At 67.3% G+C, this 223,236-nt stretch carries 221 protein-coding genes, 1 tRNA gene and 2 pseudogenes (2 of these 224 running past the window's edge); 109 read left to right on the top strand and 115 right to left on the bottom strand.

What is annotated here, in order from left to right; translation table 11 throughout:
• Together mutS and BM113_RS05415 are read left to right on the top strand one after the other, a co-directional pair.
• Window positions 1-324, top strand: partial view of a DNA mismatch repair protein MutS gene (gene mutS / locus BM113_RS05420; protein ID WP_089786456.1) — the final stretch only. Its footprint begins 2,331 nt before the window's first position; 324 of the gene's 2,655 nt are visible here — the last part of the coding sequence; its start codon lies off the left edge, out of view; it ends in the stop codon at window positions 322-324.
• Between the two features lie 52 nt (window positions 325-376).
• The gene (locus BM113_RS05415; RefSeq protein ID WP_089786051.1) at window positions 377-1,435 is read left to right on the top strand and encodes a PfkB family carbohydrate kinase; all 1,059 of its coding nucleotides are present in this window, start codon (window positions 377-379) and stop codon (window positions 1,433-1,435) included.
• 26 nt (window positions 1,436-1,461) lie between these two features.
• Here the strand turns inward: BM113_RS05415 and BM113_RS05410 are convergent, their stop codons facing one another.
• Window positions 1,462-1,911: an OsmC family protein gene (locus BM113_RS05410; RefSeq protein ID WP_089786049.1), complete on the bottom strand. Its 450-nt coding sequence runs from the start codon at window positions 1,909-1,911 to the stop codon at window positions 1,462-1,464.
• A gap of 288 nt (window positions 1,912-2,199) precedes the next feature.
• On the opposite strand from BM113_RS05410, the gene dapA reads away from it, so the two are divergent.
• Both dapA and mutL read left to right on the top strand, forming a co-directional pair.
• On the top strand, window positions 2,200-3,093 hold the full coding sequence (gene dapA / locus BM113_RS05405) for a 4-hydroxy-tetrahydrodipicolinate synthase (RefSeq protein WP_089786047.1): 894 nt from the start codon (window positions 2,200-2,202) through the stop codon (window positions 3,091-3,093).
• Window positions 3,090-5,405, top strand: coding sequence for a DNA mismatch repair endonuclease MutL (gene mutL, locus BM113_RS05400; protein ID WP_089786046.1), 2,316 nt, complete (start codon window positions 3,090-3,092; stop codon window positions 5,403-5,405). The genes dapA and mutL overlap by 4 nt, the downstream gene beginning before the upstream one ends.
• Window positions 5,406-5,411: 6 nt before the next feature.
• On the opposite strand, the gene BM113_RS05395 is transcribed toward mutL, so the two are convergent.
• Complete coding sequence (locus BM113_RS05395) at window positions 5,412-6,689, bottom strand: MFS transporter (protein ID WP_177209105.1); 1,278 nt, start codon at window positions 6,687-6,689, stop codon at window positions 5,412-5,414.
• Window positions 6,690-6,812: 123 nt separating this feature from the next.
• On the opposite strand from BM113_RS05395, the gene BM113_RS05390 reads away from it, so the two are divergent.
• Window positions 6,813-7,766: a winged helix-turn-helix domain-containing protein gene (locus BM113_RS05390; RefSeq protein ID WP_089786042.1), complete on the top strand. Its 954-nt coding sequence runs from the start codon at window positions 6,813-6,815 to the stop codon at window positions 7,764-7,766.
• Window positions 7,767-8,046: 280 nt separating this feature from the next.
• Here the strand turns inward: BM113_RS05390 and acs are convergent, their stop codons facing one another.
• Both acs and BM113_RS05380 read right to left on the bottom strand, forming a co-directional pair.
• Window positions 8,047-10,023 carry an acetate--CoA ligase gene (gene acs, locus BM113_RS05385; RefSeq protein ID WP_089786041.1) on the bottom strand — a complete coding sequence of 659 codons (1,977 nt, stop codon included), beginning with the start codon at window positions 10,021-10,023 and terminating at the stop codon, window positions 8,047-8,049.
• A 328-nt stretch (window positions 10,024-10,351) separates the two neighbouring features.
• Window positions 10,352-11,734 carry an MFS transporter gene (locus BM113_RS05380; RefSeq protein WP_089786455.1) on the bottom strand — a complete coding sequence of 461 codons (1,383 nt, stop codon included), beginning with the start codon at window positions 11,732-11,734 and terminating at the stop codon, window positions 10,352-10,354.
• Window positions 11,735-11,866: 132 nt separating this feature from the next.
• Here BM113_RS05380 and rtcA point away from each other — a divergent pair, with 132 nt between their 5' ends.
• From rtcA to BM113_RS05360, 4 genes are all read left to right on the top strand, one after another.
• On the top strand, window positions 11,867-12,952 hold the full coding sequence (gene rtcA, locus BM113_RS05375; RefSeq protein ID WP_089786039.1) for an RNA 3'-terminal phosphate cyclase: 1,086 nt from the start codon (window positions 11,867-11,869) through the stop codon (window positions 12,950-12,952).
• Window positions 12,953-13,059: 107 nt separating this feature from the next.
• Window positions 13,060-14,019, top strand: coding sequence for a bifunctional 2-dehydro-3-deoxygluconokinase/2-dehydro-3-deoxygalactonokinase (kdgK1, locus tag BM113_RS05370; protein WP_089786037.1), 960 nt, complete (start codon window positions 13,060-13,062; stop codon window positions 14,017-14,019).
• Window positions 14,020-14,152: 133 nt separating this feature from the next.
• The gene (locus BM113_RS05365) at window positions 14,153-15,613 is read left to right on the top strand and encodes a dihydrolipoyl dehydrogenase family protein (protein WP_089786036.1); all 1,461 of its coding nucleotides are present in this window, start codon (window positions 14,153-14,155) and stop codon (window positions 15,611-15,613) included.
• Between the two features lie 127 nt (window positions 15,614-15,740).
• Window positions 15,741-16,289: a GNAT family N-acetyltransferase gene (locus tag BM113_RS05360; protein WP_177209104.1), complete on the top strand. Its 549-nt coding sequence runs from the start codon at window positions 15,741-15,743 to the stop codon at window positions 16,287-16,289.
• 21 nt (window positions 16,290-16,310) lie between these two features.
• Here BM113_RS05360 and BM113_RS05355 read toward each other — a convergent pair whose 3' ends face one another.
• The 4 genes from BM113_RS05355 to BM113_RS05340 all read right to left on the bottom strand — a co-directional run bounded on the left by BM113_RS05355 (window position 16,311) and on the right by BM113_RS05340 (window position 19,898).
• Window positions 16,311-17,615 carry an RNB domain-containing ribonuclease gene (locus BM113_RS05355; protein ID WP_089786032.1) on the bottom strand — a complete coding sequence of 435 codons (1,305 nt, stop codon included), beginning with the start codon at window positions 17,613-17,615 and terminating at the stop codon, window positions 16,311-16,313.
• A gap of 116 nt (window positions 17,616-17,731) precedes the next feature.
• Window positions 17,732-18,028, bottom strand: coding sequence for a DUF7562 family protein (locus tag BM113_RS05350; protein ID WP_177209113.1), 297 nt, complete (start codon window positions 18,026-18,028; stop codon window positions 17,732-17,734).
• Between the two features lie 99 nt (window positions 18,029-18,127).
• The gene (locus tag BM113_RS05345; RefSeq protein WP_089786028.1) at window positions 18,128-19,327 is read right to left on the bottom strand and encodes an NAD(P)/FAD-dependent oxidoreductase; all 1,200 of its coding nucleotides are present in this window, start codon (window positions 19,325-19,327) and stop codon (window positions 18,128-18,130) included.
• 76 nt (window positions 19,328-19,403) lie between these two features.
• Window positions 19,404-19,898, bottom strand: coding sequence for a TspO/MBR family protein (locus BM113_RS05340; protein WP_089786026.1), 495 nt, complete (start codon window positions 19,896-19,898; stop codon window positions 19,404-19,406).
• 100 nt (window positions 19,899-19,998) lie between these two features.
• On the opposite strand from BM113_RS05340, the gene BM113_RS05335 reads away from it, so the two are divergent.
• Entirely contained in the window at window positions 19,999-20,478 is a 480-nt protein-coding gene (locus BM113_RS05335; protein WP_089786024.1) for an RNA-binding protein, read from the top strand.
• 27 nt (window positions 20,479-20,505) lie between these two features.
• Here the strand turns inward: BM113_RS05335 and BM113_RS05330 are convergent, their stop codons facing one another.
• Window positions 20,506-21,273, bottom strand: a complete 768-nt coding sequence (locus BM113_RS05330) for a DUF1028 domain-containing protein (protein WP_089786022.1) — start codon at window positions 21,271-21,273, stop codon at window positions 20,506-20,508.
• A 209-nt stretch (window positions 21,274-21,482) separates the two neighbouring features.
• Between BM113_RS05330 and BM113_RS05325 the strand changes: the two genes are divergently transcribed.
• From BM113_RS05325 to citZ, 3 genes are all read left to right on the top strand, one after another.
• On the top strand, window positions 21,483-21,845 hold the full coding sequence (locus BM113_RS05325) for a cell division protein SepF (RefSeq protein WP_007140157.1): 363 nt from the start codon (window positions 21,483-21,485) through the stop codon (window positions 21,843-21,845).
• Window positions 21,846-22,132: 287 nt separating this feature from the next.
• Window positions 22,133-22,804, top strand: coding sequence for a helix-turn-helix domain-containing protein (locus BM113_RS05320; protein ID WP_089786020.1), 672 nt, complete (start codon window positions 22,133-22,135; stop codon window positions 22,802-22,804).
• Between the two features lie 245 nt (window positions 22,805-23,049).
• Entirely contained in the window at window positions 23,050-24,198 is a 1,149-nt protein-coding gene (gene citZ, locus BM113_RS05315) for a citrate synthase (protein ID WP_089786019.1), read from the top strand.
• A 136-nt stretch (window positions 24,199-24,334) separates the two neighbouring features.
• Here citZ and BM113_RS23005 read toward each other — a convergent pair.
• From BM113_RS23005 to BM113_RS05300, 3 genes and pseudogenes are all read right to left on the bottom strand, one after another.
• Window positions 24,335-24,827 (bottom strand): annotated as a pseudogene (locus BM113_RS23005) (protein-tyrosine phosphatase family protein).
• Window positions 24,828-24,918: 91 nt separating this feature from the next.
• On the bottom strand, window positions 24,919-25,335 hold the full coding sequence (locus tag BM113_RS05305) for a DUF8060 family membrane protein (RefSeq protein WP_089786017.1): 417 nt from the start codon (window positions 25,333-25,335) through the stop codon (window positions 24,919-24,921).
• Between the two features lie 11 nt (window positions 25,336-25,346).
• Entirely contained in the window at window positions 25,347-26,426 is a 1,080-nt protein-coding gene (locus BM113_RS05300) for a DUF7490 domain-containing protein (RefSeq protein WP_089786015.1), read from the bottom strand.
• Between the two features lie 108 nt (window positions 26,427-26,534).
• On the opposite strand from BM113_RS05300, the gene BM113_RS05295 reads away from it, so the two are divergent.
• The 7 genes from BM113_RS05295 to BM113_RS05265 all read left to right on the top strand — a co-directional run bounded on the left by BM113_RS05295 (window position 26,535) and on the right by BM113_RS05265 (window position 31,548).
• The gene (locus tag BM113_RS05295) at window positions 26,535-26,981 is read left to right on the top strand and encodes a gamma-glutamylcyclotransferase family protein (protein WP_089786013.1); all 447 of its coding nucleotides are present in this window, start codon (window positions 26,535-26,537) and stop codon (window positions 26,979-26,981) included.
• Window positions 26,982-27,318: 337 nt separating this feature from the next.
• Window positions 27,319-28,530 (top strand): threonine ammonia-lyase, encoded by a 1,212-nt coding sequence (ilvA, locus tag BM113_RS05290; protein WP_089786011.1) that lies wholly within the window; start codon window positions 27,319-27,321, stop codon window positions 28,528-28,530.
• A gap of 70 nt (window positions 28,531-28,600) precedes the next feature.
• Window positions 28,601-28,981, top strand: a complete 381-nt coding sequence (locus tag BM113_RS05285; RefSeq protein WP_089786009.1) for a Rid family detoxifying hydrolase — start codon at window positions 28,601-28,603, stop codon at window positions 28,979-28,981.
• 22 nt (window positions 28,982-29,003) lie between these two features.
• Window positions 29,004-29,252, top strand: a complete 249-nt coding sequence (locus tag BM113_RS05280) for a DUF7981 family protein (protein WP_089786007.1) — start codon at window positions 29,004-29,006, stop codon at window positions 29,250-29,252.
• A gap of 27 nt (window positions 29,253-29,279) precedes the next feature.
• Window positions 29,280-29,360, top strand: a tRNA-Ser gene (locus BM113_RS05275).
• 120 nt (window positions 29,361-29,480) lie between these two features.
• The gene (locus tag BM113_RS05270) at window positions 29,481-30,722 is read left to right on the top strand and encodes an RNA-guided endonuclease InsQ/TnpB family protein (RefSeq protein ID WP_089786005.1); all 1,242 of its coding nucleotides are present in this window, start codon (window positions 29,481-29,483) and stop codon (window positions 30,720-30,722) included.
• Window positions 30,723-30,834: 112 nt separating this feature from the next.
• Window positions 30,835-31,548, top strand: a complete 714-nt coding sequence (locus tag BM113_RS05265) for an SOS response-associated peptidase (RefSeq protein WP_089786004.1) — start codon at window positions 30,835-30,837, stop codon at window positions 31,546-31,548.
• Here BM113_RS05265 and BM113_RS05260 read toward each other — a convergent pair.
• On the bottom strand, window positions 31,545-33,176 hold the full coding sequence (locus BM113_RS05260; RefSeq protein ID WP_089786002.1) for an ABC transporter permease: 1,632 nt from the start codon (window positions 33,174-33,176) through the stop codon (window positions 31,545-31,547). The genes BM113_RS05265 and BM113_RS05260 overlap by 4 nt on opposite strands.
• 80 nt (window positions 33,177-33,256) lie before the next feature.
• On the opposite strand from BM113_RS05260, the gene BM113_RS05255 reads away from it, so the two are divergent.
• The 3 genes from BM113_RS05255 to BM113_RS05245 all read left to right on the top strand — a co-directional run bounded on the left by BM113_RS05255 (window position 33,257) and on the right by BM113_RS05245 (window position 36,326).
• Entirely contained in the window at window positions 33,257-33,805 is a 549-nt protein-coding gene (locus BM113_RS05255; protein ID WP_089786000.1) for a gluconate 2-dehydrogenase subunit 3 family protein, read from the top strand.
• A 13-nt stretch (window positions 33,806-33,818) separates the two neighbouring features.
• Window positions 33,819-35,447 (top strand): GMC family oxidoreductase, encoded by a 1,629-nt coding sequence (locus BM113_RS05250; RefSeq protein WP_089785998.1) that lies wholly within the window; start codon window positions 33,819-33,821, stop codon window positions 35,445-35,447.
• Between the two features lie 210 nt (window positions 35,448-35,657).
• On the top strand, window positions 35,658-36,326 hold the full coding sequence (locus BM113_RS05245) for a dolichyl-phosphate hexose transferase (RefSeq protein WP_245757992.1): 669 nt from the start codon (window positions 35,658-35,660) through the stop codon (window positions 36,324-36,326).
• A gap of 224 nt (window positions 36,327-36,550) precedes the next feature.
• Here BM113_RS05245 and BM113_RS05240 read toward each other — a convergent pair whose 3' ends face one another.
• From BM113_RS05240 to BM113_RS05220, 5 genes are all read right to left on the bottom strand, one after another.
• Entirely contained in the window at window positions 36,551-38,755 is a 2,205-nt protein-coding gene (locus BM113_RS05240) for an ArnT family glycosyltransferase (RefSeq protein WP_089785994.1), read from the bottom strand.
• Window positions 38,756-38,788: 33 nt separating this feature from the next.
• On the bottom strand, window positions 38,789-39,910 hold the full coding sequence (locus tag BM113_RS05235) for an extracellular solute-binding protein (protein ID WP_089785992.1): 1,122 nt from the start codon (window positions 39,908-39,910) through the stop codon (window positions 38,789-38,791).
• 25 nt (window positions 39,911-39,935) lie between these two features.
• On the bottom strand, window positions 39,936-41,156 hold the full coding sequence (locus BM113_RS05230; RefSeq protein ID WP_089785990.1) for an alpha-1 4-glucan-protein synthase: 1,221 nt from the start codon (window positions 41,154-41,156) through the stop codon (window positions 39,936-39,938).
• A 19-nt stretch (window positions 41,157-41,175) separates the two neighbouring features.
• Window positions 41,176-42,312 carry a lysylphosphatidylglycerol synthase transmembrane domain-containing protein gene (locus BM113_RS05225; RefSeq protein WP_089785988.1) on the bottom strand — a complete coding sequence of 379 codons (1,137 nt, stop codon included), beginning with the start codon at window positions 42,310-42,312 and terminating at the stop codon, window positions 41,176-41,178.
• A gap of 102 nt (window positions 42,313-42,414) precedes the next feature.
• Window positions 42,415-43,344, bottom strand: a complete 930-nt coding sequence (locus tag BM113_RS05220) for an NAD-dependent epimerase/dehydratase family protein (RefSeq protein WP_089785986.1) — start codon at window positions 43,342-43,344, stop codon at window positions 42,415-42,417.
• A 270-nt stretch (window positions 43,345-43,614) separates the two neighbouring features.
• Here BM113_RS05220 and thsB point away from each other — a divergent pair, with 270 nt between their 5' ends.
• The 3 genes from thsB (at window position 43,615) to BM113_RS05205 (ending at window position 47,888) form a co-directional block, all read left to right on the top strand.
• A complete protein-coding gene (gene thsB / locus BM113_RS05215; protein ID WP_089785984.1) occupies window positions 43,615-45,270 on the top strand; it encodes a thermosome subunit beta in 1,656 nt (551 codons plus the stop codon).
• A gap of 471 nt (window positions 45,271-45,741) precedes the next feature.
• Entirely contained in the window at window positions 45,742-45,885 is a 144-nt protein-coding gene (locus tag BM113_RS22210) for a hypothetical protein (RefSeq protein WP_177209103.1), read from the top strand.
• Between the two features lie 83 nt (window positions 45,886-45,968).
• Complete coding sequence (locus BM113_RS05205; protein ID WP_089785980.1) at window positions 45,969-47,888, top strand: ABC transporter ATP-binding protein; 1,920 nt, start codon at window positions 45,969-45,971, stop codon at window positions 47,886-47,888.
• Between the two features lie 40 nt (window positions 47,889-47,928).
• On the opposite strand, the gene lrp is transcribed toward BM113_RS05205, so the two are convergent.
• The gene (gene lrp / locus BM113_RS05200; RefSeq protein WP_007140182.1) at window positions 47,929-48,390 is read right to left on the bottom strand and encodes an HTH-type transcriptional regulator Lrp; all 462 of its coding nucleotides are present in this window, start codon (window positions 48,388-48,390) and stop codon (window positions 47,929-47,931) included.
• Between the two features lie 126 nt (window positions 48,391-48,516).
• On the opposite strand from lrp, the gene glnA reads away from it, so the two are divergent.
• Complete coding sequence (gene glnA, locus BM113_RS05195; RefSeq protein ID WP_089785978.1) at window positions 48,517-49,872, top strand: type I glutamate--ammonia ligase; 1,356 nt, start codon at window positions 48,517-48,519, stop codon at window positions 49,870-49,872.
• Window positions 49,873-50,028: 156 nt separating this feature from the next.
• Here the strand turns inward: glnA and BM113_RS05190 are convergent, their stop codons facing one another.
• A complete protein-coding gene (locus BM113_RS05190; protein WP_089786453.1) occupies window positions 50,029-51,426 on the bottom strand; it encodes a YihY/virulence factor BrkB family protein in 1,398 nt (465 codons plus the stop codon).
• A 78-nt stretch (window positions 51,427-51,504) separates the two neighbouring features.
• Complete coding sequence (locus BM113_RS05185) at window positions 51,505-52,623, bottom strand: tRNA (guanine(26)-N(2))-dimethyltransferase (protein ID WP_089785976.1); 1,119 nt, start codon at window positions 52,621-52,623, stop codon at window positions 51,505-51,507.
• Between the two features lie 176 nt (window positions 52,624-52,799).
• Between BM113_RS05185 and BM113_RS05180 the strand changes: the two genes are divergently transcribed.
• Both BM113_RS05180 and BM113_RS05175 read left to right on the top strand, forming a co-directional pair.
• Complete coding sequence (locus tag BM113_RS05180) at window positions 52,800-53,228, top strand: S-layer protein (RefSeq protein ID WP_089785974.1); 429 nt, start codon at window positions 52,800-52,802, stop codon at window positions 53,226-53,228.
• Window positions 53,229-53,346: 118 nt separating this feature from the next.
• A complete protein-coding gene (locus BM113_RS05175) occupies window positions 53,347-53,703 on the top strand; it encodes a hypothetical protein (protein WP_029601507.1) in 357 nt (118 codons plus the stop codon).
• 12 nt (window positions 53,704-53,715) lie between these two features.
• Here BM113_RS05175 and BM113_RS05170 read toward each other — a convergent pair whose 3' ends face one another.
• Entirely contained in the window at window positions 53,716-54,915 is a 1,200-nt protein-coding gene (locus BM113_RS05170; RefSeq protein WP_089785972.1) for a Cdc6/Cdc18 family protein, read from the bottom strand.
• Between the two features lie 963 nt (window positions 54,916-55,878).
• Window positions 55,879-56,541 (bottom strand): imidazole glycerol phosphate synthase subunit HisH, encoded by a 663-nt coding sequence (hisH, locus tag BM113_RS05165; protein ID WP_089785970.1) that lies wholly within the window; start codon window positions 56,539-56,541, stop codon window positions 55,879-55,881.
• A 158-nt stretch (window positions 56,542-56,699) separates the two neighbouring features.
• On the opposite strand from hisH, the gene BM113_RS05160 reads away from it, so the two are divergent.
• Window positions 56,700-57,530 (top strand): glycerophosphodiester phosphodiesterase, encoded by an 831-nt coding sequence (locus tag BM113_RS05160; RefSeq protein WP_089785968.1) that lies wholly within the window; start codon window positions 56,700-56,702, stop codon window positions 57,528-57,530.
• A gap of 38 nt (window positions 57,531-57,568) precedes the next feature.
• Here the strand turns inward: BM113_RS05160 and BM113_RS05155 are convergent, their stop codons facing one another.
• Window positions 57,569-59,155, bottom strand: coding sequence for an FAD-dependent oxidoreductase (locus BM113_RS05155; protein ID WP_089785966.1), 1,587 nt, complete (start codon window positions 59,153-59,155; stop codon window positions 57,569-57,571).
• 154 nt (window positions 59,156-59,309) lie between these two features.
• Here BM113_RS05155 and BM113_RS05150 point away from each other — a divergent pair, with 154 nt between their 5' ends.
• Window positions 59,310-59,756: a response regulator gene (locus BM113_RS05150; protein ID WP_089785964.1), complete on the top strand. Its 447-nt coding sequence runs from the start codon at window positions 59,310-59,312 to the stop codon at window positions 59,754-59,756.
• An 18-nt stretch (window positions 59,757-59,774) separates the two neighbouring features.
• Here BM113_RS05150 and BM113_RS05145 read toward each other — a convergent pair whose 3' ends face one another.
• Both BM113_RS05145 and BM113_RS05140 read right to left on the bottom strand, forming a co-directional pair.
• Entirely contained in the window at window positions 59,775-60,662 is an 888-nt protein-coding gene (locus BM113_RS05145) for a TIGR01548 family HAD-type hydrolase (RefSeq protein ID WP_089785962.1), read from the bottom strand.
• A gap of 90 nt (window positions 60,663-60,752) precedes the next feature.
• Entirely contained in the window at window positions 60,753-61,169 is a 417-nt protein-coding gene (locus BM113_RS05140; RefSeq protein WP_177209102.1) for a UPF0146 family protein, read from the bottom strand.
• Between the two features lie 39 nt (window positions 61,170-61,208).
• Here BM113_RS05140 and BM113_RS05135 point away from each other — a divergent pair, with 39 nt between their 5' ends.
• Entirely contained in the window at window positions 61,209-61,730 is a 522-nt protein-coding gene (locus BM113_RS05135) for an archaemetzincin family Zn-dependent metalloprotease (protein WP_089785958.1), read from the top strand.
• Window positions 61,731-62,003: 273 nt separating this feature from the next.
• Here BM113_RS05135 and BM113_RS05130 read toward each other — a convergent pair whose 3' ends face one another.
• Window positions 62,004-63,818 (bottom strand): ribosome biogenesis/translation initiation ATPase RLI, encoded by a 1,815-nt coding sequence (locus tag BM113_RS05130; RefSeq protein WP_089785956.1) that lies wholly within the window; start codon window positions 63,816-63,818, stop codon window positions 62,004-62,006.
• 2 nt (window positions 63,819-63,820) lie between these two features.
• Window positions 63,821-64,150 carry an EMC6-like membrane protein gene (locus tag BM113_RS05125; RefSeq protein WP_089785954.1) on the bottom strand — a complete coding sequence of 110 codons (330 nt, stop codon included), beginning with the start codon at window positions 64,148-64,150 and terminating at the stop codon, window positions 63,821-63,823.
• Window positions 64,151-64,335: 185 nt separating this feature from the next.
• On the opposite strand from BM113_RS05125, the gene BM113_RS05120 reads away from it, so the two are divergent.
• The 3 genes from BM113_RS05120 (at window position 64,336) to BM113_RS05110 (ending at window position 66,943) form a co-directional block, all read left to right on the top strand.
• Entirely contained in the window at window positions 64,336-65,946 is a 1,611-nt protein-coding gene (locus tag BM113_RS05120; protein ID WP_089785952.1) for a long-chain-fatty-acid--CoA ligase, read from the top strand.
• A gap of 190 nt (window positions 65,947-66,136) precedes the next feature.
• On the top strand, window positions 66,137-66,430 hold the full coding sequence (locus BM113_RS05115) for a MarR family transcriptional regulator (protein ID WP_007140198.1): 294 nt from the start codon (window positions 66,137-66,139) through the stop codon (window positions 66,428-66,430).
• Between the two features lie 99 nt (window positions 66,431-66,529).
• Complete coding sequence (locus tag BM113_RS05110) at window positions 66,530-66,943, top strand: hypothetical protein (RefSeq protein WP_089785950.1); 414 nt, start codon at window positions 66,530-66,532, stop codon at window positions 66,941-66,943.
• Between the two features lie 110 nt (window positions 66,944-67,053).
• On the opposite strand, the gene BM113_RS05105 is transcribed toward BM113_RS05110, so the two are convergent.
• Window positions 67,054-68,283 (bottom strand): RNA-guided endonuclease InsQ/TnpB family protein, encoded by a 1,230-nt coding sequence (locus BM113_RS05105; RefSeq protein ID WP_089785948.1) that lies wholly within the window; start codon window positions 68,281-68,283, stop codon window positions 67,054-67,056.
• Window positions 68,284-68,455: 172 nt separating this feature from the next.
• Here BM113_RS05105 and BM113_RS05100 point away from each other — a divergent pair, with 172 nt between their 5' ends.
• The gene (locus tag BM113_RS05100; RefSeq protein ID WP_089785946.1) at window positions 68,456-69,115 is read left to right on the top strand and encodes a metal-dependent hydrolase; all 660 of its coding nucleotides are present in this window, start codon (window positions 68,456-68,458) and stop codon (window positions 69,113-69,115) included.
• On the top strand, window positions 69,115-69,789 hold the full coding sequence (locus BM113_RS05095; RefSeq protein ID WP_089785944.1) for a metal-dependent hydrolase: 675 nt from the start codon (window positions 69,115-69,117) through the stop codon (window positions 69,787-69,789). Before BM113_RS05100 ends, BM113_RS05095 begins: the two co-directional genes overlap by 1 nt.
• Window positions 69,790-69,813: 24 nt before the next feature.
• Here the strand turns inward: BM113_RS05095 and BM113_RS05090 are convergent, their stop codons facing one another.
• Window positions 69,814-70,416 (bottom strand): hypothetical protein, encoded by a 603-nt coding sequence (locus tag BM113_RS05090; protein ID WP_089785942.1) that lies wholly within the window; start codon window positions 70,414-70,416, stop codon window positions 69,814-69,816.
• Between the two features lie 171 nt (window positions 70,417-70,587).
• Here BM113_RS05090 and BM113_RS05085 point away from each other — a divergent pair, with 171 nt between their 5' ends.
• A complete protein-coding gene (locus tag BM113_RS05085) occupies window positions 70,588-71,313 on the top strand; it encodes a bacteriorhodopsin (protein ID WP_089785941.1) in 726 nt (241 codons plus the stop codon).
• A gap of 236 nt (window positions 71,314-71,549) precedes the next feature.
• On the opposite strand, the gene BM113_RS05080 is transcribed toward BM113_RS05085, so the two are convergent.
• Window positions 71,550-73,430 (bottom strand): PINc/VapC family ATPase, encoded by a 1,881-nt coding sequence (locus BM113_RS05080; RefSeq protein WP_089785939.1) that lies wholly within the window; start codon window positions 73,428-73,430, stop codon window positions 71,550-71,552.
• A 142-nt stretch (window positions 73,431-73,572) separates the two neighbouring features.
• On the opposite strand from BM113_RS05080, the gene BM113_RS05075 reads away from it, so the two are divergent.
• Window positions 73,573-75,240: a globin-coupled sensor protein gene (locus BM113_RS05075; protein ID WP_089785936.1), complete on the top strand. Its 1,668-nt coding sequence runs from the start codon at window positions 73,573-73,575 to the stop codon at window positions 75,238-75,240.
• 52 nt (window positions 75,241-75,292) lie between these two features.
• Window positions 75,293-76,393: a M20 family metallopeptidase gene (locus BM113_RS05070; protein ID WP_089786452.1), complete on the top strand. Its 1,101-nt coding sequence runs from the start codon at window positions 75,293-75,295 to the stop codon at window positions 76,391-76,393.
• A 29-nt stretch (window positions 76,394-76,422) separates the two neighbouring features.
• Here BM113_RS05070 and BM113_RS05065 read toward each other — a convergent pair whose 3' ends face one another.
• The gene (locus BM113_RS05065) at window positions 76,423-76,779 is read right to left on the bottom strand and encodes a hypothetical protein (protein ID WP_089785934.1); all 357 of its coding nucleotides are present in this window, start codon (window positions 76,777-76,779) and stop codon (window positions 76,423-76,425) included.
• A gap of 144 nt (window positions 76,780-76,923) precedes the next feature.
• On the opposite strand from BM113_RS05065, the gene BM113_RS05060 reads away from it, so the two are divergent.
• The 6 genes from BM113_RS05060 (at window position 76,924) to BM113_RS05035 (ending at window position 83,305) form a co-directional block, all read left to right on the top strand.
• Entirely contained in the window at window positions 76,924-78,453 is a 1,530-nt protein-coding gene (locus BM113_RS05060) for a carboxypeptidase M32 (protein ID WP_089785932.1), read from the top strand.
• A 93-nt stretch (window positions 78,454-78,546) separates the two neighbouring features.
• Complete coding sequence (locus BM113_RS05055) at window positions 78,547-80,082, top strand: carboxypeptidase M32 (RefSeq protein WP_089785930.1); 1,536 nt, start codon at window positions 78,547-78,549, stop codon at window positions 80,080-80,082.
• A 105-nt stretch (window positions 80,083-80,187) separates the two neighbouring features.
• The gene (locus BM113_RS05050) at window positions 80,188-80,616 is read left to right on the top strand and encodes a universal stress protein (RefSeq protein ID WP_089785928.1); all 429 of its coding nucleotides are present in this window, start codon (window positions 80,188-80,190) and stop codon (window positions 80,614-80,616) included.
• Between the two features lie 102 nt (window positions 80,617-80,718).
• Complete coding sequence (locus BM113_RS05045) at window positions 80,719-81,471, top strand: SDR family oxidoreductase (RefSeq protein WP_089785927.1); 753 nt, start codon at window positions 80,719-80,721, stop codon at window positions 81,469-81,471.
• A gap of 86 nt (window positions 81,472-81,557) precedes the next feature.
• Window positions 81,558-82,256 carry a hypothetical protein gene (locus BM113_RS05040; RefSeq protein ID WP_089785925.1) on the top strand — a complete coding sequence of 233 codons (699 nt, stop codon included), beginning with the start codon at window positions 81,558-81,560 and terminating at the stop codon, window positions 82,254-82,256.
• A 71-nt stretch (window positions 82,257-82,327) separates the two neighbouring features.
• A complete protein-coding gene (locus tag BM113_RS05035) occupies window positions 82,328-83,305 on the top strand; it encodes a cobalamin-binding protein (RefSeq protein ID WP_089786450.1) in 978 nt (325 codons plus the stop codon).
• 48 nt (window positions 83,306-83,353) lie between these two features.
• Here the strand turns inward: BM113_RS05035 and BM113_RS05030 are convergent, their stop codons facing one another.
• From BM113_RS05030 to BM113_RS04980, 10 genes are all read right to left on the bottom strand, one after another.
• On the bottom strand, window positions 83,354-83,848 hold the full coding sequence (locus BM113_RS05030) for a hypothetical protein (RefSeq protein ID WP_177209101.1): 495 nt from the start codon (window positions 83,846-83,848) through the stop codon (window positions 83,354-83,356).
• A 107-nt stretch (window positions 83,849-83,955) separates the two neighbouring features.
• A complete protein-coding gene (locus BM113_RS05025; protein ID WP_089785921.1) occupies window positions 83,956-85,455 on the bottom strand; it encodes a sulfatase family protein in 1,500 nt (499 codons plus the stop codon).
• A gap of 42 nt (window positions 85,456-85,497) precedes the next feature.
• Window positions 85,498-86,235: a helix-turn-helix domain-containing protein gene (locus BM113_RS05020; protein WP_089785919.1), complete on the bottom strand. Its 738-nt coding sequence runs from the start codon at window positions 86,233-86,235 to the stop codon at window positions 85,498-85,500.
• A gap of 447 nt (window positions 86,236-86,682) precedes the next feature.
• Window positions 86,683-87,981, bottom strand: a complete 1,299-nt coding sequence (hisS, locus tag BM113_RS05010; protein ID WP_089785915.1) for a histidine--tRNA ligase — start codon at window positions 87,979-87,981, stop codon at window positions 86,683-86,685.
• A gap of 122 nt (window positions 87,982-88,103) precedes the next feature.
• Entirely contained in the window at window positions 88,104-89,117 is a 1,014-nt protein-coding gene (locus BM113_RS05005; protein ID WP_089785913.1) for a hypothetical protein, read from the bottom strand.
• Window positions 89,114-90,115, bottom strand: coding sequence for a S49 family peptidase (locus tag BM113_RS05000; RefSeq protein ID WP_089785911.1), 1,002 nt, complete (start codon window positions 90,113-90,115; stop codon window positions 89,114-89,116). The genes BM113_RS05005 and BM113_RS05000 overlap by 4 nt, the downstream gene beginning before the upstream one ends.
• Window positions 90,116-90,354: 239 nt before the next feature.
• Window positions 90,355-91,017: an HAD family hydrolase gene (locus tag BM113_RS04995; protein WP_245757974.1), complete on the bottom strand. Its 663-nt coding sequence runs from the start codon at window positions 91,015-91,017 to the stop codon at window positions 90,355-90,357.
• Between the two features lie 126 nt (window positions 91,018-91,143).
• The gene (locus tag BM113_RS04990) at window positions 91,144-91,734 is read right to left on the bottom strand and encodes a DUF7411 family protein (RefSeq protein WP_089785907.1); all 591 of its coding nucleotides are present in this window, start codon (window positions 91,732-91,734) and stop codon (window positions 91,144-91,146) included.
• Between the two features lie 10 nt (window positions 91,735-91,744).
• Window positions 91,745-92,092, bottom strand: coding sequence for a DNA-binding protein (locus tag BM113_RS04985; RefSeq protein WP_007140223.1), 348 nt, complete (start codon window positions 92,090-92,092; stop codon window positions 91,745-91,747).
• Between the two features lie 170 nt (window positions 92,093-92,262).
• Complete coding sequence (locus tag BM113_RS04980; RefSeq protein WP_089785905.1) at window positions 92,263-92,718, bottom strand: 30S ribosomal protein S19e; 456 nt, start codon at window positions 92,716-92,718, stop codon at window positions 92,263-92,265.
• A gap of 134 nt (window positions 92,719-92,852) precedes the next feature.
• On the opposite strand from BM113_RS04980, the gene thiL reads away from it, so the two are divergent.
• Window positions 92,853-93,803: a thiamine-phosphate kinase gene (gene thiL / locus BM113_RS04975; protein ID WP_089785903.1), complete on the top strand. Its 951-nt coding sequence runs from the start codon at window positions 92,853-92,855 to the stop codon at window positions 93,801-93,803.
• A 2-nt stretch (window positions 93,804-93,805) separates the two neighbouring features.
• Here thiL and BM113_RS04970 read toward each other — a convergent pair whose 3' ends face one another.
• The 3 genes from BM113_RS04970 to BM113_RS04960 all read right to left on the bottom strand — a co-directional run bounded on the left by BM113_RS04970 (window position 93,806) and on the right by BM113_RS04960 (window position 96,526).
• Window positions 93,806-94,969 (bottom strand): site-2 protease family protein, encoded by a 1,164-nt coding sequence (locus BM113_RS04970; RefSeq protein WP_089785901.1) that lies wholly within the window; start codon window positions 94,967-94,969, stop codon window positions 93,806-93,808.
• Window positions 94,970-95,144: 175 nt separating this feature from the next.
• On the bottom strand, window positions 95,145-95,384 hold the full coding sequence (locus BM113_RS04965; protein ID WP_089786448.1) for a DUF7123 family protein: 240 nt from the start codon (window positions 95,382-95,384) through the stop codon (window positions 95,145-95,147).
• 257 nt (window positions 95,385-95,641) lie between these two features.
• Window positions 95,642-96,526, bottom strand: a complete 885-nt coding sequence (locus tag BM113_RS04960; protein ID WP_089785899.1) for a molybdopterin synthase — start codon at window positions 96,524-96,526, stop codon at window positions 95,642-95,644.
• A 103-nt stretch (window positions 96,527-96,629) separates the two neighbouring features.
• Here BM113_RS04960 and BM113_RS04955 point away from each other — a divergent pair, with 103 nt between their 5' ends.
• The 7 genes from BM113_RS04955 to BM113_RS04925 all read left to right on the top strand — a co-directional run bounded on the left by BM113_RS04955 (window position 96,630) and on the right by BM113_RS04925 (window position 105,505).
• On the top strand, window positions 96,630-97,673 hold the full coding sequence (locus BM113_RS04955) for a CapA family protein (protein ID WP_089785897.1): 1,044 nt from the start codon (window positions 96,630-96,632) through the stop codon (window positions 97,671-97,673).
• Window positions 97,674-97,750: 77 nt separating this feature from the next.
• Window positions 97,751-99,130 (top strand): APC family permease, encoded by a 1,380-nt coding sequence (locus tag BM113_RS04950; protein WP_089785895.1) that lies wholly within the window; start codon window positions 97,751-97,753, stop codon window positions 99,128-99,130.
• The gene (locus BM113_RS04945) at window positions 99,127-99,846 is read left to right on the top strand and encodes a universal stress protein (protein WP_089785893.1); all 720 of its coding nucleotides are present in this window, start codon (window positions 99,127-99,129) and stop codon (window positions 99,844-99,846) included. The genes BM113_RS04950 and BM113_RS04945 overlap by 4 nt, the downstream gene beginning before the upstream one ends.
• A 108-nt stretch (window positions 99,847-99,954) precedes the next feature.
• Window positions 99,955-100,701, top strand: coding sequence for a UMP kinase (pyrH, locus tag BM113_RS04940; protein ID WP_007140230.1), 747 nt, complete (start codon window positions 99,955-99,957; stop codon window positions 100,699-100,701).
• Window positions 100,698-102,398 (top strand): lysine--tRNA ligase, encoded by a 1,701-nt coding sequence (lysS, locus tag BM113_RS04935; protein ID WP_089785891.1) that lies wholly within the window; start codon window positions 100,698-100,700, stop codon window positions 102,396-102,398. The genes pyrH and lysS overlap by 4 nt, the downstream gene beginning before the upstream one ends.
• Window positions 102,399-102,497: 99 nt before the next feature.
• Window positions 102,498-104,336: a site-2 protease family protein gene (locus tag BM113_RS04930; protein WP_089785889.1), complete on the top strand. Its 1,839-nt coding sequence runs from the start codon at window positions 102,498-102,500 to the stop codon at window positions 104,334-104,336.
• Window positions 104,337-104,590: 254 nt separating this feature from the next.
• Window positions 104,591-105,505, top strand: coding sequence for a formyltransferase family protein (locus BM113_RS04925; protein ID WP_089785887.1), 915 nt, complete (start codon window positions 104,591-104,593; stop codon window positions 105,503-105,505).
• Between the two features lie 11 nt (window positions 105,506-105,516).
• Here the strand turns inward: BM113_RS04925 and BM113_RS04920 are convergent, their stop codons facing one another.
• Entirely contained in the window at window positions 105,517-106,038 is a 522-nt protein-coding gene (locus BM113_RS04920; RefSeq protein WP_089785885.1) for a PadR family transcriptional regulator, read from the bottom strand.
• A 132-nt stretch (window positions 106,039-106,170) separates the two neighbouring features.
• Between BM113_RS04920 and BM113_RS04915 the strand changes: the two genes are divergently transcribed.
• Together BM113_RS04915 and BM113_RS04910 are read left to right on the top strand one after the other, a co-directional pair.
• Entirely contained in the window at window positions 106,171-107,703 is a 1,533-nt protein-coding gene (locus tag BM113_RS04915) for a heme-binding protein (protein ID WP_089785883.1), read from the top strand.
• Window positions 107,704-107,796: 93 nt separating this feature from the next.
• Complete coding sequence (locus BM113_RS04910; RefSeq protein WP_089785882.1) at window positions 107,797-109,134, top strand: dicarboxylate/amino acid:cation symporter; 1,338 nt, start codon at window positions 107,797-107,799, stop codon at window positions 109,132-109,134.
• On the opposite strand, the gene BM113_RS04905 is transcribed toward BM113_RS04910, so the two are convergent.
• The 3 genes from BM113_RS04905 to BM113_RS04895 form a co-directional block, all read right to left on the bottom strand.
• Window positions 109,135-109,317, bottom strand: coding sequence for a hypothetical protein (locus BM113_RS04905; protein WP_089785880.1), 183 nt, complete (start codon window positions 109,315-109,317; stop codon window positions 109,135-109,137).
• A gap of 125 nt (window positions 109,318-109,442) precedes the next feature.
• On the bottom strand, window positions 109,443-109,832 hold the full coding sequence (locus BM113_RS04900; RefSeq protein WP_089785878.1) for a DUF5611 family protein: 390 nt from the start codon (window positions 109,830-109,832) through the stop codon (window positions 109,443-109,445).
• A gap of 256 nt (window positions 109,833-110,088) precedes the next feature.
• Window positions 110,089-111,048 (bottom strand): DUF7093 family protein, encoded by a 960-nt coding sequence (locus tag BM113_RS04895; protein ID WP_089785876.1) that lies wholly within the window; start codon window positions 111,046-111,048, stop codon window positions 110,089-110,091.
• A 130-nt stretch (window positions 111,049-111,178) separates the two neighbouring features.
• Here BM113_RS04895 and BM113_RS04890 point away from each other — a divergent pair, with 130 nt between their 5' ends.
• The 4 genes from BM113_RS04890 (at window position 111,179) to BM113_RS04875 (ending at window position 114,756) form a co-directional block, all read left to right on the top strand.
• Complete coding sequence (locus BM113_RS04890) at window positions 111,179-111,475, top strand: DUF6432 family protein (RefSeq protein WP_007140240.1); 297 nt, start codon at window positions 111,179-111,181, stop codon at window positions 111,473-111,475.
• A 39-nt stretch (window positions 111,476-111,514) separates the two neighbouring features.
• On the top strand, window positions 111,515-112,630 hold the full coding sequence (gene ygfZ, locus BM113_RS04885) for a CAF17-like 4Fe-4S cluster assembly/insertion protein YgfZ (RefSeq protein ID WP_089785874.1): 1,116 nt from the start codon (window positions 111,515-111,517) through the stop codon (window positions 112,628-112,630).
• A 60-nt stretch (window positions 112,631-112,690) separates the two neighbouring features.
• Window positions 112,691-113,098 (top strand): hypothetical protein, encoded by a 408-nt coding sequence (locus BM113_RS04880; RefSeq protein WP_089785872.1) that lies wholly within the window; start codon window positions 112,691-112,693, stop codon window positions 113,096-113,098.
• A gap of 215 nt (window positions 113,099-113,313) precedes the next feature.
• Window positions 113,314-114,756: an FAD-binding oxidoreductase gene (locus BM113_RS04875; protein ID WP_089785870.1), complete on the top strand. Its 1,443-nt coding sequence runs from the start codon at window positions 113,314-113,316 to the stop codon at window positions 114,754-114,756.
• Window positions 114,757-114,768: 12 nt separating this feature from the next.
• Here BM113_RS04875 and BM113_RS04870 read toward each other — a convergent pair whose 3' ends face one another.
• The 9 genes from BM113_RS04870 to BM113_RS04830 all read right to left on the bottom strand — a co-directional run bounded on the left by BM113_RS04870 (window position 114,769) and on the right by BM113_RS04830 (window position 124,461).
• On the bottom strand, window positions 114,769-116,220 hold the full coding sequence (locus BM113_RS04870; RefSeq protein ID WP_089785868.1) for an MATE family efflux transporter: 1,452 nt from the start codon (window positions 116,218-116,220) through the stop codon (window positions 114,769-114,771).
• A gap of 46 nt (window positions 116,221-116,266) precedes the next feature.
• On the bottom strand, window positions 116,267-117,364 hold the full coding sequence (locus BM113_RS04865) for a geranylgeranyl reductase family protein (protein WP_089785866.1): 1,098 nt from the start codon (window positions 117,362-117,364) through the stop codon (window positions 116,267-116,269).
• 70 nt (window positions 117,365-117,434) lie between these two features.
• Window positions 117,435-118,073: a GTP-dependent dephospho-CoA kinase family protein gene (locus tag BM113_RS04860; RefSeq protein WP_089785864.1), complete on the bottom strand. Its 639-nt coding sequence runs from the start codon at window positions 118,071-118,073 to the stop codon at window positions 117,435-117,437.
• A gap of 6 nt (window positions 118,074-118,079) precedes the next feature.
• Complete coding sequence (gene spt4 / locus BM113_RS04855; RefSeq protein WP_006673686.1) at window positions 118,080-118,277, bottom strand: transcription elongation factor subunit Spt4; 198 nt, start codon at window positions 118,275-118,277, stop codon at window positions 118,080-118,082.
• Window positions 118,278-118,279: 2 nt separating this feature from the next.
• Complete coding sequence (locus BM113_RS04850) at window positions 118,280-118,855, bottom strand: DNA-directed RNA polymerase (RefSeq protein WP_007140246.1); 576 nt, start codon at window positions 118,853-118,855, stop codon at window positions 118,280-118,282.
• A 1-nt stretch (window position 118,856) separates the two neighbouring features.
• Window positions 118,857-119,255 (bottom strand): PIN domain-containing protein, encoded by a 399-nt coding sequence (locus BM113_RS04845; protein ID WP_089785862.1) that lies wholly within the window; start codon window positions 119,253-119,255, stop codon window positions 118,857-118,859.
• Between the two features lie 13 nt (window positions 119,256-119,268).
• On the bottom strand, window positions 119,269-120,507 hold the full coding sequence (locus BM113_RS04840; protein WP_089785860.1) for a translation initiation factor IF-2 subunit gamma: 1,239 nt from the start codon (window positions 120,505-120,507) through the stop codon (window positions 119,269-119,271).
• 148 nt (window positions 120,508-120,655) lie between these two features.
• Window positions 120,656-123,340 carry an efflux RND transporter permease subunit gene (locus BM113_RS04835; protein WP_089785858.1) on the bottom strand — a complete coding sequence of 895 codons (2,685 nt, stop codon included), beginning with the start codon at window positions 123,338-123,340 and terminating at the stop codon, window positions 120,656-120,658.
• Window positions 123,341-123,549: 209 nt separating this feature from the next.
• Window positions 123,550-124,461 carry a DUF7351 domain-containing protein gene (locus BM113_RS04830; RefSeq protein WP_089786447.1) on the bottom strand — a complete coding sequence of 304 codons (912 nt, stop codon included), beginning with the start codon at window positions 124,459-124,461 and terminating at the stop codon, window positions 123,550-123,552.
• 106 nt (window positions 124,462-124,567) lie between these two features.
• Between BM113_RS04830 and BM113_RS04825 the strand changes: the two genes are divergently transcribed.
• The 3 genes from BM113_RS04825 to BM113_RS04815 all read left to right on the top strand — a co-directional run bounded on the left by BM113_RS04825 (window position 124,568) and on the right by BM113_RS04815 (window position 127,026).
• Window positions 124,568-125,524, top strand: a complete 957-nt coding sequence (locus BM113_RS04825) for a winged helix-turn-helix domain-containing protein (protein ID WP_089785856.1) — start codon at window positions 124,568-124,570, stop codon at window positions 125,522-125,524.
• Between the two features lie 153 nt (window positions 125,525-125,677).
• A complete protein-coding gene (locus BM113_RS04820; protein WP_089785854.1) occupies window positions 125,678-125,953 on the top strand; it encodes a hypothetical protein in 276 nt (91 codons plus the stop codon).
• Between the two features lie 56 nt (window positions 125,954-126,009).
• On the top strand, window positions 126,010-127,026 hold the full coding sequence (locus BM113_RS04815; protein ID WP_089785853.1) for a DUF5787 family protein: 1,017 nt from the start codon (window positions 126,010-126,012) through the stop codon (window positions 127,024-127,026).
• 20 nt (window positions 127,027-127,046) lie between these two features.
• Here BM113_RS04815 and BM113_RS22205 read toward each other — a convergent pair whose 3' ends face one another.
• From BM113_RS22205 to BM113_RS04800, 4 genes are all read right to left on the bottom strand, one after another.
• The gene (locus BM113_RS22205; RefSeq protein ID WP_177209100.1) at window positions 127,047-127,217 is read right to left on the bottom strand and encodes a hypothetical protein; all 171 of its coding nucleotides are present in this window, start codon (window positions 127,215-127,217) and stop codon (window positions 127,047-127,049) included.
• A 138-nt stretch (window positions 127,218-127,355) separates the two neighbouring features.
• On the bottom strand, window positions 127,356-128,180 hold the full coding sequence (locus BM113_RS04810) for an MBL fold metallo-hydrolase (protein ID WP_089785852.1): 825 nt from the start codon (window positions 128,178-128,180) through the stop codon (window positions 127,356-127,358).
• A 51-nt stretch (window positions 128,181-128,231) separates the two neighbouring features.
• A complete protein-coding gene (locus tag BM113_RS04805; RefSeq protein WP_089785851.1) occupies window positions 128,232-128,612 on the bottom strand; it encodes a hypothetical protein in 381 nt (126 codons plus the stop codon).
• Window positions 128,613-128,712: 100 nt separating this feature from the next.
• On the bottom strand, window positions 128,713-129,198 hold the full coding sequence (locus BM113_RS04800; protein WP_089785849.1) for a DUF2237 family protein: 486 nt from the start codon (window positions 129,196-129,198) through the stop codon (window positions 128,713-128,715).
• 128 nt (window positions 129,199-129,326) lie between these two features.
• Between BM113_RS04800 and BM113_RS04795 the strand changes: the two genes are divergently transcribed.
• Window positions 129,327-129,695 (top strand): rhodanese-like domain-containing protein, encoded by a 369-nt coding sequence (locus BM113_RS04795; RefSeq protein ID WP_089785847.1) that lies wholly within the window; start codon window positions 129,327-129,329, stop codon window positions 129,693-129,695.
• A gap of 138 nt (window positions 129,696-129,833) precedes the next feature.
• On the opposite strand, the gene yciH is transcribed toward BM113_RS04795, so the two are convergent.
• The 7 genes from yciH to BM113_RS04760 all read right to left on the bottom strand — a co-directional run bounded on the left by yciH (window position 129,834) and on the right by BM113_RS04760 (window position 138,258).
• Complete coding sequence (yciH, locus tag BM113_RS04790) at window positions 129,834-130,127, bottom strand: stress response translation initiation inhibitor YciH (RefSeq protein WP_004217450.1); 294 nt, start codon at window positions 130,125-130,127, stop codon at window positions 129,834-129,836.
• A gap of 82 nt (window positions 130,128-130,209) precedes the next feature.
• On the bottom strand, window positions 130,210-132,516 hold the full coding sequence (locus BM113_RS04785; protein ID WP_089785845.1) for a transglutaminase TgpA family protein: 2,307 nt from the start codon (window positions 132,514-132,516) through the stop codon (window positions 130,210-130,212).
• Complete coding sequence (locus BM113_RS04780) at window positions 132,513-133,661, bottom strand: DUF58 domain-containing protein (RefSeq protein ID WP_089785843.1); 1,149 nt, start codon at window positions 133,659-133,661, stop codon at window positions 132,513-132,515. Before BM113_RS04780 ends, BM113_RS04785 begins: the two co-directional genes overlap by 4 nt.
• 13 nt (window positions 133,662-133,674) lie before the next feature.
• The gene (locus tag BM113_RS04775) at window positions 133,675-134,715 is read right to left on the bottom strand and encodes an AAA family ATPase (RefSeq protein WP_089785840.1); all 1,041 of its coding nucleotides are present in this window, start codon (window positions 134,713-134,715) and stop codon (window positions 133,675-133,677) included.
• A gap of 296 nt (window positions 134,716-135,011) precedes the next feature.
• Window positions 135,012-135,206 carry a cold-shock protein gene (locus BM113_RS04770; protein ID WP_089785838.1) on the bottom strand — a complete coding sequence of 65 codons (195 nt, stop codon included), beginning with the start codon at window positions 135,204-135,206 and terminating at the stop codon, window positions 135,012-135,014.
• 153 nt (window positions 135,207-135,359) lie between these two features.
• Window positions 135,360-137,840, bottom strand: coding sequence for a methyl-accepting chemotaxis protein (locus BM113_RS04765; protein WP_089785835.1), 2,481 nt, complete (start codon window positions 137,838-137,840; stop codon window positions 135,360-135,362).
• A 157-nt stretch (window positions 137,841-137,997) separates the two neighbouring features.
• Window positions 137,998-138,258 (bottom strand): DUF7573 domain-containing protein, encoded by a 261-nt coding sequence (locus tag BM113_RS04760; RefSeq protein WP_089785833.1) that lies wholly within the window; start codon window positions 138,256-138,258, stop codon window positions 137,998-138,000.
• 158 nt (window positions 138,259-138,416) lie between these two features.
• On the opposite strand from BM113_RS04760, the gene BM113_RS04755 reads away from it, so the two are divergent.
• Window positions 138,417-138,614: a DUF8024 family protein gene (locus tag BM113_RS04755; RefSeq protein WP_007140265.1), complete on the top strand. Its 198-nt coding sequence runs from the start codon at window positions 138,417-138,419 to the stop codon at window positions 138,612-138,614.
• On the opposite strand, the gene BM113_RS04750 is transcribed toward BM113_RS04755, so the two are convergent.
• The 5 genes from BM113_RS04750 to BM113_RS04730 form a co-directional block, all read right to left on the bottom strand.
• Window positions 138,611-139,609 (bottom strand): 5,10-methylenetetrahydromethanopterin reductase, encoded by a 999-nt coding sequence (locus tag BM113_RS04750; RefSeq protein WP_089785830.1) that lies wholly within the window; start codon window positions 139,607-139,609, stop codon window positions 138,611-138,613. The genes BM113_RS04755 and BM113_RS04750 overlap by 4 nt on opposite strands.
• Complete coding sequence (locus tag BM113_RS04745) at window positions 139,606-140,388, bottom strand: coenzyme F420-0:L-glutamate ligase (protein WP_089785828.1); 783 nt, start codon at window positions 140,386-140,388, stop codon at window positions 139,606-139,608. Before BM113_RS04745 ends, BM113_RS04750 begins: the two co-directional genes overlap by 4 nt.
• A 73-nt stretch (window positions 140,389-140,461) precedes the next feature.
• A complete protein-coding gene (locus tag BM113_RS04740) occupies window positions 140,462-142,108 on the bottom strand; it encodes a hydantoinase B/oxoprolinase family protein (protein ID WP_089785826.1) in 1,647 nt (548 codons plus the stop codon).
• Entirely contained in the window at window positions 142,105-144,162 is a 2,058-nt protein-coding gene (locus tag BM113_RS04735) for a hydantoinase/oxoprolinase family protein (protein ID WP_089785824.1), read from the bottom strand. The genes BM113_RS04740 and BM113_RS04735 overlap by 4 nt, the downstream gene beginning before the upstream one ends.
• Before the next feature lie 175 nt (window positions 144,163-144,337).
• Entirely contained in the window at window positions 144,338-144,841 is a 504-nt protein-coding gene (locus tag BM113_RS04730; protein ID WP_089785822.1) for a metallophosphoesterase family protein, read from the bottom strand.
• 61 nt (window positions 144,842-144,902) lie between these two features.
• On the opposite strand from BM113_RS04730, the gene BM113_RS04725 reads away from it, so the two are divergent.
• From BM113_RS04725 to BM113_RS04715, 3 genes are all read left to right on the top strand, one after another.
• On the top strand, window positions 144,903-146,318 hold the full coding sequence (locus tag BM113_RS04725) for an eIF2B alpha/beta/delta subunit family protein (RefSeq protein WP_089786445.1): 1,416 nt from the start codon (window positions 144,903-144,905) through the stop codon (window positions 146,316-146,318).
• Window positions 146,319-146,467: 149 nt separating this feature from the next.
• Window positions 146,468-147,397, top strand: coding sequence for a D-2-hydroxyacid dehydrogenase (ddh, locus tag BM113_RS04720; protein WP_089785820.1), 930 nt, complete (start codon window positions 146,468-146,470; stop codon window positions 147,395-147,397).
• Between the two features lie 10 nt (window positions 147,398-147,407).
• Window positions 147,408-147,920, top strand: coding sequence for a GNAT family N-acetyltransferase (locus BM113_RS04715; protein WP_089785817.1), 513 nt, complete (start codon window positions 147,408-147,410; stop codon window positions 147,918-147,920).
• 285 nt (window positions 147,921-148,205) lie between these two features.
• Here the strand turns inward: BM113_RS04715 and engB are convergent, their stop codons facing one another.
• Both engB and BM113_RS04705 read right to left on the bottom strand, forming a co-directional pair.
• A complete protein-coding gene (gene engB / locus BM113_RS04710; RefSeq protein ID WP_089785816.1) occupies window positions 148,206-148,823 on the bottom strand; it encodes a GTP-binding protein EngB in 618 nt (205 codons plus the stop codon).
• A gap of 37 nt (window positions 148,824-148,860) precedes the next feature.
• Complete coding sequence (locus BM113_RS04705) at window positions 148,861-150,663, bottom strand: histidine kinase N-terminal 7TM domain-containing protein (protein WP_089785814.1); 1,803 nt, start codon at window positions 150,661-150,663, stop codon at window positions 148,861-148,863.
• 136 nt (window positions 150,664-150,799) lie between these two features.
• Here BM113_RS04705 and BM113_RS04700 point away from each other — a divergent pair, with 136 nt between their 5' ends.
• Window positions 150,800-152,092: a TIGR00341 family protein gene (locus BM113_RS04700; RefSeq protein WP_089785811.1), complete on the top strand. Its 1,293-nt coding sequence runs from the start codon at window positions 150,800-150,802 to the stop codon at window positions 152,090-152,092.
• Between the two features lie 14 nt (window positions 152,093-152,106).
• Here the strand turns inward: BM113_RS04700 and BM113_RS04695 are convergent, their stop codons facing one another.
• Together BM113_RS04695 and BM113_RS04690 are read right to left on the bottom strand one after the other, a co-directional pair.
• The gene (locus BM113_RS04695) at window positions 152,107-152,574 is read right to left on the bottom strand and encodes a hypothetical protein (protein WP_089785810.1); all 468 of its coding nucleotides are present in this window, start codon (window positions 152,572-152,574) and stop codon (window positions 152,107-152,109) included.
• A gap of 19 nt (window positions 152,575-152,593) precedes the next feature.
• The gene (locus tag BM113_RS04690; protein ID WP_089785808.1) at window positions 152,594-153,631 is read right to left on the bottom strand and encodes an NOG1 family protein; all 1,038 of its coding nucleotides are present in this window, start codon (window positions 153,629-153,631) and stop codon (window positions 152,594-152,596) included.
• Window positions 153,632-153,713: 82 nt separating this feature from the next.
• Here BM113_RS04690 and BM113_RS04685 point away from each other — a divergent pair, with 82 nt between their 5' ends.
• Together BM113_RS04685 and BM113_RS04680 are read left to right on the top strand one after the other, a co-directional pair.
• Window positions 153,714-154,130 carry a DUF5518 domain-containing protein gene (locus BM113_RS04685; protein WP_089785806.1) on the top strand — a complete coding sequence of 139 codons (417 nt, stop codon included), beginning with the start codon at window positions 153,714-153,716 and terminating at the stop codon, window positions 154,128-154,130.
• Between the two features lie 82 nt (window positions 154,131-154,212).
• Window positions 154,213-155,085 carry an arylamine N-acetyltransferase family protein gene (locus BM113_RS04680; RefSeq protein ID WP_089785804.1) on the top strand — a complete coding sequence of 291 codons (873 nt, stop codon included), beginning with the start codon at window positions 154,213-154,215 and terminating at the stop codon, window positions 155,083-155,085.
• Window positions 155,086-155,161: 76 nt separating this feature from the next.
• Here BM113_RS04680 and BM113_RS04675 read toward each other — a convergent pair whose 3' ends face one another.
• From BM113_RS04675 to BM113_RS04655, 5 genes are all read right to left on the bottom strand, one after another.
• On the bottom strand, window positions 155,162-155,509 hold the full coding sequence (locus BM113_RS04675) for a four-helix bundle copper-binding protein (RefSeq protein WP_089786443.1): 348 nt from the start codon (window positions 155,507-155,509) through the stop codon (window positions 155,162-155,164).
• A 141-nt stretch (window positions 155,510-155,650) separates the two neighbouring features.
• On the bottom strand, window positions 155,651-155,935 hold the full coding sequence (gene hisE / locus BM113_RS04670) for a phosphoribosyl-ATP diphosphatase (RefSeq protein ID WP_089785803.1): 285 nt from the start codon (window positions 155,933-155,935) through the stop codon (window positions 155,651-155,653).
• Window positions 155,936-156,403 (bottom strand): bifunctional nuclease family protein, encoded by a 468-nt coding sequence (locus tag BM113_RS04665; protein ID WP_089785801.1) that lies wholly within the window; start codon window positions 156,401-156,403, stop codon window positions 155,936-155,938.
• Window positions 156,404-156,540: 137 nt separating this feature from the next.
• Complete coding sequence (gene pdxT / locus BM113_RS04660) at window positions 156,541-157,251, bottom strand: pyridoxal 5'-phosphate synthase glutaminase subunit PdxT (protein ID WP_089785799.1); 711 nt, start codon at window positions 157,249-157,251, stop codon at window positions 156,541-156,543.
• A gap of 252 nt (window positions 157,252-157,503) precedes the next feature.
• Window positions 157,504-157,665 carry a preprotein translocase subunit Sec61beta gene (locus tag BM113_RS04655; RefSeq protein ID WP_007140285.1) on the bottom strand — a complete coding sequence of 54 codons (162 nt, stop codon included), beginning with the start codon at window positions 157,663-157,665 and terminating at the stop codon, window positions 157,504-157,506.
• Window positions 157,666-157,791: 126 nt separating this feature from the next.
• On the opposite strand from BM113_RS04655, the gene BM113_RS04650 reads away from it, so the two are divergent.
• Window positions 157,792-158,322, top strand: coding sequence for an Lrp/AsnC family transcriptional regulator (locus BM113_RS04650; RefSeq protein WP_089785797.1), 531 nt, complete (start codon window positions 157,792-157,794; stop codon window positions 158,320-158,322).
• Between the two features lie 26 nt (window positions 158,323-158,348).
• Here the strand turns inward: BM113_RS04650 and BM113_RS04645 are convergent, their stop codons facing one another.
• Entirely contained in the window at window positions 158,349-159,704 is a 1,356-nt protein-coding gene (locus BM113_RS04645) for an aspartate aminotransferase family protein (RefSeq protein ID WP_089785795.1), read from the bottom strand.
• A 166-nt stretch (window positions 159,705-159,870) separates the two neighbouring features.
• Entirely contained in the window at window positions 159,871-160,515 is a 645-nt protein-coding gene (locus tag BM113_RS04640; RefSeq protein ID WP_089785793.1) for a universal stress protein, read from the bottom strand.
• 194 nt (window positions 160,516-160,709) lie between these two features.
• On the opposite strand from BM113_RS04640, the gene BM113_RS04635 reads away from it, so the two are divergent.
• Window positions 160,710-160,979 (top strand): thioredoxin family protein, encoded by a 270-nt coding sequence (locus BM113_RS04635; RefSeq protein WP_006673733.1) that lies wholly within the window; start codon window positions 160,710-160,712, stop codon window positions 160,977-160,979.
• A 185-nt stretch (window positions 160,980-161,164) separates the two neighbouring features.
• Here BM113_RS04635 and npdG read toward each other — a convergent pair whose 3' ends face one another.
• Window positions 161,165-161,833 carry an NADPH-dependent F420 reductase gene (gene npdG, locus BM113_RS04630; protein ID WP_089785790.1) on the bottom strand — a complete coding sequence of 223 codons (669 nt, stop codon included), beginning with the start codon at window positions 161,831-161,833 and terminating at the stop codon, window positions 161,165-161,167.
• Window positions 161,834-162,006: 173 nt separating this feature from the next.
• On the opposite strand from npdG, the gene BM113_RS04625 reads away from it, so the two are divergent.
• The gene (locus BM113_RS04625) at window positions 162,007-162,402 is read left to right on the top strand and encodes a DUF7344 domain-containing protein (RefSeq protein WP_089785788.1); all 396 of its coding nucleotides are present in this window, start codon (window positions 162,007-162,009) and stop codon (window positions 162,400-162,402) included.
• A gap of 37 nt (window positions 162,403-162,439) precedes the next feature.
• On the opposite strand, the gene BM113_RS04620 is transcribed toward BM113_RS04625, so the two are convergent.
• The 4 genes from BM113_RS04620 to BM113_RS04605 form a co-directional block, all read right to left on the bottom strand.
• Window positions 162,440-162,685, bottom strand: a complete 246-nt coding sequence (locus tag BM113_RS04620) for a hypothetical protein (RefSeq protein ID WP_089785786.1) — start codon at window positions 162,683-162,685, stop codon at window positions 162,440-162,442.
• A 59-nt stretch (window positions 162,686-162,744) separates the two neighbouring features.
• Window positions 162,745-164,142 carry a hypothetical protein gene (locus BM113_RS04615; protein ID WP_177209099.1) on the bottom strand — a complete coding sequence of 466 codons (1,398 nt, stop codon included), beginning with the start codon at window positions 164,140-164,142 and terminating at the stop codon, window positions 162,745-162,747.
• Window positions 164,143-164,315: 173 nt separating this feature from the next.
• Entirely contained in the window at window positions 164,316-164,573 is a 258-nt protein-coding gene (locus BM113_RS04610; RefSeq protein WP_089785782.1) for a hypothetical protein, read from the bottom strand.
• Between the two features lie 90 nt (window positions 164,574-164,663).
• Complete coding sequence (locus BM113_RS04605; RefSeq protein ID WP_089785780.1) at window positions 164,664-165,260, bottom strand: uracil-DNA glycosylase; 597 nt, start codon at window positions 165,258-165,260, stop codon at window positions 164,664-164,666.
• 85 nt (window positions 165,261-165,345) lie between these two features.
• Between BM113_RS04605 and BM113_RS04600 the strand changes: the two genes are divergently transcribed.
• Window positions 165,346-165,756, top strand: a complete 411-nt coding sequence (locus BM113_RS04600; protein ID WP_089785778.1) for a disulfide bond formation protein B — start codon at window positions 165,346-165,348, stop codon at window positions 165,754-165,756.
• 21 nt (window positions 165,757-165,777) lie between these two features.
• Here the strand turns inward: BM113_RS04600 and BM113_RS04595 are convergent, their stop codons facing one another.
• Both BM113_RS04595 and BM113_RS04590 read right to left on the bottom strand, forming a co-directional pair.
• Complete coding sequence (locus BM113_RS04595; RefSeq protein ID WP_089785776.1) at window positions 165,778-166,368, bottom strand: endonuclease dU; 591 nt, start codon at window positions 166,366-166,368, stop codon at window positions 165,778-165,780.
• Between the two features lie 67 nt (window positions 166,369-166,435).
• Window positions 166,436-166,612, bottom strand: a complete 177-nt coding sequence (locus tag BM113_RS04590) for a DUF5786 family protein (protein WP_007140297.1) — start codon at window positions 166,610-166,612, stop codon at window positions 166,436-166,438.
• Between the two features lie 138 nt (window positions 166,613-166,750).
• On the opposite strand from BM113_RS04590, the gene BM113_RS04585 reads away from it, so the two are divergent.
• On the top strand, window positions 166,751-167,389 hold the full coding sequence (locus BM113_RS04585; RefSeq protein WP_089785774.1) for an MBL fold metallo-hydrolase: 639 nt from the start codon (window positions 166,751-166,753) through the stop codon (window positions 167,387-167,389).
• A 48-nt stretch (window positions 167,390-167,437) separates the two neighbouring features.
• On the opposite strand, the gene BM113_RS04580 is transcribed toward BM113_RS04585, so the two are convergent.
• The 4 genes from BM113_RS04580 to BM113_RS04565 form a co-directional block, all read right to left on the bottom strand.
• Window positions 167,438-168,181, bottom strand: a complete 744-nt coding sequence (locus tag BM113_RS04580) for a hypothetical protein (RefSeq protein ID WP_089785772.1) — start codon at window positions 168,179-168,181, stop codon at window positions 167,438-167,440.
• Window positions 168,182-168,568: 387 nt separating this feature from the next.
• On the bottom strand, window positions 168,569-168,718 hold the full coding sequence (locus BM113_RS04575; protein ID WP_007140299.1) for a 50S ribosomal protein L40e: 150 nt from the start codon (window positions 168,716-168,718) through the stop codon (window positions 168,569-168,571).
• A 57-nt stretch (window positions 168,719-168,775) separates the two neighbouring features.
• Window positions 168,776-169,327, bottom strand: coding sequence for a DUF367 family protein (locus BM113_RS04570; protein WP_089785771.1), 552 nt, complete (start codon window positions 169,325-169,327; stop codon window positions 168,776-168,778).
• 65 nt (window positions 169,328-169,392) lie between these two features.
• Window positions 169,393-171,183, bottom strand: coding sequence for a Rieske (2Fe-2S) protein (locus tag BM113_RS04565; protein WP_089785769.1), 1,791 nt, complete (start codon window positions 171,181-171,183; stop codon window positions 169,393-169,395).
• A 121-nt stretch (window positions 171,184-171,304) separates the two neighbouring features.
• Between BM113_RS04565 and BM113_RS04560 the strand changes: the two genes are divergently transcribed.
• Complete coding sequence (locus BM113_RS04560) at window positions 171,305-171,643, top strand: nuclear transport factor 2 family protein (RefSeq protein ID WP_089785767.1); 339 nt, start codon at window positions 171,305-171,307, stop codon at window positions 171,641-171,643.
• A 225-nt stretch (window positions 171,644-171,868) separates the two neighbouring features.
• Window positions 171,869-172,903, top strand: a complete 1,035-nt coding sequence (locus BM113_RS04555) for an NAD-dependent epimerase/dehydratase family protein (RefSeq protein WP_089785765.1) — start codon at window positions 171,869-171,871, stop codon at window positions 172,901-172,903.
• Between the two features lie 75 nt (window positions 172,904-172,978).
• Here the strand turns inward: BM113_RS04555 and BM113_RS04550 are convergent, their stop codons facing one another.
• A complete protein-coding gene (locus tag BM113_RS04550) occupies window positions 172,979-174,133 on the bottom strand; it encodes an MBL fold metallo-hydrolase (RefSeq protein WP_089785763.1) in 1,155 nt (384 codons plus the stop codon).
• Window positions 174,134-174,311: 178 nt separating this feature from the next.
• On the opposite strand from BM113_RS04550, the gene BM113_RS04545 reads away from it, so the two are divergent.
• The 4 genes from BM113_RS04545 to BM113_RS04530 all read left to right on the top strand — a co-directional run bounded on the left by BM113_RS04545 (window position 174,312) and on the right by BM113_RS04530 (window position 177,557).
• Window positions 174,312-174,866, top strand: a complete 555-nt coding sequence (locus tag BM113_RS04545; protein WP_089785761.1) for a DoxX family protein — start codon at window positions 174,312-174,314, stop codon at window positions 174,864-174,866.
• A gap of 266 nt (window positions 174,867-175,132) precedes the next feature.
• Window positions 175,133-175,591 (top strand): Tfx family DNA-binding protein, encoded by a 459-nt coding sequence (locus BM113_RS04540; protein WP_089786441.1) that lies wholly within the window; start codon window positions 175,133-175,135, stop codon window positions 175,589-175,591.
• A gap of 100 nt (window positions 175,592-175,691) precedes the next feature.
• Window positions 175,692-176,483, top strand: coding sequence for an SDR family oxidoreductase (locus BM113_RS04535; protein ID WP_089786440.1), 792 nt, complete (start codon window positions 175,692-175,694; stop codon window positions 176,481-176,483).
• A 105-nt stretch (window positions 176,484-176,588) separates the two neighbouring features.
• The gene (locus BM113_RS04530; protein WP_089785759.1) at window positions 176,589-177,557 is read left to right on the top strand and encodes a hypothetical protein; all 969 of its coding nucleotides are present in this window, start codon (window positions 176,589-176,591) and stop codon (window positions 177,555-177,557) included.
• A gap of 68 nt (window positions 177,558-177,625) precedes the next feature.
• Here the strand turns inward: BM113_RS04530 and ubaA are convergent, their stop codons facing one another.
• A complete protein-coding gene (gene ubaA, locus BM113_RS04525; protein ID WP_089785757.1) occupies window positions 177,626-178,462 on the bottom strand; it encodes an SAMP-activating enzyme E1 in 837 nt (278 codons plus the stop codon).
• Window positions 178,463-178,632: 170 nt separating this feature from the next.
• Here ubaA and BM113_RS04520 point away from each other — a divergent pair, with 170 nt between their 5' ends.
• From BM113_RS04520 to BM113_RS04510, 4 genes are all read left to right on the top strand, one after another.
• A complete protein-coding gene (locus BM113_RS04520) occupies window positions 178,633-178,818 on the top strand; it encodes an HVO_0416 family zinc finger protein (RefSeq protein ID WP_007140308.1) in 186 nt (61 codons plus the stop codon).
• Between the two features lie 112 nt (window positions 178,819-178,930).
• Window positions 178,931-179,089 carry a DUF7563 family protein gene (locus BM113_RS22200; RefSeq protein ID WP_177209098.1) on the top strand — a complete coding sequence of 53 codons (159 nt, stop codon included), beginning with the start codon at window positions 178,931-178,933 and terminating at the stop codon, window positions 179,087-179,089.
• Between the two features lie 83 nt (window positions 179,090-179,172).
• Window positions 179,173-181,080, top strand: a complete 1,908-nt coding sequence (locus tag BM113_RS04515; RefSeq protein WP_089785755.1) for a UvrD-helicase domain-containing protein — start codon at window positions 179,173-179,175, stop codon at window positions 181,078-181,080.
• Between the two features lie 2 nt (window positions 181,081-181,082).
• Window positions 181,083-182,285 carry a M24 family metallopeptidase gene (locus tag BM113_RS04510; RefSeq protein WP_089785751.1) on the top strand — a complete coding sequence of 401 codons (1,203 nt, stop codon included), beginning with the start codon at window positions 181,083-181,085 and terminating at the stop codon, window positions 182,283-182,285.
• Window positions 182,286-182,318: 33 nt separating this feature from the next.
• Here the strand turns inward: BM113_RS04510 and BM113_RS04505 are convergent, their stop codons facing one another.
• Together BM113_RS04505 and BM113_RS04500 are read right to left on the bottom strand one after the other, a co-directional pair.
• Window positions 182,319-182,600, bottom strand: a complete 282-nt coding sequence (locus tag BM113_RS04505) for a DUF7533 family protein (RefSeq protein ID WP_089785742.1) — start codon at window positions 182,598-182,600, stop codon at window positions 182,319-182,321.
• 164 nt (window positions 182,601-182,764) lie between these two features.
• The gene (locus BM113_RS04500) at window positions 182,765-184,165 is read right to left on the bottom strand and encodes a metallophosphoesterase (protein ID WP_089785740.1); all 1,401 of its coding nucleotides are present in this window, start codon (window positions 184,163-184,165) and stop codon (window positions 182,765-182,767) included.
• 130 nt (window positions 184,166-184,295) lie between these two features.
• Between BM113_RS04500 and BM113_RS04495 the strand changes: the two genes are divergently transcribed.
• Window positions 184,296-184,925: a riboflavin synthase gene (locus BM113_RS04495; protein ID WP_089785738.1), complete on the top strand. Its 630-nt coding sequence runs from the start codon at window positions 184,296-184,298 to the stop codon at window positions 184,923-184,925.
• 13 nt (window positions 184,926-184,938) lie between these two features.
• Here BM113_RS04495 and BM113_RS04490 read toward each other — a convergent pair whose 3' ends face one another.
• Entirely contained in the window at window positions 184,939-185,286 is a 348-nt protein-coding gene (locus BM113_RS04490) for a hypothetical protein (protein ID WP_089785736.1), read from the bottom strand.
• Between the two features lie 102 nt (window positions 185,287-185,388).
• A complete protein-coding gene (locus BM113_RS04485; protein ID WP_089785734.1) occupies window positions 185,389-186,411 on the bottom strand; it encodes a PrsW family intramembrane metalloprotease in 1,023 nt (340 codons plus the stop codon).
• A gap of 285 nt (window positions 186,412-186,696) precedes the next feature.
• Between BM113_RS04485 and BM113_RS04480 the strand changes: the two genes are divergently transcribed.
• Window positions 186,697-188,160, top strand: coding sequence for a ribonuclease FAU-1 family protein (locus BM113_RS04480; RefSeq protein WP_089786438.1), 1,464 nt, complete (start codon window positions 186,697-186,699; stop codon window positions 188,158-188,160).
• Window positions 188,161-188,167: 7 nt separating this feature from the next.
• On the opposite strand, the gene BM113_RS04475 is transcribed toward BM113_RS04480, so the two are convergent.
• Window positions 188,168-188,620 carry an NUDIX hydrolase gene (locus tag BM113_RS04475; RefSeq protein WP_089786436.1) on the bottom strand — a complete coding sequence of 151 codons (453 nt, stop codon included), beginning with the start codon at window positions 188,618-188,620 and terminating at the stop codon, window positions 188,168-188,170.
• Between the two features lie 186 nt (window positions 188,621-188,806).
• Window positions 188,807-188,947: a DUF7560 family zinc ribbon protein gene (locus BM113_RS22195; protein ID WP_177209097.1), complete on the bottom strand. Its 141-nt coding sequence runs from the start codon at window positions 188,945-188,947 to the stop codon at window positions 188,807-188,809.
• Window positions 188,948-189,112: 165 nt separating this feature from the next.
• Between BM113_RS22195 and BM113_RS04470 the strand changes: the two genes are divergently transcribed.
• The 4 genes from BM113_RS04470 (at window position 189,113) to BM113_RS04455 (ending at window position 191,332) form a co-directional block, all read left to right on the top strand.
• Window positions 189,113-189,346 carry a hypothetical protein gene (locus BM113_RS04470; RefSeq protein WP_007140320.1) on the top strand — a complete coding sequence of 78 codons (234 nt, stop codon included), beginning with the start codon at window positions 189,113-189,115 and terminating at the stop codon, window positions 189,344-189,346.
• Between the two features lie 95 nt (window positions 189,347-189,441).
• A complete protein-coding gene (locus BM113_RS04465) occupies window positions 189,442-190,341 on the top strand; it encodes an acyltransferase (RefSeq protein ID WP_089785732.1) in 900 nt (299 codons plus the stop codon).
• 147 nt (window positions 190,342-190,488) lie between these two features.
• Window positions 190,489-190,812 (top strand): DUF7577 domain-containing protein, encoded by a 324-nt coding sequence (locus BM113_RS04460; protein WP_089785730.1) that lies wholly within the window; start codon window positions 190,489-190,491, stop codon window positions 190,810-190,812.
• A 160-nt stretch (window positions 190,813-190,972) separates the two neighbouring features.
• A complete protein-coding gene (locus BM113_RS04455; RefSeq protein WP_089785728.1) occupies window positions 190,973-191,332 on the top strand; it encodes a HalOD1 output domain-containing protein in 360 nt (119 codons plus the stop codon).
• A gap of 113 nt (window positions 191,333-191,445) precedes the next feature.
• Here the strand turns inward: BM113_RS04455 and BM113_RS04450 are convergent, their stop codons facing one another.
• A complete protein-coding gene (locus BM113_RS04450; RefSeq protein ID WP_089785726.1) occupies window positions 191,446-192,192 on the bottom strand; it encodes a TraB/GumN family protein in 747 nt (248 codons plus the stop codon).
• Between the two features lie 232 nt (window positions 192,193-192,424).
• Here BM113_RS04450 and BM113_RS04445 point away from each other — a divergent pair, with 232 nt between their 5' ends.
• Window positions 192,425-192,670, top strand: coding sequence for a hypothetical protein (locus BM113_RS04445; RefSeq protein ID WP_089785724.1), 246 nt, complete (start codon window positions 192,425-192,427; stop codon window positions 192,668-192,670).
• An 84-nt stretch (window positions 192,671-192,754) separates the two neighbouring features.
• Here the strand turns inward: BM113_RS04445 and prf1 are convergent, their stop codons facing one another.
• Complete coding sequence (gene prf1, locus BM113_RS04440) at window positions 192,755-194,014, bottom strand: peptide chain release factor aRF-1 (protein WP_089785722.1); 1,260 nt, start codon at window positions 194,012-194,014, stop codon at window positions 192,755-192,757.
• Window positions 194,015-194,182: 168 nt separating this feature from the next.
• Between prf1 and minD the strand changes: the two genes are divergently transcribed.
• Together minD and BM113_RS04430 are read left to right on the top strand one after the other, a co-directional pair.
• The gene (gene minD, locus BM113_RS04435; RefSeq protein ID WP_089785720.1) at window positions 194,183-195,076 is read left to right on the top strand and encodes a cell division ATPase MinD; all 894 of its coding nucleotides are present in this window, start codon (window positions 194,183-194,185) and stop codon (window positions 195,074-195,076) included.
• A gap of 522 nt (window positions 195,077-195,598) precedes the next feature.
• Window positions 195,599-196,147, top strand: a complete 549-nt coding sequence (locus BM113_RS04430; protein ID WP_089785718.1) for a DUF8159 domain-containing protein — start codon at window positions 195,599-195,601, stop codon at window positions 196,145-196,147.
• A 217-nt stretch (window positions 196,148-196,364) separates the two neighbouring features.
• Here the strand turns inward: BM113_RS04430 and BM113_RS04425 are convergent, their stop codons facing one another.
• From BM113_RS04425 to BM113_RS04410, 4 genes are all read right to left on the bottom strand, one after another.
• A complete protein-coding gene (locus BM113_RS04425; RefSeq protein ID WP_089785716.1) occupies window positions 196,365-197,468 on the bottom strand; it encodes a pyridoxal-phosphate dependent enzyme in 1,104 nt (367 codons plus the stop codon).
• Window positions 197,469-197,470: 2 nt separating this feature from the next.
• Window positions 197,471-198,430, bottom strand: coding sequence for a succinylglutamate desuccinylase/aspartoacylase family protein (locus tag BM113_RS04420; protein WP_089785714.1), 960 nt, complete (start codon window positions 198,428-198,430; stop codon window positions 197,471-197,473).
• Window positions 198,431-198,530: 100 nt separating this feature from the next.
• Window positions 198,531-200,069 carry a stage II sporulation protein M gene (locus tag BM113_RS04415; protein WP_089785712.1) on the bottom strand — a complete coding sequence of 513 codons (1,539 nt, stop codon included), beginning with the start codon at window positions 200,067-200,069 and terminating at the stop codon, window positions 198,531-198,533.
• A gap of 272 nt (window positions 200,070-200,341) precedes the next feature.
• Window positions 200,342-200,851, bottom strand: coding sequence for a TRAM domain-containing protein (locus BM113_RS04410; protein ID WP_089785710.1), 510 nt, complete (start codon window positions 200,849-200,851; stop codon window positions 200,342-200,344).
• Between the two features lie 230 nt (window positions 200,852-201,081).
• Between BM113_RS04410 and BM113_RS04405 the strand changes: the two genes are divergently transcribed.
• Window positions 201,082-201,873: an electron transfer flavoprotein subunit beta/FixA family protein gene (locus BM113_RS04405; RefSeq protein ID WP_007140332.1), complete on the top strand. Its 792-nt coding sequence runs from the start codon at window positions 201,082-201,084 to the stop codon at window positions 201,871-201,873.
• Window positions 201,870-202,823, top strand: coding sequence for an electron transfer flavoprotein subunit alpha/FixB family protein (locus tag BM113_RS04400; RefSeq protein WP_089785708.1), 954 nt, complete (start codon window positions 201,870-201,872; stop codon window positions 202,821-202,823). Before BM113_RS04405 ends, BM113_RS04400 begins: the two co-directional genes overlap by 4 nt.
• Before the next feature lie 50 nt (window positions 202,824-202,873).
• Here the strand turns inward: BM113_RS04400 and BM113_RS04395 are convergent.
• Both BM113_RS04395 and BM113_RS04385 read right to left on the bottom strand, forming a co-directional pair.
• Window positions 202,874-204,209, bottom strand: a pseudogene (locus BM113_RS04395) (RNA-guided endonuclease InsQ/TnpB family protein).
• 196 nt (window positions 204,210-204,405) lie between these two features.
• Entirely contained in the window at window positions 204,406-205,497 is a 1,092-nt protein-coding gene (locus tag BM113_RS04385) for a molybdopterin-dependent oxidoreductase (protein WP_089785706.1), read from the bottom strand.
• Between the two features lie 838 nt (window positions 205,498-206,335).
• Between BM113_RS04385 and BM113_RS04380 the strand changes: the two genes are divergently transcribed.
• The 3 genes from BM113_RS04380 to BM113_RS04370 all read left to right on the top strand — a co-directional run bounded on the left by BM113_RS04380 (window position 206,336) and on the right by BM113_RS04370 (window position 210,986).
• Window positions 206,336-207,613 carry an ABC transporter substrate-binding protein gene (locus tag BM113_RS04380; RefSeq protein ID WP_089785704.1) on the top strand — a complete coding sequence of 426 codons (1,278 nt, stop codon included), beginning with the start codon at window positions 206,336-206,338 and terminating at the stop codon, window positions 207,611-207,613.
• Window positions 207,614-207,617: 4 nt separating this feature from the next.
• A complete protein-coding gene (locus tag BM113_RS04375) occupies window positions 207,618-209,981 on the top strand; it encodes a methyl-accepting chemotaxis protein (protein ID WP_089785702.1) in 2,364 nt (787 codons plus the stop codon).
• A 162-nt stretch (window positions 209,982-210,143) separates the two neighbouring features.
• On the top strand, window positions 210,144-210,986 hold the full coding sequence (locus BM113_RS04370; protein WP_007140336.1) for a polyprenyl synthetase family protein: 843 nt from the start codon (window positions 210,144-210,146) through the stop codon (window positions 210,984-210,986).
• A gap of 36 nt (window positions 210,987-211,022) precedes the next feature.
• On the opposite strand, the gene BM113_RS04365 is transcribed toward BM113_RS04370, so the two are convergent.
• Window positions 211,023-212,297, bottom strand: coding sequence for a DUF373 family protein (locus BM113_RS04365; RefSeq protein ID WP_089785700.1), 1,275 nt, complete (start codon window positions 212,295-212,297; stop codon window positions 211,023-211,025).
• 193 nt (window positions 212,298-212,490) lie between these two features.
• On the opposite strand from BM113_RS04365, the gene BM113_RS04360 reads away from it, so the two are divergent.
• Entirely contained in the window at window positions 212,491-213,486 is a 996-nt protein-coding gene (locus BM113_RS04360) for a radical SAM protein (RefSeq protein ID WP_007140338.1), read from the top strand.
• 284 nt (window positions 213,487-213,770) lie between these two features.
• On the top strand, window positions 213,771-214,529 hold the full coding sequence (locus BM113_RS04355; RefSeq protein ID WP_089786434.1) for a hypothetical protein: 759 nt from the start codon (window positions 213,771-213,773) through the stop codon (window positions 214,527-214,529).
• A 36-nt stretch (window positions 214,530-214,565) separates the two neighbouring features.
• Here BM113_RS04355 and BM113_RS04350 read toward each other — a convergent pair whose 3' ends face one another.
• On the bottom strand, window positions 214,566-215,876 hold the full coding sequence (locus BM113_RS04350; RefSeq protein ID WP_089785698.1) for a helix-turn-helix transcriptional regulator: 1,311 nt from the start codon (window positions 215,874-215,876) through the stop codon (window positions 214,566-214,568).
• A 217-nt stretch (window positions 215,877-216,093) separates the two neighbouring features.
• Here BM113_RS04350 and BM113_RS04345 point away from each other — a divergent pair, with 217 nt between their 5' ends.
• A complete protein-coding gene (locus tag BM113_RS04345) occupies window positions 216,094-217,362 on the top strand; it encodes a DUF7096 domain-containing protein (RefSeq protein ID WP_089785696.1) in 1,269 nt (422 codons plus the stop codon).
• 193 nt (window positions 217,363-217,555) lie between these two features.
• On the top strand, window positions 217,556-218,032 hold the full coding sequence (locus BM113_RS04340; protein ID WP_177209096.1) for a type IV pilin N-terminal domain-containing protein: 477 nt from the start codon (window positions 217,556-217,558) through the stop codon (window positions 218,030-218,032).
• 89 nt (window positions 218,033-218,121) lie between these two features.
• Here BM113_RS04340 and BM113_RS04335 read toward each other — a convergent pair whose 3' ends face one another.
• Window positions 218,122-218,745 carry a methyltransferase domain-containing protein gene (locus BM113_RS04335; protein WP_007139774.1) on the bottom strand — a complete coding sequence of 208 codons (624 nt, stop codon included), beginning with the start codon at window positions 218,743-218,745 and terminating at the stop codon, window positions 218,122-218,124.
• 233 nt (window positions 218,746-218,978) lie between these two features.
• Here BM113_RS04335 and ahaH point away from each other — a divergent pair, with 233 nt between their 5' ends.
• The 5 genes from ahaH to BM113_RS04310 form a co-directional block, all read left to right on the top strand.
• Window positions 218,979-219,311: an ATP synthase archaeal subunit H gene (gene ahaH / locus BM113_RS04330; RefSeq protein WP_089785693.1), complete on the top strand. Its 333-nt coding sequence runs from the start codon at window positions 218,979-218,981 to the stop codon at window positions 219,309-219,311.
• Complete coding sequence (locus BM113_RS04325; protein WP_245757973.1) at window positions 219,298-221,583, top strand: V-type ATP synthase subunit I; 2,286 nt, start codon at window positions 219,298-219,300, stop codon at window positions 221,581-221,583. Before ahaH ends, BM113_RS04325 begins: the two co-directional genes overlap by 14 nt.
• Window positions 221,584-221,921: 338 nt before the next feature.
• Window positions 221,922-222,185, top strand: a complete 264-nt coding sequence (locus BM113_RS04320) for a hypothetical protein (RefSeq protein ID WP_007139777.1) — start codon at window positions 221,922-221,924, stop codon at window positions 222,183-222,185.
• A gap of 21 nt (window positions 222,186-222,206) precedes the next feature.
• Entirely contained in the window at window positions 222,207-222,794 is a 588-nt protein-coding gene (locus BM113_RS04315; RefSeq protein WP_089785689.1) for a V-type ATP synthase subunit E, read from the top strand.
• Window positions 222,791-223,236 carry the 5' end (the start) of a V-type ATP synthase subunit C gene (locus BM113_RS04310; RefSeq protein WP_089785687.1) on the top strand. It continues 655 nt past the right edge of the window, so 446 of the gene's 1,101 nt are visible here — the first part of the coding sequence; it begins with the start codon at window positions 222,791-222,793; its stop codon lies off the right edge, out of view. The genes BM113_RS04315 and BM113_RS04310 overlap by 4 nt, the downstream gene beginning before the upstream one ends.

The following is a 223,236-nucleotide window of genomic DNA, read 5'->3' as shown; positions in this document are numbered from 1 at the left end:
GGCGTGCCGAACCCCGTCGTCGACCGGGCCCGTGACGTCCTCGAGCGCCTGCGCGAGGAGAAGGCCATCGAAGCCAAGGGCGGCGGCTCGAACGAACCCGTCCAGACGGTGTTCGACCTCTCGAGCGGCCAGTTCCGCGGGGAGGCGAGCGCCGACGGCGGGGAGCGAACCGACGGCGAGACGGACAACGACGCGGTCGATCCCGAGGCGAAAGACGTCCTCGAGGACCTCGAGGAGATCGACGTCAACACGACGCCGCCGATCGAACTGGTCTCGAAGGTCCAGGACCTGCAGCGACGGCTCGAGGGCGACGGCGGCGAGTAGCTCCCGCGCCGACGACCGTCGCCGTTTTCTCCGCGGAGGTATCGAACTCGGTATGGGCTACGACGCACTCGTCGAGCGGCTGGCGGGGGACGGCGACGACGCGACCGCGACCGACGGGCCGCGGATCGTCGCCTTCCCCGACGGCAGCGTCGACGAGTACTACGCCGCTTACGACGGCGAGGGAAACCGGATCGCCGAGCGCGAGACGTTCGGCGAGCGGATCGCCCGCAGCGAGTACGACTCGTTCCCGATCGAGCGCCGATCCAGGGAACCCGCCGGCCAGGCGGTCAACATGGCCCGACAGACCCACGCGCTGGGTGCGGAGACGACGCTGTACGGCCACCTCGAAGACCCCGTCTTCGCGGATCTGCCGTTCGAAACCGTCTCGATGGGCCCGCCCGCACGGATCGACGTCTTCCCGTTCGCCGACGACGACCTCCTGCTCGCCGAACGTGCCCGACGGATCGAGGACTGGACGCTCGCGGACCTCGCGGCCGCCGCGGGCGAAGACCCGGGCGACGCCCTGGCGGCGGACGCGCTCTGCTGTGGCAACTGGGTATCGGCCGGAGGACTGACCGACGCGCTGGCGACGCTCGCGGACGGGACGCTCCCGACCAACGTCGGGACCGTCGTCGTCGATCCGGGTCCGGTGAGCACCCGCTCGAACGACGCTATCGTGGCCTTTCTCGAGGCGCTGGGCGACCTCGACGCGCGGACGGACGTCGTCTACAGCGTCAATCGGGCGGAACTCGAGGCCACGGTTGCGGCGCTCGACGGCGATCTCGGCGGAGGCGACCGCGAGCACGTCCGAGCGGTCCGATCGGCGGCCGGAATCGAGGCCGTTGTCCTCCACGAAACCGAGGCGGCGGTCGCGGCCACGCGGGACGGCACGGTCGCCCTCGAGAACCTCGCGGTCGAGGAGCCGCGGCGACGAACCGGGGCCGGGGATCGATTCAGCGCGGGACTGGCGGTCGGCCGGGCCCGCGGCTGGGAGTGGGAGACGGCGCTCGCGCTCGCGAACTGCTGTGCGGCCCACTACGTCGAGACGGCGACGACGGGCGATCCGTCGGCCCTCCGTTCGTTCGCGGCGACGACGCCCCGCCGCGAGTGAGTCGAACTACTCCCGGCCAGAACGCTTCAGCCCTCGAGTTCGATCGTCGCCGGCGTCTCGTGCTGGATGTTGTCGCCGACGGGACAGCGCTCCTCGACCTCCGCGAACCACTCCTCTATGGTATCCTCGTCGGCGTCGGCCTCGACGTCGAGGGTCACGTCGATCTCCCGGTAGCCCGCCCGGCCGTCGTCGGTCTTCCCCAGGAACTTCGCGGGGTCGATCTCGCCCTCGAGGTCGATCTCGACGGACTCGAGGTCGAAGTCGTACTCGTCGGCGACGATGTGGGCGACGACGTTGAGACAGCCCGCCCACGAGCCCAGGAGGTACTCGACCGGTGTGGGGCCGTCGTCGGTCCCGCCGCTCTCGGGCGGTTCGTCGACCACGAACTCGAAGTCGCGGGTCGAGACCGTCGTCTTCGTGTGGCTGTCGCTCGTCGCCGAGACGCCGAATCGCTGGGTCCGTGCTGAGTCGCTCATCACCCCGACCTTGCGAACGCCGGGTATTCAAGCGTGGGACGGGGGAAAATGGCGGGGCTACCGATGACGTCCGACGTATCGGAAGCCGTCGCCTGGGCCGTCAGGACGGCCGTCCAGGGGCGACCGCGGGCCCGGGGGAGCCTCGGAGGTTTCGGCAAGTCTTCCGCTCCGGTGTCCTGGTGTCTCGGTCAAGGAGGGCCGGTGGTCCCCTCGAGCGAACCTCGAGGTCGTCGAGAGTCGAGTGTCCGGAGTGGATACGCTTTTGCGGCTTCCGCGAAAGCATCACGTATGAACCTCCGGCTTCGACGGGCGCTCGAGGGGATCACCTGTCCGCTCGTGACGCCGATGGACGCGGACGGGGACCTCGACGAGGACGCCCTCGCCGACCTGGTCGATCACCTGCTCGCGGGTGGGATCGACGGCCTGTTCCCCTGCGGGACGACGGGCGAGTTCGCGAGCCTCGCGCCCGCGGAACGGCGACGGGTCGTCGAGATCGTCGTCGATCGCGCGGACGGCGAGGTACCGGTCCTGGCCGGCGCGGCCGCGACGAGCGTCAGCGAGACGGTCGACTACGTCGACGAGGCGGCCGACGTCGGTGCGGACGCCGCGGTCGTCGTGCCGCCGTACTTCCACCCCTCGAACGACCCGGACGGCGTCCGGCAGTTCTTCGACCGGGTCGCCGACGAGACGTCACTGCCCTTGCTGCTGTACAACATCCCGGCCTGTACCGGCGAGCCGATTCCGCTCGAGGTCGTCGAAACCCTCGCCGAGCGCGAGTCGTGCGTCGGCCTGAAGGACTCGAGCGGCGACCTCGAGTACTTCCTGTCGGCGCGAGAGCGCACTCCCGAGGAGTTCCTCCTGTTGCAGGGGTACGACGCCCTGCTCGTTCCCGCGCTCCGAACCGGCGGCGACGGCGGCATCAACGCGCTGTCGAACGTCGCGCCCGAGGCCTACGCCGAACTGTCCGAAACCGCCGGGACGGAGCGGGGCCGAAGGCTCCAGTCGGCGGTTTCGGGGCTGTTCGAGGCCTGCGACGAGTACGGGTTCGCGCCGGTGACGAAGGCGGCGCTGGCCTACCGGGGCGTGATCCCGAACGACGCCGTACGGCCGCCGCTGGTGCCGGTGCCCGACGATGACCGCTCGCGAATCGAAACCGCCGTCGACACACTGCTCGAGGCATGACCGGAGAACCCGACGACTCGAGAGCCGAAACCGACGGAGCGCCGACGAACGCGGACGGGACCGAGATCCACCAGTTGGACGAGGACACCGTCGCCCGGATCGCCGCCGGCGAGGTCGTCGAGCGGCCCGCCAGCGCGGTGAAGGAACTGGTCGAGAACAGCCTCGACGCCGACGCCTCCCGCGTCGACGTCACCGTCGAGGAGGGCGGCACCGAACTGATCCGGGTCGCCGACGACGGCCGCGGGATGACCGAGGCCGACCTCCGGGCCGCGGTCCGCCAGCACACGACGAGCAAGATCGAGGACCTCGAGGACCTCGAGTCGGGCGTCTCCACGCTGGGCTTCCGGGGCGAGGCCCTGCATACGATCGGCTCGGTCTCGCGGCTGACGATCCGCTCGCGGCCCCGCGACGGGAGCGAGACGGGGACGGAACTCGTCTACGAGGGCGGCGACGTGACGAGCGTCGAACCCGCGGGCTGTCCCGAGGGGACCGTCGTCGAGGTCGAGGACCTCTTTTACAATACGCCCGCCCGCCGGAAGTTCCTGAAGACGACCGCGACCGAGTTCGCCCACGTCAACCGCGTCGTCACCCGTTACGCGCTGGCGAACCCGGACGTCGCCGTCTCGCTGACCCACGACGGCCGGGAGGTGTTCGCCACGACCGGCCAGGGCGACCTCCAGGCCGCCGTCCTCGCGGTCTACGGTCGCGAGGTCGCCTCCTCGATGATCCCCGTCGAGGCCGACGGCGACGACCTCCCGCCGGGGCCGGTCGACTCGATTTCGGGGCTCGTGAGCCATCCCGAAACGAACCGCTCGAGCCGGGAGTACCTCGCCACCTACGTCAACGACCGCGCCGTGACCGCCGACGCGATCCGCGAGGGGATCATGGGCGCGTACGGGACCCAACTGGGGAGCGATCGCTACCCGTTCGTCACCCTCTTCCTCGAGGTGCCCGGCGACGCGGTGGACGTGAACGTCCACCCCCGCAAGCGCGAGGTGCGGTTCGACGACGACGATGCCGTCCGCCGGCAGGTCGACGCCGCGGTGGAGTCGGCGCTGCTCGAGCACGGCCTCCTGCGGTCCCGCGCGCCCCGCGGGCGGTCCGCGCCGGGCGAGGCACGGATCGAACCCGACCGCAGCGGGCCGGTGACGGGACGGGACGCGGAGTCGACGGCGTCGGACCCGAGCGACGAGTCGGATCACGGGGAAGCGGCGCTCGACTCACGGGGAGTCGACGGGACGGACGGCGAGATGGAGGGCGAGACGGACGATACCACGGAACCGGAACGCTCGAGCGCGAACCCGACCGCGAGCGCCGCTACGTCCGGGGACGACACCAGCCCCGAGTCGGAGCCGGACGCGTCGAGTTCGACGTCCGAGACGCCGCCGGACTCGACGCGAGACCGGACCGGATCGCCCGAGCACTCGCCGACCGAGGGGGTCGAGCCGGGTCGAGGGGCGACGGAGCCCGATGCGTCCGGTGATTCGGGGCGGAACGCGACACTCGAGTCCGGGTCCGAGTCCGGGCCCAGGTCCAGGTCCGGAACCGCAGACGCCCGCTCCGCCGGGGAACGCGGGTCGGACGCGGACGGGACGGACGCCGCGGGCGAGCGCGACTCCCACGACCCCGAACGCAAGTTCGACGGCCCCACCGAACAGCGCACCCTCGAGGGCGACCCCGCCACCGGCGAGCGGACGGAGTTCGACTCCCTGCCGCCGCTGCGGGTCATGGGCCAGCTCGACGACACCTACCTCGTCTGCGAGACGCCCGACGGGCTCGCCCTGGTCGACCAGCACGCCGCCGACGAGCGGGTCAACTACGAACGGCTGCGGGACGCCTTCGCCGACGACCCGCCGGCACAGGCCCTGGCCGAACCCGTCGAACTCGAGCTCACCGCGGCCGAGGCGGAGGCGTTCTCGGGGTACGCGGACGCCCTCGAGCGGCTCGGCTTCTACGCCGACCGGGTCGGTGACCGCACGGTGGCCGTCACGACGGTCCCCGCCGTCCTCGAGGAGACGCTCGAGCCCGAACACCTGCGGGACGTCCTCACGTCGTTCGTCGAGGGCGACCGCGAGGCGGGCGCCGAGACGGTCGACGAACTGGCCGACGAGTTCCTCGGCGATCTGGCCTGTTACCCGTCGGTGACGGGGAACACGTCGCTGACCGAGGGCTCGGTCGTCGACCTGCTCGCGAAGCTGGACGACTGCGAGAACCCCTACGCGTGTCCGCACGGCCGCCCCGTGATCGTCCGGTTCGACGAACGGGAGATCGAGGAGCGGTTCGAGCGGGATTATCCCGGCCACGGCGGCTGACGCGGGTTACCCCTCCGACGGCGTTCCCGGCGCGGGGTCGACGATCGGCGAGGCGACGAGGAACCCGACGGCGGCGACCCCGAGGAAGCCGCTCCCGAGCGCGGCGACGGCGACGGTCGGTGCCGTCCCGTCCGCGACGACGCCCGCAAGCGGCATCAGCGGCGCCCGGACGGCAGCGTACACCATCGAAACCGCGCTCAGCACCGTCGCCCGGCCGGCATCGCCCGTCCGATCGTTGAGATACTGCCCCACCAGGGGCTTCGAGAGGGCCTGGCCGGCCTTCATACCGAAGAAGATCGGGACCGCAAGCGCCGAGACTGCCAGCGGCAGGAGGAAGGACGCGGCGACACAGACGGGAAGGTATCGAAGCACGCGCCGAACTCCGAGCCATCGTCGCGCGGTGTCGGCGTGGTAGCTGGCGACGGCCGCGACGAGGGCGAATCCGGCGTAGACGATCCCGAGCAGCGCCTCGGACCGGACGGCGACGCCGGCGACGGTCACGCCCTCGAGTGCGCCCCCGACCTGCGCCCGGAGGACGTCGACCGTGATCGGCTGGACGTACGTGTCGGCTGCGTGGACGATCCCGAAAAACAGGGCGACGTAAGCGACGAACGTGCGCAGGCCAGGGGCTCCGAACCGGGCGGCGAGAATCGACAACGATTCCCGGACGCCGAGTCGGTCCTCGGTCGGGCCCTCCGCGGACGATCCCTCGAACCGCTGGTTTCGGGGCATAGCGACGACCACCAGCACGCCGACCGCGTTGAGCAGCGCCGAGGCGACGAACGGGTACGTGGGATGGACGACGTACAGGAAGCCGCCGCCGATCATCGTGACGGCGGACGTCCACTGGTGGACGGCCCCACCCCGTCCGCGAACGCGCGTGAACGCGCCGTCTCGCTTCGTTCCACCGCCGAGCGCGTCGTAGAGCCACGCGTCGGCGGTCCCGCTCTGGAGCGCCATCGAAAGCGCCCAGAGCGCGTACAGCGCCGCGAACTCGAGGAAGGCGTCGGCGACGACGAATCCCGCCGTCGAGACGGCCATCGCGAGCATGGCCGTCCCGAGGACGAGCCGACGGCCGTACCGATCGGCGACGTACCCCGTCGGCACCTCGAGCGAGACGACGAGGACTGCAGAGAGTGCACTCAGCGTTCCGATCTGGGCGTAAGTGAGGTGGTTCCACAGCAGAAAGAGCGTAAACACTGGCCAGATGAACCCAACCGAGTCGGTCATCCGGTACAGGTAGTAGGCGACAGCCACCGATCCACGGCCGCGGACTCGAGACATGCGTCGTATCCATCAGGTGTGGCCCCGGCTGGAAATACGCTCCCGAACGCGAGTTTTGGTTGGATACTTCACAGGAATGTGTCACCGCCGGGATTTTAGCGATACCGGACCGACTGCGGAGTCATGGACCGCGAGCGCGAACACTCGGACCCGAACGACCTCGACCTCGACCCCGCCGACGCGTTCTCCCTCCTCGGCCACGAACTCCGCGTCGACATCCTGCAGGCGCTTCTCGAGGGGAGTCGAACGGACGGTGAGTACCCCGCGTCGTTCTCGACGCTGCGCGAGCGGGTGGGTGCCGAGGTGAGTGCGCAGTTCAACTACCACCTCGGCGAACTGACGGGCCACTTCGTCAGGCGCACCGACGAGGGGTACGAACTCCGGTACGCGGGGTGGGCGGTGGCGACCTCCATCCTCGCGGGAACGTACAACCGACGGGCCGCGTTCGGACCGACGGGGATCGACGGTCGCTGTCCGCACTGCCGGGCGGGAACGCTCGTCGCGTCGTACCGCGAGGAGTGGCTCGCCATCGAGTGCAGCGCCTGTGACGACCGGCTCGTCAGGTACCCGTTTCCGCCGGGCGGGCTCGAGTCCCGGTCGTTGCCGGCGGTCCTCGAGGCGTTCGACCGCCGCGTTCGGTCGCACATTGCGCTCGCCCGCGACGGGGTCTGTCCGGCCTGTACGGGCCCGATGGACGTCACGGTTCCCGCAACTGCCGACGGAAAAGCGGGCACGGGTTCCGGCGCAGACCGCGACGACGCGGACGCCGGGGACGATCCGATCGTGGCCTTCCGCTGTCGGCGGTGTAGCAATCGGATCCGACCCGTGCCAGGACTGGCCCTGCTCGAGCACGAACGCGTCGTCCGCTTCGCCGCCGAGCGCGGTCGATCGCTCTCGGAGCCGCCGTTCTGGGAACTCGAGTGGTGTGTCTCCGGCGACGCTGCGTCGGTGACGGGAACGGAGCCGTGGCGATGCACAGTCTCGATTCCGATCGAAAACGAGACGTTGCAGGTCACCGTCGACGACGGGTTCGCGGTCCGGTCCGCGACGGTCGAGAGCGGCGAGCCGGATCGGTAAGGGCTCGGTCCGCTCTCCTTCCCGGCGACCTCATCGAAACAGGTCAATACAAGCCTATCGTGAATTCGACGTCGTCGGAAACGGTGACGACTCCAGGAGAGCGATCGGCTTCAGGGAATGCTGGCCACCAGTATCACGAGCGCGTCGCTGGCGCCGGTTCCGAGCGGACCGTAGTCACACGAGGACGCGACGACGGCTCATACGGACTGCTGTCCCGATGTCCCGGCACAACCGCGACCTGGGCGACAGTTGCGCCGGAACTGATGGACAGTAACCCGTATCAGTCGTCCCCCACTTGTCGAGCGATCGTATCCACGGCGTCCGGATTCCTGAGCGTGGACGTATCGCCCAGTTCCTCGCCGTTCGCGATGTTCTCGAGGAGTCGTCGCATGATCTTGTCCGATCGCGTCTTTGGAAGTTCGGACGTGAAGACGACTTTTTCAGGCCGTGCGATCGGGCCGATCCCGTCCTCGACGCTTTCAACGATTCGATCACGCATTGCAACAGTCGGTTCTTCACCGTTCTTCAAGACGACGTACGCGTAGACGGCCTCGCCTTTGACGTCGTGATCAGCCCCGACGACGGCCGCCTCGGCGACGCCCGCAACGTCGACGATCGCGGATTCGATCTCCATGGTTCCCAGCCGATGGCCGGAGACGTTGATCACGTCGTCGACGCGGCCGAGGACGGTGATGTATCCGTCATCGTCGATCTTCGCGCCGTCTTCAGGGAAATAGATCCACTCGTCTTCGTCGGGATCCGAATACTCTCCCCAATACTCGGAACGGAACCGCTCGTCGTTCCCGTAGAGGGTCCGGAGCATCCCAGGCCAGGGGTTCCGGATCACGAGATACCCCGCGTTCCCGGACGCAACCGGGCTACCGTCGGCGTCGACCACGCGGGCGTCGATTCCTGGCAGGGCCGGGCCTGCGGCGCCGGGTTTCATCGTGTCGATCCCCGGTACGGTCGTGACCATCGTGCCACCCGTTTCGGTCTGCCACCAGGTGTCGACGACCGGACACTCTTCGCCGCCGATGTGTTTGTAGTACCACTTCCAGGCGTGTGGGTCGATCGGTTCGCCGACGGATCCGAGCAGCCGCAAACTCGAGAGGTCGTGGTTCGCGGGGTACTCTTTGCCCCACTTCATGAACGCTCGGATCGCCGTCGGTGCCGTGTAGAAGACGTCGACTCGGTTCTTTTCGATAAGTTTCCAGAACCGATCACGATCGGGATAGTCCGGCGTTCCCTCGTACATGAAGGTCGTCGCGCCGAGCGCCAGCGGCCCGTAGACGACATAGGAGTGGCCCGTGATCCAGCCGACGTCCGCCGTACACCAGTGGGTATCCGTCGGTTCCAGGTCCAGTACTGCGTGGGCAGTCCAGGCAACGTAGGAGAGGTAGCCGCCGGTCGCGTGCTCGACGCCTTTCGGCTGTCCCGTCGTTCCCGACGTGTACAACAGGAACAGCACGTCCTCGGCGTCTCGCGAGACCGCCGGTACCGATGTACCCTCGTGTTCGGCGACGAGAGCGCCGTAATCGTGGGTACCGTCACCGAACGACAAATGCGACTCATCACCGAGCCGATCAACGACGATCGACTCGACGTCGTGGTCGACGTTTCGAAGCCCGTTCTTGACTTTCTGCCCGTGATTTAGCGCCTCCCCGCGACGGTAGTACCCGTCGCACGTGACGAGATACTCGCTGTCCGACGATTGCATTCGGGTCGCCAGAGCATCCGCCGAAAATCCAGCGAAGACGACCGAGTGGGGTGCGCCGAGGCGGGCACACGCCAGCATCGCGATCGGTAGTTCCGGAACCATCGGCAGATACAGGGTAACGACATCGCCCGCCTCGACGCCCATCTCGCGTAACGCCGCGGCGAACGCTTCTACCTCGTTCAGCAACTCGCCGTAGGTATACGTACGGGTTTCGCCAAGTTCCCCTTCCCATTTGATTGCGGCGCGGTTCTTTGCACCATCTTCGATGTGACGGTCGAGACAGTTGTACGAGGCGTTGAGTCGACCGCCAGTGAACCACTCGTACTGTGGTGCGTTGGCAGCGTCGACGACGCTGTCGTACTCCCGATCCCACGAGAGGAACTCAGCGGCGCGTTCCCAGCACTCGGGCCAATTCTCTTCGAACTCCGTACGAATCGCGGGATTCGTGACGTTCGCTTGCTCGACGAACGACTTCGGCGGTTCGAAGGTCTCCTGTTCCTCGAGTCTCGATTCGAGTTTCACGTCTGTGGTATCGCTCACAAGCGCCCTTCGAGACCGATCTATCATAAATGTTCGCTTTAGTTGGACTGAGATCTAAAATATAGAAATTTGTTGGTGATAAATGCTGCTTATATCTTGTATTCTATTCATTTACTCCATTCGAATATCGTATAAAACACCAGCATATGATGTCTTTAGGGCTGGCTATCGGGTTTCGCCGTGTCGGTGACGGGAACGGAGCCGTGGCGATACACGGTCTCGATTTCGATCGAAAACGAGACGTTGCAGGTCACCGTCGACGACGGATTCGCGGTCCGGTCCGCGACGGTCGAGAGCGGCGAGCGGATCGATAAGGACTCGGTCCGCGCTACTTGCCGGCGACCCCTCGACTCCCGTCGTCGCCGTCCGCGTTCTCGTCGTCCAGATCGGACGAATTCCCGGCCCTCGAGGCGTCCGGATCGACGAGGCTCGTCGCCCCCCGCTTCTCGCGGTAGTAGAGCCAGACCGTACAGGCGAACGCGACCGCACCCGCAGCGGTGGCGATCCCGAACGCGAGGCGATAGCCGGCCTCGGTGTAGACCCGGACGCCGCCGACGAGTTCGCCGGTCCAGTAGGCGTCCAGGGCCCAGCCCATGATCGTCGGGAGCGTCGCCGCGCCGAAGAAACCCGCGCCGTTGACCGTCCCCGTCGAGATACCGCTCGCGCTGTCGGGGTGGCGGTCCTTGACGACCGCGTAGCCGAGCAGGAACGCGCCGAGCAACGCCCCGGAGAGGAAGAACGCAACCCCGACGACGGGCAGGGGCGGGTCGCCGATGACGGCGATGACCGCCAGCGCCGTAGTGAACGCGGCCCCGCCCGCCACCATCAGTTCGACCCGTCGCTCGAGTCGGTCCGAGAGCCAGCCGATCCCCGGCGGGCCGATCATTAGTCCGACACCACCCAGCAGCGTGAAGACCGAGGCGTAGGTGACCGACACGTCGTAGGTCTGGACGACGTACGGGACACCCCACAGGCCGAACAGGGTGAGGTTGACGCCGCTCGAGCAAAACAGCATGACGCTGACGACCCAGATCAGCGGATCCCGGAGCACCCCCTCCAGGTGGGAGCGCAACTGGGCGTTCGAGGGCGTCGGCTGCTCGGGGACGCCCTCGAGCGGTTCGAACCCGGCTCGGGCGGGCGTATCCCGCACGAGGGCGAACACGAGCACGGTGAAAGCCAGGCCGGCGATCCCGAGCCAGCCGACGGTGGTCCGCCAGCCGGCGGCCTCGACGGCGATGGCGAGCGGCGTCGTTGCGAGCACGCCACCGACGCCCGAGACCGCGAAGGTGAGACCGCTCATCGTCGCGAACTCGTCGGCCCGGTACCAGTTCGCACAGAAGCGCAGGATACAGACGAAGATCACGCTCCCGCCGAGGCCGACGAGTCCGCGGGCGACGAGCGCGGCGAGGTAGCCGTCGGCGACGGAAAACCAGATCGCGCCGACGTTCATCACCGCCGCGCCGGCGGTCGCGGTCAGGCGGGGACCGATCCGGTCGGCGAGGACGCCCGTCGGGATCTGCATGACCGCGTACACCCAGAAGAACATGGCGTGGAGCGTCCCCAGTTGCGCGCCGGTCGTCCCGAACGCCACCATCAACTGCTCGGAGAGGACCGCCGTCGAGAGGCGGTTCACGTTGACCAGCAGGAAGACGACCCCGAGCGTCGCCCAGAGGAGCCACCGGCGACGGAGCGGGTCGGATCGGAGTCGCAGGCGCATTCGGTTGGACTCCGCCGCCGACCACCGAAAACCTTCACGAAGCGGTAACCGCGACCGATTCGTCCGTTCGAGCGGCCGCGAAGAGGGGACGGTACTGCTACGACCCTCGAGGCCGTAGGCCCTCGCGTGACGCCGACGTACGAACTCGACGGGAGCGACGCCGGCGGCCAGTTCGTCCGGACGGCACTGGCCCTCTCCGTCCTCGAGAACGAGCCGATCCGCATCGAGAACGTCCGCGGGAACCGATCGACCCCCGGACTCCGGCACCAGCACCTGGCGGTCGCCGAAACGATGGTCGAACTCTGCGACGCCGACGCGACGGGCGTCGAACTGGGGTCGGAGACGATCGAGTTCGATCCGAACCTCGAGACCCAGGGTGGACACCCCCGACTCGAGGGCGGCAGGTACGCGGTCGACATCGGCACCGCCGGCAGCGTGACGCTGCTGTTCGACGCCGTCCTGCCGCTCGCCGCCGTCCTCGAGTCCCCGCTGCGGCTGACCGTGACCGGCGGGACGGACGTGAAGTGGTCGCCGCCGCTGGACTACGTCCGGCACGTCAAACTCCCTCTCCTGCGGCAGTTCGGGCTCGTCGCCGCCTGCGAACTCGAGCGGCGCGGCTTCTATCCGAAGGGCGGCGGGCAGGCGACGCTGCACCTCGCCCCGTCGACGATCGAGCCGATCGACCTCCGGTCGCGGGGGGAACCCGACGGCCTGCGGCTCTACTCGACGGAGGCCGCCGCGCTGTCCGAACAGGACGTCGCCTTCCGGCAGGCAGAGGGCGCGCGCGAGCGGCTGGACGACGGGCTCGAGGTCCGCGAACGCTGCGAGACGACCGCCGAGAGCGCCTGTCCGGGTTCAGCGATCGTCCTCCGACTCGAGTACGAGGCGGGCCCGGGCGACGGGACCGGGCTCGCCGGCTTTACCGCGCTCGGGGAGCGAGGCACGCCCGCCGAACGCGTCGGCGAGGACGCCGCGGACGCCGCGAACCGCTTTCTCGCGGGGACCGCGCCGGTCGACCGCCACATGGCCGACCAGACCCTCGTCTTCCTCGCGCTCGCTGGCGGCCGGGTCCGCGTTCCCGAGGAAACGGACCACGTCGCGACCAGTCGGGCGCTGCTCGAGGCCGTCGACGTTCCGACGACGCTCGAGCGAGCGGCCGACGGGGAGACGGCGGTCGTCTCCGTCGACTCGAGCGCGGCGCTTCTCGACTGAACGCGTCGGCGGAGACGACGGTTCGACGGTCAGCAACGGTCTTATACCCGGCCCGGTTGTGTACCGACATATGACAGCCGTATGTACCGAACGGGAGGGGGACGCCCGTGAGTGAGACCGACCTCGTCACCTTCGGCGAGACGATGCTCCGGCTCTCGCCGCCGGACCAGGAACGGCTCGAGGACGCCCGCGAGTTCGAGGTCCGGGCCGGCGGTGCCGAGAGCAACGTCGCCATCGCGGCCCAGCGGCTCGGCACGCCCGCGACCTGGATGTCGAAGGTGCCCGAGACGCCGCTTGGCCGGCGAGCGGTCGGCGAACTCCGCCAGCACGGGATCGACACAGAGGTCGTCTGGAGCCACCGCGGCCGGCAGGGGACCTACTACCTCGAGCGGGCCGGCGAGCCCCGCGGGACGAACGTCATCTACGACCGGGAGAACACCGCCGTCTCGACGGCGAAGGCCCGCGAACTCGACCTGAACACGATCAAGGACGCGAGAGTCTTCTTCACGACGGGGATCACGCCCGCGCTCTCGTCGACGCTTCGGGACACGACCGCGAGCCTCCTCAAGGCCGCCCGCGAGGGCGGGACGACGACCGCATTCGATTTCAACTACCGGCGTAAGCTCTGGTCGCCGGAGGAGGCCGAGGAGACGATGACCCACCTGTTCCCGGGCATCGACGTGCTCGTGATCGCCGCGCGGGACGCCCGGACCGTCCTCGGGTTCGAGGGCGATCCCCGGCAACTCGCGCACAAACTCGGCTCGCAGTACGAGTTCGAGACCGTCGTCGTCACCCGCGGCTCCGAGGGCGCGATCGGCTGGCACGACAGCGTCGTCCACGAACAACCGGCCTACGACACCGACACCGTCTCCCGGATCGGCACCGGCGACGCCTTCACCGGGTCGTTCATCGCCCGCCGCCTCGAGGGTGACGACGTCCCGACCGCGCTCGAGTACGCGGCGGCGACGGCGGCGCTGAAGCGGACGATTCCGGGCGACGTGGCGCGGGTGACCGAAGAAGAAGTCGAGGCGGTCGTCCGCGAGGGCGGCGAGGAGTTGTCCCGGTAACCCGGTGTTCGACGCCGGTCGCGGCTCGGGGGACTCCAGTTCCGTTCGCCGATCCTGATCCTCACGGCCGGTGATGCATCGATCGGTCACGAGCGCAAACACTGTTTTATCGCCGCGTCGGCGTATTGTGTCCATGGTCCACGTAGCCATCGTCGGCGGGTACGGCAGCGCCGGCGTCGCAGTCGCCGACGAACTCCTCGAGCAGGTCGATCCGGACAGCGACCTCGAGGTGGAACTGACGCTGATCGACGACGGCGACCCCGGCGGCGGGCTCTGCATTCTTCGCGGCTGTATGCCGAGCAAGGAGGTGCTCTCGGCCGGCCAACACCGGTTCCAGGCCCGCCACGACGACCGCCTCGAGGGGGTCCCCGAACCCGACCCCGAAGCGATCGTCGCCCGGAAGGACGACGACGTCCTGGGGTTCGCCGAACACCGGCGGGATCACGTCCACGACCTGGCAGCGCGGGAGAACGTGGAGTTCGTCGCCGACACCGCCCGGTTCGTCGACGACCGGATCCTCGAACTCGCCGGGTCGGGACGACGGCTCGAGCCCGATTACGTCGTGATCGCGACGGGATCGACCCTGAACGTGCCCGACCTGCCGGGGATCGACGAGGTGGGGCTGGACTCGAGCGCGGACGTCCTCGACGCGACCGCGTTCCCGGAGTCGGGCGTCGTCATGGGCTTTGGCTACATCGGGCTGGAACTCGCACCCTACCTGAGCGAGGTCGGCGGCGTCGACCTCACCGTGATCGAACACGACGACTACCCGCTCGACGAGATGGATGCGGCCTACGGCGAGACGATCCTCGAGCTCTACCGCGAGGAGTTCGGGATCGAGGTGCTGACGAACACCGACGAGAAGCACCTCGAGCGCACCGACGACGACGGCGTGCGGCTGTACGCCGAGCAGGCGGGCGAGGAACGGGTCGTCGAAGCCGACCAGCTATACTGTTTCACCGGCCGTCGGCCGAACCTCGACGGTCTCGGTCTCGAACACACCCGCCTCGAGGCCGGCGACGGCTGGGTCGAGCCGACGATGCAGGCGGTCGACGACGAGCGCGTGTTCGTCGTCGGCGACGCGAACGCCAGGGAGCCGATCCTCCACGTCGCGAAGGAACAGGGGGTCGCGGCCGCCCGGAACGTGATCGCTCATCGCCGCGGCGCGGACCTCGAGCCGTACACGAACGTCCCCCACCACGTGATCTTCTCGGGGCTCGGCGTCTACCCCTTCGCCCGGATCGGTCACACGCCGGCGACGGCCGCCGAGTCGGCGATGGACCCGATCGTGGTCTCCCGGGAGGCGTCGGACGACGGCGTCTTCAAGACCAAGAACCACCCCGAGGGGCTGGCGACGCTGATCGTCGACGCCGACACCGGGTCGGTGCTGGGCTACCAGGGGCTGCACCTCCACGCCGACGTGATGGCGAAGACGATGCAACTCGCCGTCGAGATGAAACTGGACGTCCGCGAGATCCCCGACCGGGCGTACCACCCCACGACGCCGGAGATCGTCGACGGCCTCGTCCGCGAGGCGGAGGCCGAACTCGAGCGGCGCGGGGGAACTGCAAACGGCGGTGCCGGGGACCGATAGCCGCGGACGGGTCGGGAGTCGGCGACTGTCGCCCGGTCGATAGGTCGACGACCCGCTCGAGCGCGAACGGGAACGGGGTTCGACGGCCGGCCCCGGATTTTTGACCGTCCCCGTGATAGGTTTCCGCGTGACTCGAGCAGTTCGGCAGGCGACGACCGACGACGCGTGGACGGTCCACGAAACGGCGCGCGCGAGCTGGCACGCCGCCTACGACGACGTGCTCGGCTCCGAGCGGGTCGACGAGATCGTCGACGAGTGGTACGCGCTCGGGGACCTCGAGTCGTCCATCGAGGACGCCGACGACCGATCCGACGCCCAGTTCCTCGTCGCCGTACCGTCCGACGAGCGACGCGAACCGGCGAACGACGGCGGGATCGGAGGCGAGGACTGCCTCGGCTTCGCCCACGTCGTCCCCTGGCCCGAGGACGAAGCCGTCGGCTACCTCGCCCGGATCTACGTCGCCCCCGACCACTGGGGGGAGGGGATCGGGACGGCGCTGCTCGAGCGCCTCGAGAGCGAAGTGCGGGAGGAGTTCGACCGGCTGCGCCTGGCCGTCCTCGCGGACAACGAGGTCGGCGTCTCGTTCTACGAGTCTACCGGGTTCCGCCGGGTCGAAACCCGGGAGACGGATCTGGCGGACGGGCTCGAGGAGCACGTGTACGAAAAGCGGCTGTGAGGTGAGGGTGCGCGGCGCCGATTACAGCGTCTTGTCGGCCTCGCTCTCGTCGACGACCTCGATCCCGCGGTTGTTGACCGCCATCGGATCGAGGCCGACCTCCTGGAGGAAGTCCTTGTACTCGCGTTCGCACTGCTCGGCGTCTTTCTGCTTGTCGCTCGCGCGGTCACAGAGCTCGATCAGGTTCTCGGGGACGTCGTTCTTGTAGACGATCCAGTGGTTGATCAGGTCCGAGAGTCGGCGAATGGGGCTCGTGAAGTGGCCGTAGATCTCGAAGTTCAGCGCGTGGTGGCCGCCGAACGGGTCGTTCATGTACTTCGCACGGGGCATCACCTTCATCACGGCCCACTGGATCTTGTCGAGCTGGCGGGCCGGCGCCTCCTCGAGGGTCGCGTTGACCGCCTTCCGGGGGTCGTCCCACGTGCTGCCGGGGATCGACACGCCGTCCAAGTCCTGGATCTCCTGGAGGGCTTCGGACCACTCGTCGGGGCTCGGCTGTGGGTGGACCCGGTACATCGCCTCGACGCCGCGGTCCCACATCAGCGTGTGCGTGACGGCCTTGTTGGCCTTCAGCATACACTCCTCGATGATCGTGTGGGCGCGGTCGCGGGCCGGGTTGAGGACGAGCGAGCCGTCCTCCTTGCGCTGTTCGTGCATCCTGTCGGCGAGTTCGTGCACGAGTTTGTTCTCCTCGTGGAGCGGGGCGTCGGGGTCGTCCAGCCGGTTCTCGGCCTGGGTGTAGGTGAGCCGCTCGTCCGACCGAATGACCGACTTGTAGATGTCGATGCTCTCGTAGCCCAGGTTCTCCTTGTCGAGGTGCATCTCGACGGTGTGGGCGAGTCGATCCTCGTTGGGGACCAGCGAACAGACCGTCTCGGCCAGTACCGGCGGGAGCATGTGGATCGTGTACCCCGGCAGGTAGACCGTGTTACTCCGCTCGACGGCCGAGTCCCACATCGCCGTGTCGGGCGTGACGTAGTGGGTCACGTCGGCGATGTGGACCCAGAGGACGTACTCGTCCTCGCGTTCTTCGATCGAGAGCGCGTCGTCGAAGTCCTGTGCGTCGATCGGGTCGGTCGTCCAGGTCGTCAGGTCCCGCAGGTCCTCGCGTTCGTCGACCTCCTCCTGGATCTCTTCCTGGACGCCGTCCGTGCGTTCCTCGGCCTCCTCGAGCACCTCCGGCGGAAACCCGTCCGGAATCTCGAACTTCTCGAACAGTTCCTCGCGTTTGTTCTCGAGGTGGCGCGCGAGGTCCTCGGAGATCTCGACGGGGCCCTGGCCTTCGGCCGTACCGGCTTCGGCCTGTGCGTCTGCGTCGTCGCTCATGGAGACGGGTACGGACGTGGGCGTGAAAGTCGTGTCGGGACGAGGACCGCCTTCGGCTCGAGCCGCCGCGTGGATCGATCGTCGCCGGCAACACACCCCGTTCCCCCGCGACGCAGTCAATCCTGCCCTTCCTCGAGTCGGCCGTACCGCTCCTCGACCGTCGAGAGGTAGCGCCCGAGGAACGTGACCTGGTCGGCTTCCCCGGCCTCGAGGTCGACGAGCAGGTCCTCGAGGCCGTCCCGCGGCTGGTGACAGAGGTCGCCGTGACAGGACTTGCAGAGGTGTTCGAACGTCTTGTCGTCGCGATCCCAGCGGTCGCCGTGCTTGTCGTACTCGCGGGCGTCGGACCGCGCGACGTCGACCCCGCAGGCGAGACAGGTGACCGTCTCGGTGCGGTTCCGAGAGGACCACAGGGCCATGGTCGTTCCGACACCGTGCTATTACTTAGCGGTTGGCACAGGTTTCGTGCGGTGGGACAGTCATGGCGTTCGACTGACCGGGCACGGACGCCGTCACTCCCGGCCCGGCGACGGTCCCCGGAGGCCGGGATGGACGTCGAGGTCCCGTACTCGGCGCATCCGGGCACGGAGCGCGGGGGAGGCGGCCGGCACCCCCGGATCGGACGGCTCGACTCCCCGGGGTGACGCGTCCTCATCCACGTCGTCGCCCTCGCTCGCGTCGGTCCGATCGGTCACCTGGTCCCGGACCTCCTCGAGGGGCTTCGGAAACCGCCGCAAGTCCTTGTGGACGGCCAGGCCGGCGTACGCGCCGTCGCCGATGGCGATGGTCGTCTGGTTCTGGCCGTGGGTAACGTCGCCGACGGCGTAGACCCCGTCGACGCTGGTCTCGCGGCGGTCGTCGACCGCGATCGCGCCGTCGTCGGTCAGTTCACAGCCCAGGTCCGCCGCGAGGTCGGCGTTGTACGCCGACCCGTACATCGCGAACCCGCCGAGGTAGTCGCGTTCGGTCCCGTCGCCGAAGGAGAGGCCGCCGAGCCACGGGGGACCGTCGGACCTGCCGCGCTCGGTCTCGTCCTCGTAGGCGGAGACGACCGTCGTCTCGACCCGATCGACGGGGTGGGCCCGGAGCTGTTCGTCGGTTTCCTCGTCCCACTCGGGCTCGCGGCCGTCCAGCAGCAGGTCGACCTCGTCGGTGAAGTTGCACATCGTCATCGCGACGTGGGCGGCGCTGTCGGCGTGTCCCAGCACGAAGACCGGCCCGTCCCCCAGCGTGTACGCGTCGCAGTGCAGACAGTAGTGGAGGCCCCGGCCCGCGAAGCGCTCGAGCTCGGAGACGTCGGGGGCCCGATCACGGAACCCGGTCGCGAACACGACCCGTTCGGCGTCGACGGTGGCGTGGGCCGCCTCGAGTCGAAACCGGGGTTCATCTCCCTCGAGCCTGGTAACGGCGTCGACGGCGTCCGGGAAGAAGTCGCCGCCGTAGTGCTCGAGCTGGGCGACGGCGTGGGCCGCGAGTTCCTCCCCGGAGACGTTCTCGGAGACGCCGAGCAGGTTGTGGACGTGCTCGACCGCGGCGTGGCGGCCGCCCTCCTTCTCGAAGACGGCCGTCTCGTGGCCGAGCCTGGTGGCGTAGATCGCGGTCGTCAGTCCGGCCGGGCCGCCGCCGACGACGACCACCTCGTAGGCGGGGACGGACCCGGCGGAGTCGTGATCGGAATCGGAATCCGAGTCGAGGTCGCGCTGGTGAGCCATGGCCCAACTGCAGGTCGGAGACGGTTGACTCCCCGGCGTGCATGTGCACTCGACGTGCTCGAGTCGCGGTCCCCGGTCAAACCCCGGCGTAGATCGCGTAGTTGAGCACCGCCGCGAACGAAACCCAGGCGAGATACGGCACCAGGAGGACCGCCGCCCGGCGGTCGACCCGGTCGAAGGCGACGATCGTGGCGACGATCGCCGCCCATAGCGCGACGATGACGACGAGTCCCAGGTCCGGCCGCTGTAGCCCGAAGAAGGCGGGCGTCCACGCGAGGTTCAGCGCGAACTGGCCGGCGAAGGCGGCGATCGCGACGCGCACGTCGCGGCGCTCGAGGCCGCGCCGGACGACCAGAAAGAGCGCGACGCCGAGCAGCGTAAACAGCAGCGTCCAGACGATCGGGAAGGCTACCTCCGGCGGGAAGAACCACGGGCGGTCGATCCACGAGGTATCGGAACTGAACAGGACCGCGGGCGACGCGCCGAGAGCGTTGACGACGACGACCAGCGCGAGCGCCAGGAGAAGGTCCCTGACGGAGGCGTCCGGACGCTGCTCGGTGACGGATTCCATACTCTAGCTTAGACGGGTAGGACGGTATGCGTTCCGGCGATCCGGTCCCACGGGGGGAAATCCAACGCTTAAATGGGCACGGGCGGTAGAACGCACCGATATGGACGTCAAATCTCGACACCACCTCCGCAGTGACGCCGTGTCGGAACTCGAGACGGCCCTCGAGGACGGACTGGGCGTCACGGCGGACGGCGACACCTACGAACTCGTCGAGTTCGAGGAAACCGACTGGGAGGTCGTGCTCATCGACGGCGAACCGCGGGTCGCGTACTTCGACGACGAGCCGTTCCTGACGGTTCGGGGGGCCAACGCCTACGATCCCGACCGGCGGCTGGTGACGGTCGACGCGGGCGCGGTCTCGTTCGTCAGCGACGGGGCCGACGTGATGCGGCCAGGGATCACCGAGGCGACCGACGACATCGACCCGGACGACCTGGTCGTCATCGCCGAGGAGTCACACGGCAAGGTACTGGCGATCGGTCGCGCCCGCGTTCCGGGCGAAGAGATGACCGGCGACGAGGGGAAGGTCGTCGACTCGCTGCACCACGTCGGCGACGAACTCTACGAGTTCTCCGGGTAAATCGCGCTCGAGCGTCGGCGTTTCCCGTTACTCCGTTCCGGCGAGCGAGTCCTCCTCGTAGGCCTCCTCGTACTTCACGAGCGTCTCCTCGTACCCCTGCATCGCGAGGTCGTAGGTCTCGCGAAGGTCCGCGATCGGGGTCTCGCTCGCGTCGACCCGCAGGTCGTTGTACGGCGGGGTCATGTCGTGGCTCTCCGTCGACTCGACGACCACCGCGGCGCTCTGGACCGCCAGTTCCTCGCGTTTGTCGCCGCCCTCGTGGTGGCCGGCGGCCAGCGCGTCGATCAGCCGTTTCGCGAGCGGCTCCGGCTCGTCCCCGTCGTCGCCGTGGGCGGCGTTGGGACCCGTGACGGGATCGGTCGTCTCGTGTACCGCAGTCGCCTCGTAGGCCTCCGCGGTCGCCTCGAGCACGGACTCCCCGGTGAGCATGTTGCCGGCGACGGTGTAGTGGTCGCCCTCGCGGTCGCCGAACCACTCGACGCACTCCTCGCCGGAGAAGGCGAAGGTGTCGTCGCTGTCGACCCCGTGGAGCTGGCGCTGGGGCGCGCCGTCGTCGGCGCTGATCAGCGCCTCGAGGGCGTCTTCGACGGCCAGGCCGTCGTCGACGTACCCGACGCCGCGGCGCCCGAGGTCGACGTTGACCAGGCTCTGGGTGGCGACCGCGGCGTTCTCGCTGACGAACGGACAGAGCGTACCGACTCCCGGCAGGCGCGTCGTGACGGCGACGCCGAACCGTTCGTGGGACTCCCCGTCGGGCGTCTCGTAGGACTCGTGGACACAGATGCTGAACGTCATGTCCGACGACAGGCGACCGGCGAGTAAAAAAGTCGGTCTCCCGGAGAACGCGTCGGGATGTCGCGGTCGCCGGAGCGCCGCGAGGGGTGGTTTCGCCGACTGCGATCGGGATCGAAGCCGCCGAACGAGTCGCTCGAGACGACGGTCACGACGCGACGACGTTCCGTCTGACGTAAGAACTATACTGGCGGCGACGGTCCCTTCTGGCAATGGGACTCATGAGCAAAATTCTCGGCGGCGATCAGTCACGCACCGCCGAGGACTACGTCGAACTGGACCTCGACGACGTGTCGTCGGAGTCGGCAGCGGCGACGATGCAGGTACATATCGCCGAGGTTAGCGGCCAGGCCGACGCGATCGATATCAAGGACGCAGTCTACGATGGGGACATCGTCATCGCCGACGTCACGCGGCTGCGGACCGAGGACAGCACCGTCGAACACATCGTCGACGAGTTGCGACAGGTCGCCCAGGAGGTCGACGGCGACATCGTCCGGAAAGGCGACGACCAGATGATCATCACGCCGACGGGCGTTCGGATCAGCCGCGAGAAGCTCGGCCAGTCGCACTGATCCGGTTCGGGGCTCGACTGATAGGGGTTACTGTCCGTCAGTTCCGGCGCAACTGCCGTCCGGGTCGCGGTTGCGCCGGTACATCGGGAGGGACAGCAATCCGTATCCCGGAACGGGTCACAGTCGGTCGCGAAACGCCGAGTCTGGCGGCTGGTGGTCCCCGGGGGACCCGGTGTCGAACCCCGTTTTTGACCCCTGGACGAATATGATCGGCTTTCGTAGCGGATGTTTTCATACCCCGGGAATTACGGGGTTCGGTTATACTCCCGGCGTATGTATCCCGTTATATGACAGGCTTTCGAGCAACTGTCGTCGTCCGCGATCCTGCCGAATGCCCGGTCGCGAGCGTCTCCGCAAGCACCGAGCAATCGATCGACTCGGTGAGCCGAACGCGGGTTCCAGCCGGCTCGGGCGAAGACGAAGTCGTCGTCGAGGAGTTCGAACTCCCGACGAACGCCTCGCCCGAGGACATCGCGGACGACGCACCGACCGACGTCGAGATGACGCCGGTACAGGCCAGCGAACACGAAGCCGTGTACCGGTTCGAACGCGACAGGTCGAACGACTGTGCGTGTGAAATCGTCGAGGAGACCGGGACCCCGATCTCCTCGGTCCGGGCCCAGGACGGGTCCCTACTGCTTTCGTTTCGCACCCTCGAGCTCGAGGAGGTCGCCGGCATCGTCGACGAGTTGCGGGATAGCTTCGACGGCGTCCTCGTCGAGGACCTGACCCAGGACCACGAGGAGTCCTCGAGTGACCCGGTCATCGTCGACAGGGAGGAGTTGACCGACCGCCAGCAGGAGATCATCGAAACGGCCTACGAGATGGGGTATTTCGACTACCCGAAGGGGGCGAACGCGACGGACGTCGCGGAGGAACTGGGCGTGGCCCGCTCGACGTTCACCGAACACCTGGCGGCCGCCCAGACGAAACTGATGGACTCGATCCTCGCGAAGTAATCGTCGCGGGGACGTCCCCCCGGCACAGCCCCGTCAGGCGTAGTTCCGGAGTGGACGAATCTATCACAATTATTCTACATCTTTGTCCGGCGCGGACGCCCTTCGAAACAGACCTACACTCGAGGAGTCAGTGACGCAACGCCTGTCCGAAAGTACGCCCCTGATATGCCTGGACGTGCGTCGGAACGGGCGAAAACGGACGGCAAACGATAATGCTTTTCCATGGGCGACTGAAAGGTCGGAGTATGGCAGACGACCTCAAAAAAGGGCTGGAGGGTGTCCTAGTCGCAGAGTCGGATCTTAGCTCGATCGACGGCGACGAGGGACGACTGATCTACCGCGGGTACGAGATCGAGGATCTCGCCCGTGGTGCAAGCTACGAGGAAGTGCTGTACCTCCTCTGGCACGGCCGCCTGCCCGGCGAGGACGAACTCGCCGAGTTCGCCGACGCGATCGCGACCGAACGCGAGGTCGACGACGACGTCCTCGCGACGATGGAGCGACTCGCGGAGGCCGACGAGCGGCCGATGGCGGCGCTTCGAACGGCCGTGTCGATGTTCTCGGCGTACGAACCCGAAGACGAGGCCGACCCCGACGACCTCGATGCGACGCTCCGGAAGGGGCGGCGTATCACCGCCAAGATCCCGACCGCGCTCGCGGCCTTCGAGCGGTACCGGCTGGGCGAAGAGCCGGTCGATCCGAACCCCGATCTGGGGCTTGCCGCCAATTTCCTCTACATGCTGACCGGCGAGGAGCCGGACGACGTCGCGGCCGAAACGTTCGATCAGGCGCTGATCCTGCACGCTGACCACGGTCTGAACGCCTCGACGTTTACCTCGATGGTGATCGGCTCGACGATGGCCGACATCTACAGCGCGGTCACCGGCGGCGTCGCGGCGCTGTCCGGGCCGCTGCACGGCGGGGCGAACCAGGACGTCATGGAAGTCCTGATGGAAATCGACGAGAGCGGCAAGGACCCGCTCGAGTGGGTCGAGGAGGCGACCGACGAGGGGCGGCGCATCCCCGGGTTCGGTCACCGCGTCTACAACGTCAAAGACCCCCGCGCGAAGATCCTCCAGGAACGCAGCAAGGAACTCGCCGACAACGGCGACGACAAGTGGTACGAGATCACGACCACGATCGAGGACTACCTCACCGAGGAGAAGGGCCTCGTCGAGAAGGGGATCGCTCCGAACGTCGACTTCTACTCGGGGTCGGTCTACTACCAGCTCGGCATCCCGATCGACATGTACACGCCCATCTTCGCGATGAGCCGCGCCGGGGGCTGGATCGCCCACGTCCTCGAGTACCAGGAGGACAACCGCCTCATCCGACCACGAGCGCGCTACACGGGCTCCGAGGAGGAGGAGTTCGTCCCGCTGGGAGAGCGGTAACGCGCCTCGAGAGCGGATCGTTTTTGTTCCGTTTCGTCGCTGGTTCTTATCCCGTTTCGTCGCTGGTTCGCTGGTGCCCGGACGTAACCGAGAGAGCCGGATTTCGATCGACACCGCGACGGTCACTATCGTCGGTTTATCCGTTCGCCGCCAGGTACACGACTGCCAACTCGTGGAGGGCGGGGTTGGGCATCGCAAACGGTCGAGCCTCCTGAACGATGCGTAGCGCTTCGCGGAAGCGCCGATCCTCTTCGGCCGCTATCGCCGTCGCAACGAGCGTACTGCTGCGAGAGATGCCAGCCTTACAGTGGATCAGCAAACGACCATCTGCATCGAACAGCGTCCGAGCGGTATCGACGGCAGCCTCGAAATCAGCCTACTCGTTCCCGGAGCCATCGATCAGGGGCCGATGATGTGTCGTACGGGGGAACGCCTCGTCGGTCGCCGAAATCACGAAGTCGAACTCCTCGGGGTGTTCCCCGGGAATCGCCGCGAATTTGTTGCCCAGGTAGAGGTCCCGATCGCCGATACGACGGACGACTGTCCGTTTCGACGTATCCGAACGGTCGGACAACTGGGTCAGAAACCCCCGTTGAACTGTTCGAGGCCCCGTCCTCTCGAGAACCCATCGTCCGTCGGAACGAACGGTTCCCGTAAAGAGGCTGTGCTCCTCTCGGCCGGTGGTCGGCGACTTCCCGGATCAGTTCAGTTCAGTTCAGTTCAATTCAGCTCCCGGAGGACCAGCGAAATGCCGGTCAGCGAGCCGAGCAACACCACGACGTTGAACGCGGCCCGCATCAGCGGCTGATAGCGCTCCGTCACCCAGAGGTCGATCGCCGCCGTGACGCTCCCGTAGAGCCGGACGGTCGCGACGACCGCGAGCACCGAGCACACCGCCAGCGCACCCCAGGCGAGGTAGCGCCGGATCGTCGCAGCCTCGAGGTCGATGCGGCCGCGGCGATCGTCGACGTCCGGGCGTTCGGGCGGGCTCGAGGGGTTCGGTTTCCGGGGCTTTTCGCTCTCGCCCTCGCCCTGGCCCTCGAGGCCGTCGAACACTTCGGTCGTCGGGTCGTTTGCGTCGGTCGCGTCGGTCGTTGCAGTCTGGTCCGTCGGAGTAGTGGATGGCGTATCGGTCATGGCAGTCCAGGTTAGCGGTCGATCGTTCGGGTCGCTGCGAGGGCAGTTATCGCGGCGAGAGCCGCGAACGCGGTCGAGACGATCCCGAACCCGGGCGTTCCGTCGGTGCCGCGATCCTCTTCCGCGTCTGCACTCGCAGCCTCGTCCGCGGCGTTGCCGTTCTCCGCATCGCCGGCGTCGGCCGCGGTCGTCTCGAAGCCGTCGTCCTCCTCGAAGTCGGCCGTCTCGAACGTCGCATCCGTCTCGTTCCCGTCGGGGCCGAGGTCGGCGACCGCGCGGTCGGTCGCGACGATCGTTCCGTCGTGCCAGAGCACCGCGTCGAGGTAGTAGGCGTACTCGTCGGCCACCTCGAGTTCGGTCGATGGCGTCGCGGTCTTGCCGGGATCGACCGCCGGGACCGACACGGTGTCCGCGTCGGCGACGACGTTCGAGTCGGCCTGGCGAGCCTTCAGTTCGAGTTCGAGGTCGTCGGCGGGGTCGTCGCCCGCGTTGGTGAGATAGCCCGTCACCTCGACGGTCGCCTCGCCGGCCTCGTCGTCCGTGTCGACGACGGAGTACTCGATGGCGGGCACGTCCGTGAGGAGGCCGTCCTCGCCGCCGAAGCGGTGAAACTCCAGACTCGAGTCGGCGTAGGCCGGCGTCAGGGCGTCGACGCCGTAGACCCGGTGGGTGGCCGATTCCGTTCGCGTGCCGTCGGCGTAGACGAAGGTCTCGAGGGCGTAGCTCCCCTCCCGGGGGACGTCGACGGTCGCGGTGGCGACGGTCTCGCCGCCATCTTCGAGGGTACCGACCTCGCGGGAGGTCTCGTCCTCGACCAGATCGGTGTCGGTATCGGTCGCCCGGTGGACGACCGTGACGTTCTCGACCGGTTGACCGCGGTGTTCGAGGTAGCTGTCGATCTCGAGCGAGACCGTTTCGCCGGAGACGTCGTCGGCGGCGATCGTTACCTCGAGCAGCGACGCGTGGCCTTCGATTTTCGATTCGGCATCGGGTTCGGCGGGGTCGGCGACAGCGCCGGAGAGGGCAAGCGTCGCGAGCGCGAGGACTGCGACGGCGAGCGCGGCACCGCTCAGGGCAAGCTCGCGATTCATGGTCGTGGTTCCCTACCGATATTATAAGTGTTTTGTGTGCTGATATGATGGATCGAGACTCCACGACGACCCTTCGAACACAAGTAGCCCGATGTTCGAGAGGCGAACGTGTACGTCTTCGTCTACGGAACGCTGACCGACCCCGACCGCGTCGAGGCCGTCCTCGAGGGCGAGCCACCGGCCCGATACGAACTCCAGGGTCGAGCAACCCTCGAGGGGCTACACCGCGTCGACGGGCGGTATCCGACGCTGGCACCGGGCGGACGCGTCGACGGGCGACTGCTGGCGGTCGACGACGTGGGGCTCGAGCGCCTGGATCGGTACGAGGGGGTCGAGGACGGGTTGTACGTCCGGGTGTCGGTTCCCTGGAAGACGGATGCGGCGAGCGCGGTGGACGGAAGCCAGGAGGACGACGCGACCCTCGCGGTCTACGTCGGCGACCCCGCCCGCCTCGGCGTCGCCGACCGGGTCGACTGGCCGGGCGACGGGCCGTTTACCGCGCGCGTTCGGCGCTATCTCGAGCGGACCAACGTCGTGTTACACAGTGACGAATGACGGTCGTCTGTCGATCGTCTGTCGGCCGTCAGACGGGCGATTCACCCCGACGCCGTCTTGCACTTTCACTTCCAGTCCGGAGGGGTGGGTTTTATGTTCTCGGCGTCCCCGTCTACACTCGCACGTCACACGCCGTGTATTCCCTGTCGTGCTGCCCGCACCCGGCAGCACTTTCCCGTCCTAACATCGCCAGCCGACGGACCGGGGTCAACCGCTCCCGTCCGTCGACGTACGGTTTGTGCGATTCGTGCCGTCAGCGGTGCCGTTCCGTAACACTACGGCGGAGCCGTCGGCCTGATCCCAACAATATTACGAGGGTGGCCGAAAACTCGGACGTATGCTCGAACTCGACGACATTCTCGAGGCGCGAGAGCGGGTACGGGAGACGTCCCGCCATACACCGCTCGAGTACTCGCACACGTACTCGTCGATGACAGGCGCTGACGTCCACCTGAAACTGGAGAACTTCCAGCGGACGGGGGCGTTCAAGATCCGCGGGGCGACCAACCGGATCGCGACCCTCTCCGAGGACCAGCGGGAGGCGGGCGTCGTCACGGCGAGCGCGGGTAACCACGCCCAGGGCGTCGCGCTCGCGGCCACGCGCCAGGGGGTCGACGCGAAGATCGTGATGCCCGAACACGCCCCGATCTCGAAGGTCAAGGCCACGCGCAACTACGGGGCCGAGGTCGTCCTCGAGGGGGACGACTACAACGAGGCCGCCGAGCGCGCCCACGAGATCGAGCGCGAGGAGGGTCGCACCTACCTCCACGCGTTCGACGACGAGGACGTGATGGCCGGCCAGGGGACGATCGGCCTCGAGATCCTGGAGGACTGTCCGGAGGTCGAGACGGTCGTCGTCCCGATCGGCGGCGGCGGCCTCATCAGCGGCATCGCGACGGCGATCAAAGGGGAGAAACCCGACGCGCGCGTGATCGGCGTCCAGGCCGAAGGGGCCTCCAGCGCCGCCCCATCGCTCGAGAAAGGCGAACGGGTCACGCTCGAGGGCGTCGACACGATCGCCGACGGGATCGCGACCCGCAGCGTCGGCGAACGGACCTTCCCGCACATCCAGGAGCGGGTCGACGAGGTGGTCACCGTCTCGGACCCCGAGATCGCGATGGCCATCGTCCACCTGCTCGAGCGGTCGAAGACGGTGGTCGAGGGGGCCGGCGCGGTGGCGCTTGCTGCCGTCCTCTTCGAGAAGTTCGACTACGACGAGGACGAGACGATCGTCCCGGCGCTGTGTGGCGGCAACATCGACCTCAACACCCTCACCAACGTCATCGTCCGCGGCCTCGTCGAGACCGGGCGCTACCTGAAGATCCGGACCATCCTCTCGGATCAACCGGGCGCGCTCGAGGACCTGCTCGAGATCTTCACCGCCCATCAGGCGAACATCTACGCGATCCACCACGACCGAACTTCGCGGGGCGTCGAGCTCAACGACACCGAGGTCGAGATCGAACTCGAGATGCGCGGCCCCGACCACGTCGAGGAGTTCCTCGCGGACCTCCGCGAGGAGGGGTACGACGTCGACGTGCTGGTCTGAGCGCGGCTTCGATTCCGACTCCGATTCCGATTCGCCTGCCTTTAAGCCCACTCGCCGAAAGGTACCGGGTATGAAACGCATCACCGACACCGACGCGGCCCCCGCGGCCGTCGGCGCGTACAGCCAGGCGACCAACGACGGCGACGTTCTCTTTACCGCCGGCCAGATCCCGATGACCCCCGACGGCGACCTGCTCGACGACGAGCCCATCGAGGCCCAGACCGAGCAGGCACTGGAGAACCTCTCGGCGATCCTCGAGGAGGAAGGCGCCGACCTCGAGGACGTGCTCAAGGTGACGGTGTTCCTCGACGACATCGAGGACTTCGACGCGATGAACGAAACCTACGCCGACTACTTCGACGCCGAGCCGCCGGCCCGCAGCGCCGTCGAGGTGGCCGCGCTCCCGAAGGGCGTCGGCGTAGAGATCGAGGCCATCGCCTCGCTTGACTGACGGCCCCACGAGTCCGAGAGAGATGGAACGGCGCACCAAATCCGCCCTCCTGTGGGGAGCGGTCGGGTTCATGACGTTCCTGGTGCTCCTCCAGGGATACGCCCTGGTCGTCGAGCCCCTGCTGACGGTTCCCCGCGGTGCGGCCGTGGCCGCGCTCGTCGGCGTCGCGACGACCGCCAGCGCGTACGTCCTCGAGCCGCGACTCGCCGCCCGGTCGGCGCGTGTGGGGGGCGAAACCGAGGCACACGGCGACGACAAAAGTAAGAGTTAAACGACGGACGTGGCTAGGTGCACTCGAGCCAGGATGGCCGAACGGTAAGGCGCACGCCTGGAAAGCGTGTTCCCTTTGGGATTCTGGGTTCAAATCCCAGTCCTGGCGTTCTTTTCGAATACAGTAGTTTTGGTCGAGAGGTTTCCAGTTCGAGAGAACGTTGGTCAATCAAAAGCAGTCGTCGATCGGTCGAGACTTTATCAGTAATAACGCAGGAACGTCGTCATAGTGACGGGAGACGAGTACCAGCGTCGCACCGCTATTACCCGTGTATCAGTCTCATCGTCACAGTCAGAACTACTCGAACGGACGATCTCCGAGTGGCTCGAAGCGTGTAATATCGCATCGAGGATGGCGTGGGGAACGTGTGATTGTGCATCCGCCGTCCAACGTCTCGCGTACGATCGGATCCGAGAAGAAACCGAACTCGGGAGCCAACACGCGGTTCTCGCGACTCATCACGTTGCCCGCGCGATCAAGTCGGGGATCGAACGCAGGAAAGACGGAAAGCACGCTACTCGACCCGAGTTCACGTCGGAGTCAATGACGTTCGACGCGCGGACGATGACCGTGTTCGAAGAGGAAGAAGAAGTGTCGCTCGCGACGTGTGATTCCCATTCTCGAGTTCGTGCACGTCTCGAACTCCCCGACGACGATGGCTACCAGTACCAGTATCTCGAGGACGACGAGTGGGAACTGACGGAATCGACGCTCCACTACCGGGACGGTGACTGGTTTCTCCACCTCGGATTTCGAACACCGAAACGAACCGATCCACCGATCGAGAACGGAACGGTTCTCGGAGTGGATCTCGGGGTGGCCGAGATTGCGGTTACCAGTACTGCACAGTTTTTCTCGGCTGGCGAACTGAGCCATGCACGCCGCGAGTTCGAGCGAGTGCGCTACGGTCTACAGGCGCAAGGAACACGAAACGCCTATCGAACGCTCGAGCGTGTGAGTGCTCGCGAATCCGAGTACATAAAGCACGCCCTCCACGACGTGGCAAACGGTATCGTCGACGAAGCTCGAGGACACGGCTGTGACGGTATCGTTTTCGAAGAACTGGACGGTATCCGTGATCGGCTTCCGGAAGCAGACTGGCACTCGGAGTGGGCGTTCGACACGCTCTACGAGTACGTGAAATACAAGGCGAGGGCTGCAGGACTGTTCGTCGACACCACGTCCCCGAGGAATACGAGCCGGCGGTGTCCCGAATGCGGATTCGTGCACGAAAACAATCGAACGTCACGCGATCAGTTCGAATGTCAGGAGTGTGGCTGCCGAGGTCACGCGGACTACATCGCAGCCAAGAACGTAGCAGATACCTATCTCTCCCGGGGCCAACAGACGTCTCGGGAGAGGGGCGTCGGCCAATACGCCCTGAAGTCCGGGACGATGACTCCAAACGGTACGTACACTCCGTACCCGAACGGGTCCGAGGACGAGTCGACGGACAAGTCGAATCCATAACGAAGCGAGAAACGGACGTTTCGACCGAAGCGGTTCGACAGTTGGTATCCCTGTTCTGGCGGTTCGATACTCGAGCGGAACCAGTTTGACCCAGGAGCACACAGTAGGATGCATGTGCGGCCGGTACACCCTCACCCTCGAGCGCGACGACTTCGAGGAGCGATTCGACGCGACTGCTCCCGACTCGTTCTCCCCGCGATACAACATGGCCCCGGGCCAGCGGCTTCCCGTGATCACCGACGCCGATCCCGGCGTCGCACGACGGCTCGAGTGGGGGCTCGTCCCGTCGTGGGCCGACGACGACAGCGGCGGACTCATCAACGCCCGCGCGGAGACGGTCGACGAGAAGCCGAGTTTCCGCGAGGCCTACGAGTCCCGTCGGTGTCTCGTCCCCGCTGACGGGTTCTACGAGTGGGTCGAGACGGCAGACGGAAAACAGCCGTATCGCGTCGCCCTCGAGGACGACCGGCCGTTCGCGATGGCGGGCCTGTGGGAACGGTGGGAGCCGGACGAGGCGACGACCCAGGCGGGGCTGGACGCCTTCGGCGGCGGCAGCGACGACGCCGGACGGAAGGACGGCCCGCTCGAGACGTTCACGGTCATTACGACCGAGCCGAACGACCTGGTCGCGGACTTACACCACCGGATGGCGGTGATCCTCGAACCCGAGGACGAACGGCGGTGGCTCGAGGGCGACGGCGACGAGGGCCGCGACCTGCTGGAGCCGTACCCGGCCGACGGGATGCGGGCGTACCCGGTCTCGACGGCGGTCAACGATCCCTCGATCGACGAACCGTCGCTGATCGAGCCCCTCGAGACGGGTTAGAGGCCCTCGCGGCCCCCCTGCGAGAGGAGCACGACCATCGAGAGTCCCGACACGACGAGCAGCATGAGTGCAGGGATCGCGGCGTACTGGAAGTAGGCGGCCTCCTGGGCCCGCCAGATGACGGTGACGAGGGTGTCGAAGCCCGTCGGCCGGAGAAACAGCGTCGCGGGCAACTCCTTCATCGTCGTCAGGAACACGAGCGCAGCGCCGGCGGTCATCCCCGGCGCGATCAGCGGCAATGTGATCTTCCGGAACGTCCGGGTCGGCGTCTCGCCGAGCGTGCGGGCGGCCTCGACCAGTTTGGGGTCGACCTGCAGCGTCGTGGTCCGGATCGAGCCGACGGCCTGGGGCATGAAGCGGACCACGTAGGCGAAGATCAAAAGCGGCAGCGTCTGGTAGAGCGTCGGGGCGAACGAGAGGTTCAGCGACTCGTAGCCGGTCGCGAAGTAGACCAGTGCCAGCCCCAGGACGATGCCCGGCACCGCGAAGCCGACGTACGTGGCCCGCTCGAGCACGGTCGAGACCAGTGAGTCGTTCCGGGCGGCGAAGTACGCCACCGGCAGGGCGGCGAGGACGGCCACCAGTGCGGCCGCGCCGGCCACCAGCACGGAGTTCATCGCGTACTCGAGTTCGAACGCCAGTTCGGGCCTGGCGTTCGGGTCGGCGGTGACGAGCCAGAGCCCGAGGATCCACAGCGGGACCGCGAGCGCGATCCCCGTCACCGCCGCGGGCAGCGCCATCGCCGGCCAGCGCCAGGCGCCGAGTTCGACGACCGGACCGCCGCCCGTTCCCTCGCCGCCACCGCCGCCGCGACTCGAGTCGCCCCGCCGGACGCGCCACTCCAGTGCCAGCACGACGAGTACGATCGCGAGCAGTTGGAGGGAGAGCAGCGAGGCATAGTCCCGGTTCCAGGCGTTGAACTCGACGTAGATCTGGCGGGTGAACACCGGGAGTTGCATGATCGCGGGCGTCCCGAAGTCGGAGACGGAGTACAGCGCCGCGAGCAGGGCACCGGCGACGACCGCGGGACGGATCTGCGGGAGCGTGACACGGCGGAACGCGGTCCAGGTGTCGTGGTTGAGCGTCCGGGCAGCGTCGAGCAGCGTCGTATCGAACGAGAGGAGGGCGGCGCGGGTCGTCAGGTAGACGTAGGGATAGGTGTAGAGCGTGATGACCAGCGTCGCACCGCTCAATCCGTAGATCTCGGGGAGTTGTTCGACGCCCAGTGGCTCGAGGATCGACTGGAACTCCCCACGAGGGCCGAAAGCCGAGACGAACGCGAACGCGCCGATGTAACTGGGGACGACCAGCGGCAGGGCGACGACGACGGACCAGAACCGGCGGAAGGGGAGGTCCGTCTGGACGGTGAGCCAGGCCAGGGGAACGCCGAGCAGCACGGAAAAGAGGGTCACCGCAGCCATCAACAGGAGACTGTTGGTGAGGATTTCGAGGGTCTCGGTCCGGACGAACATCTCCCACGCGCGGCCGGTGTCGACCCGGGTGGCCTCGACGAGGAGCCACGTCAGCGGAAACAGCATCGCCGCGGCGATGGCCCCCGACAGCAGCGTCAGCCCGAGCGGCAGTTCGTCGTTCGACGTATAACGGCGGACTGAGAGGAGAGATTTCATAGGGGTAGTCGGGAGTGAGTTCGTGTTCGGAAATCCCGTTTCAACGGGTATAAGGGTTTAGGTTTGCCTAATCCGAACGTATGGAGCTGACAAGACGGGATGCGGTCGCGGCGCTCGCCGCGCTGGGGGTCGGCGGGGCCGCGGTGGCCGGCCTCGACCGGTCGGACTGGGGCGCAAGCGGGGACGCGGACGCCCGGGCGGAGACCGTCGACGCCGACCGGATCCGGGAGACGCTGCTCGCTGCCGCCGAGGTCGTCTATCCACGGGAGGTGACCGGCATCGAGGAGTTCGTGGGGGCCTTCCTCGAGGGCCGACTCGAGGATCCGACCCACGCGACCGCGCTGGACGAGACGGTCGCAAAAGTCGACGAGTTGGCCGAGGCGTGGTACGGCGCCCGGTTCGCGACGCTCTCGGCCGGCGGCCGCGAGTCGTTCCTCCGGGAAGTGGGGGCCGACACGGCCGACGAGGACCCCGACGGGACGACCGCCGAGCGGGTCCGGTACTACGTCGTCAACGAACTGTTGCTGGCGCTGTACGCCTCGCCGACCGGCGGCGAACTCGTCGGCATCGAGAACCCGCAGGGACACCCCGGCGGGATGGACACCTACCAGCGGGGGCCGGAACCGTGACGGGGGTGAACGCATGAGCGGGCGACCCCCGGCCGAATCCGCAAGCCCCGCCGACGGCGCGGCCGACCGCTCGCCCGTCGAGGACGCCGATGTCTGCGTGATCGGCGCGGGACCGGCCGGCGGCATCGTCGCGGAGCGACTCGCCCAGGCCGGCCGGGAAGTCGTCGTCCTCGAGGCGGGGCCGCGCTTCGATTTCGACGACAGGCTCGCCCGGCAGGAGCGTGCGATCCGGCCCGCATACGACCGGCCGGACGTCTGGGACGGCGACCCCGAGCGGGACGCCCACTCGGCGAGCGGCGAGTGGTTCTATCCGCTCAACCACGCCCGCGTGAAAGGTGTCGGCGGCTCGACGCTGCACTGGCAGGGGATGGTGATGCGCCTGCACGAGGACGACTTCCGCTCCGAGACGGCCCGGGGCGTCGGCGTCGACTGGCCCCTCGAGTACGACGACCTCCGTCCCTACTACGCCGAGGCCGAGCGGGAACTCGGCGTCGCCGGCGGCGAGGACAACCCGTTCGCGCCGCCCCGCGAGGAGCCGTTCCCGATGGAGGCGTTCCCGCCGTCCTACAGCGACGGGCTGTTCGCCGAGGCCTGCGACGAACTCGGGATCGAGATGCACTCGGTCCCCAACGCCCGCAACTCCGAGCCCTACGACGACCGGAGCGCCTGCGTCGGCTACGGCACCTGCCAGCCGGTCTGTCCCTCCGGCGCGAAGTACGACGCGACGGTCCACGTCGAGCGGGCCGAGAGCAAGGGCGCGACCGTGATCGACCGCGCGCCCGTCCAGCGACTCGAGCACGGGCCGGACGCGATCGACGCGGCCGTCTACGCGACGCCCGACGGAGAGTACCGCCAGGCGGCCGACGCCTTCGTGATCGCCTGCGGCGGCGTCGAAACCCCGCGTCTGCTGTTGCTCTCGGAGTCGAGCCACTACCCCGACGGGCTCGCGAACTCGAGCGGCCTGGTCGGGCGGTACTTCATGGACCACCTCTTCGCGGGGATGGGCGGCCTGCTCGACGAACCGACGCGACAGAACCACGTCGGCTTCCTCACCAGCGAGTCCCACCAGTTCTACGACGGGGCCGACGCGGAGTTCGCGCCGTTCAAACTCGAGTTCTTCAACTACGACGGCCCCTCGCCGGTCGAGATGGCGCTTTCCGGCGACGACTGGGGCGACGACCTGCTCGAGCGGCTCCGGTCGGAGTACGGGAACCACGTCGGCCTGGGGGCGCTGGTCGAGCAACTCCCCCGCGAGGACAGCTACGTCGCGCTCGACTACGACCGCACCGACGACCGCGGCAATCCGGTGCCGGACGTCCACTGGAACGTGGGCGACCGGGCGCTGCGGACCATCGAACGCGTCAACGAGATCCAGCGGGAACTCCTCGAGGAACTGGGCGCGGAGATCACCTGGCAGGTCGGACCCGAGGACACCGGCCCGGCCTACCACCACATGGGGACGACGCGGATGGGAACGGACCCGACGGAGAGCGTCGTCGGTCCCGACCTGCGGACCCACGACCTCGAGAACTGCTGGATCGCCTCGAGTTCCGTCTTCCCGACCGGTGGGGCGATGAACCCGACGCTGACGATCGCCACGCTGGCACTGAAGGCGACGGATCACGTCCTCGAATCGGTCTGACCGCCGACCTGTTTTAGGCAAACCTAAAAACCTAAGTGCGACCGGACGAGAGTACCGCCAATGAGTAGTACGGACACGACAGGCGGGGACGGAACGCGGGACGCTATCGCACCGACAGACGAAGACGCAAGCGACGCGGACGGATCGACGCCCGAGGCGATCGACGGGGCCGGCAGCGACCGGTTCACGTTCGAGGACGTCAGCGTCGTCATGGGAACGTACAACGAGGAGGAAGCCATCGGCACCGTGCTGTCGGACGTCGAGGAGATCACGGACGGGAAAGCGGAGGTCGTCTGCGTCGACGGCTCCTCGGACCGCACGCCCGAGATCGCCCGCGAGCACGGCGCGACCGTGATCGAACAGGAGCCCCAGGGGTACGGCGTCGCCGTCCGCGCGGCGATCTTAGAACCCGACCGGCCGATCGTCGTCACGGCCGACTGTGACGACACCTACCCGATGGAACAGCTTCCGGAGTTCCTCGAGTTGATCAACCGGGGGTACGACGTGGTCAGCGGCGACCGGCTCTACCACGGCGCGGAGGCGATGCCCGCGTTCAATCGGCTTGGCAACCACCTCTTCGCGGCGGTCGCGAGCGTCCTGATGGGGACCCGTGTGCACGACACCACGACGGGGATGCGCGCCTACCGCCGCGAGGTCGTCGAGTCGATCGAGTGGACCGAAAACACCGGTCTCTCGGCCGAGCTCCTGATCCGGCCGCTGATGCGCGGCTACGATATCCGCGAACACCCGATCGAGTACCGCGAGCGCGCCGGCGAAACCAAGCTCGACCCGATCCAGGGCGGCCTCGAGATCGGCCGCTCGATCGTCAAGGTCGCGCTCGAGGAGCGGCTTCGGGAGCTACCACACCGGACGGACTAGAAGAACCCGAGCGACTCGAGGACGACGTCGAGCACGATATCGAACCAGCCTGAACTCTCCTCCTCGTCGTCGTCGGTCGAGCGCTCGGACCCGGCATCGGTCATGCGACCGACTACGCACGCCGACACGTAAAGTATTGGTTCGGTGATCGGTTCTCGTGCGAACTACGTGTTGCCGACCGCGAACTTTCCCGGTCAGGCCGGAAAATCGTACCGCAGACCGGATCAGTCCGCCGGCTCGAGTCGCGTCTCGAACCGCTCCCACTCGGGGTGGACGTCCGGCCGATCGGGCAGGTACGTGCCCTCGCGCCCGCACTCGGTGACCAGTCGGCAACCGGTCCGTTCGGGGGGCCAGACGGCGGCAATCCCGTCGTCGGTCGCCCGGACGGTCGTCGCCTGGCGGTAGGTGAACGTCCCTCCGTCGGACTGGACGAGCGTGATCGTCAGGACTACCTCGTCCGTCTCCTCGAGCGCCACCGAGGGGGCCGCGCTTCCCTCGTCCGGCACGTCGAGGGAGGCGACGGCCGGCGCGGTGCCGTTGTCGGTCGCGTCGCCGGCCCCGGCCCGCAGTTCCCAGTCGACGGCGAGCGAATCGCCCGGGTCGTCGACGGTGTGCCAGGCCGTCGAGCCGTTGCTCGCGAGGCGGATCGACGCCCGGGAGACTCGATCCGGGACGCCGACGACCGTCTCGCCGGCGAGGGTTTCGCCCTCCCGGACCTCGAGCGGCTCGAGTTTCGGGATCACGGGTTCGTCCGGCCCGGCCGTCCACTCGCCGCGGTAGTCATAGCGGTAGTAGTCCCGGTCGGGATAGGCCTCGAGCACCGCGAAGTCGTGTTCGGGGTCGCCCTCGAGGGCGTAGACGGCCTCGCCGTCGAGGCCGGGATCGTTGCGAAGCGCCTGGAAGGGGTGGCCCTGCCACTGGCCGTACGGCGTCGGCAGGAAGACGAGCGCGTTCTCGACGTCCCGTTGCTCGAACGGTTCGTAGGCCGTCTCGTACCGCTCGGTGTGAGCCGCGTTGCGTTCGACCGGCCCGGCGAGCAGGGCGGCGTTGACGCCCCCGACGACGAGGGCGCTGGTGACGAGGGCGGCGAGCGCGAGGCGGCGAGCGTTCCGCGCGGTCGGTTCCGGGATCCGCTCACGGATCGCCGCGTCGCGGAGGCGTCGCCAGCCCGCGACGAAGCCGAACGCGGCGAAGATCGACAGCGGCGCGAGCAGGTCGAAGTGGTAGAAGGGGCCGAACTGCGAGATCAGCCCGTTCGTCGGGTCGTTCATCGTCGCGAGGACGTTGAAGTTGCCCCAGAACGCGAGGTTGCCGAGCGGGACGGTGACGAACAGGGCGGCCAGGAGGATCCCGGCGGTTCGGTCCCCGTCGAGCGTCCGCTCGAGGCCCGACGTCGACGGGGCCCACCGTCTCAGCGCGAGCACGAGACCGGCCAGCGCCGCGAGCGTCCCGATCGGCCCCGCGACGAACCACCGTGTCGCGAAGTACCAGAGGACGTAACCGTTGGCCTCGAGCGCCAGGGCCGGCGTGTACTCGATCGAGTGACCCTGGATCTCGCGGTAGCCGAAGCCGGGACCGTCCAGCGGCGCGAACGCCTCGTAGGGAAAGAGCAGCGGCGAGCCGGTTACGCGGGCGTTGTACGCGAGCGTCAGGCCGACGAAGGCCAGCCCGAACAGCCCGGTGACGGCGTGTCGCCGGACCGGATCCGGCAGCGCCCGGAGCGCGACCGTCCCGTCCCACTCCCGGCGAAGCGAGCCGGTCACCTGCCACAGCGCGTGTCCGATGAACGGCGCGGCAAACAGGACGGCGGTGTAGGGCCTGGCGAAGAAGGCCAGCCCGATCGCGACGCCCGCGAGCGCCGCGTCGCGGAGCCGCCCGGTGCGGACGCCTCGCAGGTACGCGACGGCGAACGCGAGATTGAAGAGCGTCGTCGGCGCGTACGGGAGAAAGACCGACGAGGTCAGCAGTGCAAGCGGGGAGGCCGCGAAGAGCGCGGCGGCGACGACGCCCACCCGTCGGTCGAAGACCTGCGATCCCAGAACGTACGTGAGTGCCGCGTTGCCCGCCGCGACGATCGCGAGCGTCACGCGGGGCTCGCCGAAGACGGCCATCGTGGCGGCGTACATCGCCGCGGGCACCGGCGAGTACTTCGGGTAGAGCCGGCCGCCGTCCTCGACGAAGAACCAGGGCCGGAACGCGTCGACGAGGTCGCCGACGTACAGCTCGAGTTGCCCCTCGAGTAGCATGGCGGCCTGCATGAGATAGACCGCCTCGTCGTCGTTGCTCGAGTGGTAGGGAAACAGCTGTGTCGCGACAACGAAGACGGCCGCGCCGGCGAGGGCGGCGATACAGAACGCGTACAGGGTGGGCCGATCGACGCGATCGCTCCGGATCGGACGCGAGAGGAGACGAAGAAGGCGATCGGACATTACGGGAGAAGGGGATCGGCAGTCAGGCGTCGATCAGGTGTCGATACCGACCTCTCGCATGAGGTCGATCGTCGGCTCGAGTTCCGACAGCCGCGAGAGGTCGAGGTCCGGGACGTCGAGTTCGTCGATCGTCGGCAGTTCGCCCACCGGTTCGACGTCGGGGATCAGCGGGTACTCGAAGGTCTCGGTGGCGAAGTACTCCTGGGCCTGGGCCGAGAGGAGGTGGCGAATGAAGTTCTCGGCGAGTTCGGGATCGTCCGCGGCGTCGGTGACGGCCGCGCCGGCGACGTCGAAGACAGCGCCGGCGTCACCCTCCGTGAACGAGGTGGCGATGGGGGCGTCCGGCGAGCCGTCGAGAACGCGCTGGATGTAGTAGTGGTTCGTGAAGCCGGCGTCGATCTCGCCGTCGGCGATCGCCTGACAGACCGCGAACTCGTCGTTGTAGTCGGTGATGCCCGACTCGGTGACTCCCTCGAGCCACTCGCGGGTAGTCTCCTCGCCCTCGAGCAGCCGCATCGCGGTGACGAACCCCTGGCAGGAGCCGTAGGACGGCGCCCAGCCGAGGTCGCCGTCGAAGTCGGTGTACGCCTGGATGTCGTCGGGCATGTCGTCTTCGGAGAGGGCGTCGGTGTTGTACGGCACCGTTCGAGCGCGCCCGGACGTACCGATCCAGTTGTCGGTCCGGAACTCCTCACGGACCATCTCGAGGACGTCGTCGGACAGTTCCCGGGACCGACCCTCGTCGGCCAGCGCGCCGAGCGCGGCCGCGTCGACGGTGTAGAAGACGTCGGCGGGCGTCCCGTCGCCCTCTTCGGCGATCTGGTTGACCAGTTCGGAGGAGTTGCCGTAGCGGGGCTCGATCGTGAAGTCCTCGTAGTACTCCTCGAGGTCGTCGAGCAGCGTGCCGACGAGGAACTCGCCGCGACCGGAGTAGACGTGGAGTTCGCCCTCGAGGTCGGGCAGGTCTTCGATCTTCGTCCCTTCGGGTTCGGGTCGGCCCGCGCGGCCGGAGCCGATCTGGCCGAAGACCGACGACTCGGTCTCCTCGTCCTCGCCACCGATGAGGCCTGTACACCCGGCCAGGCCTGCCGTACCGAGCGCGGCCGAGCCGGCGAGGAAGGCCCGCCGACCCGTCGCGTCGTGATCTCGAGTCATATGGTTTAGGCTCGCCTAAATACACTTATAGGCGTCGATTCCCGGCAACGGCGACGGGTCGGTCGAGCGCCTCGAGGCACTCGAGCCAGTCGAGCATGTGTTCCCCGACGTAGTTGAAGAACGCTCCGTTGTTGTACTCCTCCCAGTCGCCGTCGGCGAGTTCGTGGGCCATCGCCTCGAAGACCTCGGCGTAGGAGTCGGCGTCTTCGCCCGCATCGTCCTCAGACGGCTCCGCCGGCTGAGCGGCCCGTGGAACCTCCGGTTCCACGCTGTCGATGATCCGCCAGAGGTGCTCGTTCAACTCGAGCCCTGGCACCTCGTTGTTGAGGTCGTCGAAGGTGCTGCGTGGCGCCTTGTTGTGTTCACAGAGCGGCGCGCCGTTGTAGATGCGCTTGCCGAGGACGTCGCAGGCTCGCTTGAGGAACACGCCCGACCAGATGTCGTCGAACCGGCCGACGTTCCACTCGTTGTCGTCCATCGGAAGCTGGTAGAACGCGGGGATCACCTCGCGGCGGAAGGCGAGGTTCATCGAGCAGACGGTGAGGTAGTTACCCCGCTCGGCGACGAAATCCTCGCCGAAGTCGTCTGCCGTCGTGCGCGTCTGGGCCTGCCCCTCGAGGTCGCCGTCCATGAGGATGCGAACGGCGTCCAGGTCGGGGACGTTGGTCCACAGGCCCTGCGAGGCGACGACCTGCCCGCCCTCGATTTCGGTCGTGCCGGTCTCGACGGTCTCGTCCATCGCCGAGTAGGGGTAGCCCCGCGGGTAGAGGCCGTGTTCATCGGCGTTCTGGTAGAGGACGTTCACCCAGTTCTCGTCCGAGGAGACCGACTCGATCTCGCCCTCGAACGCGAGGTTCTCCATGTGCGTGCCGAAGAAGTCCTCCTCGGGATTCGGGAGGGTGTCGTCGTCGATGAAGAAGCCGTACTCGAACTCGTCGTTTGCCCACATGTACAACAGCCCGAAGCTCGTCTCGGCGTGGCTCGCCGCCGGGACGACGTGTTCGTACTCCTCGACGCCGTGCTCGGCGTACCACTCCTCGCGACGGGAGCCGTCGAAGACCTCGCCCGAGACGTCCTCCTCCTCGAGCATCCGTTCCATCTCGTCGGTCTCACAGAAGTCCTCGGTCACGAGGACGACGTGCAGCCTCGAGAGGTCGAAGCCGTGCTCGCGTGCGTTCTCGAAGTACGAGCGCATGCATTCGTACTCGCGGATCGTCGGAACGACGACGCAGATGTCCTGACTCATTACTCCGCCATTTTTTAGGCTAACCTAAAAAGTTGCCGGAATCCCCCGATCCGGACGCGTCGCCGGCGGCCTCGGACAGGGAGAGTCCGAGCGCGGCGACCGAGACGCCGCCGCCGACCAGCGTCACCGCGTTTTTCAGCGCGTGGTCGACGATCGCCGCGGCGAGTGCCGTTCCCGCACCGATCGGCGTCAGCGCGACCACGAGCGCGGTGAACGCGGCCTCGTAGAGCCCGACGCCGCCCTGGGACAGCGGCAGGACCTTCGCGAGGTTGCCGACGCTGACCGCGAGCGTCCCGACCGCGAGCAGGGAGCCGACGGCGAGCCCGCTGTCCAGCGCGGCGAGCACGAGCACGGCCGTCACCACGTCGAGCAGCCACACGACCAGGCTGGTCGCGCCGACGGCCAGCGCCGCCCGCGGGTTCCGGGCGACGAGCTGGACGTCCGCGACGAACTCGAGCAGGGCATCGAGGGCCGCCTCGAGGCGCGGCGATCCCTCGACGCGGCGACGGAGCCACGGTGCGATCCCGACCTCCGATCGGGCGGAGGTGACGACCGCGAGCCCCACGCCGACGGTCGCGGTGCTGACCGCCGAGGCGGCGACGAGCGCGGTCCGGGCACCGCCGGTCGTCGCCAGGTCGAGCGGCCCGGCCTCGCCCTGCAGCGCCAGCCAGCCGGTCGCGACCCCCGCGAGGGCGGCGATCGTCGCCAGGTCGAAGAGCCGTTCGACCGTCAGCGACGCGAAGCCGGCGGTGTAGGGGACGTCCTTCCGGGCGACAACGTACGCGCGCGTCGCGTCGCCGGCCCGCGCCGGAACGGCGAGGTTAGCGGTCTGGCTCACGAAGATCGCCGCGGTGAGAAACGGCGTCCCGACCCGTCGTCCCATCGCCGCGAGGACGTCGCCGTACCGCCGGCCGCGGACCGGCCACGAGACGAGATAGACGGCGATCGCGGCGGCGAGCAGCCGCGGGTCCGCGCCCGCGACCTCGGCGACGACCGTCTCGAGGTCGATCTCGCGAACTGCGACGGCCAGGCCGATGAGAACGAGGATCGTGCCGGCGATCGTCAGCCGACGGCGGGTCAGGGCGGCACCGATGCCCCCGCCTGTCGATCCGTCCTCGTCGGCCCCTGACCCGTCGCGCTCGCCACCGTCGTTCATACTCCGCCCTCTCGAGCGCAGATATTTAAGCCCACCTAAAACTCGTGCGATCGTCGCCGTCCGTCCGTCTCGGTCGACTTTTCGGTCAACCGACTGATCCGATCAACGGAGTTCCGCGAGGATCTCGCGGGTCGCTCGCCGCACCGCCTCGTCGCTCGAGAGCGTCGGCTCCCAGCCGAGTGCCGAGAGCTTCTCGATCGAGAGGCGCATCTTCGGGACGTCGCCGGTCCAGCCGCGGTCGCCGCCGGTGTACTCGAAGTCGGGATCGAGGTCCATCTCGTCGGCGACGATGGCGGCGATCCGGTCGACCGACGTGGTCGTGCGCGTACCCAGGTTGAACGTGTTCATCGCGTCGTCTGCGTGTTCGATGGCGTGGAGGATCGCGTCGAGACAGTCCTCGACGTGGAGGTAGGACTTCTCCTGGCGGCCGTCGCCGAGGATGGTCAGCGTCCCGGGATCCTCCTCGAGTTTCTCGATGAAATCGGGGATGACTGCACCCCGAAGGCGCGGGCCGACGACGTTCGCGAACCGGAAGGTCCAGACCGTCAGGTCGTGGCTGTGGGTCCGCGCGGAGAGCAGCCCCTCGTCGGCGAGTTTGCTCGCCCCGTAGGCGCTGATCGGCTCGAGGGGGGCGTAATCCTCCGGCGTCGGCCGCGGGGCCTCGCCGTAGACCGTCGACGAGGAGGTGTAGGCGAGGTCGGTCACGCCGGCGTCGGCCATCGCCTCGAGGAGGTTGCGGGTCATCCGCGTGTTGTCGTCGAACTGTCCGTGCGGGCGGTCGGTGTCGACGTGTTTCGACGCCGCGAGGTGGAAGACGAGGTCGACGCCCTCGAGGTGGCCCGCGAGCGCGTCGGGTTCGGTCAGGTCGGCCTCGACGAAGTCGACTCCGTCGGGGACCCGGTCGGCGTCGCCGTTCGAACAGTCGTCGACGACCGTTACGTCGCTGCCCTCAGCCAGCAGTCGCTCGACGAGGTGAGAGCCGATGAAACCGGCCCCGCCCGTCACGAGCACGCGTCGATCCGAGGCGATCATGCGTACGGATTCGCGGATGGGTGGTTAATCCTTGTCCTCTCCCGCGGGGTTTCACGACCGGCGCTCGCCCAACTACTTAAAAATAGGGGTCGAAACCGAGCATCGATCGCTCGATCGGGTGGTATCGATTCACATTCAATCCCGAACATCCGGCCGCATTACCGTGGTTTTCAGCTAACTCTTCAGTTTCCGGCTGGGGATGCGGTATCGGTGTAGCGTTATTTTTATGTAGAAGCACAATCAATGGTTCGCTTGACTATGAGCCAGCGAATGCAGCAGGGACAGCCGATGATCGTAATGAGCGAGGACTCCCAGCGCGTCAAGGACAAGGACGCGCAGGACTACAACATCTCGGCGGCGCGAGCGGTCGCCGAGGCCGTCCGCTCGACCCTCGGTCCGAAAGGGATGGACAAGATGCTCGTCGACTCGATGGGGTCGGTGACCATCACCAACGACGGCGTGACCATCCTCGAGGAGATGGACATCGACAACCCGACGGCCGAGATGATCGTCGAGGTCGCCGAAACCCAGGAGGACGAGGCGGGTGACGGCACCACGACGGCCGTCGCGATCGCCGGCGAACTGCTGAAAAACGCCGAGGACCTCCTCGAGCAGGACATCCACCCGACGGCGATCATCAAGGGCTTCCACCTCGCTTCCGAGCAGGCCCGCGAGGAGATCGACGACATCGCCACCGACATCGACACCAGCGACGAGAACCTCCTGCGTAAGACCGCCGAGACCTCGATGACCGGCAAGGGCGCCGAGGTCAACAAAGAGCACCTCTCGCAGCTGATCGTCGACGCCGTCCGCGCGGTCACCGTCGAGAACGACGAGGGCGAGAACGTCGTCGACCTCGAGTTCCTCAACATCGAGACCCAGACGGGCCGCAGCGTCGACGAATCCGACCTCCTCGAGGGCGGCATCGTCGACAAGGACCCCGTCCACGACAACATGCCCGTCGAGGCCGAGGACGCCGACGTCCTGCTGCTGAACGAGGCCATCGAGGTCGAGGAGACCGACGTAGACACCGAAGTCTCCGTTACGGACCCCGACCAGCTCCAGAAGTTCCTCGACCGCGAGGAACAGCAGCTCCGCGAGAAGGTCGATCGCATCGCCGACCTCGGGGCCGACGTCGTCTTCTGCCAGAAGGGTATCGACGACCTGGCTCAGCACTACCTCGCCAAGGAGGGCATCCTCGCCGTCCGCCGCGCCAAGAAGTCCGACCTCGAGTTCCTACAGGAGGTCGTCGACGCGGCGATCGTCTCCGACCTCGAGAGCGCCGACGCCGACGACCTCGGCCACGGCGACGTGACCCGCGACGAGGAAGACGAGCTGTTCTACGTCGAAGGCGAGGACGCCCACGGCGTCACCCTCCTGCTGCGCGGCTCGACCGACCACGTCGTCGACGAACTCGAGCGCGGCGTCAACGACGCGCTCGACGTCGTCGCCCAGACCGTCTCCGACGGCCGCGTCCTCGCGGGCGGCGGCGCGATCGAGGTCGAACTCGCCTCGCGACTCCGTAACTTCGCCGACTCCGTCTCCGGCCGCGAGCAGCTGGCCGTCGAGGCCTTCGCCGACTCGCTCGAGCTCGTCCCCCGCGTGCTCGCCGAGAACGCCGGCCTCGACTCCATCGACACGCTCGTCGACCTCCGCGCCGCCCACGAGGACGGCGACGTCAAGGCCGGCCTGAACGTCTTCTCGAGCGACATCGAGGACACCTTCGAGGCCGGCGTCGTCGAGCCGGCCCACGCCAAGGAACAGGCCGTCAGCTCCGCCTCCGAGGCCGCGAACCTCGTCCTCAAGATCGACGACATCATCTCCGCCGGCGACCTCTCGACCGACAAGGGCGACGACGAAGGTGGCGCCCCCGGTGCCGGCGGCATGGGCGGCGGCATGGGCGGCGGCATGGGCGGCATGATGTAAGGAGGCCGAGCGAAGCGAAGCCCTCCGCAATGCAAGCTGGGAGCGTACGCGACCCGCGAGCCGAACGAAATTTCGCCCTGCGCTCTGACGCGCCGACGGTCGGTGAAATTCGATCAAAAGCCCCCTCGCTCCCGTGCTCACGGCTAACGGCTAACGCCGTTCGCGATTCGGTGGCGCGTCGCGCCGCGCTTTCGGTCGCCCGTCGGCCCGCGAGCACCCCGGGCGCTCGCGGTGAACGGCGTCTCACGGGCTTCGCCCGTTCGCGTTCCGCGGTCCCTGCCTTTCGAGTTCCGAACCGCACTCTGCTCGAGTTCTTCGAACCGCTCGCTCGCCGACGGAGTACCCGAACAGTTGTCAGCGCCGATCACACGCAAGTATCCGTTTTGGCGCGATCGCTACGTGAATTCGCTCGAGTCGAGCTCCCGCTCCGGCAAGCCCGCCATCTTTTGTGCTCGCCGTCGTACGCCGGCCATGGCCTTCCAGACAACGCTCGGCTGGTCGCTGATCTCGTCCGGTATCGTCACGCTCGTCCTCAAGGTGTTGCCCGGCGACTCGCTGTGGTGGGGACTGCTGTTCCTCGCGCTCGGCGCGACGCTTCTGTACGTTCGCCGCTAAATCGCCTCTGAACGGTCCCCTCGAGCGTACCGACTGCGGCGAACCGTCGGAGACTTACGTTTCGAAACGAAACTGGCGTGCCAGTGAGTGCCACCGACGACGAGACGCCGTTCGACGCCTACCGCGAGGACGTCGAGCGACCGCTGACGAGGCTGTTCCGCGAGTACGCGCCCGGCCGGCTGGGCTACTTCACCGTCGGGATGGTCGCGAACTTCCTCGCCCGGATGGCGAGTCTCGTTCCTCCGATACTGCTGGGGGCCGCCATCGACGCGATCTTCACCGGGGAGTCGGAGACGCTCGAGTTGCCGCTCGTCCCCGCAGCCTGGCTGCCGGCCGGCGAACTCCCCCAGTTCTGGTTCGCGGTCGGGGCGGTCGCCGTCGCGTTCCTCGCGACGGCAGTCTTCACGTGGATCTACGGCGTCACGGCCAACCTGTTCGCCCACAGCGTGATGCACACCGTCCGGGTCGATTCTTTCCGGAAGATGCAGCGACTGGACATGTCCTTCTTCGACGAGAAACAGACCGGGGAGGTCATGGCCGTCCTCAACAACGACACGCAGAACCTGGAACGGTTCCTGGACAACGCCCTGATGAACTCCGCGCGACTCGTCGTGATGGTCGGCGGCATCGCGGCCGTCCTCTTCTACCTGAACTGGCAACTCGCCGTCGTCACGCTGTTTGCGGTGCCGGCGATGGTCGCCTTTACGATCTGGTTCATGCGCGCCGTCGAACCGCGGTACGTCCGCCAGCGCTCGGCCGTCGGCCGACTCAACACCCGCCTCGAGAACGCCATCGCCGGGATGGGGCTGACGAAGACCACCTCGAGCGAGGCGTACGAGGCCGACCGGGTCAGCGACTCCTCGATGACCATGTTCGAGCGGACGATGGACGTGCTCAAACTGAGTTACTTCTACCGGCCCGGGATGGAACTGCTCGCCGGCGTCTCATTCGTCGCGACCTTCCTCGTCGGCGGGCTCTGGCTCACGACGGGAACCGCGCCGGGGCCGTTCACCGGCACGCTGTCGGTCGGGGACTTCGTCGTCTTCCTGACGCTGACCCAGCGGATCGTCGACCCGCTCGCGGAGGTGTCGAACATCGTCGACCAGTACGAGAACGCCAAGGCCTCGAGCGAGCGGATCTTCGGGCTGATGGACATCCCGGTCCACGTCGACGACGCCGAGGAGCCGGTCGACCTCGAGCCGGTCGCGGGGCGAGTCACCTACGAGGGCGTCTCGTTCAGCTACGCCGACAGGGTGCGTGCGACCGACGACAGGGCGTTCGAGGAGCCCGTCATCGAGGACGTCTCCTTCGAAGCCGAACCCGGCGAGACGGTCGCGCTGGTCGGCCCGACGGGCGCGGGCAAGTCGACGCTCCTGAAACTGCTGTTGCGGCTGTACGATGTCGACGAAGGGTCGGTGCGGATCGACGGCCACGACGTCCGGAACGTCGCGCTGGCCGACCTCCGGTCGGCGGTCGGCTACGTCAGCCAGGACACGTTCCTCTTCGACGGGACGATCGCGGACAACATCCGCTACGGACAGTTCGACGCCTCCGACGAGGCCGTCCGCGAGGCCGCGAAGGCCGCGCAGGCCCACGAGTTCGTCACCGACCTCGAGGACGGCTACGAGACGCGCGTCGGCGAGCGCGGCGTCAAACTCTCGGGCGGCCAGCGCCAGCGGATCGCGCTCGCGCGGACGGTGCTGGCCGATCCCGAGGTGTTGATCCTGGACGAGGCGACCAGCGCCGTCGACACGAAGACCGAACTGCTGATCCAGCGGTCGATCGATCGGCTCACCGAGGACCGGACGACGCTGGCGATCGCTCACCGCCTGTCGACGGTCAAGGACGCCGATACGATCCTCGTGATGGCCGACGGCGAGATCGTCGAACGCGGCACGCACGAGGAGTTACTCGAGCGAGACGGGAGATACGCGACGTTGTGGCGCGCCCAGGCCGGCGACCGTGATTCGGCGGCCGAACGGCTCGTCGGCGACGACGACTGAGAGCGAGAGCGGGAACGAAAGCGACCGCAAAACCGGAAGTTCAGGTATCCTCGACGTCGAGTTCGAACTGCTCGTTCTCACTGACGGCGTTGAGGACGACGCTCGTGTTCGAGGCCTTGATGTCCGGATCCGTCAGGAGTTCCTTGATCTGGTCGTTCATCCCGTCCGTATCTTTGAACTTCCCGATCGCGATCACGTCGTAGTCGCCGGTGACCTCGTACACCGAGATCATCTGGCGGTGATCGCGCAGCGTGTCCGTGATGTCCGGGAGCGCGTTCCCCTCGACCTGCAACTGGATGACGGCGGTGACGTCGTACCCGACGGCGTCGTAGTCGAGTCGCGGCGTGTATCCCTCGATGACGCCCTCCTCCTCGAGATCCGAGAGGTGGTTGGAGACGGTGGTGACGGAGACGTCCAGCTCCTCGGCGAGGCTGCGAAGGCTCGCACGGCCGTCGCCGAGAAGTGCATTCACTAGTTTTGCATCGAGATTTTCGTACGTCATCAACTGTAACGACTCATGCTACCCTTTAGAAGTTTACGAATATGCAATTCCTTGTTGGGAAGGGAAGATTTGCTCAGAGCAGCAGGGTTTTAGTAGGCGAGATACGAGGGTACCACGACAATACGGATGACAAGCGGAAACATCAGTGCCGCCGAACAGGCGGTACTCGACGAAATCGAGGAGAAGGAGATCGATTTCCTCCGTCTGCAGTTTACCGACATTCTGGGCACCGTCAAGAACGTCTCGGTGCCGGCCCGCCAGGCCGAGAAGGCGTTCCGCGAGGGGATCTACTTCGACGGCTCGTCGATCGAAGGGTTCGTCCGCATCCAGGAGTCGGACATGCGTCTGGTTCCGGACCCGGACACGTTCGCGATCCTCCCCTGGCGGGACCGCGAGGACGGCTGCTCGGCCCGAATGATCTGTGACGTCTACGACACCTCCTCCGGCGAACCGTTCGAGGGCGATCCGCGGTACGTCCTCAAACGAGCCCTCGAGCGGGCCGAGGAGATGGGGTACACGGTCAACGCCGCGCCGGAACCCGAGTTCTTCCTCTTCGAGGAGGACGAGGAGGGCCGTGCGACGACCGAGACCAACGACGCCGGCGGCTACTTCGACCTCGCGCCGAAGGACCTCGCGAGCGACGTTCGCCGGGACATCATCTACGGCCTCGAGGAGATGGGCTTCGAGGTCGAGGCCAGCCACCACGAGGTCGCGGAGGGCCAACACGAGATCAACTTCACCTACGACGACGCGCTGGCGACCGCGGACAACGTCGCCACCTTCCGCACCGTCGTCCGCGCCATCGCCGCCGAACACGGCTACCACGCGACGTTCATGCCCAAGCCGATCCCGAAGATCAACGGTTCGGGGATGCACACCCACATCTCGCTTTTCACCGAGGACGGCGAGAACGCCTTCCACGACGAGGACGACGAGTTCGACCTCTCGGAGACCGCCCGCTCGTTCCTCGCGGGCGTCCTCGAGCACGCGCCGGCGATCACGGCGGTCGCGAACCCGACCGTAAACAGCTACAAGCGCCTGGTGCCCGGCTACGAGGCGCCGGTGTACGTCGCCTGGTCGGACCGCAACCGCTCGTCGCTGATCCGCAAGCCCGCCGCTCGCATTCCGGCGGCGAGTCGCATCGAACTGCGTTCGCCCGACCCGTCGTGTAACCCCTACCTCGCCATCGCGACCATGATCCACGCCGGCCTCGACGGCATCGAGAACGACCTCGAGTGTCCGGACCCCGTCCGCGAGAACATCTACGAGTTCGACGAACGGAAACGCGAGGAGTACGGCATCGACACGCTGCCCTCGAACCTCGGAGACGCCGTCGACGCCCTCGAGGAGGACGAGGTCGTCTACGACGCGCTCGGCGACCACGTCGCGCCGAAGTTCGTCGAGGCCAAGCGCCAGGAGTTCGAGGAGTACCTGGTCGACGTCTCCCAGTGGGAACTCGACCGCTACCTCGAGACGTTCTGAACGCCGTCCGGTTCCGGTCGGCATCCGACCTCGCCGTCTTTTCTCGGCGCGCGAGCAAAGCTACACGTTGCCGGATCGACGAAACGGAAGGCATCGAGGAGTCTCGAGTAGAAAGGAAGAGGCGTCGTCCGAAGGGGATCCGATCGGGGGGTGCGATCAGGACCGCCAGTCGCCGACGCGATCCCGCAGACGACCGGGAACGCCCAGCAGGGACAGCCCCGCGCTGAACAACACGAACAGGACGTAAAGCCCCAGCGTGGACGTCCAGACGACGAACATCGCCAGGATCGCCCACCCACCCTGGAGGAAGTAAAACGCCGCGATGGTCATCGCGGTACCGTACAGCAGGACGAGGTACGGCCCCCAGTCGCGGGCGTGCCCGCGGCGGATCCGGCGGCGAACGTAGCGTTTGAGTTCGCCCTCGAGCGAGGACTTCTCGACGGTGCGGGACTCGACGTCGGACTCGAACGAGTCGACGCGGTCCCGGAGCCGTTCGATCTCCTCTCGAAGCGCCGCGGCGTCGGCCGATCGGTCCCGGGTTCGGGCGGTGGCCGTGGCCGTACCCGTGCCCGTACCTGTGCCGGTGCCGGTGCCGGTCGTCGCGGCGCCACGATCGGCATCGACGCCGATATCCTCGCGGTCCTCCCCGTCGACACCGTTCGTCCCGTTCCCGCTACCGGCGTCCTCCGCGGTCCCGTCGTCCGCACCCGTGGCGTCGTCGGTCATCGCTCCTGTTGGGACCTGTCGAGCGCCGGGACTTTGTAGCTGCCGATCCACTTCACGGTCGGCAAGCACGGCGTTGCCGATCGCCCCGAGGATCAGGAGAAGTGCGCCGACGTACAGCCAGACGAGCACGAAGAAGACGGCCCCGAGCGCGCCGTACACCGTGTACTCCCCCGCCAAGTTGGTGTACAGCGAGAACGTCCGGCTCAGTACGAACCAGCCGATCGCCGCGAACAGCGTTCCCGGCAGCGCCTCGCGGTACCCGACGTCCGCGCCAGGGAAGAGCACGTACAGCGGAAAGAACGCCGCGACCAGCCCGAGAATCACGAATACGTGACCGAGGATGCCGATCCGGAGGATCGGGACGAGGCGGATCAACACCTCGAGAGCGCCGACCGCCGCGAGTCCGATCGAGATCGCGAGGAAGGCGATCGTCGAGTTCCAGAACGCGTCCAGCAGCGACTTCGTGGCCACCGTCCCGTAGATCGCCGAAAACGCGCGGTCGAGCCCCCGGAGCGCACGGGTACCGCCCCACAGCAGGCCGAGCGCGCCGGCGACCGTCGCGCTGCGTCGTCCGGTCTCGTCGAGGACGGTCTCGGCCAGCAGCTCCTGGGCTGCCGGAGTGAGCACGTCGTTTGCGGCCGTCGTGAGTCGCATTGCGAGTGCCTCACCCCCGATCGAAGCGGCGATCCCGATCCCGAGCAGCGCGAGCGGTACCAGCGAAACGAACCCGTAGAACGCGACCCCCGCGGCCAGCAGGGTTAGCTGCTGGGTGCGCGCGATCCGGACGGTACGGGTCGCGAACTCGAGCCCCGAACTGTGATCGAGCACGTACGAACTGACGGCGCGCACGGACTAATAGGCAGGCTCCGTCGCGAACGGGGAACTAGAAACCGAAGTCGGGGTCCGTCAGACAAGGCGGTCCTCGGTCGCCTCGCGGATCTCGCCGACGCTCGCATCCGTCTTGAACGTCGTCCCGCCGTAGTGAGCCCGCGAGGCCTCGTACCCGGCGTCCCGGAGGTCCGCGAGGAACTCGTCCATCGCGTTGGCGGGCAGCCCCCAGTTGCGACAGAGTTTGTGCTGGTCGTAGTGGGTCGGCTCGTCGAGTTCGTCCTCGAGCGTCCCGCAGAGGTCCCGCGCTTTCTCGGCGGTCCCGAACGAGTCCGGGATCTCCTCGCGTACCGAAGCGACGAACTCGCGGTCGCGAACCGGCCCGAGCCAGACCGGTCCCGCCGTCAGCAACCGCTCGCCGTCACAGTGGGGACAGCGCTCGAGCGGGTCGGCGATCATCCCGGGTTCGGTCTCGCGATAGGTGCAGTCCTCGCAGTGATAGACGTACCCCAGTTCGTCGACCGCGGCGTCCGCGGCGGTCGCCCGGTGCTCGAGTTCGAGGTAGGTCCGGACGTAGTGGCTGGTGGCGTGGGTCAGCAGGGGGGTGACGCCGACGTCGAACCGCGCGGCGCTGCGGGCGAGCGCCGACAGCAGGATCCGGACGCCCATCTCGGGGTGGTAGTCGGTGTTCCGGGGGACGGCGGAGTACGACCGGACCCCGCTGTTGAAGTGAGCGCCACACAGCGGCGCGGTGTCGGTCGCCGTCACGCAGACGAGGTCCCGGCAGTTGGCGAACGCCGCGTCGGCGAACGGCATCGGCGTCCCGTACGGATCGAGGTCGATCACGTCGAACACCTCCTCGTGCATGAGGGCGTTGACGTTGCGGTGTTCGACGGTCGCCTCGTCGAAACCGTTGCGCTCGAGGTTCTCGCGGGCCAGTTCGACGGCCTCCTCCTCGACGTCGCAGCAGGTCACGTCCCAGCCGTCGGCCGCGGCGCGGACCCCGCGGATCCCGCTGGCCGCCATCGCGTCGAGATAGTACTCGGCGCGGTCCTCGCGGTCGCGGTAGGCCCGCAGCGTCGCGATCGTCAGGTCGCGGTTCAGTTCCTGTCTGGGATTGTAGAAGACCGACTCCTCGACTCCCTCGGTCTGCTCGCCGGGGACCTCGAGTTCGACCCCGCCCTCGGTGACGCGCATACCTACGCTCGTCGGGGGACGGCGAAAAACGGCGTGGTCTCGGCTGCCCGTCGCCGGGGTCAGGCCCGACGATCTCGAACGTTCATAGTTGACATACGCCCATCGTTTACCGATACCGATGCACAGTTCCCGATCGTATCTGAACGTTTATTTCGAAAGGGAAGCTGCGAAGAGGTGTGAGCCGACGATCACTTAGCCGCCGACGGTTCGGTGCAGGTCTCACGGCCCTCGCGGCCGTCGGACTTGCGGGTTGTACCGGCGACGAAGAGCAGGAAGAAAGCGACGACTCCGCCGACTTCGAACTCGACGATCCCGGCGACCTCACGATTCGACTCGAGAACGAGGACGGCGACCCCGTCTCCTCCGGAGTCGCGGTCACCATCGAAAGCGAGGAGGAGGACTTCACCGCGAACTACCGGAACGACATCCAGAACGGCGAGATCACCGGTGCGAGCCTCATCTACGAGGGCGAATACACCATCACCGTCGAGAGCGTCGACGACGAGTTCGAGACCGTCGAGGAGTCCGTCACGCTCGAGGAAGACGAAGACGAGACGGTGACGATCGTGCTCGAGGGCGCGACGGGCGATTCGGACGCCGAGTAACGGCGATTTTCGATTCGTTGGTTCCGTCGGTCAGCGATCCGCGGGATTGCGCGGTCCCCTCGCGGGTTCCCGACGGAACAACCAAACCGATTTTACAGTGCGGTACACAGTTCCGGTCGTGTCGGAGGCCACGCCCGTCGAGCGGTGGCAAGCCCAACTCGAGGAGGAGGGGGAACTGACCCCGGAGATCGTCGAGCAGATCTCCCGCCTGCACGGCGACCGGGGGATCCGGGCGATCGACGCCGTCAGCGAGAACCGGGTCAAGACCTACCGCGATTTCACCATCGTCGTGGGCTACGAGGACGAGTACATCGTCGAGGGCGGCGGCTGTACCTGCAAGGACAGCGAGTACAACCTCGACGCGGAGGATCCGACGGACCTCTGCTGGCACGTCCTCGCGGTGGCCATCGCCCGGCGGGTGGGCCACGTCGACTACCACGACATGTGGTACTCGGAGGTTCGCGAGTTCCTCTGACCCGATCTGGAATCACTCCGACTCGTTACAGGCCGCGAGGATGACCGCCGGATCGTCGATCAGCCGGTTTTCCATGTAGTTGCCCTTCCCCTTGCCGGCCCACTTGCGCTCCTGTTCGATGATCGAGAGGAACTCGAGTTCCGAGAGGATGTCCCGAACCCGGCGCAGTTTCAGGTGATCGGACTGGTCCCGCTCGCAGAGGCGCTTGTAGAGGTCGTAGGCCTCGTTGGTCGTCACGGGCGCGTCGTCGCCCTCCTTCTGCTGGGTCAACAGCGCCATCGCCTCGAGCACGAGTTTCGCGTGGCTGGGACTCTTGGAGATCAGTTCCGCCAGCCGGCTTGTCTCCTCGCGCTCGTGGGCTTGATCGACGCAGTCCTCGGTGACCGTCTCGAGGTCGTTCTCCTCGGCGATCTCGCCGGCAAAGCGGAGGATGTCGATGGCCTTCCGCGCGTCGCCGTGTTCCCGGGCCGCAAGCGCCGCGACGCGGGGGACGACGCCGTCCTCGAGGACGCCCTCGTGGAACGCGTCCGAGCGCGACCGGAGAATCTCCCGAATCTGGGTCGCGTCGTACGGCGAGAAGACGTACTCGCGCTCGCAGAGGCTCGATTTGATGCGTTCGTCCAGCGAGTCCTTGTACCGGACCTTGTTCGAAATGCCGATGACGCCGACGGTGCTCGAGGTGAGTTTGCCGGACTCGACGGCCCGCGAGAGTTGCATGAGGATGTCGTCGTCCTCGATCTTGTCGACCTCGTCTAAGATGATGAGGGCGACGTCGTAGCGGGTATCGATGATCCGCCACAGCCGCCGGTAGTACTCCGACGTGCTCAACCCCGAGTGGGGGATCGAGATGTCGGTCTCGGGCTGGTCGTTGAGCTGGTGGCCGGCGGACTGGACGGCCTGGGTCTCGGTCGACTCCTGGAGGCAGTCGACGTAGGCGACGCCGATCGACACGTCGTTGCGCTCTGCCCGTTCGACGGCCTGGGTCGTGATGAACTTCGAGCACAGCGATTTTCCGGTCCCCGTCTTGCCGTAGACGAGCACGTTGTTGGGCGTGTTGCCCCGCGTCGCCGGTTTGATCGCGTTCGCGAGGTCCGACAGTTCGTCCTCGCGGCCGATGATGCGGTCGCCGTCGGGGAGATGGGAGACCTGCAGGAGTTCCTTGTTCCGGAAGATCTCGTTCTCGCTCCCGAAGTAGTCCATCGAATCCGACATTCGGATACGAGTACCGTTTCGCGGGTCCGACTTAAGCGTTCGGAACCACAGTTCCGCTGTATAGCGTGACTTTCGGATTTTGACGTCCGCTGAATAAGAATTTGGACCCCGTATTTCCGCTGTATAGCGGATCGGACACCCCTCGGTTCCGCTGTATAGACGTGGACGACCCCGCGGTGCCGCTGTATAGGTGCGGTCGACCCCGCAGTGTCGCCGTATAGCCCCTCCCGGTCCGCGATAGAGCTCCGCAGGCGAGTCTCCCGGTCTCTCGCCGGGTCGGAGCACACGAGAGCAGGGGGCCCGACCCCGGAGTGCCGCTGTATCGTGTCGTCTCCGGTCGTCTCCAGTCGTCCCACGGGCTTCCGGCCACGTTGCGACAGGCGACGCGAAGCCGGATCGCCGGCCTCGAGCGCGATGCGAACACCGTATTTCCGCTGTATCGGTTCAAAAGAATTGTCATCGAGGCCGAACGGATCGTTCGACACCCCGCGGTGCCGCTGTATGGGGAGACACACACCCCGGAGTGCCGCTGTATCGGTGTGGTGAGGCCGTCGATTCGAAAGGGGGGTCCGATCGTGCTGGGATCGGACGGACGGCCGCGAGAGGCGCAAACACGCAACTGACGGCGAGGAAAGCGTCTACTCGAGAGCGTACGGGCGTTCGACCCCGCCCGAGCGCCGAGCCGTTCGACCCGCTCGACGGAATTTGACACAGGTTTTCTATTTAATGATAGCGATTCACAGTGGCCCGGCCTATCGCTCACCCTCCTCTTCGCCCGATTAACAAGAGTCATAATCGACGTATTCAGAACGCTCCGTCCTTCTCGAGGGCCCATACAGCGGCACCGAGGGGTGTGTCTCCGGGCGGATCGGGACCCGCCGCTGGTCACCGATCCCGTGGCTTCCCCGTACCGTTCCGGAACGACCCTCTCGAGCGTCGCTCCCGAGAGAAAGAAGCGAAAAACTACTCGTCGGCGCAGATCTCCACGAAGTTCCGCAGGATCCGCAGCCCCGTCTCGCCGCTCTTCTCCGGGTGGAACTGGGTCCCGAAGACGTTGCCCTCCTCGTTGGCGACGATCGAGGGGAACTCCCGTTCGTAGTCGGTCGTCGCGACCACGGCGTCCCCGTCGTCCGGAACGGCGTAGTAGGAGTGGACGAAGTAGGCGTGTTCCCCATCTATTCCCTCGACGAGCGGATGCTCGCGCTCGACCTCGAGTTGGTTCCAGCCCATGTGCGGGACCTTCTGGCCGTCGTCGAAGCGAACGTTGGTGCCGGGGATCAGGTCGAGTCCGCGGACGGCCGACTCGCCGTCGTTCTCGCCCTCCTCGCTGGTCGTCAGCAGCATCTGCATGCCGAGACAGATCCCGAACAGCGGCGTGTCGCTTTCCGCGACCGCGAGCAGGTCCTCGCGGAGGGGGTCGGCGTTCTCGACGCCCTCGCGGAACGCGCCGACACCCGGCAGGACGACCCCGTCGGCCGCCTCGAACGCCGCGGGATCGTCGGTGATCTCGACGTCTGCGCCCGCACGCTCGAGGCCGCGGGTGACGCTGCGCAGGTTCCCTAACCCGTAGTCGACGACGACCACGGAGGCGAGCGACTGCGTCGGTTCGGACGGGACGGTGCTCATACCCGTACTCGGGGGAGAGCGCTCAAGTGTGTTGTCTTTCGTGCAACGAGCGGCACGCTCGAGACCCGAAACGAGGACGCGAAACCCCTCCCGCGGGGGAAACGCGGACGACGGAAGGGCAGCACAGCCTCCATTACCCGGGCCGTCGTCGTTCCGGTATGCACGCGTCCGCGCCCGAACTCGTCGCCCACAGGGGGTACGCCGGCGTCGCGCCCGAGAACACCCGCCGTGCCGTCCGGGAGGCCGCCGCGAGCGACGCGACGATGATCGAGATCGACGTCCAGCCCGCCGCCTGCGGAACGCCCGTCGTCGTCCACGACGAGCGCCTCGAGGGGACCCGGGAGCGCGACGGCCGGCCGCTGACCGACGCCGAGGGACTCGTCCGGGAGACGGCCCTCGAGGAGATACGGTCGGCGCGAGTGCTCGGAACCGACGAGACGGTGCCGACGCTGGCCGAGGTGCTCGAGGCAGTCCCCGAGACGGTCGGTCTCAACGTCGAGCTGAAGAACCCCGGCGCGGCGGACCTGCGCGTCGGCGAGTCGCTCGCGCCGGACGAGCGCGACGAGCGGCGGGCGGTCTGGGAACCGTTCGTCGAGCGCGTCGTCGACGTCTGCGACGGGTTCGGCGGGGAACTGCTGTTCTCCTCGTTCTGCGAGGGCGCGCTGGCCGCGCTCCGGGCGGTCGACTCCCGGTACGCTGCCGGGGTTCTCGTGTGGGACGACCTCGAGGCCGGGTTCGAGGTCGCTGACCGATACGACTGCGAGGCGATCCACCCGCCGCGAAACGCCGTCGCCGGAACGGCGCTCGCGACTACGAGCTACGCAGGGTTCCCGTCCGATGAACCGGAAATCGACGTGCTCGAGCGGGCCCACGACGCGGGGCGAGCGGTCAACGTCTGGACCGTCGAGACCTGGCACCAGTACGACCAGCTCGCGGCGGCCGGCGTCGACGGGATCGTCGCGGAGTATCCTGGGCTCTCGAGTCGCTGACCACCCGTAGCCGTGCTCGAGCGGGAGCGACGGTCCCGTCAGTTCCCGGGCGGCTCCCGCGACGGCAGCCCCTCCGTCGCCGGCCCCTCGAGGAGGGTGCCGTCGGGCGAAAACCGCGAGCCGTGGCAGGGACAGTCCCAGGTCGCCTCGGCGTCGTTCCAGTCGACCAGACACCCCGTGTGCGGACAGATCGCCGAGACGGCGTAGCGGTCGCCGGCGGCGTCGCGCGCGCAGGCGATCGGTTCCCCGCCGCGTCGCAGGACCCTCCCCTCGCCCCGCTCGAGGACGGAGCGGTCGGGCGAGAAAAACGTCCGCAGCCAGTCGGTCGCGAACTCGCTGACGGCGTCGGCGTTCTCGGTGAGCGCCGTCCCGAGCGAGGCCTTCGGCGTCAGCCGCAGCGGGTCGAAGACCTCGAGTTCGGCCGGCCCCTCCCCCGGCGTCGCGATCCGCTCGGCGAGGAGCCGTCCCGCCGCGACGCCGTTCGTCATCCCCCACCCGCGAAAGCCGGTCGCGACGAAGACGTTCGTGGCCCCCGGGCCGGCGCGGCCGACGAACGGAACGCGGTCGGCGGGGACGTAATCCTGGGCTGACCACCGGTAGGCGACGGAGGCGACGGGGAACCGCTCCCGGGCCCAGCGCAGCAGGCGGCGGTACCGTTCCCGCGTCGATCCGCCCTGGCCCGTCTTGTGGTTCTCGCCGCCGACGAGCAGGAGCCGACCGTCCTCGTCGCGGTGGGTCCGTACCGACCGGTAGTTCTTCCCCGTCCGGTAATACATCCCCTCGGGCGCGCGGCCCTCGAGCCGGAGTCCGAGCACGTAGGAACGTTTGGGGTGCAGCCGGGTGAAATAGCCCGCGCGGTCGAGGATCGGGTACCCCGTCGCGACGACGGCCCGACGCGCGGCGACCGTCCCGTCCGGACTCCGGACGCGAACCGGCGCGCCGGGCTCGAGGTCGGTGACCCGGGTTCCCTCGAACAGGAAGGCGCCCTCGTCCGCCCGCAGTTCGTCGGCGACCGCGAGCAGGTACTTCCGCGGGTGGAACGCCGCCTGGTCGTCGAACCGGACCGCTGCCCGGGCCCGCTCGAACGGCGGCACCGAGGTGACGTAGCTCGCGGGCAGCCCCGCGGCTTCGGCGGCCTCGGCCTCGCGCTCGAGTGGGTCCGCCTCGTCGCCGTAGAGATAGGCGGGCCGTCGCTCGAACGCGGGGTCGATCCCCAGTTCCTCGATGCGGTCCTCGACGGCGTCGATGGCGTTCTCCTGAACCCGCCCGTACGTGGCGGCCGTTCGCGGGCCGAACTCCCGGCGCAGGTGGTCGTAGATCAGCCCGTGCTGGCTGGTCAGTTTGGCCGTCGACCGCCCCGTCGTCCCGGCCGCGACGCGGTCGCGCTCGAGGACGGCGACCGTCTCGCCCCGGTCCCGGAGTTCGATCGCGGTAGAGAGGCCAGTGATCCCGGCCCCGACGACGGCCACGTCGACCGACCGGAGGGACTCGAGCGAGCGGTCGGATGCCGGATCGCCGGCGTCGTCGCTTGCCACGCGGTCGCTTCCGGTCTCCTCTCGGGTCGTCGCCAGCCACGGGGAGGTCGGTTCGCCGGGGAGATCGTCGTCGCGGGTAAACGCCGGCATGGGCTGGCTCCCCTACACCGACGACGGGCAAAAAACGGGCGGCGGTCAGCGTTCGGCCCTCACTGCGTGCTCCGTCACGCCCCGTCGGACAGCCGTAGAATCGAGGAATCGCCGTCACCGAGACGTTGATCCGATTCGCCCCGTACTATCCCGTATGAACCCCCCACAGTCTGCGGATGCCGTCACGATCCTGCTCGTCGAGCCGAACGAAGGGGACGCCAGACTGTTCTCGGAGTCGTTCGAAGACGCGGGCATCGCCTGCGACGTCAACACCGTCTCCGACGGCGAGGCGGCGCTCGATTTCGTCTACGGACGCGGCGAGTACGCCGATCGTCCCGACCCGGACCTGGTGTTGCTCGATTTCCACCTGCCCGGGATCAGCGGCGCGGACGTCCTCTCGGAGCTGAAGTCCGAGCCGGAACTCCGCCGGATCCCGGTCATCGTGATGACGAGTTCCGACGCGGAGGAGGACATCGCCCGCTCGTACGACCTCCACGCGAACGCCTACGTCCAGAAACCGGTCGAACCCGAGGAGTTCGTCGACCTCGTCAGTTCCTTCGAGGAGTTCTGGCTCACCTTCGTGCGGCTCCCCTCGAAGTGACGGCTCCGACGACGACGGTCAGGACTCGAGCAGTGCCGGCAGATCGTTGACCGACGTCAGGACCGCGCTCGCGCCCTCGCGTTCGTACTTCCGGCGACCCTCCTCGCCGGTGAGGCCGCCGGTCAGGACGCCAACGCCGCGGTACTCCCGGTCCGGGTCCGCCTCCGCGGCGTTGACCGCGGTCCGGACGTCGTCGAGCGTGTCGCCGACGAACGCGACCGCGTCGGCGTCGAACCGCTCTGCGAGCGTCGTCAGCGCCCGCGGGTGGGGCTTCCCTTCCTCCCAGTCGTCCATCGTGAACCGGTGTTCGAGGGGCACCTCCGACTCGAGTCCGACGCGCTCGAGCGCGATCTCGGCCTCCGCCTCGGGGCGGCCGGTCAGGATCCCGACGTCGTACTCGGCGAGCAGTCGCTCGCGAGCCTCGTCCTCGAGCAGAACCGGTTCGTCGTGGATGAAGCCCGCGTCCTCGGAATCGATGTCGTCGTCGAACTCGCCGCCCTCGAGCCCCCGGTAGAGTTCGGGGCCGAGGTAGAGTTGCTGGAAGACGTCCCGGAGCCGTTCGCGATCCCAGCGATCAGTCACGCGCTGAGTGGCTCGCGCGCCGATCCCGTCGCGGACGGCGGTCTCGGCCGCCTCGAGGCCGCCACCCTCCGCGGCGATGTGGTCGGTGAATTCGTCGATCGAGGCGTCGTACCCCTCCTCGGTCGCCAGGACGTACAGCGCAGCCGCGTAGGTCAGTTCCCAGTCGTTGTTGAACCCGCCCGCGTCCTTGAACGGCTGGACGTCCTCCTTGCGGATCGTCCGGCCGTAGACGTGCTCGACTGACTCGAGGATCGCGCGCCGGTAGGAGTCGGCGACGTCGACGAGCACTCCGTCGACGTCTAACACGACGGCGTCTGCGTTCATACGGCCACGAACGAGCCGGCGGGAATAAAGGCGGTCGATTTGGGGCGCGGACAACAGCGAGCGCTTCCCCAGCGATTCGTTCGCCGCCAGCTACCCGCCGCCGGAACCCGGCCCCTCCCGGGCGACGTACAGCGTCCCCTCCCGGATCGTCTTCCGCTCGACCGGAACCGCCGGTTGGTCGCCGCCCAGCGTCGTAAACAGCAGGTCCGCGTCGACCTCGCGGGCGACCTCGAGCGCGGGCCGGTGGAGTTCGGGCGGCAGGTTCCGGGCGTAGACCGCGTCGGCGCCCGCGTAGACCGCAGGGTCGGGGTCGACGACGTCGTCCTCGACGAACCGGACGCCGTCCGGGACCGCCCGCGGGTGGACGTCGGTCGCCGTCACCGCCACCCCCTCGCGGACGAGGGTCGCGGCCAGTTCGGTGCGGCGACCGATCCCCACCTCGACCACCCGATCGTACGCGAGCAGGTAATCGATCATTGACTCGAGATTTCGGCGAGAGTGGGACACGGCGGGACGTTTATGGTATCGCCGCCCATAGCAGTTGCCATGCTCGTCGACATCGTGCCGGTCGGTAACGTCACCGCCGAGGTCAAGCGGGCGGCCTCGTCGGCGTTACGATCGGTCTACGACTGCGAGGTGACGATCAACGACTCGCAGTCGGTTCCAAACGGTGCCTACGACTCCGGCCGGAACCAGTACTCCGCGGAGACGTTCATCCAGCTCGCCGAACGCGTCGGCCGCGGCGACAAGAACATCGCGATCACGCCACACGACCTCTTCTATCGCCGGCGAAACTACGTCTTCGGGCTGGCCTACCTCGACGGCAGCGGGAGCGTGGTCTCGACCTACCGGCTCCAGACCTCGAGCGACGGCGGCTTCTCGAACAAGAGCGCAAGCGAGATCTTCGAGAACCGCGTCCGAAAGGAGATCGTCCACGAGATCGGCCACACCTACGGGCTGGAACACTGCGACAACAACCGCTGCGTGATGAACTTCTCGCCGACCGTGCGCGAGGTCGACATCAAAGAGGAGAACCTCTGTGGGAGTTGCCAGCGACTGATCGGCTGACTGGCTCACCGGCTGACTGGCTCACCGGCTGACTGGCTCACCGGCTGACTGGCTCACCGGCTGACTGGCTCACCGCCCGACTGGCTCACCGCCCGACCGTTCGACCAGTTGTCCTTACCACCACCGCAAGAAACTGGCGAGGTCCCGGACTCGGGACTCGGACACGAGACTCGCACACGAGACGGCGAAACGAACGGAACCGTCGAAAACCGGAACGCAAACGCAGACGCAGACGCAGATGCGAACGCGAACGCGATGTCGCCCCGCAGCGACTCAGGGCGCGTAGTAATACTCGCCCTGCGATTTCTGTTCCTTGTCCAGCTGAGAGCCGGGCTTGTTGATCCGCGGCCGCGACGTGCGGTCGTCGCGCCGGAACGTAACGTCGAGGTTCGCCAGGAACTCGTTCATGCCGTCACGCATCGACTGCGGCGGGGTCGCACGACCCTCGACGGCCGGTTCGCCGTCGAAAACCATCAGCCGGTCGGCCAGCAGGTCGATCGTGTAGATGTCGTGGTCGATGACCATCACCGTCGCGTCCTGCTGTTCGGCGTACCGGCGGATCGCGCTCGTGGCCTGCACCCGCTGTTCGACGTCCAGGTGCGCGGACGGTTCGTCGAGCAGGTAGAGATCGGCGGAGTCGGAGAGACAGGCCGCGATCGCCACCCGCTGGCGCTCCCCGCCGGAGAGATCCGAGAGGTTCTGTTCCATGATCCGCTCGAGCTGGAGCGGCTGGGCGATCTCGGTGTTCCAGTACGAGGAGCCGAACTGGTCCGTGATCGAGGAGAGGAAGGCGTCGACCCGCATGTGCTGGTCGATCGTCACGTACTGTGGCTTGTACGAGATGTCCAGATCGAGATCGGTCTCGCCTTCGTCGGGCTCTAAGTTGCCCGTCAGGAGATTTGCGAAGGTCGATTTCCCGATCCCGTTCGGCCCGACGATCCCCAGTACCTCGTTCTCGCGGATCTCGCCGCCCTCGACCTCGAGGGTGAACTCGCCGTCGCCGTAGCTCTTGGTGAGGTCGGGGTAGTCGACGAGGACGTCGCCGTGGGTAGCCGTCCGGGGCGCGTGCTCCTGGAACTCGATAGGATCCTGGCGGATCCGCATGTTCTCGTTGTCGAGGTAGCCCGCGAGGTACTCGTTGATTCCGTTACGGACGGACTTGGGCGACGTGATGACACCGTAGGCCCCGGGCTCACCGTAAGCGACGTGGAGCGTGTCCGCGACCAGATCGAGGATCGCGAGGTCGTGTTCGACGACCAGCATCGACTTGCCCTGTTCCTCGGCGAGTTCGCGGATCAGCCGCGCGGCCGTGACCCGCTGGCCGATGTCGAGGTACGGCGTGATCTCGTCGAGGAAGTAGAAGTCCGTATCGCGGACCAGCGTCGCCGCGAGCGCGACCCGCTGGAGTTCGCCGCCCGAGAGGTCCTCGATCGACTGCTCCATGACCGGACCCAGCGAGAGCCGTTCGGCGATCTCCTCGAGTGCGCCGCGTTCGTCCGTGCTCTCGAGCAACTGGCGGGTGTTGCCGTCGAACTGGTTCGGGATCTGGTCGACGTACTGGGGCTTGCGGGCGACGGTGATCTCTCCGTCGCGGACGTCCGCGATGTAGTCCTGGATCTCGGTGCCGCGGTACTCCTCGAGCACCTCGTCCCAGCCCGGCGGGTCGTCGTGACGGCCGAGGTTGGGCTCGAGTTCGCCCGCGAGGATACGGACCGCGGTGGTCTTCCCGATCCCGTTCGGACCGAGGATACCCGTCACCTTGCCTTCCTGTGGCGCGGGCAGCCCGTACAGCGAGAAGGCGTTCTCGCCGTAGCGGTGGGCCGGATCGTCCCCCAGTTCCTGTGGGAGGTTGATGATCTCGATGGCGTCGAAAGGACACTTCTCGACGCAGATGCCACAGGTCTCGCCCAGACAGATCTCCTCGGAGATACGGACCTGTTCGGGCTGACCCTCGTCCGTCTCCTCCCCCCGGAGAGTGATACACTCCTTGCCGGTCCGGTTGGGCGGACAGTAGTTCTTGCACTCGTAGCTACACCGATCGGGCTGGCACCGCTCTAGGTCTACGACGGCGATACTATCGTCAGCCATGGTTAGAGCTGGGCCTGGAACTGGGCGGTCAGGAGGATCCCCCAGACGACGAACCAGAACGAGAACGTCATGAACGTGATGAACAGGTAGTGTTTCACGCCGAACTCGTCGTCCTCGTAGAGACCCGAGTACTCGATCAGCGGGAACTGGACGAGGATCGCCCCGACGACGATCGCCAGCGCCCGGGAGTCGGTCGCTGCTTCGACTGGCGGCAGATCGCCCGTGAGGGCAAACGACGCCAGCGCCGCGCCGACGCCGAGCAGCGCGGACAGCGCGGTCACGCTGACCGAGCGGATGTGCTCGCGTCGGTCGCTAATCGATTCGGTCGACATGGACGTGACTCTGTCGTCGGTGGTGAAAAGGGGTTCGGGTTCGGGATCCAGGCGACGGCTCGAGTCGAAGACCAGCGGGCGGAGGAAAGATCCCTACTCGAGGCTCCGGCGGAGAGTGGTTGTCGGTCCTGGCGTATGTCTCCCTAAAAGGAAATATTATCATGGTCGTTGCTGAACGTCCGGTCATGGAGACACCACTCGTCGTCACGGACTTCCTCGAGCAGGCTCGCAACCACTACGCCGACGAGGAGGCGGTCGTCGGGGCCGACGGCGACCGCTTTACCTACGCCGAACTCGGAGACCGCGTCGACCGGTTCGCCGCGGCGCTCCAGGAGCGGGGGATCGAGAAGGGGGACCGCGTCGCCGTGCTGGACCCGAACACCCACTATCACCTCGAGGCGGCCTACGGAGCGATGAGCATCGGCGCGGTGTTTACGCCGCTGAACTACCGGCTCACGTCCGACGACTACGAGTACATCCTCTCGGACGCGGGCGTCGACGCCATCTACGCCGACTACGAGTACGCAGAGAAGGTCGAGGAGATCCGCGACGAGGTGCCGACGGAGACGTTCATCACCAACGATACGGAACGCGTCGACGGCGAGTGGGAGTCGTTCGACGTCGCGATCTCCGATACCGATCCCGACTACGACGAACCGGAGATGGCCGAAGACGAAATCATCACGATCAACTATACCTCGGGAACGACGGGTGATCCGAAAGGCGTCTGTCGCACCCACCGGACGGAGACGATCCACGCCTACCTGATGTCGATCTACCACGAGATCACGAGCGACGACACCTACCTGTGGACGCTCCCGATGTTCCACGTCAACGGCTGGGGCCACATCTACGCGGTGACAGGGATGGGTGCAACCCACGTCTGTACGCGTGGGGTCAACGCCGACGAGGTCGTCGACGCGATCCGCGAGGAGGACGTCTCCTTCCTCTGTGCCGCGCCGGCAGTGCTCAACCAGTTGATCGACTACTACGAGAACAACGACCAACCCGAGATGAGCGGCGCGAACCAGGTCCGGGTGACGACCGCCGGAAGTGCGCCGCCAGAGGCGACGATCCGGGCGGTCGAGGACGAGTTCGGCTGGTACCTGAAACACCTCTACGGGGCGACCGAGACCGGCCCGCTGATCACGATCTCCGACGCCAAGCGGCTCATCGACGACGAGAACCGCTTCGAGATCAAGAAACGACAGGGGATAGGCGTGCTCGGGACCGAGGTCCGGGTCGTCGACGAGGACGGTAACGACGTCCCGCAGGACGACGAGACGCTGGGCGAGGTCGTCGTCCGGGGCAACCAAGTGATGGACCACTACTGGAACAAGCCCGAACAGACCGAGGAGGCGTTCAACGACCGGGTCGAGGGCTACTACCACATGGGCGACCTCGCGACGGTCGACGAGAACGGCATGATCGCGCTCCGGGACCGCAAGAAGGACATCATCATCTCCGGCGGCGAAAACATCTCGAGCATCGAACTCGAGGACGCGCTGTTCGACCACGACGCGGTGGCCGACGCGGCGGTGATCCCCGCGCCGAGCGAGGAGTGGGGAGAGACCCCGAAGGCGTTCGTCGTGCCATCGAACGGCGATGCGGAGAACCCGCCGGTGTCGGCCGAGGAGCTAACCGACTACACCCGCGAACGGCTCGCGAGCTACAAGGTCGTCCGCCGCGTCGAGTTCGTCGAGGAGCTACCCAAGACGGCCACCGGAAAGACCCAGAAGTACGAACTTCGCAAGCGTGAGTGGGAGGACGAGGACCGGATGATCGGCGAAGGATAACGGAGTCCGGCCGCGACCCGTTGTTCTCGCCGTCTCTCCACCGGACGATCCTGACTAGGTAGTCAAATGCGTATTTCGTCCGTCTCGACGCCACACAATACATTTTAACTCCGCCAGATTCACGGAATTTTGTACGAAAGACGCTGGTAAGGCTCAAGCTTTATACTCCTGGGACCTTTCGAAACGTAATATGGCAGAGACTGACGGGGAGGAAATCGAGGACTTACCTCCAAGTGCGAAACTCGTTTTCAAGGTACTCGAGTACGACGGGCCCCTGACGCAGAAACAGATCGTCGAGGAATCGATGCTTTCGGCCCGGACCGTTCGATACGCGCTCGAGCGACTCGAGGAGATCGGCATCGTCGATGAGGACATCTACTTTGCGGACGCGCGACAGAGTCTCTACCGGCTCGAAGAACCGGTCGCTGCGGACGGCAACGGCGTCGACGAGTCGCCGAAGAAAGACGCCTGCTGCGCGGAGTGAGCCTCCCGACCCGACGCTGAATCGTCCCGGCGATGCCGGTCACGAACCGGGAAACGGACAAACGGCAGGATTATTTTCCAGCAGTAACCGTTCCCGATCATGGACAAGGAACGGTTACCGCGGTGGGGATGGCTGCTGGTGGGACTGTTCGCCGCGTCGCTCGTCGCGCAACTGGTCAACGCGGTGTTGATCTCCCAGGGGATCCTTCCGGAACGGTACCAGGTCATTACCATCATCACGGCGATGTCGCCCGTGCTGATCTACGTCGGGGTCTGGTACGACGAGGACCGACAGCACTACTGGGAGAACCCGCGCGAACGCATCGTCGGCGACGTCGCGTTCGTCCTCGTCGGTGCGGCCGTGGGGTCGTCGATCGCACTGGTCGCGATCATCGATCTGGGAACCTGGCGACTGCTGCAGGAACTGGTCGCGATGGCGGCCGGATTCCTGCTCTCGTGGGGCCTGTTCTGGTGGCGCAATCCGGATCTGTACACGATGGACACCGACGGCTAGGCGGTCTTCGTTTTCCGTTGCGGGTCTGCCCGCGTCTCCCGCCGACCGGAGGGCGATCCCGGCGGACCGCCACCGGAAACTTGAGCTACCCACCGCTAAAGCGGTGGGATTCAGCGTGGACTCCCGTTCTGGCCACTAGCAGTGGCAGGAGAGTAGCCTCCGTTCACGTTCAACATCCCGCTGTTCAAGCGCACGCCCAAGGGTGCGCCTCCGTCGCCCCCAGTTTGGTTGCGACGGAGATACCGTAACCCGATGTTTTTCGCGGCGTTGTAGTCGGCGTGGTTCTCGTACCCGCACTTCAGGCACTCGAAGTCTTCGTCCTCGCGGTTGTCGGGATGGGTGAACCCGCAGTGAGAGCAACGCCGACTCGTGTTCTCAGGGTCAATCTGCTCCACAGAGATGCCGTATTCTTCGGCTTTGTATTCGACATACTCGTAGAGACGGTCGAACGCCCACTTGTGCCCCCACGATGCACCAGTCCGCTCACGAATGTCGGTCAAATCCTCGAACGCAATCACAGAACACCCATTCTCGCGGGCTTCCGCGATCAATTCGTTGCTGATGCGGTGGAGCATCTGCTTGAACCGTCCTTTCTCTTTCCGTCCAACGGCTTGGATGTTCTCGTGCGCCCATCGCGTCCCGCACTGTTGGAGTGAGCCACGCCGCTTTTCGTACTCACGCCTCCAGTGGTCGAACTTGTCGCCCATCCAGAACGTGCCCGTCGAAGCGACGGCGAGGTTGTTCACGCCGAGGTCAACCCCAAGAACCGTTCCGTTCTCGGTGGTCGCCTGTTCCGACGTGTCAGACTCCACGTCCTTCTTGCAGTGGATGTGAAGCACCCAATCGCCGTCTTGGTAGTGCAGTTCCGCACCCGTGGTTTCGTACTCATCGGAAAACAGGTATTCCGAGTGCGGCGTGTCGCTATCCTCATCGGGCAGTACGTAGTCGGCTTCGATGCGACCGTCTGTGGTGGCGAGGCTCACGTAGTCGTCGTGGAACGTCGCAGTGCGTTTGTCGTAGACAACGTGCGGACTGGTGAACGTGGGTTTTGATGCCTTCTTACCTCGCTTCCAGCGTTCGACGACGCTTTTGCAGGCTTCAGCGGCCTTGTTCCGAGCGGCTTGCACCAGTCCACCGTTGAAGCCGTCCGTTTTCTCGCGCACGTCATCGTAGGTTTCGTCGTCCAGCGCGGTTTTGCTGGTGGTGACGTACTCGCCTTGGAAAGCGTGGTCAACAACATACTGTGCCGACCAGAGGAACGTGTCTACGGTGTCTTCGAGGAGTGCGGCGTCGTCACTGTCCACGTCGAGCGCAACGGGGACAGTACGCCGCACCTCCATATCTTATATGTAGGGCAGATGTTTCTTAAACGTTGGGGGAGTCGGCCTGTTACTGGAGCGTGGTTGATTCCCAGTTGTCGGCTTCATCCCACGGCTAAAGCCGTGGGTTTTCGCCTCGTACTTTCTATAACACCGCCGATACGTTTACCGGCCTCGAGTCGGAGTTGCTACCATGGCACCGACGACGGTCAACGTCGCCGTCGGCGCGTTGTTCGCGCTCGCGTTGCTGGGTTCGGCGTTCGATCGCCGGTCCGTCCTCGTCGTCGCCGTCGCCGCGGCGGTTCCCGACCTCGACGCGGTTCTGGGCCTCGCGGTTCCGGGCGCGACCAACGCCGCTTTCCACACGCTGTTGCTCCCGGGCGCGGTGTTCGTCGCCCTCTACTGGGATACCCGCTACCGTGATCCCGACCGATCGTGGCTCCGCCGACGGTGGGGCTGGGACGGCGTCCGCGTCGCCTGGGTCGCGCTCGCTGCCTACGCAGTCGCCGGAATCGGTCTCGATCTGTTCGGGCCCGGCGGCGTGAACCTGCTCTATCCGGTCCACGACCGGTTCTACGCGGTCGTCGGCCGACTCCTCCTGTCGACCCACGAGGGCGTGATCCTGACGTTCGTCGAACGCGGCGAGGGTCTGCTGTGGCTGTCTTCGCCCGGCACGACCGCCAACCACCACGTCGAGACCTGGGTGAACCCGACGCCCGGACCCGGACTCGAGACGGGCATCGAACGGCGACTCACGATCGTCGAGTCGGGCTGGCAACTGACCGTCGTCGGGGCTGCGGTGGCTGCCGTCGCTGTTCGATTCCACCTCTCGGGAACGGCGGGTGAGCGGTGATGCCGTCGACGACCGTCCACGCCGGCTTCGCACTCCTGCTCGCAGCGGGGCTGTGGCGAGGCGTGCTCGATCGACGGGTCGTCGCCGTCCTCCTCGCTCTGGTCGCTTTCCCCGAGATCGACTCTGCTGCCGGGCTGTGGTTAGACGGTGCCCACCGTGCCCTGTTACACAACCTGACTCTCCCGTTGCTGGCCGGCCTGTGGCTGTACTGGGACACCCGCTACCGCGACTCCGAGCGGTCGTGGCTCCGCGGCCGATGGGGGCAGCGAGGCGTTACTGTGGCGTGGGTCGCCCTGTTCGTCCACGTCTTCGCCCACGCGCTGCTGGATTACGCCCATCTCGAGGGGATCAACGCCTTCTATCCTGTCTACGATCGGTTCCTCCGCCTCGAAGGGGAACTCGCCCTCTCGACGACCGATGGGATCGTCCAGACGTTCGTCGACGTCGACGTCGGCGCCGACGGCGGCGAGGTGACGGACGTGGGGGCGACGGGGACGACCGCGGACACGCACGTCGCCAACCCGGTCGAACCCTCGGACACGGTCGAGGAACCCGACGAACCGGTCGAACGGCTGTTTCCGGTCGCCGAGAGCGGCTGGCAGCTGTTTCTGGTACTGGCGGGTCCGTTCGTGCTGGTCGCTCGTCGGTTCCAGAAGCGACGCGACGAGGCCTGACTCGAGTCGGTGGCTCGGCCGAGTTCAGTCGTGTGAGAGGTACCGGCCGATCGAGTACACGACGGAGGAACTGATCGCCGCCGCGGTGCCGACTGCGATCACGGGGACGGAGAGACCGGTCGCTCCGTAGGGGTTGCGCGGGGCGGCTTCGACGACTGAGGAGAACGTCTCGGGACCGGCGTGGCCGAGCAGGAAGAACCCGACCGTGATCAGGATCGCGAAGCCGCCGGTCGCCAGTCCGAACATCGACGCGACGTCCTCGACGTTCAGTAACGCGTGCACCTGCGACTCCGAGAGCCGGGGTTCCCATCGGCGACGAACGAGAGCCACCGCAACGAGACACGTTGCCGTTGCCAACTCGATGCCGCCGGCGTAGACGCCGACCCAGAGGACAAGCGGCGACGACCACAGGGGATCGCCGCCCGGGAAGCCGGCCTGGACCGAGGACGGATAGGTAGCGACGATCGGAACGACGAGCGCGAGCGCAAACAGGAGGGCGCTCTGGTAGACGAGTTTTTCCGGAATCCGGCGTTTGATCAGCGCGTATCGCTCCACTCGGAGCCGTTCGTACGTCGATTCGCCGAGCAGTGCGTCCGCGATCGGATCGTTCGGATCGGTTGGGGTCATCTGTTCTGAAAGGAATCGCGTCGGGCTATGTATTGGGAGACGAGGACGCTGGATATACGCTACGGTTTTGTACCCATGGTCAACTATCCGGACGTTCAGTCGCTCGTAGGTTGGAGGGGGGGTATCTCGTTAGGCATAACCAGTATATAACAATCGATCGAACATTTATATATGACCACAGCAGTCGGTCCGGAATCCCTGTGGCTGTGGATCGGGACGATAGGAATGACACTCGGCACCCTGTACTTCGTCGGCCGCGGACGCGGCGTTCGCGACGCGAAGATGCAGGAGTTTTACATCATCACGATATTCATTACGGCCATCGCGGCGGTGAATTACTTCGCGATGGCGACGGGCTTCGGCGTCACCGAAGTCATGGTCGGCGACGAGGCGCTCACGATCTACTGGGCGCGATACACCGACTGGCTGTTCACGACGCCGCTCCTGTTGCTCGACCTGTCGCTGCTCGCCGGAGCGAACCGCAACACGATCGCGACGCTGATCGGACTCGACGTGTTCATGATCGGCACCGGCGCGATCGCGACGTTCGCGTCGACTCCCGCGACCCGCATCGCGTGGTGGGGCATCAGCACCGGCGCCCTGCTGGTCCTCCTGTACGTCCTCGTGGGGACCCTCTCCGAGAAGGCCCGAAGCAAGTCCGCCGAGGTCGCGTCGCTGTTCGGCACCCTTCGTAACCTGGTCATCGTGCTGTGGCTCCTGTACCCGGTCGTCTGGATCCTCGGCACCGAAGGAACGTTCGGCATCCTCCCGCTGTACTGGGAGACGGCCGCGTTCATGGTGCTCGACCTCTCGGCGAAGGTCGGATTCGGTGTGGTCTTGCTCCGCAGCCGCTCGGTCCTCGAGAGCGCCGTCACGCCGACGGCCGCACCGAGCTAACGAGCCGGCAACGCCGACCCGACGGCCGGTTCCGCGCCGGCCCTCGCGGGACCGCGAGACCGCGAGACCGCGAAACCGACCCGCGATTCATTTTTTCGGCGACCGAACGTAATCGACGGACAGCGCCGGCGATCACGCTCCCGCGCGACACCAGGATCTCGCACACGTACCTCTTTCTCGTCGGAGCCGCTCGCGGTGCTCGCCTCTCTCCTCGAAAAAGCTACGCTAAAAGCCGTCTACGAGGACGGCACGACCGTAATCGGATCCTTCCGATCGATCGCCCCCTCGAGTTCCTCGGCGATCGCGCTCCCGCGTGACACCTGGATCTCGCCGCCGCGGCTCACCGTCGCGGTGAAGAGGTAGTCGCCTCCGGCCTGGACTTCGACGGTCTCGCCGTGGTTGCCGTCGACGGGGATCACGATGTGTCTGGAGGTCACTTCGGGCGTGACCATCTGTCCGGCCTGACCGCCGGTGCCGCCGTCACCGCTCGCGCCGGCGCCGCCGGAACCAGCGCCGTAGTTCGGGTTCTCGTCGTGAGTCCGTACGTCGATGTCGATCCCCAGGCGGTTCTCGACGTCCGTGATGCGGCCGCCGCCCTTGCCGATGACGCTCGAGATGTCGTCCTCCTCGACGTAGACGACCGCCTTGTCCTGGCTTCGGAGTTCGACGTCGACGTAACCCCGCGCGATCGAGCGGATCTCGCGTTCGATCTCCTGTTTGGCGATGCGGTCGACGCCGGACTCGCTGCCGGGCCCGCCCTCCTCGTCTTTGAGCGGGACGGTGACGACCTGGCGGTTGAACGTGTAGATCTCGTACTCGGGTTCGCCCGTCTCGAAGTTGGTGACCTGGATGACCGGGCGGGCGAGGTCCTCCTCGGTGAGGCCCGCGGGGACCTTGACCTCCGTCCGCACGTCGTAGACGGTCTCGACCTCGCCAGCCTCGATGTAGACGACGGTGTCGACCACCTGGGGGATCATCCCGAGTTCGACGCGGCCGACGAGTCGCTGGAGGGCGTCGATCGGTCGGGTCGCGTGGACGACACCGATCATCCCGACGCCGGCCAGGCGCATGTCGGCGAAGACCTCGAAGTCATTGGTCTTGCGGACCTCGTCGTAGATGGTGTAGTCGGGACGGACCATCAGCAGGGCATCGGCGGTCTTTGCCATCTGCCCGCCGAGTTCCGTGTACTGGGTGATATCGGGGCCGACCTGCAGGTCCCGGGGCTTCTCCATCGTCTTGACCGCGTAGTCGTGGTCCGAGATGAACCGGGCGACCGCCTGCGCGAAAGTCGACTTCCCGGCCCCGGGCGCCCCCGAGATGAGAACGCCGCGCTGGCGCTCGAGCAGCCGTTCTTTCAGCTCCTCGGCGTTCTCGTAGTCCTCGATGTCGGTCTGGGCGATCGGGCGGACCGCGGTGATCTCGATACCGTCCGAGAAGGGTGGCCGGCCGATCGCGATCCGGTAGTCACGGAACTGGACGATCTTCATGCCCGGCTCCGAGAGCTCGAGGAAGCCGTCCGGCGACTCCTTGGCGGCGTCGACGACCTCCCGGGCGTACTCGTCCATCGTCCCCTCGTCGAGGGGATCCTCGGCGATCTTCTGGTAGTGCATGTCGCCGAGTTCGCCCCGCTTGGCCATCGGGACCATCCCGGTCTTGAGGTGGACGCTCATCGTCGAGTCGTCGAAGTAGGTCTCGACGGTGAGCGTGCCGACCTCGACCTCGCGGGTCTCGGGGGAGATATGTTCGACGTCGAGTCCCTTCGCCTCGGCGACCTCCGCCTGGACGACGTCGCTGGTGAGGAAGGTCGCGTCCAGGTCCTCCGCCAGATCGCGGATGATCGCGTCGATCTCGCCCTCGGAGGCGTGACCGCGCTCGATGGCGCTTGGCCGCTCGCCGACGTACTCGAGTTCGATCTCGCCCTCGTCGGCCAGTTCGGCGAGCCGCTGGAGCTCCTCGAGGCCGTCCCAGCCGGTCTCGATGCCGTCGTTGGCCTGCGCCTCGAGTTCCGCGACGACGGCTTCGGGAACCGAGATCGTCGCTCCCTCGAACTGCCCGTCTTCGATCGTCGACGAGACGCGGCCGTCGATGACCACGCTCGTGTCCGGCACGACGTTCATACGCTCACTCGGGTACGTACGCCCATAAGGGTGTTCACGTCGTAAGACGGGGTGCTAGCCCGCTCCGGTCACCGTCGGCCGAACTATCACGTTGTTGGAATCACCGACCAAAATTTAAATCCCGGACCGAACACGTTCTGCCATGAATCCGGAGCAAACGTTCGGCCAGGGTGGGCTGAACGAGTTCCTCGAGGTCGAACGGCTCGTCGACGGGATCGGACTCGACGCCAAAGACGTCGCCTGGCGGAAGGACTTCATCGGATTCGACGAGGCCGACGAACGGCGGCTGGCCGACCTCGAGCCGATGCTGCGCGAGAGCCAAAACGAGATCGCCGACGAGTTCTACGAGAACCTGCTCGAGTACGAACAGGCCCGGGAGGTGATCGAGCGCTCGCCGAAGGGTGTCGAACAGCTCAAGCAAACCCAGCGGGCCTACCTCGTCTCGCTCGCGACCGGCGACTACGACCTGTCGTACTTCCGGAACCGGGCGCGGATCGGCAAGCTCCACGAACTGCTGGACATGCCCCTGAAACAGTACGTGGGACAGTACGGCGTCTACTACGACCTCATCATGCGCCGGGTGAACGACCGCGTCCAGCAGCAGGTCGTCGACGCGATCGAGGAGTGGCTCGCCGACCGCGAGGAGGAGACGGAGGGCGGGCTGGGAGGACTCGTCGCTTCTCTCGGTCTCGGGAACGACGATTCCGGGGTCGACGGAATCGAGGAGACCCTCGAGGACGCCGTCCGCGAGGCGATCGACGACGGGATGCAGGACGTGCTCTCGCTGTTGCGGATCATCAACCTCGACATGCAGATCGCGACCGAGACGTACGTCGACTCCTACGCGCGGGACCTCGAGGAGGCCATCGAGCGCCACGAACGGCTCGCCCGCGACGTCGAAGCCGACGTCGAGAAGCCCCTCGACGAGATCCACGAGGCGAGCGAGGTCGTCGCGCGCCGGGCGGAGGGGATCAGCCAGCACACCGAGAGCCAGGCGGCGAACGTCCAGGAGGCCGCAAGTGAGATCGACGAGGTCAGTGCGGCCGCACAGGAGGTCGCGAGCGTCGCGGCAGAGACCCGCGAGGAGAGCGAGCGAACCGAACGGCTCGCGGCCGAGGGGACCGACGCCGCAGACGAGGCCCTCGCGGAACTCGAGGCGATCGAGGCGGCGACGGATCGGGTTGCGTCGGCGGCGGCGGATCTCGAATCCCGGACCGAGGAGATCGACGAGGCCATCGAACGGCTCGACGCGCTCGCACAGCGGACGACCGTCCTCGCGTCGAACGCGAAGATCGAGTCGACCCGCTCCGGGGCCGACGACGACGCGCTGGCGATCATCGCCGACGAGGTGCGTTCCTTCGCCGAGCAGACCAAGGCCGACGTGGAGGCGATCGAAACCGCCCTCGAGGGCGTCGCAGCGGCGACCGAGGACGCCGTCGAAACGGCCGACGAGACGAGCGAACGCGTCGACCGCGGCGGCGACTGCATCCGGGAGACGGCCGCGTCGCTCGAGGAGATCCACGAGTCCGCCCGGTCGACCGCCGCGGGGATGGACGACGTCGCCGCGGCGGCCGACCAGCAGGCCCGCAGCGTCGAGGCGACCGCCGAGTCGGTCGACGCCCTCTCGCGGACCGCCGAACAGGTCGCCGACGCGGCGGAGTCGGTCGCGGCCGCGAGCCAGGAACAGACCGCGAGCCTCCAGAAGGTGAGCGAGGCCGTCTCGCGGCTGACCGACGTCGACACGGTCGACCGGGAACCGGTGTACGAACGTGTCGCCGAGGGCGGGGACGGGGCCGAACGGCGAGCGTAGCCGACGCGAACGCGCCGGTGCAATCAACACGCGGGACGCCGAACCGTGGTCCATGGACGCGAACGCAAGCGTCGTCGACCTGACCCGCGAGTTGGTCTCGATCCCGAGTTACGACGACGAGACCGCCGCGGGCGATTTCCTCGAGGAGTGGCTGCGACGGGAAGCCGACGCGGAAACGACGATCACTCGCGACGAGGTCGGGAACGTGATCGCGAGAAAGGGTGCTGCGGGCGGGGAGACGCTCGCGCTGGTCGGCCACCACGACGTGGTCGAACCCGCCGCGTCGCAGGTCACGAGCGACGACGAGTACGCCGTCGAGGAACGCGACGGGCGGCTCTACGGCCGCGGGACCGCGGACATGAAAGGCGCCGTCGCGGCCGCCGCGCTCGCGTTCGTCGAGGCCGACCCCGGCGGCGAACTCGTCTTCGCCAGTTTCGTCGGCGAGGAGGTCGGCGGCGTCGGCGCGCGACACGCAATCGACGAGGGATTCTCACCCGACTACGCCGTCGTCGGCGAGGGGTCGACCGGCTACTCGAGTCCGGGCGTCACCGACGTCGCCGTCGCCCACAAGGGTCGACGCGGGAGTACGATCACGGCGGTCGGGACGGCCGCCCACGCCAGCGAGGCCGACGCCGGCGAGAACGCCGTTTACCGGGCGACCGACGCCGTCTCCGTGGTTCGGGACCTCGAGCCCCCGGCGGTAGAGGTGGCCGGCGAGCGACTCGAGGGGAGCGTCGTCGTCACCGAAGTCGAGGGCGGGACGGCGATGAACGTCGTCCCCGACCGCTGTGAGATCACGGTCGACGAACGGACGGTGCCCGGCGAGCGCGCGCCGCTCGAGCGCGTCGAGGGGATCGAGGGCGTCGCGTGGACCGTCGACCAAGACCTGCCGCCGATACGGTGCGGCGACGAGGCGTTCGCCGAGGCCGTCCGCGAGGCGGCCGACGCGGCCCAGTCGGGGACGCCCGAACGCGTCGTGAAACCCCACGCGACCGACGCCGGCTGGCTCTCGACGGCCGGCACGGAGTGTGTCGTCTGTGGCCCCGCCGAACCCGGCGAGGCCCACACCGACGGCGAGAGCGTCTCGATCGACGTGCTCGAACGCTGCCGGGAGACGTACCGGCGGGTAGCGGAGGGGTGGACGGGCGGGTAAGGGAAGGGGCCGCCGCGGCGACGGCCTGGTTACAGCCCCGGGACGCCGACCGCGTTGAACCCGGTGATCCCGACCGCTGCGAGCGCGTAGAGCGCGACCAGGACGGTCACCCACGCGAGCAGGCCGATCATCGTGGCGGCCGTCCAGTCGCCCGGGTACCGGACGTTTATCACTGCGACGTATGCGAGCAGGGCGAGCAACGGCCCCAGAAGCGGTATCCAGCCGACGAAGAAGCCGACGATCGCCCAGACGATCGCGCCGATCAACGCGGTGACGATCGCGTGATCGTAGTCACCCGCGCCGACGATCACGCGCGCGCCGACGTAGATGCCGAGCGCGCCGATGAGCAGGCTAGCGACGAAGACGATGATCGATGCGACGACCATGTGTAGAACTCGTCAGCCGGAGCGAACAGTTCACGGCTTGCACCTTCTCGTCGGATTTTACCCGTGGCCTCGAGCCGTTCCGCGAACCGCTCGAAGACGCCCGGAACCAAGACGTTGATGACAGTTCATCCAATACATCCGACGATGGCAACCGATCAGGCCGAGCCCGAAGGGGACGGAACCGAAGACGCCTACGAACGGTTCGAGGAGCGCGTCCAGCGCATCTCGAACGTCTCGAACGCTGCCGGCGTCCTGCGGTGGGACCAGGAAGTCGTCATGCCCGAGGAGGGGACGCCCGCACGGGCACAGCAGCTCTCGACGCTGTCCTCGCTCGAACACGAACTGCTGACCGCCGACGAGACCGGCGACCTCCTCGAGACCCTCGAGGACGCGGAGCTCTCGGACGAGCAGGAGGCGGTCGTCCGAGAGGTCCGCCGCCAGTACGACCGCGAGACCAGTGTCCCGGCGGAACTCGTCGAGGAGATCTCCGAGACGACCGCCAACGCCCACCCGAAGTGGAAGAAAGCCAAGGAGGAAGACGACTTCGAGGAGTTCGCGCCCGTCCTCGAGAAACTCGTCGACCTCAAGCGGGAGTACGCCGAACACGTCGATCCCGACGCCGATCCCTACGCGGTCCTCTTCTCGGAGTACGAGCCGTACCTCGATCTCGAGACCGCCGAGCGCGTCCTCGAGCGGCTCCGGGACGAACTCGTCCCGCTGATCGACGAGATCGACGCGAGTGACGTCGACCTCGCGACCGACGCGTTCGCTGGCCAGTTCGACGACGACGACCAGGAGGCGCTGGCCCGCGACGTCCTCGACTCGCTGGGCTACGACTGGGATCGCGGCCGTCTCGACACCGCGCCCCACCCGTTCTCCTCGGGGACGCAGTTCGACGCCCGCGTCACCACGCGGTTCGACGAGGAGGACCTGCTGGGCTCGATCACGTCGACGATCCACGAGTTCGGCCACGCCAACTACACGCTCGGCCTGCCCGACGACGGCTACGGGACGCCGCTTGGCGAATCCCGCGACCTCTCGGTCCACGAGTCCCAGTCGCGGCTCTGGGAGAACCACGTCGGTCGCTCCCGGCCGTTCTGGGAGGGCTTCCTGCCGACCGCCCGCGAGCGGTTCCCCGAACTCGAGGACGTCACGCCCGAAGAAGCGTACGAGGCCGCCAACCAGGTCTACGACGACAACCTCATCCGCGTCGAGGCGGACGAACTCACCTACCACCTCCACATCGTCATCCGGTTCGAGATCGAACGCGAACTGATCTCGGGCGACCTCGCGGTCGAAGACGTGCCGGAGGTCTGGAACGACAAGTACGAGGAGTACCTGGGCGTCCGTCCCGAGACCGACGCGGAGGGCTGTCTCCAGGACATCCACTGGTCGCACGGCTCCTTCGGCTACTTCCCGACGTACTCGCTGGGTTCGGTGCTCGCGGCGCAGCTGTACGCCGCCGCCGAGGACGAGCTGGGCGACCTCTCCGAGGACGTCCGCGAAGGCGAGTTCGACGAGCTCAACGGCTGGCTCCGCGAGAACGTCCACCAGCACGGCTGTCGGTACACCACGCCCGAACTGATCGAACGCGCGACCGGGGAGCCGTTCACCGCGGACTACTTCCTCGAGTACGTCGACGAGAAGTACGGCGAGCTATACGACCTCTCGTAAGGTAATTCGGTCGCCACCGCGCGTTCTCGCCGAGCCGTTCGTCAGTCGCCCCTACCCGAGGATTTAGTATCGTTCCGCCTTTCGAACCGAAACATGGCAACTGCTGACGAGGGCCACGACATCGAGAGTGCGCCCGACGCGTACCGCGACCTCCTCGAGCGCTCCGAGAAGCTGACGAACCTCCGGATGGCGTCGATGGCGCTGGGCTGGGACCAGCGCGTGATGATGCCCGAGGGCGGGACCCCCGCCCGCGCGGGCCAGCTCTCGACGATTTCGGGCGTGAGCCACGACCTGCTCGTCGACGACGACGTGGGGGAGTGGCTCGAGGAGCTATCGTCGGCCGACTTGACCGACGAGCAAGCGGCCGTCGTCCGCGAACTCCGGCGGGAGTACGAGCGCTCCGCGGAGGTGCCGTCGGATCTCGTCGAACGGCTCGCGGCCCACCAGGCCGAGGCCCAGCAGGTCTGGCAGGAGGCGAAAGCCGAGGACGACTTCGAGCACTTCGCGCCCGCCCTCGAAGAGCTTCGGGACCTCCACCGCGAGCGGGCGGCGGCGATCGACCCCGACGCGAACCCCTACCGGGTGCTCTACGAGGACAGCCAGCCGTACCTGCCGCTCGAGACCGTCGAGGATATCTTCGACGAACTCCGCGAGGGGCTGGTCCCGCTGATCGAGGCGATCGAGGAGGACGGCCGGGAGCTCCCGTCGGTGTTCCGCGATCCGGAGTACACCTACGACGAGGCGGATCAGATGGCCCTCTCGGAGGAGGTCGTCGACCTGCTGGGCTACCCCGAGGAGCACGGCCGCCTCGATACCGCACCCCACCCGTTCATGTCGGGCAATCAGTTCGACGCGCGGATCACCACCCGCTTCAGGGAGGACGACCCGATCGACGCGCTGACGGCGACGGTCCACGAGTTCGGCCACGCGAGCTACCAGCTCGGGCTGCCGAAAGCGGAGTACGGCAACCCGCTCGGCCAGTCCCGGTCCTCCGGCGTCCACGAGTCCCAGTCGCGGTTCTGGGAGAACCACGTCGGCCGCACGAAGCCGTTCTGGGAGCTGTTCCTGCCGCGGATGAAAGAACACTTCCCGCACTTGGAGGACGTCACCGTCGACGAGGCCTACGCGGCGGTCAACCGGATCTACCCCGAGAACCTGATCCGGGTCGAGGCGGACGAACTGACCTACCACCTCCACATCATCCTCCGGTGTGAGATCGACCGGGCGTTCGTCGAGGGCGACCTCGACGTCTCGGAGATCCCCGAGGTCTGGAACGAGAAGATGGAGGAGTACCTGGGCGTCCGCCCCGAGACCGACGCGGAGGGCTGTCTCCAGGACACCCACTGGTCGAGCAGTTTCGCCGCCTTCCAGGGGTACACCGTCGGCAGCGTCCTGGCCGCACAGCTAGACGCCGCGATCCGGGAGGACTTAGACGTCGACGGTCTCGTCCGCGAGGGCGAGTTCGAGCCGATCTGGGAGTGGATGACCGACCACGTCCACCGGTACGGGCAGCGGTACCCGACGGAGGAACTGATCGAGGTCGCGACGGGCGAACCGCTGACCGCCGATTACTTCCTCGAGTACGTCGAGTCGAAGTACGGCGAGCTATACGACCTCGACGGCTACTGAGCCGCGTTCCGGCCGCGGGTCGCGGAGCCGACTCGAGTCCACGACGGGTCGAAACCGCTACCCGGAGCCGCAAAACCTTATGCTGCGGGTCGGTCTTGTACGCACATGGACACGAGCCACGATCGGGACCTTCTCGAACACGTCCTCCTGCCGGTCGCACACCCGGACGACGCCCGCCAGTCGGCGAAGGCCCTGGCGCGGTACGACCCCGGCCGCGTGACGACCCTGCACGTCGTCGAGAAGGGGGGCGGCGTCCCCGACAAGACGCCGGTCGAACAGTCCGAGGAGATCGCCGCGGAGTCGTACGCCGCCGTCCGGGAGGTGTTCCCCGACGCCGGCGAGCACACGGCCTACGCCCGGAACGTCGTCGGCGCCATCCTCGAGGCCGCCGACGAGGTCGGCGCGAGCGCCATCGTCTACCGCTCGCGCGGCGGCAACCGACTGATGCAGTTCCTCTCGGGGGACCTGTCGCTGAAACTGGTGACCAAGGCCGACCGGCCGGTCGTCGCGCTCCCGACCGCCGAGGACGACTGACCGTCGACCGCCCCGGGGACTGCACGGCTCGGTCGACGTCCGTTCGGCTCGAGCGAGGTCCTCCCGAAACCGATTAGGGCCGCGACGCGGTCGTTCCACTCGATGACACGACCCAGCGACGGCACCCTCGAGCGAAGCGTCGCGATCGTCACGGGCGCGAGTTCGGGCATCGGCGCGGCGACCTGCCGCCGGCTCGCGGCCGCGGGAGCGAACGTCGTACTGGCGGCCCGCAGCGAGGATCGGCTGACGGAACTGGCGACCGAACTCGAGGCCGAACACGGCGTCGAGACGCTGGTCGTTCCCACGAACGTTCGGGAAGAGGACGAGGTCGACGCGCTGATCGACGAGACGGTCGCGACGTTCGGCGGCATCGACGTGCTGGTGAACAACGCCGGCCTCTCGCGGGGCAGCGACGTCGCCGAGATGACGACCGAGGAGTACGAGACGATGCAGGAGACCAACGTCGACGGCGTCTTCTACGCGACGCGGGCGGCGATCCCCCACGTCCGCGAGCGCGACGGGCACCTGATCTTCGTCGGGAGTTTCGCCGGCCAGTACCCGCGGTCGTTCAACCCCGTCTACGCGGCCTCGAAGTGGTGGGTTCGCGGGTTCGCCAAGAGCGTCGCCGCACAGGTCGGCGACGACGACGTCGGCGTCACGATCGTCAACCCCGCCGAGGTCCGTTCGGAGTTCGAGACCACGGACGGGAAGACCTTCGCCGAGCACTTCGAGACGGGCGAGGCGAGCGAACCCGAGGAGGTCGCCGACGCGATCGTCTTCGCCGCGAGCCAGGAGGGCTCGAGCGTGAGCGAACTCGATATCAACCGCCGGGACAAGTTCGCGGACGGGTTCTGATCGGCGGAGAGTCCGTTCGCCCGATATACCCCGACCCTGGATCTGCCGGCATGGTACTCAGGAGCCGTCGTCGCCACGACTCGAGTATGCGCGTCTCCATTCCAGGCGTTCCGGGCCTCTACTACGACACCGATGCGGGAACGACGGCGATCGCGACGGTCTTCTCCGCGGCGGGTCGCCGAGCGCCGAAGCCCCAGGGATACGCACTGCAGGTCCTGCCGTACCTCTGGTCGTTCGACGTGGACCTGCGGGAAGTGCCCAACGAGCACCCGATCCAGTACCTCCACCCGGAAGGAGCACGAAGCCCCGGCGAGTTGCCCTCCGGGGTGGCCCGCGACCTCGGGGCCGGTCCAGCGATGGCCGCGGGTGACCTGTCTCCCGAGTACGACCGCGACCGCGACCGCGACCGCGGCCACGACCACGAGCACGATCATACCCACGACTCCGAACTCGAACCCGAACCTGAATCCGGCCCCGAACCCGACCGCGGACACGGACCCGGACGCAGCGCCGTCGGCTCCGCCGGCGCGGAACTCGAGTCCGTGTTGCGGTTCGTCTGGGAGGTCAACCGCGAGGTCGAGTCGGCCGCGAGCCGAATGCTCGGCCGGTCCGAGGACCACGACGGCGTCGTGATCGAGATCCAGGAGGGAAGCGTCAACGTCGACGGCGACGAACTCGAGACCGACGAGTTCGACGTCGACGACGGCCCGGACGGATCGGACCTCGACGCCGATCCGGACTCGAACGCGGACGCCGATCGATACGACACCGGCGGCGAGCGATAGCCCGCGCCAACCACTCCGGCGTTTGTTTCACTATGACAATGATTTTGTCCGTCGGCGTCCAACCGGGGCTCATGCGCGTCGTTACCACGCTCCCGTCGGCGACGGAGATCGTCGCCGCGCTCGGGCTCGAACCCGTCGGCGTCTCTCACGAGTGTGACTTTCCCCCCGAGGTCGAATCGCTGCCGTCAGTTACCCGGTCGCGCATCGAGTCGGCCACCTCGAGCGGGGAGATCGACCGACAGGTACTCGAGACGACGGCGGACGAGGACGGCGTCTACGAGGTCGACGTCGCCACACTCGAGCGGCTGGACCCCGACCTGATCGTCACCCAGGGGATGTGCGACGTCTGTGCGGTCGACGAGGCCGTCGTCGCCGACGCCGTCGCGGAGATCGACGCCGATCCGGAACTGCTGACCACGGACCCCCACAGCGTCGAGGACGTCCTCGCCGACGTGGAGCGCATCGGCGCGGCGACGGGCCGCGAGGAGCGCGCCCGCGAGGTCCGGACGGAACTCGAGGAACGGATCGCCGCCGTCAGGGACCGCACCGCCGGGCTGGGCCTCGAGAGCGAGGAGCGCCCGCGGGTCGCGATCTTCGACTGGACCGACCCGGCGATGATCGCCGGCCACTGGACGGCCGAACTCGTCGAGTGGGCCGGCGGCGAGTACGGCCTGGCCGAGCCGGGCGAGCGGTCCCGGCCCCGCGAGTGGGACGAAATCCGCGATTACGACCCCGAGGTCGTGATCGTCGCCCCCTGCGGGTTCGACCTCGAGCAGACGGCCGCGAACCGGACCGACCTCACCGAACGCGAGGGATGGACGGACCTGACGGCCGTTCGGGAGGGCCGGGTCTGGGCGATGGACGGCGACCACTACCTCAACCGGCCGGGCCCGCGGCTGGTGGACACGCTCGAGGCGCTCGCGCCGATCGTCCAGCCGGGACCGGGGGACGTCGGGCCGCCGACGGAAGTCGCGAGACCGTTCGACGACCTCGACGACCTGGAGTCGCGCACCCTCGCGCCGGCCGACTCGGGGTCGCGAGGGGAGTAACCGTCCGACCCTCCCGCGAGCCGACGCTGGCCTCGAGGGGGTCGGGGATCAGGAGCCGTCGTTTTCCTCTTGCTCTCGTTCTTGCTCTCGTTCTCGCTCTCGCTCTCGTTCTTGCTCTCGTTCGAGTTCGTGTGCCTGCTGGCGGATCTTCGCGGCCTCCTCGCGCAGCTCCGTGATCTCGTCTTCCAGTTTCTTCCCGACGAGGTACTCGAAGTCGTCGGGCATCAGCCCGCGCTGGATGTCGATCGTGACCATCGCGTCGCAGTCCTCGACGATCTCGGGCGCCCACGATCCCTGGGCGAGCTTCGACTCGTCGGAGACGACCGCCTCGCCGTCCTCGACGTCGATGAACGCCGTCACGGTGTTCCAGATCCCCGGATCGCTCGTCGTCGCCTCGTCGTACAGGCCCTCGAGTCGGGTGTCCCTGACGGGCTCGTCCCGGAGTTCGACGATCAGGTCCTCGAGCCCACTGGCGATCCGTTCGAGTTCGTCGGCCTCTTCCCGGAGTTCGTCGGGGCCGGGGTCGCCCACAGCGGCCGTCATCGTCGCCACACCCCCTCGGGTTCGTTCGCGTCGTCGGTCATGGACGGAGGTAACCGCCTCGGCACCGTAAACGTACGCTTTGGCGAGGGCCGATCGCGTCACGGGAGTCAGCCCGCCGACGTCTCCTCGAGGTCGAGGACGTCCGGAACCCACCCACGGTTCGGGTCTTCCGTGCGACCCATCCAGTCGACCAGTCGCTCGCGCATCGCCGCCCGGACGTCCGCGTAGTCGGGGTGATCGATCAGGTTCTGTAGCTCCGCCGGATCGGCCGCGAGGTCGTACAGTTCGTCGACGTCCGGCCCGTTGTAGACGTACTTGTACCGGTCGGTGCGGACCATCCGCTGGCTGTAGAGGCCGAACTCGTCGCCGTGGTACTGGGCGAAGACGGAGTCCGGCCACTCGCCGTCGTCGGGGACCGCCCCACCGTTCTCGAGCAACGGGCGGAGGCTGCGAGCGTCGAACTCCCCGGGAACCGAAACGCCGGCCAACTCGAGGAACGTCGGTGCCAGGTCGTGCAGGAGGACGGGGGCCGCACGGACCGACCCCGGGTCGATCTCGCCGGGCCACCGTATCTGCAGCGGGATCCGGTAGGTGTCGTCGTACATCAGCGGCCCCTTGTTGAACTGGCGGTGACCCCCGGCGAAGTCCCCGTGGTCGGAAGCGTGAACGACGACCGTCCCGTCGGCCAGGCCGTACTCGTCGAGCGCCTCGAGGACCCGTCCGAGTTGGTCGTCGATCAGCGTCACGAACCCCCAGTACTTCGCGATGGCTTCGGCCCATAGCTCCCGGTCGAAGCCGGCGACGCCCCGGTAGTGGAGGTAGTTCTCGTGGACCTGTGGCTTCCCGTCGAAGGTCTCGGCGTAGCTGTCGGGTAGTTCGACCTCGTCGGGATCGTACATCGAGGCGTACGGTTCGGGGACGACGTAGGGGTGGTGGGGCCCGTAGAAGTCGGCACGGTGGAAGAACGGGCCGGGGTCGCCGTCCCCATCAGCGTGGGACTCGAGCGCCTCGATCGTCCGCTCCGCGAGGAACCAGGCGCGGGTCTCCTCGACGTCGACCGGCGTCGTCGCCGCGACGAAGGTTCCCTCGCTGCCGTCCCGCGGGTCCTCGCCCGTGTAGAGTTCCTCCTCGAGGTCGACCTCCCCTACGGGAGTGCCACGCTCCCGCCGGTACTCGCGGAACGCGTCGTCGATGTCGTCGTGGTGGACGTCGCTGCCGCCCAGATAGGAGAAACCGAACGTTTCGGGCGTCTGATCCCGGCCGACGTGCCACTTCCCCGTGTACGTGCAGTCGTAGCCGTTCGCGTCCAGCAGTTCGGAGAACGTCGGGATGTCGGCGGGCAGGTTCGGTCGGATGGCATCGTCCTCGTGGCAGTTGTTCAGCATCCCGTGGCCGTGGGGGAACTGGCCGGTCAGCAGCGACGCCCGGGCGCTCGAGCAGATACTGATCGGGGTAAAGGCCCGCTCGAACCGCAGTCCTTCACTCGAGAGCCGGTCGATCGCCTCGGTTTCGACCGGCGGGCCGTCCGGGGCCGAGAGGTCGTATCGCTCCTGGTCCGTGAGCACGAGTAGAACGTTCGGGCGGGTGTCGGGGTCGGAATCGGCCATCGGGCGTCGTACACCGGCCCCGTAGTTAACGGTGGGCCCGGATCACGACGCGTTTTCCGGCCCGCGGTCTCCGTCCCCGTTAGCGTCTCCGTCCCGGTCAGTATCGGCATCGGCCTCCTCGAGATCGGCACCCACCGTCGACCCGACGAGCCGCGAGAGCCCGCGGTGGAGCCGCCGGGAGATCGCCCGCTGGCTGAGCCCGAACTCCGCCGCCAGTTCGGTCTGGGTGACCCCCCGGGGCTGGCGGAAGTAGCCCGCCTCGTAGGCGCGGCGGACGGTCTCGCGTTGCTCGTCGGTCAGTTCGTACCCGCCATCGGTACCGGCTTCCGTCCCCGTCTCCGCGGCCGTATAGATCCTGTCGACCGTGATCGAGACGTCGTGCTCGCGGCAGTACTCCCGGAACCGACTCACAGCGGCCCGCTCGCCGAATCGGATGGCGACGCGCCATCCCTCCTCCGTCCCCCGCCCGCGGAGGATCGTCCCGCCGATTTCGGTGACGCCGCGGACGAACCCCTCGATCTCCGCGTTCCACCGCGCCCGGTACAGCCGGCCCTCGTCGGTCCGGGAGACCTCCTCGAGTTCCCGGACCGCGCGACGTTCCCGGAGATCGGACTCGAAAGCGTCGCGCTCCGTCTTCCCCCACACCCAGAAGAAGGGGAGGGCCGTCTCGTCGGTCGGGACGATCCGCTCGAGTTCGACCCGGCGCGACGGCTCGCGTTCGATCGCGACGCCGAGCGGGAACGCCGCTAACGGAAGGCGAAACTCGAGTATCGTCGACATATCGGTCCTATCGGTGTGATCGGAAAATATTCTGTGCCTGTACCGATCGGTCGCCCTCATCAACCCCATCTATGTAGAACCAGTTCGTTCACGGGACGTGCACGCGTCGATGCCGTCGTGGGGGACGCGTACTGCAGAACCTGCGACTGGCAGGAAACGTCGGGGGAGTCGACGGCACTGGATCGGGCGATGCTCGAACACTTTCGCGAAACGGGGCACGCGGTCGAGCGAGCGGACATCGAGCGGGGTGGCTCCGGCGATCACGGAAGGCTCGACACAGCGGAGACGTCCGGAACGGGCACGGCCCCCGGAGGCTCCGGCTCCGGGGATCGGTTTCCGGCGATCGGTCGACTCGAGCGGACGGAAGAACGTTGAGGGGGCAAGGGCGTAACGACTGCGAAATCGACACCGACACCGACACCGACACCGACACCGTAGACCGCCGCGTCAGGCGAAATCGTCGAACGTCGGACGGTCGCGGTCGCCGGGGAACTCGTCGACGGGGACCTGTGTCTGGTCGCCCGTTTCCATGTCTTTGATCGTTAGTTCGTCGTTCGCCAGGTCCTGTTCGCCGACGATGACGACCGTCTCGGCGTTGATCGAGTCCGCGTAATCGAGTTGCGCGCCGAACGACCGGCCCGCGACGTCGGTCTCGACGACGTGACCGCGGTCGCGCAGCGTCTGGGTAATCCGGGCGGCTTCCGTGCGGGTATCGCCGATCTGGAGGACGTAATAGTCGGTCGTCAACTCCTCGTCGGGCCAGACGCCCGCGCGCTGACAGAGCAGAGAGAGCGTGGCGTGTCCCGGCGCGACGCCGACGGCGGGCGTCGGCTGGCCGCCGAACCCTTCGATTAGGTCGTCGTACCGGCCGCCGCCGAAGACCGACCGCGACACCTCGCCGGTCGAGTCGAAACACTCGAAGACGACGCCCGTGTAGTAGTCCAGCCCGCGGGCCGTCTCGAGCGAGATCGTACAGTACTCGCGCGCGCCGAAGTCCTCGGCGGCCGCGAGCACGGCCTGGAGGTTCTCGACGGCGTCGGTCACCCGTTCGGTCTCGGCGAAGGCCTTGACCTCCTCCAGGTCGCCGCCGGCGACGAGGTCGTCGAACTCGGCGGCCTGATCGTAGTCGAGGCCGGCCTCGACGAGCAGGTCGTGGTACTCGGCCGTCGAGAGCTTGTCCGATTTGTCGACCGCGCGGATCGCGTCGTCGGTGTCGACCTCCGCGTCGTAGGTCTCGAGAACGCCACCCAGGATATCGCGGTGGGAGATGCGGAACTCGAAGTGCTCGCCCGTGAGCCCGAGGTTCGTCAGAGCGTCGGCGGCCCACGCCAGGATCTCGGCGTCGGCCTCGGGTTCGGCCGAGCCGAAGATGTCGACGTTGGTCTGGTAGAACTCGCGCTGGCGGCCCTGCTGGACCTGCTCGTAGCGCCAGAACGGCCGCGTGGAGAACCACTTGATCGGCTTCGAGAGTTCCTGCTGTTTGGCGACGACCATCCGCGCGACGGTCGGCGTGAGTTCCGGCGTCAGCGTGACGTGGCGGCCACCCTGGTCCTCGAAGGCGTACAGTTCCTCGACGATGTCGTCGCCGCTCTTGTCGGTCCACATCTCCGCGCGCTCCAGAGCCGGCGTCCCGATCTCGCGGAAGCCGTACCTGCGGGCGGTGTCCTCGAGGGTATCGATGGTCTCCCGACGAGCGGCCATCTCCTCGGGGTAGAAGTCACGAAAGCCCTTGATTCGGTCGTACATGGAAAGGAGTTGGCCGAGCGCGGACTTCTATCCTTTCCTCTCGACCGGAGAGTCACGCGCCTGTGCGTACCGCTCGAGTCGGGCCCCAGAGAGCAGGGCCGAACCCCGAAAGTTTCGCCCCGCTATTCACCCTGGGCAGGAGCGCGATCGGGATCAGCGTCGGCATCGGCCTCGTCGTCGCCGAGATCGCCGGTCGCCGCGTCCCCGCTGACGAGGAACTCGAGAACGTTTCCGATGAATACCTCGTTGTCGGCGACGTTGTAGTTCTCGGTGGTCATGAGGGCCGTATCACCGATAGCGACCGCGTTGTCGTTCCGGGCAGCGACGGCGTACTCGTCGGCTTCGCGACTCTCGGAGTGTTCCGCCGTCGGGTTCGTCGTCAGCAGTTCGTCGCCTGCGGTCAGCACCTGCGTCGGACCGTCGAGAACGACGCGATCGACTCCTTCGGTGAGGTCCGAGTCGGCCGGCGGCGTCACGCCGATCGTCCGGTAGTTCGTCTCGTAGTTCTCCATGTCGTACAGGTAGCCGGTGTCGTAGCCGATCCCGAAGGGGGAGGTCACCGACGCGAACTCGCCGTCGTCGTCCATCGCCGGCCCCATCAACCCGAACGCACCGAGGATCGACCCGCCGTCGTCGCTCTCGGGACCGCCGAGGAACAGGACGCGACCGTCCGCCTCCGCGAACTCGGAGACGAGTTCCGCCTCGCTCGGCAGGTACCGGGCTCCGGGGTCGACCACGACGTACGCGTCGGCTCCCTCGAGCGCGTCGGTAAGCCCTTCCTCGCGCTTCTCGGGCCGTGCGTCGGGGTCGAGGTCGTAGTATTCGACCGTGTGCCCGGCCGCCGTCAGGGCCGAGACCGCCGGCTGGAGGTCCTCGACGGAAACGTCGTTCGAGTGGGCGACGTCGATCACGATCGTCTTCGAACCCGTCCCAGCGTCGATCGAGATGTCGCCGCCGCGCTCGAGTACCGGTGCGTCGACGCTCTCGGGCTGAAAGTGAGCCTCCTCGACGGTGGGCTTCTCGGTCGTGCCCTGGTCGGTGACGACGCCGGCGGTGGCGACGCCAGTGACCGTCAACGCGACGACGACGACGAACACGAGGAGCCGCGATCGAAGTTCGTTGCGATCCACGGTCATGGTCGTTCACCCCCGTTGGTATCGGCGTCTCCGTCTTCGTCTCCGATCTGCGTGGCGGCATCGGATTCGGCCGTATCGACGACCGTCCCGCTCTCGCCCTCGACCGAGCCCCACACCGCGAGGAACGCGGGCGTCTCGACGCCGCCGTAGTCGCCGAACGTCTGGGGATGGTCGTGCGGTTCGTCGACGACGACCGGCTCGCCGTCTTCGCCACCCTCGAAGAGGATCGGCAGTCCGAGCGTCCGATCGTCGCTCAGTTCGACGACCTCGTAATCGTTCAGTCCGGCCTGTTCGGCGGCCGCTCCGATCGCGACGTCCGTGTCACCGATCTCGTCCGCGAGTCCGTTGTCGACGGCTTCGACGCCGATGTAGACGTTCGCGTACGCGAGTTCCGTCTCGGAGAGCTCGAGTTCGTCGCCGCGGTGTTCGACCACCGAGCCGATGAACGTCTGTTTCATCTTCTCGGCCCGCTGTTTGACCTGTTCTCTCGTCATCCCGGATTTGTCCGGTCCCGTGGTGATCTCCCGGTCAGGGGACGAGGAATCGATGTGGGTCGCACGCACGCCGATGCTTCCGACGGTCGAACTCGGGTTGACGTAGATCTCGTCGCTGGGGGCGCTCATGTAGTAGCCGCCCGACGCACCAACGGACTGGATGCTCGTGACCACCGGCATCTCCTGGGCGGTTCGCTCGACCGCCAGATAGAGGCTCTCGCTGGCCGTGACCCCGCCGCCGGGACTGTCGACAGCAAGGACGACGGCGTCGATCGATTCGTTCTGTCGCGCCTCCCGCAAGTCGTCCGTCACTGCTTCGGCGCTTCGTTCGGTTATCGAACTGTCCATCTCGATCACTGCAACCGTGCCGTCGGGTTCGCTCGTCGCCCCCCAGGCAACCGGAGCGACGGCGGCTCCGACGAGGAGGGCGATCAGGACGATCGTCACGTACGACCGCGCGATCGTCCCGAGCAGGTTCCGGACGGCGTCTAGATACCCACTCATGTACCAGTGCGGCCAAAGGTATCTAGTAAGTATACTAAAATCATTCTATCTTATTTTACGCTAGGAATCGTGGACTAATGGCTGGCGAGAGGCGGACCGGGAATCGACAGCAGCATCACCTTATCGAACTGGCATAAAAGAGGGAGACGAGCGTTTTCCGGGTCTGAAATCGCGCGACGGACCCCTGCTGGCCCACCACTGGTCGAACGCTCCGCTACCAGCGACGGGACGCTTCGCACTCAGGAACTGGTCGTCCCGTCCAGTAAGGGACGCAACACTGCAGCCAGATCGTCGAGGTCGGCCACCGTCAGTGTCGCTTCCGTGCGAGCGTCGTCGCCGACGTACACCGTTTCGAACCCACACTCTCGAGCAGGAACGATGTCCTCCTCGAAGGTGTCGCCGACGTAGACGAACGTTTCGGCGGGAAGTTCCGCCTTCGCGTGCTCGAAAATTTCGCTCGCCGGCTTGCGAGCGCCGAACTCGTTCGAGACGACGACCGACTCGACGAGGTCGTCGAGTCCGTGCGCTGTGAGTTTGCGCCGCTGCATCCGCCCGTCGCCGTTCGTGAGAACTCCGGCGCGGTGCTCCCGGGCGACGAGTTCGACGAGTCGACGCGTCGTTTCGGGGACCCGGGTCGCGGCGACCTCGGTCTCGACGTATTCGTCGGCGAGCGCCGCTGGATCACCAGGCACGTCGTACTCGCGACAAACCGCGGCGAACGCCCGCTCGTAGGGATCGTCCTCGAGGTCGTCCAGGGCGGCGAGCACCCGGTCGGAGTAGGTCTTCACCATCGATTCCGTCGCGTCGACCCCGTCGGGAAGCGTCCGCGCGAACAACTCGTCGAACGGGCGCGTGTACTCGAGCAGCGTTCCGTCGAGGTCGAAATACACGGTCGCTGTCACGTTCGCTGGTCGATTTCCCGGTATGTAGTCGTTGCTATCGGGGACGGGAGACGACCGATAGGTACGACGACACTGCGTCGGATCCCGAGTCCAGAACGGAACGGCGAAACCGAAAACCAGGTGGCGTTATCGCACTCCCGTCACGTACGTCTGCTCGTGATCCGGGAAGAAATCCCGGACCGCTTCGCGGCCGTCTTCCTCGGCGATGATCGCCCGTAGTTCGGCCTCGTAGTCGGCCCGGCGAATCTCCTCGCTGGGGCCGACCGTCACCTCGAGGTGGGTGTCGACCAGGCGGTCGACCGCGCCGCGGCCGAACCCCGAGAGGGGTGCGATGTAGTCGACGCCGTGTCGGTCCTCGAGGCTCTGTGCCTGTGCGCGGGAGACGGTCGGCACGCGGTCGTCGCGTCGGGTCCCGTCCGCGATGGCGGCGAAGTCCGCGGCCGCGAGTTCCTCGAGCGCGTGCTGGTGGACGTGCTGGATGCCGTTCCGGGGGAAGCCGTCCTCCCGGATGCGGTCGACGGCCTCGTAGGCGACGTCCGGATCGAGTTCCAGGCGTCGGAAGTCGAACCCGAGGTCGTCGGCGGTCTCGCGGGCGTGCTCCCAGTCGTCGCTGATGCCGAAGTGGGCCGTCGTCAGGGTCACGTCGTAGAAGTCCTCGAGGAGAAGCGCCGCGAGCGTCGAATCCTTCCCGCCGCTGTAGAGCAAGCCGAGGTCCATCACCGTCACGTCACCGGCGCTGGATGTCGAAGCTCTTGGAGTCGGGTTTCAGCTCCTTGAGGAGCTGTTTCATCTTTTCGTCGTCGATTTTGCCCTGAATCCGGCCGCTGCGGGCGAGCGAGACGACCTGGCGCTCGACCTGCTCGCCGAACTGGGGCTTGCTCATCTTGACGGTGTTGAGTCGCTTGCGGGCGTCGTCGGTGAGATGCTGGCGCAGCACCGCGTTCTTCTGGGCTTCGGCCTGTTGCTTGGCGGCCTCCTGTGTCTCGGCGTCTTGCCCTTCGGCCCGTTCCTGCAGTTGCTCCATCTTCTTCTGTCGCAACTCCTCGAGTTTCTCCTCGTCCGGGCGTTCGCTCATGACTATACGAGTATACTCCTGCAGGCGGGAAAATGATTACGGACTTCCGACCGACAGACGCCGGGCTGGCGGAGAAAGCGAGGGTGTCGCCGGGAAAACGAACGTCCGCGGCGTCGGGGTAGGTTACGGTATCGTGCCGTCTCGTCTCGACTCGTATAGTGTAGCGTAATCTACGCGTAGCGCTCGAGTTCCGGACGGTCGAGTTCTTCGAGGACGTCGCCGGCAGTGTCGTCCAGCAGACTCTGGCCGTCGGGGGTGACGCGGCGACCTTCGCCCTCGGCGGTCTCGACGAGCCCTTCCTCCTCGAGCTGCTGGAGGATGGTCCGGATCAGGTTCCGGGAGCCGTCGGTGCGGTGAGCGGGAGCGACGCGGTAGCGGGTGGAGCCGCCCTTCGCGCCGCCGTACTCGGTCGCGAGCCGTTCGACACCGATGGGACCGCGGTCGGCGACCTTGCGCAGGAGACTCGCGGCGCGGACTGCCCAGAAGTCCTCCTGTTCGGGCGGGAGTTCGCGATCGGCGCCGGTCTTGGTGAACTGCGCCCAGTCGGGTTCGTCGAGCCGTTCCTCGAGGTCCTCGGCGAGCGCCTCGATGAGGTCGTCCGCCGGAACGTCGTACATCGTAGCCATTGGCGTTGGGTTCCCTGTCGCGGCATTTAAGACCATCGTATTCGTGTCCACGCTGCGGTCCCCGCTCCGGTCGACGCCGCTCGTGCGCGACTCGGTCCCGGACCGTTTTTCGCCCTCGAGTCGAAACGGCGGGTATGGACGAACGCGGGGCACTGGCGCTTTTGGACGCGGAACTCGAGGCCGTCGGCGACGACGCGGCCGTGATCGACGGGCTGGTCGTGACGACGGACATGCTCCACGACCGGACGGACTTCCCCGAGGGGACGACCCGGTACACGGCCGGCTGGCGGTCCGTCGCCGCGTCGCTGTCGGACGTGGCCGCGATGGGGGCCGAAGCGACGGCCGCGGTCGCCGCCTACGCCGCCCCCGCGTTCGATCGGACGGAACTGCTCGCGTTCGTCCGCGGCGCGAGCGACGTCTGCGAGGCGGTCGACGCCGAGTACGTCGGGGGCGACCTCGACGAACACCAGGAGTTCACGGTAGCGACGACCGCGATCGGTCGCACGGGCGCGGACGGCGACGGTGCGGACCCCGTCCCCGTCCCCAGAAGCGGCGCTCGTCCCGGCGACCGCGTCTGCGTGACCGGCACCCTGGGGCGAAGCGCCGCCGCCCTCGAGCTGTTCGAGCGGGCGACCGACGCCGACGCCGACGCCGACGCCGGCGACTCGAGCGCGGCCGAACTGCGGGACCGTGCCAACGACCTCTTCCGATTCGAGCCCCGGGTCGCCGCCGGCCGCGCGCTCGCCCCGCACGCGACCGCGATGATGGACTCGAGCGACGGGCTCGCCCGCTCGCTCCACCAGTTGAGCGAGGCCAGTGACTGCGGGTTCGCGATCGACGGCGGTCGAGTCCCGATCGACGACGCCGTTCGCGACGTGGCCGACGACGAGGCGGCGGCGCTCGAGTTGGCGACGACGTTCGGCGAGGACTTCGAACTGGTCGCGACCGTTCCCGAGGACGAACTCGCGGCCGTCCGGGAGGCCGCTGACGTACCCGTGACGGAGATCGGAACGGTACTCGAGGGCGAGGACGGAATCACCCTCGACGGGGAGCCGTTAGCGGACGAAGGGTACACGCACGGGTAGGGCTACTCGATCACCACGATCGGTACCTGCATGAAACACAGCAGGCCGAGCGCGAAGGTGACGATCCCGAGGACGAACCGGCCGGTCCCGAGCTCCCCATCGTCCATCGGCTCCGCGGGGCCGACCGACGCCAGCACCGCGGTGAACACCCCCCAGATGCCCCAGATGAGCACCGAGTTCAGCCCGTAGTCGGCCACGTAGTAGAGGTAAGCAGCGAGGCCGAACAGCACGCCGGGCACCAGCGCCGCGATCGTCTCCTGGTAGCGGCCGGCCATCGCCCGCAGGATGTGCCCGCCGTCGAGCTGGCCGACGGGGATCAGGTTGAGGAAGGTGACGAACATCCCGACCCAGCCGCCGATGACGACCGGGTGAACTGCCGTCGCGGGATCGTCCCGGTACAGCGGCTGGTCGAACGCCGCCGCGAGCAACTCGAGCAGCGGCGGGTAGCCTAGCTGGATCTGGATGGCGTTGGGATCCTGGACGACCTCCGGCGGCGCGGTGACCGGCGGGAGGTGGAGCCCGACGATCGTCACCGCGATCGTGGCGACGAGGCCTGCGAGCGGCCCGGCGACGCCGATATCGAACAGCGCCTTGCGGTCGGGCATCCGCCCTTTCATCTTGATGACCGCGCCCATCGTGCCGATCAGCGTCGGGACGGGAATGAAATACGGCAGCGACGCCTTGACCTTGTGGTAGCGGCTCAGCACGTAGTGACCCATCTCGTGAACCCCGAGGACACCCAGGATGGCCACCGTGAACGGCCACGCGCGCCACATCTCGGTCGGGTTGGCGATCGGGTCGATGTGATACCACATCGACCCGGCAAACAGCGTCGAGACGACCGTCAGCGCGAGCAGGAGAACGTTCGTCCAGGGGACGCCGTCGATGCCGACGCTGATCGGCTCCGCGACGAGTACGTACTCCCCGTGGCGTGTCCGCAACTCGAGGTCGTACCCCGCTTCGCGGAAGACGGGCCACAGGTCCTGCATCACCTGCTCGGGCTGTTTCAGCGGGTCGCCGTAGTACACGAGCCGGTCGTCGTCCTCGCCCTCGGTTCGGACCTCGTAGACCGCGAACGCCGACCGGATCCGCGAGAGGGGCGGCCCAGCCTCGAGGCCGGCGTCGGAGGGCGCCCTCCCGAACCCGGTCGAATCGCCGTCGTCCATCGTGTGTTCTTGACGATGGCCGGGTATAAATCGACTGCTGTCGGTTCGCCTCCCTGCGAACGGGCGAAATCGAGTGCCCTGGCTCCCGGGCCAGAGTTAAACGCAAAACGGGGCAGAGCGGGGCGAGGGAGAACAGTGAAAGCGGAAAACGCGATGATGCGGGGACCAGACCGATCTACGCGGGTTCCACGCGCCACGTGGTCGCGCTCGTGTACGACCACTTCTCGATTTCGAGGTCACTCGCCGACTCCGAGAGTTTGACCATCAGCGCGCCGATCTCCTTGGGGGAGAGCCCGACCTCGTCGGCGATAAACTTGCCCTTAAAGTAGAGCTCTCCGTCTTCGGCGCGTTCGCGCAGGTAGCGTTTCAGGCGGCGTTCCTTGCTTTCCGTGGAGGGTTGCGTTGTCGTGCTCATCGACGTCACCGCGTTGTGGCGAGGATATGTTATAAAGGCGGGACGGTTAGCGCCGTTTCGTCCGCGTTCAGCAGTTCCGGCGGTAATTGATCTTTTATTCTTTCGTAGTAGATGTTTTACTGTCTCCTCAGATGGCTCGAGACTTTTTATCGTCGCATCTAATCTATTATACCGTTCGCAATACTCACGGTACCTTCTTGTTCTATTTATCTCGAATGTCTTCGTATTCTACCGGTGCTGACGTGGAGAAAAGCGGGTCAGGGTCGGTCGTGGACCCAGAACTCGTCCTCGACCGTCACTTCCTTCTTGAACAGCGGCACCTCGTCTTTCAGACGGTTGATCCCGTCCTCGACCGTTCGGAACGCCTCCTCGCGGTGGCCAGCGAGGACGACGACGAAGACGATGTCCTCCCCGTCCTCGACGACGCCCGTCCGGTGGTAGAGTTCGACCTCGAGGACGCCGTCGCGGTCCTCGAGTTCCCGTTCGATGGTCGCCATCCGCTCGTCGGCGACGCCCTCGTACTTCTCGAACTTCAGGTACTCGGTGCGGGCGTCGTCTTCGGCGTCTTTCGCCCGGACGCGGCCGGTGAACGTGGCGATCGCCCCGGATCGCTCGGCCTTCGGCGATCGCTTGACGCGTTCGACGAGCGAGCCGAGCGTCTCGTAGGGTTCAGTTGCCTCGAGGGCGGCGACGAGGCCGTCGTCGGCGTCGCCCTGGTCGGGTGTGGGGAACGCCGTCTCGAGGTCGGCGGGAGCGTCGATGACGGCTAGCTGGGAGTCGTCCCCGTCGGCTTCGGCCGCCTCCGGTCCGATAGCTATCGACGGGTATCGCAGTTCGGAGACGCCCACGACGACCGCGTAGTCGCAGTCGACCGCGAGTCGGTCGAGCGCGTCCTGGACGGTCAGCCCCGTCCCCGTGGCCGTCCAGTCGCCGTCCGCGCCGAGGTCGTAGGTGACGTCGCCGCCGAGCGCGACGGATCCCCCGTCGTCGCGGGTCTGGACCGGCGTCCCGTCCGCGATGGTGGCGTCGTACCTGACGACGCCGACCCGTCCGGTCCGGGAGAGCCGGTCGACGACCCGATCGACGACTCGTTCTACCGCGTCGCCGTCGACCCCGCGGTCGATGATGCCGAGTACGTGCATATGCCCGAAACATGGTCGTGTCGGGGTTTGTAGCTGTCGCCACCCCGCCGCGACCACCGTGGCACCCTGGATCGTTTTGTCAGTCACTGTCGAACGTTACCGTATGTCTCGAGAGGAAGAGACACACCGGATCGGCTTCGTCGGCGACGTCATGCTCGGCCGCCTGGTCGACCGGCGACAGCGCGAGCGGCCGCCCGACGCGGTGTGGGGAACGATGCTCGAGCGGCTCCGGGAACTCGACGCGCTCGTCGGCAACCTCGAGTGCTGTCTCTCGACGCGGGGCCGGGAGTGGCAGCGGACGAACCGCCCCTTCCACTTCCGGGCGGACCCCGACTGGGCGGTGCCGGCGCTCGAGGCGGCCGGGGTCGACGTCTGTACGCTGGCGAACAACCACGTGCTGGACTACGAGGTGGTGGCGCTGCGGGACACCCTCGAGCACCTGGACGAAGCGGGGATCGCCCGCACGGGTGCCGGGGAGACGATCGACGAGGCGCTCGAGCCGGCGGTCGTTACGGTCGACGGCGATGGCGATGGTGGCGACGAGGACCACTTCGAACTCGCCGTCGCCTCCCTGACCGACAACACCCGCGAGTACGCGGCCGACGAGGACTCGCCGGGAACCGCCTGGATCGACGTCGACGTCGACGACGACCGGACGAGACGGCGCGTTCGGGAGGCCATAGAGCGCGCTCGAGAGGCGGAGCCGGACCTGCTGGTCGCGTCGCTGCACTGGGGGCCGAACATGGTCACGGAACCGCCGAAGTCGTTCCGCGAGTTCGGCCGCTGGCTGATCGAGGAGGGCGTGGACCTGGTTCACGGCCACAGTGCCCACGTCTTCCAGGGGATCGAGGTTCACGACGGGCGGCCGATTCTGTACGATACGGGCGACTTCGTCGACGACTACAGGGTCGACCCGGAGCTGCGAAACGACCGGAGCTTCCTGTTCGTCCTCTCGGTCTCCCCGGACGGCGAGCTTCGGGAGTTGCGACTCGAGCCGACGGAGATCGACGACTGTGCGGCCCGCGAGGCGGGTCCCGACGCGGCCGAGTGGGCACGGGATCGAATGCGGGAGCTGTCGTCGCCGTTCGGGACCGAGTTCGACCGCGACGCCGAGTCGCTCGTGCTCCCGCTCGAGCGGGATGGGTAGCGCTATCGGAGCGTATCGGCCGACAGCGGTCGGCTCGTGTCGGTAGGTTGAACAGCCACAGTTCCGTACGAATCGCCATGGCGACGGACGAGGCCGGAGTGGCGACCGAATCCGACCTCGAGCGGACGGTCGGGTTCGTGGGTGCACTGACGATCGGCGTCGGCACGATGATCGGGGCGGGAATCTTCGTCTTCCCGGGACTGGCCGCCGGGCGGGCCGGCCCCGCTGCGTCCGTCTCGTTCGCGATCGGCGCGGTCATCGCGTTGCTCGTTGCGCTCCCGACCGCGGAACTCGCGACTGCGATGCCGAAAAGCGGCGGGGGTTACTACTTCGTCTCCCGGAGCATGGGCGCGCTCGCGGGGGCGATCGTCGGGATCGGCCTGTGTTTCGGGCTGCTGTTCGCGTCCGCGTTCTACCTCGTCGGCCTCGGCGAGTACGCCCTCACGACCCTCCTCGAGGCCGGCGTCGTCGAGACCGAACGCGCGACCGTCGGTCCGTTCCCCCTCGCGGTCTTCGCCGGCGGCGCTGCGGGTCTCCTCCTGACAGCCGTGAGCATCTCCGGGACCGAACACACCGAGTCGATCCAGAACGCGGTCGTCGGCGTCCTGCTGGCGATCCTCGCGGTCCTGTTGTCAGTCAGCGCCCTCGACGTGGTCGGGATCAGGGGCGACCCGTCGCTTCCGGCGGCGTTCGCCCCGCGCGGGTTCGGGCCGGTGCTCACGACGGCCGCGCTCGTGTTCACGTCGTATCTCGGGTTCGCACAGATCGCGACGGTCGCCGAGGACGTCGTCGAACCCGATCGGACGCTGCCGCGCTCGATGGTCGGTTCGGTCCTGCTCGTGGGAATACTCTACGTCGTCACGATCCTGATCGCGGCGAGTACCTTCGACCCGGGGACCATCGCCGGGATGGGCGAGACCGCGATCGTCGAGGTCGCACGCGCCTACCTCGGCTCGATCGGGGTGCTCGGCATCCTCGTCGGCGGACTCCTGGCGACGCTCTCGAGCGCGAACGCCTCGATCCTGGGGGCCTCCCGGGTCATCTACGCGCTGAGTTCGGACGCGCTCGCGCCGCCGGCCGGCGCCCGACTGAGCCGGAAATACGGCACCCCCCACTTCGCGCTCTCGTTCGTCGGCGGGGTGGCGGTCCTGTTGGTGGGCTCCGGCCGAACCGAGATCCTCGCTGAGGTCGCGTCGTTCCTCCACCTGGTGATGTACGGGTTGATCTGCGTGTCGCTGCTTGTCCTCCGGCGATCCGACCCCGACTGGTACGACCCGTCGTTCGAGAGCCCCGGCTCCCCCCTCGTGCCGGCCCTGGGTGCCGTCGCGAGCTTCGGCCTGACGGCGTTCATGCAGCCACTCTCACAGCTGCTCGGAGCCGTCGTCGTGGCCGGAGCGGCGGTGTGGTATTATGTGCACGGCGCCGAGACATCCCTCAAAGGAGCGCTCGAGTCATGACTCCGACGCCGACCATCGTCGTCCCGATCGAGGTGATGGCGGGGCCGACGGTCTCGGACGCCCTCGCCGAGTTCGTCGCACCGCTCCCCGTGCTCGTCCTCGGCGTCGTCGAGATTCCCGATCAGACGAGTTCGACGCAGGCCCGGGAACAGTTCGAGGAGGGCGCGTCCCGGACCATAGAGACCGTCGCGGAGGGGTTCGCGGCGGCGGGCGCCGACGTCGACACCCGGCTCTCGTTCACCCACGACGCGAACGAGACCGTCGAGCGGGTCGTCGCCGACCTCGAGCGGGCCGTCGTCCTGTTTCCGGCGCCGGCGACCGAGATCGAGGACGTCGTCGTCGCCGTTCGAAGCGACGCGACGGTGCCGGCCGCCGCCTCGACGGTCGCCGCGCTCACGCAGGGCGATGAGTCGGCGATCACGGTCTACCACGCCGCCCTCGAGGACGAGGGCAACGACGAGATCGACCGAATCCTCTCGGCCGTCGAGACGGCGCTCGAGGACGCCGGCATCGATCCGGACCGGCTGACCCGAACGGTCGAGCGGGCGGACACTCCGATCGACGCACTGGTCGCCGCCGCGAACGATCACGACCTCCTCGTCGTCGGCGAGACTGAACCCCGTCTTCGGGACCACATACTGGGTGAGACACACGAGCGTATCGCCACGGGAGCCGCGGCGCCCGTCCTCGTCGTCCGGCGGCCGGCCGTCGAGTGAGCCGGCGGCGCTCGAGGCGCTGGCTGGCACCGCTTGCCAGACGAACGCGTGCCGCTCGCCGGTCAGTTGGCAACCCTTAAGATAGCATCCCGGTTACACCGGGTTAGCATGAAAGTGGTCGTCTCTATCGGTGGGAGCGTGCTCGTGCCGGAACCCGGTGCGGATCGAGTGGCAGAACACGCTGCCGTCATCGAGGACCTCGTCGAGGACGGCTGTCGGGTCGGCGCCGTCGTCGGCGGCGGGGGCGTCGCGCGCGAATACATCGGAGCCGCCCGGGATCTGGGGGCGAACGAGATCGAACTCGACCAGCTCGGCATCGACGTCACGCGGCTCAACGCACGGCTGCTGATCGCCGCGCTCGGCGAGGAGGCCGTCACCGCGCCCGCGGAGGACTACGACGAGGCCGGCGAGGCGCTGCGTCGCGGCGACGTCTCGGTCATGGGCGGGGTCGCCCCGGCCCAGACCACCGACGCCGTCGGGGCCGCGCTCGCGGAGTACATCGACGCCGACCTGCTCGTGTACGCCACGAGCGTCCCCGGCGTCTACAGTGACGACCCCAACGAGTCCGACGACGCGACGAAGTACGACCGGCTCTCGGCCGGCGAACTCGTCGACGCCATCGCCGGCCTCGAGATGAACGCCGGGTCCTCCGCCCCGGTCGACCTGCTGGCGGCGAAGATCATCGAGCGCTCGGGGATGCGGACGATCGTCCTCGACGGCACCGATCCCGACCGGATCGCCCGCGCGGTTCGACAGGGCGATCACGAGGGAACCGACGTGATCCCGGACGGCGTCGGCGAGGAGCCGACGTACTGGGCCGGGGACGAGGAAGCGGAGGACGACCGCGAGCGATGACCGAAGAGACCGATACTGGCGACGCCGGCGACCTCGATTCGAACGCCGAGATCAGCCCCTACACGCTCCAGCGGGACGACATCGAGACACAACACGCGTTCTGGGCGGACACGGTCGCGGACCGGATCGAAGACCGCGACCCCGAGGAACCGATCGTCATCAAGGGCGGCATCTCCCCCTCCGGCGTCCCCCACCTCGGGAACGTCAACGAGATTATGCGCGGCTACTTCGTCGCCGAAGTCCTCCGCGAGCGGGGCCACGAGGTCCGCCAGGTCTTCACCGCCGACGACCGGGACCCGCTGCGGAAGCTCCCGCGAACGCTCTGTGACCTCGAGGGGAACCTCGTCGACCTGGGAGAGGTCGACGCCGGCGCGCTCGGCCGCAACCTCGGCTCGCCGTACACCGACATCCCCGACCCGTTCGGCTGCTGTGACTCCTACGGCGACCACTTCTCGCAAATCATCGCCGACAGCGCCGAGGCCGTCGACGTCCCGATCGACCTCGTCTCGAACACGGAACTGTACGAGAACGGCGACCTCGAGGACGTCACGCGATTCGTCCTCGAGCACCGCGACCGTGCCCGCGAGGTGCTCGCGGCGTACCAGGACAAGGTCGACGACGAGTACGTCCCGTTCAACCCGATCTGCGAGGAGTGCGGGAAGATTACGGAGACGGTGACGAGCGTGGATCTCGAGGGCGACGGACCGACCGTCGACTACCGCTGTACGGACATGGACGCCGGCGACCGCACCATCGAGGGCTGTGGCCACGAGGGCACCGCCACCCTGCGGGAGGGGAAGATGCCCTGGCGCTTCGAGTGGCCCGCCCAGTGGAAGGAACTCGGCGTCGACTTCGAACCCTTCGGCAAGGACCACGCCGAGGGCTCCTGGCCCAGCGGCCAGGACGTCGCGCGCAACGTCCTCGAGATCGAACCACCCGTCCCGATGGTCTACGAGTGGTTCACCCTCGAGGGCGAGCCGTTCTCCTCCTCCGAGGGCAACGTCATCCTCGTCTCTGACGTGCTCGAACTGCTCGAGCCCGAGGTTCTGCGGTACTTCTTCGCGAAAGACCCCGTGAAGGCAAGGGACTTCAGCATCGAGCGGCTCGACCAGCTCGTCGACGAGTTCGACCGCCTCGAGCGGATCTACTTCGGCGAGGTGGAGGCCGACGAGGACGAGACGGCCTTCGCCGAGCGCGTCTACCCGCTGCTGGTCGACGAACCCCGCGAGGAGCGGGTTCGCCTGCCCTACACGTTCGCCGCCGTGCTCGGGATGTTCGACGATCCCGACCTCCGCGAGGAGGTCGCCCGCAAGCAAGGACACATCCCCGACGACGCCCCCGAGTGGGCGGTCGACGGAGCACTCGCACGCGTCGAACGCGCCCGCAACTGGGCGCGTCGCACGGGCAACGAGTTCGATTACGAGCTCAAGCGCAGCGAGATCCCCGACCACGACTTCGACGCCGCCACGGAGGACGCCCTCGAGGAGCTGGCCGACTTCATCGAGGCGGGCCACGATCCCGAGGAGATCCAGGGCGAGATCTACGAGACGGCCAAGCGCCACGACGTCGACGTCGGCGCGTTCTTCGCGGCCGGCTACCGCCTGTTCTTCGACGAGGACCAGGGGCCGAAGCTCGGGCCGTTCCTCGCGAAGCTCGATCGGGAGTTCGTCGTGGCTCGTCTCCGCCGCGAGCGGTGATCCACCGCTCGCCTCGAGACCGCGACACGTCCGCACCTGCACGGCCGGAAACACACATAGACAAAAGCCCTTTGAGAACGCCTCCCTGAGTTAGGACCGATGGACTACGGGTTCCCTGCTTTCATCTCGCCGCCCGAACTCTTCGGTTCGGAGCTACTGACGTGGGTCGTCGTCGGCCTGGGGCTCTACTGGGCCGCGATCATCGCGCTACGGAACGCGGACCTGCTCCCCGACTTCGTCGGCACCCAGGGTCCGATCCTCACGTTCCACACCAAGCGTGGGCGCGAGTTCCTCGACTGGCTGTCCGGCCCCAGGCGGTTCTGGCGAGCCTGGGCGAACCTCGGCATCGGCATCGCGCTCGTCGTGATGGTCGCGATGTTCGGGTTCCTCCTGCTCGCGGCGATCAGTTCGCTCTCCTCGCCGCAGCCGTCGACGGCCGTCCAGCAACCGCGGAACGTCCTCGTCATCCCCGGCGTCAACGACTTCCTGCCGCTGTCTGCCACCCCCGGCATCGTCTTCGGCCTCCTCGTCGGACTCGTCGTCCACGAGGGCGGCCACGGGCTGCTCTGTCGCGTCGAGGACATCGACATCGAGTCGATGGGGATCGCGATGCTCGCCGTCCTCCCCGTCGGCGCGTTCGTCGAACCCGACCAGCAAAGCAGCAAGAACGCCTCCCGCGGCAGCCAGACCCGGATGTTCGCCGCCGGCGTCACGAACAACTTCGCGATCACGCTGGTCGCGTTCGCCCTGCTTTTCGGTCCCGTCGCGGGGTCGATCGCCGTCGCCCCGGGTGCCGCCGTCGGCGGCGTCGCCCCCGACTCGCCCGCCGCCGAGGCCGGCCTCCAGCCCAACGATCGGATCACCGCCATCGACGGGAGCCCGGTCGCGGACAACGACGACCTCGCCGACCGCCTCGAGAGCGCCGACGGCGAGCAGGTAACCGTCGAGATCAACGACGGAGAGACGATCACGTTCGACCGCTCGCTGATCGTCACCGCGGCGGTCGACGGCGGTCCCGCGGGACTCGAGGCCGGCGATGCGATCGTCGCGGTCGACGGACGGGAGGTCGCGACCGAACACGAGTTCCGCCAGGCCGTCGGCGACGACGAGGTCGCGACGCTGACGATCGATCCGACGGACGGAGACCGCCTCGAGCGCGAGGTCCCGATCGGTGCGGCCGTCCGGGTGCTCGAGGGTGAACCGCTCGAGTCCGAACTCGGCCCGACCGACGAGACGTTCGTCATCACCTCCTTCGAGGGCGAACGCGTCCACAGCTACGCCGACCTCGGGCCGCTCCTCGACGGCGGGGAGCCCGGCGACGAGGTGACCCTCGCCGGCTACCTCGGCGGCGAACGGCAGGAACTCGAGGTGACCCTCGGCGAGAGTCCCTACCAGTCCGACGACGGGTTCCTCGGAATCGGCGCGACGCCGGGGACGACCGGCTTCGAGGTCGCGGACGTCGGCGTGCAACTCTACCCGGCCGAAGAGTACCTGACGGTCCTCGGCGGCGAAGGTGACAGCAGCTTCGGCGTGCTCACCGACAGCTTCCTCGGCAAGATCGGCATCGCCCTGCTGTTGCCGATCGTCGGCGTCATCGGCGCGCTCCCGTTCAATTTCGCCGGCTTCACGGGCGGCATCGAGAACTTCTACCAGGTCCAGGGGTCGCTGGCCGCGCTCGGCGACACCACGGTGTTCCTGATCGCGAACCTGCTTTTCTGGACCGGCTGGATCAACGTCCAACTGGGCTTTTTCAACTGCATCCCCGCCTTCCCGCTGGACGGCGGCCACATCCTCCGGACCAGCACGGAGGCGGTGATCTCCCGGCTCCCGATCGACGCGACCCGCCGGATGGTCCGAATGGTGACGACCTCGGTCGGGCTGACCATGCTGATCAGCTTCCTGGCGATGTTGTTCGCGCCGGGAATACTCGCCGGGTAACGCCGCGTACCGGCGGCGTTCGTTCGAAACCGGAGCCAACGGCCGTCGTTCGACGCGGCTACCGCTCGAGGCCCGGATTCCGTCCGCCGATTCCGACGAGATCTGCCCGCCCGCCAATCCGCGGCCCTTCCGTCGGTCGATCTCGAGACCGGGAACGGCGCGGCCGACCGAACGTATCGGAGCGATACGGACTCGTTGGCCACGAAAAAGGAACTGGTAACTAAGAGCCAGGAGTCCCCGTCCCCGGCAGAGAGATGTCCGCCGCTCACCCGTTGCGGGTCGGAGCCCTGAGCGAGTCCTTTCTCTACGAGTGGCAGGTCCGTGCACTCGAGCGGTTACGGGACCAGACGGGAACGGAACTCTCGCTGGTCGTCCGGAACGCCGATTCGGACGCGGAAGCCGAATCCTGGAACACGAAGGATCGGATCACCCTCGCGGACGTCCGCGAGTTCGTCGACACGTTTCGCCTGGAACGGGCCTGGACCTTCGTCCTCGCCGAGCGGGCGCTGGGACGGGTGCTGGGCGACGAACAGCCGCTGTGGCACCGCCGGTCCGTAGAGAACGTCGACGCCGTCGCCGACGCAGATCACCTCGCCTGCGAGCCGTTGACCGACGACGGCTGGAACGAACTCCCCGACGACGCTGTCGATACGATCGCCGACCGGTGTGACGTCGTCGTCCGGTTCGGGTTCGGACTCGTCCGCGGAGACGTTCTCACGGCCCCGGAGTACGGCGTGGTGAGTTTCCACCCGGCCGACATCCGGAGGTACCGGGGCATGGGGCCGCCGGCGATCTTCCACGACGGCCGGTCCCGCGCCGGCACGACGCTCCAGCGACTGGACGAGTCGATCGACGGCGGCGAAATCGTCGCCTACGACGAGGTGTCGCTCGAGGGATGTTACACGCTCTGGGACGTGTTCGACCGGCTCGCGACGGTCCAGATCCGACTGTTACGCGAGGGAGTCGCCAACCTTCGGGACCCGTCGTTCGAACCCGAATCGGTTCCGGACGAACAACTCGGCGAGTTCTACTACCGGAGCCAGCGCCGGACGGTGCCGTTCGCGACGCGAGTGCTCGCGAAGAACGTCGCCGGACGGGTTCGCAGACGGCTCGAGAACCCGGAGCCGCTCGAGGAAGGGGTACAGCGGGGCGAACGAACCGAGTCGTAGGGAGGTCACTCCTACTCCTCGTCGATGCCGTGGCGCTCGTAGAACTCCTCGGGAGTCGCGTCGATCCGCTCGAACTCCGTATCGAAGTAGTGTTCGTGGTGGCGAACGACCTGTTCGACGACCCACCTGCTGAACTCCTCGTCGAACCGCCACTCGCCCTCGACTTCGGGGATTTCGAACCGGTCGTCCGTCGAGAACGCCGCGTAGACGTGGAAAAAGCCCAGGATGACGTCGGCGAAGTCACGACCCTTCTCGGCGCTTTCCTCCCGGCGGGCCGCGAGTTCCTCGCGCCCGTCGTCGGTGAGTTCGAAGTACTTCCGGTCCGGTTCGTCCTCGCGCTCGATGCGCTCGGCCCATCCCTTCTCCTCGAACTTGTAGAGGATGGGGTACACCGACCCGTAAGACGGCTCCCAGTGACCGCCGCTGATCTCCTTGATCTCCTTGAGGATCTCGTACCCGTACCGCGGTTTCTCCTCGAGGAGTTCGAGGACGAGATAGGCGATGACTCCTTTCGGCGGCCCACTTTTCCGCATGTGATCCGTGATTTAAACGGACGTACGTAAAGGGTTTCGGTCCCAGCAACGCGCCGTTCGCACGGCCCGTCGAATGCCGGGGGCTGAAAACGAAGCAGTCCCTTCTTATCGGTCGCTTCCTAACCCCCGGCCATGGAAGGACGGACACCACCGCGAACCAAAGAGGGCTGGTACATCCTGCACGACTTCCGGACGATCGACTGGGACGCCTGGCGAGACGCCCCGGAACACGTCCGCGAACGTGCACTCGAGGAGGGGCAGTCGTTCCTCGCCGACTGTGAGGCGGTCGCCGACGCCGAGGACGGCGACTCCGCGCTTTTTGCCATGCTCGGTCACGAGACGGATCTCCTGTTCATGCACATCCGGCCGACGATGGCCGACGTCGAGCAGGTGGGTCGGCGGTTCGATCAAACTGCGCTCGCCGAGTTCACCGAGCGAACCGACTCCTACGTCTCGGTCGCGGAGGTCTCCGACTACGTCACCGACGCCTACTTCGAGGACGACGAGGAAGTCGAGGATACCGGCCTCTCGCGGTACTTAGAGCAGAAGCTCTACCCACAGATCCCCGACGCGGAGTACGTCAACTTCTACCCGATGGAGAAACGGCGCGATCCGGAGTACAACTGGTACGACCTGCCGTTCGAGGACCGCTCGGAGCACATGAGTTCCCACGGCGACATCGGCCGCAGCTACGGCGGCAAGGTCAGCCAGATCACCGCGGGCAGCATCGGGTTCGACGACTACGAGTGGAGCGTCTCGCTGTTCGCGGACGACCCCGCGAACATCAAGAACCTGCTCGCGGAGATGCGGTTCGACCCCTCGACCTCGAAGTACGCCGAGTTCGGCCGGTTCTACGTCGGACGGCGGTTCGAGCCCCACGATCTGGACGCCTACATGGCCGGGGACGCGGTTCCGGCGGAAGACGACGACACGGGTCATCCCCACGCTCACGGCGAGGGGCATCCGGGTGAGAGCGACGGCGAGGGCCACGGTCACGGCCACGACCACGGCGACGGCGACGGCGACGGCGAAGACGACGCCGGCGGCCCCCCCAGCAGCGTCGCCGGCGACGGCGTCCGCGACGAACTCGAGGAGATGGGCGTCTACGGCGGCCAGCCCCACGGCGAGGACGTCTACGCGGTCGTGCTCTACTCCGAAGCCGACTCCGAGGAACTGTTCGAGGAGGTCGAGGGGCTCCGTTCGAACTTCGACCACTACGACACCCACGTCAAGACCGCCGTCTACGAGTCCGTGACCGGCGACGAGGCTGCCGAGAACGCGGTCGTCAGCCTCTGGGACACCGAACGGGCCGCAGACACCGCGGCCGGGTTCCTCGCCGACCTCCCCGACGTCGTCCGCCAGGCCGGCGACGACGACGCGGACTCCTGGGGAACGATGGGCATGTTCTACACCGTCAAGCCCGAACACCGCGAGGACTTCGTCGGCACGTTCGGCGACGTGTCCGGTCTGCTCGCGGAGATGGACGGCCACCGGAAGACCGACCTCCTCGCGAACCGCGAGGACGAGAACGACATGTTCATCGCCAGCCGGTGGGACTCCCGCGAGGACGCGATGGCGTTCTTCCGCAGCGAGGAGTTCTCCGAGACGGTCGACTACGGTCGTGACGTCCTCGCGGATCGGCCGCGCCACGTCTTCCTGGCCTGACCCGGGTTTCGGCTTCTCCACTTCCGTCGGAGATAACGGTCAGACTCACCGATACCGACACAGGTTGCCGCTCCCTGTCCCAAACGGCAGTCGATGAGTACGACATCAGAGTCGCTTCCGAGACGTACGTGGCGTCGGTATCGATCGATTCCCATCATCTATCGCATCGCGGTCGCGTTCGTCCTCGGGACCGCGGTCGGCGGCCTCGTCGGCGAACGGGCCGGCGTCCTCGAGCCGCTGGGCGATCTCTTCCTCCGTCTGCTCGAGATGCTGATCGTCCCGCTGATCGTCTTCACGCTGCTGGGCGGGATGCGGAAGCTCACGCCCTCGCGGCTCGGCAAGGTCGGCGGATTGACCGTCGCCCTCTACGCGGTGACGACGACGATCGCTGCCGCGATCGGCCTCGCCGTCGCGAACCTGTTCGACCCCGGGACCGCGGTCGAGTTCGTCGGCGGCGAAGCCCAGGAGGCCGAGCCGCCGACGGTCGCCGAAGTCGTGCTGGGCATCGTCCCCGAGAACCCGCTGGCCGCGATGGTCGACGGCGACATCCTCTCGACGATCTTCTTCGTGGTCGTGTTCGGGCTGGCGCTTTCGATGGTCCGCGAGGCGACGACCGACGAGACGGTCGCGGACGCGATCGACGGCTTCTTCGCCTTCGTCGACGCCGGCACCGAGGCCCTGTTCAAGATCGTCTGGGGGGTCATGGAGTACGGCGTGATCGGCGTCTTCGCCCTCATGGCGGCCTCGATCGGCACCGAAGGGCTGGGTGCGATCGTCCAACTCGGGGCGCTCGTGGCCGTCATCGCGGTCGGGATCGTCATCCACATGAGCGTCACCTACCTCGGCGTGATGACCGTCGGGATCCTCGGGGAGTCGCCGCTGTCGTTCCTCGCCGGCGCGAAAGACGCCATGGTGACGGCGTTTACGATCCGCTCCTCGAGCGGCACGCTGCCGGTGACGATCGCCGACGCCGACGAGAACCTCCGGATCGACGAGTCGGTCTACGGCTTCGGCCTTCCCCTCGGCGCGACGATCAACATGGACGGCGCGGCCATCCGGCAGGCGGTGACGGCAGTATTTGCCGCCAATCTGGTCGGCGTCACCCTGGGCCTCGGCGAACAGGTGCTCGTGCTCGCGACCGTGATCCTGATCAGCATCGGGACGGCCGGCGTCCCCGGTGCCGGGTTGATCATGCTGTCGGTCATCCTGACCGCGCTCGGACTTCCCCTCGAGATCGTCGGTTTCGTCGCGGGCGTCGACCCGATCCTCGGCCGGATCGCGACGACGAACAACGTCACCGGCGACCTCGCCGTCGCGTCGGTCGTCGGCAAGTGGACCGACGGCATCGACCTCTCCTCCGGCGTCTGGGCGGACGTGCCCGACGAGCCGGCCGGTGAGGGCGGTGGCGAGGGCGTCGCCGCCGGGGACTGATCAGCGTCCCGCGGTCGCTTCGTCGTAGAAGAAGTACCCCGCAACGCCCGCGAGTCCGAGCGCGAGCGTGATGTAGGGCCAGTTTCCGGCGTCGCCGTCAGTCAGCACTGCGTGTCCGGTCACGAACCCCGCCAGTCCGACGTGGGTGACGAGCGTCGCGAGGAGAAACGCCGAGAGGTCCATGTCCGAGGTATTCGAGGGTGCGCGGATAGCCGTTTCGAAGCCGGGGGAGAAGCTCCGGCCGATCGCGATACCCGTCGCTGGGTCGACGAACTTCCGGAACAGGGAGAGAACAGTGGGTTACGCTCTCAGGCGTCGACGTCGTGGTCCGGGTCGTCCTCGACCGCGCGTTTCATCGAGTCGCGGCGGGCCTTCGCGTCCCGACCGGTCGCCTCGAGGAGGAAGTCGTTCTTGGCGTCGACGGCCTCGCTCGCGGCCTCGAGTTCGTCGGGGCCGAGTTCGGTGGGGTCTCGTTCGTGGAACTCGACGCCGAGTTTGTCCTTCTTCCCGGAGTATTCGACTGCGCCGACGACGATCTTCTCGAAGACGGGGTTGTCGGGCTCCTCGATCACGTAGAGGTCGCTGCCCTTGTACTCCTGGGTTCCCGTGACGGACCCGAAGTAGTCCTCGATCGTGTCCTTCATGTCCGGGATTCGCTCCTCGAGATATTCACCGCGACGCATCTTGTACTCCTTCATGGATTGGAGATACACGGCGGACTGTTTACCTCTTTTCATAGCCGTCGATATCGGGAGGGAGTGGCGCGTGCGGGACGCGAATCGACGGTTCGTGTTGTCTGCCCGATTGACACGAGGGGACCGTCGCCACAGGGATTCGAGAGAGAAAGAAAAAGACCGGTGGTCGATCCGCGTCGTACGATATTCTGTGGGTCGGTTCCGGCGCACCCGCGACCAGAGCGGCGGTTGCCCCGGAAACCCGTTACAGCACTCCGTATCAGTGCCGTGGTCGCTCGCCGAGATACCCCTTGCGGCAGTCGGGACAGATGTCGCCGGCCCGCAGCGAGGCGCGGTTCTCCGCGGCGACGTAGTCACACCGGGGGCAGTAAAACTCCGTGGGCACGTCCTCGTCGGCCGGATCCTCCTCCGTCGGCACCGGTACCGAGCCGTCGCGTTCGATGCCGGAACCGCTCTCGAGGGAGGGTTCCTCGCTCGAGTCGTCGTCTTCCATCGCCTCGAGGTCGGCGGTCACGTCGGCAGCACTGATACCGTCGGAGCCGCCCGTCCCGCCGGCGGCCGTCCCGACGTCGCCCTCGGAGACGCCGCGGTCGACGCCGTCGGGGACGCCGGTCTCGGTCGAGTCGTGCTCGAGGACGACTGCGTCGTCGTCGGTCGGGTCACTGACCTCGGCCTCGGGCCACTCCGTCCGGTTCTCCTCCTCGACCGGCGGGCCGACGTCGCTCGAGTCGGGCCACTCGCCGTGCTCGCGGTCGCTGTCGCGGTCGCGATCGGCCGGGGCGTCCTCGAGGATCTCGCCGTCGTCGTCGGCGGCCGTCGCCACGGTGTCGTCCGCGTCCGCGTCGGCGTCGGCCGTCGGCTCGACGGTCTCGGTTTCGCCGGCATCCGCGTCGATGAACTCGACGTCTTCGCCGTCGGCGGCGCTCTCGGACTCGGAGCCGGACGGTTGTTCGGAGTCGATGTCGGACTCGGGCCCGGGCCCGGGTTCGGGTACGGGTTCGGATTCGGGTTCGGGTTCGTCGGGCAACTCGTCGCCGTCGAGAGCGGAGGAGATGCTCGTCACTTCCGTGTTCTCGCTGATGACGTTTCGTTCGCCACAGCGGGTACACTCCTCGTACTCCTGGACGGTAACGACGACTTCACTGCCCCGTTCTTCGCGCTCGCGTTCGACGTCGGGATCGCCGTAGTCGTGTCCGAGCAGCGAACATCGCAGGACCATTGTCACACCGTTCCGAGCGGGGCCATAAAAAACGTACCGCCTGGGTCCGGCGGGACGACGGCAGTGCCGCCCCGACTCGAGGGTCGCCAACGACAAACGTCAAATCCCGGGTCGTCGAATACCAACACGGATGAAAGCAAAGCGGGAGTACCGGAACCGGGAGCGAACGGAAGTCGCGGTACTCGACGCACTCGTCGATCGAGCCGACGACGGCATGACCGTCTTCGAACTCCGCGCGGCCGTCGAGGCGGAGATCGACGACCTCGAGGACGCTCTCGCGACCCTGAAGACCGACGGCCTCATCGTCGTCGAATCGGACGGCGACCAGACCCTCATCAAGCCCGCCGACCGGGTGATTCCCGAGGTTCCCGACGAAGAGCCCGAGGAATCGATCGGCGACTGGCTCCGGGACCGACTGCCTTTTTGAATCGAAACGCCTGATACGCTCAGGCTCCTGACTGGAGGCATGAGCGTCATCGAGTCGATCCACGAGGACCACGGCGCGACGTTCGGCGAACGGGGCGACCGGACCGTCGTCGAACACTTCGGCCGGCCCGAGCGGACCCACCGTGCGGTCCGCAACGGCGTCGGCCTGATCGAAATGATCTACGGCGTGGTCGTCGTGGAGGGCGACGACCGCCTCGAGTACGTCGACAACGTGGTCTCGAACCGCGTCCCCGACGAGGACGGACAGGGCTGTTACGCGCTCGTCCTCGAGCCCCAGGGCGGGATCGAGGTCGAACTGTACGTCTACAACGCCGGCGAGCGGCTCTTGCTCTTCGTCCCGCCCCGGAAGGCCGAGCCGCTGGCCGAGGAGTGGTCCGAGAAGGTGTTCATCCAGGACGTCGAGATTCGGGTCGCAACGGACGACTACGCGATCTTCGGGATTCACGGCCCCCAGGCTACCGAGAAGGTCGCGAGCGTCCTCAACGGGGCCGCCTCGCCCGAGGACCGACTCTCGTTCGTCCGTGGATCGATGGGCGACTCCGGCGTGACCGTCGTCCGGACCGACGCGCTCGCGGGCGAGGAGGGCTACGAGGTGATCTGCGCCGCCGCCGACGCCGAAGCCGTCTACGACGTCCTCCTCAACCAGGGGCTGAACGCGGCCCCCTTCGGCTACCGGACCTGGGACTCCCTCTGTCTCGAGGCCGGGACGCCCCTGTTCGACACCGAACTCGAGGGCGAGATCCCGAACGTCCTCGGGTTACGGAACGCCCTGGACTTCGAGAAGGGCTGTTACGTCGGCCAGGAAGTGGTCTCCCGCGTCGAGAACCGCGGGCAGCCGAGCCGCCAGTTGGTCGGACTGACCCTCGCCGACGAAATGGAAGCGGAATCCGGCGAGGAGCCAGTCCCCGACTCCGGCGCGGCCGTCTTCGACGGCGACGCCTCCGTCGGCGAGGTCACCCGCGCCGGAGAGAGCCCGCTGCTCGAGGAGACCATCGCGCTCGCGGTCGTCGACTACGGCCTCGAGAGCGACGACCTGACGGTGCGGGTCGGCGGCGAGGAGGTGCCGGCGACTCGGACCGAATTGCCGTTCTACGAGGGGTCGGATCGGTCGGGTCGGCTGCCGACCTACGAGTGACGGGACGGGGCCGGAAGCCGCCGGCCCGGTCCTGACGGCCGTCCGGGTTCGAACGTCCGTATGAACGACAGCATCGACGACGCCAATCTCGAGGACCTCGCCGAACGAGTCCGCACCCAGTCGGCCGAAGCACCCGGCTCCGACACCGAACGCGTGACGATCCGGTCGCTCGGTGCCGTCGACCTCGAGTCGCTGACGACGCTGGTCGAGGCCTTCGAGGGCGACGTGACGTCCGGGACGACGGAACCCGTGTTCGTTCTCTCGGAGGCGAACGCCGATCGGCTCTCGGCGGGGACCGAGAACGAGGACGACCCCCTCGAGGCGTGCGAGAAGCGCCTCGGTCACCCGATTCACGTCGACGAGGGAATGCCCGACGACACCGTCCTGTTGCTCGCTCCCGACGCCGTCGACGGGACGGAACTGGTCGAGCCCGAAGGGGTCGCCTGCGGAATCGTCGGGACGGAGTGACGCCCCGCCGCCGGCGATCCATTGTCGTTCCTCTTGCTAGCCCCGTGTCGATAGTCGCTCCAGCAGGCGTCATCTGGAGATCACGGTCCGCGAGCGAGGTCGGCGAGCAATGGGCACGGACAGCGAACGCGACCGTCGCCTCCGAGCGGACCGAATAACTGACCGTCACGAAACCCGTAGATGCGCTATATTTTGGATGGGCGCGTAGCTATACCATGGCAACGACCGATGAATCGCCAGGTGAGGAAACGCTCTCGAGGATTCCCCGCGATGCAGTACGCTCGCTCGAGACTGCGGTCGCCGGGGACGTAGTACTCCCCGGAGATCCGGCCTACGGGGACGTCCGCCGGCTCTGGAACGGCATGATCGACAGGTATCCCGCGATCGTCGTTCGGTGTACCGGCGTCGCCGACGTCGTCGAAGCGGTGACGTTCGCCCGCGAGGAGGGACTGCCCGTCGCCGTCAGGGGCGGCGGACACAACGTCGCGGGGACGGCCGTCTGCGACGGCGGACTCGTCGTCGACCTCTCGGAGATGAACGCCGTCCGCGTCGACCGCGAGGACGGGACGGTGCGCGTCGAGGGCGGGGCGACGCTGGGGGACGTCGACCGGGAGACGCAACGCTTCGCGCTCGCGACGCCGCTCGGCGTCGTCTCCGAAACGGGCGTCGCCGGACTGACGCTGAACGGGGGGTACGGTCATCTGAGCCGGCAGTACGGCCTGTCCCTGGACAATCTGACGAGCGTCGACGTCGTCACCGCAGACGGGCAAGTGCGTACCGCCAGCGCGGAGAGAAACGAGGACCTGTTCTGGGGCATCCGCGGGGGCGGGGGCGGTCTCGGCGTCGTCACCTCGTTCGAGTACGAACTCCACGAGGTCGGCCCCGAGGTCTACGCCCTCTTCGCGTGGTTCCACGGCGACGACACGGCGGCGGTGATGGCCCGGTACCGCGAGTGGACGGCCGATGCGCCCCGGGAGGCCTCGGTCATCGCGTTCACCGCTCACGTTCCGGAGATCGAGGAGTTCCCCGAGGAGACCCGGGGAGCGCCGGCGTTTGCAGTGTTCGGCTGTTACCGCGGCGACCCCGAGGACGCGACCGACGTCTTCGGGCCGCTGCTCGAGGGCGACGACGGGGAGGGGATTGCGATCGCCGACTTCAGCGGCCCGATGCCGTACGTCGACCTGCAGTCGATGCTCGACGAGGACTACCCCGACGGGTTGCGCTACTACTGGAAGTCGGTCTTCCTGACCGAGGTCACCGACGAGGTCGTCGACCTGATGATCCGGTACAACGAGGCCGCCCCCTCCGCCTTCTCGACGGTCGACCTGTGGCACCTCGGCGGCGCCATCGAGGAGGTCGCCCCGGACGCAACGGCGTTCAGCCACCGCGACAAGCCGTTCATGCTCAACTTCGAGGCGAACTGGGAGGAGGCGGCCGACGACGAGGCGAACGTGGCGTGGGGCCGCGAGGGGATCGCCGAAGCCGAGCGGCTGGCGGTTGCCTCCGGGGGGTACGGAAACTTCCCCGGAATGAACGAGGATCCCGCGAGGCGGCGCTTCGGCGACAACCACGAGCGCCTGGTCGAACTGAAGACGGAGTACGACCCGGAGAACCTGTTCGGCGCGAACGGGGGCGTTACGCCGGCAAGCAGTGACTGACGCTGGGCTCCGTCACCCCGACTCCGCGTCCGTCGACGGCCGATACTTCCGACTCACCGCCTTCCAGCGGCCGCGCCGGAACAGCCAGTAGTTGATCCCGCCGGGGACGTAGGTCTCGAGCAGGAAGGCGAGATAGAGTCCGCCGACGCCAAGCGGCGTGACGAGACCGATGGCGGCCGCCGGAAGCGCGAAGACGTAGCGGCCGACCAGGGAGGCGACGAACGGCAGTCGCGTGTCGCCGGCCCCCAGCAGCGCGCCCGCGGCGGCCCCGTCGATCCCGTAGCCGACCGCGCTGACCGCGCCGACGGCGACGAAGACCGCGGCCTGGGCGATCTCGCCCGGGTCGGCGACGAATAGCCCGGCGATCGGTTCCGCGAAGGCGATCACCAGGAGGCCGGCCGCGGCGTAGATCAGGACCGACAGCCGGACGATGGCCGCGCCGAACGCGCCGGCCTCGTCCTCCTCGTTGGCTCCGAGTCGCTGTCCCACGAGCGAACTCGCGGCCAGCGACAGTCCCCAGTTGATGCTGTTGATGAGCCCGCGGATCCGGCGACCGACCTCGACCGCGGTCACGACGACCGGCCCGAAGGCGGCGGCGATCCACAGCAGCGGGAAGACGGCGACCCCCTGGGCCAGCCGGCGGCCGATCTCGGGCGTCGAAATCTCGACCAACTGCTTCGCCAGCCCCGGTTCGACCCAGGGCCCCGAGCGCGTGATCGGCACCGGACTGGGCTCCATCCCGAGGCGGCCGTACGATCGCCCGCTCATCCCCCAGCCGAGGACGAGGGTGACGAACCCCGTCGACAGGGTCGTCCCGAGTCCCGCGCCAGCGACGCCCATGCCGAGGCCGAAGATGAAGGCGGCGCTGAGGACGATGTTCAACACCGCTCCCCCGGCGCGGGCGACCATCTCCGTGTACGTGTCGCCGACGCCGGTGTAGGTCCGGCTGGCGATGAGGTTCAGCAGTTCGAACAGCACGGCCGGCGCGACGAAGACCAGGTACGTCGCCCCGTGTCCGACGAGCGCCGGGTCGGCGTCGAACAGGCCGATCAGCGGCTCGGCAAACAGGAGGAACGCGCCGACAAGCGGCAGTGCGATCGCCGTCGCCAGCAGGACGCTCTGGGTCACGACAAGGGAGGCGCGGTCGGTCGCCTCCCCACCGTAGTTCTGCGAGACGAGGCTGACGGTGCCGCCGGCCAGCCCCAGCCCCAGCATCGTCACGATCTCCCAGTACGCGAGCGCGAAGGCCATCCCGCCGGTGCCCGCGATGCCGACGGCCGTCCCGACCATCGCCAGGTCGGCCGTCTGCTTGGACATGATCGCGAACCCGGTGACGATCCGGGGCCAGGCCAGGTCCATCGTCGGCCGGAACCGGTCGCTCGAGATGATCCCCAGGCGCTCGAGCGCCCCGGCGATGCGATCGACCGCGATCCGACGCCAGCGGCGGCTCCGACCGTCCGTCATCGGACGTTCGTTCCCGGACGGGAGCCTTCGGTCTGTCGGCTCGCCGTCAGCGGAAGGCCCGGGAGATCATCGCCCGGAGGTGATCCCGCGAGAGCAAGGAGGTCGGGCGGTCCATGTGTACCCCGATCTTCCCCGACAACGCCCCCAGGCCGATCCGCTGGACCGGTTCGGGCAGCGAGTATGCCCGGCGGAGCCAGTGGCCGAGCGACTGCTCGCGCTCTATGTCGTCGCGCCAGGCGCGTTCGTAGGCCGCGAGTGTCGTCGGCCGGTCGGGGTCGATTTCGCGGGCGGCGTGGTCGGCCGAGGTCATGCCATAGAGGATGCCGCCGCCGGTGAACGGCTTGGTCTGAGCGGCCGCATCGCCGAGCAGGAACCCCCGGCGGGTGGTCACTCGCTCGGGGGGACCGATCGGGATCGCGCCCGAGCAGCGATGGGAGACGTCGACCTCGTAGCCGTCGATCAGTTCCTCGAAGTGTTTGTTCACCTGGACGCCCGGCGGCGCGGCGAGCCCGTACTCGACGCCGGCATTGCCACGCGGAATGCGCCACGCGAAGAACGTCGGCGCGGTCAGGTGGACGTCGACGAAGTCCTGGTGGTCCTCCTCCTCGGAAAAGGCGAGTACGCCGTGGAGGAGTTCGTCCGGTTCCGGCAGGTCGAGTTCGTCCCGCACCCTCGAGCGCGGGCCGTCACAGCCGGCGACCATCTTCGCCTCGAAGGTGTAGACGTCATCGGGGCCGCTGGCGACGACCTCGACGCGGTCGCGGCGTTCGCGAACCTCGGTGACGGTGTGTTCCTCGCGGACGTCGGCACCGGCCTCCCGCGCCAGGTCGGCGAGGTGCCGGTCGAGGCCGACGCGGTCGATGACGTTCGAGGCGACCTCGTCTTTGTAGAAGGGGTAGGCGTCGCTTCGCGGCCCGCCGACGTGGAACCGCGCGCCGTAGATCTCGTTCTGGAAGAGCTCCGCGCGGGCCCCGGGGCCGGTAAACTCCCAGACGTCGGTGCTCACGTGGCCCGAACAGGCAAGCGGCGTGCCGACGGTCCCCTGCTCGAGGGCGAGCACGTCGTAGCCCTTCTCGGCGGCCCGCCGGGAGAAGCGCGCGCCGGCGGGACCGACGCCGACGACGACGAAATCGTACTCGTACATGTCGGTCACGTTCACCTGGGTCGATAAATATCCTGTCGAACGGACCGCTGCCGGAGAACGGACGGAAGAATCACTCGAGTAGCGTCCAGAACCGCTCGCGGTCGCCGTCGAACCGGTCGAGCAGGTCCCGGACCTCCTCGCGGACCTCTTCGGTCACCCGGACGTGGACCATCCCCTCGCCGGGCTGGCCGTAGACGACGCTCGCACCGAGGGGCGCGGCAACGATCGCCGGCAAGACGACCAGGTCCTCCTCGCCGTCGACCAGGATCGTCGTCGGCTCCATCCGCTCGAGGGCTTCACAGAGCGCCCAGACCACGTCCTCGGTGATCTCGGCGGGCGGGTTCACGGCCTCGAGGCTTGTGCCTTCGGTGACGGTGTCCCGGATCTCCTCGTCGACGGTCTCGCGTTCGGTGCGCTCGTCGACGAGGGCGACGTCGGGACGGCAGTCGGCCTCGAGCAGGTGGTAAGTGACGACGTCACCGACCGCGATCAGCGGCTCGCCGACGTCCTCGAGCAGGGCGTCCGCGTCGGTCTCGATCGGCCCCAGCGGCTCTTTGAGTTCGCTCCGCAGGTCGTCGGGCAACACGAGTAGCTGGTCGGCCGGATCGGAGACGACGTCGGTCGCTCCGGGCCCGGACACGTCGGTCGCGCTCGCGTCCTCGTCGCCGCCGCGGTCGCGGTCGGCGTCGTCGGGTTCGTCGCTCGTCACGGCGGGTCAGCGGACCTTCAGCGCGTACGCGCCGGGTTCGGTGATCTGCATTTCCGTCGCGATCTCGCTGTCCTCGGGATGGGCGATGACGACGTAGCCGGCCCAGTCCTCGGTCAGCGAGGAGGAGTTACACGCGTCGCAGGTTTCGTTGTCCGGTTCGTTGACGCGGTGACACTCGCGACAGACGAGACGATCGGATGCCATGGTTATTCACCTTCGGTCGCGGTTGCTTCCCGCTTTTCGTGTTCTTCCTCGAGCCAGCCGTGTTTGCCCAGGCCGGGCTGTTTCGCCGTGAGGCCGATCTTCGAGTCGCGGGGGTTGCGCTCGTCGATGCTCTTGGTGACGATTCGGGCGCGGACCGCATCGTCGACCGCCAGCGTGCGGTTGGACTCGTTCGAGGCGAGCTGCTGGTTCTCGCCGTCGAAGGCGAGGTACTCGTCGCTGATCTGGGAGACGTGCAGCAGGCCGTCGACCGGTCCGATGCCGACGAAGGCGCCGAACTCGACGACTTCGACGACCGTGCCGTCGACGACTTCCTGCATCTGCGGGTCGAAGGTGACGGCGTCGAAGTCGGCTTCGTAGTAGACGCCGGGTTCGTTGGGCAGCACCGTCCCCTCACCGATGTCGTGGACCTCGGTGACGGAGACGACGCTTCCCACCTCCTCGTCCATGCGTCCCTCGAGTTTGTCCTGCAGCAGTCGCTTCACGAGGTCCGGCGAGACGTCGCCGAGCTCCTCCGGCGGTACTTCTACCGTGTCCTTCAGTCTGACCCGTTTGTACATTCTATGGTTGAGTGATCGCTAACTTGTTTCTCCCGCGTAATGCAATTACCGGTACGTTCGCCTCGAGCACACGGTCACGCAGCGGGCGATCGTTCGTGACGACGTAGTCGACCGCCCCCTCGCGGGCGAGTTCGACCAGGGCGTCGTCCGCGTACGACGCTTCCGTGTCGACGACGAGACAGCGCTCGGTCGCGAGGTCGCGGCCGACGGTCGCGGCCGTCCCCTCCCGTCCGCCCTTCTCCGAGAGGCGGCGCAGTTCCTCGAGGACGGCCTGTGGTGCGGTCGGCTCGAACGAGTCGAGGAGTCGCTCGAGTTCGTCGAACAGCCGCACGTCCAGTTCGACCGGCATCATCAGCGCGCTCGTATCGAGTGCGACCCGCGTCCGGCCCTGCGTACTCATTCGTCGTCCCGTGTTACGTCTCCTTGAGCGTGCCGAGCCCGATCAGTCGCCAGCGCGCGCCGATCCGGCGGTTGATCGCGATCTTCGCGCCGGGTTCGGCCGCGACGGGACGTTTGAGATTGACTTCACACTCCCCTTCGCGGGCGCTGGTGACCGCGCCGACGGTCGTGGCGGTGCCGACGGTCATCATCAGGGGCTCGCCCGTGCTGATCTCCTCGACCTCGCCTTCCTCGCCGTCGGTGCCGACGACGCGGTCGAGCAGGTCGACGTCCATCGTGAAGCCGTCCCAGGTGGGCGGCAGCGACCCCGCGGGACCGGCCAGTCGGCCGGCCAGCGCGTCGCCTTTCGTCAGCGACGGGTCGAGGCCGGTACCGACGCCGAGCAGGCCGCCCGGCGTCGCGGCGTCGACGTCCTTACCGCCGGCCTGGAGCGACCGGATCGTCGTCTCGATGGGGACGTACTCGGTCTGGCCGCCCCGCTCGACCTCGCGGCCGGGACGGATCTCGATCTCGTCGCCGACCTCGAGTTCGCCCTGGACGAGGCTGCCCCCGAGGACGCCGCCGGCGAGGTCGTCGGCGGTCGTGCCGGGCTTGTTGATGTCGAAGCTCCGGGCGACGTGCATCCGCGGATCGGTGTCGGGATCGCGTTCGGGCGTGGGGATCTCCTCCTCGATGGCCTGCATCAGCAGATCGAGGTTGACCTCCTGGCCCGCGGAGACGGGGACGACCGGCGCGTCCTCGGCGACGGTCCCCTCGACGAACTCCTGGATCTCCTCGTAGTTTTGCCGGGCCTGATCGCCGCTGACGAGGTCGACCTTGTTCTGGGCGATGACGATGTTGTCGATGCCGATGATGTCCAGCGCCATGAGGTGCTCTTCGGTCTGGGGCTGGGGAACGGGTTCGTTCGCGCTGATCACGAGCACGGCCCCGTCCATCAGCGAGGCACCGGACAGCATCGTCGCCATCAGCGTCTCGTGTCCCGGCGCGTCGACGAACGATACGGTCCGTAGCGGCTCGCTCTCCGAGCCGTCCGGACACTTCTCGGCGATGGTGTAACACTCGGGTTCGTCGAGGCCCTCGCAGTGGCGGAACGTGGCGTCCGCGTAGCCGAGCCTGATGGAGATGCCGCGTTTCATCTCCTCGCTGTGCTGGTCGGTCCACGAGCCGCTGAGAGCCTGGACCAGCGTGGTCTTGCCGTGGTCGACGTGACCGACGAGCCCGATGTTCACCTCCGGTTGTTGATTTCCTGCCATAAGACGGTGAGTAATCTTAGATATGGCTTCCGCCGTGCGCTTGATAAAGGTTGCGAGCTACACCCGCAGCCGCTTCCGGCCCGCGGACGGATCGAAGCCGGATACCCGGGTTCCCCGAGGCCGACGGAACCGTCCGAACGACCGGGAACTACGCGTTCGCCTCCGTTCCCGGTTTCCCGTCGCCATCGGCGTCGGCGGGATTCTCGGCGTCGATCCCGGAGCCCGACCGCCCGTACCGCGCCCAGAGTGCGAGCGCGCTCGGGAGGACGAACACGCTCACCACGAAGGCGGTCACGATAGCGAGAACGACCAGCGTCCCGAAGCTCTCGAGCTGGGGATGGGGATGCAACAGCAGGGTCGCGAACGCGCCCGCGGACGTGAGCGCGCTGCCGAGCAACGCGCCGCCAGTTCCGGTGACGGCCCGCTCGAGGGCCGCCAGCGGGCGTCGCCTGTGATCCGAGTCACCGCGCTCGAGTTCCTGGGCGAACCGGTCGCTGACGTGGATCCCGTAGTCGATCCCGAGGCCGATCACCAGGCTCATCAGCAGTGCCGTCAGCAGCGTCAGCGGTACGTCGAGCAGGTACATCCCGCCGACGACCAGCCCCGTGACCAGCGCGATCGGGAACGCGGTCACGATTCCGAGCGTCGCGCTCCCGTGGACGTACCGGTAGACGATGGCGAGCGTGGCGAAGACCGCGCCGAGCGCCAGGAGCAACACCCGGACGACCCCGTCGGTGATCTCGGCGAGCTGGGAGTCGACGACGATCGTCTCACTGACCGGCGTGGCCGCGAGGTCGGCGTCGGTCGCCCTCCCGGACTCGGCCTCGGGAGACTCGATCGACGCAGCCATCGCCTCCACGTCCGCCACGCGGTCGTCGTCGAACCCGGCCCGCTCCGGCGGGCCGACGACGCGCAGCGATCGGTACTCGCCGTCGGTTCGCTCGATCACCTCCGCGGCCTCGCCCGGCGCGGCCTCGTAGAGCGCGTCGTACACCGTCTCGAGGTCCTCGTCCGGAACGCCGTCGCCGTCCGCGTCGGCCGCCTCGAGCGTCGCGGCGAACGCCTCGTCCTCGGCGGCGACCGAGGCCATCACCGTCGTCGGCGACCGGAGGTCCCCGGCCTCGCCGGACGCGTCCGCGATCGCGCCGCGTTGCTCGCCGACCTCGAGACCCCGATGGACGCGCTCGAGCGCGCCGTCGTCGGTGACCTCGCCCTCGATCAGCAACTGGAACCGGTCGCCGTCGGCGGCCGCGACGGGCCGGTACTCCTCCCGGACGTACCGGTCGTTCCGGTCGTACTCCGAGACCTCCCAGGCGAGCGGTCCGGGCAGTTCCTGTTTCCACTCGGCGGCCGGTTCCTCCTGTTGCTGGACGCCTTTCTCCTCGAGGGCCGTCCAGGCGACCGCGCCGCCGGCGCCGGCGAGCAGCGCGACCACGAGGACGAGCGGCGCGACGCGGCGCGCGAGGACGACGCTACTCCGGAGGAACGGCCGGAGCACGGCTCCATCGCCCAGCGGCCGCTTGCGGCGGTCGATCCCGATTCGCTCGCAGAGGCCGTCGACGCTGATCTTCAGCGCCGGGACGAGCGTGAGGAAGATGACGAACGCCGAGAGGACCCCGAGCGTGATCCCGAGGGCAAGTTCCCGGATGATCCCGACGGGATTGACGACGTTCGAGAGGAAGCCGATAGCGCCGGTGATCGCGACGAGTCCGAGCGCGACCGAGACGGATCGAACGGCCCGACCCATCGACGGTCGAACCCCCGCGTCGCCTCCGGCATCCGTCGCGACGCCCCGCTGTTCCCGATACCGCATGAAGACGTGGAAGCCGAAGTCGATGCTGAGTCCAGCGATCAACACCGGGCCGATGAACGCCGTCATCCCGGCCGAGATCCCGAGCCAGCCGAGGATCCCGAACATCCAGACGATCGCGGTGACGACCCCGACCATGCCGACGAACACGTCCAGCGGATCGCGGTAGGTGACCGTCAGCACGACCAGCACGAGCGCCAGCGTAAGCGGCACGAGCAGTTCCATCGTGTTCTCGTTCAACTGGTCGACGGACTCCTGTGCTGCCGGCTCCCCGAGCGTGAAGTAGGAGAGGTCGGCCTCGCCGGCCTCGCCCGCCTCGAGCGCGCCGGCTTCCTGGCCGTCATCGCTCCACTCGCCGGCCGTCTCGTGGAGGGCCTCCCGTGCCTCGGCCACGGATTCCTCGCCATCGCCGGCCGCGTCGGCTTCGAACCGGAACAGCATCCGGTGGCTCTCCGCCGTCGCCGTGCCCGGCTCGTAGCTCTCGGGCACGAGCCGCGCCGCCTCGGGGTGGTCGGTGACGGTGCGGTCGACCAGCGACGCGACCGTCCCCTCGTCGGCCCCCTCGAGGGCGTCGATCCGGGTCTCGAGGTCGGCGTTTGGCTCCTCGGCGAGCTGGACGGCGACGATGTTCGCTACGCTCGTGACGGCCGGCCCGGAACCGTCCCCCCGGTCGCCGTCCGCGAGCGCGTCGGCGACCGCCTCGCGTTCCGTCACCGCCCGCTGGTAGCGCAGCGAATCGACCAGCGCGGCTTTGGAGAGGGCGTTGCCGTCGTCCTCCGTCGCGACGTAGACCGCCGCGTACGCGGCTCCGCGCTCGTTTCCGTCGGCGTACTGGTCCTCGAGGTAGTCGGCCGCCTGCGACCGCTCGGTCTCGGGGAACTCGTCTTCGGCCGCTTGCCCGCCGGTGTCCAGGGCGGCGACGCCGACGACCATACCGGCGGTCAGCGCCAGCATCACGAGCAGCACGATCCGGTTGTGTGTCGTGACGAACTCGACGAAGTCATCGATTGTCACGTTCGTCATCGTTTCTCCCTCCGACTCGGTTCGGTGTCTGATTCCATCTCGTTGCAGGTCCAGGACGTCACCCTACGTAAGTATTATCGAAGAAATTACATGTAACAGATCCGTTTCAAAATCGCAGTTGAGCCGTCCACGGGGACCGGCCATCGCTCGAACCGTCTCGGCCGTCGGACCCGCCCACGTGGCTCAACGGCCGTTTTGTTCGACTGCTGTCAGGAACGGCGATTCGCCAGCGATTTGTGTCGCACGCGCTCGGTCGCCGTGACCGACAGGTCGGCGGCCAGTTCGAGCCGGAGCGCGTCGTCCTCGAGCCGGAGCGTCACCTCGTACTCCGTCGGATCCGTCGCGGTTCGCGTGCCGGTCCACTGCCCCTCGGAGGCGTAGCCGAGCAGTTCCCACGGCGCAAGCGTGAACACGTCGACGCCGCGCTCCCAGCAGAACGTGATCGCCTCCGGGTGGTACGTCGACCTGAGCGTCAGCGGCGCGGAGTACGACCGGAGACACTGCCGACACCGGTCGACCGCGCGGAACGGATCCGCCTCGAGTTCGCCGCCCTCGACCACCTCGAGGGTGAGATTCCCGCCGCAGGAGGGACAGACGCCGCCGCGAACCTGCCGGTAGTGGGCGCTCATGCGGTGTGCGAGCGTCTCGACGACGGCCGACGGCGACCGGTCGCGGACCTGTGCCGGCGTGACCTCGTAGCCGGCGACGCCCCGCTCGCAGTCCCGGCACGCGACGGTGAGAAACTGGTTCTCGAGGGACGCCTCGAGCGAGTGGGCCCCACAGAGCGGGCACGGCCCCGAGACGTCGGTTCCCTCGAAGCCGGTCGGCGCGCCGTAGTTCTCCGATAGGAGCAGGCGGACGATCCGCTCGCCGGCGTGAGTCAGCGAGTACCCGCCGTCGGTCTTGCGCAGGAACAGGCCCTCGAGTTCGCCGAGGTGGTAGGAGAGTTTCGATGTGTTGTCGATGTCGACGCGGTCGTACAGGGTCGAAAACGAGAGTTCGGCCGGGCCGCCGGTGTGTGCGCCCTCGCTCTGTGCGACGGCGACCTCCCGGAGGACGTCGATCCGCGTCCCGTCCGACAGTAATCCGAACGCCTCGACCGCCGAGCGATCCTCGCTCATGCCGACGACCACACGCCCCAGCACGGAGATCCTTTCCACGTATCAGGTATAATACACAAATGACGTTCGGGGAACTATTTTGGCAACCGATCGCATATCGCACCGTATGAGTCGATCGGACGTCTCGAGCGAGGAGGAAAGCCCGCTCGAGTGTACGGACTGTCTCGATCCCGCCGAGGCCTTCGCGCTCGTCAGCAACGAGACGCGGCTGGCGATCCTCGAGGCGCTGTGGGCCGCCGACGAGCGGCCGGTTTCCTTCTCCGAGTTGCGCCGCGAGGTCGGCATGCGCGACTCCGCACAGTTCAACTACCACCTCCAGAAGCTGACGGGCCACTTCGTCGCGCAGGAGGACGGCGTCTCCGCGAGCGAAGCGAACGGAGGCTCGTCGGACGGCCGGTCCGACGGCGGTTACGTGTTCAGACACGCCGGCGAGAAGGTCGTCCGGTCGGTGATCGCGGGCACGTTCAACGAACAGCCGACGGTCGACCCGTTCCCCGTCGAGGGGGACTGCGTCTCCTGTCGCGGCCCGTTACGGGCGGTCTACGAGGACGAACGGCTCACGATCGAGTGTCGCGACTGCGGGCAGCGCCACGGCGAGTACGACTTCCCGCCGGGCGGGCTCAACGACCGGACGCCCGAGGAGATCGCCGAGGCCTTCGACCAGCGCGTGCGCCACCTCCACTGCCTGGCGGCCGACGGGGTCTGTCCGGAGTGTACCGGCCGGATGGAGAGCCGGATCGTCGAGGAGGGCGAGTGCTGTCTCGGCGTCGAACTCCGCGTCGACCACGAGTGTGCCCAGTGTGGCCACACGCTCTGTTCGGCCGCCGGCCTCCGACTGCTGGATCACTCCGCCGTCGTCGGCTTCCACCGCGAGCGCGGCGTCGCCCTCGAGGACCGTCCGTACTGGACCCTCCCCTGGTGCGTCACCGACGAGTACACCCACGTCCTCGAGCGCGACCCCTACCGTCTCGAGGTCCGCATCCCGCTGGAGGGTGACCTGCTTGCGGTGACGATGGACGACGACCTGAACGTGCTCGGGACGCGGGTCGAAGCGGACGGCTGAGTCGCGGGTTTCGTCCCGTTCCTCTTCTCTCCCCGACACGACCGACAGGAACCGATCGTGGCTCGCCGTACTGAAACCGATTTCAGTAAGGACGGCTACAAAAATATAATTCAGATTACAATTATGGGCGTGGCTCCCCTCCGACTAGACACGATGCACGACCCACGCCGACCCCGACGGATTCCGTCGATCGACGACCGAACCGTACTCGAAACCGCCCTCGTCTCGCTCGCGACGACCGGCGTGTTCGTCGCGGCGATGCTGGCCGCGCTCGTCGCCGCGTCGATCGCTGGCGACGAAACGGCCGTGTCCGCCCCGGTCGCGGTCCTGACCGGACTCGCCACGATCGGCGTCGCCGCGATCGTCCTCGGCCCGTTCAGGAGCCGTCTCGCGCGCGTGGTTCGACGACGGCGAACGGCGGCTCCCTGACGGGCCACTCCTCCGACGAGCTTTTTTCGACCGACTCCCTCTCTCGGACCGTATTCGTGTCCGCCCCCGTCTCGGAGTTCGCGTTCGAACTCGAGTTGTGCGCCCGCCTCGAGGCCGACGACCCCGAGGGGATCGTCGCCCGCCAGCTCGGGGGCAGCGTCGCCGAGCCCGGCGGCCGCGTGCTCGACGCGGTGCGCGTCGAACCGGGACCGGAGTTCGACGAGCGAGTCGCCATCGCGAGCGAGACCATCCCCGACGTGGCCATCGCCGCCGACGTGGGCCCCGGGCGGGCACGCTACTGGAAGGACGCCGTCCCGGACGACTGTCATCCCGACCGCGCCCGCCGGGCGGTGGAACGGGCCTGCGAGATCGGGTTTTTCGAACGCGAGCACCGGAACGGCCGCGAGTACGTCCGGCAGGTCGCACGCTATCCGGACTGGTACGGTCGGATCGTCGGCATCGAGAACAAGCCGGACCTCGGCCGCCCGGGCGACCTCGAGACACAGTTGCGGACGGACGTCAGCCTCGCCCTCGTCGACGAGGTGATCCTCGCGACGGAGAGTTACGTCACCCGGGCGCACCTGAACCGGATCCCCGAGGAGGTGGGTGTCTGGCGCATACACCGCGACGGACCGATCGACGAGCGCGACCTCGAGATCGAAGTGGTCCGCGAGCCGACGGCGCTGCCCGTCGAGGAAGCCGGGGTCGAACCCCTCGAGTCGCTGCCCGGCCGGACCGACGTGGCGGTCGTCCCGCCCGCGGAGAAGGCCCGTGCCCGCCGGCGACTGGCCGAGCGCGCCTACGGGAAGGGGTGGCGGACGTACGGGTTCCCGGACTGTGAGGCCTGCCGAGCGGCGACCGTCGCCGGCGCGACGCTGCCGTACTGCGAGTGGGCAGGTCGTGTCGTCGACGCGAGCGCCGACTGCGGGGAGTCCTGTCCGGGGTACGAGCCCGTTCGCGAGGCTGCCGACGTCGACGTGGATCTCGAGGCCGAACGCGACCGACGAACCGCCTGGACCGCGGACCCGGCGGGCAAGCGGCGACGGCAGTCGGGACTCGATCGGTTCGGCTAAACGGAGGCCGAATGCGACCGTCACTCCTCCTCGAGTTCGCGGCTAACCGTCGCGAACAGGACCGCGTCACACGAGTGGCAGGTGAAGACGTCCGGTTCGATCGTTTCGGTGCCGTCGTCCCGGTGGACGGTCACTTCTTCCGGTCCGATCGCTAGCTCGAGCGGGTCCTCACAGTGGGGACAGGTCGCCATACTCGACCTGACGGGCCCGGGCGGAAGACCGTTACGCGCGCTCGGATCGGTCGGGCGTGGCGCTCGAACGCCCTCGAACCGCCGCAGATCTTCGAACACGCCCCGTTCGGCCGACGGGTGATTTCCGCTCCTTTTCAGTCAGAGCACGTACTCCTCGCCGTCGACCGCCAGCGGGTCCTCGAACGCCTCCTCCGGCGGGTAGTAGTGGGCCGCGTGCACCAGCCGCGTCCGGTCCGCGTTCAGGTCCTCGGCCAGTGCCAGCGCCCCCTCGCGAGTCATGTGTTTGTGGCCGAACGTCCGGGGGACGCCGTCTGGACCCTCGTGCCGGCCGCCGGCCGGATGGTGTTCACAGAAGTACGCGGGGACGATGGCGTCGGCCAGCAGGAGGTCGGGATCGGCGAGGGCCTCGCGGGACTGAGCGGGGATATCGTAGTTCGTGTCCCCGGATATCGACAGCTTCGCACCCGTCTCGGGGTCCTCGACCGCGACCCCGTAACACAGAAGCGGCGGGTGTTCGACCGGCACCAGCGTCACGTCGAACCCGCAGGTCCGGACCGGATCGAGCGGCGTCGTCGCGTGGACCTCGAGCGCCGAGAGGTAGTGGTAGTCCTCGGCGACGGTTTCGGCGACGCTCCGGCCCGTCTGCGGGTCGGTTTCGCCGGAGGCGTACACCGTCAGCGAGTCGAGCACCCGGAAGACGTTCCCCAGGCCGTCGAGGTGGTCGAAGTGAACGTGGGTGACGACACCGGCGTCGGGCGGCGCGACCCCGTCCCGCAGGAACTGGTAGCGGAAGTCGGGGCTGAAGTCGATCAGCAGGGCCTCGCCGGTCCGCTCGTTCTCGACGTGGACCGAGAACCGGGTGCGCTCGAGGTCCCGTTCGCGGGCGGCCTCGCAGGTGTCGCAATCGCAGCCGACCGTCGGCGTGCCGGTCGTATCGCCCGTCCCGAGCAGTGTGACGCGCATCAGTACGGTGGTCGTCCGCGGACGCGGTCGAAAGCCGACTCGTACTCGAGTTTACACATACGACTCACCCTCCTCGAGCGCCCGTTCGACCAGCGGGTGGTCCCGGTTCCCCTCGAAGCGGTCGACCGGCAACACGTACACGGAGAAAACGATCCCGTGTTCGATCCCGACCGTCTCGCCCAGCCGCTCGAGGTCGCGTTCCCGCCGTTCGTCCCCCTCCTCGAGGACGACCAGTACGTCGACGGAGGCGTGAACGCCCCGGTCGTCGCGGACGGCGTCGCCGAAGACGACGAGGCGGTCGATCACGTCCCCGTGTTCCTGGCGTGCCCGCGCGGCGAAGGCCTCCGCGGCGTCGACCCCGTCCTCCTCGTCGAATCCGGCGTCGACGGCCCGGTCGCGGTCGCCGTCGAGACGCAGTTCGTTGTCGGTCATCGCCACCACGTTGGCAGTCGTCACGTAAAGGGATTCCCCGACGGAATGACGGAATAGGTCTTTTACGGCCGCGTTCGCGCCGCTCCCACGACGCTCGCCGTTACGAGTCCGGTTCGTACTCGTGCTCGTGCTCGTGCTCGCGCTCGTACTCGTATTCGTATTCGTACTCCCTGAGCAGATCCGGCTCCACGTCGCGCAACACCGCCTCGTGGGTCGCCTCGAGCACGACCGGCGGCGCACACCCCGCTTCCTCCGCCTCGAGCCACCGGCCGAGACAGAGACACCACCGATCGCCCGGCTCGAGGCCGGGGAAGTCGAACTCGGGGTTGGGGGAGACGAGGTCGTTCCCCTGGGCCTTGCTGAACTCCAGGAACTCCTCGGTCATCACGGCACAGATCTCGTGGCGACCCCGGTCCGATTCGACGCGGCGACAGCAGCCGTCGCGCAGGAACCCCGTCATCGGGTCGGTGCTACAGGGCTTGAGTTCCGTCCCGTAGACGTTGCGGTCGCCTCGCTCGTTCGACTCGGCTCGGTCGTCGGGCTCCGACCGCCCACCACGGTCGCTCGCACCCGGATCCTCCGACATGTCCGCCGTATCGGCCGCCGGGGGCGAAAAGGGTGGTGCTGTGATACTCCGTTGCCGGTACCTGCGAGCACGGGCGGGCCCACGGCCCACCCGTGCCCTTATTCCGTTATAGGGCCAATCCGCGACCGATGGACGGCGAAATCTCCACGGACGAGGTCAAAGAACTCCTCGAGAGCGACGCGGACGTCCGGATCGTCGATATCCGCGACCCCGGAAGCTTCGAGCACAGCCACATTCCCGGCAGCGAGAACGTCCCGTTTCACGAGCTGACGAACCGTGTCGACGAGTTCGCGGACGCGGACCGCGTCGTCACCGTCTGCCCCCACGGCGAGGCGAGCGTCCAGGCCGCACGGCTCATCGGCTCGTACGAGGGCGCCGACGACACCAGGGTCGAGAGCATGGCCGGCGGCCTCGAGAAGTACGGGATGAAGTTCGGGCTCGTCCGCGAGGATGGCGAACCGGACGCGGAGTCGACGGACGTCGAGTCGCCGTTTTGATCGGGGTCGCGAACCGACGAGAGTCGACGTCGTTGGAATCGCCGGACAGGACGGACCTACCGCTCACCGGCGGAAAAACTGGAAAAGCGATACGAGAGACCGCCGCGGGTTCGGAAGTCGTCTCAGATCATCGCGGGCTCATGCGACGTTGAAGCCGCGGTCCCGAAGGAACTCTTCGATGCGGCCAGTGTGGTTGCCCTGAAGTTCGATCTGGCCGTCCTCGACAGTGCCTCCACAGGCGAATTTGGACTTGAGATCCGACGAGAGACTGTCCAGATCGACGTCCTTCGGATCGAATCCTTCGACGATCGTTACCTCTTTCCCGTACCTGCGCTCGTCAATGCGGATATTGAGTTGCTGTTGGCCCTTGGCCACGTCCTCGCAGACGCAGAGTTCCTCGGGCAGCCCGCACGTCGAGCAGACTTCCGACATTACGTTCCATGCTACGAAATGGCCATATTAAACACTATCGGGACCCGCATGCCGTCGTGCGGTTCTTTTTGAGTGATATCCGTCAATTTCGGAGCCGAGCGACGGCTGGCAGCCGCTTTCGCACGATCTCGTCGACGATCTCGATCGACTCGTCGGCCGCCGCGCGGTCGACGCCGTCGCCGTAGACCGCCCGTTCGTACCGCTCGAGTACCTGCTCGACGCGGGGATCGAGCTCGTCGCCGTGGGCGGCCTCGAGCGCGGTCAGGTAGCCGCGGGCGGACTCCGAAGGCCGCCGCGGCCGGTACTCGCGCCCGAGGACGCCCTCGAGCCGACGGAACGCGCGTTCGACGTCGCGGTCGGGATCCTCGGTTCGCCGCTGCCAGTAGCGGCCGACCAGCCGTCGGGCGCGGACCGTCGCGCCCGTTCGATGAGCGCCCGCAAGCAGGCCCACGAGGAACACGGAAGCGACGACGAGCGCCTCGCGCGTGATCGGGACGGGGCTGGAGACCCCCTCCTCCTCGGGCGTCGACACGGTCCCGTCGCCGGCGGCGACGCCGGGCGGACCGGTCTCGCTGGCCTGTCCTTCGGTGCCGTTGCGGTCCGACGGCCCGCTCCCGGGGTCCGTGGGCGACTCGTTGCCGTCGGGGTTGTGGTCCGGCGCGTCGGGACCGTCGTCGGGGTCGTCGCCTCGAGTATCCGATCCGTCTTCCCCGTCCGATCCGTCTCCGTCGCCGCCGTCGGTCTCGATGTCCACGTTCTCGATGTTCTCCTCGCGGGCGTCGACGAGCCGTTCCGTGTGCTCCGCCTCGCGGGGCTGGGGCGGCGTCGGATCGAACTCGACCCAGCCCTCGCCGGGGAAGTACACCTCGACCCAGGCGTGGGCGTCGGTTCCGCGGACGACGTACCTGTCGTCCTCGACCTGCTGGCCGCTCGTGTAGCCGGTCACGTACCTGGCCGGAATCCCCTCGGCTCGCAGCATCTGTGTCATCGTCGTCGCGAAGTAGACGCAGTAGCCCTCCTCCATCTCGAGCAGGAACTCCTCGGCGACGTCGCCCTCGGGGCGGTCGACCTCGAGCGAGTAGTCCTTCGACGAGCGCAGGTGCCGCTCGATCAGGACGGTCCGTTCGTAGGGCGAATCCGCGCCCTCCGTGATCTCGGCCGTACGCTCCTCGAACGCCGGAGAGATGCTCTCGGGCATCTGGAGGTACTGCTCTTCGATCTCGTCGGGGTAATCCGTCCCGGCGTTGTGCAACACGACCGGCGGGGGGTCGACGACCGCGCTCCGGACGACGTACGTGTCGTCCTCGATCAGCGTCGTCGCCGGCCGGATCTGGCCGTGTGCGGACACCTCGGTGTAGTCGGCGATGCCACCCTCCACGTCGACGGGCTGGGCGGCGGCCGGCATGACCCCCAGGTCGGTCGCGACGGTGACGGTCTGTTCGACCGTCCCCGTGGTTCCGGCCGGCTTCTCGATTCCGGCCTCGCCGAAGGGCTGGGACTGGCCGGTTCTGACCCACTCGTCGCCGGTGTACCGGTCGTAAACCCCGGTTCGCCAGTACGAGCCCTCGTCCGCCTCGACGGTAAACCGGATCTGCGGCGAGAGGTCGACCTCGCCCGCGATCCCGGACCGTTCCGATGCGGAGTCGATCGTCGCCTCGAGGGTGCCGTCGCTGGCACCGGCGGTCGTCGGGTTCGCCGTACCCGTGCCCCCGGGGACGAACGTCACCGACAGCGAGAGCGCGACGATGACCGCGAACAGCACCGCGATGGCGTCGGCCTGGGCGACGGAGCCGCCCCGGCGCTCGAGGTCGCCGAAGCCGACCGCCCCGAGCGCGGCGAGGACGCCGACGAGCGTGGCCGTCGTGCCGGCGTCGCCGGTCAGCACCAGGAAGACCAGCGCGAACCCGCCGGGGAGGACGCTCAGCCCGTACCGGCCGCGCAGGGCGAGATACCACGAGAGAAAGACCGGTCCCGGGGCGAACGCGAGCGTCCAGGTGCCGGCCTCGACGACCCGGAGCAACTCGAGGCCGGTTGCGAGCGTGACGACGTCGGCGAGGACCGTCTCGCTGGCCGAGAAGAGCGCCTCGGCGCCGACGCCGCTCCGTTCGAAGTAGTAGACGAAGCCGACGACGGCGACGGTGACCGCGATCGTCGCCGCCGTCCGGAGTCGGATCAGCCGCGCGAGAGCCGTCGCCGCGAGCAGCATGCCGACGACGAGGGTCAGCAGCGTCCGGGTGCCGCCGACGACGCGGGTTACGTCCTGCAGGACGCTCACGTACGCGGCCGTCAGGACCAGCACGGAGCCGAGCGCGAGGATCCGGAAGGCACCGGGCCCGATCGTGCCGTCGGTCGAGAGCGGGATCGTTCGGCCGTCCCGATCGACGCTCATCCGACCACCCCCGAGCGCGCGTCGGCATCCGTGTCCGTGTCCGTGTCCGTATCCGCGTCCGCGTTCGTCTCCACGCCCGCGCCACCGTCGGGGCTCGAGCCGTCCAGGTCGAGCCCAACCGCCCCGTCGGCCCCGACGAGTCGCTCGAACGGGAGCGTCCGCCCGTCGACGACGACGCGGAGCCCGTCCGCGTCCGCGAGCACGAGCACCTCCGCAGTCTTGCGGTCTCCCTCCTCGAGGTCGGCGGCCTCGAGGGTGGCGAGCGTCCGAAGCAGGTCCCGCCGGTGCCCCCGCCCGGCGTCGGGCCGGCGGTGGTCCTCGCCGAGGCGAAGGCCGACCCGAAGCTCAGACTCGAGCAGGAAGTCGACGACGCTGGCGACGGCTTTCGCGAGGTCGTCGCAGTATCCCGCCGCGCAGTCGGCGGCGACGGTGACCGCGTCGTCGGTCGACCCTGTCGCGTACTCGGTCACGACGAGTTCGTCGTCGGGGCGTTTGGCCGCGGACTTCCAGTGGACGTCCCGCAGCGAGTCGCCCCGGCGGTACTCCCGCAGGTGGGCGAACTCCTCGCGCTCGTGATCGAGGTCGGCGCCGCCGCTGCGGCTGCAGGCCGTCTCGACGAGTGCGCGGAACTCCCGGGTCCCGCCGCCCAGGAGGTCGACGGGCCGCGGGTAGACGCGAACTCGGGTCGTCCCCGGCCCCTCGAACCGGCGTTCGACGAGTCCCAGCGCATCCTGGACCGCGATCGAACCGGGGCCGATCTCGTGAACGCCCCGCTCCCGGAGCGCCAGATCGTACTCGAGGGCCGTCTCGCCGGACTCGAGCGTGAGTTCGGCGACGTACTCGTCGGTTCCGCCGTCCGCGACCGCGACACCTTCGCCGACGGCGTCACGAACGGTCGCCGCGACGGATCGGTCGTACTCGAGGTCGATCGCAACGGTCCGTCGGTCGCCGACGGGGCCGTCCGCGACCGGGTGGCGTCTGACCGTCGGCGGATCGAGGCGAACCGTCGCGATCACGGCCGCGGCCAGCGCGATGGCAAGCGGCGCGACCACGGCGTTGAGCGCCCGCGGCCCGGACTGCCAGCTCATGCCGATCGAGAAGGCAAGCACCGCGAGCGCGGTCCATCCTCTGCGGGTCGGTTTCATAACTCGTCTCTCGTCAGGCGTCGACGGGCACCCGCTCGAGAGCGTCGGCGACGATCGTATCGCCGTCGCGGTCCCGGTCGCGATCCGCGGTCTCGATCCGGTGGCCGAGCACCGTCGGGGCCTCGACCTGAATATCGTCCGGGATGACGTACTCCCGGCCCTCGATGACGGCACGGGCCTGGGCGGCCCGCAGCAGCGAGATGGTGCCCCGCGGGCTGGCCCCGATGCGGGCGTGTTCGCGGGTGTAGCCGACCAGCCGGGTCGCGTACTCCCGGACTGGCTCCTCGACGCGCACGTTCGCGACCGTCTCGCGCGCCCGGACGATCGCTTCACGGTCGGTCACCGGCTCGAGCGACTCGATGGGATGGTGGCCGACGGTCCGGCCGAGCAGTTCCGCCTCCTCGTCGGGGTCGGGGTAGCCCAGCCGGAGCTTCTTCATGAACCGGTCGAGTTCCGCGAACGGGAGTTCGTAGGTACGGTCCCGCTCGACGGCGTTTTGCGTCGCGATGACGGTAAACGGGTCCGGCAGCGGTCGGGTGTCGCCGTCGACGGTCACCTGCTCTTCCTCCATCGCCTCCAGCAGCGCGGACTGGGTCTTCGGGGGCGCGCGGTTGATCTCGTCGCCCAGCACGACGTTGCCGAAGACGGGCCCGGGCTGGAACTCGAACTCGCGGGTGCGCTGGTTGAAGACGTTGACCCCGGTCACGTCCGTCGGGAGGAGGTCGGGTGTAAACTGGATCCGGCGGAAGTCACAGTCGACCGAGGTGGCGACCGCCCGTGCGAGCATCGTCTTTCCCACGCCGGGGACGTCCTCGAGCAGGATGTGTCCCCGACCAAGGAGCGCGACGACGGCGTGTTCGATCGCCTCGTCGTGGCCGACGATCACCCGGGAAACGTTGTCGACGACGTCGGTAGAGAGCGTCGCGACCGTAGGGACCGGGAGCGGGTCGGGTCGGTCGTCGGTCGCTCGAGTCGGCGAGTCAGAGTCGCCGTCGTCGCGGGTCCCCTTCGTATCGGCGCCCTCGTCGCCGGCCGGTTCCGGTGGCTCAGTCATGACTGGCGGCCGCAGGGCGGAACGGACACCTGATTCGAGCGGGACGAGAGGGCTGGCGACTTTTCATGGCGTTTATCTCTGTTCAGGGACAGCGAGACATATGCTTTGTGTCACTATAGTTACCTATGAGTGAACGGAACGAACCCGTCGTCGCCACTCGAGAGCGAGACCTCGCCGAACGTTCGGTCAAGGGAGCGCCAGAACGCGTGCGGTCGCCCGCGGGGACTGAACCGGGAACGCCGAAGCCGTCGCTATCCGGTTAGCAATCGGAAAACGATACCCCTTGCTGGAACAGCTTACAGTCGTTCGAGGTTCGTCGCGCGCGGGCCCTTCTCGGCCTGCTCGATGTCGAACTCGACTTCCTGACCTTCCTCGAGGTCCGGACCGCCAACGTCCTCCATGTGGAAGAAAACGTCCTCGTCCGCGTCCTCAGTCTCGATGAAACCGTAGCCGCCAGTATCGTTGAAGAATGCGACCGTACCTTGCGCCATTGCAGGCGTACAAAGCCACGACTGGGATATAAATGTTCGGGCGATACTCGCCGGCCCACGTTCGTCGAGCGACCGTTTTCGTGCCCTGGACACGGGTGAGACGCAGTTTTTCGGTCTCGAGTTCGACACGGCTCGAGCGGCCGAAACGGACGGCTATTCGGACTCGAGCGCGGGCGGCTGGCGTCCATCTTCCTCGCCCTCGAGCGCGGCGTCCGCCTCCTCGAGGCCCGCCGCGTCCGTCGTGAACTCCGCGAGCAGTTCCTCGAGCCGGTCCGCGCGCCGGTGTAGCGCCGTCACGTTCTCGGAGACGCTCGCGGTTGCCTCGGTCTGTTCCGTCGCGCTCTCTAGGATCGCCTCGGCCTCGCTCGCGGTCGTGTCGCTCAGGTCCGTCACCTCGTCGGCCATCGAGACGAGTTCGGCCGCGGAGTCGGCGATGGCGTCGGTCGCCTCGTCGATGTCCTGAACGCCCTCGTCGGCCCGGCGCACGTCGGTTTCGATCTCCCGGAAGGCCGCGACCGAGCGGTCGATCGTCTCCGAGCCGTCGGCCACGCGCTCGCGCATCGCCTCCATCTCCCCGACGGTGGCGTCGGTCCGGCGCTGGACCGTCCCGATCAACTCCTCGATCTCGCCCGCGGCCGTCTTCGTCTCGGCAGCGAGCGCCTTGACCTCCTCGGCGACGGTCGCGAAGCCGCTGCCGTCGGCGTTTCCGTTCCCGTCTCCGGCGTTGGCCGCCTCGATCGACGCGTTCAGCGCGAGGATGCTCGTCTGGTCGGCGATCTCCGTCACAGTCCCGACGACCTCGTCGATCCGGTCGACGGCCGCCTCGAGGTCGCGGATCTCCTCGAGGGCGGCCTCGGAGCGGGCCTCGATGGCCCCCATCTCGTCGACGACGTCCTCTGCCGCGTCCATCCCCTCCTCGGCGCGCGAGGCGGCCTGCCGGGAGGTGTCCGCGACCGAGTTCGCCGTCGAGGCGATCTCCTCGACCGTCGCCGACGTCTCCTGGATCTCCGTCGACATCGCGGCCATGCGGTCGTGCTGGCGCTCGGCGACGGTCGCGATCTCGCGGATCGACTCGGTCACCTCGTCGCCCGTCTCCTCGAGGGCGACGCACTCGCCCCGCACGTCGTCGCCGGTCTCGGCGACCGCGCCCGCGAACGACGCGATGGTCGCGACCGTCCGCTCGAGGTCGGCCACCATCGCGTTGAACGTCGTCGCGATTTCGGCCATCGGCTCGCTCTCGGGATCGGGCTCGAGCCGCCTGGTCAGGTCCCCGTCCGCGCAGGCCCCCATGACCTCGCAGTAGTCGGCGGCCGTCCGCTCGAGGCGGTCGGTCCGTTCCTGGGCCTCCCGGCGGGCCTCCCGGGCCCGCTTCGTGGCCGCCTCGGCCTCCTCGCGTGCCTCGTCGGCCCGGTCGCGTGCCTCCTCGGCGCGCTCTCGCGCCCGTTCGGACTCCTCGAGTTGCGTGACCAGGGAGTCGCGCATGTCGTCTATCGCCCGGTAGAGGTCGCCGATCTCGTCGGTGCGCCCGGTCTCGAGGTCGACGTCGTACTCCCCGTCGCGGATGGCGGTCGCCCGGCTCGAGAGGGCCCGGATCGAGGTAGCCGTGGTCCGGCCGACCGCGACGCCGAAGACGCCGATCAGAGCGACCCCGGCCGCGGTGAGCAGGTAGCCGAACCGGTTGACCGTATGGACGAACCCGAAGGCGTCGGCCTCGCTCGTGTGGACGAGGACGGCCCATCCCTCGTCGGTCGTGTGGTAGCCGACGACGTACCCGTCGGGGGCGAATTCGTAAGGCGGCTCGGCGAGCGCCCCGCTCGGTCGCTCCTCGACCGTCGTCGCGCCGGGGCCGTCCGATCGGGCGAGCTCCAGGAACCGCTCGTGGTCCGCGTACTCGCGGCCGAAACTGGCATTCGCCTCGTCGTTTCCGTAGCCCAGTTGCCTGTCGTCGGCGACGATCCGCCCCTCGTCGTCGAGGATCGTGACGACGGTATCGCCGCCAGTGTAGTCAACCAGTCGCTCCGAGAGCGCGAAGGTGTAGACCAGCGCCCGATCCGCGTCGTCCTCGCCGCCGACGCCGACGTAGTAGGAGACCACCGGGTGCTCCTCGGCCGAGAGCCCCAGCGCGTCCGGCATCGCGTACGGCTCCGTCCGCCGCACCTCGTGTTCCGAGAGGTCGTCCGCGAGCGCGTCCGCGTTCGGGAACTCGAGATCCGACAGCGTCTCGGCGTCGTAGTCCGCGCCCGCCAGGATCTCGCCCGTCTCGGCGTCGACGTAGAGCGCGTGCATCCGCTCGTCCGGCAGGTCGTAGTAGACGTCCCCCAGGTACTCCCCGATTTCCTCCTCCGAACCGGACTCGACGACCGGCGCACCGGCCGAGGCGACGACGAAGTTCTCGTTTCGCTCGTTCCAGTCGTCGAACGACGACGCCTCCCGGACCGCTGCGTCGCGCTGGTCCTCGAGCGCACTCTCGGCGACACTGTCGGTGATCGCCCCCGTCGCGACGAACCCGATGCCGCCGATCGACAGCCCGAGCACGAGCAAAACGATGCCGAACTTCAGCGCGTACCGTTGTCTGACTGCCGACGGCACCAGCCGGCGGAGCGCCGCGAGCAGGGATCCTGACGGTCCACCCATCTATATGTTATGAAATAATACATCATATTTATGTAGATTGTGGCCACGAGCGAGACGACTCGAGGGTCGAGGTCGAACGGGGTACTACGCGGGCTCGAGAACGCAAAATCGGGGCGAGGCCGTCGAATCCCGAAACGACGACTCGAGAAACCGGAGGCTACCACTCCTTGCAGTCCGGACAGACCAGTCGCCCGTCGTCGCGCCAGACGCGTACGGTTCCCTCCTCACACCGGTCGCACTCGTAGTCGCCCCACGCGTACGTCGAGAGGGCGGTCGTGTCGGGATCGCTGGACTCGGAGTCGGACTCGAGGGAGTCTCGCGAGGCAGCCCCGGAACCGGACGCCGACTCGTCGGCGTCCTCGGACGTTCCCGCGTCGGCGAACTCGGAAAGCGTCGCGTCGTCGCTCGCGTCGGTCACGCGCAGCCCTACGGACGGTCGCGGTTTAGTGCCACCGACTCCCGGCCGCCCGTCGGGCCTCGCACTGGTCCTCGAACAGGTCCGGTCCCGACCGCCGAAAGACCGGGTTGCAGCGCCGGACCGGCATCGCCAAGTACCCCGGTTGACAACTCACACGCATGGAACCCACAGCGTTGAACGTTATCGTTGACAACTTCGTCGAAATGACCGAACAGTTCAGCGAAGTCGCTGCCGGGGACGGACTCGCGCCGCTTCTGGTGCTTGCCGGCACCCTGCTGATCGTCTTCGCCATCGGCGTCTTCGGCCTGCTGACGCTGGGCGCGGTCAGTAGCCTCTTTTCCTCGAGTTCGAGCTAGACGTCGACCCGGTCCAGCGCCTCACTCGCCCGCTCGACCGCGTCCTCGAGGTCCGGGCCGAGCGGCGAACCGACGACGATGCCATCGACGTGTTCAAGCGCCGCCTCGAAGCGGTCGGCGACCGTTTCGGTCGTCCCGGCGATGCAGAACGCGTCGATCATCGCCGGCGTGACGTGGCCGAACGCCGCCGTGAGGTCGCCCCGCTCGAGCGCGTCGGCGACCGCCGTCGCCGCCTCGCGGTCGATATCGTGGCGTTCCAGCACCGGTTCCGCCGCGCCGCCGACGATGAACGCGACCGGCGGCCGCGCGGCCTCCCGTGCAGCACCCTCCTCGGCGGCGACGCTGACGCTCGCGAACGCCAGCGCCTCGAACTCGCCGCCTTCGTCGGGTCGTTCCTCGAGTCCCTGCGCGATCTGCCCCGCCGACCACTCGAGATCACGCGGGTGGGAGGCGTTTATCAGCACGCCGTCGGCGTGTTTCGCGCTCATCCGGAGCATGTGCGGCCCCTGTGCGCCGACGTAGACCGGGATCTCGGTCGGCTCGAGGTTGAGCGAGGCGTCCTCCGCCGTGAAGGTACCGTCGTGGGTGACCGTCTCGCCGGCCCAGAGGTCGCGGGCGACGTCGAACGTCTCGAGGACGCGCCGCAGCGGCCGATCCCGTTCGACGCCGAGGTTCGCGAGCGAGGAGCGATCGCCGGCGCCGACGCCGAAGACCGCGCGGCCGTCGCTGATCTCGTCGACGGTCGCGACCTGCGCGGCGAGTTTCACGGGGTGGGTCTCGTAGGGGTTGACGACGCCCGGTCCCAGTCGGATGTCCTCGGTCGCGTCCGCCATCCGCGAGAGCGTGACGAACGGGTCGCGGTTGAAGTAGTGGCTGCTGGCGAAGGCGACGTCGAACCCCTCGTCCTCCGCGAGGGCGGCCAGCGAGGCGATCCGGTCCGGCGGGTGCTCGGGCGTGAGTTCGATGCCCCGGATCGGTCCCGTGCGGTCGCTCATGGCTCGAACCTCCACTCGCGAAGCGCCCGGCGGATCAGGTCGTCCTCGACCGATCGGAACAGTTCGTCGCTGCCCTCGAGGTCGCCGAACTCCCAGTCGCGGACGACGACGGCGGGCGTCCCGCCGGCACCCTCGCCCGTAACGAGGTTCGCGGCCCCGGCGAGTTCGTCGACCACCGACTGGACGGTGACGCCGAGTTCGCGCCCGTCGCGGTCGCGTTCCCCCCGCCAGTCGCGGCTCGCGGGCATCCCCGCCCAGCCGAGCGCGACGCCGCGCTGGCCGTGGCGGAACGGCCGTCCGCTGGTGTCGGTGACGATCACCGCGACGTCGTCGTAGCCGTGGTCGGCCAGCCCCCGCCGAATCCGCTCGGCGCTCTCGGTCGGCCGTTTCGGCAACAGGAGCAGGTCGTGGTCCGGCACGTTCGAGCGGTCGATGCCCGCGTTGACGGTGATGTGGCCAAAGCGCGTCTCGGTCAGCAGGAACGGAGCCTCGATGAGCAGTTCCGTGCTCTCCTCGAGGACGGCCTGTGCGAACCTGGGGTCTTTCTCCTCGCCCGCGACCTCCTCGATCCGGGCGGCGATCTCCTCCGCGCGGCCACTGACCGGGTAGTCCTCGAGGTCGGCGGTCCGGCCCTCGGCCTTCGAGACGACCGTGCTCGCGACCGTGAGGACGGTCCCCTCGCGCTCGCGCTCGAGGTCGTCGGCCCGATCGGCGATCAGTGCGGCGAGGTCGTCGCCGGGACGGATCTCGGGCAGGTCCGTCACTGGCGTCAGTTCCATACCGGAGGGAGGGCCAGTGGCGTCAAAAACGCACCGTCACCGGAGAATGGCGTCGCCGTCGGCGTCGGGGGCGTTACGAGTCGCCGTCGGTCCGTTTCCCGGCGCGCCGGTCGGCCTCGAGGGCCGCGTCGTCGCGCTCGTCGGGGTCGCCGTGTCCGCCACCTCCGGGGGTCCGGACCGTCACGGTCGTCCCCGCCGGCACGTCGACGGTCGTCTTCGCCGAAACGGGGTCGTCGTCCAGCAGGTTCTCGCCGGTCGCGCCGTCCTCGCCGCCGGCGACGCCCTTCGGCGCGTGGCGGCGCCGTTCGGTGAGCAGCGAGACCGTCGCGTCCGTCTCGACCGTCACCGCGCGCTCGAGTCCGAGGCCGCCGCGGTACCGACCTTCGCCGCCGCTGTCGGGCCGCAGGGCGTAGCGCTCGACCCGTAGCGGGTACTCGGTCTCGAGCGACTCGACGGGCGTGTTCAGCGTGTTGGTCATCCCGACCTGGACGCCGTCCATGCCGTCCCGATCCGGCCGTGCGCCGAAGCCGCCGCCGATCGTCTCGTAGTAGGTGAAAGAGCCGTCCCGCGCGCCGATAGTCAGGTTGTTCATCGTGCCCTGACCCTGGGCCGGCACGCGGTCCGGCGCGGCCTTCGCCAGCGCCGCGAAGACGACGTCGGTCACCCGCTGGCTGGTCTCGACGTTGCCGCCGACGACGGCCGCGGGCGGCTCGGGATCGAGCAGCGTTCCCTCGGGCGCACGAACGGTCACGGGCTCGTAGCAGCCGTGGTTCGGCGGAATCCCGGGATCGGTCACACAGCGCACGACGAAGTAGACCGCGCTCTTTGCGACGGCGAGCGGGGCGTTGAGGTTGCCCGCGAGCTGGCCGTCGGTGCCCGAGAAATCGACGTCGATCTCCGCGCCGTCGATCGTCACCGTCACTGCGATCTCGAGGTCGTCGTCCGTGACGCCGTCCCCCTCGAGGACGTCGGTCGCCTCGTAGGTGCCGTCGGGCAGGGCCGCGATCTCGTCGACGATCCGTTCGTGAGAGTAGTCGATCACGGCGTCGAACCCCTCGAGCACCGTTTCGCGGCCGTGTTCGGCGAAAAGCGACTCGAGGCGGTCCGCCGCACGCTCGTTGGCCGCGAGCTGTGCTCGCAGGTCCGCACGGCGCTCGCGGGGGTTGCGGACGTTCGCGAGCACGAGCGAGTGGACGTCCTCCCGGAGGTCGCCGCCCTCGACGAGTCGCGTCGGCGGGAGGCGCAACCCCTCCTGGTAGATCTCCCGTGCACCGGCGGGCATGCTGCCGGGGGTCATCCCGCCGACGTCGGCGTGGTGGGCTCGAGAGACGGCGTAGCCGACGATCTCGCCCTCGTTCCCGCCGCCGTCCGCGCTGCCGTCGTCGTCGGCCGTGGCGAGCACCGACACCATCGTCACGTCGGGCAGGTGCGTCCCGCCGGTAAAGGGATCGTTGAGCACGAACACGTCGCCCGGTCGGGGATCAAGGTCGCGGACGGCGTCGACCGCTGCCGGCATCGCCCCCAGGTGGACCGGGATGTGTTCGGCCTGTGCGATCATCCGCCCGTTGGCGTCGAACAGCGCCGTCGAGCAGTCCCGCCGTTCCTTGATGTTCGGCGAGTAGGCCCCGCGGATCAGCGTCTGGCCCATCTCCTCGGCGACGCTCTCGAGTTGGTTGCGAAGCACTTCTAGCGTTACCGGATCGATCGTGGTGTCGGTCATTGGTCCACCCCCTCTCGAGTCATCACGAGGGTTCCGTCCTGGGTTATCTCGCCCGCCCACGTCGGCGGGACGACGGTCGTGCTCTCGGCCTGCTCGAGGATCGCCGGCCCGGAGATCGTCACGCCGGGCGCGAGCCGATCGCGTTCGTAGACGGTGGTCTCTCGCGGCCCGGTGCCGGGGAAGTACGCCTCACGCGTGTCGACGAGCGCGTCGCCCTCGCCGTCGTGGCGGACGGTCGGCTCCGCGCCGGGGACGGTCGCCGTCGCACGGAGGTTGACGACCTCGATCGCCTCGTCCATCGCGTAGCCGTAGGCCCGCTCGTGGGACGAGTGGAACCGCTCGGCCACGCCGTCGGCGTCGAAGGTGTCGTCGACGGGGACGGTCAGTTCGAAGCTCTGTCCCGCGTACCGACAGTCCGCGGCGCGTTCGACCCCCGCCGCGTCGGGATCGGACGCGTCCCCGAGCACGTCGTCGACGAGGTCGTCGTAGACCTCCTCGAGTGCTGCCGGTTCGGCCTCCTCGAGGTCGACGCCGACCGTTCGCACCGCGTCGTAGCTCTCGTCGGCCGCCAGCAGCCCGAACGCCGAAAGTACCCCCGACGGCCGCGGGACGACGACGCGGTCGACCTCGAGGGCGTCGGCGAGCGCCGCGGCGTGCATCGGCCCCGCGCCGCCGAACGCGACCAGCGCGAACTCGCGGGGGTCGTGGCCCCGCTCGACGGTCACCGCGCGGATCGTTCGGGTCATCGTCGCGTTCGCCACCCGGTAGACGCCCTGGGCCGCCTCGAGTGCGCTCTCGAGGTCCGCTTCGTCGGCAAGTCGGGCGAGCGCCTCGTGGGCCGCCTCGACGTCGAGGGTCATCTCGCCGCCGAGTGCGGTCTCGGGGCCGATGTAGCCCAGCACGACGTTCGCGTCGGTGACGGTCGGCTCCGCCCCGCCCTTGCCGTAACAGGCGGGACCGGGCTCCGCGCCCGCCGACCGTGGGCCGACCCGGAGCGCGCCGCCGGAATCGACCCAGGCGATCGAGCCGCCGCCCGCGCCGACGGTGTTGACGTCGACCATCGGCGTCCGGATCGGCACGCCGGCGATTTCGGCGTCGGTCGTCCGCTCGGCCCGGCCGTCGCGGACGAGGCTGACGTCGCTCGAGGTGCCGCCCATGTCGAAGGTGACGAGACCCGAGACGTCGTCGTCCGAGACGGTCGCGGCCGCGCCGACCACGCCCGCCGCCGGCCCGGAGAGCACCGTCGTCACGGCGTGCTCGCGGACGGTCTCGGGGTCGGCGATGCCGCCGTTGGCCTGCATGATTCGCGGAGCCGGAATGCCGGCGTCCTCGGCCTCGTCGACCAGTCGGCCGACGTAGCGGTCGATCGCCGGCCGCACGTAGGCGTCGACGGCCGTCGTCGACGTCCGTTCGAACTCGCGAAACTCCGCGAGTACCTCGTGAGAGGCCGAGACCGGGACGTCGTCCCCGAGTTCCGCCCGCAGCGTCTCCGCGACCCGGCGTTCGTTCTCGGCGTCGGCGTAGGCGTGCAACAGACAGACGGCGACCGCCTCGACGTCGCGCTCTTCGATCGTCGCCGCCAACTCGCGGACTTCGTCGGGATCGACTCCCCGCTCGACCCCGTCGACGGTCGTTCGCTCGTCGATCTCGAAGCGGAGTTCGCGGGAGACCAGCGGCTCGGGTTTCTCGGCCTCGAGGTCGTACAGATCCGGCCGGTCCTGGCGGCCGATCTCGAGGACGTCCCGGAACCCCCCCGTGGTGACGAGCGCGGTCCGCGCGCCGCCGCGCTCGAGCAGCGCGTTGACCGAGACGGTCATCGCGTGGGCGAAGTCCTCGATCTCCCCGGGGTCGATCCCCGCGCGGTCGCAGGCCTTGCGGAGGCCCTCGAGGACGCCGACGTGTTGCTCGTCGGTAGTCGGCACCTTCGCGGTGACGAGCCGATCGTCGACCGAGAGCGCGACGTCGGTGAAGGTGCCGCCGACGTCGACGCCGACGCGGGGGCCGCTCGCGGGGGCCGCGCGGGTGCGGTCGTCCGTCTCCCTCGAGTGCGTCATCGGATCGTCCCTCCGGGGCGGACGCGCCAGCGTTCGGGGTTCGCGGGTCGGCGTCCGGGCGAGTGTCGTCGTACGGTACGCATTTACACGCATTCGACGCGCCCGACGGGAAAAAGGCTGTTAAGATGGTCACGACCCGAGGAGTGTCGGGTGTGGCGTCTCGAGCCCCGCGGGACTACCCGGTCAGCAGTTCGACCGTACACTCGCCGTCCGCGACCGTCGCGACGTACATCGTCTCGCGGTCGGCCGGCGCGGCCTCCGTCGCGCTCCCGGGGTTGAGCACCCGGATCCCGTCGACAGTCGTATCGACGACCTCGTGGGTGTGTCCCGCGACGACCACCGGGTCGACCTCGGGATCGGTCTTCGACCGCGCCGTTTCGACGACGCGATCGCGCCAGCCGTCCGGCGACCCCGTGCCGTGGGTGACGACGAACGTGACGCCCTCGACGACCCGGGTTGCGGCCGCCGGAGCCTCGAGCGTCGCGGGATCCATGTTCCCGCGGGCGCAGGTCAGGTCGCCGTCGGCCAGTTCCTCGATCCGGTCGTAGGTGCGTCTCGAGTCGAAATCGCCCGCGTGGATCGCGTGGTCGGCCCGCCGAAGCTCCGCCGCGACCCAGTCGGGCACTTCGTTCGCGCGGGACGGGACGTGCGTGTCGCTGCAGATGGCGACGCGTCGCATGGACGGCGGTACGCGAGCCACTCCCGAAAGCGATTCCCTCCGCCGGGTCGTTCGCCCGGATATGACTGACACGAGCGAGTCGGGCGAGGGGACGGACGCGGACGCGGCCGACGCTGGAACCGCGAGCCACGTCGTCACCGCCTTCCTCCGGCACCGCGGACGAGTCCTCCTGTTGCGCCGCAGCGACGCCGTCGGTACCTACACCGGCGCGTGGGGCGGCGTCTCCGGGTTCGCGGAGGGCAACCCCGACGAACAGGTTCGAGTCGAGATCCGCGAGGAGACCGGCCTCGAGGACGACGACGTCTCGTTCGTCCGCTCCGGGCGGCCGGTGGAGTTCGTCGACGAGGACCTCGAGCGCGAGTGGGTCGTCCACCCGTACCTGTTCGACGTCGAGAGTGACGACCCCGGGATCGAACTCAGCGAGGAACACGACGAGTACGCCTGGCACTCGCCGACCGCGACCCTCGAGGGCGTCGGCGAGGCCCTCGAGACGGTGCCGGAACTGTGGACCGCCTACGAGCGGGTCGCCCCGACGGTGCGGTCGATCGCGGCCGACGACGAGCACGGCGCGGCCGCGCTCTCGATCCGCGCGCTCGAGGTGTTGCGGGACCGTGCGGGGCTGCTCGTCGCCGAGCGCGAGGCGTTCGGTACGGACCCGGAGGGCGAACGCGAGGAACTGCGGGAACTCGCCGACCGGTTGCTCGAGGCTCGCCCCTCGATGGCGGTCCTCCGGAACCGGGTGAACCGCGCGCTGGCGGCGGCAAGCCACGAACGCGACGAGATCGAGACGGACGACGCGGCCGCGCCCGCCGTCCTCGAGGCCGCGCTCGAGGGGATCGACCGCGCGCTCGCGGCCGACGACGAGGCAGCGGCGACCGCGAGCGAACTCGTCGAGGGGACCGTCCTGACGCTCTCGCGGTCCGGCACCGTCCGCGAGGCGCTGTGCCGGGCCGATCCCGACCGCGTCTTCGTCGCCGAATCCCGGCCCGCACGTGAGGGGGTCGACGTGGCCGAGGAACTGGCCGACGACGCGCTCGAGTGTCCCGTGGCGGTCCACACGGACGCGGCCGCGGCTCACGTCCTCGCGAGCGAGGACGTGGATCGGGTCCTCGTCGGGGCCGACACCGTCCGCCCCGACGGCGCGGTCGTGAACAAGACCGGTACGCGAGCGGTCGCCATCGCCGCGGCCCGCGAGGGGGTCCCGGTCACCGTCGTCGCCGCGACGGACAAGGTCTCGACCCGCGAGGAGATCAACCTCGAGTCCGGGCCCCGGGACGCCGTGTACGACGGCGACGCCTCGCTCGACGTGCTGAACCCGACGTTCGACGTCACGCCGGCCGACTGCGTCGACGCGGTGGCAACCGAACGCGGCCGTCTCGAACCCGACGCGATCACGGACGTGGCCGCGGAGTTGCGCGACCTCGAGGCACAGTCGACGGGGGCGGAAACGACAGACGGAAACCCCTCGACGGAGTAGTGACCGGCGGCGGCCGTGACGAGAGGTTACCCCCTCCGAGCCCCTTGTGACGAGGGTTTTTCCCCGAGCCGCCGTTTGCACCGTGTCGCGAACGAGGCGTACTCCTGTTCGGACAAAGTTTGAACCCCGAGTCGGTCGTATCCCGAGCCATGCACCTCGAGTGCGATCGAATCGGCGTCCACGAATCCGTCGCCGACGTGTTTCCACCCGAAAAGCTGGTCGACTACCTCGACGATACGTCCGTCGCCGTCGAGGTCGTCGGAGACGCGGACGTCGAGGCCTGCGATGCCGTCGTCACCCTCGAGCATCGCGACGAGTTCCTCGAGGTCGACTGGATCCACTCGATCCAGGCCGGCGTCGACCGGTTCCCGTTCGACGCCCTCGAGGACGCGGGGGTCGTCCTCACCAACAGCACGGGGATCCACGACCGAACGGTCGGGGAGACGGTCGCGAGCTACCTGCTCGCGTTTTCGCGTCGCCTCCACGACCACGTCGCCAACCAGGGGGAGCGGCGGTGGGACCAGCCCGCGTGGGACGAGGCGTTCACGCTGCCGGGATCGACGGCCTGCGTGCTGGGCACGGGCACCCTCGGGCGGGGCGTCGCCGACGTGCTGGGCTCGCTCGGCATCCGGACGGTCGGCGTCCGCCGGTCGGCAGACCCCGTCCCCGGCTTCGAGGAGGTCTACGCGAACGACGACCTGTTCGAGGCGGTCGCGGATGCCGACTTCGTGATCGTCACGCTGCCGCTGACCGAGTCGACCCGGCACCTCGTCGACCGCGAGGTCTTCGAGACGATGGGCGAGGACGCCTACTTCGTCAACGTCGGCCGCGGCCCCGTCGTCGACGAGGGGGCGCTAATCGACGCCCTCGAGTCGGGAGCCATCGCGGGCGCTGCCCTGGACGTGTTCGAGACCGAGCCGTTGCCCGAGGAGTCGCCGCTGTGGGGCATGGACGAGGTGATCGTTTCGCCACACTGCGCGGCGTTCACCGAGGACTACTTCCGGGACGTCGGCGACCTCGTCCGGGAGAACGTCGATCGGCTCGCGGAGGGCGATCCGTTCCACAACCGCGTCGTATGAGAGACGGCGAATGACCGCGACCGACCCGTTCGACGTCCGCGACGCAACCGACGACGCACCCGCTATCGCGGCCGTCCACGCCACGGCGGCCCACGAACTCGGGAGTAGCGCCTACGACGAGCGCCAGGTGCAGGCGTGGATCTCGAACGTCCACCCCGAGCGGTACCCGATCGGCGATCCCGGGTTCCGCGTCGTCGTCGCCGAACGCGGCGACGAGGTCGTCGGCTTCGGGCTCCTCGATCTCGCGCCCAACGGGCGCGACGGATCCGTCGGCGAGATCAGCGCCGTCTACGTCCACCCCGACCACGCCCGGGAGGGCGTCGGCGACGCGATAATGGACACGCTCGAGGGGACGGCCCGGGACGCCGGCCTCGAGGCGCTCGTCCTCACCGCGTCGCGAAACGCGATCGGGTTCTACGAACGGCAGGGGTACGAGGGCGTCGAGACGGTCTCCCTCGAGATGAACCAGGGGGTCCCCCTCGAGTGTCTGCGGATGCGCAAACGGCTCGAGGGCGGCGAGTAGTGCCGTCCGCCGGGCGCACGACTCTCGACATCCTCGAGTCGTGCGCCCCGGGGGAGGGCAGGCACCCACCGTAGCGACTGCGAGCGACCGAACGCGGCGCTACGCGCCACGGAGCGACGAACGGCCGGAGGTCGTGAGTCGAAGAGCGCGGGCCGACGACCGATGTGAGCGACTGGAAGGAGCACGGAGGGGGGTGCTTTTGATCAACCTTCTGCCGAGTGACGACGCGCCGTGTGGCAGCATCGCTGCCACCGGCGCGAAACGAACGCAGCGCAAAAGGTTGGTTCAGAAGAACTTGAACAGGTCGTCCCGCTGCTGTTCGTGCAGGTGTTCCCGGACGGCCTCGTTCAGCGGCTCGATCCGCCCCTTCTTCGCGGTGATCGGCGCGATGATCTCCTGCCACTGTTTCCACGGCGGGTAGAGACCGAGCCGATCGCAGAGTTCGTTCAGCCGCTCGTCCCTGTCGTCGACCTTGTCCATCTTGTTGACCGCGACGACCGTCGGGATGCCCAGATCCCGCAGGAAGTGAAACATCTCCACGTCGTAGGGGACCTCGTCCGGGCCGGAGTGGCGATCGATGATGTCGATGACGCTCTTGCCGTCGACGACCAGGATCGCGACGAGGATGTTCTCGGCGTACTCCTCGAGGTAGTGGACGATGTTCGTCTTGATCTGCTCGCGGCGTTCCTCGTGGACGCCGCTCATGAAGCCGAAGCCGGGGAGGTCGGTGATGACGAAGTCCTCCGGCGCCCAGTCGTAGTGGTTGGGTTCGCGGGTGACGCCGGGGTTGCCGCCGGTGTCGAAGTCGTGGCCGGTCAACTCGCGCATGAGCGTGGACTTGCCCACGTTCGAGCGACCGACGAGGGCGACTTCGGCCTCGCGGTCGGGACGCGTATCGAACATACCACACCGTAGCGCGGTCGTGACTTTATACTCTCCGTCAGCGGTTCGGCGCTGGAAGACGGCTCGAGTCGGCCCCGCCCGTCCCGCCGTCGGTGGGAACCCGAACCGAGACCGTCGTTCCCTCGTCGGTGGAATCGAACTCGATGGTCCCGCCGATCCGATCGACTCCCCACGTAACGATCCACAGGCCGAGCCCGCTCCCGTGCTCGAGGGGGTCCTCCCCGTCGGGATCGATCGCCTCGAGTTCCGCGGGCGGGATCCCGGGACCGTCGTCTTCGATCTCGATCGTGTAGGCCTCGCCGGGCCGTGCTTCGTCCGTGGCCTCTGTCCCGGTCTCGGTCCCAGTCCCGGTCTCGGTCCCAGTCCCCTCGCCCGTTCCTCGACCACGGATCCGCCCCGTCGGCGGCTCGCTATCGGTGTGCTGGACGGCGTTGGCGACGAGGTTCGCGAGGACGATCCGCAGGATCATCGGATCGGTCGAAACGGTTCCGTCGGCCGCCTCGAGGTCGATGCGCGCCCCCGGCTGCTCCTCCCGCGCGGCGTCCGCGACCGACTCGAGGAACGGGGCGACGTCGACCGACTCGAACGACGGGTCCCGGTCGCGCAGGACGTCGAACTCGCGGGCGCGCTCGCCGATGTCGACCAGCGCCTGGCCGCTTTTCCGGACGTCGGCGACCCACCGCTCGAGTTCCGGGTCGTCGACCGATGCCCCGAGGACGTCCGCGGCACCCATGATGACCGTCATCTCGTTTCGGAGGTTGTGCCGGAGGATCCGGTTGAGCACGCTCAGTTGCTGTTCCTGCTCCAGTCGCTCGGTGATATCCTGGAGGACGATCGTCTCCCCGACGACGGTTCCCGCAGGATCCGTAAGAGGCGAAACAGAGATCGAAAACCGACGGGTTCGATCGGCCCCTGTCGTTCGTGCCGTCCGGACCTGCCGGTCCGACGGGGCGTCGTCGAGCGGGATGGCAAAGTGGTCCGTCAGTTCGGTACCGACGACGCTCGAGGCGTCGGAATCGATCAGTTCCGCCGCCGCATCGTTGAACGCGACCAGGCGGTCGTTGGGATCGAGGATCAGGACGGGGTTCGGCAGGTCGTCGATCGCGGCCCGCTCCGCGGCCCGCCGGGTCGTCGGGTTCGACTCGAACATATCGGTCCCGACGAACGCGTAGCCGTCGAGGGCCGCGTGAACCAACAGCGAGGCCGGAGCGAGGTTCAGCGCCGGCCAGTACCCGACGCCGCCCAGCCAGGCGAGTAACGTAACCGACGGCGGGACGGTGCTGAGTGCCACCGCGATCGCTTCCCGCCGGTAGAGCGGACCGTAGGCCAGGATCGTCTCGACCAGCAGCAAGACCCCGACGCCCGCGGCGACGAGACTGACGAACATCGCCGCGTACCCCCACGGCTGGATCCCGTAGGTCACCGTCGACAGCCCGAAGACCGGATCGATCCGCAACTCCCGCCACAGCAGGTCGTGGTACGGATACGTGAACGCGAGGGCCGTCGTCCCGGCGGGGAAGACGAACAGCAGACGAAACCCCTTCCGGTCGAGGACGCCGCTTCGCCCGGTGTACTCGAGTGCGAAGGCCAGGAAGAACGGCCCCATCCAGGTCATTCCGAGCCAGGCGACGGCCTCGGCGTAGCTCCGCCAGACGGGATCGAAGACGAGGAGGCCGATCCCGTACCCGAAACACGACAGCGACTGAAACGCGAGCGTGTACATGAACCAGGTTGCGCCGGCGCTGCCGCGGTGGCGGTCGAGATACGCGACTAACGACGCGGAGGCGATCCCGGCGGCGAACGATCCGAGGACGATCGCAGTACCAACGTACCCGAACAAATCCTAACGGATCCACGAACAACGGTCCGATAACCCTTGTGGCCCGCACCGCCGCTTGCGATCGACGCTGCCTCGAGCCGATACCGAGCGACGCAAGCGCCCTGAATTATGATCCCCGAGTGTCTCACCCATCGACGTGCGACTCGTACAGTTGACGGTGCCGACGGGGAAGCGGGAGACGGTCCTCGGGGCCCTCGACGATCGCGGGATCGACTACGTGGTGACCGACGAGGACAGCAAACGGGAGTACACGGCGGTCGTCTACTTCCCGTTGCCGTCCGCCGCGGTCGAACCCGTCCTCGACGAACTCGAAAGCGTGGGGATCGACGAGGACGCGTACACGGTCGTCGTCGACGCGGAGACCGTCGTCTCCCGCCAGTTCAGCGCGCTCCGCGAGGAGTACGAGGACGGCGACGTCGAGTCGGACCGCATCTCCCGCCAGGAGCTACAGGCCGAAGCCGACGAGCTGACGCCGACGTTCGGCGTCTACACGATCATGACGATCATCAGCGCCGTCGTCGCGACCGCCGGTCTCCTGCTCGACTCGCCGGCGGTCGTCGTCGGCTCGATGGTGATCGCGCCGCTGATCGGGCCCGCACTCGGCGCGAGCGTCGGCTCCGTGATCGACGACGAGGAACTATTCACCGAGAGCGTGCTCTACCAGATCGTCGGCGTGGTGCTCGCGATCGCGGCCGCGGCTGCGTTCGCGTGGCTGGTCAAGACGACGAACATCGTTCCCCCGGGGCTGGACATCGCCAGCGTGGGGGAAATCTCCGAACGACTCGCGCCGGACCTGCTCTCGCTGGCCATCGCGCTCGGGGCCGGCATCGCAGGGATCATCAGCATCGCAACCGGGACGTCCGTCGCCCTGGTCGGAGTCATGATCGCCGCCGCGTTGATCCCGCCCGCCGCTGCCGCCGGGATCGCCATCGCGTGGGGCCAACCCTCCGCAGCGATCGGCTCGACGGTGCTCGTCTCGGTCAACGTCCTGTCTGTGAACCTCGCCGGCCTCGTGACGCTGTGGTACGTCGGGTATCGACCCGACGACCTCTTTTCCCTCGGCGAGACCGAACAGCGGGTTCGCCGCCGCGTCATCGGGCTCGCGGCGATCGTGTTCGTCTTCGCGCTCTTTCTCGGTGCGATCACCTACACCTCCTACGTCAGCACGACGTTCGAGGAAAACGCCCGCGAAGAGGTCGAACTCGTCCTCTCGGAGGAGGAGTTCGAACAGTACCGCCTCCTCGAGTTCGAGGTCGTGATGGACGACGACTACCCGTTCCGGAGTCCACAGCGGGTGATCGTCACGATCGGCGGGCCGCCGTCGGAAACGCCGCCCGTGCTGGCGGAGACGTTGCGCGACCGGATCGGCCGCCACACCGACGAACCGATCGACGTGGAAGTCAGGTACGTGAACGTGATCGAGGGATAGGAAGAGCCGCTCGGTCACCGTCGACGCCGAACGCGCTCGAGCAGACTCGACCCGTCGGCGCTCGCCGACCCCGTTTCGGGATCGCGGTCGATGCCGGCGCTGGTGCTGGTGCTGGTACTGGTACTGGTGCTTGCATCCTCGGCGGAAGGGGCGGTTTCGTCGGAATTTTGCTCGGGTTCGTACCCGTCACTCTCACCGTCGCCGGCCTCGTCGCCGGCCTCGTCGTCGGCATCGTCGTCATCACTCCCGTTTCCGTCTCCCGATTTCCGTCCGATCCGTCGCCTGACCCACGCCCGTGGCCCACCGATCTTGTTGACGAAGTACGTCGGGAGATACACGGCGATAGCTCCCAGGAGGAGAAACCCCGTTCCAGAGAGGTACTGGCCCGAATACAGGTGCGAGAGCCCGATGACGAACATCGGCCCGGCCATCGAGAGGCCGGCCGCGGTCTGGAGCATCCAGAGGATTCCGGGTCCCTTCATTCGTTTGCGACGGTCGAGTTCACTCCTCGAACGGCAGTTCCGGCTCGTAGTCGACGGCTTCGATGGCCGCCTCGAGGACCGCCTCGACGTTCTCGCCGGTCTCGATGCTCATCGTGTAGTCGGCGTCCATCTCCTCGAGGTCGGCGTTCCAGACCTCCTCGCGGTCGCTCTTGTTCGCGACCGTCAGCACCGGCACCGACTCGAACTGGTCGACGATCGAGTCCCGAAGCTCGAGCTGGGACTCGACCGGGTAGCCACACTCGCCGCTGGGATCGACCATCACGAGCATGCAGTTCGCGAGGTGTTCGATCGCGCTGACGGCCTGAGATTCGATCTCGTTGCGCTCCTCCGGCGGGCGGTCGAGCAGCCCCGGGGTGTCGACGAGCTGGTAGCGGATGTGATCCTGCTCGACGTGGCCGACGCCGATCCCCTTCGTCGTGAAGGGGTAAGACGCGGTCTCCCCGCGGGCGTTCGTGACGTCGTTGACGAACGACGACTTCCCGACGTTGGGGTAGCCCGCGACGACGATCGTCGGCTCCTCGGGATCGATATCGGGCAGATCCCGGAGGTCGTTGCGCGCCTCGTTGATCCGCAGGAGGTCGTCGTCGACCTGTTCGACGATGTCCGCGAGGCGGGCGAAGGCCTGTTTGCGGTGTTTCCGGGCGGTGTCGACGTCCGTCTTCCGCAGGCGGGGCTGGTACTCCTGGTGGATCTCGCGGGCCTTCCGGCTGGCCCACATCACCTCCGAGAGGCTCTGGCGGAGCTCGTCGACTCCGCCAGACGCTTGCGCGTCTGCCGTACCCTCCGAGCGTGGCTCGGAGACGTCGACGATCGCGTCCGCGAGTTCGTAGTAGAACGGGTGGGCGTCGTACTCGAAGTCCGGCCACGCCGTGACGACGTTCTCGAGGTTGTCCGAGATGATGTTCGCCGCGGTCTGGAGCATCGACTGCTGGGCCTCGAGGCCGCCTTTGGCCTTGCCGGCCCGCGCCGCCCGCGAAAACGCCTTGTCGATCAACTCTTCCGACGTGGGCGTCGTCGGAAGGTCTTCGAAAATCATAGCGTGAACTAGAACGTGCGGTCTTAAAAGGTCGTTCGTTATCCGCCGAGCCCTTATCAGCGCGGCGCACGTACCGTCCGGCATGACTGACTGGCGAGCGGTACTCATCGGCTTCCTCGTCGGGGCCGTGCTCGGACTCGTCGGACTCACGCTCCCCGGGATCGGCCAGCTGGCGGCCGGCCTGGTCGGCGGCTTCGTCGCCGGCTACATCGCGGGCGGTGGCCTCCTGCGCGGTCTCTGGCACGGGCTGCTCGCGGGGGCGTTCGGCGGAATCCTCGCCGGACTGCTGATCGCGCTGTTGGTCGCCGTCGCCGGCTGGGCCGCCGGCCCCGTCGGCGGCATGGTCACCGGCATCGCCGGACTGGGCATCTTCGCCGCAGCAGTCCTGCTCGCGTTCGTGATGGCACTCGAGAGCGCCGTCGCCGGCGCCCTCGGCGGCGTGCTCAACCCGCGTCCCGGCCCGGACCGGACCGGTCGCGGACGGGAACCGTACCGGTAGTCGCGAGCAGTCCTGTGACGCAGGATACAAAAATTGGCTCCCGGAAAAAGTGACTATCCCGGCCGTTCTCGACTAGCACGGAATGTCGCCGGATCTGCCACCGCGGACTCGAGTCGGAAGCGATCCCCCTGGAGAGGGTGACCCTCGGCCCGCCGTCGAGGCGTATCTCGACCGCATCGGGCTCAAACCGGACGCAATCGAAACGCAGGACCTCGAGTCGCTAGAGCGACTCCAGCGCGCCCACGTGCGGTCGGTCCCCTTCGAGAACCTGGACATCGTCGGGGATCCGCGCGGTCGGTGGCCCGAACGGCCGATCGACCTCTCGGTCTCGGCGCTCTACGAGAAGATCGTCGCGTCGAACCGCGGCGGCTACTGTTTCGAGCTCAACGGGCTGTTTCACTGGCTGCTCTCGGAAGTGGGATTCGAGGTCGACCGCGTCGCCGGACGGGTCGTCACCGACGGCGAGCCCTCGCCGCCCGCGAACCACCACGCGAACGTGGTCCATCTGGACCCGGACCGTCGCTACGTCGTCGACGTGGGGATGGGGACCCCGGCGATGCGCCGCCCGACCCCCTTCGACGGCACCGCCCGGACCGACGGGGCCGGGGTCGCGTGGCGCGTCGCCGACTGCGACCGGCCGGGCGAACCCTACCGGACGGAGTACCGCCCGCCGGGCGCGGACGAGTGGGCCACCCGGTACGTCTTCAGCGACGAACCGCGTGACCTGGACTACTTCGCGGCGACCAACGACTACCTCCAGCGGGCGCCGGAATCGCCGTTCACGGGCGATCCGATCGTCTCGATCGCCACCGCCGACGGCCACTTGAAGCTCACCGGCGACACCCTCCTCGAGACGGTCGACGGAGAGGAGCGCAAACGGTCCGTTACCGAGGACGAGTGGTACGCGACGCTGGCGCGGGGGTTCGATCTCCGCCCCGGCGGAGCGTCGGTTTGATCCGAACCGGAGTCGAGGGAACTGTGTCCGAGTAGCGAGTTCGCTCGTCGCGCTCGAACGGCGCGACGGCCCGGAATCAGGCCGACGCCATCTCCCGACAGCTCTCGGCACACGTCGGCAGGATTTCGGCGCAGGCCTGACAGTGATCGTGGTCGTGCTGTTCGCACTCCTCGGCACACTCCTCACAGAGGTCGGCACAGAGTTCGCCCAGTTGCCCGTGATAGCCCGAGTTACGGGCCATGAATCGTGCGTGCAGCGAAGCGATGTCGGCTACGTCCCGGCAGAGCCGGATACACCGGGCCATTCCTTCGCCCTCGTCCGCACAGGCGTCGGCACACCACTCACAGACCTGGGCGGCCTCGAGGCAGTTGTCGATACACTCCTGCATCTGGTCGTCCGCGTGTTCGAGTTCTTGGAGCGCCATCGAGGTCAACGACGTCGTTCGGTACAATGAATCCGTGACGGGCGGTTGCAAGCAGGGCTCCGGGCTCGCTGTTCGTTCGCGGGCCGTCCCGACCGGCGCGGCGAAAACACCGCCGGACTCGAACCGGACCGCGAACACCGACTACCGGCGCGCCTCGAGTTCGGCCTCGAGGTCCTCGAGGTCCATGTCCTTCATCGAGAGCAGGACGAGCAGGTGATAGACGATGTCGGCGGCCTCGTAGGCGATCTCCTCGTGGTCGTCGTCCTTGGCCGCGAGGACGAGTTCGGTCGACTCCTCGCCGAGTTTCTCCAGGACCGCGTTCTCGCCTTTCTCGTGGGTGAAAAGCGAGGCGGTGTAGGAGTCCTCGGGGAGCGTTTCCTTGCGATCCTCGATCACGGCGAACAGGTCTTCGAGCGTATCCTCCATCTACATCTCACCGGAGACGTCGCGGATGTCTTGGAGTTCCTCGAACTTGCTCCTGTCGTCTCGGCCGTTCTCGTATACCTCCTCGGTCACCTCGATGTCGGCGTTCGTCCGGGCGGCAAGCGCCAGCGAATCGCTCGGTCGGGCGTCGACCACCGCCCCCCCGCGGGGCGTCTCGAGGTGGAGGTCGGCGATGTAGGTGCCGCCCTGCCCGTCGTCGCGTTCCTGGATCTCGCTGACGACGACGCGGTCGATCCGGCTCCCGAGTTCCTCCATCACGTCGAGCAACAGGTCGTGGGTCAGCGGGCGACCGATGTCGTCGGCCTCGAGGCCGCGAGCGATGCTGGTCGCCTCCTCGAACCCGATGAAGATGGGAACGACGTCCTCTTCGCCGTCGACTGCGAGAACCACCACCGGAACTGGACCCTGCGGTGTCCCCGCGACGCGGACCGCGTCGATGGTTGCCTGCATATCGCTACCGACGGGTGCAAGGGAGAAAAACGTGTTCGGTCGCGAATGCATGCACGAGGGCGACGGCCGGAGGCCGAACGGAGAGTCGAGAAACTGGGACTGGGGACCGGCGCGGTCCCGTGCGAACGGACCGCAACCTACCGGACGCCCGCCCCGGTCTGGGCTTCTGATTCGGCCTCGGACTCGAGCGTGCCCCCCTCCGGAACCGACGCCGCCTCGTTCTCGAAGAACGCGAGTCCGTGGATCCGACTGTCGGGGGTCAGTTCCGGGTGGAACGCCGTACCGACGACCGGTCCCTGTTTGACGGCGACTGGGCGGTCCTCCCAGGTCGCGAGCACGTCGACGTCGCCGGTGACGTCGTCGATCGCCGGCGCGCGAATGAACACCGCGGGGAACGGGGACTCGTCCTCGTCCCCGTCTCCGTCTCCGTCGCCGTCGCCGTTTTCCCCCACGAGACCCGTCACCTCGAGCGGAGCCTCGAAGCTGTCTTTCTGTCGTCCGAAGGCGTTGCGTTCGACGCTGACGTCGAGCAGGCCGAGTTCGTCGACCCGGTCGTCGCGGGCATCGCTCGAGGCGACGATCAGCCCCGCACAGGTCGCGAGCAGGGGTTTACCGGCCTCGACGTGGTCCCGGATTTCGGGTGCGATCCCCTCCTCGCGGAGCAGCCGCGAGATGGTCGTCGACTCGCCGCCCGGCATGGCCAGCAGGTCACAGTCCGGGACGATACCGGACTCGCGGATCTCGTGGACGGTCACCTCTCGGCCCCGGGATCGCGCAGCGCGTTCGATGGCGGCGGCGTGCTCCTCGACGTCGCCCTGGACGGCGACGACGCCTGCCTCGAGTGTCATGCAGGCCCGTAGGGAGAGTGCGTTCAAAAATGACGCGCATGCGATCGGCGGACTGTCGGCGTCCGAAAACGGCCGCGTCCGCGGTGTCCGGTTCGCTCACCGTCTCCAGAATGTATCGGCGACACGACGGGCGACTCCAGGGCTTCGAGAGGGGAACTCGACGGGAAAGCACACGTAGGGAACGACGGCCCGACCGCTCGAGGGGGGTCTGAGGTCGGAGGCCGAAGGGAGAAACCGGCAGCCAGTCCTCGATCAGGAGACGAACGTCAGCAACTGGACGACGACGCCCAGCATGACGCCGGTCGCGATGACCGTCTTCGGATTAATGAGAATCGCGTTCGAGTCCTCCGAGTCGAAGTACCGGATGAGCCCGGCACTGGACATCAGTCCGCCGGTGTTCTGTCCTCTGTCCATACGCGTTCCTACGCACCACCGGAACTAAATCTTTCGACCCGCGTTCGGGTCGATCGAACGGTTCGACTCTCGGTTACGTCTCCCCGCCAGGTACAATCAAGTGTCCCTCCGCCCAATGAAACCCCAATGGGCGAGTCACTCGACGAGCGCGACGTTCGGATCATGTTCGCCATCGCCGAAGAAGAGTCGTTCAATACGGAGACCATCCACGAGGTGACCGGAATCCCGAAATCGACCGTCCACTACCGCATCCAGAACCTGAAGGAAGCCGGCGTCATCACCAACGACCTGTTCGACATCGACCGCGAGAAGTTCGGCCTCGAGATCACCGTCATCTCGGAGGTGTGGGCCGAATACGACGAAGGATACCACGAGGCCGTCGGCCGAAAGCTCGGCGACATCGAGGGAGTCAACCAGGTGTACTTCACGATGGGCGATACGGATTTCATCGTCATCGCTCGGCTCACCTCGCGTGACATGGTCGAGAAACTCGTCGAGGAGTACGAGTCGATCGACGAGATCAGGCGCACGAGTTCGAAGTTCGCCATCTCGACGATCAAGGAAGACGTCGGGATCAGCATGCTCCAGGACTACGATCCGGAGGTGCTGCTGGCCAGGCAGGGGATCCGCGGCGACGAGACCGAAGAGTCGGACTAACCGCTCGCGTCGTCTGTCGGGCCCCGTTACCGATCGCCGGCCGCCGTCTCGATCGCGTCACAGATCACGTCCGCGCCGATCCGGGCCTGTGTTTCGGTCAGAACGAGCGGCGGGATCAGCCGCAGGACGTTGCCGTGTCTGCCGGCGCTCCAGACGAGTACGCCGTTCTCGTAACAGTTCCGCTGGATTTCTTTCACGAGTTCCTTGTCTGGTTCGCCGTCCGTGACGAACTCGAGGCCGACGAACAGTCCCTTGCCGCGGACGTCCGTCAGTGCGGGCGTCTCGGCAGCGACCTCGCGGAACCGGTCCCGCAGGTAGCTGCCCACTTCGGTCGCGTGCGCGAGCAGGTCGTGCGACTCGATGTACTCGATGGCCCGGATCCCGCCGACCATCGCCGGGACGTTCCCGCGGAACGTGCCGACGTGGCCACCGGGCCCCCAGGTGTCGTGGTCCTCGTGATAGAGCATCGCGCCGATCGGGAGCCCGGTCCCGCCCAGCGCCTTGGCCATCGTGATCGCGTCGGGGGTCACGTCGAAGTGGTCGGCGGCGAACCACTCCCCGGTCCGGCCGAGGCCGGTCTGGATCTCGTCGACGATCAGGAGTGCGTCGTTGTCGTCGGCGATGTCGCGAAGGCCCTCGAGGAACCCCTCGGGCGGGACGACGACGCCGCCCTCGCCCTGGATCGGTTCGACCCAGATCCCCGCGGGCGTCTCGTGGCCGCCGTAGGGGTCCTCGAACTTCCGTTTGACCGCCTCGAGCGCCGTCGATACCGAGACGTCGTCGCCGCTCGCGGAGGGATAGGGTGCGTGGATCGCGTCCGGCAGGAGCGGCCCGTACCCCTCCTTGTACTTCTTGCCGGCGGTGAGGCTGAGCGCGCCGGCGGTCGTCCCGTGGTAGGCCCCCTCGAACGCGAGCAGGCCGTGGCGGCCGGTGTTGTGTTTCGCGAGTTTGATCGAGCCCTCGATCGCGTCGCTGCCGCTTGGCCCGCCGAAGACGACGTTGCTCGCCCCCTGCAGGTCGCCGGGCGCGATTTCGCGCAGGCGCTCGATGAGTTCCAGCCGCGGCTCCGTCGGGAAGTCGATCGTGTGGGTGAAGGATTCGAGTTGGTCCTGGACCGCCTCGAGGACGTACGGGTTGGAGTGGCCGACGTTGAGCACGCCGATCCCGGCGAAGAAGTCGAGGAACGTGTTCCCGTCGGCGTCGCGGACGGTCGCGCCGCGGGCCTCCTCGAGCGCGATCGGGATCCGTCTGGGGTACGCGACCGCGTTACTGTCGATCTCGCGTTGTGTCTCGAGGAGTCGCTCCGAGTTCGGACCCGGGACGTCGTCGACCGACGGTGCGTCCGCGAAGTGGAGTTCGTCCAGTGCTGGGCCTACAGTCATATTGTAATCTTCCCATCGTGAGAGATATATTTTGTCCTGTCACCAAACATCCGATCTATCGTTGACTCAGATCCAAACCGACGGGGAACCGGCGAGCCCCCTCCCCCCAACGTCGGGGTCTCGAAAAACGGGAGGGCGACGCGGGGAGGCGTCAGCGCCGCTGCGGTCACTCTCCCCGCAGTTCGGCGATACGCGTCGTTCCGGTCGCCCGGGAGATGTGGACGTTGAACGCCCGATCGTCGTTTTCCGCGTGGACGATCCAGTAGCCACCCATCTCGTGGGGATCGTCCTCGATGTCGAGGTCGGCGACGTCGATCCCCTCGGCGTCCTCGAGGGCCTCACGGGCGACGTCGACCGCCGTGATGGCGTCGCCGACGGGTTCCTCGTCTTCGTCCGCCCGGGTAACGAGGACGGAACAGTCCGCGTTACGCATCACGTGCTCGGTCACGCTGCCGAGCAGGAGTCGATCGATGCCGCGGCGACCGTGGGTCCCCATGACGGCGACGTCGATCGCGTTGTCGTCGATGTACTCGAGGATGACCTCCCGCGGGTCGCCGTCCTCGACGCTCGTCGTCACGTCGACGGAGTCCGGGGTGCGTTCGGCGACGCCGTCGACCAGTTGTCGACCGTGTTCGCGTACCGATTCGACCGGCTGACTCCCCGAGAGATCCAGGGGCGTCCGCTCGTCGACGTCGGCGGCAAAGAGGACGTGCAGCGTGGCATCGAACCGGTCCGCCAGTTCGATCCCCTGTTCGACCGCCCGCGTGGCGGGATCGCTGCCGTCGGTCGGCACCAGGATGTGTCGGTACATACCGTGAAATTCGACGGACACGTATAAAGAACCGAGGCGAATGATCAGCGAGTGGGAACGAACGCCGGCCGTTGCGACCGCCGATCACGGCGGCCCCTGCTGGCGGTCGTCGCGAGAACCGTGCCGATGCAGCGGCAAACGATCACGACTGGGAAACCCTTATGCGCGGCGGGTAGCTACGTAGCGATGACCGCATGACTGTCACGCTCAAGGACTTCTACGCGGACTGGTGTGGCCCCTGCAAGACCCAGGACCCGATCCTCGAGGAACTCGAGGAGGACTGGGAGGGCCGCTTCGAAGTCGAGAAGGTAAACGTCGACGAACAGCAGGACGTGGCCAACGAGTATCAGGTCCGTTCCCTGCCGACGCTGATCATCGAGAACGACGACGGTATCGTCGAACGCTTCGTCGGCGTCACCCAGCGCGAGGACCTCGAGGACGCGCTCGAAGAAGCCGGCGCGTAAGGTCCCGTTCGTTCCGTTTCTCGGCGCGGACCGTATCGCCGTCCTGACTGCTTGCTGGCTCGGTATGCCGGGTTTCCCGGTCTGTCGTTTCCCTCCTCCAGCGTTTTCGAATGGACGTCGACTCGAGCCGACGGCTCGACCGCAGGGGGGATCCGACGCGGCCGGGTACCGGATCGCGACCGCGATCAGATCCACTTCGCGCCCACGTCCTCCAGGTCGTCGTTGTACCGAGCGATGTTGATGACAAGCGGCGTGACGCTCTCGACCTCCGCCGCGTTCGCGAGCGGGCCGGCGTCGAGCGGGCGCAGCCCCTCGATCTCGTTCGTGAGGTCCCGGACGCGTTTCTTCGCGTCCGCGTCGTCGGCGACCAGCAGCGTATCGAGGTCGAACTCGATCTCGAGGTCGGCCAGTTTGCCGGCCGCGAGGTTGTGGAACGCGCCGACCACCGGGACCCCGTCGGGGGCACGCTGGGCGACCAGTTCCGTCACGCTGCCAGCGCCCGGCGGGTGGTAGTGCATCCCGTCCTCGTCACCCTGCATGCCGACCGCGGGCGTGACCAGGACCGTGTCCTCGTCTACCCTGTCCGCGACCGCGTCGACGGTGTCGCCGACGTGGTAGGGCGGCACCGAGAGCACGACCACGTCCGCCCGGTCGGCTGCCATCTCGTTTGCGAACCCCTTCAGGTCCGCGTCGACGCCGTGCTCGGCGAGAGTCCCCTCGTACTCTTCGACCGCTTCCCGGGCCTTCTCGGGGTCGCGGGAGCCGACGAGGATCTCGTGGTCCGTGTCTCGAGCGAGACGCAGCGCGAGCCCTTCGCCGATATCGCCAGTGCCGCCGAGTAGTGCGATTCGCATAGGGGCCACTGTGTACGGCACCAGAATAAAAGGGAGGGGGTCCGGCCGACCTCGCCGCGACTCGGCCAAACCGCGCCGTCGGATCAGTCACTCACTTAATCAAAACCACGACCGCCGTGAAAATGTGTGTGAGTTAATGGTTTGGGGCACGTCGCCCGAGAGAGGTGGACAGTATGAGCAGGAGAGACGACGTTTTCGACGCGTTAGCGGACCCACAGCGGCGAGAGGTGTTACTCGGCTTACTGAGGCACGATCTGCAGACGGTATCGGAGTTGCCCGACGCGTCGCGGGACGTGGCCGAGGCGAACGAGGCACTTCTCGAGGAGCACCTGTCGGACTCTCGAGATCTGCCGGGGGTGGACGAAGCGCTTCTTCGCCTGCACTGCGTTCACCTCCCGAACCTCGCCGACTACGGCTTCATCGAATGGTATCGGGCTGCTCGCGTCGTCACGAAAGGACCCCGGTTCGACGAACTGCGCCCGTTCCTCGAACGGGTGGCCGATCACCGGGAGGGCCGGCCGGAAACGGTTTCCGCCCTACCGGAAGGGCAGTGGACGACCGATCAGTGACAGGGACGACACGTCCGACGACCTTTCTCGAGAGACGCTACTCGTCGGCGAGTTCGATTCCCCGTGCCACGACGTGAATCAGGACGACGGCGCTCCCCACGGCGAGGACGAACTGCGAGAGCAGCGTGAACACGAGGGCACCGGACGCGACCGCCAGCAGGAACGGGACGGCCGCGATCGCACCGAACACGGCGACGAGTTTTGCGATCGGAACCAGTTCGGCGTTTAGCCGACCGACGTTGAGCGCGCCGCTGTCGTCGAAGAAGGGGCCGGAGGGCGACATGAACGAGCGGTCGCCCGCCCGTCGTATTAGCGTTCCGAACTATCTCGATCCCCGACCAGTCAGGCCACGACTTCGACGGTCACCTCGTCCTCGTCGTCCGCGCCGACGATCCGCACGGGGAACCGCTCGTCCTGCCGGACGGGGTAGGTCTCGAACTCGAGCGTCGCCGAACCCGTCGCGCCGCCCTCGAGCGAGACCGGTTGCGTGTCCACGCGCTCGGGGTCGTGGCCCACGATCAGTTCGAGTTCGTCCTCGCGGTACGTCGATCCCGTGTTCTCGAGGTCGACGATCACCTCGAGGGTGTCGCCCGCCGGCACCGGCGAGTTAGTCCCGCGGATCGAGACCGTCATCCCGTCCGCCGATCGCTCGCGAACCTCGTCGATCACCCACGCCGACTCCGGGCTGGCGACGGTGCCGTCCTCACAGATCACCCACGGGAGGACCCGGCAGGTGTGACAGAGCGAGTCCGTCGTCAGCCGCGCGGTGTCGGTCTCGCCCTCGAGGTCGGTGACGCCGAGGATCGTATCGGCCTGCGTGAGCCACCAGACGACGCGATCCAGCCCGCCGTCCTCGCGGGTCGCCTCGAGTTCGAACTCGACGGACTCGCCTCGCGTGACCGAGACGGTGTCCCCGTCCGGCCGCAGCGGCTCGACCGCCGGGGACGGAAGCCCGTCCTCGGCGACCTCGACCGTCCACCGGGCGGCGTAGGTTTCCTCCTCGTCGTCTGCCGGAACGACGGCCGCGGCCACCTCGTGGGTGCCATCCTCCTCGAACGTCTCCCGGTGGTAGTGGGCGTCCAACTCCCCGTAGTACGCCGCCTCCCACGGGCCCCCGACTGGACTGCCGACGCGCTCGCCGTCGACCCACCAGACGGTCGTCTGCCGTTCGTCGGGCTCGAGGGCCCCGGCCTCGAAGAGCACCTCCGTTGCCTCGCGGATCGAGATTTCCGGGTCAGGGCGCGATGTCGGAAGCTCCGACGCGCCGATCACGCCAACGGTGGTCTCGGCGATGTCGCCCTCGATCGCCACGCCGACCGGGAACTCGTCGTCGGTCGGTACCGGATACGTATAGAAGTCGAACCGGGCTGTCCGCGTCTCGCCGGCCGCGACCGGCATCTCCCGCCGTTCGACGCGTTCGGCGTCGTGGCCGACGAGAAACTCGACCGGCGTTCGGACGTCGGCCGCGCCCCGGTTCGTGATCTCGGCGACGACCCGCAGGCGGTCGCCCGCACCGACCGGCGACGAGGTGTCGGCGATCGAGACCTCGAGGTCCGGACTGGCGCCGGACCCTCGATCGGTCGACTCGAGCGGTTCGAACTCGTCCGAACCGGAGTCGTCTTCGTCTCCGCCTCTACCGTGCTCCCGCCGTCGCCTCCGCGCGAGCGCGCCGGCGACCCCGATACAGACCGCACCACTCGAGGCACCGTACAGCACCCGTCGTCGACTCGGTCCGCTCATAATGAGGGCTTAGCGACGAGTCGCGCAAAAACCGGTCCTACCGTTTCGGGATCCAACGAGCGGTTTCGAGTGAGTGCCGGAGAGAGCGACTGGCGGTGCCGTTCGACGGCGGCTGTACGACGTGGTTACCGTTTTCCGGACGAGAGGAGGTCCGCGAGTCCGTCGCCGGGTACTCAAGGAGCGTCGTCCTCGTCCGGGTTCATCGCCGCGCCGAGTTCTCCCCGGTAGGCGTCGCGGTTCTCGACCTCCCGGATGCGCTGGTCGAGCGTGTCCTCGAGTTCCCGGCGGCGCGTCTCGTCGACGTCCGGATCGCTCCCCAGTGCCTCGAGGTCCTCGCGGGCGCTTCGCAACACAGCGACCGCCTCCTCCGTCTCGAGGTCGGTCGCCCGCTCGAGGCTCCGCTCGACGTCGTCAAGCGTGAGATCGGTCATGGTCGTCCTGGGGCGGCCGGGCGGTTCAAGTGACTGCCGGCGAGCGAAACCTCCGCCGACGAGTTACCGTCCGCCTGGTCCGCACACCGGTCAGAAGCCGTCGAGCCGCGTCTGCCCGCCCTCGCTGCCGTCCGCCCCGGCGAGGTCGGCCGCACGTTCGATCGTCTCCGCGAACGTCTCCTCCTGGCTGCGGTCGTACAGCGTCGCCGCCGGGTGAACACAGATCAGCAGTCGGTACGGCGAGCCCCGGATGCGGACGTCCTCGACCGTTCCCGCCTCCTTCGTGACCGCGACCGAACGGTCCAGCAGGTGCTCGCTGGGCACCTTCCCGAGCGTGACGATCACCTCGGGGTCGAGCCGCTCGATCTCGGTCTCGAGGTATCCTCGGCAGTTCTCGAGTTCCTCCGTGGTCGGGTCGCGGTTCTCCGGCGGGCGACAGCGTACGCAGTTGGTGATCCGAATCGTCTCGCGGTCGAGGCCGGCGATCCGGAGCTGGTCGTCGAGCACGGAGCCGCTACGGCCGACGAACGGCTCGCCCTGCTCGTCCTCCCGTGCGCCCGGCCCCTCGCCGACGAAGAGCACGTCGGCGTCCTCGGGGCCGGTGCCGTTGACGATCCGGCTCCGACAGTCGACGAGTTTCGGACACTGCGTGCACTCGGTGACCCGGAGATCCTCCATCGTTCCCATGGTGGGTGCTCAGCCGAGGGCCACCTACGTTTTTCCGTTTGTCGGGACCGAACGATTGAACCCCCCGTCGCACCCATCCGGGGGTATGCGCCGTCGCCTCCTCGTCGCCACCGTCGTCGTCGCGGCCGTCGCGACCCTCGGTAGCCTCTACTTCGGCGAGATCCGGGGGTATCCGCCCTGCGACCTGTGCTGGTACCAGCGGATCTGTATGTACCCGCTCACGGTCGTCCTCGGCGTCGCCGCCCTCGAGGACCGCACGGGAGCGTGGAGGACCGCCCTCCCCCTCTCGGGGGTCGGCCTCCTCGTCGCGGCGTATCACGTCGCGATCCAGGCGACGGGTTCCTCAGGCGCGACCTGCGGGGTCGGCGGCGGTTGTGGCTCCGTCTACTGGCGTGGGCTCGGCGTCTTCACGATTCCACGGCTGTCGCTGGTCGCGTTCGTCCTCGTGACCGCCGGGCTTCTCGGCGTGGCGGCGCTCGAGCGGCGGTCGGCGTGAGTTGGGCGGCCGGAACGAACCTTAGCCGTCGGACTCGTCCGGCGGCTTCCCCTCGTCGGCGCGGTAGCCGTCCGCCGCCCGCGCCGCGAGGCTGGCCACCCTGACCGGCTCCGGACGGCCACCCTCGGGCGTGAATCCGCGTACGACCTCGTCGACCCGCTCGGCCTCGAGGCCGCTGGCCCGGACGTACACCGTCTCGTCGTTGACCGACAGTTCTCGGCGGGGCGGCAGCGAGCGATACCGCTCGAGACGCCGCTGGCGTTCTTCGCCCGAAAAGGCGTCGCGGATCCCGCTCTCGAGACCGTCGCTCTCCTCGAAGGTGACGGCGATCACGGGCCGGTCGGCGGCCTCGTGGATCCGCGACAGCTCGAGAAGATTGTACCACGCCGGGGCGACGGCACCGAGCAACACGTACCGGACGTCGGGACGGTCCAGATCGGCAAGCAGCGAGACGACCGCGTCGGTCGCGTCGGTGCCGCCGACGGTACAGGAGTCGTAGGCCAGCCCGTCCACGACGCGGTCGGCGCGGACGACGGCGGCGGCGAACGTACTCCGTGCCCCGCCGTCGCGATAGGACTCCGCGACGCCGAGCGCCCGCACCCCGGCTTTCATCGGTATCGCCACCGGAATCGGCGCCGGGACCGAGACCGGCACCGACCGCGGGGGTTAGCTATCACGGTCAGGACTCGTCGTCCTTGATCTCCTTGAGGCGATCCAAGAGTTCGTCGCTGGAAGCTCCGTTCTCGAACTCGATCGTTCCGTTGTGGTCGGTTTCCGATGACTGAACGGCGTCGTCGTCGTCAAAATCAGCGTCGACCTCCTGCTGTTCGGATTCGTCGTAACTCCCGAATCCCATACAGGTAGTAGTACGGGTTTGGAAGTGAAAAATTCCATGGTTGTGTCCATCGGGGTCGCTACCGGTCGCTCAGTGGAAATTCCGCGAACTGGCGGCAACGACGCCAGGATTTTACTCGCGGCCGACGAGACCCCCGATATGGACGTGTACCACGTTACCGACGAGGCCGAGACGTTCACCTGCAACGCCTTCCTGGCGGTCGGCGACACCGTCACGCTCGTCGACGCCGGCGCATACGAAGGCGTCGTCGACGTCATCCGCAGGCACGTCGACGACCTCGATGCGGTCGTCCTGACCCACCAGCACAGCGATCACGTCGCCCAACTCGAGAGCGTCGTCGAGGCCTTCGACCCCGATGTCTACGCCTACGGCGACCATCCGGCACGGACCCACGCGCTCGAGGACGGCGACTCGGTCCGGATCGGCGACGAGGAGTTCGACGTGGTTTACACGCCCGGCCACGCCGACGATCACGTCTCGTTCGTCTCCGAGACGACGCTGTTTTCCGGCGACGTGGTCGTCCACGACGACGGCGCGTTCGACTACGGGAGCTTCGGCCGCACCGACATGGCCGGCCAGTCCCGCGAGCGGCTCATCGAGAGCATTCGGGACCTGCTCGAGCGCATGCCCTCGGGGGACGAGGGAAGCGAGTCCGCCGGCGTCGAACACATGTACGCGGGCCACGGCGAGGTCTTCCACGGGGACGTCCGCGACGTCGTCGAGACCGCCCTCGAGCGCGCGGAACGACGTGAGCCGAAGTACCCCGAAACGGAATGAGTCGACCGTGGCAGCCCTCGTGAACCGACCCCGACGAACCCGCTCGCGTTAGTCGTCGCCGGTCACGGCTTTCGTCTCCCCGGCAGCGTCACGCGTTTGCGCGAACCAGTCGTCGATGTTTTCGGCGACGTAGTCCTTGCCACCCCAGCCGACAGCGATGCCGATCGCTAGCGCGGCGGCAAGGCCGATCGCGTACGCGAACGCCTGGCCGAACGTGTGGAGAATCCCCGCATCGATCGGCATCGTCTCGAGGCCGATAACGAGGACCAGAAAGTACAGGATCGTCTTCGTCGCGCCCGCGAGAACCGGGGCGAAGCCGAGTTGTTCGGTTGCGGGTGAGTGACGAACCTGTTCCGTCCCCCAATTAGCCAGGTAGAAGCCGACAAACAGGACCACGATGCCGATGACGATCGGGGGAACGTACGCCAGCAGATCCTGCCCCCAGGTCGAGACGAGCCACGTCGAGGACATCGCAGTCCGCGCGGCAACCCACTCGATCGCGGCGAACACCCCGACCAACGCGACGTAGTACTTGAGAAAGACTGCAAACGTCCGGGAGACGCCGTCGGACCCATCGGGGAACAGAGCTTCGAAGGGGGTAGCTCGAACGGTTTCGTCGATTTCGACCCGACGGCCGGCATCCGCCACCTTTGGCTGTAGTTTCCGGCCGAGGAACACGCCGAACGAGACGACCAGCACAGCGCCGAATAACGTCGGAACCAAATCGACGAATCCGACGAGATTGGACTCGATCGACGCGCGGATTCTGGTGGCGAGCATCGGTCCCGTCATCGGGAATCGCCCCCTAACTGTCGTCGTTCAGTAGTCCGTGTATCGTCGTTGGTATAACAAACCATATTATATAATTCCAGCCGCTATTTTTATTATTTTTGGTTTGAAGTGACCATTTCAAACTAAGATATTATTCGCACATAGGAGGGAAAAAGCCGACTTCCAACCCGATAGTGAATCGTAGAGAACAGTGAAGCTCCGAGACAGGAACAGTATTCGCCGGCAAAACGACGCCCCGATCTTCTCCGTTTATGCGGAGGCGGCAACCGTGCCCCCTCGCCCGATACGACGGGCTATGGACGGTCTCACGGTGTCACGATTGCGGATGGACGGGGTCCGGATCGCTCCGCCGGGGGAAAGAGATCGGAGAACGACCGGAGAACGCGATTACGCTGCGCGGGGCTCTTTCGCCTTGGGGCGAAGGTTCCCGTAGCCACACTTCCGACAGGAGTCGGCTCGCTTCGGGTTGCGGGCGTTACAGCGCATGCAGATCATCTTCTCGAGCGACCGGTTCTCGGCGGCGTCGAAGCTTGGCATATCGCCCCGTTGGGGGGACGCGCATATAACCGCTGTGATTGTGCGACTACCGGGCAGTCACTCCGCGGTGGTGCCGTCGCCGTCGTTCGCGGTCTCGGTTTCGTCTTCCTCAGCGTCGGCCAGATACTCCTCCTGCACCGCGACGACCTCGCTCGAGTCCGCACACTCGCTGTACCGTCGCAGGGGCTCCTCGTTGAGCGTCAGGAAGGTCTCGCCCCAGCGGAACGGCTCGAGGAGTTCCTCGGCGCGGTCCCGCTCGCCGAAGATACAACAGGCGCCGGCCAGCGCCTCGACGGTGGTCAGCCGGAACGGCCGGCCGTAGTTGATCGGGTTCGCGGCGACGAGGAAGGGCAGGGCGCGATGGACGCCGTTCATCCGGAAGGAGGCCGCCTCCGCGGACTCCCACGAGCAGTCGAGGGCGACCAGCGTGCCGAGCCCCTCCTCGGCGTCGGCCGGCGAGAGCGCCCGGTCGGCGTGGGGGTTGAGGACGACGCCGTAGGGCACCTGCGACATCTTCCGGTAGAGGATCGCCTCGTCGAACTGCTCGAGGCGTCGCGCGGTGCACTTTTCGGGGTCGTCGTCCCCCTCGTAGTAGACGTGACACTCCACGCGGAGTCGTACGGTCGGGGTGGAAAAAAGGCAGTCGATGGGCGGACGCGATCAGCCCGTGGCGGTCACTCGTGGATCCGTTCCCCGCGACCGAGCCGCGTCGCGATCGAGAACGTCTGCTCGGCCTCCCGGCGCGTCGGGAAGTGGGCCGCCATGTACCGGGCCGTCCCGATCAGCGGGATGCGGCGGCGCCGCTCGAGGTCGACGTTCTCCCCGCCGTCCGGCCGCTCCTCGACCAGATCGAACCGCCGGAACGCCGCCTCGACGTTCTGGAGGGTGTGGAAGTCGGCATCCTCGCGCAGCAGCCCGTGTCCGAGCGTCCGCTTCAGGGCCGCCGGATCGCCGCCGCAGTCGAAGAACTCCCCGACCAGCCGACCGGCCCGGTTGACCTCCCCGTCAGTGTCGAACGTCTCGAGCAGTTCTTCGCGGATCGTGTCCGGGTCGCGGCCGGTGTCCTCGCCGGGCTCGGGGACTCGCGCGGGCGGCGTATTGAGGAACCGATCGAGGTAGACGCTTATGGCGGCGTCGAAGACGGCCCGGTAGAGTTCGATCGCGTCGGTCCGGCGGGTCGCCCCCTGGACCGCGTTGGCGTAGGTGAACGTGTGGTGGACGGTGTCCCAGTCGCCGAACTCGTTTCCCGTACCGAACTGCGCGACCCGCGTCGCGGCGGCGTGGGCGACCGCCGCAGCGAGCTCTTCGGTCGTCGCGCCGGCCCGGACCGCGTCGGCGAGCGCGTCGACGATCGCTTCGGGGTCGTCCCCCAGCAGCGTCGCCTGGAAGTCGGCCGGGGGAGACCACGACTCGCCGTCACCCTCGTTCGCCAGTTCTTCGAGCCCGCTCGTCTCGGTGACGTCGCCGCCGTAGACGTCCTCGAGGAGCGCGACCAGGTCGACGGGCTGTCGCCAGGCCGACTGCTCGTCGCTGCGGTCGGCGGTGACGAGCGGTTCGACGAGGCTCGCGAGGGCGTCCGCGGTGTGCTCGGCACCGACGTGATCGAGCGTCTCGAAGGCCGTGTTCGCGAAGTCGAGGACGTGGCCGGTCGAGAGGTAGGGGTGATCCGTCGCGGCCGAAAAAACCAGTTCCGCGAGTTCGGCCTCCGACCGGCCCGACTCGACGGCGGTCCGCAGGCAGCGTTCCGCGCCGTCGGCGTCGCGCAACTCGACGCAGTCCCGGAACCAGGTCTTGAGCCGGTCGAACCCGACGTCGTCGGTCGACAGCGACGGCTGGTCGAAGTTCGGCGTCTCGCCGGCGCAGTCGTTCGCGACGTACCGGACGCCGGTGTAAAGCGCCCGCTTTCGGTCCCGCTCCTCGAGGTCGTCGATCACGTTCGCCATACAGCCGAGGACGGTGAGCCCGCGGCCCCAGCCGGCGTCCCGGTACTGGGTGCCGAACTCGAGGGTCCGTGCGGCCGGCTCGCGGTAGTCGACGCCGGCGTCGAGGAGGCCGATGGTCGACTTCGCGACGACCAGCCGCAGGTTCTCCTCGAGCCCCGTCTCGAGGCGGTCGGTCCAGTGCTCCTCCGGCGGCAGCTCCCGGACCGGGTTCGGGTTCACGTAGACGGTCCCGTCGCGCACCTCGACGGGGTAGGTCTGGACGTCGTCGGCCCACGGGTCGAACGTGTCGCCACAGGAGAGTTCGAACCGGGCGTGGTGCCAGTGGCAGGTGAGGATTCCGTCGTCGACGGTGCCCTCGACGAGCGGGAACCCCATGTGGGGACAGCAGTTGTTCACCGCCCTGACCTCGCCCTCGTGGTGGAAGAGGGCGATCGGTACCCCGTCGACGCTGGTCAGTTTGCGGCCGCTCTCCTCGAGGTCCGCGAGCGGGACGGCCTCGTGGAAGTCGTCGGCTGTTGCCATAGGCTCACACACGACGCGATGTCGTGTAAGCGTTCGCTGAACTCAGTTCCTGTAGAACCGCCGACATACGGTCGACGGGCGAGTACCACGCTTTTGCCCCTCCACCCGAAACCGTCCGGGCATGGACCCGGTTGCCCTCGTTCGGCGGTACTACGACGCGCTCGACGACCACGACTACGACGCCCTCGAGTCGGTCCTCGCGCCCGAGTTCGTCCAGCGCAGACCCGACAGGACCTTCGAGGACCGGACATCGTTCGTCCGGTTCATGCGCGAGGAGCGCCCGAACCCGGACACGCGCCACGCGCTGTGTTCGGTCGTCGCCGACGAGGAGGCGGCAGTCGCCGCCCGCGGCCGCGTACTCGAGCAGGCGGACGGCGAGACGACCGAACTGTTCGAGTTCGCCGACTTCTTCGAACTCGAGGAGGGACGGATCGTCCGCCTCGAGACGTACTCGCGGTGAGACGGCGGGACGGCTCCCCCGGACCCGAGGGCTGGTCGCGGTCGACTCTCTCAAAATGGCGGTAAGACGGGAGGAAGTCCGATCCCTGCGCGTGCGAACCGACCGCCGGTCCGACAGCTACGCGTGGTACCTTCCGGGCGACTACACTCGCGGACAGGGTCCGGAACCGAACAGTACGCCTGGAAAGAACGAAGCCTTATGCTGTTTGTTAACACGAGTCAGCATATGAGGTACGCCATCACTGGCGCGACCGGGTTCATCGGGACCCACCTCGTCGAGCGACTCGTGGACGATGGACACGAGGTGGCTGCGGTCACCCGCGACGAGTCGAACGCCGAGCACCTCCCCGAGTCCGTCACGGTCGTCGAGGGGGACGTCACGGAACGGGAGAGTCTGGGAAACGCGATAGACGGGACCGACGGTGTCTTCCACCTCGCCGCCTGGTACCAGGTCGGGCCGGGCCCGTGGAACGAAGGGAAAGCCGAGCGCGTCAACGTCGAGGGAACGCGGAACGTGCTGGAACTGCTGGACGAGTACGACGTACCGAAAGGCGTCTACGTCAGCACCGCCGGCGTGTACGGCGATACTGGCGGCGAGTACGTCGACGAGTCCTACCGGTCGCCGAACTCGTTTCCCTCGGTGTACCAGCGTACGAAGTGGCGCGCCCACTACGAGGTCGCGGAACCGATGATCGACGACGGGCTCCCGCTCGTAATCGCCACGCTCGGCGCTATCTACGGACCCGGTGACAAGGCATACGGCGGCACACCTCGGACTGCGTTCCGGGGCCACCTCAAACGGGAGCTTCCCATGGTTCCGAACGACTTCACGCTTCCCTGGAGCTACGTCGAGGACACGGCCGCGAACCTGATCCGGGCCATGGACGAGGGATCCCCCGGGGAGGAGTACATACTCGCGGGCGAACCCAGGAGCGTCCCCGAAATGCTCGGGATCGTAGAGGAGTTGACGGGCATTCCAGCACCGCGAGCGGTTCCGAGCGCGGTTTTCGGCGCGTTGAGCCGTGTCGTCTCCGCCGTCGAACTCGTTACCAGGCCCCCCGAGGGGTTCGAAAGCGAGCTGTTGGCGTTCTTCGACAGCGGCGAAGTGCTCGTCGACAACTCGAGAGCCCGACGTGAACTCGGGATCGAACACCGGCCCGTGGAAGACGGCCTCCGTGAATATCTCGACTGGGAGCTGACACAGCTGGGGATGCGATCGGAAATACGCGAACCGGTTTCCCCAGCCCGACGGTCGCCGTGACGGGTGACCGCTTTCGTCGCTGAAACCCGGACGAGTCTCGAGACCGTCCCTCGTCCCGGTCTCCTCGAGCGACGCTCAGGCCGAGCAGTTGTTCGGCCCCATCTCGAGTTCGACCCGCTCCTCCGGTGCGATCTCGAGTGCACCCCGATTGCGGTCGATGATCTCCTCGTAGTTGGCCGGCTTCTCCCCGGCGTCGGCCATCCGCTCGACGAACGCCTCGCGCTCGAGGTCCAGCAGGTCGATCTCCGTCCGGGCGTCCCTGATCGTCGTCGTGATCGGTTCGCCGGGCGAGCCGTGGGCGAACTCCCCCGCCTCGGTGACGGTGACGTGGCCGGGGAGGACGACGACCGACTCGGGTTCGGCGAGGATCGTCCGGTGGAGCGTCTCGTAGAGCATCTTTGCGCCCTCCTCGCCCTCGTCGTCGCTGAACTCGAGTTCCGTCCGCCCAGTCGAGTCGACGTGCAGCGTGTCCGCGGTCAACAGCGCCCGGTCGTCGACAAGGAGGTTGATCGTCTCGGTGGTGTGGCCCGGCGCGGCCAGCGCCTTCACCTCCCGGTCGCCGACCGCGAGCACCTCGTTGCGCTCGAGCGGCGTGAACTCGACCTCGACGTCGCGCTCCGTGGCCCGCTCGCCGAGGTAGTAGGGGACCTCGAGGTCGTCGGCGAGTTCCCGCCCGCCGGATACGTGATCGGCGTGGACGTGGGTGTCGATCACCCCCTCGATCGAGAGGGCGGCCTCCTCCGCGGCGACCGCGAACTCGTCGCCGTCGGCGGTCGGATCGACGACGACCGCCTCGCCCGTGCGTTCACAGCCGACCACGTAGCCGAGACAGCCCTTCGCGCGGCGCTGGACCTGAACGACCGTCAGCCCGTCGTCGACGTCGACGTCGACCCGCGCACGATCGTAGACGCCGCTCCAGCCTTTCATCCCGCCGTCGACGGCCTGGGCGTCGAACTCGTCGGTCGCCGACTCGAGTTGCGTCGCCAGGTTGCCGGACGAGAGCCCTTTCGCGCAGATGGCGATCACCCGGTCGGCGTCCCCGACGACCTCGCGCAGGTCCTCGAGTTGCCCGTCCTCGTCGAGGTCCTCCTCCGGGCCGAACTGGAAGTGTCTGGCCCCGGGAACGCGCCAGGCCTCGTAACTCTCCGCCGGGCGCGTATCGACGAGCGCGAACTCCTCGTCCCCGTCGATCAACTCCGCGAGCCGGTCGGGGGAGATGGTCGTGACCATACCGCTCGTACGACGCCGACGGACGTAAACGTCGTCGCGCAGCCGCCGGCAGTATAAATTAGGCGAACATGTTCGTCCGCGATTCTCGGCCGCTCGGAACATCTCCTGAGCGGCGAGAATTACGATCTCCGTTCAAGTATACGACCGTCCTACCTTCACCTGTAAGAGGTGACAGACGATGTCCACTACAACTCCAAACCGGCTCGAAAGCCGCTACGGCGGGATCACCCTCACCGGCGAACCGCACGCCCTGAGCGCGTGGTTCGTGGTCGCACTGCGGTTCGTGATGGGCGGGATGATCCTGTTTGCGGGCCTGGGGAAGGTCTCCGACTGGCCGTTCGACGCCAGTGGCTACCTCGCCCACGTCGACCCCGCGAGCCCCGTGAGCGGGCTCTACGGCGCGATGGCCGCCAACCCCGCGCTGATGGAGGTCATCAACGTCGTCGTGCCCGCGACGCAGTTGCTGATCGGCGTCGCGCTGATCGCCGGCGCGTTCGTCCGCCTGGCCGCACTCGGCGGCGCGATACAGATGACCGCCTTCTACCTCGGCGGCTGGGAAGGCGAGTGGCTCGCGCTGTTCGACTCGACGCTGATCTACGCCGTCGCGTTCCTCGCGCTCGGCGCCTTCGCTGCCGGCCGCATCGCCGGCCTCGACGCCTACCTCGAGCGCATCCAGGTCGGCGGCGAGAAGCTGATCGACCGCTACCCCAAGCTCCGCTATCTCCTGGGCTGAGCCGTGCGACGGCGTAGCCCGGGATCGACGGAGTCCCGCTCCGCTTTCCTCCTCACGCGCTTTCGCTTTCGAGCGTTTCCGCACGTTCTCCCGTGTCCCTCCCGATATCGTCGTGACGGCTCGAGCATCGACTCGGTCGCGGTCGGATCGGGGAAGCTTTCATCCCGTCGCCTGCTAGTACTCGGATATGAACGTCCGAGTCCGACCGGACTCGATCCGGACGGGAGCCGGAACCGGAACCGGAGCCGGAGCCGGGGGTGACCGTCGTGCTCGATGAAGTCGACGAACTGCTCGACGACATCGGGTTCGAACCCGAATCGAGCGTCCTCACGTATCGACAGGCCCAGGTGCTGGCCCTGCGCGAACGAGACATCTCGCAGGCCGACATCGCCGACGAGCTGGGTACCTCGCGTGCGAACGTCTCCTCGATCGAGGCCAGTGCCCGCGAAAACCTCGAGAAGGCCCGCGAAACCGTCGCGTTCGCGGAGGCGCTTCGCGCGCCGGTCCGTGTCCGCGTCCCGGAGGGGACCGACCTCTACGACGTGCCGAACCGCGTCTACGAGGCCTGCGACGAGGCCGGCGTCAAGGTCGACTACACCGCACCCGACCTGATGAAGGCCGTCAGCGACGCCGCCGGCGCGGCGATCACGGGCCGGGAGGTCTCGACCCCGCTGATCGTCGGCGTGACTTCGGACGGGATGGTCCGGGTCCGTCACCAGGAGTAGGCTCGACCGCCAACGGCCGTCCACGAGCGCCCGCGACCACCACGAGCACCGCGGCCGTCGCAGGGTCGAAACTATGCGTCTCGCCGTGGTCGATCCCCGCATGGACCTCGAGTTAGCCGACACCGCGGCGCTCGTGACGGCGTCCGCGAGCGGACTCGGCCCTGCGTGTACTCGAGCGCTCGCCGACGAGGGGGCGAACGTCACGCTCTGTGGCCGCGACCGGGAGCGACTCGAGCGCGTCCGCGAACGGATCGCCGACGGGACGAGGGGGGACGTCCTGGCCGTCCGGGCGGACGTCACCGATCCCGACGACGTCAGCCGCGCCGTCCGCGAGACGGTCGATACGTTCGGCGGACTCGACGGCCTCGTCGCCGGCGGCGCGGAGCCGCCGCGGACGACCTTCCTCGAGACCGACGAGCGCGACTGGTACCGGGCCTACGACGCGCTCGTGATGAGCGTCGTCTGGGCGATCGAGGAGAGCCACGAGCACCTGCTCGCGTCCGAGCACGGGACGATCACCTGTCTCACGCCGCGGGCGAGCCGCGGAGGTTCGGGTTCCGAGGGGGTCGCCCCGTCGAACGCCGTCGGCGGAGCAGTCGTCGAACTGGTCACGACCGTCTCGCGGGAGTTCGCGCCCGAGATCCGGGCCAACGCCGTCCGCCCGGGGGCGATCGAGACGGCACGAACCGAGGAACGCCTCGAGGCTCGAGTCGAACGAGGGACCCACGACGACTACGAGGCGGGGCTGGCGGCGATGGCCGACGGGATCCCGATGAAGCGCGTCGGCGAGCCGCGGGAACTCGGCGACGTCGTCGCCTTCCTCTCGAGCCCGAAGGCGAGTTTCGTCAACGGGGCGGAGATACCGGTCGACGGCGGGCCGGCGGGGCGCTGAAGCCGGCCGGGCAGCCGGTTGGCTGATCGTCGCGCCGACGATCCGACAGCACACGCCGAGTTTCCGAAGCGTAACCCTCTCGATCCCCCTCGGGTGAGTGGGGGTGTGTACGGTTCGATTCAGTTCGCCGGCTACCTCGCGTTGCTGGTGACGCCGGCTACGTTGCTTCTCGGTGCCGTCCGCGGGCCGCCCGAACTCCGGGTCGGGGCCGTGGGTCTCCCGCTCGGCGTCGCGCTCGTCGGGACCGTCGTCGCCGCGACGGAACGGCCGCGACTCTCGCGGCTCGACGGCCCCGGACTCGCTCGCGCGGATGCCGTCGACGCGCTTGCGGTCCCCGCCGCGGCGGTCGTGACCTACGGACTGAGCGTTCACGGCGGTCTCGGCCCGGTACTGGCCGCCGCGGTCGTCGGCCTGCTCGTCGGCGGCGGGCTCCCCCGGATCGACGGCCCGGCCTACTGCGGTACGTTCGTCGGGATGGCCTCGCCCGCGGTCTTCCCGTCGCTCGAGGCGGTCGCGCTCGCGGGGACGGTGGCCGGGCTCGCGTTCGTCGCGACGACCGACTCGTTCGCCGGGTTCGGCGGCAAGTACGGCACCGTCGCGCTCTTTGGCTGCATCGTGGCGGGTTCGCTGCTCGGCGTCGACTACGCCGCCGCCGGCGCTCTCGACTCTCGACTCGTGGCGCCGGTCGTCCTCGTCGCCGTCGTTGCGGCAGTCGCGACCGTGGCCCTCCGGACTCGCGGCGGGGCGAGTTCCGTCGTCGCCTCCGCAGCGGTCGGGGTCGTCGCCGGGGTCGCGTTCCCCTCGCTCTTCCCGGAACTCGGGACGACGCTCGCCGCGGTCGCCTTCTGTGCCTCGTTCGTCGGGATGTCGAGCGACGACCGGCTGGCGACGACGGGACAGGTCGCGGCCGCCGGGCTCCTCTGTGGACTCGTCTATCTCGCCGTCGCCCCGTCGCTGGCCGGTGCGGGCGGAAAACTCGGCACCACCGCGTTCGTCTCCTGTCTCGCCGTCGCCGGCGTGCTGGAACTGTCGGGCCTTTTGCCCTCGAGCGGTCGCGACAGCCCGGCGAAGTGACGGGGAGACGGACTCGAGGGGGCCGTCCGGGTTTGGCGGTCCGTCTCCGTCGTCGTCCGATTCGCGGCTCAGTCCGCCGAGATCTCGCAGGTCCCCTCGTAGGCCACGTCCGAGACGGACTCGATCTCGGGGTCGTCGCCACAGACGGGACAGTCCGGGTTGGGCCGGACGGGGACCTCCTCGAAGCTCATGTCCATCGCGTCGTACATGAGCAGTCGGCCCTCGAGCGGGTCACCCTTCCCGAGCAGGTATTTGACGACCTCCGTGGCCTGGATGCAGCCGACGGTACCCGGGAGGACGCCGAGGACCCCGGTCGTCGCGCAATCGGGGACGGTGCCGGGTTCGGGGGCCTCCGGGAAGATACAGCGGTAACACGGCGGGTCGTCCTCGCCGGTACGTTCGTTGGTGAACGTCGTCACCTGGCCCTCGAACCGGTAGATCGCGCCGTGGGACAGCGGCGTCTCGGTGAGCACGCAGTGGTCGTTGAGCAGGTACCGCGTCGCGAAGTTGTCGCTGGCGTCGAGGACGACGTCGTAGTCGGCGACGAGGTTGCCGACGTTGTCGGCGGTGAGCCGTAGCTCGTTGGTCTCGACGTCGACGTCGGGGTTCAGCGCCGCCACGTAGTCGGCCGCGCTGTCGACTTTCGGCCGGCCGACGTCGCCGTCGCCGTGGACGATCTGTCGCTGCAGGTTCGACCGCTCGACGACGTCGTCGTCGACGATGCCGATCCGGCCGACCCCGGCGGCCGCGAGGTACTGGATCGCCGGCGAACCGAGCCCGCCCGCGCCGACGACGAGTACCGACCCCTCGAGCAGCCGCTTTTGTCCTTCGGGCCCGACTTCGTCCATGATTACGTGTCTCGAGTACCGATCGAGTTGCGTCGCGTCGAGGCGCAGATCCGTCATACGCCTACGTTGGAGCGAGACCGGCAAAAACTCGAGGGTCGGCACGTACCCGCTTCGACGCCGCAAATCCCCCGTTCGTGACGAGTACGGTACCTTACCTGTCGGAAACTCTGAGGTAGGATCTAGAGGCAACCCTACGATTTATTACTGTGGTGTGCATTGACACACCTATGGGTACCTCACCCAACGATGCCGGTGACGACGTCTTCGATCAGTTCCTCACTGACCGCGGTCACACGGTCGAACGAGTAGGGTGGGAACAGGAGTATAACAAAAAGCAGTGTCCGGAGTGTGGCGGCCTCCACGAGGACTCGGCGACGCTGTGTACAGTTTGCGGCTGGGAGCCGACGGCGTAGGCGGCTCCGCCCATCGTTTTCCTCCACCGACGAGCGGTGCCGGTACAGTTTTCGCCCGGAACATTCGACATAACTATAGTGTATTAATTGCAAACAGTAGCGGTGAGGAGATATGCCGGAATGCCAGAACTGCGGTGCGTTCGTGACCGACGCGTACGCGCGGGTGTTCACGCCGCGAGGTGTCGACGACCCGCGCGTCTGTCCGGACTGCCAGGACAAGATCCGAGACGGCGCCGAGGTCCGAACCGCTCGCTCCCCGCGAAACCCCTGACGCCCTGAACCGCCCGTCAACGGTCCGTTCCCGTCGTCGAAAACCCACGTCACTTATGAGTATCGCGCTCCTGAATGGCTACAATGGCTACCACGGAGACGAAGGTGACCCGGCTGTTCGGTGGTCCGGGGAGCGGGAAGACGACCGCGCTTCTCGACCACGTCGAAGAAATCCTCGAGCAGGACGGCGTCACGTTCCGGGATATCCTCGTCGTCTCGTACACGCGAGCGGCCGCACAGGAGGTTCGCGAACGACTCGCCGACCGACTCGGTGAGAGCCCCCGTGCGCTGCAGGGCAACGTCTGTACGATGCACGCCAAGGCGTACGATCTGCTGGATCTCTCCCGGAGCGACGTCATCGGCGAAACCGAAAAAGAGGAGTTCTGCGAACAGTACGGCCTCGAGTTCGAGGACGAGTACTCCGGCGCGGGTCGCCGGACCGCCCGTTCGACGACCATCGGGAACAAGGTCATCGCGACCAGCCAGTGGCTCCAGCGGACCCGCCGCGACGTCGCCGACTGGTACGACGTCCCCTTCCAGTGGGACGAGGAGGAGGTTCGACTCCCGCCGGAGATCGACCCCAACGCCCAGGAGGGTAACAAGTACACCCCGACCTGGCCCAGCGACGACGACCGGATCGACGTCCCCGAAGCGATCCGCGCCTGGCGCTCCTACAAGGGCGAGGAGGGCAAGATCGGCTTCGCAGACATGCTCGAGCGCGTGCGACAGCGCTCGCTGCTTCCGAGCGTCGACTACCTGGTGATCGACGAGTTCCAGGACATCACGACGCTGCAGTACGACGTCTACGACGAGTGGAAACCCCACATGGACCAGGTGCTGATCGCCGGCGACGACGACCAGGTCGTCTACTCGTGGCAGGGTGCCGATCCCGCCCTGCTGCTCGAGGAGGAGGTCGACGAGGACGTCATTCTCCCGAACTCCTACCGACTGCCCTCGAACGTCCTCAACGCGGTCAACAAGGAGATCCGCCACATCGAGAAGCGCCAGGACAAGGACCTCAAGCCCCGCAAGGAGGGCGGTGCCGTCGAGGCCCGCCGGAACGCCTCGATGCTCGACGTGGTCCGGATGGTCCGGCGGACGCTGGTCGAGGACCCCGACGGGACGATCATGGTCCTGTTCCGGGCCCGCTACCAGATGTTCCAGTTCATCGACGAGTTCATCACCGAGGGGATCCCGTTCACGTCGCTGACCGACCAGCGGATGTGGACCGACCGGCTCACCCAGTACGTCCGCGCGATCGAGGCGATCGACCGCGGCGACGACGTGACCGGCCTGCAGGCCCGCAGACTCGCGGACATGCTCCAGGAGTCGGCGTTCGGCACCGAGGAGCGCGACGACCTCTTCGACGAGATCGACGAGCGCCAGGAGGAGGCCGGCATCGACGACCTCCAGGAACTGCTGATCCCCGCCGAGGTCGTCGATGACCACGTCCCGTTCATGCCCGACCCGGCCTCCGCGGCCGACATGGTCCGGAAGGTGACCAACTTCCAGAAGAAGAGCATTCGCTCGTACTTCGGCATCGGCGAGTACGTCGGGATGGACACCGACCGGGTCCGCGTCGGTACGATCCACTCCGCGAAGGGCCGCGAAGCCGACCACGTCATCGTCGGCACCGACCTCACGGAGAAGGTCGTCGAGCAGATGGTCGCGACGGTCGACGACCCCGAGGACGTCCCCGGCGTCGAGGAGTTCACCAAGTCCACCTCGCCGGTCCCCGTCCTCACGGACAACGAACGGCGCGTCTTCTACGTCGGCATGTCCCGTGCCCGCGAACGGCTCGTCCTGCTCGAGAACCTCGTCGACGGCGCGCCGACGCTGCCGATCGACGTGTTGCTCAACGGCCACCTCACCGACGTCACCCTCGAGGAACTGATCGAAGAGGCCCAGCAGCCGCTGGCGGACGAAGACGAGGGCGACGCCGAGGGCGAGGACGAGGGGCAAGACGAGGAAGTCGAGGCCGAAGCGCCGTAACCGTGACCGACGGGACGCCACGAGCCGACGCGGACGGACGCGAGCGTTCGTCGTCCGACCGGAGGAGCGACGCCGACGCCCTCGAGTCGGTCCTCGACGACTGTCTCGAGTCCCGTAACGCGGCGGCGTTCGTCCACGTCGGGACCGACCGCGATCCGGGGGTCCGGTACGCTGTGGCCGCGGTCGCCTCGATCGAGGACGACCACGATCTCGCCCGCGGGCGACCCACCTACGCGATCGGCTACGACGGCGAGGAGTGGCACCTCGAGAGCGAACGCCCGAGTGCCCCGTCGGACCGGCATCCGGCGGCACGGCTGGCCGACGCGCTCGCGGATGCCGTCGACCCGACCGTGAACGACGGTTCCGCAGAGCCGACGGTACTGACGCCCCCGAGCGTCCCCCACGACGCCGCCCTCTACCTCGAGCAACGCGGGTTCGACCTCGCCTCGACGGACGCCCTCGAGCGGGCCCGAACGAAAAAGACCGACGCCGAGCGTGCGCGCATCGAACGCGCCCAGCGGGCCGCTCGAGCGGGGCTTCATCGGGGAGCAGAACTGCTCGCGGGGACGACGGTCGAGGACGATCGGCTCGTTCTCGAGGCTGAGGACGATCGAGCGGAGGCGCTGACAGACGACCGACTCCGAACTGCGGTCGACGAGGGAATCGCCGCGGCGGGCGGGTTCCCGGACGGCAACACCGCGATTTCCGTGCCCGGCGACGGCCGACTGCGGCCCGGCGAACCGATCGTCGTCGCCGTCGCCCCCCGCGACCCCGATGGCTACTACGGCGCGCTCGCCCGGACCGTCGTCGTCGACAGCGACGGCGGCCGGGAACGGCGCGCACACGTCGCCCTGACGCAGGCGTTCGGCTCGACCCGAGCGATGCTCACCGCCGGCCCGGAGACCGTCGCCGCCGTCGAGGGCGACCTCGAGGCCGAGATCCGCGCGTTCGGCGAGGACGGCGCGGTCGAGACCCGGGTCACCGGCGTCGGCCTCGAGCCGGCGGAGCGGCCGCTCACCCCGGGAACGGAGATCGGACCGGGCGCGGTCGTCCGGATCGACGCCGCGGTGGAGGTCGGCGAGGGCCGATTGCGGATCGCGGATCTGCTGGCGGTTCCCGGCGGCGAGGACGAAACCGAACCCGCCGAGTGGCTCGCCGCACCGTCCCGCTCGCTCGAGCCGACGGCACTGCTCGAGTCGCCCTGACGGGGTTCCTGATCGCTCGCGCTCGCGCTCGCGCTACCGTTCGTCGTTCCGGTTCGTGTTCTCGCGTGACTTTCCGTCGGACGAATCGCCGCCACCGAGGAGGCCAGCGCCGAGCCGTTTCACGACGAGTTCGGGGACGTCGCCGGGCGTCGTCAACCGCTGCTGGACGACCACGAGCCCGACGGCGAGAAAGAGCAGGGCCGCTCCAGGACCCGTGCGCCCCCGGACGACGAGGAGTTCGATCCCCGCCATCGCCGCGGGGAGCGCGAGGACGAGCACGCCCGCGAGTTTGACCGTATCGATGATACCTGCCACGTCGAGTGGGGTACGTCCGACGCGGTAAAAAGGGCGGCGACCGGGGACGAGAGACGACCTCGAGCGACGTGAACCGTGCCGTGTCATCCGGTCCAGTGTAGTTCTTTACCCATGATCGCCGTCCCGCCGGAGCGATCACCGGTAAAACGCTACAACGATCCGTCTCAGTCGCTCGTCTCGACGGTCGCTGCCGTCCTCTCGGACAGCGACTCGACGACGTGGCGGTCGGGCAGGTCGGGTTCGGGCTCCCGGCCGACCGTGAAGAACCGCTCGGTCCGGGTGAGTTCCTCCGTCGCAGGGCTGGGTTTCCTGATGCGCTCGAACTCGACGGCGACGCCCGAGACGTCGGAGGCGGCGTCGGTCGCCGGCTCCGATCGCTCGGCGGAGGCATCGACCGGCTCGATCCGCACCGCCGCGAGCTGGTAGGACGGGTAAAACACCGGCGGCAGGATGCCGATGATCCCGTCCCGGCGATGAAGGCGCTTGAGCCACGTGCCGCTGTTGACCATGATCCCGCCCTCGAGTTCTCGGATCCCCGGACGGTGGGTGTGCCCGTAGCAGAAGATCGTCGTCTCCGGTCGCTCGTCGAAGACCGCCTCGGCGGCCTCCTCGTATGGGGCTTCGGGATCGACGGTGAGTTCGGTCTCGAAGATGCCGAACCGATCGATCGTCTGCCTGACGTCCCGGCGGATGAAATACAGCGGGATGCCGACGAGGACGAGCAGGCCGGCGACGGTCACGTTGAGCGAGAGGAAGAACCACGCCGCTTCCCCGGCCCGACCGAACTGGCCGAAAAACGACGCCGTCCGGTCGATCGGGATCGACCAGACGCCCGCCACGTCAAGCCCCGTCAGGATGGCGAGGATGGCGCTGATGTTGAAAAGCAAGAGAAACGGGACCAGCGAGTACCGCAACAGTGGGTTCATCTCCCGGTAGAAGTACTTCGAGAGGAGCCAGACCGGCATCCGCTCGGTCGGCGTGACAGCCTGGACGTCTTTCAGCCAGTTGTACCGCCCGCGGTCGGAGAGTTTGCCCGCGCGGCTCGTGACGAGAGTGTTGTAGTAGTAGCCAAGCGGCGTCGCGTGGGGGTTTCCCCAGTCCTCGATCCGGTTGTTCGGATCGCGTTGGTGGCCGTGCTCGAAGTGGATCACCTGGTCGCCGACCCGGCGAGTGATCGACTGCTCGGGGATCAACTCCACGTTGTACTCGGCCAGGCGGTCGACGTACTCGTCGTAAGCCGCCAGTTCGTGGTCGTGATTGCCCGGCAACAGCGTGATCCGTACGTTCTCGCCCGTCGCTCGGAGCTGGTCGAACAGCTCCGGGTACGTCTCCTCGAGGACGTCGAACTTCTCGATCCCCTCGACCGTCGTGAACTCCCAGAGGCCGAACGCGTCGCCGTTGATGATCAGTTCGGCGTCCTCGTCGGTCCGCTCGAGGCGCTCGAGGAAGTCCAGGAACTCCCCGAGAAACGCGGCCTCCTCGAGTTGCTCGTCGCCGCCGATGTGGAGATCGCTGACGACGTAGTAGACTCGATCGTCCGGGCCCGGATTCGGGTCCGTATCCATTGCTCTCAATCTGCGGGTCCACCTCAAAAGGAGTTGCGTTCGTCGCCGTCGCGGAGGTCCGGAGGGGACGAAAAGGGAGCGGAGCGGAACGGAACGGCTTTGCCCCGAGCGTACCACGTTCGACTAGAGCATGTTCACGGGAATCGTCGAGGAGACTGGCGAGATCATCGGCCGCGAGCGGACCGAGGACGGGTTGCGGCTCCGTATCGGCGCGGACGACGTCGCGACGGGGCTCGAGCACGGCCAGAGTATCAGCGTCAGCGGCGCGTGTCTCACGGTCGAACGGTTCGAGGACGGCGACTGGTTCGAGGTCTTCCTGGCGACCGAGACGGTCGAGCGGACCTACCTGGGCGATCTCGAGGGAGGCGAGGAGGTCAACCTCGAACGAGCGATGCCGGCCGACGGGCGGTTCGACGGCCACGTGGTCCAGGGCCACGTCGACGCGGTGGCGACGGTCACGGGGATCGAGTCCGTCGACGAGGACTGGTTCTTCGAGTTCGAACTTCCCGCGGGCTACGAGCGGTACGTCGTCGAGAAGGGATCGATCACGCTCGACGGTATCAGTCTCACCGTCGCCGACCTCGATAGCGGTGAAACCGCCGACGCCGGTGCCGGGGCCGCGAGCGTCACCGTCGCGATCATCCCGGCGACCTACGAACTCACGACGCTCTCCGAGAAGGAACCCGGCGATCCGGTTCACCTCGAGGTCGACGTCCTCTCGAAATACGTCGAGCGACTGCTCGAGGCACGTTTCGAGTGAGGCGAGCGGGGGATCAGAGCCCGGGAACGCCGAACGCGCCGATACCGAGACCGAAGAGGTTGAGAACGAACAGGATCACGAGCGCCGCGACCCAGGCGACCAGCCCGATGACCGCGGCGTCGGTCCAGCCGCCGGGGTAGCGCCAGTTGATCACCCAGACCCAGGCGACCAGCGCGATCAGCGGGCCGAAAAGCGGGATCCACGCGGTCAGGGCCCACGCGATCGCACCGAACAGGGCCGTCCAGACGGCGTGTGAGTAGTCGTCGGAGCCGACGACGGTCGATGCGCCGGCGTAGATCGCCAGACCGCCGACGAGCAACGCGACGACGAACGCGACCAGCGAACCGATGAGTGCGACCATGTCCGCGGGTTCGTCGGGGACGGCTATATATTTCGGGGAAACTGTCCTGAATTCGAGGCCGTCAGCGCTGATTCGAACCCGTCGATCGGACGACGGAAGGAGCTACCGCTCCCAGCGACGGCGTCGCGGCGGATCGAACTCGGTGAGTTCCGGCGACGGCGAATCGGGAACGTCGGCCTCGGCGTCGCGATACCGGCGGCGATACCGGGCGATCTTCCGGTAGAGGTAGTAGCCGACCGCGGCGTCGAAGACGATCATGTAGCTGACGAGCGCGGCGTCGGGGCCGAGCGCGGTGAGTTCGGCGGCGATTCCGGGGACGATCCCGACCGTCGTATTGTAGGTGGCGTGGACGAACGCAGCCACGAGCAGCCCCTTCGCGACGATGGGACCGGCGTGTTGTGGGTTGAACTTCGCGAGGCCGAGATAGTAGCCCGCGATCGCCGAGTAAATGACGTGTCCCGGACCCGCGAGCGCGCGGACGGTGGTGATCCCCGTCGCGGCCGCAAACAGCCCCGCCTCGGCCTCGGCGACGGTACCGGAGATGTAGATCGCGTTCTCGATCGCGGCGAACCCGAGGCCGGCGACCGCGCCGTAGACCGCGCCGTCGACGACGGCGTCGAACGTGTCGCTCCGATAGGCAAAGACCCGGACGGCGAGCAGTTTGACCGCCTCCTCGACGGGGCCGACGATCAGATAGAAGAAGAGCACGGGCCCGATCAGTGACAGCGTCTGGAACCGCGGGCGCATGACCGAATTGATGAGGGCGGCGAACGTCGCAAAGAGGATCGCCAGCACGAACGTCGCCACGAGCAGCGTCAGCGGTTCCTCGCTCGTGATGTCGGTCCGCCAGATAAACGCCGCCAGCAGGGCTGCGGGGACGATCGACAGGCCGAAGAAAGCACCCAGCAGGGGGTCCTCGAGGACGAGTACTGCCGGCTGGACGAGCAAGGCGAGCGTGATCACCGCCGCGACGAGAAGGACGATCGTCTGTAACCCGTAGCTGACCCCGTTGTAGAGGGCGTACGCGAGCAGATCCACCGTCGATCTCGGTTCCCACGTCGAGACGTCGTAGAGGTCGCTCGAGCCGTCGTCGGCCCGTTCGACCGGGTCGCGCCTGCGTTCCATACCCGCCGGTTATCGCTCCTGACCGGTAAGCGTTCGGCGAGAATCAGCCCGGGACGACCGTACGTCGAGCGAAAAGGACCGCCGAGCCGAACGGTCGCCGAAACTCGGAATCCACAAAGGCCCGGTGCGCGAACCGACGTGTACGAACGCCGGTTCGCGTTTCGGCACCCGGTCGAGGACCGATCGGCGGTTCCGACCGGCGACGGCGACCGTCCCGGGCCCGGCCACGGACGGTTCGGCCGACCGTACCGGAGCGAACCGACCCGAATCCACTACGACACGACAATGACCCGAACGACAGTACGCGTCCGCGGCATCTACACGACGGCGCTTACCAAACTACTCGAGGAGAGCGACGGGAGCGGCACCGAAAGCGAAGACGAGCCGATCGAGGTCGTCCAGGCATCCGACCCCATCGAGGAGCGGTTCGACGACCCGTTCGCGGCCGTTCCAGCGGACATCCGGATCGAGACGACCCGGGACAGGCAGGGGATCGAGGTCTCGGGCGCGCCCGACGACCTCGAGCGGGTCCTCGCGGAACTCGAGGGCCTCGCGATCGACACGTTCCGCTGGGACGACGGGACGCCACGCGGCGCGGTCTTCGACGCGGAAGTGCTCGAGGCCGGCGGCGGGAGCGGCGCGGTCGTCGACCTGGGCGACGGTCGGCGGGGCTATCTCAAGTACGACGACGTCGACGGCTACGTCGGCGAGGGCGACCGGTACCGCGTCCAGGTCGACGAACCGACGCCGCCCTGGGACGGCGACGAACCGCGCGTCCGGCCGACCCTCGCGGTCGGGGGCGGCCTCTGTACGCTCTCGCGGGACCGAACGGGCGTCTCCGCGGCCGCGAGCGGCGAGGCCGGGACCGAACTCGTCGGCATGACGGACCTGCTCTCGACGTCGATTCCCGAGGGGTGGGGCCTGCGCTGGAAGCGCGCGGCGACCGACGCCGACCTCGAGGCGATGGAGACAGCCGTCGAACGGGCCGTCGACCGCGCCGAGGACCTCGAGGCGGCGATCGGAGACGCGCCGGACGAACCGGGCGAACCCGGACGGATCGCCGCGCCGCGACGGACCGCCTGGTGCTGGTTCGGCCGCGAGTCGCGGTTCGCGCTCGACGACCACCGCCGCGCGGTCGAGACGACGATGCCGGGCCACCACCGGATCAAGGCGGCCGATCGGGCCGCGAGCGCGGCCGTCGACTTCGCGGAGGCGGTCGGCGCGTCCGGTGCCGACGGGGAAGCCGCGTTTCCCTTCGACGCCGTCTCCCGCCAGTTCGGCCCGACGACCGGCGACCGCCTCGAGATCGGTCACGGCAAGCCCGACGGCCGCCGAATCTCGCTGGGCTACGGCGAGGTCACCGAGTGGGACGCCGACGGCTCGATCACCCTCGAGCGGTCGATGCGCGGCGGCGGGACCTACGACGCGCTGGGGACGCCGAAGGAGGAGGGCGACGTCGCGATCACGAAGTTCCGCGAGGGTCGGTGGTGGTACCCGACGACGTACAAGTCGGCCGACGGCGAGACGAAAGGGACCTACGTCAACGTCTGTACGCCGGTGGAACTGTTCCCCGACGCGGTACGGTACGTCGACCTCTACGTCGACGTGATCCGGACGCCGGACGGCGCCGTCGAGATCGTCGACGCCGACGAACTCGAGGCTGCGGTGGACGAGGGGCTCGTCTCGGAGGAACTCGCGGAAAAAGCACGAAACGTGGCCGAAGCGGTCGAACGCGCGCTCTCGAAGTGACCTGCGGTCAGTCCGACGCTGCCGCTGCGCCGCCCTCGTCGGCGGGCAGGAGATGGAGGTAGTCGTCGAGATCGAGGACGAACTCGCGGCCGGTCGAGGGCCGGACCCAGTACAGTTCGAACTCGGAACCGTGTTCTTCCCCGCCGTCGGTCACGGTGTGGGTCCACCCGTCGCGGGGCTCGTGGACCGTCGCGTGGAAGAAGTGGCGGACGTACCGTTTGGGCGGCGACTCCCGGCGGGTCCAGACGTCGGTCGTCAGATGACACGTCGCGTTGAGGGTTGAGAGTCCGGTCTCCTCCATTACCTCCCTGAACAGGGCTTCTCTGGGGGACTCACCGGGCTCGAGGGTCCCTTTCGGGATCTGGAGGCCGTCGTGGCCGGGCCCCTCGAACACGAGCAACTCCCCCGTGGCGCGGGTGATGTACGCACACGCTTTGGGGACGTATTCGGGATCGGTCACGGTACGTGCCACCACGGGACAATATATAAGCTCGTTCCACAAGGGAATCTAAGGTGTCTAGGGGTCTTCGCGGCTCTCGCTGCGACCGACGTAGCTAGCCGGCGGTTCCGTCCGCTCGTCGATGCTCCCGGTTCGGTTCGGTCCTGTCTCCGTCGCCGGCCACGGTGGAGAATCAACGGAAAAGAGCTACGCGGTCGGTTGGCCGCCCTCGACCGTTGCTCCGCAGACGGGACAGCCGTGGCGCAGCGTCGCCTCGAGCATCGCCTCGGTGACGGGTATCTCTCGACCGCAGTCCGGACAGGTGAATTCGCGCTCGTGGGGCGTCATAGTGGGGTTCCTCCTACGTGAAACGTCGTTCCCTACCGGGAAAGCGAGATTACCCAGATATAGAGGTGCTTATAAGCGATCGCTCGAGCGGGCCGAACCGGCGGCTCGAAGTCGGTCCCGCCGTTCGAGTCGAACCTTCTTTACCGCCACTCCCGAAGTGCCCGTATGGTCGAAGCCCGTGACGGCCGCGACTCGAGTCGGATCCTGCTCGCGGTCGTCCTCGGCGTCGCCGTCGCCCTCCCGATCGCCGCGACCCGGCTCGAAGTGAGTCCCCATCGGGTCACGGCCGGAACGGTCGTCGTCACCGCGTTACTGTTGACGGGTGCGATCGCGCTCCCCGCGCTCATCGTCGCGAAGTGGGACGCCGACGCGGGCGCCCAGCGGGACCGATCGCCGTAACTCGGCGGGCGGTAACACTCGTGTCACCGGCCGAGAGCCGGCGAGACGAACGGACAACCGAACCCCTATCAACTCCGCGAGCGATACGTCGGGATATGACAAAGCGGTACGTCTCGCTCCCGGACGAGGCGGAGGCGGGAATGCGAGCGTTCATCGACGAGGTGGACCGGCGGCTCTCGAGCGACGAGGACACCTGCTCGGTGGTCGAGGACGTCCTGATCGACCTCTCCGGCGACCGCGAGGCCTACGAGCGCTGGCAGAACGGCGCGTCGGTCTCGCCGGCCGAGCGCGTTCGGCTACAGAGCTACGACCCCTGTAACACCACCCTCGAGAGCGAGTACTACGCCGAGAAAGACGAAGAACAGTTCCGACGATCGAAACACCTGCAGTGGCTCTGGCGGCAGTTCGACAGCCTGCCGATCGCGGACAACGTGGAGTTCGCGCTGCGGTTCCGGCGGATGCTCGCGGACCACCTCTTCGAGGAGTGTGGCGACGGCTGCCGCTTTTTCAAGGGGATCACGTTCACCTACGGCCACAACATCACGATCGGCGACAACGCGGTGATCCACGACGACGTCCACCTGGACGACCGCGGGAGGCTCACCATCGGCGACCGCGTCTCCATCTCCGACGGCGTCCACGTCTACAGCCACGACCACGACGTCGTCGACCAGACGGAAGTCCGCAACTATCACACGATCATCGAGGACGACGCCCGGCTCACCTACGACTCGATGGTCCGTGCGGGCAACAGGGTCGGCGAGAACGCCATCGTCGGCGCGCGCGGCGTCGTCCAGCACGACGTGCCCGCTCACCACATCGCCGTCGGGATGCCAGCAAAGAGCGTCAAGATCAAGCCCGGCTGGGAAGACGCCGCCACGCCCATCGAAGAGGCCGGCGTCAACCGCCAGGAACGGCGACGCATCGAGTACGACCTCCCCGACGACCTCGAGGTCTTCGACGAGTTCGAACGGGATCTGGAACCGCCTCGCTAGTCGAGGCGCCTACCTCGTCGCTCGTTTTCCGCGCTCTGCTCTCGTCCACGCTCCCACGCTCGAGTCCTGTAACTTTCTCTTTCCCTGATCGGTCCCGTGGAGCGACGCGGGGAATACCCAAGTGTGTTGAGAACATATACCACACTGATGGAGCTCTGGGGCTGGCTCATCGGCTACCTGGTGCTGTTTGCCCTCCTGCACCTGATACTGTACTACGTGTACGTCCGCCGCGACGGCGACGGTGACGGGGCGGGAACGCCGTCGTTCGCCGATCCGAACCGTGCCAGTTCGCCGTCCTCGCCGGGACCGGACAGCTATCCGAGTTCGCGCGAGATCGACGAGTTCGACGCTCCCGACGAGGACCGCGACCTCGAGGGGGAGACGATCAGGTGTCCGCACTGCGGCGCACACAACGCGTCCGACCAGGCGTATACCTACTGCTGGCACTGCGTTTCGACGCTCCGTCGGTAGGGCACGCCCCGCGTGTGACACATCCGGTCGACGTCGGGTGCCGGAGCGGTAGCTGTCGAGCGTTCGAACGGTCACGAACACCGGACTGACGGCCTCGGAGATAGATCCATGAAGGAGTACGCTTTTAGCAGTCACCTCGAGAGTAGCAGGAAGGACAGTCATGCACGAACGCACACCCCCCGCATCGCAGCCCCGACCCCCGGAGGTCTACCGAGTCACGCACGACCCCGACGGGCCGGCGACGCTCAGTACGACCGTCGTTCACGCGCTCGCGGACTGCATGGGAGTGGACCCGACCGACGGTCGCATCTCGCTGTACGAGGCCGTCGATCCGGACGCGCTCGACAAACTCTTTCGACCGCGCTACGACGGCACGGCCAGAACGCGCGGGCAGGTCTCGTTCGTCGTCTCCGGCTACCGCGTCACGATCGAGGCCGACGGCGACGTCGTGATCGAACCACCCGCCGAGGAGTACCGGGCGGCGGACTCGCGCTCGAGGCGGCCGACGGGACGGCGCTGACGTGCAGACGCGGACGCGGACGCGGATGTGATTCTTCACGCCCTCAGCGACGGCCTCGAGGACAGCGGTGGCTACCGGCAGTAGCCCGGGAAACGGAAAACGACCGCCCGCAGTCAGGCGAGTTCGTCGGCGATGGTCTCGAGGTGGTCGATCCCGACCACAGCGACGACGTCGCCCTCCTCGCGTCGCAGCGACTCGAGTCGGTCGACCATACACTCCTCGCGGGTCCCGTCGCGGTAGGCGAGCGCGCCGTCGTCCGCGACGCTGCCCAGCAGCGCGCGGACTCCGGCGACGTGGGACCGCTCGTGAGCGGCCTGGCGCTCAGGCGGATCGTCGTGGCTACAGTCGTACTCGATCGGTTCGTGCTCGTCGCGGGCGACCGTCATCGACGTCGCGTTCGTCACGGTCGCGGCGATCCGGCAGGTCAGCGCCTCCCGGGACGCCGCGCCGAGACTCGAGACGACGCGGCGGGCGGTCTCGGCCGAGGCCCGGTCCGCGACCAGCCGGGTCAGGAGTCGCCGGAGGAACGACCAGTTCGGTGCGTCGATGCCGACGATCTCGGCGTCCGGAGCGGCCCGGATCGCCGCACTCATCTCGCCGCCGAACCGCGGCCGCGTCGACTCGGCGGCCGCGTCGCGGGCGTACGCTTCGTATAACGGGACCGCGGCGGGGGGCAACTCGAGTGCGACCCTCTCGGGGTCGACGGCCTCGAGCACGCGCTCGACGCGGCCGACGCTCGCGGGGTGGTCGTGGACGACGCCGAGGAGGGTGACGTCGCCGTCCGCGCCAGGGAGGCGGCGACAGAACTGCCGGGTAACGCGGGGGTCGTCGATCGAGGCGGGGAACTCGCACGCGTCCATTGATCGCCTGGTAATACGGGACTACCGCTATAACCCTTCTGTTGTGTGTGAGTAGGACGTCGTTACACCGCTCGAGAACGGTCAGAAACACCGACAGGTCCTTCGCCGTCCGTTCCGCGAGCGGTAACGGTTCAGTGGGGGAATACAACGGTTTCGGTCGTTTATTACGCGTCACCCCCACCGATCCACTGGCGCTACCGAGCGATTACTCGACGCACACGGCGGACCCGATATGAACAGAGACACGATCACGAAAGCCGACGAAGGAAAACGCGTACTGAACCCCGACGGGACCGAAGTCGGTCGCATCGTCGAAGTCAGGAACGGGCACGGCTACGTCGATCCGAACCCCGGAATCACGGGCACGATCAAGGCCAAACTGGGCTGGGGCGACGTCACGGAACGGGCGCACCCGCTCGACGAGGGGAGCATCGAGCGGATCACCGAGAACGCGATCTATCTTCGCGGCACGCTCTAAGCGGTCGCGGCCTCGAGTCGGCCCGAACCGATAGCCGACGGGGGTCGGAAAACGAGGGGAGCCAGGAAGACAGCGAAGCGACCGTTAGACGCCGGTGGAGTACCGGAGGATACCCGCGAAGCCGCCGAAGGCGTTGTACAGCTGTTCGCCCTTCTCGAAGTCCGTCGAGATGAACTTCGTCTCGGTACCGCGCTGTTCGGCGATCTCGATGAGGTGGTCGATCGCGTCCTCGCGGTCCTCCTCGTCGGCCTCGATCTCGGTCCCGCAGTCGCTGCACGTGTGGTCGGGCGTCGCCTTCCGGCGGTCGATGACTTCCCGGTCGGTGTTGCCACACTCGGGACAGTCGTAGGTGACGACGTCCTTCCGGAGGTCCTCGCTGATCAGCAGGCGGTCGACCGCGCCCATCACGAGATTCTGCCGGGTCTGCTCGAACCCGTAGGTCGCGAGGTCGCCCGCGTTGAGTTCCTCGAAGAACTCCTCCATCTGCTTCTTGTCCTTCATCACCTCCGCGTCGGCCAGCGCGTCTTCCGCGCTGTCGACGAGGTCGTACAGCCCCGACTCGTCGGTGTAGGCGACGTCGAACTTGCCGATCACGTTGTCCTGAAGCTCGTGATGGAGGTAGTCGCCGTCCAGGAACTCGTCTTTCGTCGGCGACGGACCGCCGACGAGCACGCCGTCGAGTTCGTGGCGCTTGGGGACGAACAGGTCGTTGGCCATCCCGGCGACCTCCTGGTAGAAGTTGTCGATCGCCTCGAGTCGCAGGCGGGCGAATCGCTGGGCAGACTGGCCACCTTTGCGCTGCTTGCCCGGGACGAGCGAGGAGGCGGACTTGACGGGTTCGACGCGTTTGCCTTTCAACCAGCCGACGTTGGCCTCGCGTCGGTCGAGGACGATCAGGCCGTACAGCCCCTTGTCCGCCAGCATCTCCTCGAGCGGCTCGGTGAGGAAGTCGGAGTCGCAGTGATAGCGGAACGACTCGACCGGCTGGGGCGGGCTCTCGAGGACCTTGGTGACCATCTCGGTGCGGCCGCCACCGGAGTCGACGGCGCCCGAGAACAGCACCATCCCGTTTTCCGGCGGGTAGGTGTCGTAGTAGCGCAGCCTGTCCTTGATGCTGGTCAGCGCGTCCTGGACGGCCGTCCGCGTCTGCTTGGACTTGATGTTGGCCGCTTCGCTGTGCTCCTGGGTGACGTGTTGAACGACGTCGCTGATCTGGCGGTCTTCGGGAACGTAGATCGAGACGAGTTGCGTCCCGGACCCGTCGTAGTCCTTGAGATCCTCGATGACCTTCCGGAACTCGTATTTTTTCCGGTCGGATTGCTCCTGCTCGCCCTCCTGGCTCATTGGGCGTACAAAACGGTGCTGCGGCTAAGTATTCTTTGACACGCCGACGAACCGTGATAGTCTCCCACGAAAACCGAAGTATTCCGACTTGTTTTCCCATCCGCGGGCCCCGGACGCGAAGTGACGATTTAAGGTGTTGCCGTTCGTCGGTTCGGACAGTAATCGAGTATGTCTCAGGAGACGGTGTACGCCATCGCGAGCGGGAAGGGCGGCGTCGGGAAGACGACGACGACGGTAAACCTCGGGACCGCGCTCGCACAGGCGGGCGAGCGGGTCGCCGTCGTCGACGTCGACCTCGGCATGGCGAACCTCGCAGGGTTCGTGAGCCTCTCCCCCGACGCGACCACCCTGCACGACGTGTTGACCGAAGACGCATCGCTCGAGGACGCCACCTACCGGCTGGCGGATAACATCGTCGCGGTTCCCAGCGGCACGGGGCTGGACGACTACGCGAAAGCCTCCCCCGAGGGACTTCGTGACGTCGTCGCGGAACTGCGGGAGACCTACGATTTCGTCTTCCTCGACGTCGGCGCGGGCATCAGCCACGAAACCGTCCTCCCGCTGGGGCTGGCCGACGGCGTCCTCGTCGTCTCGACGCCCGAACCCGCAGCGGTCCAGGACTCCCGGAAGACGATCGAGTTGACCGACCGCGCCGGCGGCGAGGTCGAAGGCCTGATCGTCACCCGCACGCACGCCGACAGCGACGTCTCCTACGAGGAGATCGCCGCCCAGCTCGGCGTGCCGCTGATCGGTGCCGTCCCCGACGACCCCGCGGCCCGCGAGAGCGTCTACGCCGGAACGCCGCTCGTCGTCTACGAACCCGACGGACCCGCAGCGAGCGCGTACCGCCGGATCGCCGCCGACCTGGCGGGCATCGACCTCGAGGAACGTGCGAAACGCCGTCGCGGAGAGACGACGGACACGTCGGCCGGAGGCGACGCCGACGCGCCCGTATCCGACTCCCGGGACGAAGCGGACGACAGCGACGGCGACGGCGACGGCGGCGAGGCCGCACACGACGAAGTCTCGAGCGCGATTACGGAAGCGGAATCCGACTCCTGATACTGCGGGACAGAACGATATAACGCCGGTCGCATACGTGTGGCCGTTCCTCGTTGGAACGGCCGAAAATTCGCGACCGGCTTCGTATCGACTTCTGTTCGGATGTCCCGACCTGCCGTCTCTTTCTCTCCTCGCCGTCCTCGGCCACCCCGCGACGACGCCGTCCCCGCTCGATCCCCGTCGTCGACCGCCGTCCCCGCTCGATCCCCGTCGTCGACCGCCGTCGATCGTCCAGCAGCCCGTTACCTCGGGGTAGGCCCCGCCTGTAACGGCCGCTACGGGGTCTACAACCGATTATTTGTCGAAACCGATGACTACCGCACGATCCGGAGACTCGATCGCTCGAGACTGTGGGCGGTCGAAACTGGTAAGCGTTCGTGAACGTACGACAGGCGTGTTCTGGTGACGTTATATCGGCCAGAGGAGCATCTAACGGCGTCCTCGAGGAGTTTGCACGACAACATCAACCACGATGACAGTACGAGCTAATTACTAATCCCGGAGTCCCTCGACCGCTCGAGCATGGAGCGACGTAAGATCCTCCTCGGCAGTGGAGCCGCGCTCGCAACCGTGCTTGCGGGCTGTTCAAGTACCGAAACCGGCGACGAAAACCCCGACGACGGGGACGACGGGATGGACGACGACAACGGAGACGACGGGTACGATGACAACGGTGACGACGGCAACGACGGCAACGACGGAGACGACGGCGACGACGGCGACGACGACGTCCCCGGCTTCGACGACGACATGGACTCCGAGAGCGACGTGATGACGGTCATGGAGGTCGACCGTGAGGACGACCGGCTCTACGTCGTCACGCAGACCGAGACCACCGACCCCGAAGTGCTCTCGCAGGAACTCGAGACCGTCGCCCACGACATCGCGGACGCAGTCACGGATCCCGACAGCTTCAAGGCCGAGATCAGCACCGTCGAGTGGGTCCTCGAGTACGAGGGCAGCCACGTCCTCGCCGTCCTGGTCGACGTCGAGTGGGTCGTCGACTACATCAAGAACGAACTCAGCGAAGACGAGTACATCCAGAAGGTCCTCGACGCGAAAGAGGAGTAACGCGACGGCCTCCTCGACATCGCGGTCGCGAGCACGCAGGCGTGGCTCGCAACCCGCAACTCGGTCCCAGGAGAGCGGAGAACTGTCGGACGAGGTCGTCCTCGGCTTCGGTTTTCGTTTTTCGGCGACGAGACACGTGCGGTGAGCGGCGAGTCCCCGTCGGCGGCGTGACCTCGGCTCGCGTCGATTCGGCCCAGCCTCGCGGGGCGACGCGGGGTTACAACGTCTTCAGTCCGCTCCCCGTCAGCGGGACGACGACGTCGTCGTCCGGATCGACGACCCCTTCCTCGCGGTACCGGGAGAGCGCCGCCGGGGCGACGGCGCTCGTCGGTTCGACGTAGAAGCCCCCGCGGTGGAGTCGGTCGATCGCGGTCTCGATCTCGTCGTCGTCGAGCGCGATCGCGTCCCCGTCGGTTTCCTGGATCGCCTCGAGGATCTCCGTCCCGCGTGCGGGCGTGGTGATCTGGATGCCGTCGGCGATCTCGCTGGGCTCGGTCCCGTCGTCGACCCCGCCGCCGTCGAGTTCCTCGACGATCGGGGCATAGCCCTGGGCCTGGCCGGCGAGCAGTTTCGGCATCCCGTCGACGATCCCGGCCTCGTTGAGCCGGGCGAACCCCTGGTAGGCGCCCAGGAAGAGGGTGCCGTGCCCGACCGGGAGCACGACCGCGTCCGGGACCGTCCACCCTCGCTGGGCGGCTACCTCGAAGGCGAAGGTCATCGTCCCCGCGTAGAAGGCCGGGTTCCAGGCGTGACTGGCGTACCAGCCCTCGCCCTCCTCGACGGCCTCGATGCAGGCGTCGGTCACGTCCTGCCTGGTACCCTCGATCCGGACCGGACGGGCGTCGGCGCGCTGGATCGTCATCAGTTTCGACTGCTTGACGTCCGCGGGGACGTAGATGTCCGCCTCGAGGCCCGCACGGGCCGCGTAGGTCGCGATCGCCGCGCCGGCGTTGCCCGAGGAGTCCTCGATGACCTTCTCGACGCCGAGTTCGACCGCCCGCGAGAGGGTCGTCGTCGCGCCGCGGTCCTTGAACGACCCGGTCGGGAACACGTACTCGAGTTTGAACTCGGCGTCCCACTCGGGCGCGTCGACCAGCGGGGTAAAGCCCTCGTGGAAGGTGACGTGCGGTTCGATCGGCAGGAACTCGAAGAACGTCCACAGGCCGTCGCTGGTATCGAGCCGCGAGAGCGGGAGCGGATCGCCCTCCGGGAGCGGCCGCTCGACGTACTCGAGGGCGCGTCCGCACTCGCAACGCCACGGTTCGTCCGGTCCGGCGGCGTACGTGGTCCCGCAGGCGGGACAGGTGAGATCCGAGGACATGATCAGTAGGAGTCGAGGTCGGTCCCGAGCGAACAGACGTACTCCCCGGTGGCGACCTGGGGGAGCCGGCGGGTCCGCCAGAGGATCCCGTCGCTGTCGGCGGTGACGGTCTCTTTCGTCTCCCCGAAGGGTGTGGTGATCCGGTACAGCGTCTCGCCGCGGGCGACCTCATCGCCGAGGTCCTTCTCGAAGTCGATGAGGCCGCCACAGGACGCGCCGTACTGTTCGAACCCGTTGGCGCGAGTCTGACGCTCGGGGTCGACCGTCCCCTCGAGGAAGTCGTAGTAGGTGAGGACGTTGAAGACGCCCTCGACGCCCTTCCGGATGCTCGTCTCGTCCCAGCCGACGCAGCCGCCGAGTTCGGGGTCGACGGTCGGGATCCCCTCGTCCGGCGCGGCGCGGGCGAGCTGGCCGTCCGGCCCTTTCTGGTCGAGGACGTAGCCACAGCCGAAGGCCTTCGCGAGCTCGAGACACTCGTCGTGGAGGCGGTGGCGGGTCCCACAGCGGACCCTGACCTCGTCGATCATCCGGCTGGTCGACCCCTGGTGGAGATCCAGAATGAGGTCGGCGCGGGTCGCCGCCTCGAAGGTCGCGGCGGCGATGCGTTCGCTCGAGGTGCCGTTCTCCGAGCCGGGGTAGGCCCGGTTCATCTTCGTGTCGTCGATGGGGTTGCGGTGCTCGGCGACCTGGAACGCGTGGTAGTTGACGATTCCGACGATCAGGATCGTCCCCGCGATCTCGGCGGGGTCGAGTTGCGGGACGACCCGCTGGAGGACGCCGACGCCGTTGAGTTCGTCGCCGTCACTTGCCGCCTGCATATAGAGCGTCTTCCCCGGCTTCGCACCGTTCACGACGGCGACGGGGAGGCCGAACGTGCTCCCGTCCCGGGTCTCGCCGACCTCGAGACGGCCCGTATCGACCTCACCGGGCCCCGCACTCGCCGTTCCGAGCCTCGTCGTCATGTCACCTACGACGGACCGGCCGGCCTTTATTGGTTCGGTCTGTTCGCATGGAGGGAACGGGGCGGGCGTGAAATCCGGAGGGTATCGCCGGTTCGTCGGCTCAGAGGAACGGCTGGTAGTAGTACGGGCTGACGAACCCCTCGATCGCGGCCGCGACCGCGAGCAGGATACCCACGCCGACCAGCACCCAGAACGCCCGCTCGAGGTCGTCGGCGAACGCGACCCGCGGGAGCCGGCCCCGGAGCCGTCGCCAGAAGGCGACGCCCAGGTAGATCCCGAGCGCGCCCGCGATGAAGATCGCCGGGATTTCGAGGATTCCGTGGGGGACCACGAACGCGACCAGTTCGAGGGGGTCGGCCTCGAGACGAGCATAGATCCCGAAGAACGCCCCGTTGAACAGCACGGAGACGACCGCCGGCACCGCGAGGGCGATCCCCGAGAGGGCGGTCGAGAGCGCAACCATCCAGTTGTTCCCGAAGAACTCCAGCGCGGCCGCGGGCGGGACGTGACCCTCGAGTCGCCCCGAAATCGACGCCTCGAACGCCTCGACGCCGACGAACGGCGCGGCGGCGCGCCAGCCGAGCCAGAAGCCGACCAGCGCCAGCGCGACGACGGCGGCGTGGAGCAACGGCGTCGCACGGACGAACGACCACATCTCGCCCCAGCCCCGGCCGAGGCCGGCCCGGAACTGCGCCCACACGGATCGGTCCGGGGTCGCCGGCGGCGTCAGCCGACCCCGGTGGTCGCAGTACAGCGCCGTCTTCAGCAGGTCGAGCGCGGGGAGCAAGAGCAGCGTCGAGAGGACCGGGACGAGCGACGCGACCTCGAGCAGCGCGAACGCACCGGCGACGGTCGAGAGCGCGACCGTCGAGCCGATCGCGATCACGTAGTAGAAGGCGGCCCCGACTGGCCGAGCGCGGACGAACGAGGCCGTCGCCGACAGCGAACCGAAAACGCTCGCGTCGTCGACGACGACGGCGACCGGTGCGAAGGCGAACGCGGCCCGGACGGCGGCCACTGCCGCGATACCGACGAGGGCCGCGAGGAGGGCCGCGAGCGCGCCGGCCAGCGGAGCGCCGGCGAACGAGAAGCCGCCGACCAGCGCCGCGACGACGGCCCCGACGCTCGCGATGACGACGATCCAGAGGACCACCTCGAGGACGTACAGCGCCAGGAATCGAAGGGCGTACCGCCTCCCGCCTGCGATGCCGGCGATCAGTCCGCGTTCGCCGCGCAAGCGCCCGTAACAGGCCGACAGTTGCGCCGCGGAGACGATCGGGACGAGCACGATAACGAGGAGGACGAGTCCGAGCACGGCGGCGGCCGCCAGAGCACCCGTCGTGGGAGTCAGCAACTGTTCGACGACGGGGACGAGTTCCTCGGTCCACGCCTCGAAAGCCGCCGGGTCGGCTTCCGGGTCGGGCGGTGTCGTCTCGATTCCGGCGAGTTCGTCCCGGGCCGCCCGGAGTCGGCCCGTCGTCTCGAGGTGGAGATAGGCGACGGCGGCCGTGAAGAACGGGACGACCCGGGCGACCGCCGGAATCGCGGTCCCGAGCACGTACAGCGGGAGGAGGTCCCCGGGTCGGCGGCGAAACACCGCGACGACCGCGGCGACCGCGTCCGAGAGCGAGCGTGACATGGTTGTCTGTTGTCCCGTCACTAGTTAAAAGAAGCCGTTCCGGCACGACCGGCCGCTCGAGTCCCGATCGGACTCCGGTCGTCGAACTCGTCGGACGCCTAATCGGAGCCGCCGCTCGAGAGACACGACGAGAACCGTCGATGGATGACGCAAGACGATTAGCAACGGCGGAGAAAGGAAAGGGAACCGTCCCGCGAATCGTTCCGGGACGACGACCGTGATCGTACTCGTGACCGCGCTGCAACCGAAACCGTGACTGTCCACTCGAGGGCTTACGAGCCCCAGAAGTTCTCGCGACTGCCGAGTCGTTCGCGGTGTTTGTTCGCGTCGTCCCCGGCGCTCTCTTCGGCGTCCTCGTCGCCCTCGCCGTCTTCGCCGTCCTCGGCAGCGTCGTCGGCCTCCCCTTCGTCGTCGTCCGCCGTGTCCTCCTCGTCGTCTTCCTCGGGCTCCATCGGCAACTGCTCGAGTTCCTCCGCGCGGGCGTGGTTGCTGTGAACCTGCGTGATCTCGACGCGAGCCCGGGCCTCCGGGAGCACGCCGTCGACCATGACGATGAAGCCGTCGTCCGTCCGGCCGACACCGGCCCCGCTCTCGTGCATGTCGACGACGTCGATGACGACCTCCTCGCCGGATTTGACGGGCTGTGTCTTCAGATCCTCGATGGGCTGGCCGTAGTGGTTACACCACTCCTTGCCACCCCTGTCACCGTAGTGTTGACATCCCATTCCCGAGATCCGTTCGGAGAAACTCGGACAGTCGTCGGCGAGCGGACAGTCTGCCATGGCGCGTAGTACCGGCGGCGTCGTTAAACCGTTTCCGTCTTACTCCCGAGTAGGGACTCTTTGGGGCCTGTCCCGGGACGGGCGGGGACAGGTTGAGTCGACCGACAGCCGGGGCAGTCGAAAGCGCGACCGACGAACTCGAGGAAACCGGGAGAATCGATAAATGAACGACGACTCCCCAAAACAATGTTTCGAAAACGTTTACGGGAGGGGCGTGTGAGTGATCAACGATGAAAATCCTCGTTACGGTCAAAGAGGTCGCGACCGTGGAAGACGAGTTCGAAATCGAGGGGACTGAGATCGCGGATCAGTACCTCGGTGCCGACCTGAACGAGTGGGACGATTACGCCGTCGAGGAGGCCGTCCAGCTCCAGGAGGCCGGTATCGCCGACGAAGTCGTCACGGTCACGATCGGTCCGGAAGACTGCGAACAGACCATCCGGCAGGCGCTCGCCAAGGGCGCGGACCGTGCGATCCGCGTCTGGGACGACGCCCTCGAGGGCGTCGACCTGCTCGACGTCGAGGCCAAGACCGAGATCCTGCGCGGCGTCGTCGAGGAGGAAGACCCCGACCTCGTCCTCTCGGGCGTCCAGTCCGGCGACGACAGCTGGGGTGCGACCGGCGTCTCGCTGGCCGAAGACCTCGGCTTCGAGTGGGCCGCCGTCGTCAACCACCTCGAGCACGACCTCGAGGACGGCATCGCCTCCGTCCGCCGGGAACTCGAGGGCGGCGTCGAGGAACTGACCGACGTCGAACTGCCGGCCGTGTTGACGATCCAGACCGGGATCAACGAGCCACGCTACGCCAGCCTGCGTGGCATCCGACAGGCCCAGCGCAAGGAACTCGACGTCCAGTCGCTGGCCGACGTCGGCGTCGACGAGGGGGTCGTCGACTCGGACCTCGAACTGACCGACATGTACGAGCCCGAAAGCGAGAGCGACGTCACCGTCTGGGAGGGGAGTGCAGAGGAAACCGCCGGAGAGCTCGGTGATCTCCTCCGCGACAAGGGGGTGGCACCATGACGGACGTCCTCGTCGTGGCGGACCACCGCCGCGGAGACCTCCGCGACGTCAGCTACGAACTCGTCACCGCCGGCCGCGAACTCGCGGACGAAACCGGCGGCGACCTCCACGTCGCGGTCATCAGCGGCACCGTCGACGAGTTCGCCGACAAGCTCAATCGCGAGGGCGTCGACGCCGTCCACACCGTCGACTACGGCGAGGAGTTCAACCACGGCGTCTACACCCAGGCGACGACCCAGCTGTACGACGAACTCGCGCCCCAGTACGTCCTGACGCCCAACAGCGTCAACGGCCTCGACTACGCGCCGGCCGTCGCGAACGAACTCGACCTGCCGATCGTCACCGACACCGTCGCCCTCGAGACCGACGGCGAGACGCTGACAGCGACCCGCGAGATGTACGGCGGCAAGGTCGAGACGACGACCGAACTCGAGGGGCCCGCGGTCGTGACGATTCGCGGCGCCGAGTGGCCCGCCGCGGAGGGCACCGGCGACGCCGCGATCGAGGCCTTCGACGCCGATATCGACGAGGACGCACTCGGCACGACGGTCAACGGCTTCGAGGAGGTCGGCGGCGGCGACGTCGACATCAGCGAGGCCGACGTGCTGGTCTCGGTCGGCCGTGGCATCGAGGAGGAAGAGAACCTCGAGATCATCGAGGAACTCGCGGACGCGCTGGACGCGACTGTCTCGGCCTCCCGCCCGATCGTCGACAACGGCTGGCTGCCGAAGAACCGGCAGGTCGGCCAGTCCGGGAAGGTCGTCACGCCCGACGTCTACATCGCGATCGGCATCTCCGGCGCGGTCCAGCACGTCGCCGGCATGAAAGGCTCCGATACGATCGTCGCGATCAACACCGACCCGAACGCGCCGATCATGGACATCGCCGATTACGCGATCACGGACGACCTGTTCGACGTGGTCCCGGCGCTGACCGAGGAGTTCCATTGACATCCTCCCCGCCCTGAAGGGAGAGGATTCCCGCGTTGGGATATTGTGGTTTACGACGTGACCGGTTCTTGAGGCGCGAACGCGCCAGTTTCCTTGTCAAACAGGAACGTCGATGGCTGTGCCAACCAGCCGTTACTCCTATCGCCGCCATCCGTGGCGGGACTCGGAGATACTTTCTGCCGAATGTTCTCAGCACCGTTCACATCTGCGTTCGCCACCATATCGCATTCGTCGCACACGTACAACCCGCGTTCAACACGGTTCGCGTCACGTTTGCGACCACAACACGAACACGACTTCGACGTATCTCGCTCGGACACTTCTTCGACCGTGATGCCCTCCATCTCGGCCTTGTATTCGAGCAGGTCAGTGAAGCGGTCGAACGCCCACGAGTGCAAGTCAAGATTGCCATGCTTCCCCCAGTCCTTCGCCTCACCGTTCTCATCGTCTTCGCGGATACCGGAGAGGTCGCCAACCACGATGGTTCCAACACCCTCGTCAACACACCGCTGGACGATGTGTTTTGAGAGCGTGTGGAAGTAGTGAGTGCGCCGGCGAGACTTCTTCTGGTCCAGTCGCGTGGCCTGCTCGGAGTCCGAATCGTCACACCGAGCGATCCGCTTGCTGAAGTAGTAGTCATCTTGCTTCAGACAGTTCAGCGGGTACAGTTCAGCGTGACCATCTTCGTAGGCGAGTGCCGCGAAGTTGTTGATACCGGGATCGACACCGACGGTCTTCTCACCGGGTGCTTCAGACACTTCGATTTCGACCTTACAGACAAAGTGCAGTTCCCATTCATCCCCTGCCCAAACAGCCCTGACTTGTTGAACGCTCTCTACGGTCGAGAGGTCAACGTCGGGGCGGGTCTGGTATTCACAGAGGATGAAGTCCGACCAGTAGTCCCTGAGGTTCGACCCTTTGGAGAGTCGAACGCGGTTGTACTGGGTGTCGAATTTGAAGCCAGCGGCTTTGAACGTGACTGTGGAACGTGGGTGTTCGTCGCCGTGTTTGCGGTAGCCGGGCGGGTTCGCGTTCGTGTCTCCGTTGCGCCGTTTGCCGTACCAGCCGTTGAACGCCTCAGAGAGTTCTTGGAGGACTCGCTGTGCTCAATGAGCGAAGCTCATTGGCATCACGAGACGGCTTCGGCGTCTCGAACGAACTTGACTGAGAATGCAGGTCATCGTAGCGTTCGTGGCTCTTGAGGTACGCGGTGAGTTCGTCGTGTTCAGGGATGTAGTTGATTTCATCCCAAACACGACTGATTGTCCACCGTCCGACGTTCCAGAGTTTCGAGGCTGAGAACCCGAGCGAATCAAGGTCGTCGGACACCTGTTGCTGGTTCCGTATGGAAGCAGTGAAGGTGCGGGTGACGACCTCTTTCGCCATACGTAACTAATGTAGACAATCCTACTTGAAGGTATAGATTGCGCAGCGTGGAATATCCTGCCGTGCCATCGAATGGTGGCTGGTGTAGGGTAGTGTCGGATTCATCCCCATCCCGAAGGACGGGGCTTTCTCCTTGATTCTCCGTAACCGCCCGCGGGCGGCTTTTTTGGTCCAGATTTTCGAGGAGCGGTTCCCCTCAGTCGAACCCGCTGACCAGCGTCACGACCCACTGGGCCGGATCGGACCGCCGGCGGACCTCCACCCGCTCGAGCCACTTGACCCACTGGAATCCGCGCCGTCCGGGGGCGACAAGGCGCATCGGCGCGCCGTGGCCGTGGCTCAACCGTTCGCCGCCGACGTGGGTCGCGAGCAACGCCTCTCGCGCCTCCTCGAGCGGCAGCGACCACCGGTAGCCGGTCACCGAGACGAACCGCACGAACGCCGCCCCGTCCCGAACGTCGGCTGCCGCGAGCAGGTCCCCCACGCGGATGCCGCGCCACCGCTGGACGGTGTACCAGCCGCTCGTACAGTCCAAAAGCGCCCGCTCGTCGCTGGTGGGCGCCAACTCGTCGTAGGAGTACTCGAGCGGGGTTTCGACCTCGCCCCGGATCGTTAGCGTCCACGCCGACGGGTCGATCGGATCGGGGTCGTCCGCGACCCACGAGGTGACCGGAAAACTCCCGTTGCCCCTCCCTTCACGGGGCTGGGACCCGGTGAACCGGCGGTCCGCCCCGGGCGTCTCGAGGGCGCGATTGAGGAACTCCTGGGTGCGATAGACGAGGGCCCCACCGGCCAGCAGCGCCGCGTACTCGAGCGTCGTCCGGCGACGGTCGAAGTCGCGCCGTTTCGGGAGCCGGAACCGGGTCGAGAGGTGCCACACCATCAGCGGAACGAGGACGAGCCCGAACCCGACGTGGACGCTCAGCAGCGTCCAGTAGGAGAGTCCCACGTCCAGCCCGAACGTCCAGAGGACCCCGGTCGCGATCGCTCCCGTCGCCGCGATCACGGTGAGGATCGACAGGAGCGTCGAGGGGCGCCACCGTTCGGTCTCGAGAACCCGGTGTCGAACGCGAGCGAATTTGAACCCCAGCAGCGCGACGAGCGTCAGTCCGAGGATCCGGTGGAGCCAGAACAGCGGCCAGCCGGCCGGCGAGCCGACGGTAAACGAGACCAGCCCGGAAACGGCCTCGAGCACGACGACCGTGAAGATCGACCAGTCGACGAACCGTGGTGGTGGCCTGACGGCGGCCAGGGCACTCCGCACGGGGGTCGACGGGCTATCCACCATGGTATGTGTTACGGATTCGCGGAAAAGAAGCGTTCGGTACGGCACCCGACGTGTTCGACCGTCTCGAGACGAGCGACGCCAGGAGCGAGGCGGACGGTTCGTCGGCGCAACCGTCGCTGCAGTAAACAACGTGACAGCGACAGGACGGGAAGGAAGAATTGGACCGCGTTCCCCAGCGGAAGGGCACGGAAACTCGGAACGTTGCGCCCCTCACGTACTTTTCGTCCCCGTCCTGAGCGCAGGTAATGAGGGTTCTCGAGCGCCGTCGGGCGCTGATCGGAGAGGACAGGTGCCCCCACGGGCGAGACGAGTACCCGTCCGGTTCTTCTCGGCTACCAGCGAAACAGAGACCTACGGTCGGCAATCGCTCGCAGTTCTCTCATTCTCGATCCCCACAACCGACATGACCGAGTCCCGTCGATGACTTCGGTGCGAACCGTCTCATAGTACCGTTTCCGTTCCCGTTGCAGGCGTCGACTGCAGGGTCGAATCGACCCGCAGCGCCGGATTCGAGCCAGGTGTTCAGGCGTAGACTGCCGTAGCCGTCGCTACAGGTGGATTCCCACCTCGAGGGGGAGTTCTCAACGACGCAACGATGCGCTCTTGCGGGAGACTCTATCTGTCGTCACGGCTTCGGCCGCCGGCCGTGACGACGGACAACCACTGTAGAGCCACCAGCAATCAGAAGGTAGTGATCTTCAAACTCCTCGGGAAGAGGCTAAAATATGTTCGGAATAATATCTCGATTGGTTCTGGGCTTCATATATACATGCACAATGTAGTAGATGGCTCCAAAATGGCCATCAGAACTACATGCAGCAAAATTTACCCCAGTAATATGGGCAGCAATTCGACCAGACGACGACTACTTTCGGGGATTGCCGGTGCTTCCCTCGCCGGCCTCGCCGGTTGTACCGACGCGATTCCCGGCATCGATTCCGGGACAGCCGGTTCTAGCGTCGGAACTCGTAGCATCGATCGGACGATCAAACTCGGTATTCTGCTCCCGCTTAGCGGTCCACGCAGCGCCGTCGGCGAAGACATCCTCGCCGCTGCCACCCTCCCTATCCAGCAGGCCCGCGACGATCCCGATCTCGAGATCGAAATCGAGTACACCGAAGCGGATACCGAAAGCGATCCGGTGACCGCTGCCCAGGCGGCGGCATCGCTCGTCGACGACGGCTATCCGATGGTGACGGGGCCGCTCGACTCCGATATCGTCTTGCAGGCGACCCAGCAGGTGCTCATTCCATACCAGATTACCGCCTGTTCGCCTGCAGCGACGACCCCGACTCTCACCACGCTCAACGACGGGGGGTTCGTCTTTCGGACAGCACTCTCCGATGCCGTTCAGGGGGCAGTCATGGCCGACGTTGCCGCGACCGAACGGGGCGTCGATACCGCTGCAACGCTGTATGTCAACAACGACTACGGCTGGCAACTCAGCCAGGCCTTCGAGCGCGCGTTCGAAACCACTCACGACGGCACGATCACCGATCACGTCCCCGTCGAAGTCACTGCAGACTCCTACGACAGCGCTATCGACCGACTCACCGAAGCGGATCCGGACCTGGTGATCCCGGCGATCTACCCCGAAATGGCCCAGACGCTGTTTACCGATCTCGACCCCGACGGCACCTTCGACCTGTTGTGTACAGACGCCATCCGCCTTGGCGACCTTCACGAACAGGTCGACTACCCACTCGATGGGGTCAGGGGAACCGCACCGCTCATCGACGGCCCCGGCATCGACACCTTCACCGAGCTATACACCGACGCCCACACCGGCGACCCCGATCTCTTCGCGTTCTACGCCTACGACGCGACCGCCGTGCTCTTGCTCGCAAACGCATACGCCGGCCAAAACGACGGCCAGGCGATCCAGAACGCCATTCACACCGTCACGAGCCCCGGCGGCGAAGAAATTACCCCTGATACGATCGCCGAGGGCATCAGACTCGCCGCGCAGGGCTCGACCGTCGAATACCGCGGCGCGGCCAACGAAACCGGCTTCGACGACAACGGCGACCCCACCGACACGACCTTCGAATACTGGGAGTTCGACAGCACTGCTGACACCGGCATCACGGAAATCGACCGTCTCGATCCATACTAACACCATGTCACTCGCAACAACACTCGTCCCGTCGTTCATCAGGCGCAGTTATCTCGCCAAGTTCGTCCTCGCTATCCTGGTCGTCGTCCTCGTCATGAGCGTCGTCGGCGCCGGCAGCTACGTCTACGTCGACAACACCGTTCAGGACGACGCCAACACGCAGTTGAAAACGACCGCCGAAATGCAGGCCGACGAAATCAGTTCCTGGATGGAGTCACTCTCCGTCCAGACCCGTACCGCGTCGGCCTCGCCCGTCCTCCAGGAGGGTAACCCACAGGAAGTACAGGCCCACCTCGTCGAAGAACAGGCTCGAATGGGCGTCAACGTCCGCGCAATCCACTACCTCGACACCGAATCGGACGAAATCGTCACCAGCACGACCGCCGCCTATCGCGACAGACCGCTCGCGGATCTCGAGGAGCCATGGAGCGATCACGACTTCGACGCGGAGTTCATGCTGGACGAAGAAGTCTGGCACACGCCGGAAGCGTACGAATCACCCACCCTGGAAGATCAGGTGATGGCGTTTGCCAGCCCAGTCCAGGATCGCGACGACCGCGTCGTCGTCGTGATCGGTACTCTCGAGTACCAGATCGAACAGTTACAGGAAGACGACACGTCACAGTCGACGCTCATCCTCGACGCGGAGGGCAACGACGTGTTCCAGGCCGACCACGCCACAGTCGATGCCGACGAGGAGGCCCTCGAGGCGGCTCTCGGCGGTCGATCACAGTTGGTGACCGACGAACAGCGAGTCCACTCGTACGTCCCGGTGAGTGACACCCAGTGGGTCGCCGTCTCGAGCGTCCCGACCGACGAAGCCTACGGTGTCGCAGCCAGCGTCGGAAACAACATCCTGCTCATGCTCGCCCTGAACCTGGGTGTCCTGAGTCTGATCGGGGTCGTTCTCGGTCGACAGACCGTCGGGCCGGTAACGACCCTCCGTGACCGGGCAGCATCGATGGAAGCTGGTGACCTCGAAGTCGATCTCGAGACGAACCGAACCGACGAGATCGGACAGTTGTTCGACGGCTTCGATGCGATGCGGACGTCGCTTCGCGAGCAAATCGAGGAAGCCGAAGGGGCCCGGGAAGAGGCCGAACAGAAGCGGGAAGAGGCGACCGAGGCACAGCGTGAGGCTGAAGCGGCCAAACGCGAGGCCGAGGCGGAGCGCGAGGAGATCGAACGGATGACCCGTCACCTGGAGCGGAAAGCCGAGGAATTCAGCACGACGATGGCCGCCTGTGCTGACGGTGACCTCACCCGGCGACTCGATCCCGAAAGCGAGAGCGATGCGATGACCGACATCGCGGTCGCGTTCAACGAGATGGTCGCACAACTCGAGGAGACGACGGCGGACGTCAGAGCGTTCGCGGACGAGGTTGCCGCAGCCAGTGAACAGGTAACTGCGAGCGCACAAGAAGTGCAAGCAGCGTCTCAGCAGGTCTCCGAATCGATTCAGGAGATTTCCGACGGAGCCGAGGACCAGAACGAGTCCCTGCAGACGGTCGACCGAGAGATGGAAACCCTATCGACGACGACCGAAGAGATCGCGGCCTCCTCGAGCGAGGTCGCCGACATGGCCTCGCAAATGGCTGAAACCGGCCGTAATGGGCGAGAAGCCGCCAAAGAGGCGATCGACGGCATGCACGAGATCGAAGCCGAATCCGAGGAGGCGGTCGAGGCAATTCGTGACCTCGAGACGAAGATGGCACAGGTCGACGAACTGGTCGAGTTGATTACGGATATCGCTCGTGAGACGAATATGCTCGCCTTGAACGCGAACATCGAGGCAGCACGCGGTGACACCGCTGACGGTGCTGGCTTCGATGTCGTTGCAACGCAGGTCAAAGAGTTGGCAGAGGACACCAGATCGACTGCCGAAGACATCGAGGATCGGCTGGACCGCATCAACGATCGGACGTCGGAAACCGTCGCGGACGTCGAGCGAACGGCAACTCGTATCTCCGAACACGTCGATTCGGTCGAGGACGCAGCCACTGCACTGGACGAAATCGCCGACCGCGCCGAAAACACCAACGATGGCGTCCAGGAGATTTCCGCCGCCACACAACAGCAGGCTGCGTCGACACAGGAAATCCTCGCAATGATCTCCTCGGCGACGGAAATCGCTGAATCGACCGCCGAAGAGTCACAGAGCGTCGCCGCTGCAGCCGAGGAACAGACGTCCGCGCTCTCGGAGGTCTCGGAAAGCGCCAGTTCGCTCGCCGATCAAGCGTCTCAGCTGAGTGAAACGCTCGACCACTTCGAACTCGGACAGAGAGGGGCGGACCATCGTGCGACGAGAGAGGAAAGCGATCGACCCAGTGTAATCGAGACGGGTCTCGGCGAGGACGGAGACTACTGACCGAGAGATAAGAATGTAAAATGAATTATAATAGTGATGGCTGAACAGTGATATAATAGAGAACGACACGACGACTCTGTCGGCAGTGACACGGACGAAACGAAGGAATTCGAACCTTTCCGAACCGTCACGTATTTTTCACCCCCGTCCTAAGCGCGGGTAATGGAACTTCTCGAGCGCCGTCGGGCGCTGATCGAAGAGCGCCTCACCGACGTCGTTGACGGACTCGAGCCCGAGACGCTCAACGAGGAAGTTCGCCACGTGACGCTCTCCGGCGGAAAGCGTGTTCGACCGATGATCACTCTGCTTGCCTGCGAGACGGTCGGCGGCACCGCGGAGGAGGCCGTCGAGTTCGGCGTCGGCATCGAACTCGTCCACAACGCCTCGCTGGTGATCGACGACATCATCGACCGCTCCGAACTCCGTCGAGGAACCGCTAGCGCGTGGGCCGAGTTCGGCCACGGGCCGGCGATCATCACGAGCGACGGACTCCTCGGTGAAGCGTTCGCGCTCTTCTCGACCGATCCGCGCGCGACGCAAGTCGTCGCGGAGGCGATGGTGGAACTGGGCATCGGCGAGGCGACGGAACTGTCGGCCAAACCCGGAAACGAGGAAGAGTACATGACTCTCGCACGCCGGAAAACGGGCGCGCTCTTCCGGGCCGCCGCCGAACTGGGTGCGATCGCCGCCGACTCCGACCCGTTCACCGTCGAGGCCCTCGGCGAATACGCCGAGCGTGTCGGCGTCGCCTTCCAGATCCGGGACGACGTGCTCGACGCCGTCGCCGACCCCGACGAACTGGGGAAGCCGACGGGCCACGACGCCGCCCTCGAGCGCCCCTCCGTCGTCCAGGTGACCGACCTCACGCCCGAAGAAGCGAACGCGCGCGCCCGGACGGAAGCGGATCGAGCGATCGACGCCCTGGAGCGTGTCGACGTCGTCGACCCGGAGGCGAAGGAGTACCTCCTCGAACTGGCCGAGTTCGTCGTGGAGCGAGAGCGGTAGGACACGCGGCCCACGACCCACGAATCCCAGCAGTGGCTACGAGCGCGCGCCTTCCGCGGCCGGCCGGCTCTCGGCGTCGGAATCCGCATCGTGGTCACGGTCCGAATCGCGCTCCCGCTGCTCCCGACCCTGGCCCTGGCCCCGACCTCGACCCCGACTCCGACTCCGACTCCGACTCCGACTCCGTCCGCCACTGCGGTCTCGAGCGTCAGGATCCGAACCCGGACCCCGGTCCGTCTCCGAAAAGCGCGATTCCGCCACCGCGAACGCGAGGGTGCTCGCGATGCCCAGCAGCGTCCCCGCCGTCAGGGCCGTCGCCAGGTAGCCGACGTCGACCCGGCCGAGGAAGTAGGCGCTGACCGCGTGCAACACGATGGCGATCGAGACGACGTAGAACGGCGCGTTGAGGTATCGCCACTCGAGGTCGCCGGCGATGTACTCGTCGGTGATCTGGCCGAGGCTCGTGGTGACGCCCGCCGCGGCGAGCCACTGGATCGAGCCGTAGACCAGCGCCGCAAGCATGACCGGGACGCCGACTTCCCCCGGCGTCGACTCCTGAATCGCCTCGAGTTCGTTCATTCCGCTGACCCCGCCGAGGACGAACAGGGTCGTGGCCACGACGTAGGCGAGAAGCGTCGTCCGACCCGCATAGAGGGACCTCCGGGCGCGCTCGGCCGCCGAATCGAGGCGGTCGCCCAGCCCCAGCCCCCGGGAGATGAGGTACAGCCCCAGGAGCGCCGAGGTCGTTCCGAGGACGAACCCCGGCATCTCGAGGGCGCTGCCGACCAGCGCGAGCGGGTAGATCAACAGGAGGATTCCGAGCGGAATGAGCACCGTACCGCGGGTCTCGGGGTCGTCCAGCACCTGTTTGAAGGTGTAGTACATGGACTCGAGGTTCTGGGCCTGGCGGACGACGACCCGGCGGACGCCGTCGATCGGCACCCGCGAGCGGATGATGGGGATGACCGACTCGTCCTGTGCGCCGTCGGTGATGACCAGCGCGGTGACGTCCTCCGCGGTCGAGAGGCTCGCGAGGACGGTGTCGACCTCCTCGCCGACTTCGCGGTTGGCGGCGACGTCGCTGTCGTCGTTGCCAGTGACGACCGCGACCTCGACGCTCTCGTCGCGCTCGGCGAGGTCGTCGTAGACGTGCAGCCCCTGGAAGATCACGTTGACGTCGGAGTCCTCCGGGTCCGCGGTCGCGAGGGCGATCGCCGCCTCTTCGACGGGTTCCCGGCCGATGACCGGCGTCGAGAAACCGGTCTTGCGACCGAGGTCGTCGTCGAGGTCGACACAGAGGACCAGCAGCATCGATTCGTCGTTGGACGGCGTGGTATTTCCCTTTTCTGGGACCGACGGAATTATCGAGCGGTCGTCGCGGTCGGCGGTTCCGGACGCCCGGACGCCCCGATCCGAAGAGGGCCGACGGCAAGCTGAAGGCACCCCGCATTCGTCGGCCCCGTTTCGCACGGCTTTTGAGGCTCGGACGGGTAGGAACGGTCGAATGATTTCGAAGGGGTGTGAGCAGTGCGCCAAGGGCGGCAAGATGGTCCTTTTCGTCTACGGTTACTGTGATCAGCGCGACTGCTTTTACTGCCCGCTCGGCGAGAACCGCAAGAACGTCACCGACGTCTACGCCAACGAGCGCCGCGTCGAAAGCGACGAGGACGTCCTCGAGGAGGCCCACCGGATGGACGCCCTCGGGACGTCGATCACGGGCGGGGAACCCCAGGAGGCGCTCGAACGAACCTGTCACTACCTCGAGCTCGTCAAAGACGAGTTCGGCGAGGACCACCACACCCACCTCTACACCGGCATCACCGGCGGCCGCGAGAACATGCGCCGCCTCTCGGAGGCGGGCCTCGACGAGATTCGGTTCCACCCGCCGTACGAACAGTGGGGCGACCTCCACGGCACGGAGTGGGAAGACATCCTCTACATCGCACGCGAGGAAGGGCTGACCCCGGCGTTCGAAATCCCCGGCATCCGCGCCGAGGAGGAGTTCCTTGAGTTCTTGGACGAGGGCGCCGCCGACTTCTGTAACGTCAACGAGTTCGAGATGTCCCAGGGAAACTACCGGCGGATGCAAAAGCAGGGGTACGAACTCAAGGAGGATCACATGAGCGCGGTCGACGGCTCCCGGGACGAGATCCTCGAGGTGATGGGCGACCACGAGAAGGTCTATTTCTGTACCTCCGTCTTCAAGGACGCCGCCCAGCACCGCCGTCGGCTCAAACGGATGGCCCGTAACGTCCGCCGGGAGTTCGACGACGTCACCGACGACGGCACCATCGTCTACGGGAAGACCTACGCCGACCCGGAACGCTTCGAGGAACTCGGCGTCCCCGAGGAGTTCTACACCGTCAAATCGAACCACGTCGAAGTCGCCTGGTGGCTGCTCGAGGAGATGATCGAGGAGGGCGACGTCGACGACGGCGAGATCGTCGAGCAGTACCCGAATTACGAGGGGCAGGTCGTCGAACGGACCCCCCTGGCGTAGCTACCGGACCGCGGGCGCAGTGCTCGCCTAACGCTTTGGAGCGTGGTTTTCGAGGCTCGAGTCGGTGATACCTCGTGACGTGCGGTCCCCGACCTTTCCTCCGTCGTCGCACGGGGACGATCGGTTCTACGGTATCGGTTGTGCACAGGATAACGACCGTTTCGCGCGCTGCAAATCACGGAAACGTCGATCGCAGGGCCGGACTGACCCGTCCGTCGGCGAACCGGTCGCCGGCGCTTATCGGGATTGTAATAATGGGCACCCCGTCGGAAACGGGAGCCACGATGCGATTTCGAAACGTCGCCGTCGTCGCGGTTGCGTTGCTCGTGGTCCTCTCTGGGTGTAGCGCCTTCGGGGGGACCGGGGCGGAACCGTCGAACGACACCGAGACGGGCGCGAACGGGATGGAAGACGTGGAAGACGCGGAAGACGAAGCGGAAGACCGAGAGGACGGAGAAGACGAAGGGACCGAGCAGATCGACGAGGGAGTCGAGCCGAACGGGACCGATAACGAAACGGACGGTGACGGTGGCGGGGGCGGGGACGGTGGAGACACCACCGCGGACGCGGAGTGGACCCCGCCGGAGGAACCGAACCGACCGCTCGAGGACAAGCGCGAGGACCGAATCGAGCGCGTCGAGTTCGTCGACAAGGAGCCCGCGGAGGACGGCGAGGGCTACTCGAACTTCAACCTCGAGGTCGTCGCCAACACCAGCATGGAAAGCGTCGACCCGCCGGAACACGGTGACGTCGTCGGGGAGCCGTACTTCTTCGTCAAGATCAACGAGGACGAACAGAAGATCGTCGAACGAACGGGACACGTCTCCATGGCGGAAAACGGCACGTACCACATCGAGGTTCGCCCGGCCGGAATCGAGGAGTTCGGAGAAGGGGCGCTGACCGTCGAGGTCTTCCTGATGGACGAGGACAAGGACTGGGACGACATCTACGACGCCGTCGGCAAAGACGTTCAGTTCAACCCGGGCACGGGCGCCGAGAACTCGAGTCCGACCGACGGCGAATCGGATTCGAACGATACGTAACCGGTACCTGCGGATCGGCTCCGTCGGTCGGGAAGATCAGTCGATCTCCGTTGGATCCACGTCCGGCAGCGTGATCAGGTTCTCGCGGCCGATCCGGAGTTTCTCGATCTCGCCGTCCTCGTCCATCTGCGAGAGCAGTTGCGAAACTTTCGCGTTCGACCAGCCGGTTTCCTTGACGATGTTGGCCTGTTTCATCCGGCCGCCGTTTTGCTTGAGCAGCCGATGAACGCGCTCCTCGTCCGCCAGCAGTTCGGGATCGATGTCGTCGTCGATATCTTCCTCGTACTGGAACTGTGTGTCCGGCTCTCGAGTGGCGTCGTCGACCGACGCCGCCTTCGGTGTGCCGTCGGCGGTATCGGAACGACGCCCGTCCGCTACTGCTCCGCCGTCCGATTCGCTCCCGACGACCGGGAGTCGCTCGAGCGGCGAGCCGTCCCCGTCGGCCCCCAGATAGCGGTAGAGGGCGTACCCGCCCACAGCGCCGACGATGGCGACCAGGAGCCCACCGGCGACCGACCAGTCGAACCACGCCCCCGTAGACGTAGACGGTCCGCGGACGAAGACGATCTCGAGTTCGCCGTCCTCGAACTGGTGTGGGCCGTCCCAGGTGAGGTTGGTCGGCGTCTCGAGGGCGTATCCCGGGGGCGACTCGACGACGAGCCGTTGGTCGTCGGTCAGGCTCGGGAACCAGGTCCCCTGCGGGGACTGGAATGCGTCTCCGAAGTAGACGCGCTCGTCGTCGACCGTAGCGAAGTTCTCCCAGGTCAGCGAGTAAGAGATGATACCGACTTTGACGGTCTCGTTTTCCGAATTCCTGTCGCCTAAGAGGGCGTCGTCACCGCCGTCTTCGAACGGTTCGTACGGCTCCGTTCGCGGTTCGTCCCAGCCTGCGTCGACGATATCCATGTCGCGGTCGGTCTCCGCCTCGGCCGCCTCGAGCGCGGTCTCGAACGACTGGATGTCGTAGCCGACGCCCCGCTGACCGGAGACGACGGCCTGGGCGTGTTCCTGGAACGTCTCTTCGTCTTCCTCACCGACCAGCAGGAACCGGCTCTCGATCGACCAGTTGACGTCGCCGTCGTCACGAACGGATAGCCGAATTATCTGTCCGGGATCTGCGGGCTCGAGCGGTTCGCGGTCGGAGGCGACGGTATTAGCTTGGATGCGTGGAGAAGACGTCGCATCCGCTGTCCCTGTCCCGGACAGCGTGGACGGAGACCGTTCGGTCACCGTCGGCGATAGCGCCGAATCCGGGGCTTGGGCCGGAACCGGGTCCGGGTCCAGTTCGGATCCGACGTCGGGGTTCGGTTCGGAAACGAACCCCGAATCCGACGGTACGGCGGCCACCGCCCCCACGGCGGGCGTAACGAGGAGGGCTATGAGGGCGAGCGTAACGGCGGTGGATAACCGCATACCTACCAACGGGTGGTTTCCCGGGGGAAAAAACCCTTTCCATAGAAGACAAGACGCCATTTACTATCGGCAGACGGCCGATCGAGTGGCGAATACGTTCATTACGACGGGTGCGACCGTCTTTTATATCAGGAGCCCGTACGGTGGGCCGATGAAGGGCGCGATCCCCGCTGTCCTCGCCGCGGTTCTCCTGTCCTCTCTGTTCGCGATGCCCCTCGTCGCGGCCGGTCCCAGCGGCGGGGCCCACGGAGAAGTCGGGACGACCGACCAGATGAGCGCCGTCCAGCAAGCACCCTCGGATCCGGTCTCGGTCGAAAACACCACGAACCGTCTCACGCTCCCGAACGCCGGCGAAACGGAGCGTGTCGAGCACGGATCGGATCTCGGCCTGGGCCTCGCGAGTACCGACGATGCCCTGCGGATCGATCACGAACTCTACGTTCTGTCGGATGGGGCGTTCGCCGAGGCCAATACGACCGAACGCAGAGAGATGGCCGAGCGAGCACACGAGCGAATCCAGGATCGGATCGACGAACTCGAGGAGCGCGAACACGAGGCAGTTCGATCGCACGCGAACGGCGAACGATCGACCGTCGAATTGACACAGACCCTGCTGCGCAGCTACAACGAAGCGAACGAACTCGAGGCCGCGCTCGATGAGTTAGAGAATCGTGCGAGACGAATATCCGGTTACTCGCTTTCACGGAACGAGCTTCGGGCGGATCGCGCGGTGCTCGAGGCGTATCAGACCCAACCCCGCACGAACCTGGCCATTGCGACGCAGAATACCCAACCAGGGACGGAATACGAGTTTGCGCTTCGGACCACCGAGAACGGCTACAGCATCGCGACGATCGAAGACCAGACGTACCTCGTCGAAACGATTCGGTTCGACAATCGAGATACCACTCAACCCGATCAGTTCCGGGAGTTCGAGTCGTTCTACCACAGTAACGAACTGTATCCGTGGGCATCGGAAGCGACCGGTGACAGTCCAACCTTCCACGACCACAGCTCTGAGCGACACTTCTACTGGCTCGAGTACGTTCACGACCAGGGCAACCTCGAGGTCTACCTCGACGCCGGGACCGGGAACGTCTACCGCGAAATTCAGGAGCTGTCGGTCGACGAACTCCCGATCACCGCCGAAGACCAGTGGAGTGAAGCCGGACTCGAGCTCACGTTGAACGAGACACCGGCCGACGGTCCGGCGGAGATCACGGTCCGCGAATCCTCGAGCGGCGATCCACAACGGGCGACGATCTCCATTGACGGCGTCGAAATCGGCGAAACCGATGCTGAGGACGGTACGCTCTGGTACGTCCCGCCGACCGACGACTACGAACTCGGAGTAGAGACGTCGACTCGAGCAATCAGTCCGACGGTCGAAAACGACGGGGTCGAGGGCGAAGAGGGATGAGTGACTCCAGCCCCACCGTGGCCTGTTGAACGGCCGTTCGCGGGGATTCTCGGGCGGAGGCGACCGGAACCCATAATCCACCCGTCATTACTTCGGTTTATATAGTAACAGGGGAGCAGAACGCTCCGTGGCACAGTCATCGCGTCCCCGGAGGGCTGATCTCGACCAGCATCCCGGTCGCCAACCACGGAACGTGTGCGAACGCGGCGAATGGGGAGATCGAGGTATCAGTCCGCTCCTCGGGACAGTCCTCCTGGTCGGAATCACGATCTGTCTCGTCGCGGTGATCGCCGTCGGTTTCGTCACGGGGCCAGTCGAGGCCCCGACGATGGCCGCGTTCGAACTCACGACCGACGGCGGAGGATCCGAAATCACCATCGAGCACGTGACCGGCGACGCTATCGACGTCCGGGAACTCTCCCTGACGGTGGCCGTCGACGGCGAGGAACTGTCCGAACAGCCGCCGGTGCCGTTCGTCGGCGCTGTGGGGTTCGACGGCGCGCCGACGGGACCGTTCAACGCGGAGGCGAGTCCGCAGTGGCGGGCCGGCGAGCGCGCGGGCTTTCGGGTGGCCGAGACGAACGATCCGACGATCGAAGCCGGCGACACGGTGAACGTCGGGCTGGTCGTCGACGGGCGACTCCTCGCGGAACTCGAGGCGACGGCCTGAGACGGATCCCTGTCCCGATGGACCGGCGCAACCGTCGCCCGGGTCACGGGTGGGCCGGAACTGACCGACGGTAAACCGTACGAGAGTCGTTACTCCGGCGCGCGACCGACCGTCGTGATCGCAACGTCGGGATCGTAGGACGGTCCCATGAAGGCGTGTTTCACGTCCTCGAAGCCGGCCCGTTTGAACATCGCGTCAGCCTCGTACTCGTCGTAAAACAGCATTATCGAGTCCGCGAGCCGCTGAGCGAGGAAACTGTCGGGGTAGTTGGGGCCGACGACCAGTACCTGTCCGCCGGGTTTCAGCACGCGGCGGAACTCCCGGAGCGCGAGGATCGGGTTCGGCCAGTACTCGATCGAGCCCGACGACCAGACGACGTCGAACGTATCGGTCGCGAACGGCAGGCGTTCGGCGTCGCCGCGGTGGAAGTGGACCGGCGGCGCGCGTTTGCCGAACTTCTCGTAGGCCTGCTCGAGCTGGTGGCGGCTCTGGTCGAGCCCGTACACCTCGTCGACGTGTTCGAGCAGCCCTTCGGTCGCGAAGCCGGTGCCACAGCCGACGTCGAGGACGGTCATGTCGTCCTCGAACTCGAGCAACTCGAGGGCGTCGGCGCGCATCTCCTCGTTCCAGATGAACGGGTTGACCTGATCGTACACCTTCGAGAGGTACTTGTAGAACAGCCGGGCCCTGGCCTTGTTCTCGAGGATTCCCATTACTCAGGGATTGCGATCCGATCGGGATATGTCTACTGTTCCAGTCGGCGGGACTGTGGCTCTGTGGTCGACGCGGCGACCGGTCGTCGTTCCGACTCCCGGGTCCCGGGAGTCGAACACCTTCGACCGGGATCGGAGTAATCGACCCATACCGGCGTCGGGACATCGCGGTCGGCGAGGTGGTTTCGCAACTACCATATACGCGCTCTTTCAAACGTTCGCTTGCTTAGAGTATGCCGAGGCCACAGGTTCTCGAACGAATTAAGTCGGCGGAGCAAGAGGCCGACGAGATCGTCGCAGAGGCGGAGCAAGAGCGCGACGAGCGAATAGCCGAGGCCCGGGAACGAGCCGAGGAAATTCGCACGGACGCGCAACGAGAGGCACAGGAACTCAAAGAGCGCCAACTCGAGGAGGCGCGCGACGAAATCGACGAGGAGTGCGAACGGATCCTCGAGGAAGGCGAGCAGGAACGGGAAGAACTCGCCGGACAGGCCGAAGATCGGATCGACGAGGTAACCGACTACGTCGTCTCCCTGTTCCAGGAGGACGTCCATGCTCAGACCTGAGAAGATGAGCAAGGTCTCGGTGACCGGCTCCAAGGGCGTCATGCCCACGGTCATCGAGACGGTCCACGACCTGAACCTGGTCCACCTCTCGGACTACGACGGCTCGTGGGAGGGGTTCGACAACGGGAGCCCGATCGAGGGGGCCGACGACGCCTCCGAGAAACTGGTGACCGTCCGGGCCCTCGAGAGCACGCTCGATCTGGACGAAGACACCAAGACCGCGGGTCAGCAGGCCGCCGAGGTCGTCGCCCCCGTTCCGGACCTGGACGAGGACACGTCGGCGACGCCGCTGGGACAGGTCGACGACGACTGGGAGGCCCACCTCGAGGAGGTCCGCACGCGGGTCAACGAACTCGACGACCAGCGCAGCGACGTCGAGGCGGAACTCCGGGACGTCACGGACCGGATCGATCGCATCGCTCCGTTCGCCGAACTCGGAATCGACCTCGACCTGCTGTCGGGATACGACTCGGTCGACGTCGTCGTCGGCGAAGGGTCGGTCGACGAGATCGACGACGCGCTCGAGGCGTCCGACGACGTGCGGGCGTTCGAGACGTTTACCGGCGGCGACGTCGTGGCCATCGTGGCCGCCCCGACCGACGACGCCGACCCCGATTTCGTGGGCGATGCTATCGTCGGCGTCGACTTCACTCGCCACGAGGTGCCCGACACGGACCAGAGCCCCGACGCGTACGTCTCCGACCTCGAGTCGCGCAAGCGCGAACTCGAATCCGAGATCGAGAGCATCGACGCAGAACTCGACGAGATCGCGGCGGCACACGGCGAGTTCCTCCAGACGCTCGAGGGACGGCTCTCGATCGAGGTCCAGCGGGCGGAGGCGCCGCTCCAGTTCGCGACGAGCGAACGGGCCTTTATCGCCGAAGGGTGGCTGCCCCGCTCGGAGTACGACCGACTCGTCAGCGCCCTGCGGGAGACCGTCGGGGACAGCGTCGAGATCGAGGAACTCGAACAGGCCGACTACGACGAGTACGAGCACGGTGCTGAAGCCCACACCGGAAGCGGTGACGGTGAGGGCGGCGAGGAGACCGAAGCCGAGACGGGTCCGACCGCCGAACCCGACGAGGACGAAGAGCCGGTCGAGCGCAAAGCCGCGACCGACGGCGGCGTCCGGGCTGACGGCCACGGTAGCGGGGCCGTTACCATGGACGACGAGCCGCCGGTGATTCTGGACAACATCACGCCGGCCAAGCCGTTCGAGTTGCTGGTCAAGATGGTCGCCCAGCCCAAGTACAGCGAACTCGACCCGACGGTGCTGGTCTTCCTCACGTACCCGTTCGCGTTCGGGTACATGATCGGTGACATCGGCTACGGCCTGCTGTACATGCTGATGGGCTATGGCGCCTGGAAGGCCTTCGACTCCGACGCCGGCAAGGCGGTCGGGACGATCGGTCTCTGGGCCGGCGGATTCACGGTGCTGTTCGGCTGGCTGTACGACGAGATGTTCGGCGTCCACATCGAGTACTGGATGCCCGAAGGGATCCACAGCGTCCTGTCGACGTACCTGTTCATGGATACGCTCGACAAGGGCCTGCAGTCGACCGAGTGGGCGATGCTGTGGATCGTCTTCAGCCTGGTCTTCGGCCTGATCCACCTCAACATCGGATTGATCCTGGGCTTCATCAACGAACTCAGCCACGGCCTCAAGGCCGCAGTCTACGAACGGCTTTCGTGGATCCTCACGATGAACGGGCTGTTCGTCTGGATCTTCAGTGGCCACGCGGTCTCTCAGAAGCCGGATTTCGTCGCAAACTACGCCGTCGTGCCGGAGGCCGTCGGTCTCGCGGCGATCGTGGCCTTCTTCGTCGGCGCCGTGATGGTCGGCATCGGCGAGGGGATCTCGGGCGTCTTCGAGATTCCGGCGTGGGCGTTCGGCCACGTCCTCTCGTACCTGCGGCTGGTCGCCGTCCTACTCGCGAAAGCCGGGATGGCGTTCGCGGTGAACCTGCTCGTGTTCGGCGGCTACACTGACCACGGGTACACCGTGTTCAACCTCCCGACGTACGACGTGACCGGCTACGAACAGGACTTCGTCGGTCTGATCTGGATGGACCCGATGTGGATCGGCATCCCGCTTGCCATCCTCGTGTTCGTGTTCGGGCACGTTCTGGTCCTCCTGCTGGGGATTACCGCGGCAGGGATCCAGATGCTCCGCCTCGAGTACGTGGAGTTCTTCCAGAAGTTCTACGAAGGCGGCGGCGAGGAGTACGATCCGTTCGGTCACGAGGAGACCGACACCCAACCTGCCGACTGACGACGAGGCCCGTCGACTGACCCTCGGCCTGCCGCTCGCAACTCGCGGCGGTCTCGTCTCTTCTATCGATCGCCGACACGGTAGCGACGGCGCAACACTGACCACACCCATCGCCGTCGGTTCCGATTTCACGCTTTCGGGAACCGTCCGCTCCAGGGGGCGACAGCCGACCGTTCGACGACGGTCGACATATAAGGACATTATATTGACTAGCCCGTCGGAGATCCGCGGCGCTGGCTGCTATCGTTTATCCATATCGGATTTTTTCGAGAGTTTTATGGGGAGGGCAGGGCCAGATACGGCTGTTCGGAGCAATCGAACTCACAACACGTCTAACCATGATCGAAGCCCTAGCGGATACGACCGGCCTTGTACTGCAGGAAACCGTCGAAGAATCCCCCTTCCTCACCGACATCGGTGCCGCGGCACTCGCCGTCGGTCTCTCGGCGCTCGCCGCAGGTTACGCCGAGCGTGGTATCGGGGCTGCCGCCGTCGGCGCGATCGCCGAAGACGACGACATGTTCGTCCCCGGGATTGTCATGACGGTTCTCCCGGAGACGCTCGTCATTTTCGCGATCGTCGCCATCTTCCTGGTCCAATAACCACCCCCCTTTCTCCCACCAATGAGTTTGGACACAGTCGTAGAAGACATTCGAGAAGAGGCCCACGCGCGTGCGGAGGAAATCCGTAACGAGGGCGAGGCTCGCGCCGAGGAGATCGAATCGGCCGCGCAAGCGGACGCCGAGGAGATCGTCGAGAGCGCCGAGCGAGACGTCGAGCGCGAGATCGAGCAACTGCGCGAACAGCGTCTCTCCAGCGCCAAACTGGAGGCGAAACAGAAGCGCCTGGAGGCTCGTCGCGACGTCCTCGAGGACGTCCACGAGCAGGTCGAAGACGAGCTCGCCACCCTCGAAGGGGACAGCCGCGAGGAACTGACTCGCGCCCTCCTCGAGGCCGCAAGCGTCGAGTTCGACGACGGCGACGACGTCAGCGTTTACGGTCGCGAGGGCGACCGCGAGCTGATCGAGTCGATCCTCGAGGACGCCGAGTACGACGACTACGAGTACGCCGGCGAGTACGATTGTCTCGGCGGCGTCGTCGTCGAGAGCGAGGGCTCCCGCGTTCGAGTCAACAACACCTTCGACTCCGTGCTCGAGGACGTGTGGGAAGACAACCTCCGGGAGATCAGTAACCGACTCTTCGAGCAATGAACGCGAGTGGCTCGAATCCGGAATCCGGGACTCTCGGTGCGTCGAATCCGGAGTACGTCGTCGGTCGCGTCCGTTCGCGCCGAGCGTCGCTGTTTGCGGACGAGGACTATCGGAAGCTGATCCGGATGGGGCCGAGCGGGATCGCGCGGTTCATGGAGGAATCGGAGTACGAACGCGAGATCAACGAACTCGGAACGCGCTTTTCGGGCGTCGACCTGATCGAGCACGCCCTCAACCGGAACCTCGCGAAGCACTTCCAGGATCTGCTCGACTGGTCCGAGGGTCGGCTGTACGACCTCATCGCCCGATATCTCCGGAAGTTCGACGTCTGGAACCTCAAGACGATCATTCGCGGGATCTACACCGATACCGATCCCGAGGAGTACCAGACGGACCTCATCCGCGCCGGCGAACTCGACGATCGCACCCTCGATCGGCTCAT

This window comes from Natronobacterium haloterrestre (assembly GCF_900112205.1).
In the GTDB taxonomy this organism is placed as follows: domain Archaea; phylum Halobacteriota; class Halobacteria; order Halobacteriales; family Natrialbaceae; genus Natronobacterium; species Natronobacterium haloterrestre.
Note: the sequence above shows the minus strand (reverse complement) of the source record. Positions and strands in the feature narration are given on the sequence as shown.

Excerpts from the sequence above, each read along its gene's own strand:
- BM113_RS05005 (WP_089785913.1), bottom strand. The coding sequence starts at position 89,117 with ATGACCGTGGATCGCAACGAACTTCGATCGCGGCTCCTCGTGTTCGTC.
- BM113_RS04415 (WP_089785712.1), bottom strand. The coding sequence starts at position 200,069 with ATGTCACGCTCGCTCTCGGACGCGGTCGCCGCGGTCGTCGCGGTGTTT.
- BM113_RS04410 (WP_089785710.1), bottom strand. The coding sequence starts at position 200,851 with ATGGCAGACTGTCCGCTCGCCGACGACTGTCCGAGTTTCTCCGAACGG.
- BM113_RS04325 (WP_245757973.1), top strand. The coding sequence starts at position 219,298 with ATGCTCAGACCTGAGAAGATGAGCAAGGTCTCGGTGACCGGCTCCAAG.
- glnA (WP_089785978.1), top strand. The coding sequence starts at position 48,517 with ATGACAAGCGGAAACATCAGTGCCGCCGAACAGGCGGTACTCGACGAA.
- BM113_RS05095 (WP_089785944.1), top strand. The coding sequence starts at position 69,115 with ATGCCGTCGACGACCGTCCACGCCGGCTTCGCACTCCTGCTCGCAGCG.
- BM113_RS05170 (WP_089785972.1), bottom strand. The coding sequence starts at position 54,915 with ATGTCGGATTCGATGGACTACTTCGGGAGCGAGAACGAGATCTTCCGG.
- BM113_RS05305 (WP_089786017.1), bottom strand. The coding sequence starts at position 25,335 with ATGACCGATACGCCATCCACTACTCCGACGGACCAGACTGCAACGACC.
- BM113_RS04650 (WP_089785797.1), top strand. The coding sequence starts at position 157,792 with ATGGGCGAGTCACTCGACGAGCGCGACGTTCGGATCATGTTCGCCATC.
- BM113_RS04675 (WP_089786443.1), bottom strand. The coding sequence starts at position 155,509 with ATGGCGCTCCAAGAACTCGAACACGCGGACGACCAGATGCAGGAGTGT.
- BM113_RS05410 (WP_089786049.1), bottom strand. The coding sequence starts at position 1,911 with ATGAGCGACTCAGCACGGACCCAGCGATTCGGCGTCTCGGCGACGAGC.
- BM113_RS04445 (WP_089785724.1), top strand. The coding sequence starts at position 192,425 with ATGAACAGAGACACGATCACGAAAGCCGACGAAGGAAAACGCGTACTG.
- npdG (WP_089785790.1), bottom strand. The coding sequence starts at position 161,833 with ATGCGAATCGCACTACTCGGCGGCACTGGCGATATCGGCGAAGGGCTC.
- BM113_RS04405 (WP_007140332.1), top strand. The coding sequence starts at position 201,082 with ATGAAAATCCTCGTTACGGTCAAAGAGGTCGCGACCGTGGAAGACGAG.
- BM113_RS05235 (WP_089785992.1), bottom strand. The coding sequence starts at position 39,910 with ATGACTCGAGATCACGACGCGACGGGTCGGCGGGCCTTCCTCGCCGGC.
- BM113_RS05390 (WP_089786042.1), top strand. The coding sequence starts at position 6,813 with ATGGACCGCGAGCGCGAACACTCGGACCCGAACGACCTCGACCTCGAC.
- BM113_RS05395 (WP_177209105.1), bottom strand. The coding sequence starts at position 6,689 with ATGTCTCGAGTCCGCGGCCGTGGATCGGTGGCTGTCGCCTACTACCTG.
- BM113_RS05250 (WP_089785998.1), top strand. The coding sequence starts at position 33,819 with ATGAGCGGGCGACCCCCGGCCGAATCCGCAAGCCCCGCCGACGGCGCG.
- BM113_RS04655 (WP_007140285.1), bottom strand. The coding sequence starts at position 157,665 with ATGGACAGAGGACAGAACACCGGCGGACTGATGTCCAGTGCCGGGCTC.
- prf1 (WP_089785722.1), bottom strand. The coding sequence starts at position 194,014 with ATGAGCCAGGAGGGCGAGCAGGAGCAATCCGACCGGAAAAAATACGAG.
- ilvA (WP_089786011.1), top strand. The coding sequence starts at position 27,319 with ATGCTCGAACTCGACGACATTCTCGAGGCGCGAGAGCGGGTACGGGAG.
- BM113_RS04615 (WP_177209099.1), bottom strand. The coding sequence starts at position 164,142 with ATGAGCGGACCGAGTCGACGACGGGTGCTGTACGGTGCCTCGAGTGGT.
- BM113_RS22195 (WP_177209097.1), bottom strand. The coding sequence starts at position 188,947 with ATGACGCCCCACGAGCGCGAATTCACCTGTCCGGACTGCGGTCGAGAG.
- BM113_RS04580 (WP_089785772.1), bottom strand. The coding sequence starts at position 168,181 with ATGACGGGACCGATGCTCGCCACCAGAATCCGCGCGTCGATCGAGTCC.
- BM113_RS05000 (WP_089785911.1), bottom strand. The coding sequence starts at position 90,115 with ATGAGTGGGTATCTAGACGCCGTCCGGAACCTGCTCGGGACGATCGCG.
- BM113_RS04375 (WP_089785702.1), top strand. The coding sequence starts at position 207,618 with ATGTCACTCGCAACAACACTCGTCCCGTCGTTCATCAGGCGCAGTTAT.
- BM113_RS22210 (WP_177209103.1), top strand. The coding sequence starts at position 45,742 with ATGGCCTTCCAGACAACGCTCGGCTGGTCGCTGATCTCGTCCGGTATC.
- BM113_RS04795 (WP_089785847.1), top strand. The coding sequence starts at position 129,327 with ATGGACGGCGAAATCTCCACGGACGAGGTCAAAGAACTCCTCGAGAGC.
- BM113_RS04955 (WP_089785897.1), top strand. The coding sequence starts at position 96,630 with ATGTCTCGAGAGGAAGAGACACACCGGATCGGCTTCGTCGGCGACGTC.
- BM113_RS05130 (WP_089785956.1), bottom strand. The coding sequence starts at position 63,818 with ATGGCTGACGATAGTATCGCCGTCGTAGACCTAGAGCGGTGCCAGCCC.
- BM113_RS04825 (WP_089785856.1), top strand. The coding sequence starts at position 124,568 with ATGAGTCGATCGGACGTCTCGAGCGAGGAGGAAAGCCCGCTCGAGTGT.
- BM113_RS04600 (WP_089785778.1), top strand. The coding sequence starts at position 165,346 with ATGCGCCGTCGCCTCCTCGTCGCCACCGTCGTCGTCGCGGCCGTCGCG.
- BM113_RS04775 (WP_089785840.1), bottom strand. The coding sequence starts at position 134,715 with ATGACTGAGCCACCGGAACCGGCCGGCGACGAGGGCGCCGATACGAAG.
- BM113_RS04685 (WP_089785806.1), top strand. The coding sequence starts at position 153,714 with ATGACTGACTGGCGAGCGGTACTCATCGGCTTCCTCGTCGGGGCCGTG.
- BM113_RS05090 (WP_089785942.1), bottom strand. The coding sequence starts at position 70,416 with ATGACCCCAACCGATCCGAACGATCCGATCGCGGACGCACTGCTCGGC.
- BM113_RS04745 (WP_089785828.1), bottom strand. The coding sequence starts at position 140,388 with ATGGAACTGACGCCAGTGACGGACCTGCCCGAGATCCGTCCCGGCGAC.
- BM113_RS05230 (WP_089785990.1), bottom strand. The coding sequence starts at position 41,156 with ATGAGTCAGGACATCTGCGTCGTCGTTCCGACGATCCGCGAGTACGAA.
- BM113_RS22200 (WP_177209098.1), top strand. The coding sequence starts at position 178,931 with ATGCCGGAATGCCAGAACTGCGGTGCGTTCGTGACCGACGCGTACGCG.
- BM113_RS04620 (WP_089785786.1), bottom strand. The coding sequence starts at position 162,685 with ATGTCGCCCTCCGGCCCCTTCTTCGACGACAGCGGCGCGCTCAACGTC.
- BM113_RS04880 (WP_089785872.1), top strand. The coding sequence starts at position 112,691 with ATGAACGACAGCATCGACGACGCCAATCTCGAGGACCTCGCCGAACGA.
- BM113_RS05155 (WP_089785966.1), bottom strand. The coding sequence starts at position 59,155 with ATGCCGGCGTTTACCCGCGACGACGATCTCCCCGGCGAACCGACCTCC.
- BM113_RS04365 (WP_089785700.1), bottom strand. The coding sequence starts at position 212,297 with ATGCTGCTGGTCCTCTGTGTCGACCTCGACGACGACCTCGGTCGCAAG.
- BM113_RS04715 (WP_089785817.1), top strand. The coding sequence starts at position 147,408 with ATGACCGCGACCGACCCGTTCGACGTCCGCGACGCAACCGACGACGCA.
- BM113_RS04370 (WP_007140336.1), top strand. The coding sequence starts at position 210,144 with ATGGAACTTCTCGAGCGCCGTCGGGCGCTGATCGAAGAGCGCCTCACC.
- lysS (WP_089785891.1), top strand. The coding sequence starts at position 100,698 with ATGACCGAAGAGACCGATACTGGCGACGCCGGCGACCTCGATTCGAAC.
- BM113_RS04830 (WP_089786447.1), bottom strand. The coding sequence starts at position 124,461 with ATGAGCGAGGATCGCTCGGCGGTCGAGGCGTTCGGATTACTGTCGGAC.
- BM113_RS05040 (WP_089785925.1), top strand. The coding sequence starts at position 81,558 with ATGCGCGTCTCCATTCCAGGCGTTCCGGGCCTCTACTACGACACCGAT.
- lrp (WP_007140182.1), bottom strand. The coding sequence starts at position 48,390 with ATGACGTACGAAAATCTCGATGCAAAACTAGTGAATGCACTTCTCGGC.
- BM113_RS04455 (WP_089785728.1), top strand. The coding sequence starts at position 190,973 with ATGCACGAACGCACACCCCCCGCATCGCAGCCCCGACCCCCGGAGGTC.
- BM113_RS04915 (WP_089785883.1), top strand. The coding sequence starts at position 106,171 with ATGGAAGGACGGACACCACCGCGAACCAAAGAGGGCTGGTACATCCTG.
- BM113_RS05345 (WP_089786028.1), bottom strand. The coding sequence starts at position 19,327 with ATGGCTCACCAGCGCGACCTCGACTCGGATTCCGATTCCGATCACGAC.
- ddh (WP_089785820.1), top strand. The coding sequence starts at position 146,468 with ATGCACCTCGAGTGCGATCGAATCGGCGTCCACGAATCCGTCGCCGAC.
- BM113_RS05050 (WP_089785928.1), top strand. The coding sequence starts at position 80,188 with ATGGACACGAGCCACGATCGGGACCTTCTCGAACACGTCCTCCTGCCG.
- BM113_RS05135 (WP_089785958.1), top strand. The coding sequence starts at position 61,209 with ATGCTCGTCGACATCGTGCCGGTCGGTAACGTCACCGCCGAGGTCAAG.
- BM113_RS04835 (WP_089785858.1), bottom strand. The coding sequence starts at position 123,340 with ATGACGAACGTGACAATCGATGACTTCGTCGAGTTCGTCACGACACAC.
- BM113_RS04640 (WP_089785793.1), bottom strand. The coding sequence starts at position 160,515 with ATGTACCGACACATCCTGGTGCCGACCGACGGCAGCGATCCCGCCACG.
- BM113_RS04345 (WP_089785696.1), top strand. The coding sequence starts at position 216,094 with ATGAAGGGCGCGATCCCCGCTGTCCTCGCCGCGGTTCTCCTGTCCTCT.
- ygfZ (WP_089785874.1), top strand. The coding sequence starts at position 111,515 with ATGAGCGTCATCGAGTCGATCCACGAGGACCACGGCGCGACGTTCGGC.
- BM113_RS05115 (WP_007140198.1), top strand. The coding sequence starts at position 66,137 with ATGGCAGAGACTGACGGGGAGGAAATCGAGGACTTACCTCCAAGTGCG.
- BM113_RS05055 (WP_089785930.1), top strand. The coding sequence starts at position 78,547 with ATGGCAACTGCTGACGAGGGCCACGACATCGAGAGTGCGCCCGACGCG.
- BM113_RS04810 (WP_089785852.1), bottom strand. The coding sequence starts at position 128,180 with ATGCGCGTCACACTGCTCGGGACGGGCGATACGACCGGCACGCCGACG.
- BM113_RS04605 (WP_089785780.1), bottom strand. The coding sequence starts at position 165,260 with ATGGGAACGATGGAGGATCTCCGGGTCACCGAGTGCACGCAGTGTCCG.
- BM113_RS04515 (WP_089785755.1), top strand. The coding sequence starts at position 179,173 with ATGGCTACCACGGAGACGAAGGTGACCCGGCTGTTCGGTGGTCCGGGG.
- citZ (WP_089786019.1), top strand. The coding sequence starts at position 23,050 with ATGGCAGACGACCTCAAAAAAGGGCTGGAGGGTGTCCTAGTCGCAGAG.
- BM113_RS04535 (WP_089786440.1), top strand. The coding sequence starts at position 175,692 with ATGGACCTCGAGTTAGCCGACACCGCGGCGCTCGTGACGGCGTCCGCG.
- BM113_RS04360 (WP_007140338.1), top strand. The coding sequence starts at position 212,491 with ATGATTTCGAAGGGGTGTGAGCAGTGCGCCAAGGGCGGCAAGATGGTC.
- BM113_RS04755 (WP_007140265.1), top strand. The coding sequence starts at position 138,417 with ATGGAACCCACAGCGTTGAACGTTATCGTTGACAACTTCGTCGAAATG.
- BM113_RS04970 (WP_089785901.1), bottom strand. The coding sequence starts at position 94,969 with ATGGACGACGGCGATTCGACCGGGTTCGGGAGGGCGCCCTCCGACGCC.
- BM113_RS04925 (WP_089785887.1), top strand. The coding sequence starts at position 104,591 with ATGTCCGCCGCTCACCCGTTGCGGGTCGGAGCCCTGAGCGAGTCCTTT.
- BM113_RS04665 (WP_089785801.1), bottom strand. The coding sequence starts at position 156,403 with ATGCAGGCAACCATCGACGCGGTCCGCGTCGCGGGGACACCGCAGGGT.
- BM113_RS04985 (WP_007140223.1), bottom strand. The coding sequence starts at position 92,092 with ATGAGCGAACGCCCGGACGAGGAGAAACTCGAGGAGTTGCGACAGAAG.
- BM113_RS05045 (WP_089785927.1), top strand. The coding sequence starts at position 80,719 with ATGACACGACCCAGCGACGGCACCCTCGAGCGAAGCGTCGCGATCGTC.
- hisE (WP_089785803.1), bottom strand. The coding sequence starts at position 155,935 with ATGGAGGATACGCTCGAAGACCTGTTCGCCGTGATCGAGGATCGCAAG.
- BM113_RS04845 (WP_089785862.1), bottom strand. The coding sequence starts at position 119,255 with ATGAGTACGCAGGGCCGGACGCGGGTCGCACTCGATACGAGCGCGCTG.
- BM113_RS05185 (WP_089785976.1), bottom strand. The coding sequence starts at position 52,623 with ATGCGCGTCACCGAGGGCGGGGTCGAACTCGAGGTCCCCGGCGAGCAG.
- BM113_RS04730 (WP_089785822.1), bottom strand. The coding sequence starts at position 144,841 with ATGCGACGCGTCGCCATCTGCAGCGACACGCACGTCCCGTCCCGCGCG.
- BM113_RS05075 (WP_089785936.1), top strand. The coding sequence starts at position 73,573 with ATGAATCCGGAGCAAACGTTCGGCCAGGGTGGGCTGAACGAGTTCCTC.
- BM113_RS04870 (WP_089785868.1), bottom strand. The coding sequence starts at position 116,220 with ATGACGGACGGTCGGAGCCGCCGCTGGCGTCGGATCGCGGTCGATCGC.
- BM113_RS22205 (WP_177209100.1), bottom strand. The coding sequence starts at position 127,217 with ATGGCGACCTGTCCCCACTGTGAGGACCCGCTCGAGCTAGCGATCGGA.
- BM113_RS04450 (WP_089785726.1), bottom strand. The coding sequence starts at position 192,192 with ATGGACGCGTGCGAGTTCCCCGCCTCGATCGACGACCCCCGCGTTACC.
- BM113_RS04425 (WP_089785716.1), bottom strand. The coding sequence starts at position 197,468 with ATGTCCTCGGATCTCACCTGTCCCGCCTGCGGGACCACGTACGCCGCC.
- hisH (WP_089785970.1), bottom strand. The coding sequence starts at position 56,541 with ATGAGCACCGTCCCGTCCGAACCGACGCAGTCGCTCGCCTCCGTGGTC.
- BM113_RS05325 (WP_007140157.1), top strand. The coding sequence starts at position 21,483 with ATGGGACTCATGAGCAAAATTCTCGGCGGCGATCAGTCACGCACCGCC.
- BM113_RS05320 (WP_089786020.1), top strand. The coding sequence starts at position 22,133 with ATGACAGGCTTTCGAGCAACTGTCGTCGTCCGCGATCCTGCCGAATGC.
- BM113_RS05070 (WP_089786452.1), top strand. The coding sequence starts at position 75,293 with ATGGACGCGAACGCAAGCGTCGTCGACCTGACCCGCGAGTTGGTCTCG.
- BM113_RS04460 (WP_089785730.1), top strand. The coding sequence starts at position 190,489 with ATGGAGCTCTGGGGCTGGCTCATCGGCTACCTGGTGCTGTTTGCCCTC.
- BM113_RS04765 (WP_089785835.1), bottom strand. The coding sequence starts at position 137,840 with ATGGGTGGACCGTCAGGATCCCTGCTCGCGGCGCTCCGCCGGCTGGTG.
- BM113_RS04680 (WP_089785804.1), top strand. The coding sequence starts at position 154,213 with ATGTCGCCGGATCTGCCACCGCGGACTCGAGTCGGAAGCGATCCCCCT.
- BM113_RS04315 (WP_089785689.1), top strand. The coding sequence starts at position 222,207 with ATGAGTTTGGACACAGTCGTAGAAGACATTCGAGAAGAGGCCCACGCG.
- BM113_RS05300 (WP_089786015.1), bottom strand. The coding sequence starts at position 26,426 with ATGAATCGCGAGCTTGCCCTGAGCGGTGCCGCGCTCGCCGTCGCAGTC.
- BM113_RS05415 (WP_089786051.1), top strand. The coding sequence starts at position 377 with ATGGGCTACGACGCACTCGTCGAGCGGCTGGCGGGGGACGGCGACGAC.
- BM113_RS04950 (WP_089785895.1), top strand. The coding sequence starts at position 97,751 with ATGGCGACGGACGAGGCCGGAGTGGCGACCGAATCCGACCTCGAGCGG.
- BM113_RS04520 (WP_007140308.1), top strand. The coding sequence starts at position 178,633 with ATGGGTACCTCACCCAACGATGCCGGTGACGACGTCTTCGATCAGTTC.
- BM113_RS04565 (WP_089785769.1), bottom strand. The coding sequence starts at position 171,183 with ATGGCAACAGCCGACGACTTCCACGAGGCCGTCCCGCTCGCGGACCTC.
- BM113_RS04740 (WP_089785826.1), bottom strand. The coding sequence starts at position 142,108 with ATGACCGACACCACGATCGATCCGGTAACGCTAGAAGTGCTTCGCAAC.
- engB (WP_089785816.1), bottom strand. The coding sequence starts at position 148,823 with ATGTTCGATACGCGTCCCGACCGCGAGGCCGAAGTCGCCCTCGTCGGT.
- BM113_RS05160 (WP_089785968.1), top strand. The coding sequence starts at position 56,700 with ATGCACGCGTCCGCGCCCGAACTCGTCGCCCACAGGGGGTACGCCGGC.
- BM113_RS04920 (WP_089785885.1), bottom strand. The coding sequence starts at position 106,038 with ATGCGGAAAAGTGGGCCGCCGAAAGGAGTCATCGCCTATCTCGTCCTC.
- dapA (WP_089786047.1), top strand. The coding sequence starts at position 2,200 with ATGAACCTCCGGCTTCGACGGGCGCTCGAGGGGATCACCTGTCCGCTC.
- BM113_RS04555 (WP_089785765.1), top strand. The coding sequence starts at position 171,869 with ATGAGGTACGCCATCACTGGCGCGACCGGGTTCATCGGGACCCACCTC.
- BM113_RS05120 (WP_089785952.1), top strand. The coding sequence starts at position 64,336 with ATGGAGACACCACTCGTCGTCACGGACTTCCTCGAGCAGGCTCGCAAC.
- BM113_RS04480 (WP_089786438.1), top strand. The coding sequence starts at position 186,697 with ATGACCCGAACGACAGTACGCGTCCGCGGCATCTACACGACGGCGCTT.
- BM113_RS04560 (WP_089785767.1), top strand. The coding sequence starts at position 171,305 with ATGGACCCGGTTGCCCTCGTTCGGCGGTACTACGACGCGCTCGACGAC.
- BM113_RS04575 (WP_007140299.1), bottom strand. The coding sequence starts at position 168,718 with ATGCCAAGCTTCGACGCCGCCGAGAACCGGTCGCTCGAGAAGATGATC.
- BM113_RS04965 (WP_089786448.1), bottom strand. The coding sequence starts at position 95,384 with ATGAGCACGACAACGCAACCCTCCACGGAAAGCAAGGAACGCCGCCTG.
- BM113_RS04470 (WP_007140320.1), top strand. The coding sequence starts at position 189,113 with ATGGTCGAAGCCCGTGACGGCCGCGACTCGAGTCGGATCCTGCTCGCG.
- BM113_RS05335 (WP_089786024.1), top strand. The coding sequence starts at position 19,999 with ATGGACGTCAAATCTCGACACCACCTCCGCAGTGACGCCGTGTCGGAA.
- BM113_RS04695 (WP_089785810.1), bottom strand. The coding sequence starts at position 152,574 with ATGAAGGGACCCGGAATCCTCTGGATGCTCCAGACCGCGGCCGGCCTC.
- BM113_RS05060 (WP_089785932.1), top strand. The coding sequence starts at position 76,924 with ATGGCAACCGATCAGGCCGAGCCCGAAGGGGACGGAACCGAAGACGCC.
- BM113_RS05240 (WP_089785994.1), bottom strand. The coding sequence starts at position 38,755 with ATGTCCGATCGCCTTCTTCGTCTCCTCTCGCGTCCGATCCGGAGCGAT.
- BM113_RS05340 (WP_089786026.1), bottom strand. The coding sequence starts at position 19,898 with ATGGAATCCGTCACCGAGCAGCGTCCGGACGCCTCCGTCAGGGACCTT.
- BM113_RS04420 (WP_089785714.1), bottom strand. The coding sequence starts at position 198,430 with ATGACGACGAGGCTCGGAACGGCGAGTGCGGGGCCCGGTGAGGTCGAT.
- BM113_RS04645 (WP_089785795.1), bottom strand. The coding sequence starts at position 159,704 with ATGACTGTAGGCCCAGCACTGGACGAACTCCACTTCGCGGACGCACCG.
- BM113_RS04355 (WP_089786434.1), top strand. The coding sequence starts at position 213,771 with ATGCGATTTCGAAACGTCGCCGTCGTCGCGGTTGCGTTGCTCGTGGTC.
- mutL (WP_089786046.1), top strand. The coding sequence starts at position 3,090 with ATGACCGGAGAACCCGACGACTCGAGAGCCGAAACCGACGGAGCGCCG.
- BM113_RS04320 (WP_007139777.1), top strand. The coding sequence starts at position 221,922 with ATGATCGAAGCCCTAGCGGATACGACCGGCCTTGTACTGCAGGAAACC.
- BM113_RS04980 (WP_089785905.1), bottom strand. The coding sequence starts at position 92,718 with ATGGCTACGATGTACGACGTTCCGGCGGACGACCTCATCGAGGCGCTC.
- BM113_RS04465 (WP_089785732.1), top strand. The coding sequence starts at position 189,442 with ATGACAAAGCGGTACGTCTCGCTCCCGGACGAGGCGGAGGCGGGAATG.
- BM113_RS04550 (WP_089785763.1), bottom strand. The coding sequence starts at position 174,133 with ATGGTCACGACCATCTCCCCCGACCGGCTCGCGGAGTTGATCGACGGG.
- BM113_RS04635 (WP_006673733.1), top strand. The coding sequence starts at position 160,710 with ATGACTGTCACGCTCAAGGACTTCTACGCGGACTGGTGTGGCCCCTGC.
- BM113_RS05330 (WP_089786022.1), bottom strand. The coding sequence starts at position 21,273 with ATGACGTTCAGCATCTGTGTCCACGAGTCCTACGAGACGCCCGACGGG.
- BM113_RS05020 (WP_089785919.1), bottom strand. The coding sequence starts at position 86,235 with ATGTCGACGATACTCGAGTTTCGCCTTCCGTTAGCGGCGTTCCCGCTC.
- BM113_RS05245 (WP_245757992.1), top strand. The coding sequence starts at position 35,658 with ATGGGAACGTACAACGAGGAGGAAGCCATCGGCACCGTGCTGTCGGAC.
- BM113_RS04895 (WP_089785876.1), bottom strand. The coding sequence starts at position 111,048 with ATGGTCCTGCGATGTTCGCTGCTCGGACACGACTACGGCGATCCCGAC.
- thsB (WP_089785984.1), top strand. The coding sequence starts at position 43,615 with ATGCAGCAGGGACAGCCGATGATCGTAATGAGCGAGGACTCCCAGCGC.
- BM113_RS04945 (WP_089785893.1), top strand. The coding sequence starts at position 99,127 with ATGACTCCGACGCCGACCATCGTCGTCCCGATCGAGGTGATGGCGGGG.
- BM113_RS04495 (WP_089785738.1), top strand. The coding sequence starts at position 184,296 with ATGTTCACGGGAATCGTCGAGGAGACTGGCGAGATCATCGGCCGCGAG.
- BM113_RS05285 (WP_089786009.1), top strand. The coding sequence starts at position 28,601 with ATGAAACGCATCACCGACACCGACGCGGCCCCCGCGGCCGTCGGCGCG.
- BM113_RS04910 (WP_089785882.1), top strand. The coding sequence starts at position 107,797 with ATGAGTACGACATCAGAGTCGCTTCCGAGACGTACGTGGCGTCGGTAT.
- minD (WP_089785720.1), top strand. The coding sequence starts at position 194,183 with ATGTCTCAGGAGACGGTGTACGCCATCGCGAGCGGGAAGGGCGGCGTC.
- BM113_RS04335 (WP_007139774.1), bottom strand. The coding sequence starts at position 218,745 with ATGGGAATCCTCGAGAACAAGGCCAGGGCCCGGCTGTTCTACAAGTAC.
- BM113_RS04780 (WP_089785843.1), bottom strand. The coding sequence starts at position 133,661 with ATGAAACCGACCCGCAGAGGATGGACCGCGCTCGCGGTGCTTGCCTTC.
- BM113_RS05145 (WP_089785962.1), bottom strand. The coding sequence starts at position 60,662 with ATGAACGCAGACGCCGTCGTGTTAGACGTCGACGGAGTGCTCGTCGAC.
- BM113_RS04725 (WP_089786445.1), top strand. The coding sequence starts at position 144,903 with ATGACTGACACGAGCGAGTCGGGCGAGGGGACGGACGCGGACGCGGCC.
- BM113_RS05150 (WP_089785964.1), top strand. The coding sequence starts at position 59,310 with ATGAACCCCCCACAGTCTGCGGATGCCGTCACGATCCTGCTCGTCGAG.
- BM113_RS05030 (WP_177209101.1), bottom strand. The coding sequence starts at position 83,848 with ATGACGGCCGCTGTGGGCGACCCCGGCCCCGACGAACTCCGGGAAGAG.
- BM113_RS05255 (WP_089786000.1), top strand. The coding sequence starts at position 33,257 with ATGGAGCTGACAAGACGGGATGCGGTCGCGGCGCTCGCCGCGCTGGGG.
- BM113_RS04785 (WP_089785845.1), bottom strand. The coding sequence starts at position 132,516 with ATGAGCGTCGATCGGGACGGCCGAACGATCCCGCTCTCGACCGACGGC.
- hisS (WP_089785915.1), bottom strand. The coding sequence starts at position 87,981 with ATGTACGACCGAATCAAGGGCTTTCGTGACTTCTACCCCGAGGAGATG.
- BM113_RS05100 (WP_089785946.1), top strand. The coding sequence starts at position 68,456 with ATGGCACCGACGACGGTCAACGTCGCCGTCGGCGCGTTGTTCGCGCTC.
- BM113_RS05355 (WP_089786032.1), bottom strand. The coding sequence starts at position 17,615 with ATGAGCGACGACGCAGACGCACAGGCCGAAGCCGGTACGGCCGAAGGC.
- BM113_RS04990 (WP_089785907.1), bottom strand. The coding sequence starts at position 91,734 with ATGGACCTCGGCTTGCTCTACAGCGGCGGGAAGGATTCGACGCTCGCG.
- BM113_RS04545 (WP_089785761.1), top strand. The coding sequence starts at position 174,312 with ATGTCCACTACAACTCCAAACCGGCTCGAAAGCCGCTACGGCGGGATC.
- BM113_RS04585 (WP_089785774.1), top strand. The coding sequence starts at position 166,751 with ATGGACGTGTACCACGTTACCGACGAGGCCGAGACGTTCACCTGCAAC.
- BM113_RS04865 (WP_089785866.1), bottom strand. The coding sequence starts at position 117,364 with ATGTACGAGTACGATTTCGTCGTCGTCGGCGTCGGTCCCGCCGGCGCG.
- BM113_RS05365 (WP_089786036.1), top strand. The coding sequence starts at position 14,153 with ATGGTCCACGTAGCCATCGTCGGCGGGTACGGCAGCGCCGGCGTCGCA.
- BM113_RS04800 (WP_089785849.1), bottom strand. The coding sequence starts at position 129,198 with ATGTCGGAGGATCCGGGTGCGAGCGACCGTGGTGGGCGGTCGGAGCCC.
- ubaA (WP_089785757.1), bottom strand. The coding sequence starts at position 178,462 with ATGACGGATCTGCGCCTCGACGCGACGCAACTCGATCGGTACTCGAGA.
- BM113_RS04900 (WP_089785878.1), bottom strand. The coding sequence starts at position 109,832 with ATGAAGGAGTACAAGATGCGTCGCGGTGAATATCTCGAGGAGCGAATC.
- BM113_RS04850 (WP_007140246.1), bottom strand. The coding sequence starts at position 118,855 with ATGTACAAACGGGTCAGACTGAAGGACACGGTAGAAGTACCGCCGGAG.
- BM113_RS04820 (WP_089785854.1), top strand. The coding sequence starts at position 125,678 with ATGCACGACCCACGCCGACCCCGACGGATTCCGTCGATCGACGACCGA.
- BM113_RS05065 (WP_089785934.1), bottom strand. The coding sequence starts at position 76,779 with ATGGTCGTCGCATCGATCATCGTCTTCGTCGCTAGCCTGCTCATCGGC.
- BM113_RS04380 (WP_089785704.1), top strand. The coding sequence starts at position 206,336 with ATGGGCAGCAATTCGACCAGACGACGACTACTTTCGGGGATTGCCGGT.
- BM113_RS04750 (WP_089785830.1), bottom strand. The coding sequence starts at position 139,609 with ATGAGCGACCGCACGGGACCGATCCGGGGCATCGAACTCACGCCCGAG.
- spt4 (WP_006673686.1), bottom strand. The coding sequence starts at position 118,277 with ATGGCATCCGATCGTCTCGTCTGTCGCGAGTGTCACCGCGTCAACGAA.
- BM113_RS04690 (WP_089785808.1), bottom strand. The coding sequence starts at position 153,631 with ATGATTTTCGAAGACCTTCCGACGACGCCCACGTCGGAAGAGTTGATC.
- BM113_RS05125 (WP_089785954.1), bottom strand. The coding sequence starts at position 64,150 with ATGTCGACCGAATCGATTAGCGACCGACGCGAGCACATCCGCTCGGTC.
- BM113_RS04485 (WP_089785734.1), bottom strand. The coding sequence starts at position 186,411 with ATGGAACGCAGGCGCGACCCGGTCGAACGGGCCGACGACGGCTCGAGC.
- BM113_RS05105 (WP_089785948.1), bottom strand. The coding sequence starts at position 68,283 with ATGGAGGTGCGGCGTACTGTCCCCGTTGCGCTCGACGTGGACAGTGAC.
- BM113_RS05265 (WP_089786004.1), top strand. The coding sequence starts at position 30,835 with ATGTGCGGCCGGTACACCCTCACCCTCGAGCGCGACGACTTCGAGGAG.
- BM113_RS05220 (WP_089785986.1), bottom strand. The coding sequence starts at position 43,344 with ATGATCGCCTCGGATCGACGCGTGCTCGTGACGGGCGGGGCCGGTTTC.
- BM113_RS04770 (WP_089785838.1), bottom strand. The coding sequence starts at position 135,206 with ATGGCGCAAGGTACGGTCGCATTCTTCAACGATACTGGCGGCTACGGT.
- BM113_RS05085 (WP_089785941.1), top strand. The coding sequence starts at position 70,588 with ATGACCACAGCAGTCGGTCCGGAATCCCTGTGGCTGTGGATCGGGACG.
- BM113_RS04930 (WP_089785889.1), top strand. The coding sequence starts at position 102,498 with ATGGACTACGGGTTCCCTGCTTTCATCTCGCCGCCCGAACTCTTCGGT.
- BM113_RS05280 (WP_089786007.1), top strand. The coding sequence starts at position 29,004 with ATGGAACGGCGCACCAAATCCGCCCTCCTGTGGGGAGCGGTCGGGTTC.
- BM113_RS04840 (WP_089785860.1), bottom strand. The coding sequence starts at position 120,507 with ATGGCAGGAAATCAACAACCGGAGGTGAACATCGGGCTCGTCGGTCAC.
- BM113_RS05025 (WP_089785921.1), bottom strand. The coding sequence starts at position 85,455 with ATGGCCGATTCCGACCCCGACACCCGCCCGAACGTTCTACTCGTGCTC.
- BM113_RS05110 (WP_089785950.1), top strand. The coding sequence starts at position 66,530 with ATGGACAAGGAACGGTTACCGCGGTGGGGATGGCTGCTGGTGGGACTG.
- BM113_RS05225 (WP_089785988.1), bottom strand. The coding sequence starts at position 42,312 with ATGAACGACGGTGGCGAGCGCGACGGGTCAGGGGCCGACGAGGACGGA.
- BM113_RS05080 (WP_089785939.1), bottom strand. The coding sequence starts at position 73,430 with ATGAACGTCGTGCCGGACACGAGCGTGGTCATCGACGGCCGCGTCTCG.
- BM113_RS04500 (WP_089785740.1), bottom strand. The coding sequence starts at position 184,165 with ATGGATACGGACCCGAATCCGGGCCCGGACGATCGAGTCTACTACGTC.
- BM113_RS04625 (WP_089785788.1), top strand. The coding sequence starts at position 162,007 with ATGAGCAGGAGAGACGACGTTTTCGACGCGTTAGCGGACCCACAGCGG.
- ahaH (WP_089785693.1), top strand. The coding sequence starts at position 218,979 with ATGCCGAGGCCACAGGTTCTCGAACGAATTAAGTCGGCGGAGCAAGAG.
- BM113_RS05035 (WP_089786450.1), top strand. The coding sequence starts at position 82,328 with ATGCGCGTCGTTACCACGCTCCCGTCGGCGACGGAGATCGTCGCCGCG.
- BM113_RS04610 (WP_089785782.1), bottom strand. The coding sequence starts at position 164,573 with ATGACCGATCTCACGCTTGACGACGTCGAGCGGAGCCTCGAGCGGGCG.
- BM113_RS04385 (WP_089785706.1), bottom strand. The coding sequence starts at position 205,497 with ATGGTGGATAGCCCGTCGACCCCCGTGCGGAGTGCCCTGGCCGCCGTC.
- BM113_RS04400 (WP_089785708.1), top strand. The coding sequence starts at position 201,870 with ATGACGGACGTCCTCGTCGTGGCGGACCACCGCCGCGGAGACCTCCGC.
- BM113_RS04875 (WP_089785870.1), top strand. The coding sequence starts at position 113,314 with ATGGCAACGACCGATGAATCGCCAGGTGAGGAAACGCTCTCGAGGATT.
- BM113_RS04430 (WP_089785718.1), top strand. The coding sequence starts at position 195,599 with ATGGAGCGACGTAAGATCCTCCTCGGCAGTGGAGCCGCGCTCGCAACC.
- pyrH (WP_007140230.1), top strand. The coding sequence starts at position 99,955 with ATGAAAGTGGTCGTCTCTATCGGTGGGAGCGTGCTCGTGCCGGAACCC.
- thiL (WP_089785903.1), top strand. The coding sequence starts at position 92,853 with ATGGACGAACGCGGGGCACTGGCGCTTTTGGACGCGGAACTCGAGGCC.
- BM113_RS04590 (WP_007140297.1), bottom strand. The coding sequence starts at position 166,612 with ATGGGATTCGGGAGTTACGACGAATCCGAACAGCAGGAGGTCGACGCT.
- BM113_RS04890 (WP_007140240.1), top strand. The coding sequence starts at position 111,179 with ATGAAAGCAAAGCGGGAGTACCGGAACCGGGAGCGAACGGAAGTCGCG.
- yciH (WP_004217450.1), bottom strand. The coding sequence starts at position 130,127 with ATGTCGGAAGTCTGCTCGACGTGCGGGCTGCCCGAGGAACTCTGCGTC.
- BM113_RS04595 (WP_089785776.1), bottom strand. The coding sequence starts at position 166,368 with ATGAAAGCCGGGGTGCGGGCGCTCGGCGTCGCGGAGTCCTATCGCGAC.
- BM113_RS04805 (WP_089785851.1), bottom strand. The coding sequence starts at position 128,612 with ATGACCGACAACGAACTGCGTCTCGACGGCGACCGCGACCGGGCCGTC.
- BM113_RS04960 (WP_089785899.1), bottom strand. The coding sequence starts at position 96,526 with ATGCACGTACTCGGCATCATCGACCGCGGGGTCGACGGCGACGCGGTA.
- BM113_RS05260 (WP_089786002.1), bottom strand. The coding sequence starts at position 33,176 with ATGAAATCTCTCCTCTCAGTCCGCCGTTATACGTCGAACGACGAACTG.
- pdxT (WP_089785799.1), bottom strand. The coding sequence starts at position 157,251 with ATGACACTCGAGGCAGGCGTCGTCGCCGTCCAGGGCGACGTCGAGGAG.
- BM113_RS04735 (WP_089785824.1), bottom strand. The coding sequence starts at position 144,162 with ATGACGCACTCGAGGGAGACGGACGACCGCACCCGCGCGGCCCCCGCG.
- BM113_RS04490 (WP_089785736.1), bottom strand. The coding sequence starts at position 185,286 with ATGGTCGCACTCATCGGTTCGCTGGTCGCGTTCGTCGTCGCGTTGCTC.
- BM113_RS04905 (WP_089785880.1), bottom strand. The coding sequence starts at position 109,317 with ATGGACCTCTCGGCGTTTCTCCTCGCGACGCTCGTCACCCACGTCGGA.